The 227582-nt window shown below is 64.8% G+C and carries 213 protein-coding genes, 10 tRNA genes and 3 pseudogenes (1 of these 226 only partly in view); 138 read left to right on the top strand and 88 right to left on the bottom strand.

What is annotated here, in order from left to right; genetic code table 11:
- Together uvrA and ABE093_RS02760 are read right to left on the bottom strand one after the other, a co-directional pair.
- Positions 1 to 993: pseudogene (uvrA, locus tag ABE093_RS02765) on the bottom strand (excinuclease ABC subunit UvrA); its annotated part reaches 1857 nt to the left of the window's first position; the annotation flags it as partial.
- 166 nt (positions 994 to 1159) lie between these two features.
- Positions 1160 to 2608, bottom strand: a complete 1449-nt coding sequence (locus ABE093_RS02760; protein ID WP_430759319.1) for an OmpA family protein — start codon at positions 2606 to 2608, stop codon at positions 1160 to 1162.
- A 238-nt stretch (positions 2609 to 2846) separates the two neighbouring features.
- On the opposite strand from ABE093_RS02760, the gene rplU reads away from it, so the two are divergent.
- From rplU to cgtA, 3 genes are all read left to right on the top strand, one after another.
- Complete coding sequence (gene rplU, locus ABE093_RS02755) at positions 2847 to 3164, top strand: 50S ribosomal protein L21 (RefSeq protein ID WP_103075378.1); 318 nt, start codon at positions 2847 to 2849, stop codon at positions 3162 to 3164.
- Between the two features lie 12 nt (positions 3165 to 3176).
- Positions 3177 to 3434 (top strand): 50S ribosomal protein L27, encoded by a 258-nt coding sequence (gene rpmA / locus ABE093_RS02750; protein WP_430759318.1) that lies wholly within the window; start codon positions 3177 to 3179, stop codon positions 3432 to 3434.
- Positions 3435 to 3608: 174 nt separating this feature from the next.
- Entirely contained in the window at positions 3609 to 4670 is a 1062-nt protein-coding gene (gene cgtA, locus ABE093_RS02745) for an Obg family GTPase CgtA (RefSeq protein WP_430759317.1), read from the top strand.
- Between the two features lie 85 nt (positions 4671 to 4755).
- Here cgtA and rpsT read toward each other — a convergent pair whose 3' ends face one another.
- Positions 4756 to 5025, bottom strand: a complete 270-nt coding sequence (rpsT, locus tag ABE093_RS02740; RefSeq protein WP_430759316.1) for a 30S ribosomal protein S20 — start codon at positions 5023 to 5025, stop codon at positions 4756 to 4758.
- 149 nt (positions 5026 to 5174) lie between these two features.
- Here rpsT and murJ point away from each other — a divergent pair, with 149 nt between their 5' ends.
- The 9 genes from murJ to ABE093_RS02695 all read left to right on the top strand — a co-directional run bounded on the left by murJ (position 5175) and on the right by ABE093_RS02695 (position 16528).
- Complete coding sequence (murJ, locus tag ABE093_RS02735; protein ID WP_430760066.1) at positions 5175 to 6764, top strand: murein biosynthesis integral membrane protein MurJ; 1590 nt, start codon at positions 5175 to 5177, stop codon at positions 6762 to 6764.
- A 62-nt stretch (positions 6765 to 6826) separates the two neighbouring features.
- Positions 6827 to 7762, top strand: coding sequence for a bifunctional riboflavin kinase/FAD synthetase (locus tag ABE093_RS02730; protein WP_430759315.1), 936 nt, complete (start codon positions 6827 to 6829; stop codon positions 7760 to 7762).
- Positions 7759 to 10599 carry an isoleucine--tRNA ligase gene (ileS, locus tag ABE093_RS02725; protein WP_430759314.1) on the top strand — a complete coding sequence of 947 codons (2841 nt, stop codon included), beginning with the start codon at positions 7759 to 7761 and terminating at the stop codon, positions 10597 to 10599. The genes ABE093_RS02730 and ileS overlap by 4 nt, the downstream gene beginning before the upstream one ends.
- The gene (gene lspA / locus ABE093_RS02720; RefSeq protein ID WP_430760065.1) at positions 10596 to 11102 is read left to right on the top strand and encodes a signal peptidase II; all 507 of its coding nucleotides are present in this window, start codon (positions 10596 to 10598) and stop codon (positions 11100 to 11102) included. The genes ileS and lspA overlap by 4 nt, the downstream gene beginning before the upstream one ends.
- Complete coding sequence (gene ispH / locus ABE093_RS02715) at positions 11102 to 12052, top strand: 4-hydroxy-3-methylbut-2-enyl diphosphate reductase (protein WP_430759313.1); 951 nt, start codon at positions 11102 to 11104, stop codon at positions 12050 to 12052. Before lspA ends, ispH begins: the two co-directional genes overlap by 1 nt.
- 49 nt (positions 12053 to 12101) lie before the next feature.
- A tRNA-Thr gene (locus tag ABE093_RS02710) sits at positions 12102 to 12177 on the top strand.
- A gap of 208 nt (positions 12178 to 12385) precedes the next feature.
- A complete protein-coding gene (radA, locus tag ABE093_RS02705) occupies positions 12386 to 13765 on the top strand; it encodes a DNA repair protein RadA (protein WP_430759312.1) in 1380 nt (459 codons plus the stop codon).
- Positions 13762 to 14679, top strand: coding sequence for a DUF817 domain-containing protein (locus ABE093_RS02700; RefSeq protein ID WP_430759311.1), 918 nt, complete (start codon positions 13762 to 13764; stop codon positions 14677 to 14679). The genes radA and ABE093_RS02700 overlap by 4 nt, the downstream gene beginning before the upstream one ends.
- A 127-nt stretch (positions 14680 to 14806) precedes the next feature.
- Positions 14807 to 16528 (top strand): hydrogenase maturation protein, encoded by a 1722-nt coding sequence (locus ABE093_RS02695; RefSeq protein WP_430759310.1) that lies wholly within the window; start codon positions 14807 to 14809, stop codon positions 16526 to 16528.
- Positions 16529 to 16584: 56 nt separating this feature from the next.
- On the opposite strand, the gene ABE093_RS02690 is transcribed toward ABE093_RS02695, so the two are convergent.
- The 5 genes from ABE093_RS02690 to ABE093_RS02670 all read right to left on the bottom strand — a co-directional run bounded on the left by ABE093_RS02690 (position 16585) and on the right by ABE093_RS02670 (position 22278).
- Positions 16585 to 18177 (bottom strand): DHA2 family efflux MFS transporter permease subunit, encoded by a 1593-nt coding sequence (locus tag ABE093_RS02690; RefSeq protein WP_430759309.1) that lies wholly within the window; start codon positions 18175 to 18177, stop codon positions 16585 to 16587.
- A gap of 23 nt (positions 18178 to 18200) precedes the next feature.
- Complete coding sequence (locus ABE093_RS02685) at positions 18201 to 19415, bottom strand: efflux RND transporter periplasmic adaptor subunit (protein ID WP_430760064.1); 1215 nt, start codon at positions 19413 to 19415, stop codon at positions 18201 to 18203.
- 71 nt (positions 19416 to 19486) lie between these two features.
- Positions 19487 to 20953 (bottom strand): efflux transporter outer membrane subunit, encoded by a 1467-nt coding sequence (locus ABE093_RS02680; RefSeq protein WP_430759308.1) that lies wholly within the window; start codon positions 20951 to 20953, stop codon positions 19487 to 19489.
- Positions 20953 to 21411, bottom strand: coding sequence for a MarR family winged helix-turn-helix transcriptional regulator (locus tag ABE093_RS02675; protein WP_430759307.1), 459 nt, complete (start codon positions 21409 to 21411; stop codon positions 20953 to 20955). Before ABE093_RS02675 ends, ABE093_RS02680 begins: the two co-directional genes overlap by 1 nt.
- A gap of 84 nt (positions 21412 to 21495) precedes the next feature.
- A complete protein-coding gene (locus ABE093_RS02670; protein WP_430759306.1) occupies positions 21496 to 22278 on the bottom strand; it encodes a cytochrome C assembly family protein in 783 nt (260 codons plus the stop codon).
- A gap of 92 nt (positions 22279 to 22370) precedes the next feature.
- On the opposite strand from ABE093_RS02670, the gene ffh reads away from it, so the two are divergent.
- From ffh to ABE093_RS02640, 6 genes are all read left to right on the top strand, one after another.
- Entirely contained in the window at positions 22371 to 23744 is a 1374-nt protein-coding gene (ffh, locus tag ABE093_RS02665) for a signal recognition particle protein (protein WP_430759305.1), read from the top strand.
- Between the two features lie 91 nt (positions 23745 to 23835).
- Positions 23836 to 24093: a 30S ribosomal protein S16 gene (gene rpsP / locus ABE093_RS02660; protein ID WP_430759304.1), complete on the top strand. Its 258-nt coding sequence runs from the start codon at positions 23836 to 23838 to the stop codon at positions 24091 to 24093.
- A 37-nt stretch (positions 24094 to 24130) separates the two neighbouring features.
- A complete protein-coding gene (gene rimM, locus ABE093_RS02655; RefSeq protein WP_430759303.1) occupies positions 24131 to 24643 on the top strand; it encodes a ribosome maturation factor RimM in 513 nt (170 codons plus the stop codon).
- Between the two features lie 8 nt (positions 24644 to 24651).
- Positions 24652 to 25386, top strand: coding sequence for a tRNA (guanosine(37)-N1)-methyltransferase TrmD (trmD, locus tag ABE093_RS02650; protein ID WP_430759302.1), 735 nt, complete (start codon positions 24652 to 24654; stop codon positions 25384 to 25386).
- Positions 25387 to 25489: 103 nt separating this feature from the next.
- Positions 25490 to 25903 (top strand): 50S ribosomal protein L19, encoded by a 414-nt coding sequence (gene rplS / locus ABE093_RS02645; RefSeq protein WP_430759301.1) that lies wholly within the window; start codon positions 25490 to 25492, stop codon positions 25901 to 25903.
- Between the two features lie 84 nt (positions 25904 to 25987).
- Positions 25988 to 27418, top strand: coding sequence for a DHA2 family efflux MFS transporter permease subunit (locus tag ABE093_RS02640; RefSeq protein ID WP_430759300.1), 1431 nt, complete (start codon positions 25988 to 25990; stop codon positions 27416 to 27418).
- A 6-nt stretch (positions 27419 to 27424) separates the two neighbouring features.
- Here ABE093_RS02640 and ABE093_RS02635 read toward each other — a convergent pair whose 3' ends face one another.
- A complete protein-coding gene (locus ABE093_RS02635; RefSeq protein WP_430759299.1) occupies positions 27425 to 28933 on the bottom strand; it encodes an MATE family efflux transporter in 1509 nt (502 codons plus the stop codon).
- Between the two features lie 44 nt (positions 28934 to 28977).
- On the opposite strand from ABE093_RS02635, the gene ABE093_RS02630 reads away from it, so the two are divergent.
- Positions 28978 to 29382: an RNA-binding S4 domain-containing protein gene (locus ABE093_RS02630; protein ID WP_430759298.1), complete on the top strand. Its 405-nt coding sequence runs from the start codon at positions 28978 to 28980 to the stop codon at positions 29380 to 29382.
- 9 nt (positions 29383 to 29391) lie between these two features.
- Positions 29392 to 30339, top strand: coding sequence for a DUF4424 family protein (locus ABE093_RS02625; protein ID WP_430759297.1), 948 nt, complete (start codon positions 29392 to 29394; stop codon positions 30337 to 30339).
- Here the strand turns inward: ABE093_RS02625 and ABE093_RS02620 are convergent.
- Positions 30327 to 30797 carry an Lrp/AsnC family transcriptional regulator gene (locus ABE093_RS02620; protein ID WP_430759296.1) on the bottom strand — a complete coding sequence of 157 codons (471 nt, stop codon included), beginning with the start codon at positions 30795 to 30797 and terminating at the stop codon, positions 30327 to 30329. The two genes, ABE093_RS02625 and ABE093_RS02620, sit on opposite strands and share 13 nt — an antisense overlap.
- Positions 30798 to 30891: 94 nt before the next feature.
- On the opposite strand from ABE093_RS02620, the gene ABE093_RS02615 reads away from it, so the two are divergent.
- On the top strand, positions 30892 to 32061 hold the full coding sequence (locus ABE093_RS02615) for a trans-sulfuration enzyme family protein (RefSeq protein WP_430759295.1): 1170 nt from the start codon (positions 30892 to 30894) through the stop codon (positions 32059 to 32061).
- 56 nt (positions 32062 to 32117) lie between these two features.
- Entirely contained in the window at positions 32118 to 33143 is a 1026-nt protein-coding gene (locus ABE093_RS02610) for a YncE family protein (RefSeq protein WP_430759294.1), read from the top strand.
- A 4-nt stretch (positions 33144 to 33147) separates the two neighbouring features.
- Here the strand turns inward: ABE093_RS02610 and ABE093_RS02605 are convergent, their stop codons facing one another.
- From ABE093_RS02605 to ABE093_RS02590, 4 genes are all read right to left on the bottom strand, one after another.
- The gene (locus tag ABE093_RS02605) at positions 33148 to 34488 is read right to left on the bottom strand and encodes a lytic murein transglycosylase (RefSeq protein WP_430759293.1); all 1341 of its coding nucleotides are present in this window, start codon (positions 34486 to 34488) and stop codon (positions 33148 to 33150) included.
- Positions 34489 to 34554: 66 nt separating this feature from the next.
- The gene (locus ABE093_RS02600; RefSeq protein WP_430759292.1) at positions 34555 to 35292 is read right to left on the bottom strand and encodes a phosphatase PAP2 family protein; all 738 of its coding nucleotides are present in this window, start codon (positions 35290 to 35292) and stop codon (positions 34555 to 34557) included.
- Between the two features lie 23 nt (positions 35293 to 35315).
- Positions 35316 to 37538 (bottom strand): TonB-dependent receptor, encoded by a 2223-nt coding sequence (locus ABE093_RS02595; protein WP_430759291.1) that lies wholly within the window; start codon positions 37536 to 37538, stop codon positions 35316 to 35318.
- A gap of 168 nt (positions 37539 to 37706) precedes the next feature.
- A complete protein-coding gene (locus ABE093_RS02590) occupies positions 37707 to 38312 on the bottom strand; it encodes a DUF937 domain-containing protein (protein WP_430759290.1) in 606 nt (201 codons plus the stop codon).
- Between the two features lie 175 nt (positions 38313 to 38487).
- Here ABE093_RS02590 and ABE093_RS02585 point away from each other — a divergent pair, with 175 nt between their 5' ends.
- The 3 genes from ABE093_RS02585 (at position 38488) to ABE093_RS02575 (ending at position 40316) form a co-directional block, all read left to right on the top strand.
- Positions 38488 to 39183: a helix-turn-helix transcriptional regulator gene (locus tag ABE093_RS02585; protein ID WP_430759289.1), complete on the top strand. Its 696-nt coding sequence runs from the start codon at positions 38488 to 38490 to the stop codon at positions 39181 to 39183.
- A gap of 67 nt (positions 39184 to 39250) precedes the next feature.
- Positions 39251 to 39898 (top strand): glutathione S-transferase family protein, encoded by a 648-nt coding sequence (locus tag ABE093_RS02580; protein WP_430760063.1) that lies wholly within the window; start codon positions 39251 to 39253, stop codon positions 39896 to 39898.
- Positions 39899 to 39911: 13 nt separating this feature from the next.
- Positions 39912 to 40316 carry a GFA family protein gene (locus tag ABE093_RS02575; protein WP_430759288.1) on the top strand — a complete coding sequence of 135 codons (405 nt, stop codon included), beginning with the start codon at positions 39912 to 39914 and terminating at the stop codon, positions 40314 to 40316.
- Positions 40317 to 40380: 64 nt separating this feature from the next.
- On the opposite strand, the gene ABE093_RS02570 is transcribed toward ABE093_RS02575, so the two are convergent.
- A complete protein-coding gene (locus ABE093_RS02570) occupies positions 40381 to 42024 on the bottom strand; it encodes a catalase (protein WP_430759287.1) in 1644 nt (547 codons plus the stop codon).
- Between the two features lie 122 nt (positions 42025 to 42146).
- Positions 42147 to 44717: a DNA mismatch repair protein MutS gene (gene mutS / locus ABE093_RS02565; protein WP_430759286.1), complete on the bottom strand. Its 2571-nt coding sequence runs from the start codon at positions 44715 to 44717 to the stop codon at positions 42147 to 42149.
- A gap of 493 nt (positions 44718 to 45210) precedes the next feature.
- Here mutS and ABE093_RS02560 point away from each other — a divergent pair, with 493 nt between their 5' ends.
- The 4 genes from ABE093_RS02560 to ABE093_RS02545 all read left to right on the top strand — a co-directional run bounded on the left by ABE093_RS02560 (position 45211) and on the right by ABE093_RS02545 (position 54682).
- Positions 45211 to 47355, top strand: a complete 2145-nt coding sequence (locus ABE093_RS02560) for a hypothetical protein (RefSeq protein ID WP_430759285.1) — start codon at positions 45211 to 45213, stop codon at positions 47353 to 47355.
- A 93-nt stretch (positions 47356 to 47448) separates the two neighbouring features.
- Positions 47449 to 50385 carry an OmpA family protein gene (locus tag ABE093_RS02555; RefSeq protein WP_430759284.1) on the top strand — a complete coding sequence of 979 codons (2937 nt, stop codon included), beginning with the start codon at positions 47449 to 47451 and terminating at the stop codon, positions 50383 to 50385.
- Positions 50386 to 50399: 14 nt separating this feature from the next.
- A complete protein-coding gene (locus tag ABE093_RS02550) occupies positions 50400 to 54122 on the top strand; it encodes a hypothetical protein (RefSeq protein WP_430759283.1) in 3723 nt (1240 codons plus the stop codon).
- Between the two features lie 59 nt (positions 54123 to 54181).
- Positions 54182 to 54682: a CinA family protein gene (locus ABE093_RS02545; RefSeq protein ID WP_430759282.1), complete on the top strand. Its 501-nt coding sequence runs from the start codon at positions 54182 to 54184 to the stop codon at positions 54680 to 54682.
- Here the strand turns inward: ABE093_RS02545 and ABE093_RS02540 are convergent.
- Positions 54679 to 55068 carry a YchJ family protein gene (locus ABE093_RS02540; protein WP_430759281.1) on the bottom strand — a complete coding sequence of 130 codons (390 nt, stop codon included), beginning with the start codon at positions 55066 to 55068 and terminating at the stop codon, positions 54679 to 54681. The two genes, ABE093_RS02545 and ABE093_RS02540, sit on opposite strands and share 4 nt — an antisense overlap.
- Positions 55069 to 55126: 58 nt before the next feature.
- Here ABE093_RS02540 and lexA point away from each other — a divergent pair, with 58 nt between their 5' ends.
- From lexA to ABE093_RS02510, 6 genes are all read left to right on the top strand, one after another.
- On the top strand, positions 55127 to 55777 hold the full coding sequence (gene lexA / locus ABE093_RS02535; RefSeq protein ID WP_430759280.1) for a transcriptional repressor LexA: 651 nt from the start codon (positions 55127 to 55129) through the stop codon (positions 55775 to 55777).
- 163 nt (positions 55778 to 55940) lie between these two features.
- Complete coding sequence (gene recA, locus ABE093_RS02530; protein ID WP_430760062.1) at positions 55941 to 56966, top strand: recombinase RecA; 1026 nt, start codon at positions 55941 to 55943, stop codon at positions 56964 to 56966.
- The gene (locus ABE093_RS02525; RefSeq protein ID WP_430759279.1) at positions 56966 to 57487 is read left to right on the top strand and encodes a regulatory protein RecX; all 522 of its coding nucleotides are present in this window, start codon (positions 56966 to 56968) and stop codon (positions 57485 to 57487) included. The genes recA and ABE093_RS02525 overlap by 1 nt, the downstream gene beginning before the upstream one ends.
- Before the next feature lie 128 nt (positions 57488 to 57615).
- Positions 57616 to 60249, top strand: a complete 2634-nt coding sequence (gene alaS, locus ABE093_RS02520) for an alanine--tRNA ligase (RefSeq protein ID WP_430759278.1) — start codon at positions 57616 to 57618, stop codon at positions 60247 to 60249.
- Between the two features lie 131 nt (positions 60250 to 60380).
- Positions 60381 to 60572 carry a carbon storage regulator CsrA gene (csrA, locus tag ABE093_RS02515; RefSeq protein WP_430759277.1) on the top strand — a complete coding sequence of 64 codons (192 nt, stop codon included), beginning with the start codon at positions 60381 to 60383 and terminating at the stop codon, positions 60570 to 60572.
- Positions 60573 to 60661: 89 nt separating this feature from the next.
- Positions 60662 to 60754 (top strand) — tRNA-Ser (locus tag ABE093_RS02510).
- Positions 60755 to 60820: 66 nt separating this feature from the next.
- Here the strand turns inward: ABE093_RS02510 and ABE093_RS02505 are convergent.
- Together ABE093_RS02505 and rnd are read right to left on the bottom strand one after the other, a co-directional pair.
- Positions 60821 to 62197 carry an SH3 domain-containing protein gene (locus ABE093_RS02505; protein WP_430759276.1) on the bottom strand — a complete coding sequence of 459 codons (1377 nt, stop codon included), beginning with the start codon at positions 62195 to 62197 and terminating at the stop codon, positions 60821 to 60823.
- Positions 62190 to 63308, bottom strand: coding sequence for a ribonuclease D (gene rnd / locus ABE093_RS02500; RefSeq protein ID WP_430759275.1), 1119 nt, complete (start codon positions 63306 to 63308; stop codon positions 62190 to 62192). Before rnd ends, ABE093_RS02505 begins: the two co-directional genes overlap by 8 nt.
- Positions 63309 to 63353: 45 nt before the next feature.
- Between rnd and ABE093_RS02495 the strand changes: the two genes are divergently transcribed.
- Together ABE093_RS02495 and ABE093_RS02490 are read left to right on the top strand one after the other, a co-directional pair.
- On the top strand, positions 63354 to 65204 hold the full coding sequence (locus ABE093_RS02495) for a formylglycine-generating enzyme family protein (protein WP_430759274.1): 1851 nt from the start codon (positions 63354 to 63356) through the stop codon (positions 65202 to 65204).
- A gap of 26 nt (positions 65205 to 65230) precedes the next feature.
- Positions 65231 to 66139: a M48 family metallopeptidase gene (locus ABE093_RS02490; RefSeq protein WP_430759273.1), complete on the top strand. Its 909-nt coding sequence runs from the start codon at positions 65231 to 65233 to the stop codon at positions 66137 to 66139.
- 6 nt (positions 66140 to 66145) lie between these two features.
- Here ABE093_RS02490 and ABE093_RS02485 read toward each other — a convergent pair whose 3' ends face one another.
- Both ABE093_RS02485 and ABE093_RS02480 read right to left on the bottom strand, forming a co-directional pair.
- On the bottom strand, positions 66146 to 66517 hold the full coding sequence (locus ABE093_RS02485; protein ID WP_430759272.1) for a response regulator: 372 nt from the start codon (positions 66515 to 66517) through the stop codon (positions 66146 to 66148).
- Positions 66518 to 66531: 14 nt separating this feature from the next.
- Positions 66532 to 66993 (bottom strand): response regulator, encoded by a 462-nt coding sequence (locus ABE093_RS02480; protein WP_430759271.1) that lies wholly within the window; start codon positions 66991 to 66993, stop codon positions 66532 to 66534.
- 90 nt (positions 66994 to 67083) lie between these two features.
- Between ABE093_RS02480 and ABE093_RS02475 the strand changes: the two genes are divergently transcribed.
- The 4 genes from ABE093_RS02475 to ABE093_RS02460 are packed head-to-tail and all read left to right on the top strand — an operon-like array spanning position 67084 to position 70130.
- Complete coding sequence (locus tag ABE093_RS02475) at positions 67084 to 68793, top strand: M1 family metallopeptidase (RefSeq protein ID WP_430759270.1); 1710 nt, start codon at positions 67084 to 67086, stop codon at positions 68791 to 68793.
- Complete coding sequence (locus ABE093_RS02470) at positions 68793 to 69158, top strand: DMT family protein (RefSeq protein WP_430759269.1); 366 nt, start codon at positions 68793 to 68795, stop codon at positions 69156 to 69158. Before ABE093_RS02475 ends, ABE093_RS02470 begins: the two co-directional genes overlap by 1 nt.
- 19 nt (positions 69159 to 69177) lie before the next feature.
- Complete coding sequence (locus ABE093_RS02465) at positions 69178 to 69936, top strand: sulfurtransferase (RefSeq protein ID WP_430759268.1); 759 nt, start codon at positions 69178 to 69180, stop codon at positions 69934 to 69936.
- Positions 69933 to 70130, top strand: coding sequence for a hypothetical protein (locus ABE093_RS02460; protein WP_430759267.1), 198 nt, complete (start codon positions 69933 to 69935; stop codon positions 70128 to 70130). The genes ABE093_RS02465 and ABE093_RS02460 overlap by 4 nt, the downstream gene beginning before the upstream one ends.
- Before the next feature lie 12 nt (positions 70131 to 70142).
- Here ABE093_RS02460 and ABE093_RS02455 read toward each other — a convergent pair whose 3' ends face one another.
- Complete coding sequence (locus ABE093_RS02455) at positions 70143 to 71987, bottom strand: DEAD/DEAH box helicase (protein ID WP_430759266.1); 1845 nt, start codon at positions 71985 to 71987, stop codon at positions 70143 to 70145.
- Positions 71988 to 72130: 143 nt separating this feature from the next.
- Between ABE093_RS02455 and ABE093_RS02450 the strand changes: the two genes are divergently transcribed.
- A complete protein-coding gene (locus ABE093_RS02450) occupies positions 72131 to 73693 on the top strand; it encodes a protein adenylyltransferase SelO (RefSeq protein ID WP_430759265.1) in 1563 nt (520 codons plus the stop codon).
- Positions 73694 to 73696: 3 nt separating this feature from the next.
- On the opposite strand, the gene ABE093_RS02445 is transcribed toward ABE093_RS02450, so the two are convergent.
- Genes ABE093_RS02445 through ABE093_RS02435 form a run of 3 tightly spaced genes read right to left on the bottom strand, consistent with a single transcriptional unit; the run spans position 73697 to position 76349 of the window.
- Positions 73697 to 74095: a barstar family protein gene (locus ABE093_RS02445; RefSeq protein ID WP_430759264.1), complete on the bottom strand. Its 399-nt coding sequence runs from the start codon at positions 74093 to 74095 to the stop codon at positions 73697 to 73699.
- Positions 74092 to 74586, bottom strand: a complete 495-nt coding sequence (locus tag ABE093_RS02440; protein WP_430759263.1) for a ribonuclease domain-containing protein — start codon at positions 74584 to 74586, stop codon at positions 74092 to 74094. The genes ABE093_RS02445 and ABE093_RS02440 overlap by 4 nt, the downstream gene beginning before the upstream one ends.
- Positions 74583 to 76349 (bottom strand): M14 family metallopeptidase, encoded by a 1767-nt coding sequence (locus ABE093_RS02435; RefSeq protein ID WP_430759262.1) that lies wholly within the window; start codon positions 76347 to 76349, stop codon positions 74583 to 74585. Before ABE093_RS02435 ends, ABE093_RS02440 begins: the two co-directional genes overlap by 4 nt.
- Before the next feature lie 191 nt (positions 76350 to 76540).
- Between ABE093_RS02435 and ABE093_RS02430 the strand changes: the two genes are divergently transcribed.
- On the top strand, positions 76541 to 76816 hold the full coding sequence (locus tag ABE093_RS02430; RefSeq protein ID WP_430759261.1) for a GNAT family N-acetyltransferase: 276 nt from the start codon (positions 76541 to 76543) through the stop codon (positions 76814 to 76816).
- Between the two features lie 32 nt (positions 76817 to 76848).
- Complete coding sequence (locus ABE093_RS02425) at positions 76849 to 77640, top strand: RsiV family protein (protein WP_430759260.1); 792 nt, start codon at positions 76849 to 76851, stop codon at positions 77638 to 77640.
- A gap of 77 nt (positions 77641 to 77717) precedes the next feature.
- Here the strand turns inward: ABE093_RS02425 and ABE093_RS02420 are convergent, their stop codons facing one another.
- Entirely contained in the window at positions 77718 to 79916 is a 2199-nt protein-coding gene (locus tag ABE093_RS02420; RefSeq protein ID WP_430759259.1) for a M3 family metallopeptidase, read from the bottom strand.
- A gap of 99 nt (positions 79917 to 80015) precedes the next feature.
- On the opposite strand from ABE093_RS02420, the gene ABE093_RS02415 reads away from it, so the two are divergent.
- Entirely contained in the window at positions 80016 to 82064 is a 2049-nt protein-coding gene (locus ABE093_RS02415; protein WP_430759258.1) for an amidohydrolase family protein, read from the top strand.
- 12 nt (positions 82065 to 82076) lie between these two features.
- On the opposite strand, the gene ABE093_RS02410 is transcribed toward ABE093_RS02415, so the two are convergent.
- Genes ABE093_RS02410 through ABE093_RS02400 form a run of 3 tightly spaced genes read right to left on the bottom strand, consistent with a single transcriptional unit; the run spans position 82077 to position 85345 of the window.
- Entirely contained in the window at positions 82077 to 82877 is an 801-nt protein-coding gene (locus ABE093_RS02410) for a ferredoxin--NADP reductase (RefSeq protein ID WP_430759257.1), read from the bottom strand.
- A gap of 56 nt (positions 82878 to 82933) precedes the next feature.
- Positions 82934 to 84787, bottom strand: a complete 1854-nt coding sequence (locus tag ABE093_RS02405) for an ABC transporter ATP-binding protein (RefSeq protein WP_430759256.1) — start codon at positions 84785 to 84787, stop codon at positions 82934 to 82936.
- 24 nt (positions 84788 to 84811) lie between these two features.
- Positions 84812 to 85345: an SRPBCC family protein gene (locus tag ABE093_RS02400; protein ID WP_430759255.1), complete on the bottom strand. Its 534-nt coding sequence runs from the start codon at positions 85343 to 85345 to the stop codon at positions 84812 to 84814.
- A 126-nt stretch (positions 85346 to 85471) separates the two neighbouring features.
- Here ABE093_RS02400 and ABE093_RS02395 point away from each other — a divergent pair, with 126 nt between their 5' ends.
- The 6 genes from ABE093_RS02395 to ABE093_RS02370 all read left to right on the top strand — a co-directional run bounded on the left by ABE093_RS02395 (position 85472) and on the right by ABE093_RS02370 (position 90946).
- A complete protein-coding gene (locus ABE093_RS02395; protein ID WP_430759254.1) occupies positions 85472 to 87019 on the top strand; it encodes a fumarate hydratase in 1548 nt (515 codons plus the stop codon).
- Between the two features lie 46 nt (positions 87020 to 87065).
- Positions 87066 to 87458, top strand: coding sequence for a VOC family protein (locus ABE093_RS02390; protein WP_430759253.1), 393 nt, complete (start codon positions 87066 to 87068; stop codon positions 87456 to 87458).
- Positions 87459 to 87536: 78 nt separating this feature from the next.
- Positions 87537 to 87926 carry a BlaI/MecI/CopY family transcriptional regulator gene (locus tag ABE093_RS02385; RefSeq protein ID WP_430759252.1) on the top strand — a complete coding sequence of 130 codons (390 nt, stop codon included), beginning with the start codon at positions 87537 to 87539 and terminating at the stop codon, positions 87924 to 87926.
- The gene (locus tag ABE093_RS02380; RefSeq protein WP_430759251.1) at positions 87919 to 89802 is read left to right on the top strand and encodes a M56 family metallopeptidase; all 1884 of its coding nucleotides are present in this window, start codon (positions 87919 to 87921) and stop codon (positions 89800 to 89802) included. The genes ABE093_RS02385 and ABE093_RS02380 overlap by 8 nt, the downstream gene beginning before the upstream one ends.
- A gap of 89 nt (positions 89803 to 89891) precedes the next feature.
- A complete protein-coding gene (locus ABE093_RS02375; RefSeq protein ID WP_430760061.1) occupies positions 89892 to 90377 on the top strand; it encodes a redoxin domain-containing protein in 486 nt (161 codons plus the stop codon).
- A 35-nt stretch (positions 90378 to 90412) separates the two neighbouring features.
- Positions 90413 to 90946, top strand: a complete 534-nt coding sequence (locus ABE093_RS02370) for a DsbA family protein (RefSeq protein WP_430759250.1) — start codon at positions 90413 to 90415, stop codon at positions 90944 to 90946.
- 12 nt (positions 90947 to 90958) lie between these two features.
- Here the strand turns inward: ABE093_RS02370 and ABE093_RS02365 are convergent, their stop codons facing one another.
- From ABE093_RS02365 to ABE093_RS02355, 3 genes are read right to left on the bottom strand one after another with little or no spacing between them, the layout of a single operon-like run.
- The gene (locus ABE093_RS02365; protein WP_430759249.1) at positions 90959 to 92080 is read right to left on the bottom strand and encodes a phospholipase A; all 1122 of its coding nucleotides are present in this window, start codon (positions 92078 to 92080) and stop codon (positions 90959 to 90961) included.
- Positions 92080 to 93348, bottom strand: a complete 1269-nt coding sequence (locus ABE093_RS02360; RefSeq protein ID WP_430759248.1) for a BON domain-containing protein — start codon at positions 93346 to 93348, stop codon at positions 92080 to 92082. Before ABE093_RS02360 ends, ABE093_RS02365 begins: the two co-directional genes overlap by 1 nt.
- Before the next feature lie 21 nt (positions 93349 to 93369).
- Complete coding sequence (locus ABE093_RS02355; RefSeq protein WP_430760060.1) at positions 93370 to 93882, bottom strand: DUF456 domain-containing protein; 513 nt, start codon at positions 93880 to 93882, stop codon at positions 93370 to 93372.
- A 206-nt stretch (positions 93883 to 94088) separates the two neighbouring features.
- Here ABE093_RS02355 and ABE093_RS02350 point away from each other — a divergent pair, with 206 nt between their 5' ends.
- Positions 94089 to 94298: a cold-shock protein gene (locus ABE093_RS02350; RefSeq protein WP_103075443.1), complete on the top strand. Its 210-nt coding sequence runs from the start codon at positions 94089 to 94091 to the stop codon at positions 94296 to 94298.
- A 77-nt stretch (positions 94299 to 94375) separates the two neighbouring features.
- Here the strand turns inward: ABE093_RS02350 and ABE093_RS02345 are convergent, their stop codons facing one another.
- Positions 94376 to 94867 carry a glycine zipper 2TM domain-containing protein gene (locus tag ABE093_RS02345; protein ID WP_430759247.1) on the bottom strand — a complete coding sequence of 164 codons (492 nt, stop codon included), beginning with the start codon at positions 94865 to 94867 and terminating at the stop codon, positions 94376 to 94378.
- Between the two features lie 141 nt (positions 94868 to 95008).
- The gene (locus ABE093_RS02340) at positions 95009 to 95455 is read right to left on the bottom strand and encodes a hypothetical protein (protein WP_430759246.1); all 447 of its coding nucleotides are present in this window, start codon (positions 95453 to 95455) and stop codon (positions 95009 to 95011) included.
- A 77-nt stretch (positions 95456 to 95532) separates the two neighbouring features.
- Between ABE093_RS02340 and ABE093_RS02335 the strand changes: the two genes are divergently transcribed.
- Positions 95533 to 96321 (top strand): tRNA threonylcarbamoyladenosine dehydratase, encoded by a 789-nt coding sequence (locus ABE093_RS02335; protein WP_430759245.1) that lies wholly within the window; start codon positions 95533 to 95535, stop codon positions 96319 to 96321.
- Here the strand turns inward: ABE093_RS02335 and ABE093_RS02330 are convergent.
- Both ABE093_RS02330 and ABE093_RS02325 read right to left on the bottom strand, forming a co-directional pair.
- Complete coding sequence (locus tag ABE093_RS02330) at positions 96311 to 97081, bottom strand: TatD family hydrolase (protein ID WP_430759244.1); 771 nt, start codon at positions 97079 to 97081, stop codon at positions 96311 to 96313. The genes ABE093_RS02335 and ABE093_RS02330 overlap by 11 nt on opposite strands.
- Before the next feature lie 5 nt (positions 97082 to 97086).
- Positions 97087 to 97329 (bottom strand): DUF6116 family protein, encoded by a 243-nt coding sequence (locus tag ABE093_RS02325; protein ID WP_430759243.1) that lies wholly within the window; start codon positions 97327 to 97329, stop codon positions 97087 to 97089.
- A 197-nt stretch (positions 97330 to 97526) separates the two neighbouring features.
- On the opposite strand from ABE093_RS02325, the gene ABE093_RS02320 reads away from it, so the two are divergent.
- The 6 genes from ABE093_RS02320 to ABE093_RS02295 all read left to right on the top strand — a co-directional run bounded on the left by ABE093_RS02320 (position 97527) and on the right by ABE093_RS02295 (position 104412).
- Positions 97527 to 98366: a glycine zipper 2TM domain-containing protein gene (locus ABE093_RS02320; RefSeq protein ID WP_430759242.1), complete on the top strand. Its 840-nt coding sequence runs from the start codon at positions 97527 to 97529 to the stop codon at positions 98364 to 98366.
- A gap of 111 nt (positions 98367 to 98477) precedes the next feature.
- Positions 98478 to 99647, top strand: coding sequence for an acyl-CoA dehydrogenase family protein (locus ABE093_RS02315; protein ID WP_430759241.1), 1170 nt, complete (start codon positions 98478 to 98480; stop codon positions 99645 to 99647).
- Positions 99648 to 99674: 27 nt separating this feature from the next.
- Positions 99675 to 100271, top strand: a complete 597-nt coding sequence (locus ABE093_RS02310; RefSeq protein ID WP_430759240.1) for a GNAT family N-acetyltransferase — start codon at positions 99675 to 99677, stop codon at positions 100269 to 100271.
- Between the two features lie 19 nt (positions 100272 to 100290).
- Entirely contained in the window at positions 100291 to 102561 is a 2271-nt protein-coding gene (locus ABE093_RS02305) for a thiamine pyrophosphate-dependent enzyme (protein ID WP_430759239.1), read from the top strand.
- Between the two features lie 2 nt (positions 102562 to 102563).
- Positions 102564 to 103637: an acyltransferase family protein gene (locus ABE093_RS02300; protein ID WP_430760059.1), complete on the top strand. Its 1074-nt coding sequence runs from the start codon at positions 102564 to 102566 to the stop codon at positions 103635 to 103637.
- A gap of 31 nt (positions 103638 to 103668) precedes the next feature.
- Positions 103669 to 104412 (top strand): hypothetical protein, encoded by a 744-nt coding sequence (locus tag ABE093_RS02295; protein ID WP_430759238.1) that lies wholly within the window; start codon positions 103669 to 103671, stop codon positions 104410 to 104412.
- Between the two features lie 9 nt (positions 104413 to 104421).
- Here ABE093_RS02295 and ABE093_RS02290 read toward each other — a convergent pair whose 3' ends face one another.
- A complete protein-coding gene (locus ABE093_RS02290) occupies positions 104422 to 105246 on the bottom strand; it encodes a YgfZ/GcvT domain-containing protein (protein WP_430759237.1) in 825 nt (274 codons plus the stop codon).
- Positions 105247 to 105274: 28 nt separating this feature from the next.
- On the opposite strand from ABE093_RS02290, the gene ABE093_RS02285 reads away from it, so the two are divergent.
- The 6 genes from ABE093_RS02285 to ABE093_RS02260 are packed head-to-tail and all read left to right on the top strand — an operon-like array spanning position 105275 to position 109937.
- A complete protein-coding gene (locus ABE093_RS02285; RefSeq protein WP_430759236.1) occupies positions 105275 to 105439 on the top strand; it encodes a DUF1674 domain-containing protein in 165 nt (54 codons plus the stop codon).
- A 35-nt stretch (positions 105440 to 105474) separates the two neighbouring features.
- Positions 105475 to 105870 (top strand): succinate dehydrogenase, cytochrome b556 subunit, encoded by a 396-nt coding sequence (gene sdhC, locus ABE093_RS02280; RefSeq protein ID WP_430759235.1) that lies wholly within the window; start codon positions 105475 to 105477, stop codon positions 105868 to 105870.
- The gene (sdhD, locus tag ABE093_RS02275) at positions 105867 to 106247 is read left to right on the top strand and encodes a succinate dehydrogenase, hydrophobic membrane anchor protein (protein ID WP_430759234.1); all 381 of its coding nucleotides are present in this window, start codon (positions 105867 to 105869) and stop codon (positions 106245 to 106247) included. The genes sdhC and sdhD overlap by 4 nt, the downstream gene beginning before the upstream one ends.
- A 4-nt stretch (positions 106248 to 106251) precedes the next feature.
- Entirely contained in the window at positions 106252 to 108042 is a 1791-nt protein-coding gene (gene sdhA, locus ABE093_RS02270; RefSeq protein ID WP_430759233.1) for a succinate dehydrogenase flavoprotein subunit, read from the top strand.
- A gap of 12 nt (positions 108043 to 108054) precedes the next feature.
- Entirely contained in the window at positions 108055 to 108837 is a 783-nt protein-coding gene (locus ABE093_RS02265; protein ID WP_430759232.1) for a succinate dehydrogenase iron-sulfur subunit, read from the top strand.
- Between the two features lie 38 nt (positions 108838 to 108875).
- On the top strand, positions 108876 to 109937 hold the full coding sequence (locus ABE093_RS02260) for an SRPBCC family protein (protein WP_430759231.1): 1062 nt from the start codon (positions 108876 to 108878) through the stop codon (positions 109935 to 109937).
- Here ABE093_RS02260 and ABE093_RS02255 read toward each other — a convergent pair.
- Genes ABE093_RS02255 through cyoA form a run of 7 tightly spaced genes read right to left on the bottom strand, consistent with a single transcriptional unit; the run spans position 109930 to position 116492 of the window.
- Positions 109930 to 110472, bottom strand: coding sequence for a response regulator transcription factor (locus tag ABE093_RS02255; protein ID WP_430759230.1), 543 nt, complete (start codon positions 110470 to 110472; stop codon positions 109930 to 109932). The genes ABE093_RS02260 and ABE093_RS02255 overlap by 8 nt on opposite strands.
- The gene (locus tag ABE093_RS02250) at positions 110462 to 111787 is read right to left on the bottom strand and encodes an ATP-binding protein (protein WP_430759229.1); all 1326 of its coding nucleotides are present in this window, start codon (positions 111785 to 111787) and stop codon (positions 110462 to 110464) included. Before ABE093_RS02250 ends, ABE093_RS02255 begins: the two co-directional genes overlap by 11 nt.
- Positions 111759 to 112466, bottom strand: a complete 708-nt coding sequence (locus tag ABE093_RS02245) for an SURF1 family protein (RefSeq protein ID WP_430759228.1) — start codon at positions 112464 to 112466, stop codon at positions 111759 to 111761. Before ABE093_RS02245 ends, ABE093_RS02250 begins: the two co-directional genes overlap by 29 nt.
- Positions 112467 to 112479: 13 nt before the next feature.
- Complete coding sequence (gene cyoD, locus ABE093_RS02240) at positions 112480 to 112866, bottom strand: cytochrome o ubiquinol oxidase subunit IV (RefSeq protein ID WP_430759227.1); 387 nt, start codon at positions 112864 to 112866, stop codon at positions 112480 to 112482.
- Complete coding sequence (gene cyoC / locus ABE093_RS02235; RefSeq protein WP_430759226.1) at positions 112863 to 113492, bottom strand: cytochrome o ubiquinol oxidase subunit III; 630 nt, start codon at positions 113490 to 113492, stop codon at positions 112863 to 112865. The genes cyoD and cyoC overlap by 4 nt, the downstream gene beginning before the upstream one ends.
- Positions 113485 to 115458 (bottom strand): cytochrome o ubiquinol oxidase subunit I, encoded by a 1974-nt coding sequence (gene cyoB, locus ABE093_RS02230; protein WP_430760058.1) that lies wholly within the window; start codon positions 115456 to 115458, stop codon positions 113485 to 113487. The genes cyoC and cyoB overlap by 8 nt, the downstream gene beginning before the upstream one ends.
- 59 nt (positions 115459 to 115517) lie before the next feature.
- Positions 115518 to 116492, bottom strand: coding sequence for a ubiquinol oxidase subunit II (gene cyoA, locus ABE093_RS02225; protein WP_430759225.1), 975 nt, complete (start codon positions 116490 to 116492; stop codon positions 115518 to 115520).
- A 209-nt stretch (positions 116493 to 116701) separates the two neighbouring features.
- On the opposite strand from cyoA, the gene ABE093_RS02220 reads away from it, so the two are divergent.
- The 17 genes from ABE093_RS02220 (at position 116702) to ABE093_RS02140 (ending at position 131667) form a co-directional block, all read left to right on the top strand.
- A complete protein-coding gene (locus ABE093_RS02220) occupies positions 116702 to 118036 on the top strand; it encodes an MFS transporter (RefSeq protein WP_430759224.1) in 1335 nt (444 codons plus the stop codon).
- Entirely contained in the window at positions 118033 to 118281 is a 249-nt protein-coding gene (locus tag ABE093_RS02215; protein WP_430759223.1) for a succinate dehydrogenase assembly factor 2, read from the top strand. The genes ABE093_RS02220 and ABE093_RS02215 overlap by 4 nt, the downstream gene beginning before the upstream one ends.
- Positions 118282 to 118309: 28 nt before the next feature.
- Positions 118310 to 118672 carry a hypothetical protein gene (locus tag ABE093_RS02210; protein ID WP_430759222.1) on the top strand — a complete coding sequence of 121 codons (363 nt, stop codon included), beginning with the start codon at positions 118310 to 118312 and terminating at the stop codon, positions 118670 to 118672.
- Positions 118673 to 118695: 23 nt separating this feature from the next.
- Positions 118696 to 119940, top strand: coding sequence for a lipoprotein-releasing ABC transporter permease subunit (locus ABE093_RS02205; RefSeq protein ID WP_430759221.1), 1245 nt, complete (start codon positions 118696 to 118698; stop codon positions 119938 to 119940).
- Positions 119933 to 120628, top strand: coding sequence for a lipoprotein-releasing ABC transporter ATP-binding protein LolD (gene lolD / locus ABE093_RS02200; protein WP_430759220.1), 696 nt, complete (start codon positions 119933 to 119935; stop codon positions 120626 to 120628). The genes ABE093_RS02205 and lolD overlap by 8 nt, the downstream gene beginning before the upstream one ends.
- A 1-nt stretch (position 120629) precedes the next feature.
- On the top strand, positions 120630 to 122939 hold the full coding sequence (locus ABE093_RS02195; RefSeq protein ID WP_430759219.1) for a DNA internalization-related competence protein ComEC/Rec2: 2310 nt from the start codon (positions 120630 to 120632) through the stop codon (positions 122937 to 122939).
- 56 nt (positions 122940 to 122995) lie between these two features.
- On the top strand, positions 122996 to 123631 hold the full coding sequence (locus tag ABE093_RS02190; protein WP_430759218.1) for a MotA/TolQ/ExbB proton channel family protein: 636 nt from the start codon (positions 122996 to 122998) through the stop codon (positions 123629 to 123631).
- Position 123632: 1 nt separating this feature from the next.
- Positions 123633 to 124067 carry an ExbD/TolR family protein gene (locus ABE093_RS02185; RefSeq protein WP_430759217.1) on the top strand — a complete coding sequence of 145 codons (435 nt, stop codon included), beginning with the start codon at positions 123633 to 123635 and terminating at the stop codon, positions 124065 to 124067.
- Positions 124064 to 125809, top strand: a complete 1746-nt coding sequence (msbA, locus tag ABE093_RS02180; RefSeq protein ID WP_430759216.1) for a lipid A export permease/ATP-binding protein MsbA — start codon at positions 124064 to 124066, stop codon at positions 125807 to 125809. Before ABE093_RS02185 ends, msbA begins: the two co-directional genes overlap by 4 nt.
- Complete coding sequence (gene lpxK, locus ABE093_RS02175; protein WP_430759215.1) at positions 125806 to 126825, top strand: tetraacyldisaccharide 4'-kinase; 1020 nt, start codon at positions 125806 to 125808, stop codon at positions 126823 to 126825. Before msbA ends, lpxK begins: the two co-directional genes overlap by 4 nt.
- Positions 126822 to 127607, top strand: a complete 786-nt coding sequence (kdsB, locus tag ABE093_RS02170) for a 3-deoxy-manno-octulosonate cytidylyltransferase (RefSeq protein WP_430759214.1) — start codon at positions 126822 to 126824, stop codon at positions 127605 to 127607. Before lpxK ends, kdsB begins: the two co-directional genes overlap by 4 nt.
- Entirely contained in the window at positions 127604 to 128092 is a 489-nt protein-coding gene (locus ABE093_RS02165; protein ID WP_430759213.1) for a low molecular weight protein-tyrosine-phosphatase, read from the top strand. The genes kdsB and ABE093_RS02165 overlap by 4 nt, the downstream gene beginning before the upstream one ends.
- 7 nt (positions 128093 to 128099) lie before the next feature.
- A complete protein-coding gene (uvrC, locus tag ABE093_RS02160) occupies positions 128100 to 129944 on the top strand; it encodes an excinuclease ABC subunit UvrC (protein WP_430759212.1) in 1845 nt (614 codons plus the stop codon).
- A gap of 12 nt (positions 129945 to 129956) precedes the next feature.
- Complete coding sequence (pgsA, locus tag ABE093_RS02155) at positions 129957 to 130601, top strand: CDP-diacylglycerol--glycerol-3-phosphate 3-phosphatidyltransferase (RefSeq protein WP_430759211.1); 645 nt, start codon at positions 129957 to 129959, stop codon at positions 130599 to 130601.
- Positions 130592 to 130667, top strand: a tRNA-Gly gene (locus ABE093_RS02150). Before pgsA ends, ABE093_RS02150 begins: the two co-directional genes overlap by 10 nt.
- 55 nt (positions 130668 to 130722) lie before the next feature.
- Positions 130723 to 130796 (top strand) — tRNA-Cys (locus ABE093_RS02145).
- Between the two features lie 49 nt (positions 130797 to 130845).
- Positions 130846 to 131667: an MBL fold metallo-hydrolase gene (locus tag ABE093_RS02140; protein WP_430759210.1), complete on the top strand. Its 822-nt coding sequence runs from the start codon at positions 130846 to 130848 to the stop codon at positions 131665 to 131667.
- A 107-nt stretch (positions 131668 to 131774) separates the two neighbouring features.
- On the opposite strand, the gene ABE093_RS02135 is transcribed toward ABE093_RS02140, so the two are convergent.
- Positions 131775 to 131861: transfer RNA gene (locus ABE093_RS02135), tRNA-Leu, on the bottom strand.
- A gap of 141 nt (positions 131862 to 132002) precedes the next feature.
- Here ABE093_RS02135 and ABE093_RS02130 point away from each other — a divergent pair.
- Complete coding sequence (locus tag ABE093_RS02130; RefSeq protein WP_430759209.1) at positions 132003 to 133655, top strand: FMN-binding glutamate synthase family protein; 1653 nt, start codon at positions 132003 to 132005, stop codon at positions 133653 to 133655.
- 8 nt (positions 133656 to 133663) lie between these two features.
- Here ABE093_RS02130 and ABE093_RS02125 read toward each other — a convergent pair whose 3' ends face one another.
- The 6 genes from ABE093_RS02125 to ABE093_RS02100 all read right to left on the bottom strand — a co-directional run bounded on the left by ABE093_RS02125 (position 133664) and on the right by ABE093_RS02100 (position 137194).
- Positions 133664 to 133849, bottom strand: coding sequence for a hypothetical protein (locus tag ABE093_RS02125; RefSeq protein WP_430759208.1), 186 nt, complete (start codon positions 133847 to 133849; stop codon positions 133664 to 133666).
- Positions 133850 to 133970: 121 nt separating this feature from the next.
- Positions 133971 to 134330, bottom strand: a complete 360-nt coding sequence (gene arsC, locus ABE093_RS02120; RefSeq protein WP_430759207.1) for an arsenate reductase (glutaredoxin) — start codon at positions 134328 to 134330, stop codon at positions 133971 to 133973.
- Between the two features lie 35 nt (positions 134331 to 134365).
- On the bottom strand, positions 134366 to 134587 hold the full coding sequence (locus ABE093_RS02115; protein WP_430759206.1) for a hypothetical protein: 222 nt from the start codon (positions 134585 to 134587) through the stop codon (positions 134366 to 134368).
- Positions 134588 to 134708: 121 nt separating this feature from the next.
- A tRNA-Val gene (locus ABE093_RS02110) sits at positions 134709 to 134783 on the bottom strand.
- A 47-nt stretch (positions 134784 to 134830) separates the two neighbouring features.
- Positions 134831 to 135106, bottom strand: coding sequence for a polyhydroxyalkanoic acid system family protein (locus ABE093_RS02105; protein WP_430759205.1), 276 nt, complete (start codon positions 135104 to 135106; stop codon positions 134831 to 134833).
- Positions 135107 to 137194, bottom strand: coding sequence for a hypothetical protein (locus ABE093_RS02100; RefSeq protein WP_430759204.1), 2088 nt, complete (start codon positions 137192 to 137194; stop codon positions 135107 to 135109).
- A gap of 110 nt (positions 137195 to 137304) precedes the next feature.
- Here ABE093_RS02100 and ABE093_RS02095 point away from each other — a divergent pair, with 110 nt between their 5' ends.
- The 6 genes from ABE093_RS02095 to ABE093_RS02070 all read left to right on the top strand — a co-directional run bounded on the left by ABE093_RS02095 (position 137305) and on the right by ABE093_RS02070 (position 143109).
- Positions 137305 to 138051 carry a hypothetical protein gene (locus ABE093_RS02095; RefSeq protein ID WP_430759203.1) on the top strand — a complete coding sequence of 249 codons (747 nt, stop codon included), beginning with the start codon at positions 137305 to 137307 and terminating at the stop codon, positions 138049 to 138051.
- A gap of 1 nt (position 138052) precedes the next feature.
- On the top strand, positions 138053 to 139141 hold the full coding sequence (gene serC, locus ABE093_RS02090) for a 3-phosphoserine/phosphohydroxythreonine transaminase (RefSeq protein ID WP_430759202.1): 1089 nt from the start codon (positions 138053 to 138055) through the stop codon (positions 139139 to 139141).
- Positions 139134 to 140228 carry a prephenate dehydratase gene (gene pheA / locus ABE093_RS02085; protein WP_430759201.1) on the top strand — a complete coding sequence of 365 codons (1095 nt, stop codon included), beginning with the start codon at positions 139134 to 139136 and terminating at the stop codon, positions 140226 to 140228. Before serC ends, pheA begins: the two co-directional genes overlap by 8 nt.
- Before the next feature lies 1 nt (position 140229).
- Entirely contained in the window at positions 140230 to 141333 is a 1104-nt protein-coding gene (hisC, locus tag ABE093_RS02080; protein WP_430759200.1) for a histidinol-phosphate transaminase, read from the top strand.
- A complete protein-coding gene (aroA, locus tag ABE093_RS02075; RefSeq protein WP_430759199.1) occupies positions 141330 to 142631 on the top strand; it encodes a 3-phosphoshikimate 1-carboxyvinyltransferase in 1302 nt (433 codons plus the stop codon). The genes hisC and aroA overlap by 4 nt, the downstream gene beginning before the upstream one ends.
- Before the next feature lie 94 nt (positions 142632 to 142725).
- The gene (locus tag ABE093_RS02070; RefSeq protein ID WP_430759198.1) at positions 142726 to 143109 is read left to right on the top strand and encodes a TonB-dependent receptor; all 384 of its coding nucleotides are present in this window, start codon (positions 142726 to 142728) and stop codon (positions 143107 to 143109) included.
- A 16-nt stretch (positions 143110 to 143125) separates the two neighbouring features.
- On the opposite strand, the gene ABE093_RS02065 is transcribed toward ABE093_RS02070, so the two are convergent.
- On the bottom strand, positions 143126 to 143797 hold the full coding sequence (locus tag ABE093_RS02065; RefSeq protein ID WP_430759197.1) for an energy transducer TonB: 672 nt from the start codon (positions 143795 to 143797) through the stop codon (positions 143126 to 143128).
- Between the two features lie 109 nt (positions 143798 to 143906).
- On the opposite strand from ABE093_RS02065, the gene serS reads away from it, so the two are divergent.
- Positions 143907 to 145184 (top strand): serine--tRNA ligase, encoded by a 1278-nt coding sequence (gene serS, locus ABE093_RS02060; RefSeq protein ID WP_430759196.1) that lies wholly within the window; start codon positions 143907 to 143909, stop codon positions 145182 to 145184.
- 83 nt (positions 145185 to 145267) lie between these two features.
- On the opposite strand, the gene ABE093_RS02055 is transcribed toward serS, so the two are convergent.
- Complete coding sequence (locus ABE093_RS02055; protein WP_430759195.1) at positions 145268 to 146749, bottom strand: hypothetical protein; 1482 nt, start codon at positions 146747 to 146749, stop codon at positions 145268 to 145270.
- Positions 146750 to 147097: 348 nt separating this feature from the next.
- Here ABE093_RS02055 and ABE093_RS02050 point away from each other — a divergent pair, with 348 nt between their 5' ends.
- Together ABE093_RS02050 and ABE093_RS02045 are read left to right on the top strand one after the other, a co-directional pair.
- A complete protein-coding gene (locus tag ABE093_RS02050) occupies positions 147098 to 147778 on the top strand; it encodes an ECF-type sigma factor (RefSeq protein ID WP_430759194.1) in 681 nt (226 codons plus the stop codon).
- Positions 147779 to 147828: 50 nt separating this feature from the next.
- Positions 147829 to 150756 carry a protein kinase domain-containing protein gene (locus tag ABE093_RS02045; RefSeq protein ID WP_430759193.1) on the top strand — a complete coding sequence of 976 codons (2928 nt, stop codon included), beginning with the start codon at positions 147829 to 147831 and terminating at the stop codon, positions 150754 to 150756.
- Between the two features lie 103 nt (positions 150757 to 150859).
- Here ABE093_RS02045 and ABE093_RS02040 read toward each other — a convergent pair.
- Positions 150860 to 150949 (bottom strand) — tRNA-Ser (locus ABE093_RS02040).
- A gap of 252 nt (positions 150950 to 151201) precedes the next feature.
- Here ABE093_RS02040 and ABE093_RS02035 point away from each other — a divergent pair.
- Entirely contained in the window at positions 151202 to 151849 is a 648-nt protein-coding gene (locus tag ABE093_RS02035) for a response regulator (protein WP_430759192.1), read from the top strand.
- Between the two features lie 72 nt (positions 151850 to 151921).
- On the opposite strand, the gene rne is transcribed toward ABE093_RS02035, so the two are convergent.
- The gene (rne, locus tag ABE093_RS02030) at positions 151922 to 154963 is read right to left on the bottom strand and encodes a ribonuclease E (RefSeq protein ID WP_430759191.1); all 3042 of its coding nucleotides are present in this window, start codon (positions 154961 to 154963) and stop codon (positions 151922 to 151924) included.
- 377 nt (positions 154964 to 155340) lie between these two features.
- Between rne and ABE093_RS02025 the strand changes: the two genes are divergently transcribed.
- A complete protein-coding gene (locus tag ABE093_RS02025) occupies positions 155341 to 156306 on the top strand; it encodes an RluA family pseudouridine synthase (RefSeq protein ID WP_430759190.1) in 966 nt (321 codons plus the stop codon).
- 1 nt (position 156307) lies between these two features.
- On the opposite strand, the gene ABE093_RS02020 is transcribed toward ABE093_RS02025, so the two are convergent.
- The gene (locus tag ABE093_RS02020; RefSeq protein WP_430759189.1) at positions 156308 to 156649 is read right to left on the bottom strand and encodes a 4a-hydroxytetrahydrobiopterin dehydratase; all 342 of its coding nucleotides are present in this window, start codon (positions 156647 to 156649) and stop codon (positions 156308 to 156310) included.
- Positions 156650 to 156702: 53 nt separating this feature from the next.
- Between ABE093_RS02020 and ABE093_RS02015 the strand changes: the two genes are divergently transcribed.
- Both ABE093_RS02015 and ABE093_RS02010 read left to right on the top strand, forming a co-directional pair.
- Positions 156703 to 157326 carry an NfuA family Fe-S biogenesis protein gene (locus ABE093_RS02015; RefSeq protein WP_430759188.1) on the top strand — a complete coding sequence of 208 codons (624 nt, stop codon included), beginning with the start codon at positions 156703 to 156705 and terminating at the stop codon, positions 157324 to 157326.
- Between the two features lie 3 nt (positions 157327 to 157329).
- Positions 157330 to 158964, top strand: a complete 1635-nt coding sequence (locus ABE093_RS02010) for a hypothetical protein (RefSeq protein ID WP_430759187.1) — start codon at positions 157330 to 157332, stop codon at positions 158962 to 158964.
- An 82-nt stretch (positions 158965 to 159046) separates the two neighbouring features.
- On the opposite strand, the gene ABE093_RS02005 is transcribed toward ABE093_RS02010, so the two are convergent.
- Complete coding sequence (locus tag ABE093_RS02005; protein WP_430759186.1) at positions 159047 to 159487, bottom strand: c-type cytochrome; 441 nt, start codon at positions 159485 to 159487, stop codon at positions 159047 to 159049.
- An 8-nt stretch (positions 159488 to 159495) separates the two neighbouring features.
- A complete protein-coding gene (locus ABE093_RS02000; protein WP_430760057.1) occupies positions 159496 to 159789 on the bottom strand; it encodes a c-type cytochrome in 294 nt (97 codons plus the stop codon).
- Between the two features lie 269 nt (positions 159790 to 160058).
- On the opposite strand from ABE093_RS02000, the gene ABE093_RS01995 reads away from it, so the two are divergent.
- The 3 genes from ABE093_RS01995 to ABE093_RS01985 are packed head-to-tail and all read left to right on the top strand — an operon-like array spanning position 160059 to position 167791.
- Positions 160059 to 161210: an efflux RND transporter periplasmic adaptor subunit gene (locus ABE093_RS01995; protein ID WP_430759185.1), complete on the top strand. Its 1152-nt coding sequence runs from the start codon at positions 160059 to 160061 to the stop codon at positions 161208 to 161210.
- Positions 161207 to 164689, top strand: coding sequence for an efflux RND transporter permease subunit (locus ABE093_RS01990; protein ID WP_430759184.1), 3483 nt, complete (start codon positions 161207 to 161209; stop codon positions 164687 to 164689). Before ABE093_RS01995 ends, ABE093_RS01990 begins: the two co-directional genes overlap by 4 nt.
- A 9-nt stretch (positions 164690 to 164698) precedes the next feature.
- Positions 164699 to 167791, top strand: a complete 3093-nt coding sequence (locus tag ABE093_RS01985; RefSeq protein ID WP_430759183.1) for an efflux RND transporter permease subunit — start codon at positions 164699 to 164701, stop codon at positions 167789 to 167791.
- Here ABE093_RS01985 and ABE093_RS01980 read toward each other — a convergent pair.
- From ABE093_RS01980 to ABE093_RS01970, 3 genes are read right to left on the bottom strand one after another with little or no spacing between them, the layout of a single operon-like run.
- Entirely contained in the window at positions 167788 to 168135 is a 348-nt protein-coding gene (locus ABE093_RS01980; RefSeq protein ID WP_430759182.1) for a GFA family protein, read from the bottom strand. The two genes, ABE093_RS01985 and ABE093_RS01980, sit on opposite strands and share 4 nt — an antisense overlap.
- Before the next feature lie 40 nt (positions 168136 to 168175).
- Positions 168176 to 169390 carry a TraB/GumN family protein gene (locus ABE093_RS01975; RefSeq protein WP_430759181.1) on the bottom strand — a complete coding sequence of 405 codons (1215 nt, stop codon included), beginning with the start codon at positions 169388 to 169390 and terminating at the stop codon, positions 168176 to 168178.
- 9 nt (positions 169391 to 169399) lie between these two features.
- Positions 169400 to 170287, bottom strand: a complete 888-nt coding sequence (locus ABE093_RS01970) for a carbon-nitrogen hydrolase (RefSeq protein WP_430759180.1) — start codon at positions 170285 to 170287, stop codon at positions 169400 to 169402.
- A gap of 34 nt (positions 170288 to 170321) precedes the next feature.
- Between ABE093_RS01970 and ABE093_RS01965 the strand changes: the two genes are divergently transcribed.
- Positions 170322 to 171593: a low temperature requirement protein A gene (locus ABE093_RS01965; protein ID WP_430759179.1), complete on the top strand. Its 1272-nt coding sequence runs from the start codon at positions 170322 to 170324 to the stop codon at positions 171591 to 171593.
- On the opposite strand, the gene ABE093_RS01960 is transcribed toward ABE093_RS01965, so the two are convergent.
- From ABE093_RS01960 to ykgO, 4 genes are all read right to left on the bottom strand, one after another.
- Entirely contained in the window at positions 171590 to 172102 is a 513-nt protein-coding gene (locus tag ABE093_RS01960) for a DUF1697 domain-containing protein (RefSeq protein ID WP_430759178.1), read from the bottom strand. The genes ABE093_RS01965 and ABE093_RS01960 overlap by 4 nt on opposite strands.
- A 29-nt stretch (positions 172103 to 172131) precedes the next feature.
- Positions 172132 to 173178: an agmatine deiminase family protein gene (locus ABE093_RS01955; protein WP_430759177.1), complete on the bottom strand. Its 1047-nt coding sequence runs from the start codon at positions 173176 to 173178 to the stop codon at positions 172132 to 172134.
- Position 173179: 1 nt separating this feature from the next.
- Positions 173180 to 173515, bottom strand: a complete 336-nt coding sequence (locus ABE093_RS01950) for a hypothetical protein (RefSeq protein WP_430759176.1) — start codon at positions 173513 to 173515, stop codon at positions 173180 to 173182.
- Between the two features lie 129 nt (positions 173516 to 173644).
- Complete coding sequence (ykgO, locus tag ABE093_RS01945; RefSeq protein ID WP_010342887.1) at positions 173645 to 173770, bottom strand: type B 50S ribosomal protein L36; 126 nt, start codon at positions 173768 to 173770, stop codon at positions 173645 to 173647.
- 138 nt (positions 173771 to 173908) lie between these two features.
- On the opposite strand from ykgO, the gene cmk reads away from it, so the two are divergent.
- The 7 genes from cmk (at position 173909) to galU (ending at position 181926) form a co-directional block, all read left to right on the top strand.
- Positions 173909 to 174589: a (d)CMP kinase gene (cmk, locus tag ABE093_RS01940; protein ID WP_430759175.1), complete on the top strand. Its 681-nt coding sequence runs from the start codon at positions 173909 to 173911 to the stop codon at positions 174587 to 174589.
- A gap of 176 nt (positions 174590 to 174765) precedes the next feature.
- Positions 174766 to 176451 carry a 30S ribosomal protein S1 gene (gene rpsA, locus ABE093_RS01935; RefSeq protein ID WP_430759174.1) on the top strand — a complete coding sequence of 562 codons (1686 nt, stop codon included), beginning with the start codon at positions 174766 to 174768 and terminating at the stop codon, positions 176449 to 176451.
- A gap of 103 nt (positions 176452 to 176554) precedes the next feature.
- The gene (locus ABE093_RS01930; protein WP_430759173.1) at positions 176555 to 176857 is read left to right on the top strand and encodes an integration host factor subunit beta; all 303 of its coding nucleotides are present in this window, start codon (positions 176555 to 176557) and stop codon (positions 176855 to 176857) included.
- A 69-nt stretch (positions 176858 to 176926) separates the two neighbouring features.
- The gene (gene lapB, locus ABE093_RS01925) at positions 176927 to 178111 is read left to right on the top strand and encodes a lipopolysaccharide assembly protein LapB (RefSeq protein WP_430759172.1); all 1185 of its coding nucleotides are present in this window, start codon (positions 176927 to 176929) and stop codon (positions 178109 to 178111) included.
- Complete coding sequence (locus ABE093_RS01920; protein WP_430759171.1) at positions 178051 to 179088, top strand: lipopolysaccharide biosynthesis protein; 1038 nt, start codon at positions 178051 to 178053, stop codon at positions 179086 to 179088. The genes lapB and ABE093_RS01920 overlap by 61 nt, the downstream gene beginning before the upstream one ends.
- Before the next feature lie 18 nt (positions 179089 to 179106).
- Positions 179107 to 181023: a polysaccharide biosynthesis protein gene (locus ABE093_RS01915; protein ID WP_430759170.1), complete on the top strand. Its 1917-nt coding sequence runs from the start codon at positions 179107 to 179109 to the stop codon at positions 181021 to 181023.
- Between the two features lie 12 nt (positions 181024 to 181035).
- The gene (galU, locus tag ABE093_RS01910; RefSeq protein WP_430759169.1) at positions 181036 to 181926 is read left to right on the top strand and encodes a UTP--glucose-1-phosphate uridylyltransferase GalU; all 891 of its coding nucleotides are present in this window, start codon (positions 181036 to 181038) and stop codon (positions 181924 to 181926) included.
- Between the two features lie 19 nt (positions 181927 to 181945).
- Here the strand turns inward: galU and recQ are convergent, their stop codons facing one another.
- From recQ to ABE093_RS01890, 4 genes are read right to left on the bottom strand one after another with little or no spacing between them, the layout of a single operon-like run.
- On the bottom strand, positions 181946 to 183757 hold the full coding sequence (recQ, locus tag ABE093_RS01905) for a DNA helicase RecQ (protein WP_430759168.1): 1812 nt from the start codon (positions 183755 to 183757) through the stop codon (positions 181946 to 181948).
- Complete coding sequence (locus tag ABE093_RS01900) at positions 183754 to 184962, bottom strand: acetyl-CoA C-acyltransferase (RefSeq protein WP_430759167.1); 1209 nt, start codon at positions 184960 to 184962, stop codon at positions 183754 to 183756. Before ABE093_RS01900 ends, recQ begins: the two co-directional genes overlap by 4 nt.
- A gap of 23 nt (positions 184963 to 184985) precedes the next feature.
- Positions 184986 to 187361 (bottom strand): 3-hydroxyacyl-CoA dehydrogenase/enoyl-CoA hydratase family protein, encoded by a 2376-nt coding sequence (locus ABE093_RS01895; RefSeq protein WP_430759166.1) that lies wholly within the window; start codon positions 187359 to 187361, stop codon positions 184986 to 184988.
- A gap of 40 nt (positions 187362 to 187401) precedes the next feature.
- Positions 187402 to 188016: a TetR family transcriptional regulator gene (locus ABE093_RS01890; protein ID WP_430759165.1), complete on the bottom strand. Its 615-nt coding sequence runs from the start codon at positions 188014 to 188016 to the stop codon at positions 187402 to 187404.
- Between the two features lie 196 nt (positions 188017 to 188212).
- On the opposite strand from ABE093_RS01890, the gene ndk reads away from it, so the two are divergent.
- The 11 genes from ndk to guaA all read left to right on the top strand — a co-directional run bounded on the left by ndk (position 188213) and on the right by guaA (position 199828).
- A complete protein-coding gene (gene ndk, locus ABE093_RS01885) occupies positions 188213 to 188638 on the top strand; it encodes a nucleoside-diphosphate kinase (protein WP_430759164.1) in 426 nt (141 codons plus the stop codon).
- Positions 188639 to 188643: 5 nt separating this feature from the next.
- Complete coding sequence (rlmN, locus tag ABE093_RS01880) at positions 188644 to 189777, top strand: 23S rRNA (adenine(2503)-C(2))-methyltransferase RlmN (protein WP_430759163.1); 1134 nt, start codon at positions 188644 to 188646, stop codon at positions 189775 to 189777.
- Positions 189764 to 190573: a type IV pilus biogenesis/stability protein PilW gene (locus ABE093_RS01875; protein WP_430759162.1), complete on the top strand. Its 810-nt coding sequence runs from the start codon at positions 189764 to 189766 to the stop codon at positions 190571 to 190573. Before rlmN ends, ABE093_RS01875 begins: the two co-directional genes overlap by 14 nt.
- 3 nt (positions 190574 to 190576) lie before the next feature.
- A complete protein-coding gene (locus ABE093_RS01870; RefSeq protein ID WP_430759161.1) occupies positions 190577 to 191413 on the top strand; it encodes a helix-turn-helix domain-containing protein in 837 nt (278 codons plus the stop codon).
- A gap of 66 nt (positions 191414 to 191479) precedes the next feature.
- Complete coding sequence (locus ABE093_RS01865; RefSeq protein ID WP_430759160.1) at positions 191480 to 192094, top strand: YfgM family protein; 615 nt, start codon at positions 191480 to 191482, stop codon at positions 192092 to 192094.
- A 20-nt stretch (positions 192095 to 192114) separates the two neighbouring features.
- The gene (gene bamB / locus ABE093_RS01860) at positions 192115 to 193317 is read left to right on the top strand and encodes an outer membrane protein assembly factor BamB (protein ID WP_430760056.1); all 1203 of its coding nucleotides are present in this window, start codon (positions 192115 to 192117) and stop codon (positions 193315 to 193317) included.
- A 4-nt stretch (positions 193318 to 193321) separates the two neighbouring features.
- Positions 193322 to 194722 (top strand): ribosome biogenesis GTPase Der, encoded by a 1401-nt coding sequence (der, locus tag ABE093_RS01855; RefSeq protein ID WP_430759159.1) that lies wholly within the window; start codon positions 193322 to 193324, stop codon positions 194720 to 194722.
- Positions 194719 to 195795, top strand: a complete 1077-nt coding sequence (moeB, locus tag ABE093_RS01850) for a molybdopterin-synthase adenylyltransferase MoeB (protein ID WP_430759158.1) — start codon at positions 194719 to 194721, stop codon at positions 195793 to 195795. The genes der and moeB overlap by 4 nt, the downstream gene beginning before the upstream one ends.
- Before the next feature lie 61 nt (positions 195796 to 195856).
- Positions 195857 to 196714, top strand: coding sequence for a bifunctional methylenetetrahydrofolate dehydrogenase/methenyltetrahydrofolate cyclohydrolase FolD (folD, locus tag ABE093_RS01845; RefSeq protein ID WP_430759157.1), 858 nt, complete (start codon positions 195857 to 195859; stop codon positions 196712 to 196714).
- A gap of 28 nt (positions 196715 to 196742) precedes the next feature.
- Positions 196743 to 198203: an IMP dehydrogenase gene (gene guaB, locus ABE093_RS01840; RefSeq protein ID WP_430759156.1), complete on the top strand. Its 1461-nt coding sequence runs from the start codon at positions 196743 to 196745 to the stop codon at positions 198201 to 198203.
- 65 nt (positions 198204 to 198268) lie between these two features.
- A complete protein-coding gene (gene guaA, locus ABE093_RS01835; protein WP_430759155.1) occupies positions 198269 to 199828 on the top strand; it encodes a glutamine-hydrolyzing GMP synthase in 1560 nt (519 codons plus the stop codon).
- A gap of 130 nt (positions 199829 to 199958) precedes the next feature.
- Here guaA and ABE093_RS01830 read toward each other — a convergent pair whose 3' ends face one another.
- Positions 199959 to 200954 (bottom strand): VOC family protein, encoded by a 996-nt coding sequence (locus tag ABE093_RS01830; RefSeq protein ID WP_430759154.1) that lies wholly within the window; start codon positions 200952 to 200954, stop codon positions 199959 to 199961.
- Between ABE093_RS01830 and ABE093_RS01825 the strand changes: the two are divergent.
- Positions 200844 to 201503: pseudogene (locus ABE093_RS01825) on the top strand (GNAT family N-acetyltransferase); the annotation flags it as partial. The gene ABE093_RS01830 and the pseudogene ABE093_RS01825 sit on opposite strands and share 111 nt — an antisense overlap.
- A gap of 138 nt (positions 201504 to 201641) precedes the next feature.
- Positions 201642 to 202091, top strand: a complete 450-nt coding sequence (gene tadA / locus ABE093_RS01820; RefSeq protein WP_430760055.1) for a tRNA adenosine(34) deaminase TadA — start codon at positions 201642 to 201644, stop codon at positions 202089 to 202091.
- A 1-nt stretch (position 202092) separates the two neighbouring features.
- On the opposite strand, the gene ABE093_RS01815 is transcribed toward tadA, so the two are convergent.
- Positions 202093 to 202551 (bottom strand): DUF2721 domain-containing protein, encoded by a 459-nt coding sequence (locus ABE093_RS01815; RefSeq protein ID WP_430759153.1) that lies wholly within the window; start codon positions 202549 to 202551, stop codon positions 202093 to 202095.
- Positions 202552 to 202612: 61 nt separating this feature from the next.
- Here ABE093_RS01815 and orn point away from each other — a divergent pair, with 61 nt between their 5' ends.
- Positions 202613 to 203173 carry an oligoribonuclease gene (gene orn / locus ABE093_RS01810; RefSeq protein ID WP_430759152.1) on the top strand — a complete coding sequence of 187 codons (561 nt, stop codon included), beginning with the start codon at positions 202613 to 202615 and terminating at the stop codon, positions 203171 to 203173.
- Positions 203174 to 203193: 20 nt separating this feature from the next.
- Here the strand turns inward: orn and cls are convergent, their stop codons facing one another.
- Both cls and ppsA read right to left on the bottom strand, forming a co-directional pair.
- Positions 203194 to 204690 (bottom strand): cardiolipin synthase, encoded by a 1497-nt coding sequence (gene cls, locus ABE093_RS01805; protein ID WP_430759151.1) that lies wholly within the window; start codon positions 204688 to 204690, stop codon positions 203194 to 203196.
- A 6-nt stretch (positions 204691 to 204696) separates the two neighbouring features.
- Positions 204697 to 207090 carry a phosphoenolpyruvate synthase gene (gene ppsA, locus ABE093_RS01800; protein ID WP_430759150.1) on the bottom strand — a complete coding sequence of 798 codons (2394 nt, stop codon included), beginning with the start codon at positions 207088 to 207090 and terminating at the stop codon, positions 204697 to 204699.
- Between the two features lie 82 nt (positions 207091 to 207172).
- Between ppsA and ppsR the strand changes: the two genes are divergently transcribed.
- From ppsR to ABE093_RS01770, 6 genes are all read left to right on the top strand, one after another.
- Positions 207173 to 207994, top strand: a complete 822-nt coding sequence (gene ppsR / locus ABE093_RS01795) for a posphoenolpyruvate synthetase regulatory kinase/phosphorylase PpsR (RefSeq protein WP_430759149.1) — start codon at positions 207173 to 207175, stop codon at positions 207992 to 207994.
- A gap of 9 nt (positions 207995 to 208003) precedes the next feature.
- Positions 208004 to 208492, top strand: a complete 489-nt coding sequence (locus tag ABE093_RS01790) for a DUF1249 domain-containing protein (RefSeq protein ID WP_430759148.1) — start codon at positions 208004 to 208006, stop codon at positions 208490 to 208492.
- Between the two features lie 41 nt (positions 208493 to 208533).
- Positions 208534 to 208609, top strand: a tRNA-Ala gene (locus tag ABE093_RS01785).
- A 53-nt stretch (positions 208610 to 208662) separates the two neighbouring features.
- Positions 208663 to 208738: transfer RNA gene (locus ABE093_RS01780), tRNA-Glu, on the top strand.
- A 54-nt stretch (positions 208739 to 208792) separates the two neighbouring features.
- Entirely contained in the window at positions 208793 to 208927 is a 135-nt protein-coding gene (locus ABE093_RS01775; RefSeq protein WP_430759147.1) for a hypothetical protein, read from the top strand.
- Between the two features lie 75 nt (positions 208928 to 209002).
- On the top strand, positions 209003 to 209314 hold the full coding sequence (locus ABE093_RS01770; protein ID WP_430759146.1) for a hypothetical protein: 312 nt from the start codon (positions 209003 to 209005) through the stop codon (positions 209312 to 209314).
- A gap of 60 nt (positions 209315 to 209374) precedes the next feature.
- On the opposite strand, the pseudogene ABE093_RS01765 reads toward ABE093_RS01770, so the two are convergent.
- The 14 genes and pseudogenes from ABE093_RS01765 to ABE093_RS01700 all read right to left on the bottom strand — a co-directional run.
- Positions 209375 to 210178 (bottom strand): annotated as a pseudogene (locus ABE093_RS01765) (recombinase family protein); the annotation flags it as partial.
- A 108-nt stretch (positions 210179 to 210286) separates the two neighbouring features.
- Complete coding sequence (locus ABE093_RS01760; protein ID WP_430759145.1) at positions 210287 to 211258, bottom strand: hypothetical protein; 972 nt, start codon at positions 211256 to 211258, stop codon at positions 210287 to 210289.
- Positions 211251 to 211493, bottom strand: coding sequence for a hypothetical protein (locus ABE093_RS01755; protein ID WP_430759144.1), 243 nt, complete (start codon positions 211491 to 211493; stop codon positions 211251 to 211253). Before ABE093_RS01755 ends, ABE093_RS01760 begins: the two co-directional genes overlap by 8 nt.
- Positions 211490 to 212845 (bottom strand): reverse transcriptase domain-containing protein, encoded by a 1356-nt coding sequence (locus ABE093_RS01750; RefSeq protein WP_430759143.1) that lies wholly within the window; start codon positions 212843 to 212845, stop codon positions 211490 to 211492. The genes ABE093_RS01755 and ABE093_RS01750 overlap by 4 nt, the downstream gene beginning before the upstream one ends.
- Positions 212842 to 213294 carry a four helix bundle protein gene (locus ABE093_RS01745; protein ID WP_430759142.1) on the bottom strand — a complete coding sequence of 151 codons (453 nt, stop codon included), beginning with the start codon at positions 213292 to 213294 and terminating at the stop codon, positions 212842 to 212844. Before ABE093_RS01745 ends, ABE093_RS01750 begins: the two co-directional genes overlap by 4 nt.
- Positions 213295 to 213315: 21 nt before the next feature.
- Complete coding sequence (locus tag ABE093_RS01740) at positions 213316 to 213744, bottom strand: hypothetical protein (RefSeq protein WP_430759141.1); 429 nt, start codon at positions 213742 to 213744, stop codon at positions 213316 to 213318.
- A gap of 29 nt (positions 213745 to 213773) precedes the next feature.
- A complete protein-coding gene (locus ABE093_RS01735) occupies positions 213774 to 215402 on the bottom strand; it encodes a DNA cytosine methyltransferase (RefSeq protein ID WP_430759140.1) in 1629 nt (542 codons plus the stop codon).
- 112 nt (positions 215403 to 215514) lie between these two features.
- Entirely contained in the window at positions 215515 to 217203 is a 1689-nt protein-coding gene (locus tag ABE093_RS01730; protein ID WP_430759139.1) for a YqaJ viral recombinase family protein, read from the bottom strand.
- Positions 217200 to 218069 carry a phage recombination protein Bet gene (gene bet, locus ABE093_RS01725; protein WP_430759138.1) on the bottom strand — a complete coding sequence of 290 codons (870 nt, stop codon included), beginning with the start codon at positions 218067 to 218069 and terminating at the stop codon, positions 217200 to 217202. The genes ABE093_RS01730 and bet overlap by 4 nt, the downstream gene beginning before the upstream one ends.
- A gap of 62 nt (positions 218070 to 218131) precedes the next feature.
- Entirely contained in the window at positions 218132 to 218536 is a 405-nt protein-coding gene (locus ABE093_RS01720) for a hypothetical protein (RefSeq protein WP_430759137.1), read from the bottom strand.
- A 105-nt stretch (positions 218537 to 218641) separates the two neighbouring features.
- Positions 218642 to 218824, bottom strand: coding sequence for a hypothetical protein (locus ABE093_RS01715; RefSeq protein ID WP_430759136.1), 183 nt, complete (start codon positions 218822 to 218824; stop codon positions 218642 to 218644).
- A 378-nt stretch (positions 218825 to 219202) separates the two neighbouring features.
- Positions 219203 to 219694, bottom strand: coding sequence for a hypothetical protein (locus ABE093_RS01710; RefSeq protein ID WP_430759135.1), 492 nt, complete (start codon positions 219692 to 219694; stop codon positions 219203 to 219205).
- A gap of 111 nt (positions 219695 to 219805) precedes the next feature.
- Positions 219806 to 220405, bottom strand: coding sequence for a hypothetical protein (locus ABE093_RS01705; RefSeq protein WP_430759134.1), 600 nt, complete (start codon positions 220403 to 220405; stop codon positions 219806 to 219808).
- 400 nt (positions 220406 to 220805) lie between these two features.
- Positions 220806 to 221396, bottom strand: coding sequence for a hypothetical protein (locus ABE093_RS01700; protein WP_430759133.1), 591 nt, complete (start codon positions 221394 to 221396; stop codon positions 220806 to 220808).
- On the opposite strand from ABE093_RS01700, the gene ABE093_RS01695 reads away from it, so the two are divergent.
- Positions 221396 to 221602: a hypothetical protein gene (locus tag ABE093_RS01695; protein ID WP_430759132.1), complete on the top strand. Its 207-nt coding sequence runs from the start codon at positions 221396 to 221398 to the stop codon at positions 221600 to 221602. The two genes, ABE093_RS01700 and ABE093_RS01695, sit on opposite strands and share 1 nt — an antisense overlap.
- Complete coding sequence (locus ABE093_RS01690; RefSeq protein WP_430759131.1) at positions 221592 to 221837, top strand: hypothetical protein; 246 nt, start codon at positions 221592 to 221594, stop codon at positions 221835 to 221837. The genes ABE093_RS01695 and ABE093_RS01690 overlap by 11 nt, the downstream gene beginning before the upstream one ends.
- A 174-nt stretch (positions 221838 to 222011) precedes the next feature.
- Here ABE093_RS01690 and ABE093_RS01685 read toward each other — a convergent pair whose 3' ends face one another.
- A complete protein-coding gene (locus ABE093_RS01685; protein ID WP_430759130.1) occupies positions 222012 to 222263 on the bottom strand; it encodes a hypothetical protein in 252 nt (83 codons plus the stop codon).
- A gap of 272 nt (positions 222264 to 222535) precedes the next feature.
- Between ABE093_RS01685 and ABE093_RS01680 the strand changes: the two genes are divergently transcribed.
- The 9 genes from ABE093_RS01680 (at position 222536) to ABE093_RS01640 (ending at position 227578) form a co-directional block, all read left to right on the top strand.
- The gene (locus tag ABE093_RS01680) at positions 222536 to 222928 is read left to right on the top strand and encodes a hypothetical protein (RefSeq protein ID WP_430759129.1); all 393 of its coding nucleotides are present in this window, start codon (positions 222536 to 222538) and stop codon (positions 222926 to 222928) included.
- On the top strand, positions 222925 to 223209 hold the full coding sequence (locus ABE093_RS01675; RefSeq protein ID WP_430759128.1) for a hypothetical protein: 285 nt from the start codon (positions 222925 to 222927) through the stop codon (positions 223207 to 223209). The genes ABE093_RS01680 and ABE093_RS01675 overlap by 4 nt, the downstream gene beginning before the upstream one ends.
- Positions 223206 to 223385, top strand: a complete 180-nt coding sequence (locus ABE093_RS01670; RefSeq protein WP_430759127.1) for a hypothetical protein — start codon at positions 223206 to 223208, stop codon at positions 223383 to 223385. Before ABE093_RS01675 ends, ABE093_RS01670 begins: the two co-directional genes overlap by 4 nt.
- Before the next feature lie 86 nt (positions 223386 to 223471).
- Complete coding sequence (locus tag ABE093_RS01665) at positions 223472 to 224284, top strand: hypothetical protein (protein ID WP_430759126.1); 813 nt, start codon at positions 223472 to 223474, stop codon at positions 224282 to 224284.
- The gene (locus ABE093_RS01660) at positions 224284 to 225735 is read left to right on the top strand and encodes a replicative DNA helicase (RefSeq protein ID WP_430759125.1); all 1452 of its coding nucleotides are present in this window, start codon (positions 224284 to 224286) and stop codon (positions 225733 to 225735) included. The genes ABE093_RS01665 and ABE093_RS01660 overlap by 1 nt, the downstream gene beginning before the upstream one ends.
- Positions 225732 to 226274, top strand: coding sequence for a hypothetical protein (locus tag ABE093_RS01655; RefSeq protein WP_430759124.1), 543 nt, complete (start codon positions 225732 to 225734; stop codon positions 226272 to 226274). Before ABE093_RS01660 ends, ABE093_RS01655 begins: the two co-directional genes overlap by 4 nt.
- Positions 226271 to 226696, top strand: a complete 426-nt coding sequence (locus ABE093_RS01650; RefSeq protein WP_430759123.1) for a Ref family recombination enhancement nuclease — start codon at positions 226271 to 226273, stop codon at positions 226694 to 226696. The genes ABE093_RS01655 and ABE093_RS01650 overlap by 4 nt, the downstream gene beginning before the upstream one ends.
- On the top strand, positions 226689 to 227396 hold the full coding sequence (locus ABE093_RS01645) for a hypothetical protein (RefSeq protein ID WP_430759122.1): 708 nt from the start codon (positions 226689 to 226691) through the stop codon (positions 227394 to 227396). The genes ABE093_RS01650 and ABE093_RS01645 overlap by 8 nt, the downstream gene beginning before the upstream one ends.
- A 103-nt stretch (positions 227397 to 227499) precedes the next feature.
- Positions 227500 to 227578, top strand: a tRNA-Gly gene (locus ABE093_RS01640).
- The last annotated feature ends 4 nt before the right edge of the window (positions 227579 to 227582 follow it).

The following is a 227582-nucleotide window of genomic DNA, read 5'->3' as shown; positions in this document are numbered from 1 at the left end:
CAGCGACTGCACCATCGAGAAGTAGTAGGCGTTGCGGCGATCCCAGCCGCGCACCGCGCCGGCGGCGAGAGACAGCGACGGATTGCCGATCACGCGGTCGGGATCGAAGAACTGGGTGACGCCGAGGCCGTCGCATTCCGGGCAGGCGCCGACCGGCGAGTTGAACGAGAACAGGCGCGGTTCCAGTTCCGGCAGCGCGTAGTCGCAGACCGGGCAGGAGTATTTCGACGAGAACAGCAGGGGATCGGCGTTGGCGTGGTCCATGCTCTGCACGATCGCCATGCCTTCGCCGAGCTTGAGCGCGGTTTCGAACGATTCGGCGAGGCGCTGGCGGATGTCCTCGCGCACCTTGAAACGGTCGATCACCGCTTCGATGGTGTGCTTCTGGCGCAGCGCCAGCGTCGGCAGCGCGTCGATCTCGTAGATCGCACCGTCGACGCGCACGCGCACGTAACCCTGCGCCTTCAATTGCTCGAACACCTGAGCGTGTTCGCCCTTGCGTTCGCGCACCACGGGCGCCAGCAGCATCCAGCGTTGCTCGGCGAGCTTCGGATCCTTGTCCATCGCCAGCACGGTGTCGACCATCTGGCTGACGGTCTGTGCTTCCAGCGGGAAGTGGTGATCGGGGCAGCGCGGGGTGCCGACGCGTGCGTAGAGCAGGCGCAAGTAGTCGTAGATCTCGGTGATGGTGCCGACGGTCGAGCGCGGGTTGTGGCTGGTCGATTTCTGTTCGATCGAGATCGCCGGCGACAGGCCTTCGATGTGGTCGACGTCGGGCTTTTCCATCATCGACAGGAATTGCCGCGCATAGGCCGACAGCGACTCGACGTAGCGACGCTGGCCCTCGGCGTAGATGGTGTCGAACGCCAGCGAGGACTTGCCCGATCCCGACAGGCCGGTGATCACGATCAGCTTGTCGCGCGGCAGGTCGATGTCGATGTTCTTGAGATTGTGGGTCCGCGCGCCGCGCACGCGGATGGTGTCAATCGCCATCGGCTTTCCAGTGGGAGGAGGAGAGGGCAATCGCCTAGCGTAGCCCTGCATTGCAGATGGGGGCAATCGTGCCCGGTACAAGTCTCGCCAGGTGCGACGCCGGGGACGGCATGCCCAATGAAAACGGGGCGCTGAAGCGCCCCGTCCGTACCACTTGCGGTGTGCCTTACTTGGCCACGACGAACTCGATGCGGCGGTTCTTCGCGCGCCCGGCCTCGCTGCCGTTGTCGGCGACCGGCTTGTCCTGGCCAAAGCCCTTGGCACTGAGGGTGCCGTCGGTGACGCCGAGCTCCTTCAGCTTGGCGACCACGGCGTCGGCGCGTTCCTGCGACAGCTTCATGTTCGCCGCCGCGTTGCCGGTGTTGTCGGTGTGGCCGTCCACTTCGATCTTGGTGTCCGCCGGCGCACGCTTGATGGTGTCCGCGGCCTTGGTCAGGATCTCCATGTTGTCCTTGGTGATGGTGGCCTTGCCGGTCTCGAAGCGGATGCCCATCAGGCTGAGCGCCTTCACCAGGTCATCGGCGCTGAATCCGTCCTTGAGCTTCGACAGCGCCTCGGCGCCCTTGTCGTACAGACCGCTGATCTCGAAAGCGCCGAAGGTGTCGCGGATCTTGTCGGACAGTGCGGCGCGATCCCCTTCGGGGACACCGGACAGGTCGATCTTCACCTTGTCGCCATCGATCGCGAACTTGACGCCCTTGGCCTTGAGGTCGGGCAGCAGGGCGATCAGCTTGTCGAGCCAGCCGGCCGGTGCGGTCGAGGCATCGACGTTGATGTCGCCCTTCACCGCATCGGCGCCGAAGGTCTGGGTCAGGGCAGTCGTCAGGCGAGTCTTGTCGGCGTCGGCCAGCTGGCCATTCACGTTCACCGTGCCGCCCTGGTTGTCGATCTGCAGGCGAGGCAGGGTGCTGGCGGCTTCGGCTGGCTTGGCGGGCTCAGCGGTCGTGGCCGCGGGCGTGGTCGTTGCAGCGGGTTCCGGGTTCTTGTTGCAACGGCTGAGCAGGAACAGGCCGAGTGCGACCAGTGCGGCGAGCAGAAGCCAGGGCCACCATTTGCTGCCGCCCGAACTGCCATTGCCGCCGGTTGTCGCCGCGGCGGCACGATTGCCGAGGTTGCCGACGGCATCCGCAGCCTTGTGGCCGACGGCACCCGCCGCGCCCACGGCGGCGGCACCCGCGCCGATCACGCCCGCGCCAATGCTGTGCATGAAGTCGCCGATTCCGCCCAGATAGCCGTGCAGGCGTTCCGGGATGGTGCTGCCGACGGGGATCTGGCCGTCTTCGGTCAGGGTGTTGAAGACGTCGGGGAGCATCGAACTCATGGCCGCGCTGGCGGTGCTGCCGTCGACGCCCGCGCGCTGGGCGATATGGCCGATCAGATCGTTGCCCAGGACCGATTGCAGCTGGGCCGGGCTGATCGGCTGGTTGGGACCGTGGCCTATCCAGGAGGCGATCAGGTCGCCCAGGCCCTGGCTGCGGAACAGGTCGACGAAGCCGGCCGGACCGCCGCGCTTCTCGTTGAAAATGACCGCAACCAGCATGCCCAGCAACTGCTTGGCCTTCTCCAAGCTGATGCCGTAGCGGGTCGCAACGTCTTGCAGGATGGTGTCGAACATGATTGGACTTTCCTGTAATGGATTGGGACGCGTGGCCTGTGCTTCCTCATGCTGCCCGGGGGCGGCGGCCTTTTGGCTCCTTGGGCCTTGCGGCGCCGATCATCCCCGGCTGCCGTGAAACCCCGGTGATGGGGGAGGGGGCTGGCAAGTTGCGCGTCCGGGCGCCAAGGCCCTATAATTTCAGGTTCAGCGCGCTGACCGTGCGCTGGACCACAATAACGACAAAGGAAGCTTGGTCATGTACGCAGTAGTAGTCACCGGCGGTAAGCAATACCGCGTGATGCAGGGCGAAACCCTGCGAGTCGAAAAGCTGGAAGTCGAAGCCGGCAACGAAGTCACCTTTGACCAGGTGCTTCTGCTGGGCGACGGCGAAGGCGTGAAGCTGGGCGACGCGCTGAAGGGCGCCACCGTCTCCGCCAAGGTGATCGGCCACGGCCGCGCCGACAAGGTGAAGATCGTGAAGTTCCGTCGCCGCAAGCACCATCGCAAGCAGATGGGTCACCGCCAGCATTACACCGAAATCGAGATCACCGGCATTGCCGGCGGCAAGAACTAAGGAGACGCAGTCATGGCACACAAAAAGGGCGTAGGTTCCTCGCGCAACGGCCGCGACTCCAACCCGAAATACCTCGGCGTGAAGATCTATGGTGGCCAGGCCATCGAAGCCGGCAACATCATCGTCCGCCAGCGCGGCACCCAGTTCCATCCGGGTCCGGGCGTCGGCCTGGGTCGTGACCACACGCTGTTCGCGCTGGTCGACGGCAAGGTCGAATTCGCGGTGAAGGGTGCCCAGAAGCGCCGCACCGTGAGCGTCGTGGCCGAGTAATCCTCGCAACCCGATGCACACCGGAAAGCCCCGCTTCGGCGGGGTTTTTCGTTTGAGACGCGACGACACCCAGGCTTCGCCGCGGCTTCATCCCGTACACTCGTTTTTACATCACTGTTGTCCCGCGCCACTGTTCTCCGTGATCACTCTCCTTTCCGGCATTCGGTCCATCCCATGAAACTCGTCGATGAAGTCGAAATCACCGTCACTGCTGGCAATGGCGGCAATGGTTGCGTGGGTTTCCGCCGCGAGAAATTCATTCCGCTGGGTGGGCCGGATGGCGGCGACGGCGGCAATGGCGGCAGCGTCTGGCTGCAGGCCGACGAGAACCTCAACACCCTGGTCGATTTCCGCCACCAGCGCGCGTTCCGCGCCCAGCGCGGCGAGAACGGCATGGGCCGGCAGATGTACGGCAAGGCCGGTGACGACCTCACCATCACCGTGCCGGTCGGCACCGTGGTCACCAACATCGCCACCGACGAAACGATCGGCGACCTCACCCGCCATGGCCAGCGCTTGCTGGTCGCGCAAGGCGGCAAGGGCGGTCTCGGCAACATGCATTTCAAGAGCTCGGTCAACCGCTCGCCGCGCCAGTCCACGCCGGGCACCGAGGGCGAGGAGCGCGACCTGCGCCTGGAACTGAAGCTGTTGGCCGATGTCGGCCTGCTCGGGTTCCCGAACGCCGGCAAGTCGACCCTGATCCGCGCGGTTTCGGCGGCGACGCCCAAGGTGGCCGACTATCCGTTCACCACGCTCTATCCGAACCTGGGCGTGGTCAGCGTCGAGCCGCACAAGAGCTTCGTCATCGCCGACATCCCCGGCCTGATCGAGGGCGCGGCCGATGGCGCCGGCCTCGGCGCGCTGTTCCTGCGCCATATCCAGCGCACCCGCCTGCTGCTGCACCTGGTCGAGATCGAACCGCTGGACGGTGGCGACGCCGCCGAGCAGGTGCGGGCGATCGAGCACGAGCTGGCCAAGTTCGACGCCGGGCTGATGGAGAAGCCGCGCTGGCTGCTGCTCAACAAGGCCGACCTGCTCACCCATGAGGATGCGCAGGAGCAGGCGCGCAAGGTGATCGGCGCCCTCGGCTGGACCGCGCCGTGGTTCATCGTCTCGGGCCTGGCCCACGAAGGCACCCGCGACGTGATGCTGAAGATCCAGGCTTTCCTCGACGAGCAGCGCCGTGAGGAGCTGGAACGCGCCGAAGAAAACAACGCGACGCCGCATGTCCCCTGATTCCCGCGGGCACGAAAAAACCCCGCGCGAGGCGGGGTCTTTTGCGGTTGTCGCGGCGCCGAAGCGTCGCGACAGTCACGCCGGATCAGGCGGCCTTGAGGGCCTTGATGCGGGCGTTCAGGCGGCTCTTGTGGCGAGCAGCCTTGTTCTTGTGGATCAGGCCGCGCGCTGCGAAGCGATCGAGGATCGGCTGCGCGGTCGCGAAGGCTTCGGTGGCGCCCGTGGCGTCATTGGAGTTCAGCGCCTTGAGCACCTTCTTGACGGCGGTGCGGAGCATGGAGCGCTGGCTGTTGTTGCGGGCGTTGCGGACGATGGTCTGCTTGGCGCGCTTCTTGGCGGACTTGATGTTGGCCACGATGAAACCCTGGAAAGCGGTCTGAAAAGACGGGAAGTATTGATGTCGCGGAATGCGAGACAGAAAAGTATGGCAGGCCCATTCACCCCCGTCAAGTCGAGGGGCCGGGCATGAACGGGGAAACCGCCGCGAAACCCCGCCAGCGCAGCATGGCCCGGGGGATCCTGTCCTTCGGCAGCATGACCATGCTCAGCCGGATATTCGGCCTGGTGCGCGACACCAGCTTCAATGCCGCGTTCGGTGCCGGGCCGATGACCGATGCTTTCTGGGTGGCCTTCCGCATCCCGAACTTCATGCGCCGCCTGTTCGCGGAAGGGTCGTTCTCGACCGCCTTCGTGCCGGTCTTCACCGAGATCAAGGAAAAGCGCAGCCACGAGGACCTGAAGGAACTGGTGGCACGGACGTCGGGAACGCTGGGCGGCGTGCTGCTGGTGGTGACGGCCCTGGGGATGCTGTTGGCGCCATGGTTCGCCGATGCGTTTTCCAACACCGTCAAGCCGGTTCCGGGCCAGCACGAACTCATCGTCCACCTGCTGTGGTGGACGTTCCCGTTCCTGCTGTTCGTGTCGCTGACGGCGCTGTCGGCGGGCGCGCTCAACAGCTATCACCGTTTCGGCCTGCCGGCGCTGGCGCCGATCATCCTCAACATCTGCATGATCGCCGGTGCGTGGTGGGGATCGAAGCTCGCGCATCCGCCGATCGTGGCGATGGGCTGGGCGGTGCTCGCTGCGGGCATCCTGCAGCTGCTGTTCCTGATGCCGGCGCTGGCGAAGCTCGACCTGCTGTCGATGCCGCGCTGGGGCTGGAACCATCCCGACGTGCGCAAGGTGATGAGCCTGATGGTGCCGACGCTGATCGGATCGTCGGTCGCACAGATCAACCTGCTGTTCGATACCTTCGTTGCTTCCAAGCTGGCCGCCGGCTCGCAGAGCTGGCTGTCCGCGGCGGACCGTTTCCTCGAGTTGCCGCTGGGCGTGTTCGGCATCGCGTTGGGCACGGTCATCCTGCCGACGCTGTCGCGCCATCACGTCAATACCGATCGCGTCGGATTCTCGAAATCGCTGGATTGGGGCCTGCGATCGACCCTGATCATCATCATTCCTGCAATGCTGGGCCTGATGACGTTGTCGGTGCCGCTGGTCGCGACGATCTTCCAGCATGGGTTGTTCGATCCGTTCGCGACCCGGATGGCGGCGCTGTCGGTGTTCGGCCTCAGCTTCGGCCTGCCGGCATTCGCGCTGGTGAAGACGGTGCTGCCGGCGTTCTACGCGCGACAGGACACGCGCACGCCGATGCGCGCCGGCATCACCGCCTTGGTGGCGAACATGGTGTTCACCGCGCTGCTGCTGGCGCTGCTGTACGCAAGGTTGCCGGCGTCGGCGAAAACCGGTGGTTGGGTCGAAACATTGGCGACGCATCCCGGCCTGCATTTCGCGCTCGGTCTCGCCAGCGCATTGTCGAGTTATCTCAACCTGATCCTGCTGTGGCGCTCGCTGCGCAAGGCCGGGGTCTACGATGCCCAGCCCGGGTGGCGCGGCTTCCTCTGGCGCGCCGGCATTGCCAACGCCGCCATGGCCGCATTCCTGTTGGTGGGGCTGCACTTCGCGCCCGATTTCACCCTCGCGCCGCCGATGATGCGGATCGTCTGGCTGGGAGCCCTGGTCGTCGGCGGAGGACTGGTCTATGGACTGGCGATGCTGGCGCTGGGCTTCCGCCTGTCCGACTTCCGCGAGCACTGATGCTCGACGGCTATACTGGCGAATCCCCGAAAAACCGACCGCCCGCCGCCGCGGGCGCCCAAATGCTGCGACTGTTCCGCGACATCGATGGCCCGGCCGTGAGCCCGCAAGGCTGCGTGGCCTGCGTCGGTGCGTTCGACGGCCTGCATCTGGGGCACCAGGCCTTGATCCGGCAAACCGTCGAGCGTGCGCGCGAACTCGGGTTGCCGTCGGCCGTGGTCTGCTTCGAGCCTCTGCCGCGCGAATTCTTCTCGCCCAACGATCCGCCGCCGCGCCTGATGCTGCCCGGTGCACGCCTGCGCATGCTGGAAGCGATGGGCGTCGACATCGTCGGGCAGTTGCGCTTCAACAAGGCGCTGACGCAACTCGACGCGATCGAATTCATCGATCGCATCCTGGTCGATCGCCTGCATGCGCGCGAAGTCTGGGTCGGCCCCGATTTCCGTTTCGGGCGTGGACGTGGTGGCGATCTTGCGGTGTTGCGCGCGCGTGGCGAACAGGCCGGGTTCGTTGCCGCCGCGATCGAACCGCTGTCTCTCGGCGATGAACGCGTGTCGAGTTCGGTGATCCGCGCGGCATTGTCGAACGGCGATTTCGCCACGGCGACGCGCCTGCTCGGTCGTCCTTACGCCATCGGCGGACGCGTGGTGCATGGCAAGCAACTTGGTCGCACACTTGGATTCCCGACGGCTAACCTGCGTTTCGGCAAGAAGCCGGCACTGCAGGGCATCTATGCGACCTGGGTGCATGGCGTGGGCGATCGTCCGTGGCCATCGGTGTCGAGCTTTGGCACGCGACCGACGGTCGATGGCGTGGAGCCGCTGCTGGAAGCGCACCTGTTCGATTTCGATGGCGACCTCTACGGAAAGCGCATCGATGTGGAATTCGTCGCCAAGCTGCGTGACGAGGAAAAATTCGACGGGCTGGATGCATTGACCGCCCAGATGGAGCGCGACGCTGCCGCCGCGCGTACCCTTTTACAGAAGACGAAACGATGAGCGACAACGAGCACCGCTACAAATCCACCATCCTGTTGCCGGCGACGGAATTCCCGATGCGCGGCGACCTGCCCAAGCGCGAGCCGCTGATGCTGGCGCGCTGGGAACAGGAAGGCCTGTACCAGCAGCTGCGCGACGTCGCCAAGGGACGTCCGCGCTTCTTCCTGCACGATGGTCCGCCCTATGCGAACGGCGCGATCCATCTCGGGCATGCCGTCAACAAGGTGCTCAAGGATGTCATCGTCAAGTCGAAGTCGCTGGCCGGTTTCGATTCGCCCTACATCCCGGGCTGGGACTGCCACGGCCTGCCGATCGAAATCGCGATCGAGAAGAAGTTCGGCAAGGTCGGCGACAAGCTCGACGCCGATCAATTCCGCCAGAAATGCCGCGAATACGCGCTGAGCCAGATCGACATCCAGCGCACCGACTTCAAGCGCCTCGGCATCCTCGGCGACTGGGACAATCCGTATCGCACGCTCGACTTCAAATACGAGGCCGATGAAATCCGCGCATTGGCGCGCGTGGTGGAAAACGGCCATCTCGCCCGTGGCGTGAAGCCGGTGCACTGGTGCTTCGATTGCGGATCGGCGCTGGCCGAAGCCGAAATCGAATACGCCGACCGCACGTCGCCGGCGATCGACGTCGCCTATTCGGCACGCGATCCGAAGGCGCTCGCCGCGTTGTTCGGCGTGGAATTGCCGGACGATGTCGAAGTCGCGCTGCCGATCTGGACGACCACTCCGTGGACGCTGCCGGCATCGCTGGCGGTGTCGCTGGGTCCGGACATCGAATACGCGCTGGTCGAAGGCCCGATCCACAACGGCCGCAAGCGTTGGCTGGTGCTGGCCTCCGCGCTGGCACAGAAGGCACTGAATCGCTACGGTGTGATCGAGGTGGTCGCGCATGGCCACGCCCGCGGCAGCCAGCTTGAAAACGAGTTGCTGCAGCATCCGTTCTATGCCGAGCGCGAGATCCCGATCCTGGTCGGCGACCACGTGTCCGACGAAGACGGCACCGGCGCCGTGCACACCGCGCCCGGCCACGGTCAGGAGGATTACCAGGTATCACTGAAATATGGATTGATGGATCGCTACACGCTGGCGCAACTCAATCCAGTGGATGGCCGTGGCGTCTACCTGCCGTCGACACCGCCGTTCGGCGACATCCAGCTCGCCGGCCTGCACATCTGGAAAGCCAACGATGCGATCGTCGAAGGGCTGCGCGGCAATGGCGCGCTGCTTGCGTACGCGCCGCTCAAGCACAGTTATCCGCATTGCTGGCGCCACAAGACGCCGATCGCGTTCCGCGCCACGCCGCAGTGGTTCATCTCGATGGACCAGGCCAACCTGCGCCGCGATGCGCTGGCGTCGATCCCGGGCGTGAAGTGGTATCCGGAATGGGGCGAAGCACGCATCGCCGGCATGATCGAGAACCGTCCCGACTGGACGATCTCGCGCCAGCGCACCTGGGGCGTGCCGATCGCGTTGTTCGTGCATCGCGAAACCGGCGAGCCGCATCCGCGTACGGTCGAATTGATGGAACAGGTCGCGCAGCGCGTGGAGCAGGGCGGCGTCGATGCCTGGTATGCGCTCGATGCCGCCGAATTGCTCGGCGACGAAGCCGCGCACTACGACAAGGTGCGCGACATCCTCGACGTCTGGTTCGATTCCGGCGTCAGCAGCCAGTGCGTGGTCAAGGCGCGCGGCTACGAATTGCCGGTCGATCTTTATCTCGAAGGATCCGACCAGCATCGCGGCTGGTTCCAGTCGTCGCTGCTGGCGGCAGTCGCCATCGACAAGGCCGCGCCGTACCGCGAATGCCTGACCCACGGTTTCACGGTCGACGAACACGGACGTAAGATGTCGAAGTCGGAAAAAAATGGCATCGAGCCGCAGGAGATCATCAAGACCTTGGGCGCCGACATCCTGCGCCTGTGGATCGCGTCGACCGACTACACCAGCGAAATGTCGCTGTCGCAGGAAATCCTCAAGCGCACCGCCGATGCCTATCGCCGCATCCGCAATACCGCGCGCTTCCTGCTCGGAAACCTCAGTGGCTTCGATCCGGCGAAGAATGCGGTCGCGCTGGACGAGATGGTCGCGCTCGATCGTTGGGCGGTGCATCGCGCCGCGCAGGTGCAGGCGCAGATCACCGAAGCCTATGCCCGCTACGACTTCGCCGACGTGGTGCAGCTGCTGATGAACTTCTGCAGCATCGATCTCGGATCGCTCTATCTCGACGTCACCAAGGATCGCCTGTACACCATGCAGGAGGATTCGCGCGGACGCCGCAGCGCCCAGACCGCGATGCACCACATCGCCGAGGCGCTGGCACGCTGGATGGCGCCGATCCTGTCGTTCACCGCCGAGGAAATCTGGTCGCACCTGCCGGGTCCGCATGCGGCGAGCGTCCAGCTGGCGACCTGGTACGAAAGTCTGGCGGAATTGCCGGCGCATTCCGTGCCGACCGCCGACCAGTTCGACGCGCTGCTGCAGTTGCGCGAACAGGTGGCGAAGACGCTGGAACCGATGCGCGCCGCCGGCGAGATCGGTGCGGCGCTGGAGGCCGACATCGTGCTGAGCGTCGATGAAACCACGCATGCGTGGCTGGCGCCGATGGCCGACGAACTGCGTTTCCTCTTCATTAGCGGCGATGTCAGTGTGCAGACACCGATCGGCGTCGCGCCGCCGGTGCTGGCGAGCAAGACCGCCAAGCCGAAGTGCGTGCGTTGCTGGCAGCATCGCGCCGACATCGGCAGCAATGGCGAGCATCCGGAACTGTGCGGTCGCTGCATCGAGAACGTCGATGGCGTCGGCGAACAGCGGAGCTTCTTCTGATGAAGCTCGCCAGGCCGAATGCGTTGCCGTGGTTGCTGGTGTCCGCGCTGGTCGTCGTGCTCGACCAGTGGAGCAAGCTCTGGGTGCTGCGCAGCCTGCCGGAATTCACCGATGTCGTGGTGATTCCCGGCTTCTGGAACTGGTATCGCACCTACAACACCGGCGCCGCCTTCAGCTTCCTCGCCAATAGCGGTGGCTGGCAGATCTGGCTGTTCAGCGCGCTCGCGGCGGTCATCAGCGCGGCATTGACCTATGCGTTGGCGGGAACGCAGCGTCGTGAATGGAAGACCGCACTGCCATACGCGCTGGTGATCGGCGGCGCCATCGGCAACGTGATCGATCGCGTCCAGCACGGCCACGTCGTCGATTTCATCAAATGGTACGTGGGCGACCACGTGTGGCCGGCGTTCAATCTCGCCGATTCAGCCATTGTCGGTGGTGCGGTTGGCATCATCCTGTTCGGACTGTTCGCTGGTTCCAAGCGCGAGAACAAGAAAGACTGATGGATATCCTGCTCGCCAACCCCCGCGGATTCTGCGCCGGCGTCGATCGCGCGATCGAGATCGTCAAGCGCGCGATCGAAACGCTGGGCGCGCCGATCTACGTGCGCCACGAAGTGGTGCACAACAAGTTCGTGGTCGACGACCTCAAGCAGCGTGGCGCGATCTTCGTCGAGGAACTCGACGAAGTGCCCGATGGCGCGACCGTGATCTTCTCCGCGCATGGCGTGTCGAAGGCCGTGCGCGAGGAGGCCGATCGCCGCGGGCTGAAGGTGTTCGATGCCACCTGTCCGCTGGTGACCAAGGTGCACCTGGAAGTCTCGCGCCATTGCCGCGCCGGTCGCGACCTGATCCTGATCGGCCATGCCGGCCATCCGGAAGTCGAAGGCACGATGGGGCAGTGGAGGGCGAACGCCGGTGGGGGACAGATCCACCTGGTCGAAGACATCGCCGGTGCGCATGGCCTCGTCATTTCGCAACCGGACAACGTCGCCTATACCACTCAGACCACGTTGTCCGTTGACGACACCCGCGACATCATCGCCGCACTGCGCGAGCGCTTCCCGGCGATCCAGGGACCGCGCAACGACGACATCTGCTATGCCACCCAGAATCGCCAGGATGCCGTGCGCGACCTGACCCGCGAGTGCGACTTGGTGCTGGTGGTGGGATCGCCGAACAGCTCGAATTCCAACCGCCTGCGCGAACTCGCCGAGCGCGAAGGCGTCGACGCCTACCTGATCGACGATGCCGGCGAGATCGACGCGGCCTGGGTGCAGGGCAAGCACCGCATCGGCGTGACCGCGGGCGCTTCGGCCCCGGATGTGCTGGTGCAGGGCGTGCTGGATCGGCTGCGCGAACTTGGCGCCGACGGCGTCCGGGAGTTGTCCGGAGAGCCGGAGGACATGGTGTTCGCGCTGCCCAAGGAATTGCGTCTGCGGCTGGTCGATTGACCGGCCCGAATTGACCGGATCGGTCGGGGACCGTACGATACCCGGCTAGGCCGGAATAGCTCAGTTGGTAGAGCGGCGCATTCGTAATGCGTAGGTCGTAGGTTCGATTCCTATTTCCGGCACCACCATTCATGCACGGCTTCAGGTTTCATTGGGGCATGTGCAGATACGTTGAACGAGCTACGAGCAGTGGGGAGACTGTTTCGGTCCCCATTGCTTTCCTAACACCCCCTCGGAAACGAGGGGTTCTTTTTGGCCGGAATTTGGGCACCGTCTCGCGCCACGCGACGACAAACCGGATACTGGCAGGCATCGTCAGCAGCCCGATCCGACATGCCACCCAGTCCCCGCAAGCGCACCGCCTACGTCTGCAACAGTTGCGGGGCCGAATATCCCAAGTGGCAGGGCCAGTGCGAGGCCTGCGGGGCGTGGAACACCTTGTCCGAGATCGCGCTGGAGCCGGCGGCCACCAGCGCACCGTCGCGGCGGGGCAGCTGGGCCGGCAAGGCCGATGTCGCCCGCATCACGCCGCTGGTGAACGTGCAGCAATCGGAAATCCTGCGGGCATCGACCGGCATCGGCGAGTTCGATCGCGTGCTGGGTGGCGGCCTGGTCGAGGGCGCGGTCGTGTTGATCGGCGGCGATCCCGGCATCGGCAAGTCCACGTTGCTGCTGCAGGCGCTGGCGCTGATGAGCGGCAACACGCGCGGGCTGTACGTCACCGGCGAGGAATCGCTGGCGCAGGTCGCCGGGCGCGCGTTGCGGCTGGATCTTTCGCTCGATGGCCTCCACGCCTTGGCGGAAACCTGTGTCGAACGCATTCTCGAGCAGGCGGCCGTCGCGAAACCCGGCTTCATCATCGCCGACTCGATTCAGACCCTGTGGACGGAAACGCTCACAGCAGCGCCGGGATCGGTGAGCCAGGTGCGCGAATCCGCGGCGCGACTGGTGCGCTATGCCAAGGAAACCGGAACCGCGGTGTTCCTGGTCGGTCACGTCACCAAGGAAGGCGGCATCGCCGGTCCGCGCGTGCTCGAACACATGGTCGATGCCGTACTGTATTTCGAGGGCGACAGCGGATCGCGCTTCCGCGTGCTGCGCGCGTTCAAGAATCGCTTCGGTGCGGTCAACGAACTCGGCGTCTTCGCGATGGGCGACAAGGGTCTGCGCGAAGTGCCGAACCCATCGGCGATCTTCCTGTCCGGCGGCAGCGCGCACCAACCGGGCAGCTGCGTGATGGTGACGCGCGAAGGCACGCGTCCGCTGCTGGTGGAAGTGCAGGCGTTGGTCGATGCTTCGCCGTTGTCGAATCCGCGTCGCGTCGCCGTCGGCCTGGAAGGCAATCGCCTGGCGATGTTGCTGGCGGTATTGCATCGCCATGGCGGCGTGCTGACATCGGACCAGGACGTCTTCGTGAATGTCGTGGGTGGCATTCGCGTGCAGGAAACCGCGGCCGATCTGCCGGTGTTGCTGGCGGTGTTGTCGTCGTTGCGCAACCAGCCACTGGCCGAGAAGACGATCGCTTTCGGCGAAGTCGGATTGTCCGGCGAGATCCGCCCCGTGCCCAATGGCGAGGAGCGCCTGAAGGAAGCGGCGACGCATGGCTTCAAACGTGCGATCGTGGCCAAGGCGAATGCGCCGAAGGCGGGGAGCTACAAGGGCATGGAAGTGATCGCGGTCGAACGCCTGGCGGACGCGCTGGAAGCGGCGTGAACCAGTCGGTTGCCGACGCCGACGATGGCGGTTGGACAAAGGCGGGCCTCGGCCGATTCGATGCCTGGCTGATGAAGCCGCGCACGGGCGGTCATGGCCTGCAACGCGCGGCAACGGAATTCCTGTTCTTCGGCCTCAAGGAGGCGCGTGCCTGCCTGTTCGCCGGTCTGTTCTTCCTCGCGGTGTTCGCGATGCCCCACGGCGGAATCCTTGGCATTCCGCGTTATGACGCGCTCTTGCTGTTCGCACTGCTGGTGCAGGGCTGGATGCTGTGGGCGAAACTGGAAACCTTCGACGAGTTCAAGGCCATCTGCCTGTTCCATGTCGTCGGTTTCGCGATGGAAGTCTTCAAGACCTCCGCGGACGTGCATTCCTGGAGTTATCCGGGACCGGGGTACACCAAGGTCTTCGGCGTGCCGCTGTTCTCGGGCTTCATGTATGCGGCGGTCGGCAGCTACATCATCCAAGCTTGGCGCCTGTTCGACCTGCGCATCCGCCACCATCCGCCGTACTGGATGGCGGTGCTGGCAGCGATCGCCATTTATGCCAATTTCTTCACCCACCACTGGATCGCCGACCTGCGCTGGTACCTCGCGGCGCTGGCGCTCGGGCTTTACGCCCGCACCACGGTGATATTCCGCCCGCTCGACCGCGATCGCCGCATGCCGCTGCTGCTGGCGTTCGTGCTGATCGGCTTCTTCCTGTGGCTGGCGGAAAACATCGCCACGTTCTACGGCATCTGGCGCTACCCCAACCAGATGGGCGCGTGGGCGCAGGTGCACTGGGGCAAATGGAGTTCGTGGTCGCTGCTGGTGATCATGACCTTCACGATCGTCGCGGGACTCAAGCACGTGAAGGCGACCATCCACGTGCCGGAAGCCGGGCCTTTCGACCGTTCGTCTGGCCAAATGTGACGGGCATCATTAACCGTTCATGATTGTGATAGGGTGATGAAGGTCGCATTCAAAACGTGATTGCGACCGGTAAGAGGCTGTGGGAACACCTGGCTCCATCACCCAAATCACCCTAGGGGAAACGGTCATGTCTCTTCGCATCACGGTGCTTTGCACCGCTTTCAATGGCTTGTCGCAACGCGCGTGGTGCGAACTGCGCGAACGCGGGCACATCCTCGACGTCGTCGCCGGGGCCGATGGCCCGGGCATGCAGGCTGCGGTCGATCGCTTCAAGCCGGATCTCATCGTCGCGCCGATGCTGAAATCGGCGATTCCGGAAGACATCTGGCGCCGCCAGATCTGCCTGATCGTCCATCCGGGGATCATCGGCGATCGTGGCCCGTCGTCGCTCGACTGGGCGCTGCTCGAAGACGAGCGCGAGTGGGGCGTGACGGTGTTGCAGGCGGACGCGGAAATGGACGCCGGCGACATCTGGGCGACGCGCACCTTCGCGACGCGCGGTGTCAGCAAGAGCCAGCTGTATCGCCATGAAGTGACCGATGCCGCGGCCGATGCCTTGCTGGCGGCGGTCGAATGTTTCGAACGCGGCGAATTCCGTCCGCGCGGACTCGATTACGGCGATGCCGACGTGCGCGGTCGCCTGCGTCCGTCGATGAAGCCAGCCGATCGCGCGATCGACTGGGCGATGGACAGCGCCGAGATCCTGCGCCGCGTGCGTTGCGGCGACAGCTATCCCGGCGCACGCGGTCATTTCGGCGGGCGCGAGTACCAGTTGTTCGGTGCGGCAGCGGAACCGAAGTTGCGTGGACGCCCCGGTGCGCTGCTCGCGCAACGCGACGGCGCGGTATGCGTGGCGACCGGCAATGGCTCGGTGTGGATCAGCCATCTGCGCCGCAAGGGCGCGTTCAAGCTTCCCGCATCGATGGTGCTGGATGCCAGGCTGTTGGCGGACGTGCCGGAGCGCGCGTTGTCGCCGTTCGCGGCGGAAAAGGACGGCCCGCGCGAGATCCTCTATCGCGAAACCGACGGCATCGGCTATCTGCATTTCGATTTCTACAACGGCGCGATGTCGTCGGAGCAATGCGATCGCCTGCGCATGGCGCTGGTGCAGGCGCGGCAGCGGCCGGTGCGCACGCTGGTGCTGATGGGCGGGCAGGACATCTGGTCGAACGGCATCCACCTCAACACCATCGAAGCGGCGCAGGATCCCGGGCTGGAATCGTGGCGCAACATCCTGGCGATGAACGCCCTGGTGCGCGAGATCATCCAGACCGACAGCCAGCGCGTGGTCGCGGCGATGCACGGCAATGCCGGCGCCGGCGGTGCGATCCTGGCGCTGGCCGCGGACGAGGTCTGGGCGCGCAATGGCGTGGTGCTCAACCCGCATTACAAGGGCATGGGCGGGCTCTACGGTTCCGAGTACTGGACCTATCTGCTGCCGCGTCGCGTCGGTGCAGCCGCTGCGACGGAACTGACCGAATCGCTGAAGCCGGTCACGGCCGAAGGCGCGGAAGGCATGGGCATGATCGATGCAGCGTTCGGCGGCGATGTCGCCGGCTTCCACGAGGAAGCGGTCGAACGCGCGCGTCGTGGCAATGGCGTGGCCAGCGTGCGCAAACTGCTGGCGTCCAAGCAGGAGCGGCGCGCTGCCGACGAGCGCCACAAGCCGCTGGAAAGTTACGCGGCGGAAGAGCTTGCGCACATGTATCGCAACTTCTTCGGCGAGGATCGCAGCTACCACGAAGCGCGCTGTCGTTTCGTCTGGAAGTGCGCCCTGCCGACCTGCGAAGTCGCGGAGCAGACGGCGAAGAGCGGAACCGAAGCAAGGCAGGAAGCGTTGCGTGCCTGATCCACGTTTCGGCGTGGAAGGAAAAAGCCCGGCATTGGCCGGGCTTTTTCGTTTGGTCAGTGTCCGCCGCCGGCGGGCGCGCCGGCCTTGGCGCTGAAGGGTGGCCTGGCCATCCACACGATCAGGATCACCGAGAGGAAGAGTCCGCCGATCAGGTAGAAGATTTCGTTGAAACCGATCTGCGATGCCTGCTGGGTGATGATGCGATCAAGCACGAAGGCGCCAGTTTGCGGATTGCCGCCGCCGTATTGCGCCACCGTCGCCATCATCGCCGGCGAAGTCGCGTCGATGTGCTCGGTCAGCTGTGCGTGGTGGGTCGCGGTGCGCTCGCTCCATGCATACGTCACCAGCGACGCCGCGAAACTGCCGCCAAGCGTACGCAGGAATGTCGCCAGGCCGGAACCCGCTGCGATTTCATGCGGGGCGAGGTCGGACAGCAGGATCTGCAGCACCGGCATGAAGAACAGGGCGACGCCGAGGCCCTGGATCAGCTGGATCATCGCGACGTGCCCGAAATCGACATCGAGATTGAAACCCGATCGCAGGAAACTCGTCGCGCCCATGATCACGAACGCACAGGTGGCGAGGATGCGCAGGTCGACCTTGCTGCCGTGCTTGCCGATGATGGGGGCCATCACCACGGCCAGGATGCCGATCGGCGCGGTGGCGAGACCGGCCCAGATCGCGGTATAGCCAAGATTGCGTTGCAACCACAACGGCACCAGGATGCCGACGGCGAAGAAGGCCGCGTATGCCAGCACCAATGCGGCGGTGCCGACCCTGAAATTGCGATGGCGGAACAGGCGCAGGTTGACGATGGGATCGTCGTCGGTGAGTTCCCACACCACGAAGGTGATGAGCGAGATCGCCGCGACGATCGTCAGCACGACGATCAATGTCGAGTGGAACCAGTCCTCGTCGTTGCCGAGGTCGAGCAGGATCTGCAGCGCGCCGACGCCGAACACCAGCAGGGCGAGGCCGATGTAATCCATCTTCGGCCGTTCCAGCCGCTCCGGGCGTCCCTTCAGCTGCGCGCCGACGACGGCGCTGGCGAAGATGCCCAGCGGGATGTTGATGAAGAAGATCCATTCCCAGCTGTAGTTGTCGGTGATCCAGCCGCCGAGGATGGGGCCGGCGATCGGCGCGACCACGGTGACCATCGCCAGCAGCGCGATCGCCTGTCCGCGCTTGGCCGGTGGATAGATCGACAGCAACAGCGCCTGCGTCACCGGATACATCGGGCCGCAGACAAAACCCTGCAGTGCGCGTGCAAGCACCAACAGACCCATGCTGTTGGCGATGCCGCACAGGAACGAGGCGATCACGAACGCCAGCGTCGACCACATGAAGAGCTTGCGTTCGCCGTACTTGCGGGTGAGCCAGCCGGTCAGCGGCAGGGCGATCGCATTGCTCACCGCGAACGAAGTGATCACCCACGTCGCCTGGTTCGCGCTGCCGCCGAGGCTGCCGGAAATCGTCGGCAGCGACACGTTGGCGATCGTGGTGTCCAGCACCTGCATGAATGAAGCCAATGCCAAACCGAACGTGGCCAGCGCGCGGTTCGGCGGTGCGAACCCCTGCATCGTGAGTTCGGTGGCGTTGCCGGGTGCGGGTGCACCCGGTTCGGCGGTAGCGGAAGTCGCGCTCATCGGTCGCCTGTTCGCTGTGGCTCTCAGTGCGAGCCGTTGTTGCCGAGGTTGTCGTCGATCACGTGTTCGACCGCGGCGTCGGCCTTGGACAGCGCGCTGTCATAGGCGTCGGTCATCAGGTGCGGCTGCGTCGGCGTGGTCGTCGGCAGCAGGCCGTCGCCCTTGTCGTGCAGGTTCACCTTGACCGCCATCGACAGGCCGAGGCGCAGCGGGTGCTCCTGCAGTTCCTTCTTGTCGAGGAGGATGCGCACCGGGACGCGCTGGACGATCTTGATCCAGTTGCCGCTGGCGTTCTGCGCCGGCAACACCGAGAACGCGCTGCCGGTGCCCATGCCGAGGCTGGCCAGGGTGCCGTGGTACACAACCTTGTCGCCATAGAGTTCCGACGTCAGTTCGACGCGCTGGTTCAGGCGCAGCTTGGTGAGCTGGGTTTCCTTGAAGTTGGCATCCACCCACACCTGGTCGAGCGGGATGATCGCCATCATCGGCGTGCCGGGGGCGACGCGCTGGCCGAGCTGCACGCTGCGCTTGGCGACGTAGCCGGAGATCGGCGAGAGCACGCTGGAGCGCTGGCGGGCGAGGTAGGCCTGGCGCAGCTGCGATGCCGCGGCGGCGACCGCCGGGTTGTCGCGGATGCTGCTGTTGTCGATCAGCACGCGGCTGCGCGCGGTGTTCTCGCGGGCACCGGACACCGCGGCCTGCGCGGCGGCGAGGTTGGCCTGCGCGGTTTCGAGCTGGGCGCGGGCGTGCGCGAGTTCTTCGTTCGACACGGCGCCGGTTGCAACCAGTCCGGTGCGGCGGGCGACGTCCTGGCGGGCGACATCGACCGCGGCCTGTGCCTGCTTCACCGTTGCTTCGCGTGCGTTGATGTCGGCGCTGCCGGCTTCGGCGGCGCGGTATTGCGCGCGCACCTGGCGCACGGCGCTGCCGAGTGCGGCTTCGGCCTGCGCGTAGGCGAGGTCGGTGTCGTTGGTGTCGAACCCGACCAGCACCTGGCCGGCTTCGACCTTCATGCCGTCGTCCACGCCGATGCGGGTGACGGTGCCGCCGACTTGCGGCGTGATGGTGACGACGTCGCCCTGGACATAGGCGTCATCCGTGCTTTCGGACCAGCGCCCGACCAGCAGGTGGTACAGCAACCAGGCAACGCCGAGCACGATCGCCGCGATCGCGATGATCAGCAGCATCTTGCGGCGCTTGTTCTGCAGCGGCGTGTCCTTGGGATTGGTCGGCGGCATCAGCGTGCCGTTTGCCGCAGGACGCGGCGCTGCCGCGGAGTCGTCGGCGGGAGTCTTGTTGGGTTCGGTGGTCATTGCGACTTCTTCCCGGATTCGGAATTGGAGGATTGCGGGGGCAGTACGACGGGGACGCCGCCACCCAGCGCGATATCGAGATCGATCGCGGATTGCAGGCGACGCGCGCGCAGCGTGGAGAGTTGCTGGTCGAGTTGCAGGATCGGCTTTTGCGCGGTCAGCACGTCGAGCTGGTTGGCGAGGCCGGCCTTCTGGCGCTGGGTCACCAGCACCGCCGAGCGCGCCTGCTGGTCGCGCGCGCTGGTCGCCGCGGAAATCTGTGCGTCGAGTTCGCGCGAGGACTGCACCGCGTCGGTGACTTCGCGGATGGCGTTCAACACCGTCTGGTCGTAACCGGCGACGGCGAGATCGAAATCGGCGTTGGCGCCGCGCAACTGCGAGCGCAGGCGACCGCCGTCGAGGATCGGCAGCGAGATCGCCGGACCACCGAACAGCAGTCCGGCATCCGACTTGAACAGGTCGCCGAGCTTGCCGGCGGCAAGGCCGACCATCGCCGAGAGATTCAGGCTCGGATAGAAATCGGACTTCGCGGCCTTGATGCCTCGCGATGCCGCTTCGACATGCCAGCGCGCGGCGGCGACGTCGGGGCGACGGCTCACCAGCTCGCTCGGCAGCAGCGAGGGAATCGCGATCCCATCGGTCTTCAGCTGCGGGCGATTGATCTGCAGTCCGCGATCCGGGCCTTGCCCGGCGAGCATCGCCAAGGCATTGCGCAGTGCGCTGATCTGCTGGTCGGCGGCCTGCATCTGCGCGCGCGCGTTGTCTTCGGCGCTGGCGATCTGGGTCAACGCGATCTGGTTGTCGATGCCGGCCTTGACGCGTTGCGTGGCCAGCGCATGCAGGCTGGAGTTGCGCTTGAGATCGCGTTCGGCGACGTCATGCGCGTCCCATGCCTGCGCCAGCGTGGCGTAGGTGCGGGCGATGTTGCCTTCCAGCGTCAGGCGCGCGGCTTGCGCATCGGCTTCCTGCGCGCGTGCGGCGCCCACGGCCGATTGCCACTTCGCATGCTTGCCGCCCCACAGGTCGGGCGCCCAGGCGAAGCTCAGCGACAACACTTCGGAATGCAGCGTCTTGCCGCCGATCGGCGGCGGCGCCAGCGTTTCCGGAATCTTCACCGCGGCGACCTGCGCGCTTCCGCCCAGCGTCGGATAGAGGCCGGCTTCGGCAAGACCGGCTTGCGCGAATGCCTTGCGCGTGCGTGCGTCGGCGACTGCGATGCTCGGCGATCCCGCCAGCGCTTCCTGCATCAAGCCATCGAGTTGCGGATCGCCGTAGGCGCTCCACCATTGCGCTTTCGGCCAGGCGACATCGCTGACCGGCGTGCGACCAAGGCTGGTCGATGCCTGGAACCGATTGGCATCCTGCAACGAGGATTCCGGTTTCAGGTCATGGGTGCTGGCGCAACCGGCCAGCACGGTGGCGATGGCGAGCGCAGACAAGGGTTTCAAGTGGCGGATCGCCATCACGCTGACTCCGTGTTCATGAGGTTGGTGCGGACGCGTTCAAGAGTGGAGATGAACTGCTCGCATTCGGATGCGCTCATGCCGGACAACGCACGTTCGCGCACGCGATCGCTGCAGGCGCTGCACTGATCGTAGATGGCGCGTCCGGCATCGGTGAGCTGGATGCGCAGGGCGCGACGATCGGTGGGGTCGTTGGCGCGAATGATCAGGCCTTTCTCCTCGAGCTTGTCGAGCAGGCGGGTCATCGCACCGGGATTGAGTTCGGCGGCGCGGGCGAGATCACCGACGCTGATGTGGCCGTCGCTCATCCCGAGCTTCTTGAGGGTGACGAACTGGCTGAAGGTCAGGTCATGGCCCAATCGTTCCAGTTCCGTCTCCATGGCATGCCACATGGCATCGCGAACCTGCCGGAACAGCAGGCCAAGCGAGGAGCCGGCACAGAGGAGGGGCGTATTCATGGAGCGGCATCATCCTCGCCCATGCAATAGTTGTCAATGCAATTATTGTTACAACAACAATGCAAACGATTTCCGCATTCAGTATCAGGCGCGCTTGAGAATCAACTCCAGCACGAACCGGCTGCCGAAGAAGGCCAGCAGCAGGATCGCCATCGCCACCAAGGTCCAGCGCACGGCCCGCGGGCCCCGCCAGCCCCAGCGCCAGCGCCCGAACAGCAGGATGGCGAAGATCAGCCAGGACGCCAAGCTCAGCACGGTCTTGTGCACCAGGTGCTGCTGGAACAGGTTGCCCACGAACACGGCGCCGACCAGGATCGCCGCGCTCAACAGCAGGAAGCCGACCGTCAGGGTGCGGAACAATGCCGATTCCAGCTCGGTCAGCGGCGGCAGGGCGCGCATCCAGCCATGGAATTCGCGATTGCGCATGGCCCGTTCCTGCAACCAGAGGACAATGGCCAACAGTGCGCCGACCGCCAGCGTGGCGTAGGCGAACAAGGCCAGCCAGGCGTGCACCTGCACCTGCCAGGTCATCGGCGGCTGGGGGGCATGGCCAAAGAACGAATAGCAGGCCGCGAACACCGCGGCCAGCGGAAACACCACCACGCCGATGGCGTCCAGCTGCTTGCGGGTGCCGAGCAGGGTCGTCACCGCCGCCATGCCCAGCGATACCAGCGAAAGCGCCGCGAAGAAATGCATGTCGGGCACGCCGGTGCGATGCCAGGCCTCGATGTGCAGCCAGGCGTGGGCAAGCAAGGCGAGCGCGGCCGGGATCTTCCAGGCGCGACCATCGATGCCCCGCGCCACGTCGCGCACCAGGATGGCGGCGGCGATCAGGTAGAAGAGGGCGGCGGCAAGGGTCGGCAGCATTCAGGCAGTGTCGCATGCGTGGACCCGGCCCGGACGGGGGATGCAGCGCCAGCGTCTATACTTTGCGGCTTTCCGCACCACTCAAGACCGCAATGTTTGAATCGCTGACCGAACGCCTGTCCGGCACCATCAACCGCATCCGCGGCCGTGGTCGCCTGACCGAATCCAACATCAGCGAAGCCCTGCGCGAAGTGCGCGTCGCGCTGCTCGAGGCCGACGTCGCGTTGCCGGTGGTGCAGGCGCTGATCCAGCGCATCAAGGTGCGCGCGCTCGGCCAGGAAGTGATGAAGTCGCTGACGCCCGGCCAGCAGCTGGTCAAGGTGGTGCGCGACGAACTGACCAACACGATGGGCGCGCAGAGCGTCGACCTCAATTTCAACGTGCCGGCGCCGGCGGTCATCCTGATGGCCGGCCTGCAGGGCGCGGGCAAGACCACCACCGTCGGCAAGCTTGCCAAGCACCTCAAGGAAAAGCGCAAGAAGAAGGTGATGGTGGTCAGCGCCGACGTCTATCGTCCGGCCGCGATCGAACAGCTGAAGACGCTGGCGCAGCAAGTCGGTGTGTCGTTCTTCCCGTCCGATGCCGGGCAAAAGCCCGAGGCGATCGTGCGCGCGGCGATCGATGACGCCAAGAAATCCTTCGCCGACGTCCTGATCGTCGATACCGCCGGCCGCCTCGCCATCGACCAGGCGATGATGGACGAGATCAAGGCGCTGCACGCCGCGGTCAATCCGGTCGAGACGCTGTTCGTCGTCGACTCGATGACCGGCCAGGACGCCGCGAACACCGCCAAGGCCTTCAACGAAGCGCTGCCGCTGACTGGCGTCGTGCTGACCAAGACCGACGGCGACGCCCGTGGCGGCGCGGTGCTGAGCGTGCGCTACATCACCGGCAAGCCGATCAAGTTCGTCGGCATCGGCGAAAAGCCCGACGGCCTCGATGTCTTCCATCCCGATCGCGCGGCCAGCCGCATCCTCGACATGGGCGACGTGCTGTCGCTGGTCGAGCAGGTGGAAGCCAATGTCGACAAGGAGAAGGCGCAGAAGCTCGCCGAGAAGGTCGCCAAGGGTCGTCGCTTTGATCTCCAGGACATGCACGACCAGTTCGAGCAGATGCAGAACATGGGCGGCTTGCACGGCCTGATGGACAAGCTGCCGGGCATGGGCCAGATCCCGGGGCAGGTGAAGGACCAGATCACCGGTCGCGAGATCCCGCGGATGATGGCCATCATCAAGTCGATGACGCCCAAGGAACGCCGCAATCCCGACCTGCTCAACGGCTCGCGTCGTGCCCGCATCGCCCGTGGCGCCGGCCTGCAGCCGCAGGACGTCAACAAGCTGATGAAGCAGTACCAGCAGATGGAAAAAATGATGGGCAAGATCGGCCGCGGCGGCATGAAGGGCATGATGCGCGGCCTGAGCGGGATGATGGGCGGGCGCGGCGGAATGCCGCCGATGATGCGCTGAGGCCTCCCGGCCCCGATCCCGCCGGCTTCAATCCTGCTATAATTGCCGGCTTACCCTGCCATTCCGGCAGCTGGGCAACACCGAGCACATCATGGTCAAGATTCGCCTTACCCGTGGCGGCGCCAAGAAGCGTCCCTTCTACCACATCATCGTTACCGACAGCCGCAGCGCCCGCGACGGCCGCAACATCGAGCGCGTCGGTTACTTCAACCCGATCGCCGCCGGCCAGGACAAGCGCGTCGAGCTCGACGTCGAGCGCGTCAAGTTCTGGATCGAGCGCGGTGCGCAGATGACCGAAAAGGTCGGCGCGCTGTACAAGGAAGCCGCCAAGTCGGCTACCGCGGCCTGATGGCCTGCCGCGCGCGACGCGCGTGGCAACCTCGCACATGATCGACACCGGGCGCCGCATCCTCATTGGCAGGGTGCATGGCGCCTTTGGTGTGCGTGGCGAACTGAAAATCGAATCCTTCAGCGAACCGCCGCAGTCGTTGCTGAAATACGCGCCGTTGACCCTGCGTGACGGGCGCGGCAACGAACGCGAGCTGGACAATATCCGTGGTCGTGTCGCCGCCAAAGGGTTGGTGATGACGATTCCCGGCATCGAGGATCGCGACAGCGCCGAAGCCCTGCGTGGCGCCGAACTCTATGTCCCGCGCTCCGTGCTGCCGCCGCCCGCGCCGGGCGAGTATTACTGGGTCGATCTCGAAGGCCTCGACGTCGTCACCATCGATGGCGTCGTGCTGGGTCGCGTCTCGCATCTCGTATCCACCGGCGTCAACGACGTGCTGGTGGTCGAAGGCGAGCGCGAACGCATGATCCCCTTCAAGGAACCCGATTACGTGACGTCCGTGGATTTCGACGCCGGCCGCATCACCGTCGATTGGGATCCCGAGTTCTGAGCCGCGCCATGCGCATCGACATCATCAGCCTGTTCCCGGAATTCGTCGCCCAGTGCGCCGGCTTCGGCGTGGTCGGGCGCGCGCAGGAGCGCGGGCTGCTGTCGTTGCACGGCTGGAATCCGCGCGATCACGCCGAGGGCAACTATCGCCGCGTCGACGACCGCACCTTCGGGGGTGGTCCCGGCATGGTGATGATGATCGATCCGCTGCTGGCGACGCTCGATGCCATGCAGGCCGACGACGCGGCGAAAGCGCACGTGGTCTACCTCAGTCCGCAAGGCCGTCCGCTCACGCAGGCGCGAGCGCGTGAACTGGCGGCGATGCCGCGACTCGCGCTCCTCTGTGGTCGCTACGAGGGCGTCGATGAACGCCTGGTCGAAGCCCGCGTCGACGAGGAGATCTCGATCGGCGATTACGTCCTGTCCGGCGGCGAGCTGGCTGCGGCGGTCGTGGTCGATGCCGTCGCCCGCTTGCAGGACGGCGCCCTCAACGACGCCGAGTCGGCCGCCCAGGACAGTTTCGAGGACGGGCTGCTGGACTGCCCGCACTACACCAAGCCGGTCAGCCATGCCCTGGGCGAGGTGCCGGAGGTCCTGCTGTCCGGCCATCACGCCGAAATCGCCCGCTGGCGGCGCCAGCAATCCCTGCTGCGGACCGCCCAGCGCCGTCCGGACCTGCTGGCCGGGGCAGGGCTGACCGCCGCCGACCTGGCCTTCCTGCGCGGGCACGGGCTGGAGCCCTAGGCGGGTTGATCCCGCGGACGGGATCGTCCTATAATAATTGGCTTACCGCCGCGAACCCCTTGGGGACGCGCCCAACAGAATAACTACAGAACACGGTGTCACCATGAGCAAGCCCTCCCTGAGCAACCTGATCAACGAATTCGAAACCGCCCAGGCGGGTCGCGCGCTGCCGGAATTCGGTCCCGGCGACACCGTGATCGTCAACGTCAAGGTGAAGGAAGGCAACCGCGAGCGCGTGCAGGCCTATGAAGGCGTGGTCATCGCCCGCAAGAACGCCGGCCTGAACTCCTCGTTCACCGTCCGCAAGATCTCGCACGGCTATGGCGTGGAGCGCGTGTTCCAGTCCTTCAGCCCGGTCATCGAGTCGGTGAAGGTGAAGCGTCGCGGCGACGTGCGCTCGGCCAAGCTGTACTACCTGCGTGGCCTGGAAGGCAAGGCTGCCCGCATCCGCGAGGATCTGGCCGCCGTCGCCAAGGCCAAGGCCGAAGCCAAGGCCGCCGAAGCCGCTGGCGAATAATCTCGCCATGCGTGACGCGCAAGACGGCCGCCTCAGGGCGGCCGTTTGCGTTTGTGCGGTTCCATTGATACGGGCATCCATCCGGTGAGGGCGTCGCGACGCCTGCCATTGATCGTCGCCTGTGCGCTGTTCATCGAGAACATGGATTCGACCGTGCTGTCGACGGCGTTGCCGGCGATCGCGCACGACTACGGGGTCGATCCGATTTCGCTGAAGCTGGTGCTCACCAGTTACCTGCTGTCGCTCGCAGTGTTCATTCCGATCAGCGGCTGGGTCGCGGACCGTTTCGGCGCCCGCATGACCTTCATGAGCGCGATCGCCGTGTTCCTGCTGGGGTCGGTGGGATGTGCGGCCAGCCCGTCGCTGGAGTGGATGGTGTTCGCGCGCTTCGTGCAGGGCATGGGCGGCGCGATGATGGTGCCGGTCGGACGATTGGTGCTGCTGCGCACCGTCGAGAAATCGGAACTGGTGCAGGCATTGAGCTGGCTGACGATTCCCGCGCTGGTCGGGCCGGTGGCGGGACCGCCGCTCGGTGGGTTCATCACTACGTATTTCGACTGGCGCTGGATTTTCCTGATCAACCTGCCGATGGGCGCACTCGGCATCGCGTTGGCATGGCGTTACATCCCCGCGTTGAAGGAGCCGGTGCAACCGCTCGATTGGCGCGGCTTCCTGCTGTCGGGGTTCGGCCTCGCGTTTGCGATGTTCGGTTTTTCCTCGATCGGACACCTGCAGATCCCGGCGTGGGCATCGATCGCGGTGTTGCTGACAGGAACGGCGGCGTTGATCGCCTATGCCATCCATGCGCGACGCGCGGAGCATCCGTTGCTCGACCTGCGGCTGTTCCGCATCCCGACATACAAGGCCGGCGTCCTCGGCGGCAGCCTGTTCCGCATCGGGATTGGCGCGATTCCGTTCCTGCTGCCGATGATGTTGCAGGTCGGTTTCGGATTGAGTCCGTTGCAGTCGGGCGGACTGACTTTCGTGTCGGCGGTCGGTGCGATGTTCATGAAGACGATCGCGGCCTGGATCATCCGCCAATGGGGGTTCCGCCGCGTGCTGGTGTTCAATGCGCTGGTGGCGTCGGCATCGTTGGCGATCTTCGGATTGTTCCGTCCACCGACGCCGCATCTGGTCGTGATGACGGTGTTGCTGGTGAGCGGTTGCGTGCGTTCGCTGCAGTTCACCAGCCTCAATGCGGTCAGTTACGCCGACGTCGAACAGCCGCAGATCAGCCAGGCCAGCAGCCTCGCGGCGATGATGCAGCAGCTGTCGGTGAGCATGGGCGTTGCCGTCGCCGGCCTCGTCCTGGAATTGTGCGGATGGCTGCGCCACGTGCCGACCACCGACGTCCACAACTTCTATCTCGCATTCCCGCTGGTGGCGCTGATTTCCGGGTTGTCCGCAATCATGATGTGGCAGTTGCCTGCGGACGCCGGCGCGGAGATGTCGGGCCGTGCGCGCGCGGGACAGGAAGTGGCCGAACCCAAGGCGGCGCAGCGTCCCGCGATGTGAGTGCGATCAGCCGCGGTCGAGCGGGGGCTGGTCGGCGACCAGCGTCGGCGCTTCCGATGGCACTTCGGCGGGGACGGCGACCGCTGCCGGCTGTTGCAGCATCTTGGCCTGGCGCCAGCGACCCCAGCGGTAGTAGGCCATCGACATCAGCATCGAGCACACCGAACTCGCGGGGAAACTCCACCAGATCGCGTCGATCCCCAGCGTGGGTTGCAACCATTTCGCGAACGGCACGCGGATGCCCCACAAGGCGAAGCTGAGGATCAGCAACGGCGGCATCACCGCACCGGTCGAGCGCACCACGCCGGCGAGCACCATGGTGACGCCGAAGAACATGAAGGCCCAGATCGCGATGTGGTTGAGGTGGCGCGCGATTTCGATCGATGGGCTGCCCGGCGGCAGGAACAGCGACAGCGTGGCGTGGTCGAACAGGATGATCGGCGCGATCAGGATGCCCGTGAGCAGGAAGTTGAACAGCGTGCCGACACGCGCGGTGGCATCGACGCGCGACCAGTTGCCGGCACCGACGTTCTGCGCGGCCATCGACGAACACGCGGCGCCGATCGCCATCGCCGGCATCTGCACATAGGTCCACAACTGGCCGGCGGCGCCGTAAGCGGCGGTGACGTCGATGCCGTGGCTGTTGACCATGCCGATCATCGCGATCATCGCCAGCGAGATCACCACCATCTGCAGGCCCATCGGCACGCCCTTGACGATCAATGCACGCAGGATCGCGGGATCGGGCTTGAACAACGCGCGTTCCTTCCACTCGATCCACAGGTGATGGTCCTTGCGGCGCAACCACCACAACAACGCGGTGAGGCTCACGGCATTGGCGATCAGGGTGGAGAGCGCGGAACCGGCGATGCCGAGTTTCGGGAAGGGGCCGATGCCGAAGATCAGCAGCGGGTTGAAGACGATGTCGAGCGCGACTGCCAGCAGCAGGAAGGAGAACGGGGTGCGGGTATCGCCGGCGCCGCGCAGGATGGCGCTGACCCAGGAAAACAGATAGAGGAACGGCACTGCCAGGAAGATGATGCGCAGATAGTCTTCCGCCAGCGGCAATGCCGATGCGGGCGTGCCCATCGCAGCGAGGATGTGCCGTGCGAATGGCAGGCCGAGCACGGCGATCGCCAGCGAGACGATGATGAAGAAGGTCGCGCTGGTGCCGATGACGCGGCGCGCCTGCTCGAGGTTGCGCGCGCCGGTCGCCTGCGCGATCAGGATGGTCGCGGCCATGCCGATGCCGAACACCGATCCGATCAGGAAGAACAGGATGCTGTTGGCGTTCGCGGCGGCGGTGAGCGCGTCCTCGCCGAGGAAGCGCCCGATCCACACGGCGTTGACGGAGCCGTTGAGCGATTGCAGCACGTTGCCGGCGAGGATCGGTAGCGCGAATTTCAGCAGGGTGCTGGCGATCGGTCCCTGGGTGAGGTCGCGCGTGGTTGACGCCGGGCGTGCCGGCGCGGATGCTGCGGCGGGTGTCCGCGAATCGGGATCGGGTTGGTTCATTGCAGGATGATCGCAAAACTGCAGTCGCAGCGGGTGGACGAGGCGTGACCGGCGATGTCGCACTGACGGCTGTTCGCCTGGATATCTGGTTGTGGGCGGCGCGCTTCTTCAGGACGCGATCGCTGGCGAAACAGGCGATCGAGGTCGGTCGCGTCGAAGTGGATGGGCAGCGCGCCAAGCCGTCGCGGGTGGTGCGCACGGGCGAGCGCCTGCAGGTCACGCGTGGCGAGGAAGTCTTCGCGATCACCGTGCGCGGATTGAGCGAGCAGCGTGGCCCGGCGAGCGTCGCGCAAACCCTGTATGTCGAGGATCCCGAATCGATCGCGGCGCGTGCGGAGACCCGCGCGGCCGCCGCCGCGGCGCGCGCCGGGTACACGCCGCCCGAGGGCAGGCCGGACAAGCGGGCGCGGCGGCTGATCCGGGCGCTGGGCGACATCGACGCCTTGTGATTTACCCTTGTGGCTGACGATGACGACGAGATCGCGATGATCCGGAACACGATGCTCTGGGTGATGCGCCGGACGGCGCTCTGCGTGGCTTTCCTTTCGGCATCACCGGCATTTGCGGCAGATGCGCTGCCCGGCGACATCAACCCTGGAATCGCCTTGCGACGCCAAGCCGACATCCGCCTCGACAAGGAAATGCTGACGATCTCGCGGCAACGCATCGTGGTCGAGGACGTGTTCACCGGAACCTCCAAGGACAGGCAATTCGTTCCCGTGGTCTTCACGATGCCGCCGATGCGTCTGCAGGAGACGGATGCGCAGGACGGGATTCGGGACCTGCGCTTCGCGGTGAACGGCATGGCGATCAAGCCGGTGCGCAAATTGACGGTGATGCTCGGCGACAAGGACATCGCGTGGCGAATCGCGACGATGGGCTGGAAGGAATCGGAACTGATCGCCTTCCTGCGCGACGGCCAGGCGCCCGCGGGGAAATTGCCGCTGCCCGCTGCGTGGTTCGACAGGCAGGGACGTCCGCGCTTCCAGTTGCGCGAAACCTACGCCTGGGACCAGTGGTTCGCACCGGGACGCGCGGTGACGATCCGCCACAGTTACGTGCCGGCAACGACGGGTGAGGCGGGCGCCAAGCCATCGCAGCTGATCCGGCGCGTCGGCGATGCGGCGTGCATGGACGAGGGACGGCAATCGGTGGTGAAGTCGCTCGATACCGGCAACGGCGTCGACTGGACCGGCTTGCGCTATCGCATCGCCGGCAGTCGCGGTTGGCGTCCCGGCGCGCAGGATTTCACCTTGCGGGTGGATACCGGTGGCGACTTCCTTGCGACCTGCATGGCCGGCGGCAAGCCGCTGGACAAGCGCGTGCAGCAATTCCGCGCCGGCAACATCTCGATGGACCAGGCGATCGACCTGGTGTTCGCGCGATCGGGCCGTCAATCGCCCTGAGCGGAATACACCGGCAGTCCCGGATTGCGCCGGAACTCGAAGATCAGATGGGTCTCGATGTGCGCGACCTCGTCGCGTTCGGTGAACGCCGACAACGCGAATTCGCGCAGGTGATCGCTGTCGCGGACACCGACATGCACCAGGAAATCGTCGGCGCCGGCGAGGTGGTAGAACGCCATCACTTCGTGCAGGCCGAGCAGGTGGGTGTGGAAGCTGTCGACCAATGCGCGCGAGTGGCGACGCAGGCGCACCGTGACCATCGCCTGCAGGCCGATGCCGACCGCCGCCGGCGCGACCTCGGCGTGGTAGCCGAGCAGGGTGCCGTTCTGCTGCAGGCGCCGGATGCGTTCGAGCGCGGTGGAGGGCGCGACGCCGCTGAGGTCGGCCAGTTCCTTGTTGGGCAGGCGCGCATTCTTTCGCAGAAGGCGCAGGAGATTGAGATCGATTCGGTCGAGCATGGGAAATTGGATGGAATTCCGAATATTGTTCGGATCATCATGCCATGACCGAAGATTGGGTAGTCTTTGGTCTTTCCGATCGAGAATTGTTGCGATGAAAGGTTTCGACACCCGCGCCGTCCATGGTGGCCGCGAAGACTTCAAGACCATGGGCGTGCATGCCTCGCCGATCGATCTCTCCAGCACCTATCCGATCCCGGATTTCGACGAAGGCACGCGCAGCTTCGCGGCCCTGGCCGGGGCGGGCGAGGGCGAAGCCGCCAACTCCATCTACGGCCGCTTCCACAACCCGACCGTGGCGCGCGTCGAAAAAGCGATCGCCGGACTCGAAGGCGCCGATGCCTGCATCGCGTTCGCATCGGGCATGGCAGCGATCACCGCGCTGCTGCTGTCGCGTCGTGCGCAGGGCAACCACGTGCTGATCGTGCGTCCGCTGTACGCCGCCACCGACAGCCTGCTCGCCAACGGCCTGCTCGGCTTCGATGCCGAGTTCGTCGGCGCCGACGAGATCGCCGCCAAGATCCGTCCCGACACCACGCTGGTGGTGATCGAGACGCCGGCCAACCCGACTTGCGACCTGGTCGATATCCGCGCCGTGGTGCAGGCCACCGGCAAGGTGCCGGTAATGGTCGATTCGACCTTCGCGACGCCGGTGCTGCAGCGTCCGCTCGAACTCGGCGCCGCCTACGTGGTGCACAGCGCCACCAAGTTCCTCGGCGGTCATGGCGACGTCATCGCCGGCGTGGTCTGCTGCTCGGAAGAACTGGCCAAGCCGCTGCGCAAGGTGCGCGTGTCCACCGGCGCCAACCTGCATCCGCTGGCGGCGTTCCTGATCCATCGCGGCCTGCCGACGCTGGGTCTGCGCGTCGAACGCGCGCAAGCGAATGCGATCGAGCTCGCCAAGCGCCTGTCGCAACATCCGGCGGTGGCGAAAGTGTTTTATCCCGGCCTCGGCACGGTGAACAATTCGCATCTGGTCGGCACGCAGATGAACGGTCCCGGCTCGCTGATGGCGATCGACCTCAAGGGCGGCAACGCTGCCGCGTCGAAGGTGATGAATTCGGTCAAGCTGATGGTGCCGGCGGTGAGCCTCGGCGCCGTCGATACGCTGATCCAGCATCCGGCCGGTTTGACCCATCGTTCGCTGCCGGTCGAGACGCTCGGCAAGTACGGTATCACCCCCGGCATGCTGCGCCTGTCGGTCGGCATCGAGAATGTCGAAGACCTCTGGGCCGATTTCGAGCAGGCGCTGTCAGGTCTCTGAAAGATTCCGGCGATCGCGCGGGTCTATGATCCGCCGATCCCTCCGGAGACATCGCGATGAAGCAGCTGCTGGCACTGGCGTCGATCCTGTCCGTTTCATCGCCATTGATGGCAGCGACTTCCGCGAAGACGGTTCAATATGAAGTGGCGGCGCGCTATCCGGTGTCCGGCGCCGGGCACTGGGATCTGCTCGCGGTCGATTCCGCGCACCACCATCTGTTCGTCAGCCGTGGCGATCGCGTCCAGGTGATCGATATAACAACGGGCAAGGAAGCCGGCACGATTGCCGGCACCGATGGCGTGCACGGCATTGCGATCGGTCCGAATGGCCACGGTTACACCACCAACGGCAAGTCCAACAGCGTCACCGAATTCGATCTCGTGACGCTGCAGCGCGTGCGCGATCTGCCGGTCAACGGCAAGTCACCTGACGCGGTGTTGTACGACGCCGGTTCCCACCACCTGTTCGTGTTCAACGCCAAGAGCAACAATGCTTCGGTGCTCGATACTGCGAGCGGCAAGGAAGTCGCGACGATCGCCTTCGACGGCAATCCCGAGCTGGCGGTCGCGGACGGGCGTGGCCATATCTTCCTCAATATCGAGAGTACGGCGCAGCTGGTCGAACTCGATGCAGCATCGGCGAAGGTGACACACGCCTGGAAGATGGACGGTTGCGAGGAGCCTTCGGGCATCGCGATGGACGCCGCGCATCGCAGGGTGTTCTCCACCTGCCAGAACAAGCTGCTGGCGGTGACCAACGCCGACAATGGACGTGCGGTTGCACGTGTTGCGATCGGTGAAGGTCCCGATGGTGCGGCCTTCGATCCCGCGACGCAAAGCGTGCTGGTGCCGCTCGGAAAGACCGGTGCGCTTGATGTGGTCCGCGTCGAAGGTGGTGACCGTTTCCGCAAGGTGCAGTCGCTGCCGACGCAGACGTCCGCGCGCACGATCATCCTCGACGACAGCGATCATCGCGCCTATACCGTTGCCGCCAAGTTCGGTCCGGCGACGGCGGGAGAAAAGCGGCCGCCGATGATCGACGGCAGTTTCTCGGTGCTGGTGCTGGCCCCGAAGGGCAGATAATCCGTCAGCGGCCGTCGCGCAGCGCCTTCAGCAATTTCTGCCCGGCGCGGCCATCCATCGTCATGCCGAGGCGCTGCTGTTCCTGCTGGATCGCGGCGCGGCTGGCCGTGCCGAGCACGCCGTCCGGTGTGCCGATGGCGTGGCCGCGCTTGAGCAACAGGCGCTGCAGTTCGACGCGGTCGGCGCGCGACAGGCCGGGATCGTCCGTCGGCCACGGCGTGCGCAATCCTGTTCCGCCACGCAGGCGATCCGACAGCAGCGCGATCGCCAGCGCGTAACTCTCGGCGGCGTTGTAGCCATAAATCGCGTCGAAGTTGCGGAACACCAGGAAGGCGGGGCCGTTGGCGCCCGCCGGCAACAACACCGCGGCCGGCGTGTCCGGTTCCAGCGGAATCGCCTGGCCATCAACGCGCCTGACGCCCTGCGACTGCCACTGCGACAACGATTTGCGATTCTTGCGCCCGGCTTGTGCGCTGTCGAAGCCGGATGGCAGCTTCACTTCATAGCCCCACGGCTGGCCTTCGCGCCATCCCGATTTCAGCAGGTAATTCGCGGTGGAGGCGAGCGCATCCGGTGCGCTGTGGACCAGGTCGCGACGGCCATCGCCATCGAAATCGACCGCCATGCGGTTGTAGGTGGACGGCATGAACTGGGTCTGCCCGAACGCGCCGGCCCACGAGCCCTTGAGGTCGTCGGCGGCGACATCGCCACGCTGGGCGATCTTCAGCAATTCGAAGAATTCACTGCGGAAATAAGTCTGGCGACGACCGAAGCACGACAGCGTGCCGAGCGACACCAATAACGGACGACGACCGTTGATCCGGCCGAAATCGCTTTCCACGCCCCATACCGCGGTGACGGTGGCGGGATCGACGGCGAAGCGCGATTGCACCTGCGACAGCGTCGAGGCGTACTTCGTCATCATCGCGCGGCCATCATCGACACGCTTCTGGTCGACCAGCCCGGCGAGGTAGTCCCAGATCGCGGTGGTGAATTCCGGTTGGCGGTCGAGCAGCGGTAGCACCGTCATGTCCGGCGTCACGCTCATCGCATAGCGATCGAATGCACTCGATTCCACGCCCGCCGCCAATGCCGGTTCGCGCAAGCCCGTCATGCACGACTTGAACTGCGCGAGTTCCTCGGCGCTCGGTGCCGGTTGCACCGCCGCGGGCGTTGGCGCAGGAGGTAGCTCTTGCGCCGCTGGCGCCGGTGCCGCTGCGACAGGCTGGGGTGGCGCCACGACCACGGGCGCCGGTGCAGCGGACTGCACGGGTTGTTGCGCGCACGCAGCGAGCAGGGTGGTCGCGAACAGGCCGAGGGTCGGGCGCAGGAGAGGACGCGTCATCATGATGGCCGGGGATGCGGAAACGCCAGCATGCCACCAGCCGTCTGAATGCACATCACCGCCCAGTCACGGCGTCGTGGCGTCCTTGAATCCGGCGGCACGCAACTCGTTGGCGGCTTCCGCCAACTGCTTGCGGAAGTCGGGATTCGCCAGCAGATCGCGCGCGATCGCCTGGCCGAGCACGCGACCGGCATAGATGTCCTGCGGTGTGTGCACGCCGCGGATCACGCGACGCCATCCGGCCTGCTGGCCGAAGGCGTCGAGTTGCGGTTTGCGCGCGGGGAAGATCGCGTCGAGCAGCAATGCGAACGCGGTGGCGCGGGTGGAGTGCCCGCTGGGATAGCCGTAGTCGCGATTCTTCCAGTCGGCTGCGTCCTTCTCCGGATCCCACTGGCAGGAATTCACCGGGCACGGGCGTTCGCGCTTCCACTTGTCCTTGCCGGCGTTCTTGGCGAGGGCGAGGATCTTTTTGGCATCACCGAACAATGCAGCGGTGCGCGGCAGTTTCGCCTTGTCGAAACCGGAACCGAGCACCGTGGCGAAGTCGAAGGCGTCGAACGACTCCTCCTTCGCGGCGAGCGCGGCATCGGCTGCATTCCGTGCCACGTACGTGCGCTCGGTGACTTCGCGGTCGGCGATGTCCTCGGCGCTGCCCATTGTCGTCGGTGGCGGCAGCAGTTCCACCGCCGCGGCGATCTGGGCATCGCTCAGGTAATGGACGTATTCCGCGGACTCCTTCTTGTCCTTGGCGAAGGACGGTGCGGCGGCGAATGCCAGCAACAGGGCGGGGGCGAGGAATCGCATGCGCATTTTCCCGGTACCCACGATCAGATGGAGAAGGAAATCGAGGCGAACCACGAGCGTTCCGGCAGCACCAGGTAATACGGCGTGGTCTTCTTCACCGAATCCACCACCTGCTGCTTCGCATTGAAGAGGTTGTCGACCTGCAGGCGGATCTTCCAGTCCTTGAGCCAGCTGCCGGAAAGGTTCTGGCCGTAGCCCAATGCCAGCGCAGCGCGCCAGTAGCCCTGGCTGCGCGAGGTGAAGGTCACCGTCGATGCGTCATCCGGGTTGTAGCCGCTGACGTAGGCGCGCTGGCCACCCGAATATTTCTCGTTCAAGGATGCGCTGAAGCCGCCCTGCTGGTAGTTCAAGCCGATCGCGGCCGTCGACGACGGCACGTTGGGAATGCGCAGGTGCGAGTTCTTGAAGCGCGCGTCGATGGTGGACGCATTGGCAAACAGCGACAGCCCGCGGGCGATCAGGAACGAGCCTTCGATTTCGGCGCCGCGCATGGTCGCGCCCTGCGCCAGGTAGAACACCGGATCCTTGGTGACCGGATCGACCGCCGAAATCGGATAGTTCTTGTAATCGATGTAATAGACGTCGGCGTCGGCGACGATGCGTTCGTTGCGGAACACGGTGCCGAACTGGTAGTTCATCGTTTCCTGCGGCCGCGTCTTGTTCTCGGCGGGATTCGGCACGTAGAACTGGTTGAGGTTGGGCGTCAGGAAACCCTGCGCCACTTGCCCGTAGGCGCTCCATGTCTGCGTGAACGCATAGTTCGCGCCGAGGAAACCGAGGGCGCGGCTCCAGGTCTGGTCGTAGTTCAACGGGGTGCGCGTGGTCTGGTTGATCGGCGCCTCGATTTCGCGCTTCACCTGCAGGCCGCGCACGCCCGGCGTCACCGTCAACGCGGGCGTGACCCGCCATTCGTATTCGGCGAACAGCTGGTTCACCGTCAGCCAGTCGCGCATCACGTACTTGTAGGCGCTGCTCTGGCCGTTCAACAACGGCTTCTTGGGGTCGACGTCGATCGCGCCGCCATTGCCGTAATCGAGCGCGATGCTGGAGCGGTCGTTGCTGGTGCGTTCGTGCCACAGGCCGGTGCGGAACTGGCCGCTGGCGGTGTCGTAGGACAGGGTGAGGACATCGCCCCAGGCACGGTAATTGTTGACCTTGTCGTAGCCACCCATGTTGGTCTTCGACGCCTTGGTGCCGACATAAGGCGCCTCGTGGCTGTCGTTGGCGTAGGCGTAGGTATAGAGCTTGTTCGACAGGTGCCAGCGATCGGTCAGCGCGCTGTCGATGCCGAAGTATTCCAGGTCGGTGCGCTTGGTCTGGTAGTTGTAGCAGGCGCAGTCGGTGCTGGTGGGGTCGTTGTTGAGGCCGAAGTTGCGGCCCAGCATGTTGATCTGGTCCTGGGTCAACGTGGTCTTGTCGGGATTGTTGAAGCGGATGCCGTTGTGGTTGCTGAGGAAGGTCAGCTCGGTGCGCGAACCGACGGGCTGCACGTACTTGAAGTAGGTGGTGCGGCGCGACATCGGCGAATTGGTGCGGTAGGTGTCGGTGGAGTTGTATTGCGCGCTGGCGATCAGCTTGCCGCTGTCCTGGCTGTCGCTGAAGCGGCCGGTGTTGAGTTCGAAGTGGTAGAGCTCGGTGCCGTAGCTGCCGTAGGTCAGCGTCGGGGTGAACGAAAAAGTGTCGCGGGGATCTTTCGAGCGCAGCGCGATGGTGCCGCCGAAGGTCGCTTCGCCGAGCTGGCTGGCGCCGCCCGGACCGCGATCCACCGACACTTCGCCGATCATCTTGGCCGGGAAATAGCTGCTGCTGTGGTGGCTGAAATCGTTGGTGTCGCCGAAGGGGATATCGTCGTAGGTGACGTTGTACTGGTTGTCGTTGAAGCCGCGCAGCGTGGTCTGCTTGGCTTCGCCGAGGCCGGGACCGGCCACGCTGATGTTGCTCATGCCCGGCGTGATGTTGGCGATGGTGGCGTAATCGGCGGTCGGCGCGGTGTGGTTGCTGATCCAGTCCAGCGAAACCGTCGACTTCGGCTGCATGATGTCGAGATCGGCCTGGCTGGGCGACAGGCTCGATGCGGTTTCCTGCCGCGAGCCGCGCACTTCGATTTCCTGGAGAACCTGTGGTGCGCGACCATGCGACTGCGGATCGCCGGCGCCGTCCGGTTTGTCGGTGGCATATGCGGGCGCAGCGATTGCCGCCAGCACGGCAAGGGAAAGTGTCGTGCGCAGGAATTGCTGCGATCGCATGGTCTCGTCCGGGAGTCGAAAAACGAAACCTTAAGAATTCGCTCTGACACTTTTGTTGCCGGCGAGTGACGTCGTCGCGACACCGAAAGCAGAGTGAAAGAAAGGACACATAAACGAAAGGGCCGCATGATGCGGCCCTTCGTCATTCGATGTGACAGCGATTCGGCGTCAGCTGCGTCCGCCGAGCACGGAACCGAGCAGGCCGCCGAGTCCACCGCCGCCGCCGAGGCTGCCGAGCACCTGGCCGAGCAGGCCGCCGCCGGAATCGACATGCGACTGTTCCTGCTGCAGCACGTCGCTGACCGAGTTCGCGTTGTTGCTGTCCGGATGCGAGAACATGCGCTTGGCGAGGTAGGCCATCACGATCGGCGCGAGGATCTTCATCAGCATCTGTGCCTGGTCGCTGCCGAGGCCGGTCGCCTGGCCGACCTGGTTCGATGCCTGTTGTTCCTGGCCGCCGAAGATGTGGCCGAGGATGCCGCCGCCATCGGTCGCCGGCGTGGTCGCCTGCTGACCGGTGACCGAACCCAGCACCGAGCCGAGCAGTCCGCCGAGACCGCCACCGGCGGCATCGCCATGATTCGCGCCCAACACGCTGGCCAGCACTTCGGCACCGCCGGGTTGGCTGGCGTTCTGTCCCAGTGCGCCAATGATCATCGGCAACGCCGCACCGATCGCCTGCTGGGCCTGCGACGGGTCCACGCCCAGCTGGCTGGCCACCTGCTGCGTCGGTGCGCCCTGCATCTGGGAAAGAATGTCTTCGATCATGCTCATCTTGCGGATGTCCTGTTGAACGGGCGAGGCCCCTGAATGGTGACGCCAACTTAAGGGGGCGATTGTTACGGCCATGTGTTGTGGCGGCCCGGAACCGTGGGCCAATCCACAAAACCGCAGGCGATGGCAGCGTGTACGCTGTGCGGATGCCCGCAACCCCTCATTTCGCCTCCGCGTGAGCAGTCGTGCTTCGCGCCTGTTGCGCCTGCTCGACCTGTTGCGCAGCAGGCGTCGGCCCCTGACCGGCGCGCGCCTGGCGGAGCGCTTGGGCGTGAGCCTGCGCACCGTCTATCGCGACATCGCCTTGCTGCGCGAGCAGGGCGCCGACATCGAGGGCGATCCCGGTACCGGCTACATGCTGCGCCATGGCTACCTGTTGCCGGCGCTGATGTTCGGGCGCGACGAACTGGAAGCATTGACGCTGGGCGCGCGCTGGGTGTCGCTGCAGGGGGATGCCGAACTGGCGCAGGCCGCCAATGACGCCTTGCAACGATTGGCCTCGGTACTGCCGGACACCTTGCGGCTGGAGATCGAAACCAGCGGCCTGCTGGTTCCGAAGAACCGCGAACAGGCGCCGGACGAGCCGTGGCTGCCGGTCCTGCGACGGGCCATCCGCGACGAGCATGTGGTGGTGATGCGCTATGTCGACCTCCACGGCAATACCAGCGAACGCAGGATTTGGCCATTCGCGATGGCGTTTTTCGCCAATGTGCGGATGCTCGCGGCCTGGTGCGAACTGCGCCAGGACTTCCGTCATTTCCGCGCCGACCGCGTGCTCTCGCTGGAAGACAGCAACCAGCGCTATAGCGTGCGTCGACCCACCTTGATGCGGCGCTGGCGCGACCAGAGCGGTTACGGATCGAAGGACTGATCACTGCTGACAGATTCTGTCAGCATGGCGGGCTATCGTGCATGCACCCCCACCGGAGATGCTCGAGATGCGCGATGCACTGACCCTGACGCTGTACACCCACCCGATGTCACGCGGTCGCGTGGCGCGCTGGATGCTCGAGGAAACCGGCTTGCCTTATGACGAAGTGATCCTCGATTTCAACACCAGCATGAAGTCGCCGGAGTACCTGGCGATCAACCCCATGGGCAAGGTCCCGGCCTTGAAGCACGGCGATACCGTCATCACCGAGAATGCGGCGATCTGCACCTATCTTGCCGATCTCGTGCCGGAGAAGAAGCTGGCGCCGGCGATCGGATCAAAAGCGCGCGGAGACTACTATCGCTGGCTGTATTTCCTGGCGGGACCGGCCGAAGCCATGCTCACCGCCAAGCGGACCGGTCATTTCGCGGAAGCCATGCACGCGGGCTACGGCAATGAAGGCGATGCGCTGGCGACGCTGGAACGCGCGCTGGCCGGCAGGAACCATTTGGCCGGCGACCACTTCACGGCTGTCGATCTTTATGCGGCTGCGTTCCTCGGCTTCTACATGCGCAGCGGCATGATCGAGCCGACTCCCGAGTTCGGCCGATTTGCGGGGTTGCATGCCGCGCGCCTCGCGTTCGCGCGCGCCAGCGAGATCGACAATATGCTGTTGGCCGATCATCCCCACCCGGGAATGAAGGCCGCGGCCTGAGAGGAGAGACGAAATGAACAAGACCTACCACGGCAGCTGCCATTGCGGCACGGTGAAATACCAGGCCGACCTGGATCTTTCGCAGGGCACCGGCAAGTGCAATTGCACGTACTGCCTGAAGATCCGCAACTGGAGCGCACGCGCCGGCAACCTCCAGGTGCTGCAAGGGCAGGATGCGCTGGCCGATTACGGCAAGGAATGGCCGGGCGGCAATTTGCACCACCGCTTCTGCAGCAAATGCGGAGTCACCTTGTATACGCAAGGCCATATTCCGGAAGCCGGCGGCGATTTCCTCTCGGTGCAGGTGAATACCCTGGACGATGCCAGCATCGATGAATTGATGTCGGGCCCGGTTCGTCATTCCGATGGGCGCAACGACAACTGGATGAATCCGCCGGCGGACATCCGCCACCTTTGATCGTCGGGCACAAACGAAAACGGGCAGCGCAAGCTGCCCGTTTTGCGTTGCGACTTGCCGCGACTCAGACGGTCACGTCCTCGCCACCCGGTCCGCCCTTGAGCATGCCGGGCATGGTCTTGCCAGCGGGTTTCGTTTTCTTCATCTCCGCGGCCCGTGCCTTCAACGCCTTGGCCACGCCGGCGCCGTAGGCGGGATCGGCCTTGGTGCAATTATCGACATGGCGCTGCTTGATGAAGTCGGGGGCATCGCCCATCGCGCGTGCGGTGTTGTCGAACAGGCGTTGTTTCTGGTCCTTGTCCATCAGGCGGAACAACGCACGCGGCTGGCTGAAGTAATCGTCGTCGTCCTCGCGGAAATTCCAGAAGTCGGCGTCGCCGTTGATGCGCAGCGGCGGATCGCGATACTGCGGCTGTTCCTGCCACTGGCCGAAGCTGTTCGGTTCGTATTGCGGCAGGCTGCCGTAATTGCCGTCCATGCGCGCGGCACCATCGCGATGGTTGCTGTGCACCGGGCAACGCGCGGCATTCACCGGAATCTGGTGGTAGTTCACGCCCAGGCGATAGCGCTGCGCGTCGGCATAGGCGAACAGCCGCGCCTGCAGCATCTTGTCGGGAGAGGGGCCGATGCCGGGGATCAGGTTGCTCGGCGCGAATGCACTCTGCTCGACGTCGGCGAAGAAATTCTCCGGGTTGCGGTTCAATTCGAACACGCCGACTTCGATCAGCGGGTAGTCCTTCTTCGGCCACACTTTCGTCAGGTCGAATGGATGGATGTGGTAGGTGTCGGCATCGAGTTCCGGCATCACCTGCACATACATCTTCCACTTGGGGAAATCGCCGCGTTCGATCGCGTCGTAGAGGTCGCGCTGGTGGCTTTCGCGATCGCCGGCGACGATCTCCGCCGCCTGCTGGTCGGTCAGGTTCTCGATGCCCTGCTGGGTCTGGAAGTGGAACTTCACCCAGAAACGCTCGTCCTTGTCGTTGATGAAGCTGTAGGTGTGCGAGCCGAACCCGTTCATGTGGCGATAGCTGCGCGGGATGCCGCGGTCGCTCATCACGATCGTCACCTGGTGCAAGGCTTCCGGCAGCAGCGTCCAGAAATCCCAGTTGTTGATGGCGCTGCGCAGGTTGGTGCGGGGATCGCGCTTGACCGCCTTGTTGAGGTCGCCGAACTTGCGCGGATCGCGCAGGAAGAACACCGGCGTGTTGTTGCCGACCAGGTCCCAGTTGCCTTCCTCGGTGTAGAACTTCAGGGCGAAACCGCGGATGTCGCGCTCGGCGTCGGCGGCGCCGCGTTCGCCGGCCACGGTGGTGAAGCGCGCGAACATCTCGGTCTTCTTGCCGACCTTGGAGAAGATCTTCGCCTTGGTGTACTTGCTGATGTCCTTGGTCACGGTGAAGGTGCCGAATGCGCCGGAACCTTTCGCGTGCATGCGACGCTCCGGAATCACTTCGCGATTGAAGTTGGCGAGCTTCTCCAGCAGCCACACGTCCTGCATCAGCAGTGGACCGCGCGGTCCGGCGGTCATCGAATTCTGGTTGTCGACCACCGGCGCGCCAAATTGCGTGGTGAGGTGCGTCACCGGGCATTTGCCGTGGTGTTCCGCCGGTGTCGTGCTCAAGGTCTTTTGCGCTTTCGCGCGTGCCCGCGTCACGCTGGCAGGACTCGATTTGGATCTGGACGGGGTCTTGTCGGTTTTCTTCATCGCGCGGGCTCCTGTAGGAGCCCTGACACTAGCCGACGGTGATTACGATTGGAAATCGATAATTGCTTTGGAATCGATCAGGTTTATCGATTGATCGCGTCAATCACACCCATTGCGTCGCATCAGCCCAGCGCCTTGAGGCGATACAGCGCTTCCAGTGCCTGCTTCGGCGTGAGTTCGTCGGGATCGATGCCGGCAAGCGCATCGAGTGCCGCGGAACGTGGCGCGAACAGGCCGATCTGTTGCGGGTTGTCGAGCACTGCCGCGGTCATCGGCGCTTGGGCAGCCGTCTCGTCGCGGCCATGCTGTTCGAGTTCGGCAAGACGTGCGCGGGCATCGCGCACCACGGATTTCGGCAGGCCGGCGAGCGCGGCGACCTGCAGACCGAAACTGCGGTTGGCCGGGCCGTCCTTTACCGAATGCATGAACACCAGCGTGTCGCCGTGTTCGACGGCATCGAGATGGACGTTGGCGATGCCGCTGTCCGCCTGCGCGAGCGCAGTCAGTTCGAAGTAGTGGGTGGCGAACAGGGTGAAGCTGCGATTGGTTTCGGCGAGATGGCGCGCGCAGGCATCGGCCAGCGCCAAACCATCGTAGGTCGAGGTTCCGCGGCCGATTTCATCCATCAATACCAGCGATTGCGCGGTGGCGTGATGGAGGATGTAGCTGGTTTCGCTCATTTCGACCATGAAGGTCGATTGCCCCTTGGCGAGATCGTCGCCGGCGCCGATGCGGGTCAGGATGCGATCGACCGGACCGATGCGCGCACTGGATGCCGGAACGAAACTGCCGATGTTGGCCAGCAGCACGATCAGCGCGATCTGGCGCATGTAGGTGCTCTTGCCGCCCATGTTGGGGCCGGTGATGACCAGCATGCGGCGATCGGGCGAGAGGTCGAGGTCGTTGGGCGTGAACGGATCCTCGCGCACCGCTTCCACGACGGGATGGCGTCCGCGTTCGATGTGCAGTTGCGGCGCCGCGACCAGTTCCGGGGCGCGCCAGTCGAGTGCATCGGCGCGCTCGGCGAAGCAGGCGAGGACATCGAGTTCCGAGAGCGCCGCGGCGCACTGCTTCAACGGTTCGAGATCGACGTTGAGGGCATCGAGCAAGCCGTCGTACAACTGTTTCTCGCGCGCCAGCGAACGTTCGCGGGCCGACAGGACCTTGTCCTCGAAAGACTTCAGCTCCTCGGTGATGTAGCGTTCGGCATTGGCCAGCGTCTGCCGGCGCGTGTAATGGACCGGCGCTTTTTCGGCCTGGGCCTTGCCCAGTTCGATGTAATAGCCATGCACGCGGTTGTAGCCGACCTTGAGGGTGGCGATGCCGGTGGTTTCGCGCTCGCGTTGTTCGAGGTCGATCAGGAACTGGTCGGCATTGGTCGACAAGGTGCGCAATTCGTCGAGCTCGGCGTCGTAGCCTTCGGCGATCACGCCGCCATCGCGGGCGAGCAGCGGTGGTTGCGCGACTACGGCGGTTTTCAACAGGCGGGCGATGTCGTCGTGTTGGCCGAGTTCGGTCGCGAGGGCTTGCAGGCGTGGCGAATCGAGGCCGGCGAGCAATCCGGCGATGCGCGGCGTCAGCGCCAGGCCATCGCGCAAGGTGGAAAGATCGCGCGGGCGTGCGCTGCGCAGGGCGATGCGGGTGAGGATGCGTTCGAGATCGCCGAGGCCGCGGAAGGTTTCGCGCAAATCTTCCAGTCGCCCCGAGCCGAGCAACGTCGTGACCGCATGCTGGCGTTCGCGCACGATGCCATGGTCGCGCAGTGGGCGGTGCAGCCAGCGTCGCAGCAGACGTCCGCCCATCGGCGAGATGGTGGAATCGAGCACGCCGAGCAGCGTGTTCTTCGTATCTCCATCGATGCGGGTATCGAGTTCGAGATGGCGCCGCGTCGCCGCGTTCATCGCGATGGCATCGTCGCCCGACTCGACCGCGATCGAAGTGAGGTGGGGCAGGCGCTGCTTCTGCGTCTCTTCGACATAACCCAGCAATGCGCCGAGGGCAGCGATCGCATACGGCGCGTCCTCGATGCCATAGGCACCGAGGTCGTGCACGTTGAAGAAATCGATCAGCTTGCGGCGACCGCTGTCGGCATCGAACAGCCATGGCGCGCGCTTGCGCACGCCGCCGCGTTGCGTCACGTAATCCGGCCAACCGTCTTCGTCGGCAATCAGCAACTCGGCGGGGTCGAGTCGCGCCAGTTCCGCCTCCAGTGCATCGGCATCGCGCAGTTGCGCCGCCATCATCCGGCCGCCGGCGAGGTCGGCCCAGGCGAGGCCGTAGCCATCGCGACCGTGAGCCACCGCCATCAGCAACGTGTCGCGACGATCCTGCAGCAGGGCTTCATCTGTCACCGTGCCAGGCGTGACGATGCGGACGACCTTGCGTTCGACCAACCCCTTCGATGTCGCGGGGTCGCCAATCTGCTCGCAGATCGCCACCGATTCGCCCAGTGCCACCAGCCGCGCGAGATAGCCCTCATACGCGTGGACCGGAACACCGGCCATCGGGATCGGCTGGCCCGCGCTCTGGCCGCGCTGGGTCAGGGTGATATCGAGCAATTTCGCCGCACGTCGCGCATCGTCGTAGAAAAGTTCGTAAAAATCGCCCATCCGGAACAGCAGCAGCACGTCGGGATGTTCCGCCTTGGCGGCGAAATATTGCTTCATCAATGGCGTGTGTTCGGGTAGGGACATGTGGACGGGGAATGGGCGTGACCAGCTATTGTCCCGCATCTCGCCCGGGATTCCCGTGGTCGCTATTTGGCGCCATGCGCAAAGTCGGTCATGCGGGAAATGGGCAAGGGCTCAAGTTTGATCCGGGCGTGTTTGCCTGATTCGACGCTTTTCGCCCCGATCAAGATCTTCGATCTCTGGCTCGCTTTTTCCGTTGAGCCGATTCGGACTGCCACGACGCGCCCCCATGGGTGTAGCCCCTTGATGTGCAAGGGTTCTAATTTTCTGCACCAGTCGGGAGAGTATGTTTTAGATCGATCATTTACATAGATGAACTTTATCAAGAAATAAAAATAATTGTGATTGAAGTCAAATTTTTTACCTGTTATTTCATACAGGAGGTATTGATTAAAAAAAATCCATATGTTATCGATTCGTTGCACTTGTTCATGAAGCTGTACGAGAAGAAATAAATATAAGGGTGCACTGAACCGACAAATGGCAGGGGGTCGCCATGGGGATGGGGAAGGGGATCAAGGGTGCGTTGTCGCGCAGCCGGCGTTGCATGTCCTGGCTGTTGCTTTCGGCGATCGTCGTGTTCGCCTCGGCGATTCCGATCCGTGCGCAGGCGCAGGCAGGCTGCACCAGCGGGGCATGCGTCTCGGCCGGACCCAGGCTGGTGTCGGTCGATACCACGCAGTCGTTGCTGCTCAACCCGTTGCTGCAATCACTGCTGCCCGGCACGTCCGTCAATCTCACCGCCGTCGACTGGAATTCGATCGCCGGCGCCGACATCAAGCTCAACGCGCTCATCACCCGGCTTGGAACCAACCTCAGCCTGAGCGATCCCAGCCAGGTGCTCGCGGCCAACATCACGATCGCGCAGTTGCAGGCGGCGATGGTCCAGGTGCTGCAGGCGGATGGCAATACTGCCGCGGCCAATGCACTCAACTTGCTGACGCCAACCATCGGGGGGCTTGCCGGGACGATCCGACTCGGTGACCTGCTGCAGATCGCGTTGCCGCAGGGTTCGCTCGCGAATATCAATCTCGACGTGCTCGACCTGCTCACCGGTTCGGCGCAGCTCTACAACTTCAAGAACGTCCTGACGACGCCGACGCCGATCGCGATCAATACCGCCGCGCTGGGATTGACGGGTCTCGCCAACTTGCAGCTGTGGTTGCAGGTGGTGGAGCCGCCGGTTTACGTATGCGGTCCCGCGGGAACGCAGTTCCATTCGAGCGCGGTTCGCGTCAAGCTCAACCTCGACGTGGTGCAGGGCTTCGATACCAGCCAGATCATCGCCGCGATCAATGCGCTGGGCCTGGGGTTGACCAATGTCAGCCTGACTGCCGACGTGTTGAAGCTGCAGGTCTATGCCGACGTGACGCGCGCGCAAGGCACGATCGCAACGGTCAACGCCATCGGCAATGCGGTCACGTTGAACGCGCAACCCGGGCTTGCCGGCCTGTACATCGGCTCGGTTCCCGATTCGCTGTTCTTCAACCGCACGCACGTGGTGAGCAGTTCGGACTTCACCCCGCTGCTGATCAACAACCTCGACCTGAAATTCCAGGTCAACCTGGCGGGGCTTCTTTCGGTCCATGTTCCGCTGCGGGTGTATGCGCTCGCGGCCGCGACCGGTGCGCCGCCGATGCAGAGTTTCACGGTCAACGGCCCGTTCCCGAAAACGATCACCGCCAATGCCGGCACGGTCAGCGCCGGGACATTGGTGACCGACCTGCTCAACAACCTGAGCATCACGGTCCAGCCTGATCCGATCGAAGTCACGCTGCTGGGGGTGCCGATCGCGGTGCCTGCGGCCCTGCTTCCGATCGTCAACAGCATCGTTGGCGCAGTGCAGACGGCATTGCAGACCGCGGTGGTGCCGTTGCTGACGCCAGTCCTGAACACGCTCCTCGGCGGCGTGGTGGACAACCTGCTCGGCTTGCTGGGCATCCACATCGGCCAAGCGGTATTCACGGTGGAAGGCATCGCGCAATCGTGCGCGGCGGTGCTCGCACTGACCAAGGAACTGCTGCCTGCCGGCAACCCCGGATTGTTCAACCTGACCATCAGCCAGGGCGCGACGGTCGTGGCATCCGCCGCGAACGTCGGCAATGGCGGCACGACGGGAACCTACGTGACCACGCCGGGCACCGTCTATGCGCTCGCCGAAAGCGCCGGCACCAGTACGACGCTGGCGCCATATGCCACTACCTGGTCGTGCACCGACCAGAACAACACCGTGGTCAGTTCCGGTTCCGGGACTTCGTTCAATTACACGTCGCCTGCAGCCGGATCGTCGCCGCTGACGATCACCTGTCGCATCACCAATCGTGCATTGCAGGCGAATTTGCAGATCAGCAAGAGCGATGGTTCATCGACCTACACGCCAGGCAACACGGCGGTCTATGTCATCACCGTGTCCAACTCGGGTCCCGATCCGGTGACCGGCGCTGCGGTGAACGATGCCTTGCCGAACGGCATGTCCCTGTCGGGGCCATGGACATGCAGTGCGACCGGGGGGACGTGCGGCGCTGCCAGTGGCGGTGCCGCCGGAGGGAAAACCGTCAGTTTGACCGTGGATCTCAGTGCTGGAGGACAGGCAACGATCAGCGTGCCGGTGACTTTCAGCGCCAACCCGGCGGCGTACTAGCGATTCGTAGCGACACGGCGTGGGGGACGCCGGAGTGACGTCACCCGCGCTCCAGGGAAGCCCACCTCAACAGTGACTTCGCGGGGCCTAGACATGGAAACCGAGACCATCAACTCAGGTCGCCAGACGTTCCCCGAAACGGGGCAGGGCCGTCGGGTCGCGCGCGGTGCGCTGCGGCTCGTTCGAGTGGTGGTGGCGATGGCCCTCGGGCTGTCGAGTGCGGTTGCATTCGCCCAGAACTTCCCGAATTCGCTTTCCAATACGGCAACGGTGACCGCGCCGGCGAACATCATCGACACCGGCAACAAGACGGCCACCGATACCAACACCCTGGCGCTGTCGTCGGACCTGAAGCTGGTCAAGACGGTCACGAGCGCCACGCCCGCGCCGGCCGGCTCGACGGTGACGTACAAGCTGGTGGTGAGCAATGCGGGGCCGTCGGATGCAGTAGGCGCGACGATCACGGATACCGTGCCTGGCCAGCTGACAAACGTGAGCTGGACGTGCGTCGCGAGCGGAACCTCGGCATGCGGCGCCGCAAGCGGCACGGGCAACGTGAACCTGACGGCAACGGTCGCCGCGGGCGGCGCGGCGAACGAAGTGACGATAACCGTGAGCGGAACCGCGCCGGCGAGTGGAACGATCGCCGCGAACACGGCGACGGTGACCGTGCCGACGGGATCGACGGATCCGAATCCCGGCGACAACACCAGCACGACCCCGACGATCCCCGTCACGGCGGTGATCGTGGCGAATCCCGATAGCGGGAGTGCGCCGACGACGGGCGGCGTGGCGGTGGCGAACGTGCTGTCGAACGACACGGTGGGCGGGGCGGGCGCGACGCTTGCGAACGTGAACCTGACGCAGGTGTCGACGACGAACCCTGGCGTGACGTTGAACGCGACGACGGGTGCGGTGGACGTGGCGGCGGCGACGCCTGCGGGCAGCTACACGGTGACGTACCAGATCTGCGAGAAGGCGTCGCCTGCGAACTGTGCGACGGCGCCGGTGACGGTGACGGTGACGAACGCGCAATCGGATCTGTCGCTGGTGAAGACCGTGACGAGCGCGATCCCGGCGCAGGCCGGCTCGACGGTGACCTACAGACTGGTCATCAGCAACGCGGGCCCGGCGATTGCGACCGGCGCGACGATCGTGGACGCGGTGCCTGTCCAGCTGACGAACGTGAGCTGGACCTGCATGGCGGCCGGGACGTCGACCTGCGGCGCGGCGAATGGCACGGGCAACGTCAATGTGACGGCGAATGTTGGCGTGGGCGTCGCGAACAATGTGACGGTGACCGTGAGCGGAACGGCGCCGGCAAGCGGGACGATCGCGGCGAATACCGCAACGGTGACCGGTCCGCCGGGTTCAACCGACCCGAACCCGGGAGACAACGCCGGCACGACGCCGACCATCCCGGTGACCATGGTCATCGCGGCGGTGAACGATACCGCTGGCCCGATATCGGGCAACGGAGCCAATGATGTCGTCAATGTTCTCGCCAACGACACCCTGGGCGGCGTCGGGGTCAACCTGACCGAGGTGATATTCACGCCGATCAGCCAGGGACCGCTGACGATCGATTCGAACGGCAACGTCGACGTGGCTCCGAATACGCCGACCGGGACCTACAACGCCTCGTACCAGATTTGCGAACGCGCGAACCCGGCGAATTGTTCCGGCGCCACGGTGACGGTGAATGTCGTCGCGGCCCCCGTGGTCCTGCGCATGACGATGACCGCGGCCCAACGCACCGCGCGCATCGGCGACCTGGTGCGCTACACCGTGCGCATCGACAACGTCGGGCAAGTCGATGCCAGGCAGGAAACGCTGGTTGGCCAGTTGCCGGCGGGCTTCGAGATGGTGCCGAAATCCCTGACGGTGGCCGATGACGACGGCGTCGGATCATTGCAAGGCACGCGGCCGCTGCGTATCGCCGCACTGGATATCGCCATTGGACGGAGCGCCACGCTGACCTACGCACTGCGCGTGGGGGCAGGGGTCAGGGTCGGTGTCTACACCAATCGCGGCACCATGAATGACGCCAGCGGTGCGGCGATCAGCAACGAGGCGACCGCCGACGTCGAGATCATCGGCGATCCGATGCTTGACGACAGCCTGATCGTCGGCAGCGTCTTCAACGATGCCAACGGCAATGGCCGCCAGGACCCGGGCGAACGCGGCTTGCCCGGCGTGCGCCTGGGCACCGTGGAAGGAATATTGGCGGAGACCGATCGCTACGGCCGCTTCCACATTGTCGGGATCGACGGCGGGCAGTGGTCGCGTGGACGCAATTTCCTGGTGAAGGTGGATACCGCGACATTGCCCGCGGGCAGCCGCTTCACGACCGAGAATCCGCGTGTCCTGCGCGTCACGCCCGGCGTTCCCGTCCGCTTCGACTTCGGCGTGCAGGTTCCGGGGACGCCGGTCGGTGGCGGCAAGACCGAAGTCGACATCGACCTTGGCGAAGTGTTCTTCAACGGATACAGCGCAGTCGTTCCGGCCGAGCACCTTCCGGTGCTCGATCGCATCGTCGGCCGCTTGCGCGAGGCCGGTGGCGGCAGCGTGGCGATCACCGCCAATGCCGACAACATGGTGCTCGCGTTCCAGCGCGCCGAGGCGGTGCGCAAGGGCATGGACGATCGCCTGTCGCCCGAGTTGCGGAAAGCGACCCGCATCGAGTTGCGCGCTCAGGTCGACGGCGGGCAAACACTGGTCACGCTGGGCCAGGACATCGACCTCGGCGTCCTCCTGTTCGATGACGACAAGGCGACGATCCGACCGCAATACCTGCCCTTGCTGGCGGCCATCGCCAAGCGCATCGACGCGTTGCCCGATGTCGTCGTCGCCATCTCGGGTTACGCCGACATGCGCGGTACCGACGAACACAACATGCGCCTGAGCCAACGGCGCGCCGATGCGGTGGCGAATGAGATTGCCGCGCACCTGACCGGATCGGCCAAGCAGTGCTTGCGGGTGGAACCACGACCTATGGGGCAGGCAGCGACCTGTCCGGGCGCACGGTGAGGGGGGAGATGACCATGGATATCCGGAAGTTCCCCGCTCGAATCACCCTTGTCCTCGGTGCGATGCTGCTCATGCCGGGATTCGCCGGTGCCCAGGAAAGTCCCGCCGGCAGCGATGCCACGACTGCAACCACCCCGGCATTGAATTGCAACGACCAGGGTTGCGTCGGCAAGCACGGACCGTTGTTCCAGATCCGCGCCTATGGCGAGAGCAGGCCGCACGCGCCCGGTACCGATCCCGAATCGTTGCAGCAGAATCGTCGCGTCGAAACGATGACGGCGCAGACCTACAAGGGCGAAAGCAAGGTCCTGTCGAGCAACCAGGCGGTCATCACGGGCCGTTTCACGGTCGACCTGCCGCAAGGCGGCACGCTGTGGGCAACCGAGGATCCTGCGCTGGGGCAACCGACATTGAGCGTGGCAACGAGTTCGCTCGCTCCGTTCAAGGACGGGAAGATCAGCGAACCGCTGCACTTCCATGCTTTCAGCAACTACTCGGCGTTCTACAAGCGGCTGGAAGTGGTGGTCTACAAGGGCAGCGACAGCGATCGCGTGAAGCCGTTGGCGACGATCGCCTTGCCGGTTGGCGCAGTCACGGATGCGACATGGGACGGCGACTTGCCCGTGGGGCTGAACCTGCAGGTGGGCGACCAATTGCAGTATGTCGCGCGTGCCTATGCGGAAGATGGCAGCTTCGACGAAACCAATCCGCGCACCATCCAGCTGGTCACGCCGGCCGAGCATGCGCGCGGCGCGCAGGCGCTGCGCGACCAGGTGCAGCGCGGCCATTCCGCCACGCTGGATGCCTCCACTGCCGAATCGGTGGGGATCGTCGACGCCATTTACGGCAGGAGCGACCTGCGCCTGCGCAACATTCCCGTGTACGGCTCGCAGGTGCGCATCCTCGGGCGCGACATTCCGGAAAGCGTGCAGATCTCCATCGACGGCCAGGATTTCCCGATCGACCAGGAGCGCAAGCTGGTCGCGGAATTTCTGCAACCGGTCGGAACGCACCGCTACATCATCCGGGTCAAGACGGCAGCGGGCGAGGTGGCGGAAACGCCGCTGGACATGCAGGTCAGCGGGCGCTACGCCTTCATCGCCGCGATCGCCGATTTCACCTTCTCGCGCAACAGGGCCAGCGGCGGCATCGATGCATCGGGCGCCAATGTCGGCGATACCGGCAGCTTCCTCAGCGAAGGGCGCCTGGCGTTCTATGCCAAGGGCAAGTGGCGCGGCAAATATCTCATCACCGCCCAGGCGGACACCGGCGAAGACCGTCTCGGCAATCTGTTCAACGGATTCCTCGACGCCACGCCCAACGACATCTTCCGGCGCCTCGATCCCGACCAGTACTACCCGACCTATGGCGACGACTCACGGACCTGGCGCGATGTCGACAGCCAGGGCAAGTTGTACCTGCGCGTGGACTGGGGTCAGAACCAGGCGCTGTGGGGCAACTTCAGCACCGGATTCACCGGCACCCAGTACGCGCAATACCAGCGTGCGTTGTACGGTGCGGCATTGAGCTGGCGATCGCAGGCATCCACCGCGTTGGGCGATCCGCGCAGTTTCCTGAAACTCTTCGGGTCGGAAGCGCGCACCGCGGCCGGGCACAGCGAATTCCTCGGCACCGGCGGCAGCCTCTATTACCTGCGCCACACCGACGTGCTGCCCGGCTCCGAACAGGTGGTGCTGGAAGTGCGCGATCCGAGCACGGGAAGCGTGGAGTCCCGCGTCACCCTGCAAGCGGGCGTCGACTACGAAATGGACAACCTGCAGGGACGGTTGATCCTGACGCGTCCGCTGGCGCAGATCACCCGCGAATCGATTCGCACCCTGACCCGCGATACGCCGCTCGACGGCTATCAGCAGATCCTGCTGGCGGATTACGAATACGTGCCTTCCGGTTTCGATTCCGACAACGCCACCATCGGCCTGCGCGGCAAGCAATGGTTCGGCGATCACGTCGCGGTCGGCGCGACCTATGTCGACGAAAGCCGCAGCGGCGACGATTATTCGGTGAAGGGCATGGACCTGACGCTGCAGGCCGGGCGGGGCACCTATCTCAAGGCGGAAGTCACGCGCAGCACGTCGACCGTTGCGCCGATCTTCTATTCCGACAATGGCGGCTTGAGCTTCGTCCAGCGCAACCCGACCACGATCGGCCCGCGTTCCGGCGAAGCACGCATGGTCGAGGCGCGCGCCAACCTGCAGGAACTTGGCTGGACCAAGCGCGAATGGACATTCGGCGCATGGTGGCGCGATGTCGACAGCGGCTTTTCCATCAGTCGCGATGACACCGGCCAGCCGACGCGCGAATACGGCGCGGAATTCCTCGGCTACTTCACCGATCATTTCAATCTGTATGGCCGCTACAGCCATGCCGGACGTGGCGCGCAGGAACTCGAACAGGAACAGTTGACCGCCGATTGGCAGATCACCAAGCAGGCGCGCCTGGGCGCGGAATTGACCCGTCGCAGCGAACGCGATGTCGGTTACGCCGCCGATGCCACCTTGCTCGCGCTCAGCTACCGGCAGCGTCTCGGGACATCGCTGGAGTTGTACGGCATCGGCCAGTACACCCTGGATGACGACAGCGGGCGGTATCGCCGCAACAACCTGCTGACCCTGGGTGGCAAATACCTGTTCGGCGATCGCTCAAGCATCGGTGCCGAAGTCAGCGGCGGCAGCCGCGGCCATGGCGCCAAGATCGACGGCGAATACCGCATCAATCCGGATCATTCGATCTACGGTTCCTACAACTACAGCACCGACCACAGCGAACGCGACGGCCTGTTCGACACCACGCAGCAGACGGGTTGGACGATCGGCCAGCGCTGGCGGCTCAACAATTACGTCAACGTCTACAACGAAAGCCAGTACCTGAAGAGCGACACCGGCAGCAGCAACAGCGGGCTGGTCAATACCTACGGACTGGATTTCCGCCCTGCGCCGGGCTGGAATCTCGGCTTCACCCTGATGGACGGCCGGTTGGATGCCACCGATGGACGCGTGGATCGCCATGCCTACAGCGTCAGCGGCGGTCGCACCGACCAGCGCATGGATTGGTCGAGCAAGCTCGAATATCGCCGCGATCGCGGCGCCGAGCAGCGCGAACAATGGGTGACGACCAATCGCCTGTCGTATCGCATCAACGAGGATTGGCGCCTGGCCTTGCGCGCCAATTACGCCGACACCCAGGACAAGCTCAACCCGACCGCGAATGCGCGCCTGGCCGAGGTCAACACGGGATTCGCCTGGCGTCCGCACGACAGCACGCGCTGGGCGGCATTCGGCAAGTACACCTATCTGTATGACCGCGCATCGCTGGGACAGCTGGATGCCAACCAATACGACCAGCGTTCGCAGGTGTTGTCGCTGGAAGGCATCGTCCAGCTCGATGATCGCTGGCAGATGGCGGGCAAGCTCGCCAGCCGCTGGGGCGATTACCGCATGGGGCGCGGCGTCGGTCCGTGGCTGGACAGCCGCGCCGATTTCGGTTCCATCCAGGTCCGCTACCACCTGATCGCACGTTGGGACGGGCTCGCCGAATACCGTGCACTCAAGGTGCGCGAAGGCGGCATCCTCAAGGGCTGGCTGGTTGGGCTGGATCGCCAGGTCAGCGAGAACTTCAAGATCGGCGTCGGCTACAACTTCACCAATTTCAGTGGCGACCTCACCCAGCTCGACTTCCGCTACCGCGGCTGGTTCCTCAACATGACCGGCCACTATTGACGGAGTGGCCGCCGGAGGCATGATGATCGACATCGTCACCCCCACGATTGCGATCACCGATGGCGGCCACTCTTTCTGATAGCGAACTCCAGCACCTCATCCATGAAGTCGCCGCGTGGCTGCAGGCCCGGCGATTGACCTTGGTGACCGCGGAAAGCTGCACCGGCGGCTGGATCGCCAAGCTCGCGACCGATGTCGCCGGCTCGTCGTCGTGGTTCGATTGCGGCATGGTCGCCTACAGCTACGAGGCCAAGCAGGCGCTGCTCGGCGTGCGTCCGCAGACGCTGGAACAGCTGGGCGCGGTCAGCCGTGAATGCGTGACCGAGATGGTGTCCGGCGCACTGATCCATTCCGGCGCCAATATCGCCGTGGCGGTCACCGGCATTGCCGGCCCCGGGGGCGGCAGCCACGACAAGCCCGTCGGCACGGTGTGGATCGGCTGGAAGCGCCGCGGCGGTTATGCCCGCGCCGAAGTCTTCCATTTCGATGGCGACCGCGACGCCGTGCGTCGGCAAACCGTGGCGACAGCCTTGCGCGGGCTGATGGACGAAGCGGGCTAGCCGATCACGCCATCCACGTAGAACCAGTGGCCGTTTTCGCGAACGAAGCGGCTGTCTTCGCGCAGGTCGCGGCGGGCGCCGTTTTCCATGCAGCGCGCCTCGAATTCCACCTCGGCGTGATCGGCGTCGATCGCGCGATGTGCGATCACCTTCAGGCGCAACCATTTCAGGCGGGCGCCGGAGTCCAGCAGCGGCGGCTGCGGTCGCGTCGTCGGGTGCCAGCTGCTCAATAAATAGTCTTCGAGCCCCATGACGTAGGCGCTGTAACGGGAGCGCATCAGGGCTTCGGCGTCGCCGGCCGGAGCCCCGGCATGGAGTGGCCCGCAGCAGCCGGCATAGCGGCGGGCGGGATCGCAGGGGCAGGGGAGGTCGGCCATGGCCGGCATTGCACCAGATCGGGCGGGGTGATTGACAGCCTGATTTGTTAGCAGTATTACTACTCACATGAACCAGTCAGACCTCAGCCAGACCCAGCAGGCGATCCTCGACTTCATCGCCGAGCGCATCGAAACCGACGGCGTCGCCCCCGCCCAGACCGAAATCGCCCGCGCCTTCGGCTTCAAGGGCGTGCGTGCCGCCCAATATCACCTGGAGGCGCTGGAGGCCGCCGGCGCGATCGCCCGTTCGCCGGGCAAGGCCCGCAGCCTGAAACTGCTGCGCCCGCCGAGCCGGGTGCAGGCGGCGCTCGATCTCGAGACCTTGAGCGAAGACGCCATGCGCCTGCCGATCCTCGGCCAGGTCGCGGCCGGCGCGCCGATCGGCGCCGACATCGGCTCCGACAGTTACGTGGTGCTGGATCGCGTGTTCTTCTCGCCCAAGCCCGACTACCTGCTGCGGGTGAAGGGCGATTCGATGCGCGACGAAGGCATCTTCGACGGCGACCTGATCGGCGTGCATCGCACCAACGACGCCCGCAACGGCCAAATCGTTGTGGCGCGCATCGACGAGGAGATCACCGTCAAGCTGTTCCGCAACGGTCGCGACGGCATCCGCCTGCTGCCGCGCAATCCCGATTACGCGCCGATCGAAGTGATGCCCGGCCAGGATTTCGCGATCGAAGGCCTGTATTGCGGCCTGATCCGGCCCAGCGCATGACGCGGCGTTTTCCCACGGCAATCCGGGCTGCGCACCACTGTGGCGCGACCGGTTCAGCGATCAGTCTGGATATGGAATCAGCTGTCGCAGTCTGTGCGATCACCACCCTCGACACTGTTTCCAACACGCGAACACACATTCAATCTTGAAGAGGAAGACCACGATGGACGAGAACAAGCAACGCGCACTGGCTGCGGCCCTGACCCAGATCGAGAAGCAGTTCGGCAAGGGCTCGGTGATGCGCATGGGCGAACGCCCGGTCGAGGCCGTGGAAACCATCGGCACCGGTTCGTTGATGCTCGATATCGCGCTCGGCATCGGTGGCCTTCCGAAGGGTCGCGTCGTGGAAATCTATGGCCCGGAATCCTCGGGCAAGACCACGCTCACCCTGCAGGCGATCGCCGAATGCCAGAAGGCCGGTGGCACCGCCGCCTTCATCGACGCCGAACACGCGCTCGATCCGGTCTATGCGCAGAAGCTCGGCGTCAACCTCGACGATCTGCTGCTGTCGCAGCCCGACACCGGCGAACAGGCCCTGGAAATCGCCGACATGCTGGTGCGCTCCAATGCGGTCGACATCGTGGTGGTCGACTCGGTCGCGGCGCTGACGCCCAAGGCCGAAATCGAAGGCGAGATGGGTGACCAGCTGCCCGGCCTGCAGGCGCGCCTGATGAGCCAGGCCCTGCGCAAGCTCACCGGCAACATCAAGCGCAGCAACTGCCTGGTCGTCTTCATCAACCAGCTTCGCCAGAAGATCGGCATCATGATGCCTGGCCAGAGCAACGAAGTGACCACTGGCGGCAACGCGCTCAAGTTCTATGCCTCGGTGCGCCTCGACATCCGCCGCATCGGCGCGATCAAGAAGGGCGAGGAAATCATCGGCAACCAGACCCGCATCAAGGTGGTCAAGAACAAGCTGGCGCCCCCGTTCAAGCAGGTCATCACCGAAATCCTCTACGGCGAAGGCATCAGCCGCGAAGGCGAGCTGATCGACATGGGCGTCGATGCCAAGCTGGTCGAAAAATCCGGCGCCTGGTACAGCTGCGGCAGCGAGCGCATCGGGCAGGGCAAGGAAAACGCCCGCCAGTACCTGAAGGAAAATCCGGCGGTGGCCGCCCAACTGGAAGCCTCGCTGCGCGAGAAGTTCGTGCCGCAGGAAGCCAGCCGCAATGAGGACGCCGAAGACTGATGTCCGAACGGGATGACGCTTTCGGGGCGGCGGCGGGCGGAGCTTCCTCGCGCCCCCGCCGCCGCACCCGGCCTGAACCGAGCCCGGCGCAGCGTGCGCTCGGGCTGCTGGTCAGGCGCGAACATTCCCGCAAGGAGTTGTTGCAGAAACTGACCATCCGTGGCGTCCCGGTAGCGGACGCCGATGCCGCGGTGGCGCGGATGGTTTCCGAAGGCTGGCAGGACGATGGCCGCTTCGCCGAATCGCTGGTCCGTAGCCGCGCCATGTCCGGCTACGGTCCACGCAGGATTCGCGCCGAACTCGAGACCCACGGCTTCGATGGCGACAAAGCCAAGGCGGCGCTGGAAGATTCGGAGACCGATTGGGCCCGGCAGGCCCGCGATCTGGTCCGCCGCCGCCATCCCGACGCACTTGCAGGCGATCGCGCCGCCCAGCGCAAGGCCGCCGATTTCCTGCTCCGGCGCGGCTTCACCATGGACCAGGTCCGGGCGGCCACACGGTTCGATCCCGACGATCCCTAGACCCCGGATGGCGCCTGGCCGATTCGCCCGTATCGGGCGGTGCTGATACCCTAGTCGGCCCATTGGTCCGCGCCTGTTCCGCCCACATTTCGTTGGCATCGCGGGCCATTCGCCCCGATCCAGATGCCATGAAAACCACCGCCGACATCCGCCGCGACTTCCTCGATTTCTTTGCGTCGAAGGGCCACACCATCGTGCCCTCGGCATCGCTGGTGCCCGCCAACGATCCCACCCTGCTGTTCACCAACTCCGGCATGGTGCAGTTCAAGGATGTCTTCCTCGGCGCGGAAAAGCGCAGCTATTCGCGTTGCGCCGACGTCCAGCGTTGCCTGCGCGCGGGCGGCAAGCACAACGATCTCGACGCCGTCGGTTACACCGCGCGCCACCACACCTTCTTCGAAATGCTCGGCAACTGGTCGTTCGGCGATTACTTCAAGAAGGAAGCGATCGAGTGGGCGTGGGAATTGCTCACCACGGTCTGGAAACTGCCGGCCGAGCGCCTGCTGGTGACCGTCTACCACAACGACGACGAAGCCTTCGGCATCTGGCGCGACGTGATCGGCCTGCCGGAATCGCGCATCGTCCGCATCGGCGACAACAAGGGGGCGCCCTACGCATCGGACAACTTCTGGCAGATGGCCGACACCGGCCCCTGCGGTCCCTGCACCGAGATCTTCTACGACCATGGCGAACACATCGCCGGTGGCCCGCCGGGTTCGCCCGACGAGGACGGCGATCGCTTCATCGAAATCTGGAACCTGGTGTTCATGCAGTTCGATCGCCAGACCGACGGCACGCTGGTGCCACTGCCGGCGCCGTGCGTCGATACCGGCATGGGCCTCGAACGCCTCACCGCCGTGCTCCAGCATGTGCACAGCAATTACGAGATCGACCTGTTCCAGGCGTTGATCAAGCATGCCGCCGAACTCACCCATACCGGCGATCTCAACAACAAGTCGCTGCGTGTCATCGCCGACCACATCCGCGCGTCCAGCTTCCTGATCGCCGATGGCGTGCTGCCGTCGAACGAAGGACGCGGCTACGTGCTGCGCCGGATCATCCGTCGCGCCCTGCGCCACGGCTGGATGCTGGGCATGAAGGACACCTTCTTCCACAAACTGGTGCCGACCCTCGATGCGCTGATGGGCGAGGCCTATCCGGTGCTGCGCGAGAACGTTGCCACCATCGAGCGCGCCTTGCGCGCCGAGGAAGAGCGCTTTGCCGAGACGCTCGATTCCGGCATGCGCATCTTCAATGACGTCGCCGGTCGCGCCGATGGCGTGATCCGTGGCGAAGACGCCTTCCGCCTCTACGACACCTACGGCTTCCCGCTCGATCTCACCCAGGACATGGCGCGCGAACGCGCCATGTCGGTGGACGTCGATGGTTTCAATGCCGCGATGGACGAGCAGAAGCGCAAGGCGCGCGAAGGCGGCAAGTTCGGCGGCGGGCTGGTGATGCCGGCGGAACTGGCCTCGCAACTCGCGCCGACCGTGTTCCTCGGCTACGACCATCTCGAGGGCGACGATCTGCAGGTCGTTGCGCTGTTGCAGGATGGTAGGCCGGTCGATCGCGCGGTGCCGGGCGAGGTGGTGGTGATCCTCGATCGCACGCCGTTCTACGCCGAATCCGGTGGACAGGTTGGCGACATGGGTGCGCTCAAGGGCGCGAATGCCGACATTTCCATTGCCGATACCCGCAAGCTGGCAGGCCAGTTCCATGCCCACGTCGGTGAACTGAAGTCGGGCGAACTGAAGGTCGGCGACCGCCTGCGCGGACAGGTCGACATCGGTCGTCGCACTTCGACCGTGCTCAACCACACCGCGACACATCTGCTGCACGCGGCGTTGCGCCAGGTGCTGGGCACGCATGTCCAGCAGAAGGGCTCGCTGGTGGCGCCGGATCGCCTGCGTTTCGACTTCTCGCACTTCCAGCCGATGACTGCGGACGAGATCGCCGAGATCGAGCGTCGCGTCAATGTCGAAGTGCGCGCCAACCACGAAGGCGAAGTGCGCCAGATGGCGATGCAGGAAGCGCTCGACTTCGGCGCGATGGCGCTGTTCGGCGAGAAATACGGCGAGCAGGTGCGCGTGCTCAAGTTCGGCGATGGTTCGATCGAACTGTGCGGTGGCACCCATGTGCGCCGGACTGGCGATATCGGACTGTTCAAGATCGTGTCGGAAGGCGGCGTCTCTGCCGGCGTGCGACGCATCGAGGCGGTGACCGGGCAATCGGCGCTGGACCATGTTGCGGAAGAGGAGCAGCGCCTTGCCGAAGCCGCGCAGTTGCTGGGCGGCACCACGGGTGATGTTGCCGACAAGATCCGCGGCCTGATCGATCGCCAGCGCAAGGCCGAGCGTGAGCTGGAATCGCTCAAGGCCAAGGCGGCCTCGGGCGCGGCGGGCGATCTCGTCGCGCAGGCGGTGGCCATCCCGGGTGGCAAGCTGCTGGCCGCGCGCGTCGAGGGTTTCGATGCCAAGTCGCTGCGCGACGCCGTCGACAGCCTCAAGCAGCAGCTCGGCGACGCCGCGATCCTGCTGGCCGGCGCCGACGGGCAGGGCAAGGTCGCGCTGGTCGCGGGCGTCAGTGGTGGCCTGCAGGGCCGGATCAAGGCCGGCGACTTGCTGAGCCAGGTGGCGACCCAGATCAACGGTCGCGGTGGCGGCCGCCCGGACATGGCCCAGGGAGGCGGCGATGACGTCGCGGAATTGCCCGCAATTCTCACCAAACTGGCGGATTGGGCCGCTCTGAAGGCGGCCTGAAGCGAAATCGACAATTCAGCTCCGACAAGGGGCTGATCTGTTGGGATTTATGTGATTAGAATGTGCAGATTGCTGAACTAGTAAGTTCAGCCGGTGTCCCCCGACCGACCGAATCTTGGAGAGTTGTCTCGATGTTGATTTTGACCCGCAGAGTCGGGGAAACCCTGATGATTGGAGACTCGGTGACCGTGACGGTCCTGGGCGTCAAGGGAAACCAGGTCCGTATTGGCATCACTGCGCCGAAGGACGTCGCGGTGCATCGGGAAGAGATCTACCAGAAGATCCAGAAGGACGACGACGCCCCCGTCGATCAGGAAGCCTGAGCCGACCGGTTCGCGTGCGCGGTTTACGTGAACCGCCTGCGACGGTATCCTAGCGGCCCGGCCAAGCGCCGGAATCCAGAGTACTACCCGGAAACGTGCCCGAGAGGCCGAAGGGGCTCCCCTGCTAAGGGAGTATGCGGTCAAAAGCTGCATCGAGGGTTCGAATCCCTCCGTTTCCGCCATCAAGAAATCGGCTTCCCGGTAGCAGGGCGCGCGGCGGCGCGTTGCGATTGCATTGCGCCGGGAGGTCAGTCGCGGCGCGGCATCACATGCTGCAACGCCAGCATGATGTCGATGAAGTCGCGTTGCGCATCGGCGCGCAACGGTTCCAGCGGCGTCACCGAAACCCCATCGAGCGGCCAAGGCTGCGGATCGCCCGCGGCGTCGTTGATGCGCACGCCCGGCGTGTCGTGGATGACGTAGGTCCGGCCGTCGAGATGGCCGATCACCATCATCACGTGCCCGGGGATGAAGATCAGATCGCCCGGCTGCGCTTTCGCCAGTGCCGCGAGGCGCTGCGCGCGGGTGGAGTGTTCGTCGAAGCGTTGCGTCTGCAACACCGGCGAATCGCGCTGGTCGCCGGTATTGCGCGCCAGTTGCACGCCGACGCTGCGGTAGACGTCGGAGACGAAGCCGCTGCAATCGCGGGTGCCGTCGGCGTGGCCCCAGCCATAGGGTTCACCGAGCAGGCGAAAGGCTTGCGTGAGCAGGTTGCGTTCGCTGTAGGGCAGGGCGCCGGCGACGGTGCTGCCGGCCGGCAGCGTGACTTCGCGTTGCGCCAGCTGACCATCGTTGCCACGCACCGGCAGGATCGCCTTGCTGCCATCGACGGCAACCGTCGTGCTCATGTCGAGTTGGCGACCATCGGCCAGCAGATGCGGTGCGACCACGCGTTGGCTGGCATTGCGCGCGAATGCCAGGACCTCGGCCTGCGAGGCATAGGCCAGCGGTTCGCGATGCATCCACGCCTTGTAGGTCGGGCTGGCGACGAACAGCCAGCGGCCATCGCGATTGGTGTGCAGGACTGCCACGGGTGTGCCGGGGAATAGTGCGCTTTCCTGGAAACGGTCGATGCGTTCGCGGATGCCCTGCGCATTGCGGAAGACGCGGATATCGGTGGGGAAGGTACGGAGGTCTGCGCGCTGGGTGACGATCGCCCAACGCACTTTCACTTGTGCGGGAATGTCGCCGAGCGCGCGGCTGGCCATCCATGCGTCGATCTGGCTGTCGCCGATCGCGCCGCCATCCTTGCCGAGCAATCCCGACGGACGCTTGGCGAGTTGTTCGATCCAGGCACGCACGCGACTTCCGTCCATCGTCGCCGGGAAGGCGTCGAGACGATTGAAGGTGGGATCGCGCTGGAATTGTTCGGCATCGAGTGTCGCGACTTGCGCGGCATCGAGGCGGATGCGATCGGCATCGGCGCTGCGCGCCAGCCAGTAATCCGCATGCAACTGCTGTGGCGAGACGCCGGGAACCTGCAATCCTGCGCTGCCGTTGCGCGGCGTGGGGACGGTTGCGGATTGAGAGGTTGATAACGGTGTCGGAGCGGGCGCAGGTGTTGTCGCGCAGGCGGCGAGCAGCGTCGCGGTCAATCCGGCGACAAGGAAACGATGGCTACGCATTTGCCGTCTTCGCTGCCGGGCCTGGCGTGGCGACCAGCGCATCGAGTACGCCGCGGCGCCACGCGCTCACCGTTTCCGGCCATGCGCCGGTGTCCTGCCATGCCTGCAGGATGCGTCGCGATGCCAGCACACCTTCGGGCAATCCCAGTTCGCCGCTGTGTTTCGCCACGGCTGCCTGCAATGCCTGCAACTGGCGACGGTCGCGATTGCGGTCGTCGATTACCAGCGGCATGCCGGCTTCATCGACGACTGCACTGGAGAGCGCCTGGGTGATGGCATCGGCCAGCGATTGCGGCGCCTTGGGCGTGCGTGCGAGCAGTGCCGATACGGCGTCGCGATCGACAGGATCGATGCGTGCGAGATCGATCGCCAGTTCCGGCGCGATCACCCAGTTGCGCGGGAGATCGCGTTCCACTGCGCGCTGGTCGCGCCAGCGCAGCAGACGCATCAATCGCGTCTGCGCCGGACGATCGAGTATCTGGGCGGCGCGCACGCCGAGATGCGGCCACGGATCGGCGCGATGTTCGCGTGCGAGCTCGACCGCCAGCGCGCAGTCCTGTTCCAGCCATCCTTCGCGGCCGAGTTCACGCAGGCGCGCACCCAACGCATCATGCAGCGCGAACAGATGGCGGACGTCATCGGCCGCGTATTCGCGTTGGGCCGGCGTCAGCGGTCGTTGCAGCCAGTCGGTGCGGGTTTCGCCCTTGGCCAGTTCGACGCCGGTGATTTCGCGTACCAGGGCCTGGTAGCCCAGTCCCGCGCCCATGCCCGCCAGTGCGGCGGCGGTCTGGGTATCGAACAGCGGCGCCGGCAGCGCTCCGCAGGCCTGGCGCAGCGCGATCAGGTCTTCGCCGGCGCTGTGCATCACCTTGAGGATCGAGGCGTCATCCAGCCATTCACGCAGCGCTTCCGGGATGCCGGAAACGCGGGGATCGACCAGCAGGATGCGGTTGGGCGTGGAGATCTGCACCAGCGCAAGCACGGGCCAATAGGTGCGTTCGCGGATGAATTCGGTGTCGAGGCCAATGCGCGGGCCGGCTTCGCTGCGGAGTGTCCGCAGGATTGCCGGATCCCGGATCCATTCCGCGGCCGGCGCGTGTGTTTCGGTCATTGGGTGACAATAGCCGAAATGCGGCAAGAGACGCGAATGCAGCGAATGACCACGGCAACCGGACGGTGGGCGATCCTCCTTGCCGGGCTGGTGCTGGCTGCCTGCGCACGGACGCCTTCGCAGGTGGATGCGGATTCAGCCGAAGCACTGCGGCGCGGCATCGTCACCGTCGGTGGCGACGAGCATTCGCATTACAACCTGAACTGGACGCCGCCGGTCGCGACGCTCGACGGCACGAGCGTTGCCGATGCATTGCGCCAGGCCGGACGCCAGTTGCAGCGCGACCGCCTCTACCAGGACGCCGGTTCGACATTGCCGCTGGTGTTCGCGGTATTGCGGATCGATCCCGCCAACGCCGCCGCGCTGGAGTTGCGCCAGCGTGCGATCCATCGATTGATCGCCCGTGGCGATGCCGCGATCCGCGACAACGCAGGCGATTGGCCGGGCGCCGCTGCGGAAGCGCACCAGGTCGCCGCGGTGTTGCGTGTGGCGAATGCCAACGATCCCGATGTCCAGCGTTATCTCGGTCGGCTTGATGCCTCGGATGGACTCGACGCGCTGCTGCTGCTCGGCGAGCGCGATCTCGCCGAAGGGCGCTGGGGAGAGATCGGCGTCGGCGCCCGTACCGATTTCGGCGAGGTGCTGCGCAATCGTCCCGGCGACGTGCGTGCGATCATCGGCCTGCGGCGGACCCGCGACGCGATGATCGCGCGGGCCCAGGTCGCCGCCAATGCCCACGATTACGCCAACGTGGTGACGTGGATGCACCATGCCCAGGCCGCGGATGGCGATCCGCGGGTCATTGCCGCCGCATGGCGACGCTTCGAACGACAGCGCGTGCAGCAGGTGCAATCGATGTATGTCGATGCGCGGATTCGCCTGCAGGATCCGTCGCAACGCGGTGCGATCGACGCGGCGCGCGCATTGCTGCTGGAAATGCGCCGGGTCGCGGTGACGGACGATGGTTCGGTCGCCGACCTTGCAAGGCGGATCGATCTCGCGACCCATTACGGGCAATTCGCGCCGGGCCAGCAATTCAGCGAAGCCCTGCGCGCCGGTGGCGCCGCGCCATTGCTGCGGGTGGTGCCGATCGGCAGTTTCATGATGGGCGCGGATCCGCACGAACCCGGCCCGAGCAAGGCCGAATCGCCGGCACACCGGGTGACGTTCGTGCGCGGCTTCGCCCTGGGTGAAACCGAAGTGCGGGTCGACGATTACGCACGTTTCGTTGTCGCCACCGGATATCGCACGCGTGCCGAGCGTCGCGGCAATTCGATCGTCTATGACGAGCGCAGCGGCAATTTCGCCCGCCGCAGTGGCGTGAGTTGGCGCGACGATTACACCGGACGACCGGCGCGCGGCGACTTGCCGGTGTTGCACCTCGACGTGCGCGATGCCGAGGCCTACATCGATTGGCTGCGCACCCAGACCGGGCGCGCCTACCACCTGCCGACCGAGGCCGAATTCGAATACGCCTTGCGTGCCGGCGGGGCCGGGAAGTTCCCGTGGGGCGATGGCGCGCCGCCGCCCGGCGCGGGCAACCTGACCGGTGCGCTCGATGTCTCGCCGAGCGGGCATCGCTGGGCCAATGCCTTCCGCGGATACGGCGACGGCTACTGGGGGCCGGCGCCGGTGGCGCGCGACGCGGCGAATGCATTCGGTCTTCACGATCTTGCCGGCAATGTCAGCGAGTGGGTCGCCGACTGCTGGCACCAGGGCTACCGCCGCGCGCCTGCCGATGGCGCGGCGTGGTTCAATCCGGGCTGCCGCAGCCGGGTCGTGCGCGGCGGATCATGGGCGGGGGCGCCGGATCAGGTACGCTCGTCGTGGCGCGTGGCGCAGGCCGGCGACATCACCAATGCGCGCACGGGTTTTCGTGTCGCGCGCGATCTTTGAGAACAGGGAATTCCAGGAGAGCCACCATGCAGATCGATCCCGAAGGCCAGTACCCGCAGCGACGCGGATTCGGATTCAACCCGCGACTGATCATCGTCCTGCTGATCGCGCTGTACGGCGCTTACAAATGGTTCTCCTCGGCGCAGATCCAGCCCGAGACGGGAGAGAAGGTCCATATCGATGCCAGCATCACGCCGCAGCAGGAATCGGCGATGGGCCTGCAGGCCTATCAGGAAGTGATGCAGCAGGAGCAGCCGGTCGATCCCAATTCGCAGCTCGCGCAGCAGGTGCGTGCGGTGGCGGCGCGCCTGATCAAGGTGATCCCGGCGGTCGAAGACCAGCTGGCGAAGGAGCATGGCGGCCAGTCGCAGCATGTCGAGAACAGCTTCAGCTGGGACGTGAACGTGCTCAAGTCCGACCAGGTGAATGCTTTCTGCCTGCCGGGCGGCAAGATCGCGGTCTATACCGGCCTGATCCCGGTGGCGCAGAACGCCGATGCGATCGCGGTCGTGCTCGGCCACGAAATCACCCATGCGCTGTTGCGTCACGGCGCGCAGCGCATGACGCGGCAGAACCTCGAGAAGCTCGGCGCGATGGCGGGCGCGGTCAGCGGCATCGACCCCAACCTGCAGAACGCGGTGTTCTCGGCCTATGGCGTGACCTCGCAATTGCCGTATGCGCGCAAGCAGGAAACCCAGGCCGATGAGATGGGCTTGATGCTTGCGGCGGCGGCCTGCTTCGATCCGCAACAGGCGATTCCGCTGTGGCAGCGCATGGAACAGTCCGAGAACGGCAGCGCGCCGCCGGAATACGCATCGACCCACCCGAGCGCCGGCACCCGCATCGCCAACCTGCAGCAATTGATGCCGAAGGCGATGCAGTACCGCGCGCAATTCTGCGGTGGCGGCAACGGCGCCAGCGTTTCGACGCGATAAGTCCGATCAGTGTGGACGCGGTGCCGCCATCACTCGCTTGATGGTCGGCACCAGCGCCTGCAGACGGTTCTTGTCGACCAGCGCCGCTGCGCGCGGCAACACCGGTTGCAGGATCGGGTCGCCATCGGGCGAACCGACGCAGAACACCAATGGCGTCTGCGGCCACGCAACCGTGACGAGTTCGAGGATTTCAGCGCCATGCAGTCCCGGCAGGCGCGAATCGCACAGCACCAGATCGGGCGGGGGATTCGCCAGAACCTGCGACAGTGCTTGCCGCGTGTCCGCCCAATCGAATCGCAGTGACGGCCATTCGCCCAGCAATTCCAGGCGGATCAGCTCGGCATCGCTGTCCATGTCCTCGATCAACAGGATGTGCATGGAGCGTGTCTGGTTCAGTGGCCCGGTGTTGGCGCGAGAGTACCCCAGAGCTTGCCGATGGTGCCGACGATGTCGAAGTAGCGATCGAGGTCATGCGGCTTGACCAGGTAGGCATTCGCGCCCGGATTGCGGTCCCGGGCCAGTTCGACTTCTTCCGACGACGACGACAGGATCACCACCGGGAGGTGGCGGAATCCGTCTTCCATGCGCAGCGCGTGCAGCACTTCCAGGCCTGTCATGCGCGGCATGTGGATATCGAGCAGGACCAGGGCGGGATCGTCGCCCGTGCGCCCGGCATAGCGTCCGCAGCGATGCAGGTAATCGAGGGCCTCGACACCATCATGGACATGAACGATGGGATTGGCCACCTGCGCCTCGTGCAGCGCACCGATGGTCATTTCCGCATCGCTCGCGGTGTCTTCGACCAGGAGAATGGGTCCGACAACATCCATGAATCGATCCCGAGACAGGTTCATGGGGCGATTATGCGGAGCGGATGCGAAGACGAGGCGAAGACGGCGCCGGCCTCGGCTACCATGAACGTTTCAGCCGAAACGAGACGTGTCATGGCCGTATCCCGGATGCTGTGCCTTCCGCTGTTTGCCGTCGTTGGCGTCGCTGCGGCAGCCGACCACACCATGACGTCGGGCTTCGGCATGAGTCCTGAACAGAAGGCGGTGGTGTTCGAACAGGCGGATCTCGCGTTCGCCGTCGATCCCGCCGCGAAATCGTTGGGGGGCGATGCCACGTTGACCTTCCGCGCGAAGTCCCCGTTGTCGCGTTTCGCGCTGGAGCTCGATCCGCGTTATGCGATTTCGGCATTTGATGTCGACGGCGTCGCGCTGGCGGCGAAGGACCGTCCGAACAGCGAAGGCCGCATCGAATTCGCATTGCCCAAGCCGGTGGCGGCGGGCGGCAGCTTCAAGGTGCATGTCCGTTACGACGGCAAGCCGCTGGTGGCCAAGCGCGCGCCATGGGATGGCGGCATCGTCTGGGCGACCGCGCCGACCGGCGAGCCCTGGGTGGCGACGGCGGTGGAAGGCGAGGGCTGCGACCTGTTGTGGCCGTGCATCGATCATCCGATGGGCAAGCCGCTGCGGGTGATCCAGCACATCACCGTGCCCGCGGGATTGACCGCCGCAAGCAACGGCCGCCTGCTTGGCGTCGACAAGAACGACAAGACGTGGACATGGAACTGGTCGGCGCGCCAGCCGGATACCTATGCCGTCGCGCTCAACATCGGTCCGTACGAATTGCTGCAGAGCGAATACCGCAGCCGTTTCGGCAATGCGATGCCGATGGATTTCTACTACCTGCGCGGAAACCGCGGCAAGGCCGAAGGCCTCTACGCCGAATTGCCGAAGATGCTCGATTTCTTCGAGGAAGTCGTCGGTCCCTATCCGTGGAGCGACGACAAGGTCGGCGTGGTCGAAACGCCGCATCTCGGCATGGAACACCAGACCATCAATGCCTACGGCAACGACTACAAGAAGGACATCAACGGCTACGACTGGCTGATGCAGCACGAGTTCGCCCACGAGTGGTTCGGCAACCAGATGACCAATGCCGACTACGACGATTTCTGGCTGCACGAAGGCTTCGCGATGTACATGCAGCCGCTGTATCTGGAATGGCTGCGCGGGCACATGTATTACGACGCCGAAATGCTGCGCCAGCGCGGCCTGATCGCCGGCAAGCACCCGATGGTGTCCGGTCGCAGCCGTCCGAACGGCACCGCGGAATCGGAAGCGATCGATCCGGGCACCGATGTCTATTACAAGGGCGCGTGGATCCTCCACACCTTGCGCCACCAGATCGGCGATCGCGCCTTCCGCGCATCGATGCGGATGTTGGTGTACGGACGCCTCGATCCCAAGCCGGGCAACTTCAAGCCGCGTTACGCCACCAGCAAGGATTATGTCGATGCGGTCAATCGCATCACCGGCAAGGACTGGAACTGGTTCTTCGATGTCTATCTGCATAGCGCGGTGATGCCGCGCCTCGACGTGGAGCGCGCCGGCGGCAAGCTGAAACTGCACTGGACCACCGATGGCGATCGCCCGTTCCCGTTGCCGGTGGAGGTCCGCGTTGGCGAGCGCAGGGTCCGCGTGCCGATGACGCAGGGCCGCGGCGAGATCGCGATCGCCGCGAACGAGAGCTACACCATCGACCCCGACAACATGGTCTTGCGCGATGCCCCGGAAATCGCGACGTGGAAGGCCGATGCCGCCGCCCGCGCCAAGGCCGCCGCCAACAAGACCAAGGAGAGCAAGTAATGGGCGCGCTGAGTTCGCCGGCGGTACTGCGCTTCCTCGCGCTGCTGACCGTTTCCAACGTGTTCATGAACCTGGCGTGGTACGGGCACCTGAAGTTCAAGGGCAGCCCGTTGTGGATCGTGATCCTCGCAAGCTGGGGCCTGGCCTTCTTCGAGTACTGCTTCCAGGTGCCCGGCAACCGCATCGGTTCCGGCGTGATGAGCGTGTTCCAGCTGAAGATCCTGCAGGAATGCATCACCCTGGTGGTGTTCGTGGTCTTCGCCTGGCTGGCGTTCGGCGAACGCCTGCGCTGGAACCACGCCGCGGCTTTCGCCTGCGTGCTGGCTGCGGTGGCGTTCACGTTCGCCGGGGGACGCCAGGGCTGAGTCGCGTAAAATCGCCGGCATGGACGCCGTGCTCAATATCGCCGCCTATCGTTTCGTCGACATCGCCGATGTCGATGCCGTGATCGTGCACGTCCGCGCATTGGCGGAAGCGCGGGAATTGCGCGGCACAGTGCTGGTCGCGCCGGAAGGCATCAACATCTTTCTCGCTGGTGACGAAGCCAGCATCGAAGGGTTCCTCGCCGCCATGGAGGAAGACGGGCGCTTCGCGCATCTCGAGGTCAAGCGCAGCTGGAGCCGGCACGTGCCATTCGCGAAACTGAAGGTCAAGCGCAAGCAGGAAATCATCGCGTTTGCCGGGCGTCCCGCCGCGGTCGGAGCGCAACGTGCGCCGGCGGTGGAGGCGAGGGATCTCGCGCGCTGGCTGCGCGCCGGCCACGACGACGATGGCCGCCGCGTGGTGCTGCTCGATACCCGCAATCGCGAAGAGGTCGGCTACGGGACCTTCCACGACGCGGTGACATTGCCGATCGACAACTTCAACGACCTGCCGGCAGCTATCGACAATGTGCGCGGGCAACTCGCCGACGCCACCGTGGTGAGCTTCTGCACCGGAGGCGTGCGTTGCGAGAAAGCGGCGCCGTGGTTGCACGATGCCGGGATCGATCGCGTGTTCCAGCTCGAAGGCGGCATCCTGCGCTACTTCGAGGACGTCGGTGGCGAAGGCTACGACGGCGGCTGCTTCGTCTTCGACGAACGCGTCGCGCTCGACCCCGCGCTCAAACCGTTGCGCGATGTCGCAGTGGAGATCACGCCATGACGGTGGCCATGGTGGTCGGTATCGTCATCCTGATCGTGTTGATCTGGCTCGCGCTCAAGGTCGTCGGTTTCGTGGCGAAGCTCGCCCTCTATGTCGCGATGGCGCTGGTCGCATACTGGCTGTTCGCGCAGGCCTTCGGCCTGCCGTTCCCGAATCTGCACGAATACATCCCCGCGACTGCAGGGATGCATTGATTCGTTCGTGGGTTACTCGCGCGGAAAGCGCGGCTTGCGCGGTGCGCCGAACGACGGCTTCTTGCCGAAACCTTCCTTCTTGAACGGCGGACGCTTGCGCACCGGGGCGTCGATGTCGCCGTCTTCGGCCACGCGCATCTTCAGTTGCTGGCCGCCGACGCGGACCTTCTTGAGATGGGCGAGCAGTTCCGGCGGCATGCCTTCCGGCAGGTCGACCAGCGAATAGTCGTCGCGGATGTCGACGCGGCCGATGTGGCGCGCATCGAGTTCGGCTTCGTTGGCGATGGCGCCGACGATGTTGCCCGGCTTGATGCGGTGGCTGTGACCGACGTCGATGCGGTAGGTGATCATGCCGGCATCGTCGCCAGGCGCGCGCGGCGTGCGCTCGCGCGGGGCGCGCTCGGGACGTTCGCCACGCTCCGGACGTTCACTGCGTTCAAAGCGATCGCCACGTTGCGGGCGATCTTCACGCTGTGGACGATCGCCACGCGGTTCGAACTTGCGCGCCGGTGCTTCCTGGATGTCGCGGGCGTCCAGCAACAATGGCGTCTTGCCCTGCAGCAGGTGTGCCAGCGCGGCGGCGACGTCGGCCATCGGCACGTTGCGGTCGCGCTCGAAGGTTTCCAGCAGGTCGCGATAACTCGGCAGGCCGGGGTTTTCCAGCTCGGCCTGGACGCGATCGAAGAATTTCTCGACGCGGCGCTCGTTGACGGTCGCCACGGTCGGCAATTGCATCTGTTCGATCTTCTGCCGGGTCGTACGCTCGATCGCGCCGAGCATGCCGCGTTCGCGCGGGGCGACGAACAGGATCGCCTCGCCCTTGCGCCCGGCGCGGCCAGTGCGGCCGATGCGATGGACGTAGCTCTCGGTGTCGTAGGGGATGTCGTAATTCACCACGTGGCTGATGCGATCCACGTCGAGGCCGCGCGCGGCGACGTCGGTGGCCACCAGCACGTCGATCTGGCCATCCTTGAGGCGCTGGATGGTGCGTTCGCGCATCTTCTGCTCGACGTCGCCATTGATCGCCGCTGCGCGGAAACCGCGAGCCGCCAGTTTCTCCGCCAGCTCCTCGGTGCCGAGCTTGGTGCGCGCGAAGATGATCATGCCGTCGAACGGCTCGGCTTCGAGGATGCGGGTCAGGGCATCGAGCTTGTTGATGCCGCTGACCATCCAGTAGCGCTGGCGGATGTTCTCGGCCGTGGAGGTCTGCGACTTGATCGCGATCTCGACCGGATCCTTGAGGTAGGTCTGGGCGATGCGCTTGATCTGCGCCGGCATCGTCGCCGAGAACAGTGCGACCTGGCGCGTCGGCGGGGTTTTCTTCAGCACCGCCTCGACATCGTCGATGAAACCCATCCGCAGCATTTCGTCGGCTTCATCCAGCACCAGGCAACGCAGTTGCGACAGGTCGAGCGAACCGCGGTCGAGATGGTCGATCACGCGACCAGGCGTTCCAACCACCACGTGGACGCCGCGCTTCAATGCCGCGAGCTGCGGCTGATAGCTCTGGCCGCCGTAGATCGGCAACACGTGGAAACCGGGGATGTGGTGCGCGTATTTCTGGAAAGCTTCGGCGACCTGGATCGCCAGTTCGCGGGTCGGCGCCAGCACCAGCACCTGCGGCTTGGTCGCGGCCGAATCCAGCCGGGTCAGCGCGGGCAGCGCGAAGGCGGCGGTCTTGCCGGTGCCGGTCTGGGCCGTGCCGAGCACGTCGCGGCCGGCCAGCAGTGGCGGAATGGTCGCGGCCTGGATCGGCGAAGGGGTCTCGTAGCCGATGTCCTTGAGGGCATGCAGCAGGGACTCGGGCAGGCCTAGATCGGTGAATTTGGGGGGAGTGGCGGTGGATTCGGCGCTCATGGCTCTCTCTGGGCGTGGGGCGCCGGGAAATGGGGGCGCATATTGTACGCGAGTGGCCGACCTTCGGCCCGGGATGCACTTGCGCGTGGCGGGCGGCATCCCCAGTTTCCCTGAATGGAATATACGGTATTTGGCGTGGCCTGATGGCAAACCTGCACTTCGACAACGCATTCCTGCGGGTTTTGCCCGGCGATCCCGACAGCCGCAATGTCGTGCGCGAAGTGCGCGGAGCGTTGTGGTCCGAAGTCATGCCGACAGCGGTGGCCGCACCGCGGTTGCTCGCATATTCGCCGGAAATGGCCGCGACGCTCGGTTTCGACGACGAAGCGGTCGCCAGCGCGGAGTTCGCCGAAGTCTTTGCCGGCAACCGCCTGCTCGACGGCATGCGTCCATACGCCAGCAATTACGGCGGCCACCAGTTCGGGCAATGGGCGGGACAGCTCGGTGACGGCCGCGCGATCACCCTCGGGACCATCGCCGGCAGGAATGGGCAGGATTGGGAGCTGCAGCTCAAGGGCGCGGGCAGGACGCCGTATTCGCGCCACGCCGACGGTCGCGCGGTGTTGCGCTCGTCGGTGCGCGAATTCCTCTGCAGCGAGGCCATGCACCATCTCGGTATCCCGACCACCCGCGCGCTGAGCCTGGTCACGACGGGCGAGGAGGTGTTGCGCGACATGTTCTACGACGGTCATCCCGAGATGGAGGCGGGCGCGGTGGTCTGCCGGGTCGCGCCGTCGTTCCTGCGCTTCGGGCATTTCGAATTGCCGAGCGCGCGTGGCGAAGTGGAGTTGTTGCGGACGCTGGTCGGGTTCGCCATCGACCGTCATTTCCCGGAATTGAAGGCGTCGTCGGCGGAACATCGTGTCGGCGACTGGTTCACCGAAGTCTGCCGGCGTACCGCGCGACTGGTCGCGGGATGGATGCGCGTCGGCTTTGTCCACGGCGTGCTCAACACCGACAACATGTCGATCCTCGGCCTCACCATCGATTACGGCCCATACGGCTGGATCGACGACTACGATCCCGACTTCACCCCCAACACCACCGATGCGCAGGGCCGGCGCTATCGCTTCGACTGGCAACCGCGCGTCGCCTACTGGAACCTGACGCAACTGGCGCGCGCGTTGTCGCCGTTGTTCGATGACGTGGCGCCGTTGCAGGCCGGGCTCGATGCGTTTGCCGCGACATACGCGGAAGCGGAACGCGAGAATATCGCTGGAAAGCTGGGGTTGTCCGAGTGCCGCGACAACGACCTGGTGTTGATGGCCGACCTGCAGTCGTGGATGCAGGCCGCCGAGGCCGACATGACGATGGTGTTCCGCACACTGTCGGATCTCCCGGCGGATGCGTTGACCGTTGATGCCTTCGGCGACGTCCACTACGATGCCGCGAAACGCGTCGCCACGGGCGAACAGTTGCAGGCGTGGCTGCAGCGTTACCGCCAACGCCTTGCCGACGACCCGCTCGATGCGACGACGCGCCGCGATCGGATGCGTGCGGTCAATCCGAAATACATCCTGCGCAATTGGCTGGCGCAACGCGCGATCGAACGCGCACAACAGGGCGATCCATCAGGCGTCCTCGAATTGCTGGATGTGATGCGCCATCCCTACGATGACCAGCCCGGACGCGAAGCGTTCGCGGGCAAGCGCCCGGAATGGGCGCGCGATCGCGCCGGATGCTCGATGCTGTCCTGCAGTTCCTGATCGTTACTGCAGGAAGAAGGGCACGAAGGCGGTGTCCTGCTCCTGCCAGAACGCGCGGACATCGCGCAACACGCCGGCCAGCGCAGGGATCAGCGGGTCGTGGACATGGTCGATGAAACCGCGGGCATCGATCAGCAGCGCATAGCCGTCGGCCGGCCACCATTCGAGATCGCGCAGGGCATCGGCGAGCGCGTCCCAGTTCGCGCCGAACGGAGGCGGTTCGGGAAAGCGCATCGCCGCGGCCATGCGCGCCATCAGTTCCGCCTTGTCGCGGCATCCCTTCAGCGAGACATCGATGCAGGCCAGGCCGTTGCGCTCCAGGTCGTCGTGCAGGCGCGGCAGTTCGTCGGCGTCGATGCGCACGGCGAGGTCGATCGGAAACAGCGGGGCATGGAGGCTCATGACGATGAAGGATCGATGCGACGGAAACTGCGATAGTGGTCGTCGGTGTAGTACCAGACCTGCGGTGGCGTACCGCCGGTGATGATGCGCCGGGTGCCGCGCGTTGGCGCGCCCGGCGTCACCACCGTGTACTCGTGGTAGTAGCCGTAGGGGTGGTCGGGCAGGCGGCCTTCGCGATTGCCGAAGACCACGCCATCCTGGCGATAGGGAAACGGACCGCCCTGGGCGATCAGGCGCAAGGTGTCGCGGGCTTCAGGCGGAAGTCCTGCATTCGCGGCGGTTGCGCCGGCGCTGTCGTGCGAACGCCCGGACAACGGCGGCAACGGATGCGACTCTGCGGTGGTCCGTCCGGGGAGCGATGTCGATTGCTGCGCGATGACGGCGGTCGATCCGCCACCATGGCTGCGATGCCACCACATGGCGAAGAACAGCAGGGCGAGGATCGCCAGCCATGGCCAGATCGGGCGGCGATTGGGATTTGGCGTGTTCATGGCGTCGCGTCGGTGCGATAGACCGGATACAGGCGCAGGGCCTGGTCATAGGCCGGATGGCGACGATAGAAGAAGTCGAGGCGCGCGCGCGGCGATTTCGCGAAGTCGGCGTCGTTCTTCAGGCGTTGCTCGAACTCCTTCTTCAGCGCGGGATCGTTCGCCAGCATCTTGATGGCTTCCTGCTCGGCCACGTACCCCTCCATGTACTCCTTGGATTCGAAAGCGTTGTTCATCTCGCCCCAGGCCACCAATGCGTCGGGCGCCTGCGGTTCCAGCAATCCCATCAGCAGGCGCGACTTCGGCTGGGCGATCGGCACGAACAGCGCGCCCGCCACCAGGTCGCGATGTTCCGGCGTCCAGTGCCCGGTCAGCGTGAGCGGCTGGTGGCCTTCGAAGGAATTGCCGCCGAACTTGGCGCTGTCGGCACGGAAGGTTTCGACCGATGCATTCGGCAGCACCTTGCCGAGCCTGCGGTATTCGATGCCATGCACCTTCAGTTTCGGTTCGACGACTGAAGCCCACGCCGCGGGAACGAGATAGCCCGCGCGCGGTGCGGCGACTTCGGCGTCGGCAACCACGTGGTCCTTGAGCGGAATGCGCCAGACCTGCGGCTTCGACTCGTCGTACTCGGTCATCGTGCCGCCGGAAATGTCGGACTTGCGGCGCTCGTAGGCATAGCCCTTGAAGTCGATCATGCGTGCGTCGTCGGTGGTGCGATAACTCAACGCCACCGGCGTGCCCGCGAGCTTGCGCGCGCGCTGGTCGGCGGCGTGGGCGGCGGCCAGCCATTGCTTGCCGTTGGCGGCGGTGAGTTCGACCAGGTCGACGATGCCGTTGCGGGTGATGCGCACGCGTTCCGGATAGGTGCGCCAGGAATGCGTCTCCAGCAGGATGCCGACGCGGTTGCGCAGCTGGTAATAGCCGTTCGAGAAGCGCGGCGTCGACGGACCCTCGATGAAACCGGATTTCGGATCATCGTCCTCGACGAACGATGGATAGAAACCCAGCGGCTGCGATCCCTGCGCGGCCAGGCGTTCCAGCAAACCGTCCTTCACCGCGCGGCCGACGCTGCGCAATTCCATGTCGCCGGAGTTCACGGGTTCGCCGGTGATCGAGACGTCGTGCTGGAACTTGGCGCCGTCGGTGACGTGCAAGTCGATCTCCACCAGCGGATCCCAAGCGTTGTCGAGCCGCAACAGCGCCTGCATTTCCGGCGCGTCGGCCTTCATGTAGTCGCGGTTGAGGTTGTAGCGTTGCGCGGTCACGCGGAAGCCCATTTCCTCCGGGCCGCGCTGGTTGGGACGATTCCACGCACGGAAATTCTCGTGGCCATCGACGTTGAACACCGGGATGAACAACAGCACCACGCGGTCGAGTGCGCCCTTGGCGGCCTTTCCTTGCAGCATCTCGCGGATCGCGAGAAACCCTGCGTCCTTGCCGTCGATCTCACCGGCGTGGATGCCGCCTTGCGCCAGCACCACCGGCAATCCTTGCGCGCGCGCGGCTTCGGGCGTCAATGCGCCGGAAGTGGAGACCGCCAGCGCCTTCATCGGGCGTCCTTCCGGCGTGGTGCCGAAATCGAAGCAGCGCACCGCCTTGGGATACTTCGCCTGGAAGTCGCGGCACAGCGCGATCACCTCGTCGTAGCGGCCGGTGCGCAGGAAGCCGCTGCGCTCCGACACCGTGGTGAGGTCACTGGATGCCGACGCCACAAGTGGAAATGCGGCAGACAGCATCAGGGAGGAGAAGGCGAGAGGGCGCATGGCGAGCGTCTTGGGATTGGATCGCGCGATGTTAACGCGCCGCGACGGTGACCCGCTTATGCCATTGGATCGATGTGATTTTCACGCGGCACTCACGCCGACCGCCTGTTTGCTCACGCACAATAGTTGGATGGCGGCAGGGGTGGCGCCACTGGGGCTCATTGAAAACGCAAGGCAGGACAGGCTGCGCCATGACGATCACGATCCACCACGTGCCGGAGACCCGGAGATTCACCACCATGGTCGACGGCCACGAGGGATACATCGAGTATTCGCGACACGGCGATGTCCTGTCGATCGACCACACCATCGTGCCATCGGCCATCGGGGGGCGGGGCATCGCCGGTGAACTGGTGAAGGCGGGCCTGGACTATGCCCGTGCCGAGGGCATGAAAGTGCATCCGGCCTGTTCCTATGCCGATGCGTGGATGCGACGGCATCCCGAATACGACGCGTTGAGGGTGTGATGCCAAGAGGCGATCTTCCCCACGCAAAGTTGATGGTCGCCATGCTGGCATGCACCGTCGTGCTGGCTGCCTCCTGCAAGCGCGAACAGCCTGCGAATGCGCCCACGACCGCCGCGCCACCCGCCGCGGCAGTCGCGCCGGTGGTCCTGCAGGACCAGATCGAGCACACACAAACGTACCTGCTTGGCATCACCTATCCCAAGGGCATGGTGCTGCCCTCCGGACTGGCGCGCGAGATGAAGGCCTATGCCGACGCTTCGCGCAAGCGACTGGTCGATGCGGCAGCTCCCCACAAGGCCGGCGATGCCGGCGTGCCTTACGACATGAGCCTGGAGTTCCGCCAGATCGTGCCGCAGGCGAAAGGGCTGATCGCGATCGCAGCGGATGGCAGCCTCTACAGCGGCGGCGCCCAGGGCGATCCGTTGATCCGGCGTTTCCTCTGGGACGCGCAGGGTGGCAGCGTGATCCGCGCCCAGGACCTGCTCACCGGCGATGCCGGTTGGGTCACCATCTCCAACAGCGTACGCGAGACCCTGATCGGACAGATCCGCGCGCGCATGGAAGACGACAAGCAGGCGCCGGAAGAGATCGACAAGGCCGTCGCGAAGATGAAGCCGATCGTCGAGGCGGGCACCCAGCCCGCCGCAAGCGGGTTCAGCGAGTTCGAACCGATGATCGATGCCGAAGGCAAGCTGGTGGGCCTGACCTTCGTGTTTCCGCCGTACCAGGTCGCCGGTTATTCCGATGGCATCCAGCGCGCCGATGTTCCGGTGGCGGTGTTCCAGCAATACCTCAATCCGAAATACCGAAATCTGTTCGAATGATTACGGGCTGATTCCCGTCGCTGAAATGGAAAACGCCGGCATTGCCGGCGTTTTCGTTTGCGACGCGGGGATTCCCGTCACTTCTTCGCGGCGGGCTCGCTCGTCAGTCCGCGACGTTCCAGCAGCGGCTGGATGTCGGGCTTGCCGCCGTAGAACTTCTCGAACAGTTCCATCGCGTCGACGCTGCCGCCGCGCGACAGCAGCATCGAGCGGAAACGGTCGCCGTTGGCGCGGGTCAGGCCGCCGTGGTCGCGGATCCACTTCGCGGTGTCGGCGTCCAGCACTTCCGACCAGATGTAGGCGTAGTAGCCGGCGGCGTAGCCTTCCATGATGTGCTTGAAGTACGGCGTGCGATAACGCGGCGGCACCGGCGCGTAGTCGAGGCCGATGTCCTTCAGCGACTTCGCCTCGTAGGCCATCACGCCGCTCGCTTCCGGAACCGAGGCGGCCGGGATCTGGTGCCACTTCTGGTCGAGCATCGCGGCGCCGAGGTATTCGCCGGTCTTGAAGCCTTCGTTGAACTTCGATGCCGCCATCACCTTGTCGAGCAGCGCCTTCGGCAACGGTTCGCCGGTCTGCCAGTGCTTGGCGTAGTTGGCGAGCACGGTCGGGTCGTCCATCCACATCTCGTTGACCTGGGACGGATATTCGACGAAGTCGCGCGGGACGTTGGTGCCGGCGAAGTAGGGGTACTTCACGTTCGAGAACATGCCGTGCAGCACGTGGCCGAATTCGTGGAAGGCGCCGTTGACGTCGTCCCAGGTCATCAGCGACGGCTTGCCCGCGGTCGGCTTGGTGACGTTGAGATGGAACGCGATCACCGGCTTGGTGCCCATCAGGTCGGACTGGTCGACGTAGGAGCTCATCCACGCGCCGCCCTGCTTGGACGCGCGCGCATAGGGATCGACGATGATGATGGCGAGCTTGCTGCCGTCCTCGTTGAAGACGTCATAGGTCTGGACGTCTTCCTGGTACACCGGCAGGTCGGTGCGGCGCTTGAAGCTGAGCCCGTACAGTTTGTTGGCGGCGAAGAACACGCCGTTGTTGAGCACGTTGTTGAACTCGAGATAGGGCTTGATCTCGTTTTCGTCGTAGTCGTACTGGGCCTTGCGCACCTTCTCGGTATAGAACGCCCAGTCCCACGGTTCCAGCTTGAAGGTCGGCTGGCCCTTGGCCTTCTGTTCGCTGTCGATCATCGCCTGCAGCACGGCGCCTTCCTTCCGGGCGTTGGCGACTGCAATGGGCGCGATCTTGTCGAGCATCGCGTTGACCGCCTGTGGGTTCTTCGCGGTTTCGTCGGCCAGCGCGAACGAGGCGTAATCGGCATAGCCCATGATCGCGGCGCGTTCGGCGCGCAGCTTCATCAGGCGCGAGATCGGCGCGGTGTTGTCGAACTCGCCACCGCGGCTGCCGCGCACGATCGACGCGTTGTGGATCTTCTCGCGCAGCGCACGGTTCTCCAGCTGCGCTTCCAGCGGCTGGCCGGTGGTGTTGACCAGCGCGATGCGGAACTTGCCGGGCTGGCCCTTGGCCTTGGCGTCGTCGGCGAGGCCCTGGATCTGCTCGTCGGTGAGGCCGGCGAGCTCGGCGCGATTGTCGACGAAGACCGCCGAGGCATTGGCCTCGGCCAGCACGTTCTGCGTGAGCTTGGTCTGCAAGCCGGCGACTTCGGCGTTGATCGCCTTGACGCGTTCCTTCTGCTGCGGCGTCAGGTCGGCGCCGGCGTGCTTGAAGTCCTCGTAATAGCGCTCGACCAGGCGCGTGCCCTGCGGATCCAGGCCCAGCTTCGCGCGCTCGTCGTACAGCGTCTTGATGCGCTGGAACAGCTTGCCGTTGAGATAGGTGCTGTCGCGGTGCGCGGCGAACTTCGGCGAGTACTCGGCGTCGAGCTTGTCGAGGTCGGGATTGGTGTTGGCGCTGGTCAGGTTGGAGAAGACATAGGTCGCGCGCGACAGGATGCGCCCGCTCTTCTCCATCGCCAGGATGGTGTTGTCGAAGGTCGGTTTCGCCGGATTGTTGGCGATCGCCTCGACTTCCTTCTTCTGCTCGGCCATGCCGCGGTCGAAGGCGGGGGCGAAATCGCCGGCCTTGATCTTGTCGAACTGCGGGAAGCCGAATTCGAGCGTGCTGTCCTGGAAGAACGGATTGGAACTGGCTGCAGGCATGGCGTGTCCCGGTTTCTTGGTGGCTGCGTAGGACGGATGATCGACCGTGGCGCCGAACACGAGGGTGAGGGCGATCGCGGCGGCGAGCGAAGTGCGGGAGGGCAGGGGCATGGGCGGATTCCCGTTTGGACGTGACAAACCCCGGATTATCGCAGCACGACGGCCGCCGCAGGGCCTAGACTCGACCGCTCACACATCGGGGAGTGCGGCATGGTCAGGAACGGACTGGCGGTAGCCATGGGGCTGGCATTGGCGTTCACGCCCGGATCTCCGGTCAGCGCCGCCGAGACGGTGCGTTACGTGGTGCTGGTGCATGGCGGGACCAAGGCCGGCCAGCAGGTGGTGACCCATGACGACGACGGGGTGACCCGCACCGATTTCATCTTCAAGGACAACGGCCGCGGTCCCGAGGGCCACGAGGAGTACAGCCTGCTGCCAGGCGGCGGCTTCAAGAGCTACCACATTACCGGCAAGACCACGTTCGGTTCCAGCGTGGACGAGCGCTACGATGCCGCGGACGGCAAGGGGCGCTGGGTATCGGCCATCGACAAGGGTGAAGCGACCTTGGTGCCTGGCGCGTTCTATTCGCCGCTTGCCGGTACGCCGGAATCGATGTCGGTGATGTTGACGGCACTTGCCGCCAGTCCCGACCACAGCATCCCGTTGCTGCCCTCGGGGCGCCTGAACATGCGCCGGATCGATACGGTTCCGGTACGCAAGGGGACCAATGTTGAGAAGGCGACACTGGTCGCGATTACCGGGCTGGGTTTCACGCCGCAATTCCTGTGGATGAACGATGGTCCGAAACCACGCCTGTTCGCGTCGATCGTGCCGGGCTACATGCAGGCGATCGAGGAAGGTTGGGAGGCGAACGCCAACGCACTCGAGGCGCGCCAGAAGACCGCCGAGCAGGAAGTGCTGCGCGACATGCAGAAGCGCCTCGCCCATCCGCTCGCGGGCAGCCTGCTGATCCGCAATGCCCGCGTGTTCGACAGCGGTACCGCGACGCTCGGCAAGCCGGCGGACGTACTGGTTCGTGATGGCCGTATCGTTTCGATCGCCGTATCCGGGAAGAAGGCCGCCAAGGCCGACCAGATGATAGATGCTGGTGGTCGCACGCTGTTGCCGGGCCTGTTCGATCTCCACGCGCACATCGATCGCTGGAGCGGCGGGCTCGACATCGCCGCCGGCGTCACCAGCGTGCGCGACATGGGCAACGACAATCCGACCATGCAGGACATGCTGCGCGAGGAGCGTGAAGGCACATTGCTGATTCCGCGCATCGTGCCGGCCGGTTTCATCGAGGGCGAAAGCAAGTATTCCGCGCGCATGGGCTTCGTGATCAAGAACATCGACGAGGCGAAGAAGGCGGTCGACTGGTACGCCGCGCATGGTTATCCACAGCTGAAGGTCTACAACTCCTTCCCCAAGGACATCCTCAAGGAAACCGTTGCCTACGCGCACTCGAAGGGCATGCGGGTGAGCGGCCATGTTCCAGCTTTCCTGCGCGCGCAGGACGTGGTCGACGACGGCTTCGACGAGATCCAGCACATCAACCAGGTCCTGTTGAATTTCCTGGTGAAGCCCGACACCGACACCCGCACGCTGGATCGCTTCTACCTGCCGGCACGCGAAGTGGCCGATCTCGATTTCGATTCGAAGCCGGTGCAGGAGTTCATCGCCAAGCTGGCGAAGAAGCAGATCGACATCGATTCGACGATGACGGCGTTCGAGTTCCTCAAGCAGCGCAATGGCGAGCCGCTGGCGGCGTTCGAGGGAATCGAGGACCACCTGCCGTCGGATGTGGTGCGCAACGGGCGCGTCGCGCAACTGGAAATCCCCGATGACGCCACCGCACAGCGCTACCGCAAATCGGTGGCGAAGATGGTGGAATTCATCGGTCGCATGTACAAGGCCGGCGTGCCGCTGATCGCCGGGACGGACGACGTGCCGGGATTCGCCTTGCAGCGCGAACTGCAGTTATACGTCGATGCCGGGTTGACGCCCGCACAGGTGCTGCAGATCGCGACCCGCAATGGTGCGCGCTATTCGCGCGTCGACAAGGACCTGGGTTCGATCACGCCCGGCAAGAAGTCCGACCTGATACTGGTCGACGGTGATCCGACGAAAGACATCCGCGCGTTGCGCAACGTCGCCACGGTGCTCAAGGGCGCGACGCTGTACTACCCGCAGGAGATCTATCGCGAACTCGGAATCAAGCCGTTCGCGGAGCCGCTGAAGCCGGTCGCGGGTCATTGACCCGCACCACGGTCACTTCTCGACGAAGGCGCGTTCGAACACGTAGTCGCCGGCCTGGCCGATCTTCGGCGAGACCTTGAAGCCGCGCGCGTCGAGCAGCGTGCGGAAATCGGCGAGCATCGCCGGGCTGCCGCAGATCATCGCGCGGTCGTGCGCGGGATCCAGGGCGTCGATGCCGAGTGCGGAAGCGATGCGGCCATCGGCGAGCATGTCGGTGATGCGGCCGTGGTGGTCGTGGCCGCGGTACTCGAACGGTTCGCGCGACACCGCCGGGAAGTACAGCAGCTTGTCGCGCACCAGCTCGCCCAGCAGTTCGTGGTTGGGCAATTCGTGTTCGAAGAAGTCGCGGTAGGCGAGGTCGGCGGCGCTGCGCACGCCGTGGCAAACGATCACGCGTTCGAAGCGTTCGTAGGTCTCGGGATCCTGCGCCACCGACAGCCAGGGCGCGAGGCCGGTGCCGGTGCCGAGCAGGTAGAGGTTGCGCCCCGGGTTGAGGTCACTGATCAGCAGGGTGCCGGTCGGCTTGCGGCTGACCAGCAGCGAATCCCCGACTTTCAGGTGCTGCAGTTTCGAGGTCAGCGGACCGTCCTGGACCTTGATGCTGAAGAAATGCAGGGTCTCCGCCCAGTTGGCGCTGGCGACGGAATAGGCGCGGACCAGCGGCTTGGAGTCGCCCTGCAGGCCGATCATCACGAACTGGCCGTTCTCGAAGCGCAGGCCCGGATCGCGGGTGGTGGTGAAACTGAAATAGGCATCGGTCCAGTGATGGACCTCGAGCACGGTTTCGGTGAAATAGGGCGGCGGGTTGGACATTCAGGCGACAACGGAGGCAATCCCGCCATTTTAATGCCCCCGGCCCGACAGCGCCTTCAGCGGTAGCCGGCGGCCTGCAATTCGAACAATTCGGCGTAGCGCCCGCCCTGGGCCATCAACTCGTCATGGCTGCCCTGCGCCTCGACCTTGCCATCGGCCAGGACCAGGATGCGGTCGGCCATGCGCACGCTGCTGAAGCGGTGGGAAATCAGCACCGCGGTGCGTTCCTCGCTCAGCTCCTTGAAGCGCCGGAACACTTCGTATTCGGCGCGGGCATCGAGCGCGGCGGTCGGTTCGTCGAGGATGACGACCTGCGCATCGCGCATGTAGGCGCGCGCGATCGCGATCTTCTGCCATTGCCCGCCGCTGAGTTCGACGCCGGTCTTCCAGCGTCGGCCCACCAGCTGGTCGTAACCGGACGGGAGTTCGGCGATCACCTCGTCGGCCATGCCGCGTTGCGCCGCCTGCTCGATCCGCGCCCGGTCGTGCAGGGCATCGATCTGGCCGACGCCGATGTTCTCGCCGGCGGTGAGGTGGTAGCGCACGAAGTCCTGGAAGATCACGCCGATGTTGGCGCGGAGGTCGTCGAGGTCGTAGTCGCGGAGGTCGATGCCGTCGAGCAGGATGCGACCTTCGTCGGGATCGTAGAGCCGCGCCAGCAGCTTCACCAGCGTGGTCTTGCCGGCGCCGTTCTCGCCGACCAGCGCCAGCACTTCGCCGGCCTTGAGTTCGAACGACAGTCCGCGCAGCGCCCAGCGTTCCGAACCGTCGTAGCGGAAACCGACGTTGTCGAACACGAAACCGCGGGTGATCGGCCGCGGCACCAGCGCCGCGCCGGGCTTGCTGACGATTTCCGGTTCGATCTTGAAGAAGGAATAGAGGTCGTCGAGATAGAGCGCCTGGTTCGCCACCTGCGCGAAGCCCGACAGCAACGATTCCAGCAGGCCGCGCAGGCGCAGGAAGCTGGCGGAGAGGAAGGTCAGGTCGCCGATGGTGAAATCGCCGCGCACCGTGCGCCACGCGATGTAACCGTAGGCGCCGTAGTAGGCGATGCTGCCGAGCGCGGCCAGCAGCGTGCCCCAGGCCGCGCGCCGCGCCGCCAGTTTGCGGTTGGCGCTGGTGAACTTGTTGGAGAGGGTGCGGAAGCGTTCGATCAGGAAGCGGTTGAGATCGAAGATCTTCACTTCCTTGGCGGTTTCGACGCTCGATCCGACCTGCTTGAGGTATTCGAGTTCGCGGCGTTCCGGCGTCCACATCGTGTTGAGGTGGTAGCCGAGCGTGTTGAAATGCGATTCGCCGATGAAGGCCGGCACCAGCGCGAGCGCCAGCATCGCCATCAGCCACGGTGCGTAGGCGACCAGTCCGGCGGCGAAGGCGGCGACGGTGATGAAATCCTGCGCCTGCCCGAACAGCTGGCCCATCAGGTTCATCCGGCCCATGGTCTGCATGCGCGCGCGCTGCAGGCGATCCTGCAGGTCGGCGTCCTCGAAGTCCTCGAGGTCGAGCGTGGCTGCGTGTTCCATCAATCGCGCGCCGATGCGATTGGTGTAGAGATCGGAGAGCACGCCATCGACGTAGGAGACGAGGCGTCCCATCAGGTCGGACAGGACCGCGATCGCCAGTTCCAGCACGAGCAGGGCGACCAGGTGGTTCAGCAGGCCCGATTGCCATGCGGCCTGGACATCGTGCGGCAACGGCGTGCGCGACAGCCGCACGGCCTCGTCGATGATCAGTTTGCCGATGTAGAGCAATGCGACCGGTGACACCGCGCGCACCAGGCGCAGGGCGATGTTGGCGCTGGTCAGCCCGGGACTGGTGGCCCAGATGTCGCGCAGGAACGGCGGCAGGTTGCGCAGCGCCTGGAAGCGCTCGCGCAGGGAGAGATCGGGAGTGGGCAGAGGTGGCGGCATCGCGACAGTCTGCCCGTCACCGCATCAGTGCGATGTCTCCGCGATGGTCTTGAGGTTCGCCAGCCCTTGTTCGAAATCGGGGCCGATCGTCTTGTCCATCGACACGAATACGGTCATCACCTTCATTCCGAACGGACTGTTGCCGCGCATCGTCCACGTCACCTTGGTGCCGTCGGCTTCCGGTGCGAAGGCGAAGTCCACGGTGTTGCTGCTGGCGAACGGCTTGATGAAATCGAGCTGCATGCCGATCTTCGCCGGCGCCTGCGCTTCGGTGATCTTCATCGAGCCCTGGCCGGCCTTGTCGTTGCCCGACCATGCGTAGCTGGAGCCGACGCCGTTCTGCGGACCCGAATAGGTGGTCTGCATCTTGGGGTCGAGGTGCTGCCACGGCGACCATTGCGGGAAGTTGTGGAAGTCATTGACGATGTCGAACACGCGCTGCGGCGGCGCCTTGATCACCGTGCTGCGGCTGACTTCAAAGGTATCGGGGCGGGTGGCGGCGTAGCCGAGGAATGCGGCGACCACGACCACCAGCACGATCAGGATCTTCTTGAACATTGGAGTATCTCCCGGGGACCGTCCTTGTCGGAACGTGCACGGATGATGGCACGACTGCGGGGCATGGGCGGGGGCGGGGCGGCGATGGACTAAAATTGCGGGATTCCCACCACGATTCCCCGCCACGTGAGCGCTCCCACCGCATCCTCTTCCGGCCCCGTTTCCATCCGCCAGGCCGACCTGATCCAGTCCGTCGCCGACGCCCTGCAATACATCAGCTATTTCCATCCGGCCGACTACATCCGCAATCTCACCGCCGCCTACGAGCGCGAGGAATCGCCGGCCGCGAAGGACGCGATGGCGCAGATCCTGGTGAATTCGCGCATGTGCTACGAAGGCCATCGCCCGATCTGCCAGGACACCGGCATCGTCACCGTGTTCCTGAAGATCGGCATGGACGTGCGCTGGGACGACGCGACCATGGGCGTCGAGGACATGGCCAACGAAGGCGTGCGTCGCGCCTACAACGATCCCGAGAACAAGCTGCGCGCGTCGGTGCTGGCCGATCCCGCCGGCAAGCGCCGCAACACCGGCGACAACACGCCGGCCGTGGTGAACGTCAGCGTCGTGCCCGGCAATACCGTGGAAGTGATCGTCGCGGCCAAGGGCGGCGGTTCGGAAGCGAAGTCGAAGTTCGCGATGCTCAATCCCTCCGATTCGATCGTCGACTGGGTGTTGAAGACGGTGCCGACCATGGGCGCCGGCTGGTGCCCGCCGGGCATGCTCGGGATCGGCATCGGCGGCACCGCCGAGAAGGCGATGCTGCTGGCCAAGGAATCGCTGATGGAGCCGATCGACATCACCGACCTGCAGGCGCGTGGCGCGTCGAATCGCGCCGAGGAATTACGCCTCGAGCTCTACGACAAGGTCAATGCGCTCGGCATCGGCGCGCAGGGTCTCGGTGGCTTGACCACCGTCCTCGACGTCAAGGTCAAGGACTATCCGACCCACGCCGCCAATCTTCCGGTGGCGATGATCCCGAACTGCGCGGCGACGCGCCACGCGCATTTCGTGCTCGATGGCAGCGGTCCGGTCACGCTTGATCCGCCGTCGTTCTCCGACTGGCCGCAGATCGCCTACGACGCCAGCAAGGGCCGCAAGGTGAATCTCGACACCGTGACCAAGGAAGAGATCGCCTCCTGGCAGCCGGGCGAAACCCTGCTGCTCAACGGCAAGCTGCTGACCGGTCGCGATGCCGCGCACAAGCGCATGGTCGACATGCTCAACAAGGGCGAGGCATTGCCGGTCGATCTCAAGGGGCGCTTCATCTATTACGTCGGACCGGTCGATCCGGTGCGCGATGAAGTCGTCGGCCCCGCAGGCCCCACGACCGCGACGCGCATGGACAAGTTCACCCGCCAGATGCTGGAACAGACCGGCCTGATCGGCATGGTCGGCAAGGCCGAACGCGGTCCCGCCGCGATCGACGCCATCCGCGACAACGGTGCCGTCTACCTGATGGCGGTCGGCGGATCGGCCTATCTTGTTTCCAAGGCGATCAAGGCCGCCAAGGTGCTGGCCTTCGAAGACCTCGGCATGGAAGCGATCTACGAATTCGAAGTGGAGGACATGCCGGTCACCGTCGCCGTCGATAGTCGCGGCAGCTCGGTCCACCAGACCGGCCCGCGCGAATGGCAGGCGAAAATCGGCAAGATTCCCGTTGCCGTCATTTGACGCGACGTGGTCGCGTAACCCGTCGTCATCCATCCAGGAGCAGGGCATGTTCATCAGTCACATCGTGCTGGGCGCCAACGACATCGAGGCCGCCAGGAAGTTCTACGACGCCACGCTCGCTGCGCTGGGCGTGCCGGCTGGCGTGATCGATGCCAGGGGGCGGCTGGTGTACCAGTACGACGGCAACCGCTTCGTGATCACCAGTCCGGTCGATGGCCAGCCCGCCACCCACGGCAACGGCACCACGATCGGATTCCTCGGCACGTCGCCCGCGGCCGTCGACGATTGGCACGCGGCGGGAATCGCCAATGGCGGCACCAGCGTCGAGGATCCGCCCGGCATCCGTCACGGCACCGAGAACCGCGTGCTCTACCTGGCCTATCTACGCGATCCTAGCGGCAACAAGCTGTGCGGCTTCCATCGCATCAGCCCGCCCTGAGCTGTCTAGACAAATTTTTCTAGACAAACAGTTCTAGATGGCGTAGGGTGCCCGTTATCGCATCCAACGGGCATCACGATGGGCATCGGCAGGCGGCTTCCCAAACCCACTCCGGCGGAACTGGAGTTGTTGCGTACGCTGTGGGCGCTCGGCCCATCCTCGGTGAAGCAGGTGCACGAGGCGCAGCAGCGCGAGCGTCCGGACCTGGGCTACGCAAACGTGCTGCGGCTGATGCAGATCATGCATGGCAAGGGGCTGCTCAACCGCGATGAAAGCCAACGCTCGCACGTGTATTCGGCAGCGCAGAAACAAGGCTCGATGCAGACGAAGCTGCTCGACGATTTCATCCACAAGGCATTCGCCGGTTCCGGCAAGGACCTGGTGCTGGCCGCGCTTCGCGGCGACAGCGTGAGCGATGCCGAACGCGAGGAAATCCAGCGCTTCCTGGAGGAGACCCGCAATGACTGACCTCGTTTCCGCGGATGCGATCGCCGCGTTGGTTCCGTTGCTGGCCGCCACCTTGCTGCATTTCCTCTGGCAGGGCGCGCTGATCGGCGCATTGGCGTGGATGTCGCTGCTGGCCTTGCGTTCGGCCCGCCCGCAGGCGCGCTATGCGGTCGCCTGCCTGGCATTGCTTGCCTGCCTGATTGCGCCGGTGCTGACGTTCGCGAAGCTGTATGTCGCAAGCATCTCCACGTCGACGCCGGCAATTTCGTTCGCATTCGCTGCTGCCGGGTCCGCTGATCCGGTGCAAGCCGGAATCCCGCTGTTGGCGTCGCTGCCATCGCCCACGCATCCCATGTTCGCGTGGATCGTCGCGGCGTGGGCGACAGGCACCACCGTGTTTGCCCTGCGCATGGCCTCCGGCCTGTGGTGGGTGCGCCGCTTGCGCACGCGTGCCGCATGCGCAGATGCACGACGCTGGCAGGCCTGCGCGGATGCATTCGCGCAAGGGTTCGGAATACGCCGGCGGGTCACGGTGCGCATGATCGAAGAGGGCGACAGTCCGCTGTCGGTGGGGTGGTGGAAACCGATGGTGCTGTTGCCGGCCGCCATCGCCGCAAACATGCCGGTGCCATTGCTGGAAGCCCTGGTCGCGCACGAACTCGCGCACATCCGCCGCCACGATTACCTGGTCAACCTGCTGCAGGGTGCGATCGAAGCGCTGCTGTTCTATCACCCGGTGGTGTGGTGGCTGTCGCGGCGCATCCGCATCGAACGCGAACTGGTCGCCGACGATCTCGCCGCAGGCCAACTTGGCGACCCGCGCCGCCTCGCCCTTGCGCTTTCCGAACTCGACCGCATGAACATCGCGCGGTCGCCCCTACCCAACTTCGTACCCGCGCAAGCCGCGCATGGAGGTCAGCTCATGTCCCGCATCAAGCAATTGCTTCGCCCCGAACGTCGCACCGTCGGCAGCGCCGTATTGGTGCCGGTTGTCGGCATTGTCGCCTTGGGCATCGCCGTCCAGGCCTACGCCAAATTCGATACGCATGCGCAGCCGCAGGAGAGCGGCAGTGTTGCTGCATCCGCGCCTGCGCCATCGCCGGCACCCAAGGTCGCTCCGGTGGCGGTCACCACCAAGAAGATCGCAACCGCTCGCGACAATACCCGTGATGGTTACGCGCTGGTGCACAAGCGGGATGGCAAGCTGACGCTCACCGGCAATTCCGTCGATTCGCGCGACATCGACGACACGACCCGTGGAATCGCAGGTGATTTCATCTGGTTCCGCAAGGACGGCAAGGCTTACGTCGTGCGCGATGCCGCGACGCTGGCCCGCGTGGAGCAAGCCTGGGCTGCCCTGGAGCCCCAGCAGGCGAAGATCCGCGACCTGCAGGCGCAGATGGCGCCGCATCAGCAGGAAATCGAGGCACTCGGCAAGCGCATGGATGGCATGCAAGTGAAGGTGGCGCAAACGCCGGAGGCGCGCGACGAAGAACTCAAGATGCAGAAGCTGGCCGAAGAGCAGCGCGAGTTGGCGGAACAGCAACGCAAGCTGGCGATGCAGCAGGTGCAGGCGAGCGACGCGCAGCGCGATGCGCTGAATCGCCAGATGCAGCAGCTTTCCATGCAGCAGGACGCGTTGAGCAAGCAGATGGAGCGTCATTCCGTCGCGCTGCAGGCCCAGCAGAGCGGCATGCAGGCCGAGAGCGCGAAGATGGACGCCATCGCCCGCGAGATGGACGCTGCCGCCAAGCCCATGGACGCCATCGGCAAGCAGATGGATGCCGTAGGCAAGGAAATGGAGCAGAAGGCTCGCATCATCGACAAACAGGTGCGCGCATTGATCGACGAGGCCGTGCAGAACGGACTGGCGCAACCGGCGCCCTCCCGGCAATGACGGCATCATCCGGGCGGGCTTGACGCCCGGATAACACTTCGCTGCGCATGCTTCGCTCCGACCGATGCCGGAGCGAAGCTGTGACAGCGATGCCCAACGCCTTGCTTGCCGCAGGCACCCCGGCGCCGGATTTCACCCTCCATGCCACGCCCGACCAGACGCTGTCGCTGGAGGAATTGCGTGGCGCGCCGGTGGTGCTGGTGTTCTACCCGGCGGACTGGAGCGCCGTCTGCGGCGATGAACTGGTGGTGTTCAACCAGGCCTTGCCGCTCATCCGCAAGCAGGGTGGCATCGTGCTCGGCATTTCCGTCGACAGTGCGTGGTGTCACCAGGCGTTCGTGAAGGATCGCAACCTGCATTTCGATCTGCTTGCGGATTTCGAACCCAAGGGCGCGGTCTCGCGTTTGTACGGCGCCTACGACGAAGTGCATGGATGTTCCAAGCGCGCGCTGTTCGTCATCGACGCGCAGGGCAGAATCGCCTGGAGCTACCTGTCGCCGACGGCGATCAACCCCGGCGCCGATGGCGTGCTCGATGCGCTCGACCAACTGGCCAAGGGTCTTTCGTCGACCTGACCACCGCCTTTCACGCTGTCACCCAAGGAGACGCCATGTCCGGTTTGCGCATTCCCGTCAGCGACAAGGACCATATCGAAGGCGGTGCCGCCGCGGCGGTGACGGTAGTGGAATACGGCGACTACCAGTGTCCGTATTGCGGCGACGCCTATGGCATCGTCAAGCAGGTGCAGCGGCGCTTCGGCGATCGCATGCGCCTGGTGTTCCGCAACTTCCCGTTGACCGAGATCCATCCGCAGGCGATGGCGGCGGCCGTCCTCGCCGAGTACGCGGCGACGCAGGGCAAGTTCTGGCAGGCGCACGATGTCCTCTACGAACACCAGCGGCAACTCGGTGGCGAGCTCTACATCGCCATCGCGCACTCACTGGGATTGCCGGGTGACGGCGTGCGCGAGGCGTTCGAATCCGGCGACTATGCCGCGCGCATCCAGGACGACATGGATGGCGGCATCCGCAGCGGAGTGAACGGCACGCCGACGTTCTTCATCAATGGCACGCGCTTCGAACCGCATCGCGGCTTCGATGAGCTGTTCGATGCGGTGCAGGCGCAACTCGACGCCGTTCGCTGACCGGTTCGGGGCTCAGTACCACTCCAGCAGCGAGATGCCGAAGCCGACGTAGGTCGCGCGGTGGTTGTAGTCGATCATGCTTTCGCCGTAACCGTCGAACAGCTGGAAGTGGCCGCGCAACTGGCGCGAGATCGGGAAGCCCCAGTCGAATTGCATGGCGCCGTGGGAGCGGTCGCCGCCGCGCAATGAATGCCGCGCCGTCAGCGAGAATTCGTTGCGGCCCACGGTGTGCACGATGGTCATGTCGCCACGGCCCATGTAGTCCTGGATGTCCGGGTTGTCGTCCTTGCCGCGGCTTTCGGGAATGCGGAACCACGGCCGGAACATCACCGACCAGTTGTCGCGATCGAAGCCGATGTTCGTCATCACCCGGTTCCAGCTGCGCGACAGCGGGTCGGCGCGGCCGTTCGACTGGTGGTTGACGCCGATGCCGGCCAGCCGGCCCTTCCATCCGGCGATTTCGTAATTGGTGCGGAACACCAGCAGCACTTCGGGTTCGTAATTGGTTTCGCGGAACGGGCGCGAATTGCCCGAGTTGTAGACCTGCCAGCGCGAACTCTGGGTGTAACCCATCCACACGTCGCCGTTGTCGCCGAACAGGTTCTCGATCGCCTTGGTCTTGAAGCTGAGCTGGAACTTGGCCTCGATCTTCTGCAGGTCCTGCGGCGTGGTCACCGTGTTGTTCGGATTGGGCGAGTGCGGCAGCGTGTTGGGATGGTTGGTCCAGAACGCCGGCAGCAGATACACCGGCTTGTAGGCGCGGAAATTCCAGGTGCCGAGCTTGGAGTTCTTCGCGAGCTCCCAGCGACTGTCGAGCAGCGAGCCCTTGCCGGCGTTGGCGATCGCATCGTCCGTCTCCGAGGCATACAGGTCGCTGCGCGGACTTGCCGCGCGTTCCGCGGCGCGCGCGGCTTCCTGCTGCTTCGCCTGCGTGGCGGCGGCATCGGCGGCCGCCGGCGTGGACGTGCCGCGCTTTGCGACCGTGTCGTAGCAGGCGAGGCGATCCTTGTCGGATTCGATCGCGGTGCAGGCGCTGATATCCGATTGCGTCGATGGCGCCGCCTGCGCATGCGCAGGTGCGTGGGCCAGCGAAGTCGCGATGGCCAGGATGGCGAGGGCAGGTGTGCGGGTCATCACTCGGTGGCCTTCGAATCGAGCAGGTTGTGTCCATCTTCCGCGGCATGGGCATCCTGCACCGATGCATCGAGGGTGCGATCGGCGGAGGTGTCGCGCGACTGGTGGATTTCGTGGGCGGCAGCTGCGTCGATGCCATCGTCCTCGCTGCGGACCAGGCGGATCGACTGCACCGGGGACGGCGGCACGATGCCGGCCTTGCGCAGCGTCCGCCGCACCTGGCGCATCGCTTCGCTGCGCGTCTTCGAAAGATCGTTGTTGCGCTGGTCGATCCAGCCGAAATACTGCATCGTCGCGCCGTCGTTCGAAATCTCCTTGATCAGCGCGGTCGGCGAGGGATCGCCGAGCACGCCGTCGACGCCACGGATCGCCGCGATGCCGATGTCCATCGCGTCGTTCCACGAGCTGCGGGTATCGACCACCGTGATGAAATCGAAACGGCGGCGCGGATTGCGGGTGAAGTTGGTCAGCACCGACTTGAACACCAGCGCGTTGGGCAGCTGCAGGTTCAGGCCATCGGCGGTGATCAGCACGGTCGCGCGCGAAGTGAGCGCGACCACGCGTCCTTCGTTGTTGTCGATGCGCACGGTGTCGCCGGGCGCGAACGGCTGGCGGATCGACAGCAGGATGCCGGAGACGTAGTTCTCCGCGATGTCCTTGAAGGCGAAGCCAAGCACCAGGCCGACCACGCCGGCCGATCCCAGCACCGCGCCGACCAGCGAGGTCGCGCCCAGCAGGTCGAGCGCGATCAGCACGCCGCCCAGCACTACCAGCGTCTTGACGATGTTGCGCAGCAGGCCATCCATGTACGGGTTGTGCCGGCTCAGGCGCTTGAGCAGGCGCATGCGTCCGCTGATGAATCCGCCCAGCCACGCCGCGATCGCCACGATCAGGATCGCGACCACCAGCAGCGGCAGGTTCACGACCAGTCGCACCAGCTTGCCCTGCAACTCGTCCAGCGCACTGCGGAAACGCACCGACAGGTCCGGATCCAGCGTGATCTCGTTGTCGACCTGCTTGACCCCGCTGATGCCGCCGGCGATGTCCGCGGCCGCCTTGCGTTGTTCGGGCTCGAGGACCTGTCCGCTCAGGGTGATCACGCCGCCTTCGGCGCTGGCGCGAATGCCGCGCAAGGCCGGTTGGGCGTTGAGCAAGTGCGCGATCTGGCGCTCGAGATGGGCGTCGCTGGGGACGGACTGCGCTGCAAGGGGAAGCGACAGCGCCAGCAGCAGCGCGAACAGGAAGGTGCGGAAGCGGATCATCGTCATGTCGGTATTTTGCCGTCGCGGTCAGTGCGCGGGCCACCACCAATCGACGGCGAACAGCCCGAGCATCAATCCGGCGATGGCGAGCTTGAGCGCGATCCCCAGCGCGATGCCGAGCCAGGTGCCGATGCCGATCTTGGTCGCGGCCCCGAGGTCCGCCTGCGTCAGGCTGCGCCGATGCAGCAGTTCACCCGCCAGTGCGCCGACGAAGGGGCCGAGGAAGAGCCCGATCGGGAAAAGCACGAAGCCGCCGACCAGCATCCCCAGGGCGGCGCCGATGGTCGCCATGCGGCTGGCGCCGAGCCGTTTCGCGCCGTGCGCGGCGGCCCAGTAGTCCACCACCAGCGAGACCAGGGTGAGCAGGCCGAGCACGACCAGCATGGCCGCCCCGACGTGTTGGAAACCGTCCGCCCAGGCCGAAATCAGCAGTCCGGCGAACACCAAAGGCAGGCCGGGGAGGGCCGGCAGGACCACTCCAACCAGTCCGGCGATCACCAGGATTGCCGCAACTAATTGATAGATAAAGGAATTGTCGATATTCATCAGGTCTAAGCCGGTTTGGCGCCAATGTCAAGAATGTGATTGATTTTTAACGAAAGCGGAGTTACCGTGCGCTTGCTGAGTTTCAAGGGTCACCGTGAATCGTGGCCCGCCGGTGCGCCAGATCGTGTGATTTGCCATCGTTGCCCGTTCCTCCTTGCGACCAGCATGACTCGCTAATAACGTTACAAGGAGCAACACCGATGTCGAACCGCGAAGTTGGAACCGTCAAATGGTTCAACGATGCCAAGGGCTTTGGCTTTATCAGCCGCGAAAATGGTGAGGACGTGTTCGTGCACTTCCGCGCCATTCAGATGCCCGGCTTCAAGAGCCTGAAGGAAGGTCAACGCGTCAGCTTCACCGTCGTCCAGGGCCAGAAGGGCCTGCAGGCCGACGCCGTCGAAGCCGCGTAAGCAACCGACGCATCAAGCAATATGGAAAAGGCCCGCGCAAGCGGGCCTTTTCTTTGCCTGGCAAAAGGCGATAGTGCTCAGCGTGCCCAGGCGCGTCCGTTGGTGACGCGTACCGGCGTTCCTTCCTGGATGCCGTTGACGTCGGACTGCGACACCGTCACGAAGCGGCCGTCGTCCATGCGCACGGTGACGTTGTACTGGTTCTGGTTGCGATTCTGGATCGCGTTGCCGACCACTGCGCCGGCCGCTGCGCCGGCAACCGTCGCCACGTTCTTGCGGTTCTGCTTGTCGGTGTTCTGCTTGGCGATCTCACGGCCGGCAACCGCGCCGACGATGCCGCCGATGATGGCGCCGGTGGGTGCGTTCGAACTCGATCCCGAACCCATGTCGATGCGGGTGACGACGCCGCAATCGCTGCAATAGCCCTGATTGTAGCCACCCTGGTTATAGCCGCCATTGCCATACCCGTTGTTTCCGTAGCCGTTGTTGCCATAGCCAGGACCGGTGGTCGCGCATGCGCCGAGGGTCAGGGCCGCGCCGCTGGCGAGGAGTGCGTTGCGCAGGTTCATGTCGATCTCCAGTGGGGAAGGGAAGGCGTGCACCGATCATGGCGAGGTCCTCGTGAATGGGCTGGAAACCGCAAAAGAAAACGGCGCCGAAGCGCCGTTTTCGTCAGCCAGTGTTCACCGCCGTGCAGGCGGCGTCACGGGTCACTTGTTGAAGTCGTCGTGGCAGGCCTTGCACTCGTCGCCGATCATCGCGACCGTCTGCTTCAGGCCCTCGCAACTCGTCGGCGGCGAAGCCAGCGATGCATCGATCACCCTGCGGAAATCGCTGGCGTGCTTGACGAAGCGGTCATCCTTCGCCAGGTCCGGGAAAGCGGCTTCGAGGTCGTCACCCATCCGGCGCAGCGTTTGCAAGTTCGGAATGGTGTCGGTGGCGGCGCAGCGGTTCTGTTCAAGGTTGCGCTTCAAGACCGACATGTGGAATTTCTGCACGGTCATGATCGCCTTGGGCAGGTGATCCTGGCGCGCCCGCAGCGCATTGCCGATCATCACCGTGGCGACGATACCGAGGACCAGACCGATCGCCCAGACGAAGAAATAACGCATGCTTGCGGAGCCGCTCTTGGGGGAATCGGGGGTGGGTGTGGACATCGGTGCATCCCTCCTTGTTGATGTGGCCGAACCTTAACATGGCCGCCCGGCAGTTCGGCCATCGGTAAAATGTACGGATGAACGATTTGCGGGAACGGTTCGGCGGCATCGACCGCCTCTATGGCAGCGGTGCGCTGCAACGATTCGATGCCGCCCGCGTGGCGGTGGTCGGGATCGGCGGCGTCGGCTCATGGGCGGTCGAGGCGTTCGCGCGCAGCGGCATCGGCCACATGACCTTGATCGACGCGGACGATCTCTGCGTCTCCAATACCAACCGCCAGTTGCCGGCGCTCGAGGGCGCATACGGGCAAGCCAAGGTCGAAGCGATGGCCGCGCGCTGCCGCGCGATCCACCCGGACATCCGCATCGATGCGGTGCAGTCGTTCCTGACGCCGTCGAACATGGAGGAACTGCTCGGGGGCGGCTTCGACCTGGTGCTCGATGCCTGCGACAGTTTTCGCGCCAAGGTCGAACTGATCGCGTGGTGCCGTCGCCGCAAGCAGCCGATCATCACGGTGGGCGCAGCGGGCGGGCGCAGCGATCCGACGCAGGTACGGGTGCGCGACCTGTCGCGGACGGAACACGACGCGATGTTGTCGCTGATCCGCAAGAAGCTGCGCGGCGAGTTCAATTTCCCCAAGAACCACGCGCGTTATTTCGGAGTGCCGGCGGTGTATTCGCTGGAGAACGTGCGGTATCCGCAAGCCGATGGCAGCGTCTGCGGCGTGCGGCCGCAACTCGGCAAGGACGATGCCTTGAAGCTCGATTGCGGCGCCGGCCTCGGTGCGGCGACGCACATCACCGGGACGTTCGCGTTCGCGGCGGTCGGCAAGGCGTTGGAGATGTTGCTGAAGACTAAGGGCTGAGACGCAACAGCCGCATCGCATTCGCCGTCGTGGCGGTGGCGATGGCTTCCGGTGATTCGCTGCGCAATTCCGCGATCGCTGCAAGGATCGCGGTGAGGCGCTCGGGTTCGTTGCGCTGGCCGCGCCAGCCTGCATCGGGCTGGTCGGGCGAATCGGTTTCCAGCACCAGCTGTTCCAGGGGCATCGTCGCGACCAGCCCTCGCAAACGCTGCGCGCGTTCGTAAGTCACCGGTCCGCCGATGCCGAGCAGGAAGCCCATCTTCCACAACTGCTCCGCCTGTTCGGCGCTGCCGGCAAAGCTGTGGACGATGCCGCGCAATCCGCCGACTTTCTTCACGCTGGCGATCACCGCATCGACCGCGCGCCGTGCATGCACGACCACCGGAAGATCGAATTCGCGCGCGAGCCGCAGCTGGGTATCGAAATAGAACTGCTGGCGCTCGCGATCGAGCGTCTCGACGAAATAATCCAGGCCGATTTCGCCGACGGCCACGCAACCCGGATCCTGCAGCCATTCGCGCAACTGGTCGAGATGCTCGGGGCGATGGTCGTCGAGATACATCGGATGCATGCCGTAGGCGGCATGCAGTTCACCCGGAAACGCGGTGCAGACATCGCGCAGGTGCGGCCAGCCGGCAGCCGAGATCGCCGGCACCAGTTGTCCGACGACGCCCGCGCCGCGGGCGCGGGCCATGACTGCATCGCGATCGGCGTCGAAGACGTCGACATCGATGTGGCTGTGCGAATCGAACAACGCCACGACGATCAGCGGCGCGTGGCGGTGCCCTCGACCGGCGGCGTGGCGTTGCCGGCCTGCGGCATGCCCGGGTCCTTCTTCTTCATTTTGGCCAGGAGCAGGGTGCCGAGGCCGAGCAGGATGTCGTCCCACGGCACGAAGTTGGGAATGGCGAGGTCGACCAGGAACAGCAGGCCGACGATCAGGAACATCTTGGGATGGCTGAGGCGGGACAGCCAGCGCAGGAAGGGGGCGAAGAAGAAGTGGCGCATCGGTCGGGTTCCATCCAATGGCGGGATGGCGTCACCGTATCAGGTCGATTCTGCAATCGCACGGCTGAGAATGAATGGGGGCTGCATGTTTATCGGGCCGTCAGTCGGCATAGGCCGAAAGTCACGCCTCCGTTCAGGTGCGCTGAGGTTAGATGGCTCCATCGACAGGCGGGTGGTCCGCCGTTAGGGAGATGACGATGAACATCGACAACAAGCTTCTTGGTGTCGGACTGGGCGCGCTGCTGGTGGGTGGTGGCGCTGTCGCCGCGTATCACGCCGCGACCTCGCAACCGTCCGCTCCGGTCACGGCAGCAGCTGCCACCGCGCAGCCGCAGACGCCTGCGGCGACGCCGACGATGCAGCCAACGGCCGCCGACAGCGCCAGCGATGCCGTGCATGGCCAGGCCGCGAACAACGCCACGAATGCGGCGGCGGACTATGCGCCGATCACCAACGTGCATCAGGTCAGCAGCAAGGCCACCAAATACGCCACCGTGCTCGACGTGACGCCGGTGAACGACAAGATCGCCCAGACGACGCCGCGCCAGGAGTGCAAGGACGTGGTGGTGACCGAGAAGGCGCCGACCAAGGATCCGCACAACATCACCGGTTCGGCCATCGGTGCCGTGGTCGGTGGCCTGGTCGGTCATCAGGTGGGTGGCGGCAAGGGTCGTGACCTGGCGACGGTGGCCGGTGCGGTCGGTGGTGGTATCGCCGGCAATCGCATCCAGAATCGCCGCCATGAAAACGCGACCGTGCAGCGCACCGATCACCAGTGCACCACGGTCAACGACACCAGCTACACCAACAAGCTGATCGGCTACGACGTGACCTACCGCAACCCCGACGGCAGCGTCGGCAAGCAGCGCATGAGCAAGCGCCCGGGCTCGCGCATCGCCGTCGGCACCGGTACCCAGACCGTCGGTTACGACGTGACCTATCGCTACGAGGGCAAGGACAAGGTGGTCCGCCTCGATCAGAAGCCGTCGACCGACCGCTTCCCGGTGGTGGATGGCCGCGTGGTGACGCGCCTGTAAGCGCATCCGACAGCACGAAGCAAGGAACGACGGGAGCCGCAAGGCTCCCGTCTCCGTTGTGGCGGGGCGGTAGAATGGTCGGCTTCATCCATCGCCCCCGGTATCGCTCCCATGGCTGCTGCCCTGAATCCCTACGACCTCTACGACGTCCGCTCCCTGCTGAGCGAGGAGGAACGCGCGGTGCAGGATACGGTGGCGCGCTTCACCGACGAGCGCGTGCTGCCGATCATCGGCGAGTGCTTCGACAAGGGCGAATTCCCCAAGCACCTGATTTCCGAGATGGCCGAACTCGGCCTGCTCGGCGCGACCCTGCCGGAGGAATACGGCTGCGCCGGCCTCAACAGCGTCAGCTACGGCCTGATCTGCCAGGAACTGGAGCGCGGCGATAGCGGCATCCGCAGCTTCGCCAGCGTGCAGTCGTCGCTGTGCATGTATCCGATCTACGCCTACGGCAACGAGGAGCAGCGCAAGCAGTGGCTGCCGCAGATGGCCGCCGGCAAGGTGATCGGCTGCTTCGGCCTGACCGAGGCGCATGGCGGTTCCGACCCGGCCAACATGAAGACGATCGCCAGGAAGGACGGCGGCGACTGGGTGATCAACGGCGGCAAGATGTGGATCACCAACGGCAGCATGGCCGACATCGCCATCGTCTGGGCCCAGACCGACGACGGCATCCAGGGCTTCATCGTCGAGAAGGGCATGAAGGGGTTCGATGCCCAGACCATCAAGCACAAGATGAGCCTGCGCGCGTCGGTGACCTCGGCGCTGTTCTTCGACAACCTGCGCGTGCCCGATTCCAGCCGCCTGCCCAACGTGAAGGGCCTGAAGGGTCCGCTGGGCTGCCTGACGCAGGCGCGCTACGGCATCACCTGGGGGCCGATCGGCGCGGCCATCGCCTGCCTCGACGAAGTGCTGGCCTACACCAAGGAACGCGTGCTGTTCGGGCGTCCGGTCGCGGCCACGCAGGCGGCGCAGTTGAAGATGGCCGACATGGCGCGTCGCATCACCGCGGCGCAGCTGCTGTCGCTGCAGCTCGGCCGTTTGAAGGACGCCGGCAAGATGCAGCCGACGCAGGTGTCGCTGGCGAAGTGGAACAACTGCCGCATGGCGATCGACATCGCGCGCGAATGCCGCGACCTGCTCGGTGGCGCCGGCATCACCACGGAACACTCGGCGATCCGTCACGCGCTGAACCTGGAATCGGTGATCACCTACGAAGGCACGGAAACCGTGCACCAGCTGGTGGTCGGCCGCGAGCTGACCGGCATCAATGCTTTTTGAGAGCGCCGTTCTGACCGGACGATCGCGATGAGTGCAGCCTCCGAACATGCCGACTGGTTCGCGCGCCTGCGCGAGGGCGCGCCGCAGGTCGAAAGCGAACGGCTGATCCTGCGCATTCCCGAGATCGCCGATTACCCGCGCTTCGCCGAGATGTTCGCCGACCCGGCGACGCACCACATCGGCGGACCGCTGGCGCGCGGCGATGCCTGGCGTCGTTTCCTGCAGATGCCGGGGGCGTGGTTCACGCAAGGGTTCGGCATGTTTTCGGTGATCGAGAAGTCGTCCGGGCTGTTCATGGGTCAGGCGGGCCCGTGGTTCCCCGATGGCTGGCCCGATACCGAGGTCGGTTATGCATTCCACGCCGACGGACGCGGCAAGGGCTATGCCACCGAGGCCTGCACGGCCGCCATCGATTGGGCTTTCGAGACGCTCGGCTGGACGAATGTGATCCAGTCGATCGACGCCTCCAACATCGAATCGCAGAAAGTCGCGCAGCGCCTCGGCGCGCGCAATATCGGCCGTGGCGTCTATCCGCCGCCGCTCGATACCCATCACATCGAAATCTGGACCCAGACGCGCGAGGAATGGTTCGCGCGCAGGGCAGGGGTCGATCCATCCAACTGATGTTCCGACGATAGGCACCATGTTCGCTTCCATCCCGAATCCGATCCCCGCGCGCATGAAGGGCGTCAACCGCGCCGAAGTCTGCGACGTCAATTTCAGCGAGTTCGTCAACGCCTGGGATGGCACCAAGGACGCACGTCCTTCGCCGGACGAACCGATCCTCGATGGCAGCGCGCTGGATGCCCGAGGGTTTCGCGAACTGTTCGAATCGCAATTGATCTCGCGCCATCTTGACCTGATGGCGCGCGTGTTGCGCGTGCAGAACAAGGTCTTCTACACCATCGGATCCAGCGGCCACGAAGGCAACGCGATGGTCGCGCGGGCGACGCGCCACACCGATCCCGCATTCCTGCATTACCGCAGCGGCGGTTTCATGGCCGAACGCTTCCGCAAGCTGCCGGGGATGGATCCGATCATGGATTCGGCGCTGTCGTTCGCCGCGAGCGCGGAAGATCCCGCATCCGGCGGCCGCCACAAGGTCTGGGGCAGCAAGCCGTTGTGGGTATTGCCGCAGACCTCGACCATCGCCTCGCACCTGCCGAAGGCGCTGGGCACCGCGGTGGCGATCGAAGCCGCGCGCCGCATCGGCCACCCGCTGCCGATTCCCGATGATTCGATCGCGATCTGTTCCTTCGGTGACGCTTCCGCGAATCACGCTACCGCGCAGACCGCGTTCAATGCGGCGTCGTGGACGGCCTACCAGAAGCTGCCGGCACCGGTCTTGTTCGTGTGCGAGGACAACGGCATCGGCATTTCGGTGAAAACGCCGGGCGGCTGGATCGGCGAGAGTTTCCGCAATCGCCCCGATCTCGATTACTTCACCGCCGACGGCCTCGATCTCGCCAACGGTTACGGCGACGTGTTGCGCGCCGTCGAGCATTGCCGAACCACGCGTCGTCCGACCTTCCTGCACCTGCGCACGACCCGCATCATGGGCCACGCCGGCACCGACTTCGAAGTCGAGTGGCGCAGCGTTGACGAGCTGGTGAAGGTCGAGGCCAGCGATCCGCTGTTGCGCAGCGCTTCGATCGCGCTGGAATCGGGCCTGATGTCGAAACAGGAGATCCTCGATCTCTACGAATCGACCCGCAGGAAGTGTTTCGCGGCCGCCGAGGACGCCGATCGTCGTCCGCGCATCGAAACGCTGGAACACGTGATGCAGCCGCTGGCGCCGTACACGCCGGACAAGGTCGCCGCCGAGGCGCAGCGCCCGCCGTTGCCGGACGCGCGCATCAAGGCCTTCGGCAGCGAGGAGAAGCTGCCGGAGAAGTTGCCGCCGCGCCATCTCGCCATCCAGATCAACAACGCGTTGCACGACCTCTTCGCCAAGTATCCCGACACGCTGCTGTTCGGCGAGGACGTGGCGCAGAAGGGCGGCGTCTATACCGTCACCAAGGGCCTGCACAAGGCCTTCGGCAATCGTCGCGTGTTCAACACCTTGCTCGACGAGACGATGATCCTCGGCATGGCCCAGGGCTTCGCCAACATGGGCATGCTGCCGATCCCCGAAATCCAGTACCTGGCCTATCTGCACAACGCGATCGACCAGATTCGCGGTGAAGCGGCGTCGTTGCAGTTTTTCAGCAACGACCAGTACCGCAATCCGATGGTGGTGCGCATCGCCGGCCTTGGCTACCAACGCGGTTTCGGCGGACATTTCCACAACGACAACTCGATCGCGCCGTTGCGCGATATCCCCGGCCTCGTAGTCGGTTGCCCGTCGCGTGGCGACGACGCGGCGATGATGCTGCGCACGCTGGCGGCGCTGGCCAAGGTCGATGGCCGCGTCACCGTCTTCCTCGAACCGATCGCGCTGTACATGACCAAGGATCTGTACGAGCCGGGTGATGGCCAATGGCTGACCCAATATCCGACGCCCGATCAAGCGCTGGTGGTCGGCGAGGAGCGCGTGTACGAACCCGAGGCGAAGGATTGCGTGATCTTCACCTACGGCAATGGCGTGCCGATGAGCCTGCGTGCCGCCCGCGAGATCGAGAATAAGCATGGCTGGAAGGTGCGCACGGTCGACCTGCGTTGGCTGGTGCCGCTCAACCACGCCGCGATCGCGAAGCACGCCGGTGAATGCGAACGCATCCTGGTCGTCGACGAAGGTCGCTTCAGTGCCGGCATCGGCGAAGGCGTGATCACCGCGATCACCGAGGCCGGTTTCGGCGGCAAGCCGTTGAAGCGCGTGGTCGGTGCCGACACCTACACGCCGCTGGCAGGCGCGGCATTCCTGGTGATTCCCAAGGACGAGGACATCGTCGCGGCGGCGGATGCGTTGAAGTGAACCTGGCTGCCAAGCCGCTGCGATTCGCCTCGGTCGATGCCCTGCGCGGATTGACGGTGGCGGCGATGCTGCTGGTCAACGATCCCGGGACCTGGGATCACGTCTATGCGCCGTTGGAACACGCGGAATGGAACGGTTGCACGCTGACCGACCTGGTGTTCCCGTTCTTCCTGTTCGTGATGGGTGTGTCCGTGGCCCTGGCGATCCTGCCACGACTGGAGCAGGGGGCTGCGCCGAATGTGTTGCGCAACGCGGCGCTGTGGCGCGCCGTGCGCATCATCGCATTGGGGCTGGCGATCAATGCATTGGCGGCATGGTGGCTGCCGGGGCGCGAGATGCGCTGGCCGGGCGTGCTGCAACGGATCGGCCTGTGTTTCGCGGTGGTGTCGCTGTTCGCCATCTACACGCCCAGGCGCGCGTGGTGGATCGCGATCGTTGCATTGCTCGGCGGCTATGCGCTGTTGCTGATGTCGGGCGGCACGCTGGCGAAATGGGACAACATCGTCGATCACGTCGACGGTGCGGTCTTCGGTCGTTATGTCTGGGATCACAACACGGCGACGGGGCAAGTCCACGATCCCGAAGGGCTGCTCGCGACCTTGCCTTCCATTGCAAGCAGTCTGATCGGCTTGTGCGCAGGCGTGTGGCTGCGCGAACGCCGGATGCAAACGCTGTTCGTCGCAGGAGTCATTGCATTGGCGCTAGGCTGGCTGTGGTCGCAGTGGCTTCCGTTCAACAAGAACCTGTGGACGCCGTCCTTCGTGCTGTGGACGGCGGGCTGGGCCATGCTGGCGCTGCTCGCCTGTCACACGCTGATCGATGTACGCGGCTGGCCGCCGATCGGCCGGCGTTTCGGCGTCAACGCCATCGCTGCCTATGCGGGCTCCGAACTGATGCAGGTCTCGCTGCCCGCACTCGGTTGGCAGGATCCCATCTACAATCACGCCTTCGCCAGCTGGATTGCGCCCTGGGGTGGCGACAAGCTGGCATCGCTGGCGTTTGCCATCGTGTTCGTGGCGTTCTGGTGGGGCGTCATGTGGTGGATGGATCGCAAGCGTATCTATCTGAAAATCTGACGTAATCGGTATCGAATCCGGGGAGATCGAAATGATGAAGATGTTCGCGAAGCGCCTGCACTGGGCGGCCTTGTCGTTGTGCCTGATGGCGACGCCGTTGTTCGCGCAACAGGCGGTGGACGCTTCGTTCAAGCCGATGCTGGCGAAGCTGGGCGATCGCGAAGTGCGCGTTCCGTTGCCGTCCAACTACCAGGACCTGAGCTCGAACGAGACCTATAAGCTGGTTTTCAGCCAGCTCCTGCCGCAGGGTTTCGAGCTGGTCGGGCTCTACATGGCCGATGTCGATGCGCAGGCGAAGGGGCTACAGCATCGCTACCAATACCCGATGTACATGATCGCGACCGCGAGCGAGATCAAGAGCGTGCCGCTGGACGACAAGACCTGGACGGCAGTGCGTCCGATGATCAAGGCGGGCATGGCGAAGGCGGATCTCAATGCCGCAGGCAGCAAGCTGTTGAGCGATGGTTCCAAGCGGTTGGGCGATACGCTCGGCACGCCGGTGGAAGCCAGCGCGCGGGTCGATGGCAAGCCGGAATTGTGGGAAGCCGCAGACGGCAGCTTGCGGATGGTCGTCGTCGTGCCGCAGACGGTGAAGATGATGGGCCAGGAAGTCAGCTCACGTGAACAGAGCGGTGTTGTCATGATGCCGGTCAACCAGCGACTGCTGATGATGTACGTCAATCGCAGTGAGCAACCCGGCGAGAAAAGCGATCTTGGGCTGTTGAAGCAATTGCTGGCGGATCTCGCTGCACGATTGCATGCAGCGAATCCCTGAGCGCGCGATTCAGCGAGCGAGGCCGTCGAGTAGCGGCAGTGTCTTTGCTGCTTGACCAGCAACCGTGGCAGGCGTCGCATCCAGTGACGCCACCGCCAGCGCGAGATTTGCGGCGGTGGAGATGACGGTTCCAACATCGCGGCTCCCATCCGAAACGTTCGCGCCATCGGCAATCGGCTGTGCGCTTTCCAGCAACACCAGTCCGCGCTTGGCCTGCCCAAGGAAATGCGTGCGCGCGACGATTTCCTGGCCGGGATAGCAGCCCTTCTTGACGCTGTAGGCGTGCAGGCGGTCGAGCGACAGTTGTTGCGGCGTCCACTTCGGTTCGGCATCGGCGGCAAGCCGCGGCAGTCCGTGGCGCAGGTCGCTGGCGCGCCAGCGGGATTGCGATTCGGCATCGTCCGCGAACGATGTCGTGGCGATCAACCACGCGCGTTGCCCGTCGCTGGTGGTGAGGTCGAGCGAAGCGGCATCTTCACCCATGGTTGCTTGGGCAGCGATCGCGAAACGGCCGCCGACATGCAGGTCGTCGCGCAGGCGCAGTTTGACCTTGGCGCGGAAGACGTAGCGCTGCAATTGTTGCGCCAGTGTCGCGGCGGGGAAATCGGGCAGCAGGCACCACAGCGTCTGGGCATCGCGCCGGAGCAGGGCGAACAGCGCGATCACCCGGCCCTGCGGGGTCAGCCAGCCGTTCCACTGCCACTGGCCGTTGGCGAGCAGGGCGACGTCGTTCATGCATTGCGCCTGCATGAAAACGACCGCATCGGGACCGGAGATTTCCAGCACGGACTGGCCGGGCAGGGCGAAGGCGAGGGAGTTCGGGTTGTCGGGCATGGCCGCCGGAACGTATCATTAACAGGTGATGGACGATGACATCATCGGCGAAGACGCCCTTCCGCCCAAGCCCGACGCGCCCGAGGCGGCGCCCGAGACGCACCAGCCGGTCCGCGAGATCGATGGTCGCCCGGGCCTCGAACCGACGCGTTACGGGGACTGGGAGAAGGACGGGCGCTGCATCGATTTCTGACTCCCGGGCATCGAACCAATCTGAGGAAAACGCCGATGGCGAATCCGCAACGCCCCTTGTCGCCCCATCTGCAGGTGTATCGCTGGCAGGTGCAGATGGTGACCTCCATCATCCACCGCGCCACCGGCATCGTGCTGGCGTTCGGCGCGCTGGTCATCGCCTGGGGCCTGCTGGCGCTGGCCGGCGGTCGTGACAGCTGGACCGCATTCGCGCATTGCCTCGGCTCGCCGCTGGGCATGGTCGCGCTGTTCGGCTGGGCCTGGGCGTTTTCCTACCACCTGATCAACGGCATCCGCCATCTGGTGCAGGACGCCGGTTACGACTACGCGATCCCGCAATTCGTGCGCAACAGCTGGATCAGCATCATCGGCAGCCTGGTGATGGTTGCGCTGATCTTCGGTTGCCTGTTCATGAAGGGAGGTGCGGCGTGAGCGAGTTCCGCAATCCCCTGAAGACCGCGCGCGGCCTGGGTTCGGCGAAGGACGGCGTTACGCATTTCGTCAACCAGCGCCTGACCGCGATCGCGCTGGTGTTCACCGGCCTGTATTTCCTCCTCCTGGTGGTGTGCAACGCCTCCGCCGGTTACGAAGCGGTGCATGCGATGGTGGCGCGCCCGTTCAACGCGGTGGTGCTCGTCGCCTTTCTCGTCGCCATGTGCTGGCACGCCGCGCTCGGCATCCAGGTGGTGATCGAGGATTACGTCCATTCCGCGTGGGGCATCGTGCTCCAGGTGATCAACCGCTTCGTCTTCGCGATCGCCGCGATCGCCGGAGTGTTCGCGGTGGTCCGCATCGCGCTTGGGAACTGAACAGATGGCCGCTTACAAGATCCACGAACACAAATTCGACATGGTGGTGGTCGGTGCCGGCGGCGCCGGTCTGCGCGCCACCTTCGGTCTCGCCCAGCAGGGCCTGAAGACCGCCTGCATCACCAAGGTCTTCCCGACGCGTTCGCACACGGTCGCGGCGCAGGGCGGCGTGGCCGCGGCGCTCGCGAACATGGGCGAGGACGACTGGCGCTACCACTTCTTCGACACGGTGAAGGGCAGCGACTGGTTGGGTGACCAGGACGCCATCGAATACATGTGCAAGGAAGCGATTCCGGCCATCATCGAACTCGAGCATTACGGCGTGCCGTTCTCGCGCACCGAGGAAGGCAAGATCTACCAGCGTCCGTTCGGCGGCATGACCACGCGCTTCGGCGAAGGTCCGCCGGCGCAGCGCACTTGCGCCGCGGCCGACCGCACCGGCCACGCCATCCTGCACACGCTGTACCAGCAGTCGCTGGCGCACGACGCCGAATTCTTCATCGAATTCTTCGCCATCGACCTGATCATGGATGCCGACGGCGCCTGCCGCGGCGTGCTGGCGCTGGAACTGGCGACCGGCGAACTCCATCTGTTCCGTTCGCACGGCGTGGTGCTGGCGACCGGCGGCTACGGTCGCGCCTACTTCTCCGCGACTTCGGCGCATACCTGCACCGGCGACGGTGGCGGCATGGCGCTGCGCGCCGGACTGGCGATGCAGGACATGGAATTCGTGCAGTTCCATCCGACCGGCGTCTACGGCGCGGGCGTGCTGATCACCGAAGGCGTGCGTGGCGAAGGCGGCATCCTCCGCAACAGCAATGGCGAACGCTTCATGGAGCGCTACGCGCCGAGCGTGAAGGACCTCGCGCCGCGCGACATGGTCTCGCGTTCGATGACGATGGAAATCCGCGAAGGCCGCGGCGTCGGCGAGCACAAGGACCACATCCTGCTCGACCTGACCCACCTCGGCCCGGAAGTGATCCACGAGAAGCTGCCGGGCATTGCCGAGAGCGCGCGCATCTTCGCCGGCGTCGACGTCACCAAGCAGCCGATCCCGGTGCTGCCGACCGTCCACTACAACATGGGCGGCATCCCGACCAATTACCACGGCGAAGTGGTGCAGCTGCGCAACGGCGATCCCGATGCGGTGGTGCCCGGCTTGTTCGCCATCGGCGAAGCGGCCTGTGTCTCGGTGCACGGCGCCAACCGCCTCGGTTCGAACTCGCTGCTCGACTTGGTGGTATTCGGCCGCGCGGTCGCCCATCGCGCCGCCGCGCTGATCAAGCCGAATTCGACGCACGGCAAGCTGGCCGACGACGCCATCGATCCGGCGCTGTCGCACCTCGACAAGATCCGCAACGCCAACGGTTCGACCTCGACCGCGGTGATCCGCGATCGCATGCAGCGCACCATGCAGGCCGACGCCGCGGTGTTCCGCACCGGCGAAACGCTGGCCGAAGGCGTCAAGAAGATCCGCGAGATCCACGCATCGTTCGCCGACGTCAAGGTCAGCGACAAGTCGCTGGTGTGGAATTCCGACCTGATCGAGACGCTGGAGCTGGAGAACCTGCTCGACCAGGCGCTGGTGACGATCGTTTCGGCCGAGAACCGCACGGAATCGCGTGGCGCCCACGCCCGCGAGGATTTCCCGAAGCGCGACGACGCCAACTGGATGAAGCACACGCTGACGTCGGTCGATCGTTCCGGCAACACCACGATCGAGTACCGACCGGTGCACATGCACACGCTGACCGACGACGTCGCCGTGATTCCGCCGAAAGAACGCAAGTACTGAGGGAGCGCAGACATGGCTGAATTCACTCTCCCGAAGAACTCGGTGGTCGGCAAGGGCAAGAACTTCCCGGCGCCGGCCGGCGCCAAGCGCGTCCGCACCTTCAAGGTCTATCGCTGGAACCCGGACGACGGCGCCAATCCGCGCACCGACACCTACGAGATCGATCTCGACAAGTGCGGGCCGATGGTCCTGGACGCGTTGATCAAGATCAAGAACGAGATCGACCCGACGCTGACCTTCCGCCGCTCCTGCCGCGAAGGCATCTGCGGTTCCTGCGCGATGAACATCGACGGCACCAACACGCTGGCGTGCACGCGCGCCATCGATGACTGCCGCGGCAAGGAAGTGCCGATCTATCCGTTGCCGCACATGGAAGTGGTCAAGGACCTGGTGCCGGACCTGACGCACTTCTACGCGCAGTACGCCTCGATCAAACCGTGGCTGCGTACGCAGAGCCCGGCGCCGTCGCGCGAGCGCCTGCAGTCGAAGGACGATCGCAAGAAGCTCGACGGCCTCTACGAGTGCATCCTCTGCGCCTGCTGCTCGACCTCGTGCCCGAGCTACTGGTGGAACGGCGAGCGCTATCTCGGTCCGGCGATCCTGCTGCAGGCCTATCGCTGGATCATCGATTCGCGCGACGAGGACACCGGTGCGCGCCTGGACGATCTCGAGGACCCGTTCAAGCTGTATCGCTGCCACACGATCATGAACTGCGCGCGCACCTGCCCGAAGGGATTGAATCCGGCCAAGGCGATCGCGGATATCAAGAAGCTGATGCTGGCGCGCCGGGTCTGACGATTCGACGCGGCTGGAATCCTTGATCGAAGCCATCGATGGACCAGGCCCAGGACACCGGCAACGACGCTGATCCCTATCTGCCGCCGGCGGAACCGCTGGCGCCAGAACTGCTGGCGGGCATGTCGCCGTTGAAGCGTTTTGCGCTGATGGTCGGCGTCGGCGTGCTGTATGGCTTGGCGATGCGCCTGATCTTCGGCGGAATTCCCGGCGTTCCAGCGATCTTCGATCGCAACGGCCCGATGTTGCTGTCCTTCGTGGTGCTGGTGCCGGTCATCCTCGGCATGATCACGGTCTATGGGCTGGTGCCGGAACGTCGTACCGTCTTGCGCGCGATGTTCGCGCCGTGGCTGACCGTGATCGGTTTCGCCATCGGTACGGCGATCACGCTGCTCGAAGGCAGCATCTGCATCGCCATCATGTTGCCGGCCTTCCTCGTCGAATCCTCGATCGGCGGTGTACTGATGCTGGTGTTGCTGCGCTATGGGGCGCGGCCTTCGCGTTCCACCACGGCATCGGTATTGTTGTTGCCGCTGTTGCTGGGCGGGATGGAGGCGCGATTCCATGCCGACGACAGTCATCGCCATCTGCATCGCAGCCGCGTGATCCATGCCTCGCCCGAACAGGTATGGGAAGTGCTGAACGACGTGCAGGGCATACGCCCGGATGAACTCGGACGCGGGCTCGCCTGGAATATCGGCATGCCGTATCCGCTTTCGGGGCGCACCGAAACGACGGCGCAGGGCAGCAGGGTGCGCCGTTCGCGCTGGCAGCACGGCATTCATTTCGACGAGCCGATCAGCGAGTGGCAGCCGCCGCAACGATTGGCATGGACATACCGTTTCCAGCTCGACTCGATTCCGGTGAACGCGCTGGACGACCATGTCGCCTTGGGCGGGCGCTATGCTGGCCTGGACGACACGCGCTTCACGCTGACGCCGGTTCCCGGTGGCACGCAGGTCGATCTCGATGTTGGCTATCGCGTCAGCACGAATTTCAATGTCTATTCGGCGTGGTGGATGGATCGTCTACTGGGCGATGGCGCCGAGCGCATCCTCGCGATGTACGCGCGACGGGCAGAGGCTGCTTCTTCTATTTGACGCGCTGCTTGTCGAGCTTCCGCGCCAGCGTGCGCCGGTGCATGCCGAGACGACGCGCGGTTTCCGAGATGTTGAAGCCGGTTTCGGCCAGGGTCTCGTGGATGCGTTCCCATTCCAGCGTCTTGATCGAGGTCTTGCGCTGGGTGAGTTCGACGTCGGTATCGCCTCCCTCACGCTGGAAGGCGGCTTCGATGTCGTCGCTGTTCGACGGCTTGGCGAGGTAGTGGAGCGCCCCGAGCTTGATCGCCTCGACCGCAGTGGCGATGCTGGCATAGCCGGTCAGCACGACGATGCGCAGGTCCGGGTCGTGTTCGTGCAACAGCTTGACGCAGGCGAGTCCGGATTCGCCACCGGCCAGCTTGAGATCGACGACCGCATGCGTCGGCGTGAATTCGCACAGCAGCGCCTGCAACACCTCGAATCCGTCGAGATGGCGCACCGCATACCCGCGGCGTTCGAACGAACGCGCCAGCGTGCGCGCGAAGGCGGCATCGTCTTCGACGATCAGCAGCCGGCGTTCGGATTCATTCGCCATCGCCGTCGCCCTCGCTTTCGTCCTCGAGCATCAATGCCGACAGCGGCAGCCTCACGGTGACGACGGCGCCATGCGTCGAGTTGCGCGCGGTGAGCGTGCCGCCAAGGCTGCGCGCGACATTCACCGACAGGAACAGACCGAGTCCGTGACCGGGTTCGTTCTTGCTGGACTGGTAGGGTTTGCCGAGCTGGGCGAGCATCGTCGGCGTGAAGCCAGGACCATCGTCGGCGACATCGATGACGACATCGCCATTCGCCAGCGCGACCGTCATGGCGACGTGCTGCGGCGAGGCTTCCAGTGCGTTGTCCAGCACGTTGGCGATCATCTGCATCAGCCCCGGATCGGAGACGATGAGCGGATTGTCCGCGCATTGGTTGCGGTAGTCGAATCGTTGCGTCGGGCGCGTGGTGCGCCATTCATCGGCGAGATCGTCGAAGAAATCGCGCAGGCGCAGCTGTTCCGGCGCTTCGCCGCGCGGGTCGCCGGCCGATTGCAGGATGCCGCTGACGATCGCCTTGCAGCGCAGGACCTGCGCCTGCATCTCCACCACGTCCTGCAGCAGTTCGGGATCGGAGGCGAAGCTCGGAAGATGCTTCCAGTCGCCGAGGATCACCGACAGCGTCGACAGCGGCGTGCCGAGTTCGTGGGCGGCGCCGGATGCGAGCAGGCCCATGCGCACGATGTGTTCTTCCTCGGCCGCGCGCTGGCGCATCGCCGCGAGGCGGGCGTCGCGTTCGCGCAGGATGCGGCCGATGCGGGTGATGAAGACCACCAGCAATGTCGCGACCAGTGCGAAGCAGATCAGCAGCCCCTGCACATACAGCGAGGCAAGGCCCTGCGACAGGTCCGCGGGCAGCGTGACCGGCCCCGGGTAGAGGGCGAGCCAGACCATGCACAGCGTGGTGGCCGCGGCGATGATCCAGCTGGCGACGGTGCGCAGCAGGATCGCGCCGAGCACGACATGCAGCAGGAACAGGAACACGAACGGGTTGGTGAGTCCGCCGCTGAAATGCAGCTGTGCGGTCAGTGTCGCCACGTCGACCAGCAGGGCGAGAAGCAGCGCCTGGTTGGTGACGCGCCTGCGATGCTTTGCCACGATCTGGCTGGCGATGTTGTAGGCCGCCAGCATCGCCAGCACCAGCAGCATCGGCTGCAGGGGCAGGGCGATGGCAAGGATGAAATGCGCGTAGGCGATCGCCAGGACCTGGCCGACCACTGCGATCCAGCGCAGCTGGATCAGCTGCTGCAGGTTGCGCATGCCGGTGCTTTCGCGTGATGGCGAAAGATCAGGCGTGGTGACGAGGGCGACCGGCATCGCGGGAAGTGTAAACGCGCCAGGCGGCGAACAAGCTCAATGCGGCGAGCGCGAACCAGGTCAGGGCGTATTGCAGGTGCTGGTCGCGGAAACGCACCACGGTCATGCCGCCAGCGGGCCATTCGGGCGCATTGGCGTCGCGTTCGGCGTCGACGAACCATGGCGCGACGTCGCCGAGGCTGCGTGCCTGGGCAATCGCCGCGACATCGCGCGAATACCAGCGATCATGCGCCGGGTCGTTGCGACGCAGGAAGGCGCCATTGGGTTCGCTCATCCGCAGCAGCCCGATCACGCGGACGTGACCGGCAGGCGGGGCGACATCTCCCTTCCAGTCGCTCGGCACGAAGCCGCGATTGACGAGGACGGCGTCGCCGCCGTCATCGCGCAGGGGCGTGAGCAGCCACCCGCCGGGACCGCGCTCGGTGACGGCCTGGACGCGGGTGTCGGCGTTTCGGAGATATTCGCCCGTGACCACCACGTGGCGATATTCATCGCGCGCCGCGGACGCCTGCGGCCAATCCTTGCGCGCGGGCAGTGCGACAGGCTCGGCGTGGATGCGGGCATCCACGCGTGCGATCAGTGCGTGCTTCCAGTGCAGGCGCTGGACCTGCCAGACGCCGAGTGCGGTGAATCCGCAGAACGCCAGGGCCAATGCGACGAGGAAAACGGTTCTTCGCATTGGAGGCAGATCGTTACGGCATGTTCCGCATGTCGTGTGCGGACATGGTGGGCATCATGTTGGTGTTCATGTGGTGCATCACCCACATCGAACCGGCGAGCGTGATCACCACCAATACCAGGGTGAAGATCAGCGCCAGCATGTTCCAGCCGCCTTCCGACTTGGTGTTCATGTGCAGGAAATAGACCATGTGCACCAGGATCTGCACCGCCGCGAACGCCAGGATCACCGCAGCCGCCGTGCCGGGATTGGCGATGACCTTGCCCATGATCAGCCAGAACGGAATCGCGGTCAGGATCACCGAGAGGATGAAGCCGGTGACGTAGCCGCGCACCGTGGCGTGGGCGTGGCCGCCTTCTTCATGGTGCGCATGTTCGATGTGGTGGTGGGTATCGCTCATGACAGCACGCCCATCAGGTAGACGAAGGTGAAGACGCCGATCCAGACGACGTCGAGGAAGTGCCAGAACATCGACAGGCAGAACAGGCGACGCTGGTTGGTGGCGGTGAGGCCCTTCTTCGCCACCTGCGTCATCAGCGTCACCAGCCAGATGATGCCGAAGGTGACGTGCAGACCATGGGTGCCGACCAGCGCGAAGAACGACGACAGGAAGCCGCTGCGCTGCGGGCCGTAGCCCTCATGGATGAGGTGGCTGAACTCGTAGAGCTCGATGCCGAGGAAGCCGGCGCCAAACAGGCCGGTGATCGCCAACCAGGCCAGCACCGCGCCTTGCTTGCGGTTCTGCATCGAGATCATCGCGAAGCCGTACGTGATTGACGACAGCAGCAGCAAGGCGGTGTTGACCGCGACCAGCGGCAATTCGAACAGTTCGCCGCCGGTCGGGCCGCCGGCGTAGTTGCGGCCGAGCACGCCATAGGTCGCGAACAGGCAGGCGAAGATCAGGCAGTCGCTCATCAGGTAGAGCCAGAACCCGAGCAGGGTGCCGTTCTCCGGATGGTGGCGGGCCTCGGTATCGAGGAAGACCGGGCTGCCGTCGGCGTTGGTGGTGGCGATGGCGTCAGACATGGGCGTTCAAGAGCTCCGTGCGCGCGGTTTCGGTGCGGACCACTTCATCGGCGGGGATGTGGTAGTCGCGGTCGTAGTTGAAGGTGTGGACGATCGCGGCCACCAGCAGCGCGGCGAACGACACGATCGCCAGCCACCAGATGTGCCAGATCATCGCGAAGCCGATCACCGTGCTCAACGCGGCCAGGATGATGCCGGCGGCGGTGTTCTTCGGCATGTGGATGGACTTGAAGCCGGAGGCCGGGCGCTGGAAGCCGCGCTGCTTCATGTCCCACCAGGCGTCGTTGTCGTGCACGACCGGGGTGAAGGCGAAGTTGTAGTCCGGCGGCGGCGACGAGGTCGACCACTCCAGCGAACGCGCGTCCCAGGGATCGCCGGTGGTGTCGCGCAGGGCGTCGCGGCGACGGAAGCTGACGAAGATGTCGATCAGGAAGCAGGCGATGCCGATCGCGATCAGCACGGCGCCGAACGCGGCGATCACGAACCAGATCTGCAGCGAGGGATCGTCGAAGTGGCTGAGGCGACGGGTCACGCCCATCAGGCCGAGCACGTAGAGCGGGGTGAAGGCGAACCAGTAACCGGCGAACCAGAACCAGAACGACAACTTGCCCCAGAACGGATCGAGCTTGAAGCCGAAGGCTTTCGGGAACCAGAAGGTCATGCCCGCGAACAGGCCGAACACCACGCCACCGATGATCACGTTGTGGAAGTGCGCGATCAGGAACAGGCTGTTGTGCAGCACGAAGTCCGCCGGCGGAACGGCGAGCAGCACGCCGGTCATGCCGCCGACCACGAAGGTGATCATGAAGCCGAGCGTCCACAGCATCGGCACTTCCAGGCGGATGCGGCCGCGATACATGGTGAACAGCCAGTTGAAGATCTTCGCGCCCGTCGGGATCGAGATGATCATCGTGGTGATGCCGAAGAACGAGTTGACGCTGGCGCCCGAGCCCATGGTGAAGAAGTGGTGCAGCCACACCAGGTACGACAGGATGGTGATGCAGACGGTCGCATAGACCATCGAGCTGTAGCCGAACAGGCGCTTGCCGCAGAACGTCGCCACCACTTCGGAATAGATGCCGAAGCAGGGCAGGATCAGGATGTAGACCTCCGGGTGGCCCCAGATCCAGATCAGGTTCACGTACATCATGGCGTTGCCGCCAAGGTCGTTGGTGAAGAAGTGCGTGCCCATGTAGCGGTCGAGCGTCAGCATCGCCATCACCGCGGTCAGCACCGGGAACGACACCACGATCAGCACGTTGGTGCACAGCGCGGTCCAGGTGAACACCGGCATCTGCATCATGCCCATGCCCGGCGCGCGCATCTTGACGATGGTCGCGATCAGGTTGATGCCCGACAGCGTCGTCCCGACGCCGGCGACCTGCAATCCCCAGATGTAGTAATCGACCCCGACATCCGGGCTGAACTCCAGTCCCGACAGCGGCGGATAGGCCAGCCAGCCAGTGCGGGCGAATTCGCCGACGAACAGCGACAGCATCACCAATGCCGCACCGCCGACCGTCATCCAGAAACTGAAATTGTTGAGGAAGGGGAAGGCGACGTCGCGCGTGCCGATCTGCAGCGGCACCAGGTAGTTCATCAAACCCGTCACCAACGGCATGGCGACGAAGAAGATCATGATCACGCCGTGCGCGGTGAAGATCTGGTCGTAGTGATGCGGTGGCAGGAAGCCGGCGTTGTCGCCGAAGGACATCGCCTGCTGCAAACGCATCATCAACGCATCGGCGAAGCCACGCAGCAACATCACCAGGCCCAGCACCATATACATGATGCCGATCTTCTTGTGGTCGATGCTGGTGAACCAGTCGCGCCACAGGGTGCCCCACAGCTTGTACTTGGTGATCACCGCGAGCACCGCGAGGCCGGCGATCGCGCTGCCGGCGAAGGTCGCGACCAGGATCGGCTCGTGATAGGGGATCGCGTCCAGGCTCAGGCGGCCGAGCAGGGCCGATGTTTCCGGGGACGAAGTTTCGGGGGCGTGTTGCAACATGGCTGGATTCCGGTTCAGTGCGCGTGCGCGCTGGCGGGTTGCATGGGCATCGGCATGGATTCATGCGATGTCGACTGGGGCGATGCGTCGTGCGCCATCATTTCGCTCATGCACATCTGGCCGGGTGCGACGCAACGGTTGAGGATGGCGTCGTAGAGATCGCCGTCGACCTTGCCGTAATGGCGCACCGGCTCGCGTTCGCTGGGCTTGGCCAGCTGCTGGTATTCGTTGCGGTCGAGCGCGTTGCCGGCCTGCTTCGCGTCCGCGACCCACTTGTCGAACGCGGCGGCATCGGTGGCGTGGAAGGTGAAGCGCATGTGCGAGAAGCCGGCGCCGCTGTAGTTCGACGAGAAGCCTTCGTACTGGCCGGGCTTGTCGATCACCGCATGCAACTTGGTTTCCATGCCGGGCATGGTGTAGATCATTCCGGCCAGCGCCGGCACGTAGAACGCGTTCATCACGTTCGACGAGGTGAGATGGAATTCGATCGGGCGGTCGACCGGCGCCGCCAGTTCATTGACGGTGGCGATGCCCTGTTCCGGGTAGATGAACAGCCACTTCCAGTCCAGCGAGACCACGTCCACCACCAGCGGCTTGGTGTCCGCCGGCACCGGCTTGCCCGCACTGAGGCGACTCAGTGGGCGATAGGGGTCGAGGGTGTGGGTGGTGATCCAGGTCACCGCGCCCAGCGCGATGATGATCAGCAGCGGCGCCGCCCAGATCAGCAGTTCCAGCTGGGTCGAATGGTCCCAGTCCGGCTTGTAGGTGGCATTGGCCTTGGCGCGATAGCGCCAGGCGAACAGCAGGGTGAGGGCGATCACCGGGACGATGATCAGCAGCATCAGCACGGTGGCGACGATGATCAGGTTGCCCTGCTGGGCAGCGACGTCACCCGGCGCATTCAGGACGATGGTCTTGGAACAGCCAGCCAGCGCCAGAAGGGCTGTGGCGGCAGCCAGGCGCCGGATCAAGGTTTTCGCTCTGCTCATTGCGGACACCCGGGGTTCGCGGTGGACATGCGCCGGACAGCGCGCGGACGGCCCCGGTTCGGGCCGCAGGGTGTACTTTATTCCTCTCGAACGGGCGGGGCGATTGGACGTTTTGTCCTATGGCCCGATGCCTTCGATGATGGGAAGCTAGTGCAGGCGGATCGCGTCCAGGCGCGCCGCATCCCCGACTTGCCAGGAATGGTTGACCGATGTCCACGAATCCTTCGTCCACCAGCACCATCCACGACCACGGCGTCCACAGCAGCCATGAAGTCGCCCCGGGCGAGATCGCCGTCGGCGTGGTGGTGGGCCGCACCTCGGAATATTTCGACTTCTTCGTCTACGGCATCGCCTCGGCGCTGGTCTTCCCGTCGGTGTTCTTCCCGTTCGCGTCCAAGCTCGATGCCACGCTGTATTCGTTCGCGGTGTTTGCGCTGGCCTTCATCGCGCGCCCGTTCGGCACCATGCTGTTCCTGTGGATCCAGCGTCGCTGGGGCCGCGGCACCAAGTTGACCGCCGCGCTGTTCCTGTTGGGCACCTGCACCGCCGGCATCGCCTTCCTGCCGGGCTACGCCACCCTCGGCATGACGTCCGTCGTGCTGCTGTCGGTGTTCCGTTTCATCCAGGGCATCGCGCTCGGCGGATCGTGGGACGGGCTGCCGTCGCTGTTGGCGCTCAACGCGCCGAAGAAGCGCCGCGGCTGGTACGCGATGCTCGGCCAGCTCGGTGCGCCGACCGGCTTCATCGTCGCCGCGGGCCTGTTCGCCTATCTCTATGCCGCGCTGCCGACCGAGGAAGTGCTCGACTGGGGCTGGCGCTATCCGTTCTTCGCCGCGTTCGCCATCAACGTGGTGGCGCTGTTCGCGCGCCTGCGCCTCGTCGTCACCGACGAATACGCGCAGAAGATGGACGAACAGGAACTCGAGCCGGTGCGCGTCGTCGAGCTGCTGAAGGCCAAGGGCCGCTACGTCGCCATCGGCGCCTTCACCGCGCTGGCCAGCTATGCGCTGTTCCACCTCGTCACCATCTTCCCGCTGTCGTGGATCCTGCTGTTCTCCAACCAGTCGATCCCGCAGTTCCTGATCGTGCAGATCATCGGCGCCTTCTTCGCCGCGGGCGGCATCGTCGCTTCCGGCTTCATTGCCGATCGCCTGTCCCGCCAGCGCACGCTGGGCGCGCTCGCCGTCGCCATCGCCGCTTACAGTGGTTTCGCGCCGACCTTGCTTGGTGCCGGCCCGGTCGGGCAGGACATCTACATCATTGCCGGCTTCACCCTGCTGGGCCTGTCCTACGGCCAGGCGGCGGGCGCGTTGAACGCCAACTTCGGCGATCGCTACCGCTACACCGGTGCGGCCTTGAGCAACGACATCGCCTGGCTGATCGGCGCCGCCTTCGCGCCGCTGGTCGCGCTCGGCTTGTGCGCGAAGTTCGGTCTCGCCTATGTCGGCGCCTACCTGTTGTCGGGTGCGCTGGCGACGCTGGCGGCGCTGGGCGTCAATCGCTGGCTGCGTCTCAAGCGCGAAGCGGCACGCGCCGGCAAGTGAGCGAAGAGGCCGAACTCAAGCGCATCCGCTGGCGCTCGCGGCGTGGCATGCGCGAGCTCGACCAAGTGTTCGACCGCTACCTCGAACACGGCTGGCCGCAGGATTCCGAAGCGCAACGAGCGGTTTTCCTACGGCTGCTGGACTGCGAGGACGATAAGCTCTGGCGCTGGATCATGGGCTACGAAGACTGCAGTGACGCCGAACTCGCCGGACTCATCGAACGCATGCGCACCCTCGGCCATTGAGCTGGGGCCGACGCGGCTCTCCCGCGCAATGCCGATCGTGCTCGGCGCGCTGGCCGCCATCGCGGTGCTGATGTCGGTCTTCCCCTGGACGATCAAGCTTCCGCTCGCCGTGGCGGCACTGGCATATGCGGCATGGCTGGAACGACGCGAACGCGGCCGTCCATCGCACGCGCTCGATTTCGACGGTGATCCGCGCCTCGATGGCATCGTCCTGCGCGATGCCCGCGTCGAGCTGCATGGCCCGTGGCTGACGCTGGTGCGCAAGGACGATCGCGGTCGCTGGCGGCGCGAAACCTGGTGGCATCGGCTGGATGTCGTGAACCGCCGCCGACTGCGGCTGGCCATCGCCGGCGAACGGCACATGCTTTCGCCGCCAATGCTGGCACCATAACGCGACTCTTCCTGCGGCCTCCCATGTTCAAACCGCTCCCCATCGCCATCGGCCTGCGCTACCTGCGCGCGAAACGCCGCAACGGCTTCATCTCCTTCATTTCGATGGCGTCGATCATCGGCATCGCGCTCGGTGTCGCCGTGCTCATCACCACGCTGTCGGTGATGGGCGGCTTCCAGCGCGAGATCCGCGACCGCCTGCTGCAGATGGCCGCGCACGCGACCGTCGTCGCCGATGGCCGCGAGATGACCGAATGGCCGCGGGCGATCAAGCTGGCGCTGGCCGATCCGCGCGTCGCCGCCGCATCGCCCTATGTCGATACCCAGGCGCTGATCGACAGCGGCAACGACAAGGCGCCGGCGATCATCCGCGGTGTATTGCCCGATCAGGAACGCAAGGTCTCGGTGATCGGCGACAAGATGGTGACCGGCAGCCTCGATTCGCTGACGCCCGGCAGCTACAACGTCCTGCTCGGCAAGGAGCTCGCCGACATCCTCGGCGTGCGCCTGGGCGACAGCGTGCTGGTCGCGACTTCCGGCATGAACATCACCGGCATGGGCGCGGCGCCACAGATGAAGCGCTTCGTGGTCAGCGGCGTGTTCGAGGCGGGGCACCAGGAATTCGACAAGGGCCTCGCGATCGTGCGCATGGGCGATCTCCAGCGCGTTCAGCGAATGGATGGCGTCACCGGCGTGCGCCTCAAGCTGCACGACATGGACAAGGCCTGGGACGTCGCCCGCGATCTCGCGTTGCGGCTTGGCGGCGGCTATCGCGTCAACGACTGGATGCACGAGAACGCCAACCTGTTTCGCGCCATCCGCATGGAGCGCACGCTGATGGCGATCCTGCTGTCGCTGATCATCGTGATGGGTGCGTTCAACCTGGTGTCGTCGCAGGTGATGCTGGTGACCGACAAGCAGGCCGACATCGCCATCCAGCGCACGTTGGGGATGACGCCGGGGCAGGTGATGCGGATCTTCATGGTGCAGGGCAGCCTGATCGGCATCATCGGCACCGTGATCGGCGTGGTTGGCGGCATCCTGCTCACGCTCAACCTCGAGCACATCCTGCGTTTGATCGAGCGCGCCTTCCACGTGAACCTGTTGCCGGACGATGTCTACTACATCACCGGCCTGCCGATCGATCTGCGCGCGAGCACCATCGCGATCATCGCGGCGGTCGCGTTGGCGATGGCCTTCCTCGCCACCCTGTATCCGGCCTGGCGGGCATCGCGCACGCCGCCGGCGGAGGCGCTGCGCTATGAGTAACGAAGTCATCCGCGCCGAAGGGCTCGGCAAGGTCTATGCCGAAGGCAAGCTGCACACGCCGGTGTTCGACGGGCTCGACCTGCGCATCGTCGAAGGCGAATCGGTGGCGATCGTCGGTGCCTCCGGCGCCGGCAAGAGCACGTTGCTGCATCTCCTCGGTGGACTCGATGTTCCGACCGCGGGCGAGGTCTATGTCAGTGGCCAGAAGATGTCGGCGCTCAAGGATGCCGACCGCGGGCGCCTGCGCAACCGTGCGCTCGGTTTCATCTATCAGTTCCATCACCTGTTGCCGGAATTCACCGCGCTCGAGAACGTGATGCTGCCGGCGATGCTGGGTGGCGCCAGTGCGGCGGACGCGGGCAAGCTGGCGACGGCATTGCTGGAACAGGTCGGCCTCGGCGGGCGGCTGGAACACAAGCCCGGCGAGCTTTCCGGCGGCGAACGCCAGCGTGCCGCGGTGGCGCGCGCGCTGGTCAACACGCCGAACTGCATCCTCGGCGACGAGCCGACGGGCAACCTCGACGACCGCACCGCGGAAACCGTGTTCGAACTGATGCTCGAGCTCAATCGCGCCAAGGGCACCAGCCTGGTGCTGGTGACGCACGATCGTCGCCTCGCGCGCCGGCTCGATCGCGTGCTCGAACTGAGCAACGGTCGATTGCACGAATTGCCTCCAGGCGACGTCTGACATGCATGTGGAGACAAGGACGTCACCACGCATCGGAACCCAGGCAGCAGTCGGATTGCTGGCTGGCGCGATGTTGTGCCTGTGGGCGCCGTGGCTGGCGCCGCGCTGGGCATTGATCGCGTTGGCGATCGCCGGGCTGGCCCTTTGGTGGAAGTTGCCGCGATGCATCTGGATCGCGACCGCATTGCTCGGGTTCGGCTGGGCGGGAATCGTCGCGGGCACGGCGTTGCAAGCGCGGCTGCCGTCGGAGATTGAAGGGCGCGAACTGGTGGTGCAGGGCCGCGTCGACAATCTTCCGGAGCAGGACAGCAAGAGCACGCGCTTCCAGTTCGTCGTCGATGACGATATCGCGCAGCAGGTGGAATTGCGCGGGAAACGCATTCGCCTCGGCTGGTTCGCCGCGCCGGACCAAGCGCCACCCCAGATCGTGGCGGGATCGCGCTGGCGCCTGCACGTCAAGCTCAAGCGTCCGCACGGCCTGCGCAATCCCGGCGTGCAGGATTCCGAGCGCGGCATGCTGGTCGATCGCATCGTTGCCGGCGGATCGGTGAAGGGCGGCGAGGGCAACGAAGAACTTGCTGCCGGCAACGGCATCGATGCGATGCGTGACGGCATCGCCCAACGCATCGAGCAGGGGTCGTCGCCGGCGCGGCGATTCATCCGCGCGCTGGCGGTCGGCGATACCCGTGGCTTGAGCGACGACGACTGGACGATCCTGCGCGCGAACGGACTGACGCACCTCATCGCCATTTCCGGTTCGCATGTCGCCCTGACCGCGATCCTTGGTTCGGCGCTGGCATGGCTGCTGTGGCAGGCGTTCCCGAATCTGGGTCGCTCGTTGCCACGAAGGACCGCGATGCTGCTGGCGGGCATCGTCGTTGCCGCGTTCTATACCGCGCTGTCGGGCGGCGAAGTGCCGACCTTGCGCACGCTGCTGATGATGGCGAGCGTCGCCTCCGCGGTATTGCTACGGCGACGCATGGGTGCGGTACAGGCGCTGGCGATCGCCGCGATCCTGCTGACGCTGATCGATCCCCTGAACCTGCTGCGTCCCGGCTTCTGGTTGAGTTTCGCCGGCGTCGCCTGGCTATCGTGGTGCCTGCGCGAAGGCGGGCGCGGCGTTTTGCGCGAATTCCTCGGCGCGCAAGGCGTGGCGACGCTTGGGTTGTTGCCGTTGTCGATGCTGTTCTTCGCCCAGGCGTCGTGGGTGTCGCCCATCGCGAACCTGGTTGCGGTGCCGTGGTGGGGCTTCGTGGTGGTGCCGTTGTCCCTGCTCGGCGTGCTGGCCGATGGCATCCATCATGGCTGGGGTGCACCGCTATGGAATCTCGCGGCATGGCTGTTCGATTTCGCTTGGCCGCTGTTCCAGCGCATTGCCGATTGGCCGCTCGGGCAGTCGCGGTTGCCGGAAGCGAGCGTGTTCGCATGGCCATTGGCATTGATCGGTGCGTTCTGGTTGCTGGCACCGCGGAAATTGCCGGGCAAGCCACTGGCGCTCGCGCTGTGGCTGCCGATGTTCACGCCGCTGCAGCCCGCAGTGTTGCCGGGCGAAGCGCGGATGCAGGTGATCGATGTCGGGCAGGGGCAGGCGGTGCTGATGCGCACCGCGCATCACACGATCCTGTATGACGCCGGCCCGGCGACGGATGACGGTTACGATGCCGGCGAAACCGTCGTGCTGCCGGCGCTGGCCGCGCTCGGGGTCGACCACATCGACTTGATGATGCTCAGCCATGCCGATGCCGACCACGCTGGCGGCATGAACGCGGTGCTCGCCGGGATGCCGGTCGCCGCGGTGCAGGCGCCGCCGAATGCGCCGATCGAAGTCGATGCGCACTGCAAGCTCGGCGATCATTGGGAGTGGGACGGCGTCGGTTTCGAAGTCGTTTCGCCGTTGCCCGATTCGGAATACACAGGCAATCCGTCGAGCTGCGTGTTGCGGGTTTTCAGCAAGGAGCATGCGCTGCTGCTGACCGGCGACATCGACCAGGCGACCGAACACGCGATGATCGAACGTGCCACGACCTCGTTGCGCGCCGACGTGGTGCTGATGCCGCACCATGGCAGCGCCGGGTCCTCCAGCGATGCCTTCGTTCACGCGACTGGCGCGACCTGGGCGATCGCCTCGGCCGGCTACCGCAACAAGTTCCACCATCCCAATCCCAAGGCGGTGGCGCGCTGGACCGACGCCGGCACCCGCGTCCTTGATACCCCGCACGCCGGTTCGGTCCGCGTCGACCTGGCTCCAACGGGCGTGGCGGTCACGACTGAACGGACCAGGCGACGGCGCATCTGGGGCAGCGGGGGCTGACCCGTCGTCGTGCTGGGCTATCCTATCGGCCGACTCCCACGCTCCGGAAATGCAGAGTGCTCGAACTGGTGAAGGCCGGCGGCTGGCCGATGATTCCCCTCCTGTTGCTGTCGCTGGCGGCGTTTTCCATCATCGTCGAACGGCTCTGGAGCCTGCGTCGCGCCACGATCCTGCCGCCCGGCCTCGGGGACGAGGTTCGCAACTGGGCCGCGCGCGGCGGCCTCGACCCCAAGCACATCGATTCCCTGCGCGAGACTTCGCCGCTGGGGCAGGTGCTGGCGGCCGCGCTCGATGTCCGTGATCGCACGCCGGACCAGCGCCGCGAGCGCGTCGAGGATGTCGGCCGCCACCAGGTGTTCCGGATGGAGCGCTTCCTCAACGCGCTCGGCACGATTGCTGCCATTGGTCCGTTGCTCGGCCTGTTCGGCACCGTGGTCGGCATGATCCAGATGTTCCTCGGCATCCTCGACCACGGCCTCGGCGACGTGAACCAGCTCGCCGGCGGCATCGGCAAGGCGCTGGTGTGTACGGCGACTGGCATGATCGTCGCGATCCCGGCGCTGATCGCCCATCGCTGGCTGAAGCACCGCATCGCCACCTACATCATCGATTTCGAACACGAAGTGATGCTGCTCGACGACGTGCTCGACGATCGTCGCGACCTCGCCGCCAAGCTGGGCGCGCACGGCTGACATGCGCATCCGCGACCGCGAGCAGGACGACATGTCGGAGATCAACCTGATTCCGTTGATCGACGTCATCCTCTGCCTGATCATCTTCTTCGTGATCACCACCACCTTCGCCTCGCGCAACGTGCTGCGCCTGCAATTGCCGCGTGCCGAAGGCGAAGCGCCGCCGCAGAAGGACAAGCCGCTGAGCGTGCTGGTGAACGCGGATGGCCATTACTTCGTCGAGGACCGCGAATCGCTGCGCAACGACGTCGAAACCCTGAAGCACACCATCGCCGAAGTCGCCGGCAACGATCGCAGCAAGCCGGTGCTGTTGCGCGCCGATGCGCGCACGCCGCACCAGGCCGTGGTGACCGCCTATGAAGCACTGGGCCAGCTCGGTTTCCGCCAGGTGATGATCGCCACCGCGCCGCAACCCAAGGAAGCTGCGCCGAAATGAGCGAAGGCGCGCAGACGACCCGCGAAACCTACCGACGCCTGCTTGGCTATGCCAAGCCGTATCGCGGGCTGTTGGCCGCGGCTTTCCTCGGCATGTTGCTGGAAGCCCTGTCGAGCGGCGGCATCCTGCAGTTGATGAAGTGGATCGTCGACGACATCTTCAACGCGCGTCAGTACATCTACCTGTATCCGGCGGCGCTGGTCGGCCTACTGCTGGCGCGCGGCTTCTTCGGACTGGTGGGCGATTACTGCATCGCCCGCGGCGGCCGCAATGTCGCCCGCGACCTGCGCCTGCAGCTGATGGGCAAGTATCTGCGCCTGCCCGGCGCACGCTTCGACCAGGAACCGGTGCCGGTGATGATCACCCGGCTCGGTGGCGACACCGAACAGGTGGCGCAGGCTGCCGTCGATTCCCTCAAGGTGATGGTGAGCAACACGTTCAACATCATCAGTACCTTGGGCGTGATGTTCTACAACAGCTGGCGCGTGTCGCTGGTGCTGCTGGTGCTGGCGCCATTGCTGGCGTCGATCATGGGCAAGGTCGGCAAGCGCTACCGCCGCCTCAACCACGAAATCCAGACCGCCGCGGCAGACATGCTGCAATCGGCCGACCAGGCCCTGCATGCGCATCAGGAAGTGAAGACCTACGGCGCACAGCAGGCCGAACTGTCGCGCTACGCCGACCAGAACACGCGCAACGTCAGCCTGTCGCTGAAGGTCGAAGTGACGCGCAGTTCGCTGTCGTTGTTCGTGCAGGTGCTGGGTGCGGTCGGTGTGGCGGTGATGCTGGTGATTTCGGCGCGCGAGGCCGCAGCCGGGCGCCTGACCAGCGGCACCTTCTTCACCCTGCTCACGGCGATGGTCAGCCTGGTGCCTTTGCTGCGCCAGATCACCAATGTCCAGAGCATGTTGCAGCGGGGCATCTCCTCGGCCAATCGCGTGTTCGACGTGCTCGATGCCGCCGACGAACGCGACGAGGGCCGGCTGCCGCTCGAACGTGCGCGCGGCGAGCTCGAATTCCGCCACGTCAGTGCGCGTTACGACAACCAGCAGGCGTCGGCGCTGGACGATGTCAGCTTCACGGCGCGTCCCGGTACCGTGACCGCGATCGTCGGGCGATCGGGCAGCGGCAAGTCGACGCTGATCAAGCTGATCCCGCGCTTCTACGAGCCGGCATCGGGCGAGATCCTGCTCGATGGGCAACCACTCGATGCCTACCGCCTTGCCGACCTGCGCCGGCAGATCGCGCTGGTTGGGCAGCACGTCGCACTGTTCGACGGCAACATCGCCGACAACGTCGCCTACGGCGAAATGGCCGATGCCGATGCCGCGCGGGTGCGTCGCGCCATCGAAGGCGCGAACGCCGCCGAATTCGTTGACCGACTTCCCGACGGTCTCGACACCCATGTCGGCGAACGCGGCGGGAAACTGTCGGGCGGCCAGCGCCAGCGCGTCGCCATCGCGCGCGCGCTGCTGAAGGACGCCCCGATCCTGATCCTGGACGAGGCTACCGCGGCGCTCGACAACGAATCGGAACGATTGGTGCAGACCGCGCTCGACCACCTGATGCCCGATCGCACCACACTGGTGATCGCGCATCGCCTGTCGACCATCGAACACGCCGATCAGGTGCTGGTGCTCGACCACGGCCGCATCGTCGAACGCGGCACCCACCGCGAATTGCTGGCGCTGGGCGGGGTCTACGCCCATCTCCACGCCATGCAGTTCCGGGAGGGGGCATGAGTCGCGAACGCCGGCCGCCATCCTGGTGGTTCGGCGACGAGACGGCGCCAGCGTGGACGGGGCCGCTCGAATCCCTGTATCGCAGCGCATCGGCGCGCCGTCGTCGCGTGCAGCAACAACGCGCGAAACCCGTCGGCATCCCGGTGCTGGTGATCGGCAACCTGATCGCCGGCGGCGCCGGCAAGACTCCGTTGACCATCGCGGTGGTCGAGCGTCTGCGCGAGTGGGGCTGGCACCCCGGCGTCGCCAGTCGCGGTTATGGCCGACGCGACGCCCAGCAGGCACGCTGGGTCGAGGGCAGCGACGATCCCGCGGTCGCCGGCGATGAGCCGGTGGTGATCGCACGCCGCACCAAGGTGCCGGTACGCGTCGATGTGCGTCGCGCGGATGCCGCGGCGGCGCTGCGCGACCGCGGCTGCGACATCGTGGTCTGCGACGACGGCCTGCAGCATTACGCCTTGGCGCGCGACATCGAGATCGAAGTGATCGACGGCATGCGGGGCTACGGCAACGGGCGGATGATACCGGCCGGCCCGCTGCGCGAACCGGTCGAGCGTGCCGAGCTCTGCGATTTCCGCGTGCGCAATCTCGGTAGCGATACCGGCGAGAGTGGCGAAAACGATTTCGGCGTATGGCCGATGCACTTGGTCGCGCAACGTGTCGCCGCCCTGCGCGGTCCGCGCGTGCGCACGCTCGCCGAGTTCGCAGGGCAGCGCGTGCACGCGGTCGCCGGCATCGGCCATCCGGAGCGCTTCTTCGACACCCTGCGCCAGCACGGCATCGCGGTGGTGCCGCATGCGTTCCCGGACCACCATGCCTACACGCCTGAAGATTTCGATTTCTCCAGTCCGTTGCCGGTGCTGATGACGGAAAAGGACGCGGTGAAGTGCAGCGTCTTCGCTGGCGAGCACTGGTACAGCGTGCCGGTCGATGCCGAATTGCCGGCGGCGTTCTGGATCGGCCTGGAAGACCGGGTGCAGCAGCTGCGCCAACTGAGCCTGTTGGAGGCCGAGTGAGCCATAAATTCGTCGTCGCCATTCCCGCGCGCCTGTCGGCGAGCCGCTTGCCGGGCAAGCCGCTGCGCCTGTTGGGTGGGGAGCCATTGATCCGCCATGTCGCGCGACGTGCGCTCGCGGCGGGCGCCGATGACGTGGTGGTCGCCGCGGACGACGCCAGCATCCTTGCCGCACTCGATGGCATCGCCGTGCGTGGCGTGCTCACCCGCAGCGACCACGCCTCGGGTACCGACCGCCTCGCCGAATGCGCGCGACTCGCCGGCTGGAGCGACGACACCCTGGTGGTGAACCTGCAAGGCGACGAACCGTTCGCGCCAGCCTCAGGCATCCGCGCCGTCGCGCAGACACTGGCCGACAGTGGCGCGGAAATGGCGACGCTGGCGACGGAAGTCGACGATCCCGAGCAACTCTTCGATCCCAACACCGTCAAGCTGGTGTGGCGCGATTCGATCGGCGACGCGCAATGGCGCGATGTCCTGTATTTCAGCCGTGCGCCGATTCCCTGGCATCGTGATGCCTTCGCCCAGAACAAACGTGTCCTGATGCCGGGGCAGTGCCTGCGCCATATCGGCATCTATGCCTACCGCGTCGGCTTCCTGCAGCGTTTCGCGGCGATGCCGCAGGGCATGCTGGAGCAATTGGAATCGCTGGAGCAGCTGCGCGTGCTGGAAGCGGGTTTCCGCATCGCCGCCGCGCTGGCGCCCGAGCCGTTCCCGCCGGGCGTCGATACGCCGGAAGACCTCGCGCGCGCCGAAGCGCGACTGGCGCAGGGTGGGGCATGAAGGTTCTGTTCGTCTGCCTCGGCAACATCTGCCGCTCGCCGATGCTGGATGGCTGGATGCGTGCGCGCATCGATGGCGATCCGTCGCTGTCGTGGCTGCAAGTCGACTCCGCCGGGTTCGAGCGCGCGCATGTCGGCGAAGCACCGGACCCGCGCGCCATCCGCATCGCCCGCGAGCATGGCGTCGATCTTTCCGATTTGCGTGCCCGCCAGCTTGGCGACATCGATTTCGATCGTTTCGACCTGATGCTGTTCGCCGATGCATCGACGCTGTCCGCGGGATTGCGCAAGGCCGGTCCGCGCCATCACGCCCGCATGCATCGGGTGATGGAATGGCTCGACCTGGCGCCGTTCGATCTCGCCGATCCCTGGTATGGCGACGCCGACGATTTCCGCGAATGCTGGGCGCGGGTGGAGCAGGCCGGCCCGTTGCTGCTGGAGCGCCTGCGCGCCGATCAGCGAATGGACACCGTCCCCGCCGCATAATGGCGTCGTGACCAACGCCGAACACACTCCCTTCGACGGCAAGGCCTTCGTCCGCGACCTGACCAGCGCGCCCGGCGTGTACCGCATGTATGCGGCCGACGACACGCTGCTCTACGTCGGCAAGGCGGCTTCGCTCAACAAGCGCGTCGCCAGCTATTTCAACAAGGCCCTGACCATCCGCATCGCGACCATGGTCGGTCAGATCGCGCGGATCGAAGTCACCGTCACCCGCACGCCGGCCGAGGCATTGATCCTCGAGAACCAGCTGATCAAGACCCTGAAGCCGCGCTACAACGTGATGTTGCGCGACGACAAGAGCTACCCCTATGTCCTGCTGACCCTGGAAGAGTTCCCGCGGGTGGCGCTGCATCGTGGCCCGCGCGCGATTCCCGGCAAGTATTTCGGGCCGTATCCCAGCGTCTATTCGGTGCGCGAAACCCTCAATTTCATGCATCGCCTGTTCAAGCTGCGCAATTGCGAGGACAGCGTGTTCCGCAACCGCACGCGGCCCTGCCTGCAATACCAGATCGGGCGTTGCACCGCGCCTTGCGTCGGCTTGATCGATGCGGCGTCCTACGCCCACGACGCTCATCGTGCCGAGCTGTTCCTGTCCGGCCGCAGCGAGGAACTCGGACGCGAGCTCACCGCCGAAATGGAAGCCGCCAGCGCGCGCCTCGACTTCGAGGGCGCAGCCCGCCTGCGCGACCTGCTCACCGGCGTGCGCAAGCTGCAGTCGAATCACTCGCTCGGCAACGACGGCAACGACACCGACGTGCTCGCCTGCGTGCTGCGCAACGGCCACGCCTGCGTGATGCTGCTGTCGTGGCGCGATGGCCGCAACCTCGGCACCCGCTCATTCTTTCCCAAGCTCAATGGCGAGGATTCCTCCGCCGAAGTGCTGGCCGCCTTCGTCTCGCAGTATTACGGCGATCATCCGCCGCCGCGGGAAGTCTGGCTCGACCAGGACATCCCCGAGCGCGAGCTCATCGAGGAGGCGCTCAACGAGGCGTCGCTGCACAAGGTGCGCCTGCGCGCGCGTTTCCGCGGCGAGCGCGCGACGCAGGTCGACTTCGTCCGTCGCAACGCCGATGTCGCGCTGTCGTCGGAACTGGCCAGCAACGCGGCGCAGAAGGCGCGACTGGATTCGTTGTGCGTGCTGCTGGGGCTGGAAGCGCCGCCGCATCGCATCGAGTGCTACGACATCAGCCACACCATGGGCGAGGCGACCGTCGCCTCCTGCGTGGTGTTCGACGAGAACGGCCCGGTGCGCGGTCAGTACCGGCGCTTCAACATCACCGGCATCACCCCCGGCGACGATTACGCCGCCATGCACCAGGTGCTGACGCGGCGCTTCAAGCGCGCGATGGAGAGCATCGCCGAAGGCGAGGCGCCGGCCAATCCGATCCCGGACCTGCTGCTGATCGACGGCGGTGTCGGTCAGCTGGCGCAGGCGAGGGCGGTGCTGAACGAACTCAACGTCGAGGGCGTGGCGATGATCGGCGTCGCCAAGGGTCCGGAACGCATCGCCGGCGACGAGACCCTGGTGTTCCCGGATGGTCGCGAGCTGCATCCGGGCAAGCAGTCGCCGGGCCTGCAACTGATCCAGCAGGTACGCGACGAGGCCCACCGTTTCGCCATCACCGGCCATCGCGGACGTCGCCAGAAAGCACGCACCACCAGCAAGCTCGAGGACATCCCGGGGATCGGGCCGCGCAGGCGCTCCAGCCTGCTCAAGCACTTCGGCGGCATGGTCGGATTGAAGGCCGCCAGCGCCGCCGACATCGCGCGGGTCGAGGGCGTCAATGCGGCATTGGCCGAAAGGATATATGCCGCACTGCACGGACTCGCGTAGGATTGGCAGCGCATGAGAATCACCATTCCGACCTTCCTCACGCTGGCACGAATCCTGATGATTCCGGTGCTGGTGGTGGTCTTTTTCCTTCCCTGGCGCTGGGCCAGCGTGTTCGCGATGCTGGTGTTCGCGCTGGCCTCGATCACCGACTGGCTGGACGGCTGGATCGCGCGCCGCTACCACCAGTATTCGGCCTTCGGCGCCTTTCTCGATCCGGTGGCCGACAAGCTGATGGTGTCGACCGCGTTGTTCCTGATCGTGCAGGGGCATCCCACCGCATGGATGGCGTTCTGGGCGGCGGTGATCGTCGGTCGCGAGATCGCCGTCTCCGCGCTGCGCGAATGGATGGCCGGGCTCGGCCAGCACGCGAAGGTGAAGGTGGCATCGATCGGCAAGGTCAAGACCACGGTGCAGATGCTGGCGATCGGCTTCCTGTTGTATTCGATCCACCAGCCCTACGCACCGAACCCGACGCTGTGGATCGATCGCCTGGCTTTCCACATCGGCGACTGGGGTCTGGCCGCCGCGGCGCTGCTGACGTTGTGGTCCGGAGTCGAGTACCTGGTCGCCGCCTGGCCGGCGCTGCGCGATGGGGAAGGCAAGCCTGTTGACACGTTGCCAGACTCCGGTAAAATGGCCGGCTCAACGCGGGAATAGCTCAGTTGGTAGAGCACGACCTTGCCAAGGTCGGGGTCGCGAGTTCGAGTCTCGTTTCCCGCTCCAGTTTTGCAAAGCCCCGGTACGCCGGGGCTTTGTTTTGTAGGACAATGTTTTTGATGGCCGGGTGGCAGAGTGGTTATGCAGCGGACTGCAAATCCGCGTACGCCGGTTCAATTCCGACCTCGGCCTCCATCAAGACGATCCCGGCGCAAGCCGGGATTTTTCTTTGTAGAGTGGCGCCATGAACGCGCAGACGGCATACGTCGAGAGTTTCCACGACCCGGCGACTTCCACCTTCACCCATGTCGTCTTCGATGGCGAGGGTGGGCATGCCGCGATCATCGATCCCGTGCTCGATTTCGATCCGGCGACGGCGCGCACGTCGACGATATCCGCGCAACGCGTGCTCGACTTCGTGCAAGCGCATGGGTTTCATGTCGACTGGATCCTCGAGACTCACGCCCACGCCGACCATCTCACTGCCGCCGCATGGTTGAAGCGTGAAACCGGCGCGCCGGTGGCGATCGGTCGCGGCATCACCAAAGTGCAGGAACGCTTCAAGGCGTTGTTCGGATTGGAAGACGATTTCGCGACCGACGGCAGCCAGTTCGATCGCCTGTTCGATGATGGCGACAGCTTCAACATCGGGCAGCTCGTCGCGAAGGTGATGGCGACGCCGGGCCATACCGACGACAGCCTGACCTACCTTATCGGTGATGCCGCGTTCATCGGCGATACCTTGTTTGCGCCGGAAACCGGCACCGCGCGCGTCGACTTCCCGGGCGGTGATGCCCACAAGCTGTACCGCTCGATCCATCGCCTGTTCGATCTGCCCGTCGACACCCGGATTTTCCTCTGCCACGACTATCCGCAGGGGCGGGAGGCGCAGGCGCTGACATCGATCGCCGACCAGGAACAACGCAATATCCACGTGGGTGGCGATGCGTCCGAAGACGCATTCGTGGAGATGCGGCTCAAGCGGGACGCCACGCTGTCGGCACCGAAGCTGATCGACCCGGCGCTGCGCGCGAATATCCGCGCGGGCGTGCTGCCGTCTTCCTGAATTGGTGCCCGGAGTCGGGATCGAACCGCGCCGCGATCATGGCCAGGATGCGGTTAGGTCGAGCGCGCCGCCGCGCGCTAGGGAGTTGCATGTGCGAGCTGTGATCGTGGTGCCCGGAGTGGGGATCGAACCCACATGATGTCGCCATCGAGGGATTTTAAGTCCCTTGCGTCTACCAGTTTCGCCATCCGGGCAAGCTGCAAATGCTACTCGCCGCGGCGCCCGAACGGAATCCATCACAGCCAGCAGGCATAATTCCCGGCGCGCTGCGGCGCGTTGCGGAGGGCTGCAACGTGGCGTGAATCGCGGCGCCACTTGACCATCGGAGCGGACCCATGATCGTCTTCAAGAGCGAACAGGCGCGATATCTCGGCTATGTGCTGGTATTGGCCGGATTGCTGGTTTCGCTGCTGTTGCTGTTCTGGGGGCATCGCCAGGGTTGGCTGGCCGGGGTGATCGTGTTCGGCGCGCTGGCAGCGCTGGGAACCGCCGACCTGCTGCAGGCCAAGAGCACGTTGCGCCGCAACTATCCTATCTTCGCCCACATCCGCTTCGTGCTGGAATCGTTCGGGCCGGAGATCCGCCAGTATTTCGTCGAATCGGACATCGTCGAGGTGCCGTTCTCGCGCGAGCAGCGCACGCTGGTGTACGAACGCGCGAAGAACCTTAGTGACGTGGTTCCGTTCGGCACCGAGCTTGACGTGTACGGCGACCAGTACGAGTGGATCAACCATTCGATCGCGCCGACGCCGCACCACGACGAGAACTACCGCATCACCATCGGCGAGAACGCCGCGCAGCCCTATGACGCCAGCGTCTTCAACATTTCGGCGATGAGTTTCGGCGCGCTGTCGGCCAACGCGATCCGTGCGCTCAACAAGGGCGCCAGGCTCGGCGGCTTCAGTCACGACACCGGCGAGGGCTCGATCTCCCCTTACCACCGCGAATTCGGCGGCGACCTGGTGTGGGAGATCGGTTCCGGCTATTTCGGTTGCCGCAACGACGACGGCAGTTTCAACGCCGACAAGTTCGCCGCCAATGCACGCGATCCGCAGGTGAAGATGGTCGAGCTGAAACTGTCGCAGGGCGCCAAGCCCGGCCATGGCGGCGTGCTGCCGGCGGCGAAGGTGTCGGCCGAGATCGCGGCGACGCGCGGGGTGCCGATGGGGCAGGACTGCGTGTCGCCGGCACGCCATACCGTGTTCTCGACGCCGATCGAGCTGTTGCAGTTCGTGGCGAAGATGCGCGAGTTGTCGGGTGGCAAGCCTGCGGGTTTCAAGCTCGCGATCGGCCATCCCTGGGAATGGTTCGCGATCGCCAAGGCGATCCACGAAACCGGGTTGCTGCCGGATTTCATCGTGGTCGATGGCGCTGAAGGCGGCACCGGCGCGGCGCCCTCGGAATTCGTCAACCACGTCGGCGTGCCGATGCACGAAGGGCTGATGCTGGTCGACAACACCCTGATCGGGCTCGGCGTCCGCGATCGCATCCGCATCGGCGCGGCGGGCAAGATCACCAGCGCTTTCGGCCTTGCCCACACCATGGCGCTGGGCGCCGACTGGTGCAACGCCGCGCGCGGCTTCATGTTCTCGCTGGGCTGCATCCAGTCGCGGAGCTGCCACAACGATAAATGCCCGACCGGCGTCGCGACCCAGGACCCGAGTCGCTGGAAGACGCTCGACGTCGAGGACAAGGCGCAGCGCGTCAGCAACTTCCACGGCAATACCCTGAAGGCGCTGCGCGACATGCTGTGCGCGGCCGGTTTGACCCATCCCCGCGAGCTCGGGCCGGAACACATCCTGCGCCGGGTCAGCCCGATCGAGATCCGCGCGCTGTCGCAGCTGTATCCCAGGCTCCATCCCGGGGAACTGCTCGATGCGCGCGAACCGAACCATCAGGTCTTCCGACTGTTCTGGCGCGAGGCGCGCAGCGACAGTTTTGCGGCGCCGTCGCGGATCGCGGAAATGCGCACCTCGAAATCGTTCTGAGCGGGCTGTTACGCCGCTTGCGGTGCGCGGAACCCGCAGCGCAGGAAGATGGCGCGTTCGCGGGCGTCGAGATCGTCGAACTCGAGTTCGCAGGCATCGCTCGCGCGCTGATCGTGGGTGATGAATTCGTGGTCGATGCATGTGCGGGCATCCGTGCGCGCCCACGAGTCTTGCAGCAGTCCGAGCATGTCCATGTGTCTTCCCTGACGGTGGCACGGCCTTCGTGGCCGCAGGAACAGCATGGCGCGGTGCCGGCGTCCTGACTCTCGGGAAGCAGCCGACGCGGCTGTAGGAAAACTCCGCGCCGAGAATGCCTCAGGGGCCGTCGATCAGCTCGAGCGCGCGCTCGGGCGGACGACAGATCACCGCACGATCGCGGAGCACCAGGATCGGTCGCTCGATCAGGCGCGGGTATTCCACCATCGCGGCGATGGCGGCTTCGTCGGAGAGGGCAGGATCATCCAGGCCCAGCGCGGCGTACTCGGGCTCGCCCTTGCGCAACAGGTCGCGGGCAGGGATGGCGAGCCTGGTCAACAGGTCGCGCAAGGTCTCGGCATCGGGCGGGGTTTGCAGGTATTCGACCACGCGTGGTTGCAGCCCATGCTCGGCCAGCAAGGCTGCGGTGGCGCGGCATTTCGAGCAGGCATCGTTGTGGTAGAGGGTCAGATCGGACATCGGTGCGTTCCGCCAGGAATGCACCATGATGCCAGTCAGGCCGCTTCCTCGAAGTGGTATCCGAGCCGGATCAGGATGCGTCGCTCGACTTCGCTCAGCTGCGATTCCTCGAGTTCCTTCGCATCGGTCGGGCGCATGTCGTAGGTGGTGAAGACATGCTGGCGATGGCCGAAGGCGCAGTACTCGCCGTCGACGGTCGTGTATGAGATGGGGGCGCCGCACTTGCGGCAAAGCGTGGTGTCGTCCTTGATCGCCATATGCCTACGTCCTGTAGGGAAGCACACGAATCCTGTGTACGGGGGGGATCGTAGCACCGGTCCGGGCGGCGTGGCAGCGAACGCGTTCACAAAAAAGCCGGCTTGCGCCGGCTCTCGATCCTGGTGGGCGGTGCAGGGATCGAACCTGCGACCCTTGCCGTGTGAAGGCAATGCTCTACCGCTGAGCTAACCGCCCGGGAGCCGCCCAGTATAGCGGCAGTCCGCGGGTTTGTCAGCCGGTGCTCAGCGGAACTTCTCGTCCAGCACGCGGCGGATTTCCTGCTCGACCATGCCCTTCATAGGCGCGAAGAACATCCCGAGCTTGGCCATGATCTCGACCTGTCCCGGCAGCAGCTTGATGGTGCCGTCGACGCCGCTGCGCTGGAAATGCAGGTTGTCGCCGTCCCAGCGGCTCTCGACCCCGAGCTTGCGCGCCAGCGAATCGGCGAGGTCGGACAGCGCGCTGCGCGCCTGTTCCGGCGACAGCGAATGGCTATGGTGGAGATGGATGCTGGACATTCAGTGGTCGTAGTCGCCGAGATAGGCATCCAGTTTACGTGCGCGCAGCAGGGTGGCGGCATCGTTCCAGGAAATCGCGCGCCGCTGCGCCAGGCTTTCGAGGATGCGCACGATTGCCAGCTCCACTTCCGGACTGCCGGCAAGCGCGGGATCGCTGGCGCGGTGTTCGATCACGTCGAACAATACCGCGTTGGCGTCGGCATAGCTGATCGCCGGTGTCGCGCCGTGCTTGCTGCGCCATGCCTCGCTGGCCAGCACCGTGTTGACGTGCGACTGGATGAGGAAGGTGGCGCGGCCGATCAGCTTGAGGTTGCCGGGTTGCACCGCGGTCATGGTGTTGCCGACCACGCGTCCGAGTTTGGCCATGATCCCGGTGGAGTGCGCGTTGAGCAGCATCTTCAGGGCGATGACCTGGTTGAGTTCCAGCGGATCGTCGCGGCCGGGAACGACGACATCGAGCAGCCACGGTTTGGTGGTATCCGCGTGCAGTGACGCCAGCGACTGTTTCGACATCGGTGAGGTACCAACGTGGATGACGCTGAGCGATGCCCCGTGCTCGCCGAAGGTGCGCAGCCATTTGCCCGCGATGGGCGAGGGTGTCTCCGCGCCGAGCAGGATCATCGCGCCGTGGTCGCCTGCCGTCGGGCCGGACGACTGCAGGTTGCGCGGCGAGAAGGACAGGTCGTAGAGCGCCTGTTGTTCGGCACCGGCGTTGGCGAGACTGCGGGCGGCTGCGGCACGAAGCCACTGGTCGTCGATCCGGGTCTCGAACGGCTTGGCGTAGAGCGCGGGATCGAGGCCGTGGAAAGAGCGATGCAGCAGCAGTTTCCACGCCGATGCGGCATCGTCCGTTGGCGACCATACCTGGATCCACGAACGACGCTCTTTCGCATCGACGCGATCCAGCGGCGCGAGGCGGAAGGTCGGCGCGCGTTCGGTGACATCGACGAAGACCGGCATCAGCGCACGACCGGCCAGATAGGTGGCATGGTGGCCGTCGGCGTAGGTCGAGGATTCGCGCTCGGTCCACGCGGCGAGTCGCGATGCGGTCGCGGCGACTGTTGCCTGCAGGGTGGTGAACTGGCGCAGGCGCGAAGCGATGGTGGCGTGCGCGTCGAAACCGAGCGCGCGCAATTCGGTCTTCGTCAGCACCGGGGCAAGTAGATGGTGGATCGCGTCTTCCATCACCACGCCCAGTGCGTAGAGGCTGGTGGTGGTCGCCTGCATGCGGGTTGATCCGGTGATGGCCTGCGGGCCGGTGGCGAGGTTGATCTTGGCGATGCGCGGATCCTCGATCACTTCGCGGCTGCGGGTGAACGGCAGCAGCACCTTGTCGGGATTGTTGTAGACGAACCAGGTCATCCCGGAGCGGCCGCCATTGAGTTCCGCGCCGGCCTTGGCGGTGCCGATCACCGCCGAAGTCTCTCCGCCTTCCGTCACCGCGAACACGACGTCTCCGGGTTGGATGCCGTTGTCCTGCAATTGCAGGCGGCCGATCAGCTGCAGGTCTTCGAAACCTTCCAGCGAGGCGATCAATGCACGATCGCCACCGGTGATTTCGCCGCGCACGCGATCGCCGATCCCGGGCAGGCTGCGTTCGATCCTGCGCCAAGATGGCGTCTTCGCCACGCGTTCCCAGAAGGGCCGCCACAGGCTGCTTTCCAGCGTTTCCGCGAGACGACCGGTCGATCCGGTGCCGTAGAAATAGACGCGATGGCCGCTGCGGATGGCGTCCTGGATGGCCTTCGACGCGGCTTCGAGTTGGCGCAGGCGCGCGGGATCGAAGGCGACCGCATCCATCGTTTTGACGACATCGCGATCGACCGCGAACAGTTCACGCAATCCGGCTGCGGTATCCCCGGAGATGCGACGGCTGAGGTCCATCGTCTCGGGATGGCGTTGTTCGGTCAGCAGGGTGTGCAATTGGAACTGCTGCTTGTTGCGCAGATAGTCTTGCGACTGCGCCGAGGGCGTGACCGCGAGCAGGCGGAGCAGATCGCCATCGGCGGCCGGTTTGTCCAGCGCCAGCCCCGGCACGCAGGCGAACAACAGACAGGCAGCGAAGGCGAAAACACGCGATCTCGACATGATGGGCTCCGGGCAGTCCCGGGATGGTGCCACGACGTGCCAGTCGGCCTTTGGCGGCTCGCATGCTGCAGTGCAATGGAGGCCGCATTCTGTGGTTAAATCGGGGCATCGTGAATGCTTTCGTCCTCCGTTTCCCCGACCACGCTCATGCCGACCTCGCACTCGCGCCGGGCGCGACCGGTCTTGGCCGCGATCCCGACCAGGAACGTGGCCTGCGCGTTGCGCCGCTGGGCGAACCGGCCTTGATCGAACTGGTGGTCGACCAGCGTGGCGTGTGGATGAACGTCATGCCCGACACTTGGGGCGTGCACGTCAATGGCCGTCCGATCCGCAAGCTGGCGATGCTCCATGCCGGCGACAGCCTGCACGTCGAGGGGCGGGAGATGGTGTTGGCCCGCGAGCCATCGCCGCAGCCGACGGGGGGATCGACACGCCCGCGTGGTTGCGACGTCACGCCGGTATTGCGCGGGCAGGGCGGCGCCTTGCACGGACAGGCGGTTCCGGTGGTCGATGCCGACAATGGCAATACGACGCTAGTCGGCGCGACGGTGGACATGCAGGACGCCGATGTGCGCGTCTCCAGCCTCGACCCGATGGTGCCGTTGCAGGTCAACGGCACGACCGTGACCACGGCATGGCTGCGCATCGGCGATCAATTGGTCCTGCCGAACGGGCAACGCTTCCTGTTCGAGGGGCCGGAATTGCGCGGTGATGCCGGTGAAACCGTCGTGCGCGCGCCCGTGCAAAAAACGACGTCCGAAGCCGATGCGCCACAACGCATGCGCGTGCCCTGGTTGCTGATTGCCGCGGTGGCCATCGCCATCGCATTGCTCGCGCTGTTCTGGTTCGGAGCTTGAGATGTCGCGCGTCCTGAACTTCAGCGCCGGCCCGGCGGTGCTGCCGGAAACGGTGCTGCGGCAGGCGCAAGCGGAAATGCTCGATTGGCGCGGAACCGGCGCCTGCGTGGCCGAACTCAGCCACCGCGGCGGACCGTTCATGGCGCTGGCGGCGGAAGTCGAGGCCGATGTCCGCACCTTGCTCGACGTTCCGGAATCGCATGCCGTGCTGTTCCTGTCCGGTGGAGCAACCACCTTGCAGGCGTTGCTGCCGCTGAATTTCGCCGAACGCGACCAACGCGCCGATTATCTCGTCACCGGTCATTGGGCGAAGATGGCGGTGAAGCAGGCCTCTCCCGCAGTCGATGCCCACGTCGTCGCCAGCAGTGAAGCGACGCGTTTCACCACGGTGTCCGACAAGTCGCAGTGGCAGCGCTCGCCGGATGCGGCGTATTTCCACGTCACCGCCAACGAAACCATCCACGGCGTCGAATTGCCGGACAATATCGACGACGGCACGACCGCGCCGCTGATCGCCGATTTCAGTTCGAACATCGCATCGCGTCCATCCGATATTTCGCGCTACGCGATGGTCTATGCCGGCGCCCAGAAGAACCTCGGCCCGTCCGGCATCACGCTCGCGATCATCCGCAAGGACCTGCTCGAGCGTCGCGGCCAGCCGCGCGCCGACATCCTGACCTGGGCGTCGCATGCCGCGCAGGGATCGATGCTCAACACCCCGCCGACGTGGAACTGGTACCTGCTCGGGCTGTGCGTGCGCTGGATGATCGAGCAGGGCGGAACCGCTGAATTTTCCCGGAGAAACGGCGAAAAAGCGGCGATGGTCTACGCCGCCATCGACGACTCGAAAGGTTTCTACCGCAACGATGTCGTGACATCGGTGCGTTCTCGCATGAATATTCCCTTCGTGCTGCATGACGCCGCGCTCGACGCGGTGTTTCTCGCCGAATCGCAGGCCGCGGGCCTGATCGGGCTCAAGGGCCACAAGGCAGTCGGCGGAATGCGCGCCTCGCTCTACAACGCCATGCCGGTCGACGGCGTGCGCGTGCTCGTCGATTTCATGCACGATTTCCGGAAACGCCATGGCTGACCAACCTTCTCCCATCGATCTCGCCGCATTGCGTGCGCGCATCGACGGACTCGATTCCCACATCGAAGAGTTGATCCTCGAGCGCGCCCGCTATGCCCGCCAGGTCGGGCAGGCCAAGGGTGATCTCGCCGCCGCCGTGGACTATTACCGTCCGGAGCGTGAAGCGCAGGTCTTGCGGCGCGTGGTCGATCGCAACGAAGGTCCGCTCAGCGACGAAGTGCTGGTGCGCCTGTTCCGCGAAATCATGTCGGCCTGCCTGGCCCAGCAGGAACCGCTGAAGATCGGCTACCTCGGTCCGGAAGGCACGTTCTCGCAACAGGCGGTGCACAAGCATTTCGGCCAGTCGGTGCGTGGCCTGCCGCTGGCGAGCATCGAGGAAGTGTTCCAGGAAGTTGGCGCCGGCAATGCCGATTTCGGCGTGGTGCCAGTCGAGAATTCCGGGCAGGGCACCATCCAGTCGACGCTCGAGATGTTCCTGACCTCGCCGCTGACGATCTGCGGCGAAGTCGACCTGCGCGTGCACCAGAACCTGATGTCGCGCACCGGTCGCCTCGAGGACGTCGAACGCGTCTATTCGCACCCGTTGTCGCTGGCGCAGTGTCGTGGCTGGTTGCGCCAGCACCTGCCGCATGCCGAGCGCATCCCGGTGTCGAGCAATGCCGAAGCCGCGCGTCGCGCCCGCAACGCCGACGACGCCGCGGCGATCGCCGGAGAGTCCGCGGGGCTGGTCTACAACCTCAAGACGATCGCCGGACCAATCGAGGATCGCGGCGACAACACCACGCGCTTCCTGGTGATCGGGCGCTCGCTGTTCCCGCCGTCCGGTCACGATCGCACCTCGCTGCTGGTCTTCATCCGCGATCGTCCCGGTGCGCTCTATGGCGTGCTGGAACCACTGGCGCGCCGCGGCATCAGCATGAACCGCATCGAATCGCGGCCTTCGCATGAAGGGTTGTGGCAGTACGCCTTCTTCATCGATGTCAGCGGCCATCGCGAGGAGTCGCCGCTGAAGGATGCCCTGGCGGAAATCAACAGCGCGGCCGGCGACGTGCGCGTGTTGGGCTCGTATCCGGTCGCGGTGCTTTGAGATGTTGGAGCATCGCGTCCAGCCGGCCATCCGTGGCCTGCGCGCCTATGACCCAGGCCATGACCTAGTCGCATTGCGGCGGGCCGCAAGTTCGCCGCTGATCGAGCTCGGTTCCAACGAAAATCCTTACGGCCCGAGCCCGAAAGCGCGCGATGCCGTGCAGCGTTGCCTCGACGAACTCGCGCTCTACCCCGATCCGCGCGGTGGCGACCTCAAACGCGTGTTGTCGCGGCAGTTTAGTGTCGCGATCGAGCAGATCGTGCTCGGCAACGGTTCCCACGAATTGCTGATGCAACTGGCGCAGGTGTTTGCCGGCCCGGATGCGGGTGTGGTGGCTTCGCAATACGGGTTCGCTGTGTATTCGATCGCGGCTGCCGCCGTGGGGGCGACGTTCAAGGCCGCACCGGCGCTGCCGATGGACCACGCGATGGCCGCTGGCCACGATCTCGAGGCGATCGCCGCTGCCGTGGATGCGAGCACCCATCTCGTCTATCTCGCCAATCCCAACAATCCGACCGGGACCTGGTTCGGCGCCGATGCACTCGAAGGTTTCCTCGCGCGAATCCCGGCCGACACCATCGTCGCGATCGACGAGGCCTACGCCGAATTCGTCGATGCGCCGGAATGGGCGTCCGCCATTCCGCTGGTGGCGAAGCATCCCAACCTGATCGTCCTGCGCACCTTCAGCAAGGCGCATGGACTCGCCGGATTGCGCGTCGGCTACGGCATCGCCCAGCCGGAGCTGATCGGCTGGCTGGAGCGCGTACGCGAGAGCTTCAACGTCAACCTGTTGGGACTTGCGGCGGCGGAAGCATCGCTGGGCGATCCGCAGCATCTCGTCGAGGGCGTGCGCAAGAACAAGGTCGAGCGCGAGCGCCTGGCAGATGCGCTGCGTTCGCGCGGCTTGTTCGTGTTTCCGTCGCAGACCAATTTCCTGTTGGTGCGTTTCGGCGAGGGCGCTTCCCGCATCGACGACGCCATGCGCGGGCACGGCGTCGTGTTGCGGCCGATGGGCGGTTACGGACTGCCCGATTGCCTGCGCATTACCGTCGGGACCGCTGAACAGAACGCGAAGCTGCTGGCTGCGCTGGACGCCGTCCGATGAGCGAGTGGATCGCGAAGCAGGGCAGGCCGTTGCAGGGGCGCGTCGCGATTCCCGGCGACAAGTCGATTTCGCATCGGGCCATCATGCTGGCGGCACTGGCCGATGGCGTGTCGCGGATCGATGGTTTCCTCGAGGGCGAGGACACCCGGGCGACCGCCAACGTCTTCGCGCAACTCGGCGTGAGGATCGAAACCCCGTCGCCCTCGCAGCGCATCGTCCACGGTGTCGGCATCGATGGCCTGAAGGCGCCACAGGGATCGCTGGATTGCGGCAATGCCGGCACCGGCATGCGCCTGCTGGCCGGATTGCTGGCGACGCAGAAATTCGACAGCACGCTGGTCGGTGACGAGTCGCTCTCGAAACGACCGATGCGCCGTGTCGCCGATCCGCTCGCGCAGATGGGCGCGCGCATCGATACGCAGGAAGGTGGTCTGCCGCCGCTCCATATCCACGGCGGACAAGCGTTGCACGGCATCGATTACGCATCGCCGGTCGCCAGCGCGCAGGTGAAGTCCGCGGTGTTGCTGGCGGGCCTTTACGCCGATGGCACCACGCGCGTGACCGAACCGCATCCGACCCGCGACTACAGCGAACGCATGCTGCAAGCCTTCGGCTGGCCGATCCGTTTCGGCGAGGGGTGGGCGGAAGTGGAGGGCGGACACCGACTGGCCGCCACCGATATTCAAGTTCCGGCCGACTTTTCCTCGGCGGCATTCGCACTGGTCGCCGGTTGCGTCGTCCCGGGTTCCGAACTGGTGCTGGAGCAGGTGGGAATGAACCCGCGTCGCACTGGGCTATTGCGCGCGCTCGAATTGATGGGCGCCGACATCCGCATCGAAAACGCAGGCGGGGAGGGTGGTGAACCGGTCGCCGACCTGCACGTGCGCGCAACGGCATTGCGCGGCATCGATGTGCCGCCCGATTGCGTGCCCGACATGATCGACGAATTCCCGGCGCTGTTCATCGCCGCCGCACTCGCCGATGGCGTGACTCGCGTGCGTGGTGCCGCCGAATTGCGCGTCAAGGAATCCGACCGCATCACCGCGATGGCCAATGGCCTGCGCGCCCTCGGCATTCGCGTCGATGAAACACCGGATGGCGCCGACATCCATGGCGGTACCCTCCACGGCGGAATCATCGAAAGCCATGGCGACCATCGCATCGCGATGGCCTTCGCAGTAGGCGCGCAATGCGCGTCCGGCGAGGTCACGATCCGCGATACCGCCAACGTCGCGACCTCCTATCCCGGCTTCGCCGCTTCGATGCGCAGCCTCGGGTTCGACCTGCGCGGCGACTGATCCATACGCCTCCGTTCATCCGCTTCCCGTTGCCCGGTGCCGGAAGCGCTCCCATACTCCGCCGGAACCCCGGGGCAGCCAAGGAGTCGGTGAGATGGGTATCGATCGCAAGTTTCTGCTGTGCGGACTGATGTTCGCCATCGCCGGGCTATGCCTCGGCATCTACATGGCCGCGTCGCGCAATCATTCGGAGATGCCCGCCCACGCGCACATCATGCTGGTGGGGTTCGTGTTCTCCTTCATCTACGCCACGATCCATCGACTGTGGCTGCCGGGTATCACCGGCAAGCTCAAATCGATCCAGTTCCTCCTGCACGAGCTTGGCGCGCTGTCGCTCGCAATCGGATTGCTCCTGCTGTTTTCCGGCCACGGCAACGAAGACTCGCTGGCGCCGCTGCTGGGCACCGGGGCGATCTGCGTGCTGCTGGCGATGCTGGCAATGACGTGGATGGTGGCGCGGGCACGCACCACTGCCTGATCCGTCGCGACAGCGATTACTGGTTGAGGCGGAACTCGATCGGCACCGTCACGTTGCTGGCGACCGGCGCGCCATGCGCCATCGCCGGCTTGAAGCGCCAGCGACGCACGCCTTGCAACGCGGCGCGATCGAGGTCGTGATCGCCGCTCGATTCGACCAGGCTGCTGTCGGTCGGCACGCCGTCGGCATCGATGTCGACGCGCACGCGCACGCGGCCCTCGCGCGACATCTGCATCGCATTGCGCGGATATGCGGGCGGTGGCTGGCTGATCGGCACCGCGGCGGTGGTCGCGCCATTCGCCACATTCGAACCATGGCCGGCAGTTGCCGCATTGGCAGCCGGCGCAGTTTCGGTGGGCGGCGGCGCCTTGGCCACCGGAGGCGGCTTCGGCGGTTCGAGCAGGCGCGGCCGGTTGCCGGAATCCGCGGAAGGGCCGGCGGTCGGCGTATCGGTGATGGAGCCGCCCGGCGTCGGTGTCGGTAGCGGCGCGTATTCCTGGTCGGTATCGGTTTTCGCCACCGGCTCGACGGTGAAGAATTGCTTGCGGTTATGGCCCCACATCAGCAGGAACAACAGAAAACCGACACCGATGGCGGCAAGCAGCCAAGGCGTGTTGCCACGGCGTGCGAAGGCGGAGATGTACTGGAATACGCTGGAATTTCGGATTTTCTGGATGAATTCGGTCATGCTCGGGGGAGGAATCGGCCGGAAAAAATTGACCGGAACCTGATTCTGGCACGGATGCGCCGTGCCGCTCTGGGCGATAATGGCAGGTCATTCATGTTGCCCCTGACCCATGCTCGATCCGCAGCAGCTCCGTACCGATCCCGCCGGCCTCGCCACCCAACTGGCGCGCCGTGGTTATTCCCTGGACGTCGCGGTGCTGGAGCGGCTGGAAGGCGAGCGCAAATCGCTGCAGGTGCGTACCCAGGAGCTGCAGAACCTGCGCAATACCCGCAGCAAGGCCATCGGCATGGCCAAGGCCAAGGGCGAAGATGTCGCGCCGTTGCTGGCCGAGGTCGCCGGTCTCGGCGATGAGTTGAAGGCCAGCGAGACGCGCCTCGATGCCATCCGTGGCGAACTCGAGGCGATCACGCTCGGCATTCCCAATCTTCCCGATGCCTCCGTTCCCGATGGCGAAGACGAAACCGCCAACGTTGAACAGGCGCGCTGGGGCACGCCGCGCAGCTTCGATTTCGCGGTCAAGGATCACGTCGAGCTCGGCGCTCGCAACGGCTGGCTCGATGCCGAAAGCGCGGCCAAGCTGAGCGGTGCGCGCTTCACCGTGCTGCGTGGCGGACTGGCGCGACTGCATCGCGCGTTGGCGCAGTTCATGCTCGATCTGCATGGCGGCGAGCACGGCTACGAAGAAACCAATGTCCCGGTGATCGTCAACGAGGAATCGATGCGCGGTACCGGCCAGTTGCCGAAGTTCGAGGAAGACCTGTTCTCGACGCAACTCGGCGATCACAAGCGCTATCTCATTCCCACCGCCGAAGTGCCGCTGACCAACCTTGTGCGCGACGAGATCGTCGATGCCGCGAGGTTGCCGATGCGCGCCACCGCGCATTCGATGTGCTTCCGCGCCGAAGCCGGTTCGGCGGGGCGCGATACCCGCGGCATGATCCGCCAGCACCAGTTCGAGAAGGTCGAACTGGTGTCGATCACCAGGCCTGAAGACAGCGACGCCGAACACGAACGGATGACGCGTTGCGCCGAAGCGGTGCTGGAAAAACTTGGCCTGCCGTACCGGCGCATGTTGTTGTGCAGCGGCGACATGGGCTTCTCCGCGCGCAAGACCTACGACCTCGAGGTTTGGCTGCCGTCGCAGGACACCTATCGCGAGATTTCCTCCTGCTCCAACTGCGGCGATTTCCAGGCGCGACGGATGCAGGCGCGCTGGCGCAATCCCGAGAGCGGCAAGCCGGAACTGGTGCATACGCTCAACGGATCGGGCGTGGCGATCGGGCGTGCGCTGATCGCAGTCATGGAGAACTACCAGAACGCGGATGGCAGCATCACCGTGCCCGAAGCGTTGCGTCCGTACATGGGTGGAGCGGAACGGATCGGGTAATGGCAGCGCGCGCCTATCTTCCCGCCCGATAAAGGGGAGGGCCGGAATGGCCCGAATCAATCCCGCCGCTTCCGCCGACCAACCTAATTGACCGTGCAGGTCACCATGAAGGTCAACGCGCTGCTGGGCGGGAACGTGGGGATGATGACGCCTCCCGCGCTTTGCAGGGCCGCGATCGACACGGCCGGGCAGACTGCGCCTCCGGTCGCGCTGCCACAAGTCACGGTGGTGCAAGCAAGATGCGCCGCGGCGGGGTCGCGCAACACGGCATTGTTTGCCGCGGCCGGGCCGTCGTTGTGGACGACGATCTGGTATGTGGTCGAAGTCCCCAACGTCAATGTGCCGCCGGATCCATTGGTCTTGGTGATCCACAGATTGGCGGTGGTCGGGACGTTGGTGAGTGTGCAGGTGATCAGGTCGCCGGCCGCCGGCGTGAGGTTGAACGAAGTCCCGGTTCCGCTGGGCAGGCTGGTCGAACTGCCTGCGCGGGCATTGCTGCAACTGAGGGTGCCCAGATAGCTGGCCAGGAGCGAAGCGCTGCCGACCGCCATGGTTTCGGACAGGGTCAGTGGCACGGAGGGAAGCGTGTTGAGCGACACCGTGCCGTTGGCGATCGTCGCCCCGCTTCCGGTGGTGGTGGTCGTGCCCAGGCTCACGGACGGCGTGTCATAGGCCATGGCCATTTTGAATTGATCGCTGTCGTTGGCCCGCCCCGTCGTGGCCAAGGCCTTGGTGAGCGTGACCTTCGGCATCATGATGCCGAAGGCGGCGCCTTGCCGCGAGCCGCCAATCGCGGTGCCTTGGGCGACTGCGGAAATGGTCAGCGTGGTGGGGTTGGCGGTGCTCAGGATGACCGAGCCGTTATCGGTATTGCTGGTGCCGGTCCAGGTAGCGGTCGTGGAGCCCACGCCAGCCAGCGTTTCGGTAGCGGCATTGCCGCTCAGCGCCTTGAGCAATTCCACCTGCTGCCAGTTGCCGCCATTCGTCGTGAACGTGAGGCTTTCCGGAACATTGACGGGAGCGGAAATGTTGCAGAAATTGCATATGCCCGTGCTTTCGGCATCCGCCACGAACAGCGTGTAGGGGCGCGTATTGCCGGCCGAATCCTTCACCTGGATATTGCTGACCTGGAAAGTGAAATTCCCGCTGCCTCCATAGATGAAGGGACGACCGGGAATGCCGGAATAGGCGCCGTTCGCGCCGGAATTTCCGATCACCGAACCCGACCATGTTGGAGCGGTCACATCGTCGAAACTGGTCGCGCTGCCGGCGGTGCGCTGCAGGTTGAACGAGAGCGTCGATCCGTCGGGCAGGGGGATGCTGAAGTTCTGGCCGCTGGCGCTTCGCGCGGTTGCGTCGCTGTAGCCGGTCAGGTCGAGCCACAACAGGTTGTCCTTGTATTGTCCCTGGCCCGCCGTCGTGGCCGTGCCCGCCACCTGGGCCTTCGCGGCTCCCGTGAACCATAACGAGCAGAGCAACAGGTAGGTGAGCAGGTGCGTTCGCGAACGCAGCCACGGAAGCACGCCGGTGGACGTGGATACGTATTTCCGAAAATGCAGTTTCATTGCGTTCGCTCTTGGCTTCTTTCGTTGTTCGTTGCTGAAAGGCGGTACGTGCCCACGCGTCCGGCGCGGTGGCTGAAGCCATGACCCGACCCCAAGGTCCCTCCCTGTTCGATCGACAGCTCCAGAGGGCCGGGCCATGGCTTCACCCATCGGGCGAGCGGTGTCCACCCGGGGTATCGAGATCCCGCGCGTGCAGGGGACATCGACGTGCCGACCGGCATCTGGAACCGCGATTCCCGTCACGGATGGGGGCCCGCAAGCCGCGGACGCCGCGCTCAACTGCGTGAAAATGAGCCGCCTGTCCGTTCGCGCGTGTCCGCGGCGCATGCGGCACGGAAGGGCGGATTCATGGATGATCGGGAACAACCGGGCGTGACCCAGGGCTGCTTTCAGAGGTGCGATGTGCAAGCGTTCCGATCTGCCGAGTTGGAAGTCACCGCGAAGGCGCTGGAATCGCTGACCGACCTGATCGCGACCGCGCAAGGCGGCGATGCGGCGGCGTGGGACCGGGTCTACCTGTTGCTGTACCAGGACCTGCACCGGATCGCGGCCTCGCTGATCCGGCAGCGGAAGACGCTGCGTTCGCCCACTTCCCTGATCAGCGAAGCCTGGCTTCGCCTTTGCGGCGCCGACCTGACCCTGGAAGGCCGCTCGCACCTGACTTCACTGATCGTCCGCGCCATGCGCTTCGTGCTGGTCGACGAAGCGCGCCGGGCGTTGACCGACAAGCACGGCCACGGTGTCGCCATCCTCGAACTGTGGGAAGCCGACAACATCAGCGATGGCCTCGGCCCCGAACAATTGATCACGCTCGACCAGGCCTTGACCGATCTGGGCCGGGTCGACCCGCGCCTGGTGCGGGTGGCCGAACTGCGCTTTTTCGGCGGCCTGGAGGAAGAGGAAATCGCGGAAATGCTTCACCTGCACAAGAGGACGGTGCGCCGGGATTGGCGCAAGGCGCGCGCTTTCCTGTTCCAGCGGTTGGGCGATACCGCGTGCGACCCGCAACATCCGATCCCGTCCGCCTGAAGCGGCGAACCCGCATCGCGAAGGACGCAAGCCCGGACTCCCGAAGAGACATGCCAGAGATCCTTGCCGAAGCGTTGCGTCTGTTCGACCACTACGTGGACATGCCGGTGGCGGAGCGGGCACGGGCGTTGAAGCAGCTGAAAGTGGTCCGTCCCGACTTGCACGAAGCCCTGGCCGCGTTGCTGGCGGCGGACAAAGGCGCGCAGGTCCTGGACGCGGCCTTTCCCGCGATCCGGACCGGAAAGACGGCCGACGACGCGGAAGCGCGCCGGGCCGCGGCGGATGCGAGGCTCGGCACCCTGCTGGGGCCGTGGCGTATCGAGGAGACTCTCGCGACCGGCGGCATGGGGACGATATATCGGGCCAGTCGCGCCGATGGCCAGTACCGGCAACAGGTGGCGCTGAAGTGCATCCGCGCCGAACTGTCTTCGCCGCCCTTGATTGCCGCCTTCCTGAGCGAGCGCAACAATCTCGCCCACCTCGATCATCCGCACATCGCGATGTTGATCGACGGCGGCATCGAAGACGACGGTCATCCCTGGTTCGCGATGCGCCACGTCGAAGGCGAGCCGATCGACCAATGGTGCGACGAGCGCCATGCCGGCCTGCGCGAAAGGATCGGGTTGCTGCTGCAGCTTTGCGATGCCGTCGGTTACGCGCACCGCAAGCTCGTGCTCCACCAGGACATCAAGCCGTCCAACTTGCTGGTCGCCGGCGATGGCCAACTGCAGGTCATCGATTTCGGGTTGTCCTCGATGCTGGACGAAGGCGCCCGGGCGCGGCGCATCGCGGTTTCCTATGGCCACGTCGCGCCGGAAGTCTATCGGGGCGGCGAGCCCAGCGTGGCCATCGATATCCACGCCGTCGGCATGGTGATGTACCGGCTGTTGTGCGGCGAGGCGCCGTTCCCGATGCGCTTGCCCCACGTCGCCAAGGCGCCGCTGGTGCCCGTTCCGATGGAGAAACTCGCCGCCAACGCTTCCGGGTCAACCGTCCGGGCCAGCGGGCATGCGACAGCCGATGCGCTTGCGGCGGAATTGGCGGGCGACCTCAGCGCGATCGCCGCGAAGTGCGTCGCAGCGGACCCCGCCGAACGCTACACCAGCGCCGACGACATCGCGAAGGACTTGAGATCGTACCTGGCGCAGCGGCCCATCGCCCTGCGCCGCGACGAACCCTTCTACCGCTTCGACAGGTTCCTGCGCAGGAACCGCGCCCTGGTCGTCGTGGTGGCGCTGGCCGTTTGCCTGTTCGTCTCCGGCGCGGCGTTCTTCGCCTGGAAACAGCAGCATGCGAGGGCGGAAGTGGCGGCGACCGAGACCGTCAGCCGTTTGTTTGAGTCGACGATGGGCACGGCGGTACTGTCGGGACTGGGCGAAACGCGTTTCTCTTCGATGGACCTGATCGCCCGGACCGAAGGGCAACTTCGTCTCCTGGATCTGAAAGCACAGCCCCGCGTGCTGGCCCGCGCGCTGTCGGTCCTGGCGAAGAACTATGCCGTGCTCGGCGAGTACGACCGGGCCCGGCGTTTGGCGGAGGAAGCCTCGACGCTGGTGCAGGGCACGGACGGGCCGCAGATCGAGAACGCGGCCGTGTTGGCATCGCTGCTGAACGCGGAGGCGAAACACGCGGAAGCCGGGGAAGTCGCCGCGAAGGGCCTGCGGGATCTCGGCGACGCCGCGGGTGCGCAAACGGCATCCCCCCGATTGCGCCTGCTCAACGAATTGGCGATCGCCCAATGGGGCATGACCAACCGCACCGCCGCGCTGTCCACGCTGGACAGCGCCGTGGCCTTTGCGCGCAAGACCGGCGACACCGAAGCGGTCGCCGCGTTGCTGTCGATGCGGGGGTTCTGGCTGTCGCGGCTGTATCGCCGCGCCCGGGCCGAACAGGATCTCGACGAAGCAATAGCCCTGTCGAAGGACCGCGATCCCACTACCGGCAACGAGGCCAGGATCGCGCTGGTGCGGACCCTGATCGCGATGGACCGGCTCAAGGAAGCGGTGGCGGTGGCGGAGTCTTTGCTGCAAAGCCGGCGTCGCACCCTCGGCGAGCATCATCCCGAAACCGGGCGCGCCTGGATCCTTCTCGCGCACGGCCAGTTCTTCACCGGGAAGGAAAAGGAGAGCATCGATTCGCTGGCGCGCGGGGAGAAGATCATCGCCGCGACCTACGGCACCCGGCATCCGGAGTACGCCGATGCGTTGTGGACCGAATCGAACATCGACTCGACGCTGCGCGGCGATCGCGAGACCGGACTGGCCAAGGCAGGCGAGGCTCTGCGCATCCTGGAAGCCACGTTGGGCGACAGCCACGACATGACGATGCGCGCGAAATTGAATGTCGCCAACAAGCTGGCGGCGATGTCGGAAGACCCGAAGCGGATACATGCCTTCAAGAAGGAAGCGGTTACGCTTTATGAGGACCTGCTTCGCCTGGGAGAAGTCCAGCGCCTGCCCCAGCCGGAAGCCAGGCTGTTCTATGCCAGCCTACTGCTCGACCGCTACGAAGGCGGCGACCCGGAAAAAGCCCGGAAGTTGCTGGAGCAATGCGCGCGCGACGCGGATGCGTATTTCGGTCCGGGCGATTCGTACCGATTCACGGTCAGATACGTTCGCGCCAAACTGGCCTACCGGAACAAGGACTATGCGGAAGCGGAGCGATTGTTCGAGGGGTTGCTGGCGGACGCAAAGGACATGCGCAGGGCGGTGAGCGCCAACGTGATGACGCACAACGCATTGCGCTACCTTGCTTTCTCCGCGGTGCTTTCGGGACGGAAGGGAGAGGCGAGAGCCTATCTCCAGCAAGCGGCGGCGGCGGACGAAAAAGCTTTCGGCAAGGACCATCGAATCACGCTCGGCATCGAGCGCCTGCTGGACGAACTGGAGCGCACCGGCACCATCCAGGAAGCAGAAGACAACAGGGCGCGCCCTTCCCAAGGTACGCCAGCCGTCCCTGCCGCAAAATCGGCGAGATGACCATGCGGCAGGCCCGGTTGCCTAGTTCACCTTGCAACTCAAGGTAAAGGTCACCGTGTCGCCATTGGCGAGGAGGCCAAGCGTCACTCAACGGATCGGGTAATGGCGGAGAGAGTGGGATTCGAACCCACGGAAGGTTTAACCCTTCGCCGGTTTTCAAGACCGGTGCCTTAAACCACTCGGCCATCTCTCCTGTACGTCAATTCTCGCATGACTCGCGATGTGAGTTCGACAAATCGGCAGGATTGCCGATCTGGACAGCGAAAGCTGCCCGCGTAACGGGTGAGGGCCATGGATGGCCCGAATCAATCTCACTGCTTCCGCCAACATCGCACTTGATCAGGCTGCCGGACCGGACTTCCCTGACAGAGTCGTCCGGATTTGCCGCACTTCCCCTGGTTTCGTGACGGCGGTAACCTCTTCGCAACAGGGAAGGAGATTGGGAATGGCGATTCGCGTCTATCTGGTGGATGACCATGCACTGGTTCGGGCCGGGATGAAGATGATCCTGGCAGGCGAAGTCGACATCGAAGTGGTCGGCGAAGCCGACACCGGCGAGGTGGCGTTGGCGCAGGTGCGCCAGCTCAAACCCGACGTCGTGCTCTGCGACATCCACCTGCCGGGCCTGAGCGGACTGGAAGTGACCGAGCGCATCACCCGCAGCCTGCCGGAAACGAAAGTCATCGCAGTGTCGGTGCTGGAAGATGGCCCGATGCCGAAACGTCTGCTCGATGCCGGCGCCAGCGGTTATGTCGGCAAGGGCGGTGATGCATCCGAGCTGGTGCGCGCGGTGCGCGATGTCGCGCGCGGCAAGCGCTATCTCGCCAGCAGCGTCGCTCAGGCGATTGCCCTGTCATCGGTCAGTGGCGATGGTTCGCCCTTTGATGGTCTCTCCGGTCGCGAACTCGAAGTCTCGCTGCTGCTCTTGCGCGGATTGCGCCAGGAAGAGATCGCCAAGCGCCTGTCGTTGAGCGCCAAGACCGTCAATACCCACAAGTCGCGCGCATTCGAGAAGCTCGGCATTCGCGACACCGTCGCGCTCGCGCGCCTCGCAAGTCAGTATGGGATGGTCGATACCGCCGACGTGGTGTGATCGCGGATCGTCCGTTGCAATGAAAAAAAGCCGGCATGACCGGCGTTTTTCCTTTCAGTCGTCGATGCCGCTTCAGGCGTCGTGGGCGCGTTCGATTTCTTCGCCGGACAAGTGCGGAACAGTCGGCGTCGCCGACTCGGTTGCCTCGGCGGCAGCATCGGCAGGCGTCGCTTCTTCCTGTGCCTCGGCCGCGGCTTCGGAAGCCGTATTGGTTTCCGGCGCAGTCACGCCGGTTTCCGCCTCAGCCTGTGGCTGGGTCACGGGTGCCGGCGTTGCCGGACGCGGCGGCATCCGCATCGAATCCACCAGGGACACTGCGATCGCTGCCGACAACGGCATCGCCTGGCTGGTTTCGCGCGGGCGGGCATTGGCGAACATCGTCGACGGACCCGGGCCGGCAGCGACCGGCGCCGGTGCGGTCACCGGTTCGGGAGCCGCTTCGGCCACGGCCTGCGTTTCTTCCGCCTTGGGTTCCACTGCGGCGACAGGCGCAGGAACGGATTCGTTCGCTGCAGGGCTCGCTTCCTGCACGGGTGCGGGAGCGGTTTGCACCGGAGCGGGCGCGACCGGTTGCGGCTGCACGGGCGTGGCGGCTTCGAGATCGTCGAACTCGAACTCGGGCTGGTGGCCGTTGCCGATGCTGCTGGCAGCGGTTTCCTCGCCTTCGACTTCATCGAAAACGTCATCGCCGGCTTCGCCTTCGACGCCACCCTTGCGACGACGACGGCCACCGCGGCGACCACGGCGACGCTTCGGCTTGTCGGCATCGTCGGCGGGCGTTGCGTCGGTATCGGTTTCGGCGGCTTCACCGGCAGCAGTCGCAGCTTTTTCCTCGACCGCTTCAACTGCAGCGGGTGCGGGTGCCGGCGTCGGAGCAACGACCGGTGCTGCAACGGCCTCCTGCGCGGTCACTACTGTTGCAGCAGCTGCCGCTGCGGCATCGAGCTGTTCGACGTTGGTGTCGACCGTGGCTTCCTGTCCGGCAGCAGCGCCTTCGCCACGACCGCGGCGATTGCGGTTGCGACGACGGTTGTGGTTGCTGCGCGATTCGCGCTGCTCGCCGTTCACCGCGGCGGCGTGTTCGCTGCCTTGTGCATCAATCTGCGGAGCGGCGACCTGTTCCTGCTGGTCGCGTTGCTTTTGCTGTTGCTGCTTGTTGTTTTGCGGCTGCTTCTGGGCGTTCTGCTGCTGGCCCTGTTGCTTGTCGCTGCGGTCGCGTTGCCCGCTCTGTTGGGTTGCCTGCTGCTGGCGCGGGCCGTTGCCGCTCTGGCCGCGCTGCTGGTTGTCGCGCTGGCGGCGGTCGTCACGATCGCGCTTGTTGCCACCGCGATCATTGCGCGCGGTCTGCGTCTGCACGGGGGCCGGGGCGGGCGCGGGCGCCGGCGTCTCGTCGCCACCGACGATCGCGCTGACGATGCGGCCGAGCAGGCCTTTGCGCTTGACCGGTGCGGGTGCCGCAACCGGGGCGGGCGGCGCGACTGGCGCCGGGGCAGGCGCTTCGGCGCGGACCGGTGCCGGCTGCGCATGCTTCACCGCCTTGACCATCGGCTCGGGGATGTTGAGGTGCGACTTGCTCAGCGCATGCGTCGGCACCTTGCGCGGCGTGCCGCGGTGGTAGCTCGGGCGCGAGGTTTCCTCGCCCAACTCGTTCTCGCGGATGCGGGTGACTTCGTAGTGCGGGGTATGCAGTTGTTCGTCGGCGACGAGCACGATCGGCGCGTCGTGGCGCTTCTCGATTTCGCTCAGCGCACGGCGCTTTTCGTTCAACAGGTAGTTGGCGATCTCGACCGGCGCCTGCACCAGGACCTGCCCGGTGTTGTCCTTCATCGCGTGCTCTTCGGCGAGACGCAGGATCGACAGCGACAGCGACTCGACGCTGCGCATGCGGCCGTGGCCTTCGCAACGCGGGCAGACGATCTGGCTGGCTTCGCCCAGCGACGGACGCAGGCGCTGGCGGCTCATTTCCATCAGGCCGAACTTGGAGATGCGGCCCAGCTGCACGCGTGCGCGGTCGGAGCGCAGGGCGTTCTGGAGACGGTTCTCGACCTCACGCTGGTGCTTGTTCGATTCCATGTCGATGAAGTCGATCACCACCAGGCCGCCGAGGTCGCGCAGGCGCAGCTGGCGGGCCACTTCCTCGGCCGCTTCGCAGTTGGTATGGAACGCGGTTTCCTCGATGTCGCCGCCCTTGGTCGCGCGCGCCGAGTTGACGTCGATCGCGGTCAGGGCTTCGGTCTGGTCGATCACCAGCGCGCCGCCGGAGGGCAGGCGCACTTCGCGCTCGTAGGCACTCTCGATCTGCGATTCGATCTGGAAGCGGTTGAACAGCGGGGTATCGTCGGTATAGGGCTTCAGCTTGCGCAGCGACTGCGGCATCACCTGTTCGACGAATTCGCGCGCCTCGGCGTACATCTCCGGCGTGTCGACCAGGATCTCGCCGATGTCCGGGCGCATGTAGTCGCGCAGGGCGCGGATGATCAGGCGCGATTCCTGGTAGATCAGGAACGGCGACGGCTTGCTCAGCGCGGCTTCGGCGATCGCCTTCCACACCGACAAGAGGTAGTCGAGGTCCCACTGCAGTTCTTCGGCATCACGGCCGACGCCGGCGGTGCGGATGATCACGCCCATGCCGTCGGGAATTGCCAGTGCGTCCATCGCGCGCTTCAACTCGGCGCGGTCGTCGCCTTCGATGCGGCGCGAGACGCCACCCGCGCTGGGCGAATTCGGCATCAGCACCATGTAGCGGCCGGCCAGCGAGATGAACGTGGTCAGGGCCGCGCCCTTGTTGCCGCGTTCTTCCTTCTCGACCTGGACGACGACTTCCTGGCCTTCGCGCACCAGCTCGCGGATGTTGCCGCTGCGGTGGTCGACGCCGGGCTGGAAGTAGTCGCGGGAGATTTCCTTCAGGGGCAGGAAGCCATGGCGTTCCGCACCGTATTCGACGAATGCCGCTTCCAGCGACGGTTCGACGCGGGTGATCTTGCCCTTGTAGATGTTGGACTTCTTCTGTTCTTTCGAGGGTTGCTCGATGTCGATGTCGTACAGGTTCTGTCCATCGACGATGGCGACGCGGAGTTCTTCCGCCTGCGTCGCATTGATCAGCATGCGCTTCATTGTTGTGTTCCCTGCGCTCTGCGGCGCGGAACACCGGGCATCGTGCCTCTGGAGACCGCTGGCCGCGCATCGCTGCGCGGGCCTGGGAGGATTCCAGCGCTACAACACCACGGCGGACCGCGGGAGCGCTTGATCGTTCTGTTCAAATTGTGGATGCCGGCCGCGTCGCTCCCGAAAGAGCCACGCCACGCGGCGGTATGTGCAGCACGGATGCACGAATGCGTCCGACGTTTCGCGTTCGCTGCCGCCCAGCCGGTTAACATGGCCGCCCCGTGGACGGTGGTGCCGGTTGCGCGGATTCGCTGCGGCAGGCTTTCGGCCAAAGATCGCAGCGAAATCAGGAACTTGTCCCGTCCTTATAGTGTATCAGATCGAGCATGGCCAATTCAGGAACGTCAACCGCCAGCGCCGGAGTCCGCATGGTCCGGGTCCCAGAGGATCGGGATGGCCAGCGGCTGGACAACTTCCTGCTGGGCCAGCTCAAGGGTGCTCCCAAGTCCTTGATCTACAAGATCGTCCGCTCCGGCCAGGTGCGGGTGAACGGCGGCCGCGGCAAGCCCGAGCGCAAGCTCGCGGCCGGTGACGAGGTCCGGATCCCGCCGGTCCGGCTGGAGGAAGCCGGGGAGTCCGCTCCGCCGCCCAAGAGCCTGCTGGCGGCGCTGGATGCCGCAATCGTCTTCGAGGACGCCCGCCTGCTGGCCCTCAACAAGCCCTCGGGACTGGCCAGCCACGGCGGCAGCGGCATCCGCCATGGTGCGATCGAATCGCTGCGCGCCCTGCGCCCGAACGAGTCGCTGGAGCTGGTCCATCGCCTCGACCGCGACACCTCGGGCCTGCTGATCGTCGCCAAGAAGCGTTCGGCGCTGCGCGAACTGCAGGCGCTGATGCGCGAGGACCACGGCGCCGGCATCGACAAGCGCTATCTCGCCTTGCTGGTCGGGAAGATGCCCAACGGCACCATGGACGTCGACGCGCCGCTGCACATCGGACTGCGCCAGGGCGGCGAACGCCACGTGCAGGTCAACGACATCGGCAAGGAATCGCTCAGCCACTTCAAGCTGCTGCAACGCTTCGGCGGCCATTCCTATTGCGAGGTGAAGATCGACACCGGGCGCACCCACCAGATCCGCGTGCATGCGCAGCACCTCGGCCATCCGGTCGCGGGCGACGACAAATACGGGGACGAGGAGGTCAATCGCCGCCTGCGCGACCAGGCCGGATTGCGCCGGTTGTTCCTGCACGCATCGTCACTGCGCTTCGCGCTCGATGGCGGGCGTACCGACTATGTTCTGGATGCGCCGCTGGCGCCGGAGTTGCGCGACGTGCTGGACAAGCTCGGCTGATTCAATTCGTCAGTGCGTCGGCTTTCGCCGCGCAGATGAAATCGTTCTCGCTCAACCCGCCGACGTCGTGGGTCGAATAGCGGACCACGCAACGGTTGTAGTGCACCGACAGGTCGGGGTGGTGGTCCTCGCGATGGGCGACCAGCGCCAGGGCGTTCACGAAGGCCATCGTCCGGTAGTAGTCGTCGAAGTGGAAGGTCTTGCTGATGGCGTGGCCGTCCTCGACCAGCTCCCAGCCGGGCACCTGCGGCAGCAGGTCGCGCAGTTCCGCCTCGCCCAGCCGGTGCGACGCGCCGGAGCGCGGGCTGCAATGGGCCTGAACCAAGGGAATCATGTCGGACATGGGAACTCCTGAAGGTGGCTCGGGTCGGACACCGGGGCAGCTAGAATACCGGCATGATCGATATCTCCGAAACCGCGCAGGCGCATTTCCGCAAGCTGATCGAACGCGAGGACATTCCCGGCCTCGGCGTGAAGCTGTCCGCGCTGCATGCCGGGACCCCGCGCGCCGACGTGCGCCTCGAATTCGCCGCGCCCGGCGATCTTTCCGGCGATGAATGGGCAGTCGACTGCGCGGGCTTCACCCTGTGGATCGATGCCGCCAGCGTCGCCGCGCTAGATGGCGCCAGCATCGATTACGTGGCGCAGGCGACCGGTGGCCAGTTGCAGATCCGCGCGCCGAAAGTGAAGGGCGAAGCGCCGGGCGAAGACGCTTCGCTGGCCCAACGCGTGCATTACATCGTGGAAAACGAAATCAATCCGCAACTCGCTTCGCACCGCGGCAACGTGCGCGTGGAGGAAGTGAGTGCCGAGGGTGTGGTGACGCTGCGCTTCGGTGGCGGTTGCCACGGCTGCGGCATGGCCGACGTCACCTTGAAGCAGGGGATCGAGAAGACCTTGCTGGAACGCGTGCCCGGCGTGACCGCGGTGCGCGACGCCACCGATCACGACACCGGCGACGCGCCGTATTACCAGCGAGACGACGCCGGACAGTCGCCGATCCAGCAGGGCCACGGCTGATCCATGTTCGGGCCCGATGATCTCGCAGCAGCCCTGCGCAGTCGTCGTCGCGCCCTTCGCTCCATCCGCCCGCAGGGTGAATCGCCATTCCTGACGAGTTGGCGGACGTGGTTGCACGCTGCGCCGGCGAAAGCGGTATCTCCCGCATATCCGGAATCCGACTTGCGTGAGCTGCTGGCCGCGCGCCCAATGCCCAAGCGCAAGCCGGCGTCGCGCATGCAGCTCACCCGCTGGCAGAGTTTCCGCAGCCTGTTCCGCAATCGCTGGGACAACGAGGACGATGGCAATCGCCGCCTGCGCATCGGTTCGGCGATCGCGAGCCTGGTGATCAATCTGTTCTTCGCGGCGATGTTGTTGTGGCTGATGTACCTGCGCTTCATGGCGCGGCCACCGCAGGAAGAAGAGTTGGCGATGCAGGTGCAGCTGATCGGGCAGGGCGCGCCGGACGAGGAGGGTGGCGGCACGCCGCAACCACAGCCCGAGATCACCGTCGCGCGCGCGTCGCCGCGCGAAGCGAAAACGACGCAAGAATCCGCCGCGCCGGAAAGCGCATCGGTCGCGCCATCGCAGGTGCAGGCGCAGGCGGAAGCGGTATCGGCGATGCAGATGCAGGCGCCGCAAACGCCGGCCAAGCCCGTCGCGCCGCAGCCACAGCCGCAACCGTTGCCGCCGTCGACGCCGATCCTGGTGGCGAAGCCGACCGAAGCGATCCCGAAATTCACCCAGCCGCCGCAGCAAATGCCGCAGGTGCCGACGCAGGTCGCGCCGCCGCAACCGGAATTGCACGCGCAGGCGTTGCCGAACATTCCCGAGCCGGAACCGGTCGAGCAGACATCGTTGCCGGGTGTGCGCACGCAGGCGGTAGCGATGCCGACGCTGGCTGCAAAAAGCATCGGCAAGATCAACTTGCCGCCGTCGCCTGCCGCTGCATCCGCGGCGCCGTCATCGGCAGCGGCGTCTTCGGCATCCGGTGCGAACGCGCCATTGCGCGGAAGCGCGGCAACGACTGGCGCGCCATCGTCGACCGCGGGCAATGGCAGCGGCGTCCAGCCCAGCGGTCGTGGCGTGGGCGCGGGCACGCAGGCGAAGACCGGCGGTCCGCCGACGCCGCTGAAGGGCGACGATTGGGGCGCATCCAGCCGCAACGTGGCAGGACAGCCGCATGGCGCGATCAACGGGAACCGCAATGGCGGCGCCAATGGCAGCCAGTACGACACGTCGGGCATCGGGAAGTACGGCGCGGATCAGTTCACCGTGCGCATCAAGGATCCTTACAAGGAAGGGTCTTGGGTGAAGCGCCAGACGCGCAAGGACGATCCCACGATGTTCGAGCCGTATTGGGTGCCGCATGAGAACCTGCTCGAGGAATGGGTACGCAAGGGCATCAAGGAAATCGAGATTCCGCTCGATGGCAGCGGCAAGCGCGTCATCAAGTGCAAGATTTCGCTGTTGGCGCTCGGCGGCGGTTGCGGAATCGCCGGTGGCATCAATGGCGTGAAGGACAATCCCGCGCGTGCGCGCAAACCGCCGGCGGTGCCGTTCAAGTCGAAGTATTTCGATGATCCGTCGGCGCTCGGCACGCCCGAGAAGGGCGCGGAGATCGAGCAGCCGAAGACCGACGCGGCTGGCAAGCCTTAGGTTTTAGGTTTAGGTGCACGGCGGTCAAAAACAAAGGCGGGCCTTGGCCCGCCTTTGTTTCGATGTGCGATATGCGATCCGGTCAGTGCGCGGTGGCGAGATCGCCGAGGTCGCTCTTCTGCGTCGAGAAGTAGGCGGCCACGTCCGCGATGTCCTGGTCGCTGAGGTCCTTCGCCTGCAGGCCCATCACCGATTGCTGGCGCTCGCCGTCGCGATACATCTGCAGCGTGTGCTCGAGGTAGTCGGCGTACTGGCCGGCCAGGCGCGGGTAGGTCGGATCGATCGGCGCGTTGCCGGCGGGACCATGGCACTCGGCGCACGCCTGGCGCGTGCCGGTCTTGGTTTCGGCCAGCGCCTTGCCGTGTTCGGCATTGCCCGCGGGCATGCTCGCCATCGAATTCGGCGCGGTCTGGCGGGCTTCGCCCTCGGCCTTGGCTTCATGGCCTTTTTCGCCGCCACCGGAACAGGCGGACAGCAGGACGGCGAGCGCGGCGACCGCGGCAATCTTCGAACGGTTCGTCATCGGGGCGCTCACTTCGTCTTCAGGCTGCTGAGGTAGGCGGCGAGGTTGGCCAGGTCCTGGTCGGAGAAGCTCTGGGCCTGTGCCTGCATGGTCGGGTGCTTGCGCTTGCCGGCCTTGTAGTCCATCAGCGCGTTGTGCAGATACTGCTCGGATTGCCCGGCGATCATCGGCACGTGGTAATTCGGATAGGCGTTCTTGTAGCCGGTGATGCCGTGGCAGCCCTGGCAGGTATAGGCAAGATCCTTGCCCTTTGCAGCGTCGCCCTTCGCCGTGGCGGCAGGAGCATCGGCGGCCTGGCCCATCGCGGGCAGGGCAAGAAGGGCAGCGAGGGCGGCCTTCGTCAACAACGACATTCGCATCGGCGGGTTCCGTGGTTCGTGCGGCACATGGCCGCGTGACATGCAATCGCGGCAGTATATCGCGCCATTCACCTGCAGCGGGACCAACGCTACGGGCACCCCGGCAGGCATCCGATACGCACGGGCCGGAAGTCATGGTGACCTCCGGCAGATTGGTCGATGAACCGGGGTGTTATATCTTTCTACCACACCAAAGCCAGAGCCTGATTTTTATGTCGATTTCGCCGCGTTTCCGCCCGACTGCGCCGTTGCTTCGAACGGCTTTGGCCGTTGCCTGCGCGGCCCTGCTTTTGGCGCCTGTTGCAGGCTGCAAGAAACAGGGTGGCCCCGGTGATGCCCAGGCCGCGACGAAGGATGGCAAGGGCGGCAAGGATGGCAAGAACAACGATGCCGTGTCCGTCGAGGTGACGCCGGTGTCGGTGCGCGAGATGACCGCGAGTTTCAGCGGCACCGCACCGCTCGACGCGCGTGGCGATGCGCAGGTGGTGGCCAAGACGTCGGGCATCGCCGAGCGCGTGTTCGCCGAGGAAGGCCAGCATGTGCGCGAAGGCCAGGTACTGGTGCAGATCGATTCCGCGCAGCAGGCCCTGCGCGTGCAGCAGACCTCGGCGCAGGCGGAGAAGCTGGCGCGCAACCTCGCGCGATCGGAGGAACTGGCCAAGCAGAAGATGGTCAGTGCCAACGATGTCGAACAACTGCGTTTCGACCTGCAGAACGCGCGCGCCCAACTCAACCTGGCGAAGCTCGACTTGTCCTATACCCGCGTGACCGCGCCAATTTCCGGCGTGATCGCCCAGCGTTCGATCAAGGCCGGCAACCTGGTGCAGATCAGCACGCCGATCTTCCGCATCGTCGAGAACGATCGCCTGGAAGCGACGCTCAACGTGCCGGAACGCAGCCTTGAGGCGATCCGCAACGGCCTGCCGGTGTCGATGACCGTCGATGCCGTGCCCGGCAAGACCTTCGAAGGCAAGGTGACGCGCATTTCGCCGGTGGTGGATTCCGGCAGCGGCACCTTCCGCGTCATCTGCGCGTTCGACGGCGGCGGCGTGTTGCAGCCGGGCATGTTCGGCCGCATCGCGGTGGTGTTCGATCGCCGCGCCGGCGCGTTGGCGATCCCGCGCATCGCCATGCTCGAGGACGACAACCAGGCCGCGGTGTTCACCGTGCGCGATGGCAAGGCCGCGCGCGTGCCGATCAAGACCGGCTATGTCGACGGCGAGTGGGTGGAAGTGCTGTCGGGACTCAAGTCCGGCGACCCCGTGGTGACCGCGGGCAAGGCCGCGCTGCGTGACGGCGTGGCGGTGCAGGTGATCAACGGCAAGGCCGCGGCAGCGCCGGCGCAGGTCGCAAAGACGCCATGAACCCGACTTCCGACGGACACGAGGGCCACGACGCCAAGCAGGCATCGGGCGGGTTGATCGCACTGGCGACGCGGCGTCGCGTCACGGTCGCGATGTTCTGGGTGACGATGTTCCTGTTCGGCGTGATCGCGCTGGCGGCGCTCAAGGTCAACCTGCTGCCCGATCTCAGCTATCCGACGCTGACCGTGCGCACCGATTACACCGGTGCGGCGCCGTCGGAAATCGAAACGCTGATCTCGCAGCCGTCGGAAGAAGCGCTGGGCGTGGTCAAGGGGCTGCGCAAGATGAAGTCGATCTCGCGCACCGGCCAGAGCGACGTGGTGCTGGAGTTCGCTTGGGGCACCAACATGGACCAGGCCAGCCTCGAAGTGCGCGACAAGATGGATGCGCTGCAATTGCCGCTGGACGCCAAGCGCCCGGTGCTGCTGCGCTTCAATCCGTCGACGCAGCCGATCGTGCGCATCGCGTTGGCGCCGAAGACCGCGCGTCCCGGCGCCGACGGCATCGATACCCAACTCGTCGGACTGCGCCGCTACGCCGACGACGACCTCAAGAAGAAACTGGAAACCGTCGCCGGCGTCGCCGCGGTGAAGGTGGCTGGTGGCCTCGAGGACGAAGTGCAGGTCGACATCGACCAGCGCAAGCTCGCGCAACTCGGACTCACCGCCGATACCGTGATCCAGCGCCTGCAGCAGGAGAACATCAACGTCTCCGGCGGACGCCTGGAAGAGGGCAGTCAGCGCTACCTGGTGCGCACCGTCAACCAGTTCCCCAACATCGACACCATCCGCAACCTGTTGCTGACCGTGCAGAGCGGCAGCTCGGGCAGCAGCGACGCCACGCTGCGCTTCGCGCGCCTGGCGGCGAGCAGCGGTTCGGCGGAAATGATCGCAGCGGCTTCGGCGGCGCAGGGCGGCAGCAGCGGCACCGTGCCGATCCGCCTCGGCGATGTCGCGACGGTGCGCCAGGGCTTCAAGGAACGCGAGGCGATCATCCGCCTCGAAGGCCGCGAAGCGGTCGAGCTGGCGATCTACAAGGAAGGCGATGCCAATACCGTCGCCACCGCCGATGCATTGCAGAAGCGCCTCGATTCGATCAAGGGCGACCTGCCCAAGGACATGGATCTGCAGATCATCGACGACCAGTCGATCTTCATCCGCAATGCCATCCATGACGTGAAGATGGACGCGGTGATCGGCGGCATGCTCGCCATCCTGATCATCTTCTTGTTCCTGCGCGATGGCTGGAGCACGTTCGTCATCTCGCTATCCTTGCCGGTGTCGATCGTTTCGACGTTCTTCTTCATGGATCGCCTGGGGCTCAGTCTCAACGTGATGTCGCTCGGCGGCCTCGCGCTGGCGACCGGCCTTGTGGTGGACGACTCGATCGTGGTGCTGGAATCGATCGCCAAGGCGCGCGAACGCGGGCTCGGCATCGTCGATGCGGCGATCGCCGGCACCCGCGAAGTCGGCATGGCCGTCGTCGCATCGACCCTGACCACGGTCGCGGTGTTCCTGCCGCTGGTGTTCGTGCAGGGCATCGCCGGCCAGCTGTTCCGCGACCAGGCCCTGACCGTGGCGATTGCCGTCGCGACCTCGCTGATCGTGTCGATGACGTTGATCCCGATGCTGTCGTCGATCCGTGGCCGCAATCTCGACAGCTTCCCGGAAGAGTCGCCGCATCCGCAGTGGACTCCGCAGAAGGGCTGGCAGAAGCCGATCGCCTGGGTTGGTCGTGCCATCGGTTGGGTGGTGCGCTTCATCGGCTACGGCTTCGCATGGGTCGTGATGCGACTCTGGAACGGCTTGTCCGCCGTGGTCGGTCCGGTGATGCGCAAGGCCAGCGATCTTTCGATGGCGCCGTACGAGCGCGCCGAACGCGGCTACCTGCGCCTGTTGCCGGCGGCGTTGCAGCGCCCGGTGCTGGTGGTGGTGTTCGCGACCGCAGCCTTCGTGGGCGCCTTGCTGCTGGTGCCGATGCTCGGCGCCGACCTGATCCCGCAGTTGGCGCAGGATCGCGTCGAGATGACCGCGAAGCTGCCGCCGGGCACGCCGCTGCGCATCACCGACGACGTGCTGCACCAGGTCGCCACCGAGAACGCGAAGGTGCCGGGCGTGCGCCTGCGCTACGGCGTCAGCGGCACGGGCACGCGCCTGGATGCCAGCCCGACGGAAAGCGGCGAGAACATCGGCAAGCTCAGCATCGTGATGGACAAGAGTGGCGACACCAAGGCCGAAGCCGCGGCGGTCGCTGCCTTCCGCAAGAGCATGGCCAGCCATCCCGGCGCGCAGGTCGATTTCGCCCGCCCCGAATTGTTCGCATTCGCGCCGCCGCTGGAAATCGAGGTGCGCAGCGACAGCCTCGATACCCTGAAGACGGCCGGGCAGAAACTTGCGGCGATGTTGCGCAACAACCCGCACTACACCGACGTGAAGTCGAGCGTGGAGCAGGGCTTCCCGGAAATCCAGATCCACTTCGATGCCGACCGCGCCGCCGCGCTCGGCCTGACCACGCGCCAGGTCGCCGACGTGGTGGTGAACAAGGTGGCCGGCAACGTCGCCACGCGCTACAGCTTCCGCGATCGCAAGATCGACGTGCTGGTGCGCGCCAACGAAGCCGATCGCGGCTCTGTCGAGGCCATCCGCAACATCATCGTCAATCCCGGCAAGGGCGCGCCGGTGACGTTGGCATCGGTCGCCGACGTGGTGCAGACCACCGGGCCCAGCGAGATCCATCGCGCCGACCAGCGCCGCGTCGCGATCGTCTCCGCCAACCTGTCCGGTATCGACCTCGGCGGTGCGGTGAAGGAAGTGCAGCAGATGGTCGCCGACGATCCGCTCGGCGCCGACGTCGGCATGCACATCGGCGGGCAGGGCGAGGAGCTCGGCGATTCGATCAAGTCGCTGCTGTTCGCCTTCGGCCTCGCGATCTTCCTGGTCTACCTGGTGATGGCGTCGCAGTTCGAATCGCTGCTGCATCCCTTCGTCATCCTCTTCACTATTCCGCTGGCACTGGTCGGCGCGGTGCTGGCGCTGTTCCTGACCCGTTCGCCGGTCTCGGTGGTGGTGTTCATCGGCCTGATCCTGCTGGTCGGCCTGGTGGTGAAAAACGCCATCATCCTGATCGACAAGGTCAACCAGTTGCGCGAGGAGGGCATGCCCAAGCAGCAGGCCCTGATCGAAGGCGCGCGTTCGCGACTGCGCCCGATCATGATGACCACGCTGTGTACCCTGTTCGGCTTCCTGCCGCTGGCGCTGGCCTTCGGCGAGGGCGCGGAAGTGCGCAGCCCGATGGCGATCACGGTGATCGGCGGCCTGCTGGTATCGACGCTGCTGACGCTGGTGGTGATCCCGGTGGTGTACGACCGCCTCGACCGCCACGACGATGCCTTCTACCGCGAGCGCGGCCGGCGCAGGCATGAAACGCTCGACCTCGTCGAATCCGACGCCGTCGCGTCCGATCAAGAACCGGTTGCCTGAGGTCGCACGATGACGCTTGCCGAACTCAGCATCAAGCGCCCCGTCAGCACGATCATGCTGTTCGTGTCGCTGGTGGTCGTGGGCCTGATCGCCGCGGTGCGGTTGCCGCTGGAATCGATGCCGGAAATGACGGCGCCGTTCATATTCGTGTCGCTGCCGTACGCGGGATCGACGCCCGAGGAAGTGGAGCGCAACGTGTTGCGCCCCGCCGAGGAAGCATTGGGCACGATGAGCGGCATCAAGTCGATCAACGGTCGCGCCAATGCCGACGGCGCGCAGTTGATGGTGTGGTTCACCGATTGGGGCCGCGATGTTGCGATCGCGGCGGCCGATGCCCGCCAGCGCCTGGATGCGGCGCGCGACCAGTTCCCCGACGATTTCCAGCGCTATTTCGTCTGGCGGTGGTCGACCAACGACCAGTCGGCGATGACGATCCGCCTGACCAGCAAGGAAGGCGACCTGCGCACCCAGGCCGATCGCATCGATCGTGACTTCAAGCGCCAGCTCGAACGCCTGCCCGGCGTCGCCCGCGTCGAAGTCGACGGCATTCCCCAGATGGAGGTCGAGATCGCGCTGCATCCCGATCGCCTGACCGCTGCCGGGGTCGCGTTGAACGAACTCGTCACCCGCATGCAGTCGGCGAATTTCGCGGTGTCCGCCGGCGAGATCGAGGACGGCGGCATGCGCCTGCGCGTGCAGCCGATCGGCGAGTTGCGCAACCTGCAACAACTACGCGACATGCCGGTCAATTCCAAGGGCATCCGCCTCGGCGACATCGCCGATGTCGGACTCAAACCCAAGCGCATGGACTACGCGCGCATCATCGATGGCCGTCCCTCGGTCGCCATCGACGTCTACAAGGAGCGCACCGGCAACCTGGTGGACATGAGCCGGGTGGTGCGCGCCAAGCTCGACGATATCAAGGCGTCAGGCGCGGCACGCGGCATCGACATGGAGGTTGTCGACGACGCCGGCCAGGGCGTGATCAGTTCACTGTCGGCATTGGCGGAAGCGGGCGCAATCGGTCTTGTGCTGTCGATCGCGGTGCTGTTCTTCTTCCTGCGCCACTGGCCGTCGACGCTGATGGTGACGCTGGCGATTCCGATCTGCTTCATCATGACGCTCGGCTTCATGTACTTCTCCGGCGTCACCCTCAACATCCTGTCGATGATGGGGTTGTTGCTCGCGATCGGCATGCTGGTCGACAACGCGGTCGTGGTGGTGGAGTCGATCTACCAGGAGCGCGAGCGCCATCCGGACAATCCCCGTTATGCGTCGATCATCGGCACCAAGCACGTCGCCATCGCGCTGACCGCCGGCACGCTCTGCCACTGCATCGTGTTCCTGCCGAACATGTTCGGCACCCGCAACATGCTGACGATCCAGCTGTCGCAGATCGCCATCACCATCACCGTGTCGCTGCTGGCGTCGTGGCTGGTCGCGGTGAGCCTGATCCCGATGCTGTCGGCGCGCCTGAAGACGCCGCCGGCGGTGGCCTCGCACAAGGGCATCATCCCGCGCATGCAGGCGCGCTACGCCAAGTTCCTGCGCTGGACGCTGGAACATCGCGGCGCCAGCGTCGCCGGCATCCTGCTGGTGATCGCCATCAGTATCGTGCCGATGATGCTGTCGAAGAAGAGCATGATGGACGCGCAGGATCCTGATCGCGTCGACATCTTCTACCAGTGGAATGGCGCCTACACCAAGGACCAGATGGGCGACGAAGTCGCCAAGGTCGAGCGCTACATCAACGCCAACCGCAAGCGTTTCCATGTCGCCCAGTTGAATTCGCGCTGGGGCGAGCAGGGCTGGGCGCGCACCACCATCCGCCTTGACGTCAAGGATCCCAAGATGGTGACGCAGGTCGAGGAAGACGTGCGCAAGGGCCTGCCCAAGTCGGCGCGTGCGCGCATCGGCATCGGCAACCAGCAGCAGGACACCGGGCAGCAGGGCGTCAGCGTCAACCTGCTCGGCGATTCCGGCCAGGGCCTGAAGGATCTCGCCAACGACATGTTGCCGGTGCTGGCGCGGCAGCCGGAGTTGCGCGATGTCCGCATCGATTCCGGCGACCAGAACAGCGAACTGACCATCAGCGTCGATCGCGCGCGCGCAGCGGCTTACGGCTTCAGCTCCAGCGAGGTCGCCAGGTACATCGGCATGGCCTTGCGCGGCTCCAATCTGCGCGAGTTCCAGCGCGACCAGAAGCAGATCCCGGTGACGGTGCGTTTCGCCGGCGCCGAACAGTCGCGGATCGAGGACTTGCAGGGTTTCATGGTGCAGGCCTCCGACGGACGCCAGATCCCGTTGATGGCGATGGTGAATGCCCAGGTCAAGCCATCGGCCAACCAGATCCAGCGCAGCGATCGCCAGACGTCGCTGAAGATCCAGGCCAATGTCGCTCCCGGAAGTACCGGCGAGAAGGCGCACGAGGCGATCGAGCGCGTGTTCAAGGCGACCTCGTTCCCGCCCGGCTACACCTACTCGTTCAAGAGCGGCAACGGCTTCCAGGGCGGCGACGAGATGATGAGCCAGATGCTCTTCAATCTGCTGATCGCCGTGATCATGATCTATATCGTGATGGCCGCGGTGTTCGAGTCGCTGCTGTTCCCGGCGGCGATCATGAGCGGCGTGGTGTTCTCGATCTTCGGCGTGTTCTGGGCGATGTTCCTGACCGGCACCACCTTCAACATCATGGCCTTCATCGGCATCCTGGTGCTGATGGGCGTGGTGGTGAACAACGGCATCGTGATGATCGAGCACATCAACAACCGGCGACGCAGCGGCATGTCGCGCACCGATGCATTGGTGGAGGGCAGCAAGGAGCGCCTGCGCCCGATCCTGATGACGATGGGCACGGCGATCCTGGCGATGGTGCCGATCGCGATGTCGAACACGCAGATCGCCGGCGATGGCCCGCCCTACAACCCGATGGCGCGCGCGATCGCGGGCGGCCTCGCGTTCTCGACGCTGGTCAGCCTGCTGTTCCTGCCGACGATCTACGCGATCCTCGACGACTGGCGCGCGGCGACCTCGCGGACCTGGCGGCGTGCACGACTGTGGCGGCGCGGCGGCAAGGCCTCCGCGCCGGCCGAAGCGATCTAGAACGACTTTCCGTCGATCGCCACGCGCGGCAGCGTGGCGATATCCACGTCATCCGGACAGGCGCGCACATTGATCGCGGCGATCTCGCTGCCGTCCGGCATGTTGCCGTAGGCGAAGGCCTGCACGCCGCAGGTCTTGCAGAACTGGTGGCGGATCCTGTGCTTGTAGAACTGGTATTCCTGCAGCGCGTCGGTGCCCGATGTCAGGTGGAACCGCGCCCGCGGCACGAACCACAGCAGGAAGCCCTTGCGCTGGCAGTGCGAGCAATTGCATTCCATCGCCTTGTCGGGCGTGCCTTCCACCTCGAACGTCACCGCGCCGCAGTGACAGCTGCCCTTGGTCATGTCTCGCGCTCCATCTCGGTGAAGCGCAAGCGTAGCCGACTCAACCCACCAGGTGCCGTGCCCCGTTCGCGATCGCGATCCACTCGCCGGCGATGGTGCCGAAATTGGTCAGCATGAACACCAGGATCACCCGGCACACGCGATTGTGGTACCAGCCGCGCAAGCTCTGGGCGTCGTCGCGCAGGGCGAGGAAATCGGCATAGGTCGGGCGCACCAGGCGCACCTGCGCGAGCGCCGCGAAGATGCCGGAACTCAGTCCCGGCGGACGGAACGGTTTGAGCGGCGCCATGATCGTCGCCGCCAGCGTGGCCAGCGGATGGGCGAGGGCGAGGATGCCGCCGAGCGCGGTCAGGCCCGCGGTCCACATGATCCATTGCAGCACCAACTGCTTGCCGAGCGCAGCGCCACCATGCATGAAGCCCCAGGCGAAACCGCCGAGGATCAACGCCGTCAGCGCGATCGAAAACCACGGGATGCGCTTCTTCTTGTTGCTCGCCGACAGTTCCTCGATCAGCGCGGCAGGTTCGCGCGTGTCGGTGGCGAGGTAGTTGGCGATGCCTTTCAGGTGACCGGCGCCGACCACGGCGAGCACGTGCCTGGACGCGTCGGCGGTTTCGCGCAGGCGCGCGGCCATGTACTGGTCGCGTTCGTCGATCAAGGCCGAATACAGTGCCGGCGAGCCGCTGGCGAATTCGCCGAAGCTCGATTCCAGCATGTCGCCTTCCTTCAGGCCTTCGATCTGGTCGGGCGACACTTCCTCGTCGACGAATAGCGACGCGGCGATGCCCGATCCGATCTTCATCCGCTGCCAGAATCCGAGCTTGTGCATCGCGCGGCGGAAGGTCTGGCCGACATCGCGGTCGATCAGGTTCATCGGCAGGTCGCGCGCGATCGCTTCGCTGGCGGCGGTCTTGAGTTCCGCGCCGGGCTCGATGCCCAGCTGTTCGGCAAGGCGGCGCTGGTAGGCGGCAAGGCCGAGGTTGGCGGCGAACATCGCCAATTTGCGGTCCTTGATCACCTTGACCAGGTCGAGCTTGGCCAGCGCGTCGGAATCGTTCAGTGCCTTGTAGCGCTGCTCGTCCAGTTCGACCGCGACGCCATCGAATTCGCCGCTGGCGACCGCCGCGCGCACGGCGTCGACGCTGGTCCTGGAGACATGCGCGGTGCCGAGCAGGGTGTAGCGAACGCCGTCGCGTTCGACTTCGGCATGCGGCTGCGCACGCCAATCGACGATGGGGGAGATGTCTTCAGTCATTGGCGTGACTCAATCGCGGTAGCGCTTCAGCAGGTCGCCATAGGCATCGATGCGACGATCGCGCAGGAACGGCCAGATGCGGCGCACGTGCTCGCTACGCTCCATGTCGACTTCGGCAAGCAACAGGGTTGGATCGGTGCCAGCTTCGGCGACGAATTCACCCTGCGGCCCGAGGATGTGGCTGTTGCCCCAGAACTGGATGCCGGATGCACCGAGCGGCGACGGTTCGTGGCCGACGCGGTTGCAGCTCAGCACCGGCAATCCGTTGGCGACGGCGTGGCCGCGATGCGACAACACCCAGGCGTCGCGCTGGCGCGTCTTCTCGGCGTCGTCGTCGTCGGGATCCCAACCGATCGCGGTCGGGTACAGCAACAGGTCGGCGCCGGCCAGGGCCATCAGGCGCGCGGCTTCCGGATACCACTGGTCCCAGCACACCAGCACGCCGAGACGGCCCACCGAAGTGTCGATCGGTTCGAAGCCGAGATCGCCTGGCGTGAAATAGAACTTCTCGTAGAAGCCGGGGTCGTCCGGGATGTGCATCTTGCGGTACTTGCCGGCGGTCGAGCCGTCGGCGTCGAATACGACTGCGGTGTTGTGGTACAGGCCGGTCGCGCGCTTCTCGAACAGCGAACTCACCAGTACCACGCCATGTTGCTTCGCCAGTTTGCCGAGACGCTCCGTGCTCGGGCCGGGGATCGGTTCGGCGAGATCGAATTCATTCACCGATTCGTGCTGGCAGAAGTAGGGGCCGTTATGCAGTTCCTGCAGCAATACCAACTTCGCGCCCTGGCGCGCGGCTTCGGCGACGCGTTCCTCGATGACGGCGAGATTCGCCGCGGCATCGCCATGGTTGCGTTCCTGGACGAGGGCTATAGGCAATGTCGTCTTGGTCTTCATCCGCATAGTCTAAGGGCTGGTTAGGATCACGGACATGAAGCACGCGATGCCCGCCCTCGAACCCCATTCCCTGCGGCCCATGCAAGGCCGCGATCCCCACGAACGCGGCCGCGTCGCCACGCCGCTGGAGCTGTTGTGCGACCTCACCTTCGTGGTCGCCTTCAGTTTCGCCGGGAATGGCCTGGCCCATGCCATCGACAACGGCCATGTCGGTGCCGGATTGGCTGCGTTCACGCTGGCGATGTTCGCGGTGCTGCTGGCGTGGATGAATTTCGCCTGGTTCTCATCCGCCTTCGACACCGACGACTGGGGCGCGCGCCTGGCCACGATGGTGCAGATGCTCGGTGTGCTGATCCTCGCAGTCGGATTGGTGCCGATGTTCGCTTCGGTGGAACAGGGCGGGGTACTCGACCAGCGGACGATGGTATTCGGCTATGTGGTGATGCGGATCGCGTTGCTGACGCAATGGCTGCGGGTGGCGCGCCACAACCCGCGATACCGGCGCGAAGCATTGATCTACGCCGGTGCGATTTTCGTGTTGCAACTCGCCTGGTGCGCGCTGCTATTGTTCCAACTCGACATGCGCCAGTTCGCGCTCGCCGCGGTGGCGATCGGTTTGGTGGAAATGATCTTCCCGATCGCCGCGGAACGACGGCAGGGCACGCCCTGGCATCCGCACCACATCGCCGAACGCTACGGATTGCTGGCGATCATCGCGCTGGGGGAAGTGATCGCCGCGACTGCGGTCGCGTTGTCGGCTGAAGCCAATGCCCACGGCTGGGATCGCCAAGCGGTGATGGTCGGATTCGCCGGCGTTGGCCTCGCGCTCGGCATGTGGTGGATCTATTTCATCCTTCCGTCGGCGGCGATCCTGCATGCGCGCGGCATTCGCAAGGCACTGGGCTGGAACTGGGCGCACTTCATCATTTTCCCCGCCATCGCGGCAGTCGGCGCGGGCTTGCATGTCGCCGCGAGTTCGCTGGGGGCGGGCCATGGCGCCGAACATGCTGCCTCGCCATTCGTTGCGCTGGCGGCAGTCGCCATTCCGCTGGCGCTCTATCTGTTCGCCATCTATGCCTTGTACGCGTGGATGGTGGAGCGCTTCGATCCCTACCACGTCGGTCTGCTGGTATTGACCGTGGTCTTCCTGTTGCTGCCGTTCGCGATGCTGCGGATGGGCGCGTCGATGCCGGCCTGTCTGCTGGCACTGGTAGCGGTGCCGCTGGTCAGCATCATCGGCTACGAGCGGCATGGCCACCAGCACATCGACGAATCATTGGCGCGACTGCATTCCGATCCCGGCTAGGCCGCGGCGCATTTCGCGACCGTGTCCCAGGTGCGGGTGGTGACGTCCTTGCCGAAGGTTTTCTCGATCAACGCCATGAATGCCGGATTGCCGGGCATCGGCACGTAGGCGGTCAAAAGTTCGCGATCGCGCAAGGCAAGAATGCGGGCGCCGTCTTTTTCGATCGGCAGTGCCAGTGGCTTCGTTGGCAGCTGCGGAATGAAGGTGACCACGCGCTTGGCGTCTTTCGCGAGTTTGAACGCCGCGAACGGATCGGCGTCGAGCAGGGCTTGCAGGTACTCGACGGAACGCACCTGTGTGCGGAACGTGCGGCCGATACCGGCTTCCATCGCCGCTTCCGCCTTCTTCACCAGCGTCGCCTCGGAACCACGGGCGTCGAACACCACGTTGCCGCTGCTCAACAGCGTGCGCACGTTGCCGAAGCCGGCCTGCTCGAAGCTGCGCTTCAATTCCGGCATCTTGGCGTTCATCGGGCTGACGCCACGCAGGAACGCAACGAATCGGGCCATGGGAAAACGCCTTGCGGGGAGATGGCAGTCTAGGCCAACACGCCTTGCGGCAACTGCATGGTCAGGCAGTGCAGGCTGCCGTTCTGCCAGATGATCGGACGGCAATCCACTTGCACGATCTCGCGGCCCGGGAACGCCTGTGCCAGCACGTCGGCGGCCTTGGCGTCGGCGACGTCGCCATAGCTCGGCATCAGCACCGCGCCATTGACGATCAGGAAGTTGGCGTAGCTGGCGGCGAGGCGACGCGTGTTGCCATCCTCGTCGGTGTCGAGGATCGGTTGCGCCCACGGCAACGGGAACAGGCGATAGGGCTTGCCATCGGCGGTGCGCAGGGCGGTAATCTCGTCGGCCATCGCCTTGAGGCCCGCGTAGTGCGAATCGCTCGCGTCATCGCAGGCCTGGAACACGATCGCGTCGTCCGGCGCGAAACGCGCCAGCGTGTCGATGTGGGCGTCGGTGTCGTCGCCTTCCAGTTGGCCATGGTCGAGCCACAGCACGCGATCCTGGTGCAGCCAGCCGGACAGCTTGGCGGTCAGTTCTTCGCGCGTGGCGTCGGGATGGCGCAGGCGCAGGCATTCCCAGGTGGTCAGCAGGGTGCCGGCACCGTCGGTTTCGATCGCGCCGCCTTCCAGCGCGAACTGGATCTCGTCGCGCGTCGCATTCGCGAACAGCTTGTGTTCGTCCAGCGTACGGACCAGCTGGTCGTCGGCACTGGCTTCGAACTTGCCGCCCCAGCCGGTGAAGCGGAAATCGAGCAGGTCGAAACGATCGCCATGGCGCAGGGTGATCGGGCCGCTGTCGCGCAGCCAGGTGTCGTCATAGGGCGCGTTCACGAAGCGCACGCGCGACATGTCGATGCGATTGCTGCGCAGGCGCGCCTCGGCATAAGCCTCGATATCGTCGTCACCGACGATGACCACCGCAGGCTGGAAGCGGGTGATTGCCGCGACCAGCTTGATATAGGTGTCCTCGACTTCGCCCAGGCGCGGCGCCCAATCGGTCTCGGCGTTCGGCCATGCGATCAGGATCGCCGACTGGGGCTCCCACTCGGCGGGGAAACGCACGACCTCGGCCATGTCAGCGCACGGGCGGCTTGGGGCCGACTTCGTTGGCGCTGGCCTTGTTGGCCACGACGTCGAGCACGCGGTCGCGCTGGAAGTACACGGTGAACTGCGGATACACCCAGCGGTTGATCGTCGGCCAATCGCGCTTCTGGCCGCCGCGCGGATCCATCTTCGATTGCGGGGCGCCGAATTGCTTCTGTACCTGCGCCATGGTCATGCCGCGGCTCGGGTGCGGGGCGGCAATCGGCTGGCTGGCGCGCACGGCCAACGGAGTGTTGTCGGCATGGGCCGGCAGCGAGGCGAGGGCAATGAACGAGGCGGCGATTGCAACGAAGGCGGTCTGGCGCATCGACGGGATTCCGGTCGGGGGAGTGGCGATTCTATCCAAACAAAAAGGCCGCCCCGAAGAGCGGCCTTTCATGCCGGCATGAAGCCGGAACGGATCAGCGCTGGCGCGCCTTTCCGTGTCTATGGCTTCTCAGCGCTGACGCGCTTTGAAGCGCGGGTTGGACTTGCAGATCACGAAGACCTTGCCACGACGGCGAACGACCTTGCAGTCGCGGTGGCGGGCCTTCGCCGACTTCAGTGAGGACAGGACCTTCATGATGCGTAACTCGGCTGGGTTGAAACAGCCCAACATTCTAGCTGACCCATTCCCGCTCGGTCAAGTCGCCTTCTAAGTAGGAGGGAAGACCGATGGCGGCGTGGCATCATGTGTCGTCCAGGCTGCCGATTTTCCCCCATGTCCGATTCCGCCGTGCCGGTCCTCACCATCGATGGCCCCTCCGGCTCCGGCAAGGGCACCATCAGCCGCACCGTCGCCCTGCACCTGGGCTGGCACTACCTCGATTCCGGCGCCCTCTACCGCGCCACCGGCCTGGCCGCGTCCTGGGAGTCGATCGACCTTTCGGACGAGGAGGCCGTCGCCGACTGCGCCCGCCGGGTCCGGATCCGCTTCCAGCCGATGGCCGATGGTGGCGAGCCGAGGGTCTTCGTCAACGGGGTCGACGCCACCGACGACCTGCGCACCGAAACCGCCGGCGGGGCCGCTTCGGCGATCGCCGCGCTGCCGGCCGTGCGGGCGGCCCTGGTGGATCTCCAGAAGGGGTTCCGGCAGGCTCCGGGACTGGTCGCCGACGGCCGCGACATGGGGACGGTGATCTTTCCTGACGCCAGCCCCAAGGTCTTCCTCACCGCCAGCGCCGATGAACGGGCGCGCAGGCGCTATAACCAGTTGAAGGATAAGGGCGTTTCGGTTACGCTAAGCGGTCTGCTGGGCGAGATTCTCGCCCGTGACGAGCGTGATGCCAACCGGGCAGTCGCGCCGCTGGTCCCCGCTTCGGACGCTGTCGTCATCGACACCACCGGATTGGGCATCGAAGCGGTGGTCGGACGCGTCCTGGATCTGCTTCCCGCGCGCTGACGGCGTCGATCCCGACTTGCAGAACAAGCCCCGCCGGGCAACCGGTGGTTCAACCAACCTCATCCTTTCCGGCCAATGGGCAATCCCGCCCGCGCCGACAACGGGTGGGCCCGATGCAGTTGCTTGCCCCATGAAGGCGGGCGCATCGCGGCCTGTACATCAACCAGAGATCCAACATGACTGAATCATTTGCCGAGCTGTTCGAGCAGAGCCAAACCAACCTCGCCAAGCTGAAGCCGGGCGCCATCGTCAAGGGCATCGTCGTCGACGTGCGCAATGACGTTGTGGTCATCAACGCCGGCCTCAAGTCCGAGGGCATCGTTCCCATTGAACAGTTCCGCAACGACGCCGGTGAAATCGACGTCGGCATCGGCGACGAAGTGAAGGTCGCGCTCGACTCGATCGAGAACGGCTTCGGCGAAACCGTGCTGTCGCGCGAGAAGGCCAAGCGCTCCATGGTGTGGGACGAGCTGGAAGAAGCGCTCGCCAACGACCAGACCATCGTCGGCCGCATCAACGGCAAGGTGAAGGGCGGTTTCACCGTCGACATCAAGGACGTCCGCGCGTTCCTGCCGGGTTCGTTGGTGGATGTGCGCCCGGTGCGCGATCCCAACTACCTGGAAGGCAAGGAGCTCGAGTTCAAGCTCATCAAGCTGGACCGCAAGCGCAACAACGTGGTCGTCTCCCGCCGCGCGGTGGTCGAGAACGAGCATTCGGAAGAGCGCGAGCAGCTGCTCGAGAAGCTGGTCGAAGGCGCGCGCCTGAAGGGCGTCGTCAAGAACCTCACCGACTACGGTGCGTTCGTCGACCTCGGCGGCATCGACGGCCTGCTGCACATCACCGACATGGCGTGGAAGCGCGTGCGCCATCCGTCCGAAGTGGTCGAAGTCGGCCAGGAACTGGACGTCCGCGTGCTCAAGTACGACCGCGAGCGCAACCGCGTTTCGCTGGGCCTCAAGCAGCTGGGCGAGGATCCGTGGGACAACGTCGCCCGCCGTTACCCGCCGAACACCCGCGCTTTCGGCAAGGTCTCGAACGTCACCGAATACGGTGCGTTCGTCGAGATCGAACCGGGCGTCGAAGGCCTGGTGCACGTCTCCGAAATGGACTGGACCAACAAGAACGTCAACCCGTCCAAGGTCGTGCAGGTCGGTGACGAAGTGCAGGTGATGGTGCTGGACGTCGATGAAGAGCGTCGCCGCATCTCGCTGGGCATGAAGCAGGTCAGCTCGAACCCGTGGGAAACCTTCGCGGCGATCCACAAGAAGGGCGACAAGGTGTCCGGCCAGATCAAGTCGATCACCGACTTCGGCGTGTTCATCGGCCTGGACGGCGGCATCGACGGCCTGATCCACCTCTCCGACATCAGCTGGAGCTCCACCGGCGAAGACCTGGCGCGCAACTTCAAGAAGGGTGACAACCTTGAAGCCGTCGTGCTGGCGGTCGATCCGGAGCGCGAGCGCATCTCGCTGGGCATCAAGCAGATGGAACAGGACCCGATGGGTGGTTACGTGGCCACCAACAGCCGCGGTTCCATCGTCAAGGGCACTGTCAAGGAAGTGGACGCCAAGGGCGCCGTGATCGAACTGGCCGACGGCGTGGAAGGCTACCTGGCCGCCCGCGACATCGCCGCCGAGCGCGTCGACGACGCCAGCCAGAAGCTCAAGGTCGGTGACGAAGTCGAAGCCAAGATCATCGGCAACGACCGCAAGAGCCGCCAGATGCAGCTGTCGATCAAGGCCAAGGACCAGGACGAGATGCACGAGACCCTGGCCGAGTACAACAAGCAGTCCAACGACGCCTCGAGCGGCACCACCCAGCTGGGTGCGCTGCTGCGCGAGCAGCTCGGTCGTTCCGAGTAATCTGCAGTTGCAATGACACGGGCCGGCGCAAGCCGGCCCGTGATTGTGGTGGTGGGGACCACCATCATCGGGTACGCAGCCGATCGCGCTAATTGGAATGGGGATGACCAAGTCCGAATTGATCGAAATCCTGGCCGGCCAGCAACCTCATCTGAAAGAGGATGACGTCGAGTTGGCGGTGCGCCTGATGCTCGACATGATGGCCGCCTCGCTGGCGACCCACGAGCGGATCGAGATCCGTGGCTTCGGCAGTTTTTCAGTGCATTACCGTCCCCCGCGGACCGGGCGCAATCCGCGCACAGGCGAAGCGGTGGAGTTGCCGGCACGCCATGTGCCGCATTTTCGTCCCGGCAAGGAACTGCGCGAGCGCGTGAGTTCGGTGGAACCGAAGCCGGAAGAGGATTGACCGCGGCGACAGCGCCGTGATGAGCAGGGCATGGGTTAGAGTGACCCGTCCCGATTGCGTGGTTTAGGCATGTTCGAATTCCTTGATCAATGGCTATGGGTCGCGATCTTCGTGCCCGTGGCGGCCGTGATCGGCTGGATCCTCGGCCGGCGTGGCGGCGCGCGCCTGCATGACAGCCAGGTCAGCCGCCTTTCGACCACTTATTTCCGAGGGTTGAATTACCTGCTGACCGAACAGCCGGACAAGGCGATCGAACTGTTCCTGCACGTCGCCGAACTCGACAAGGACACCTTCGAGACGCAGGTGGCGATCGGGCATCTGTTCCGCCGGCGTGGCGAAGTCGATCGCGCGATCCGCATGCATCAAGGCCTGGTGGAACGCCGCGACCTCAACGACCAGCAGCGCGTACAGGCCTTGCTCGCGCTGGGCGAGGACTACATGCGCTCGGGCCTGCTCGATCGCGCGGAAACCGTGTTCACCGAACTCGCCGCGCTCGACCAGCGCGCGCCACTGGCGCTGAAGCACCTGATCGGCATTTACCAGTCGGAACGCGACTGGGGCAAGGCGATCGAGAACGCGCAGCGCTACGAGACCGTCACCGGCGAGCCGATGGGCAAGCTGATCGCGCAGTTCGAATGCGAGCTGGCCGAACGCCATCGTTCGGCGGGAGATACCAGCGCAGCCCTGCAGGCGGTGACGCGCGCCTACGAGGCCGATCCCACCTGCTGCCGCGCCGGCATGATCGAAGGCCGCATTGCCCACGAGCGCGGTGACGATGTCGCCGCGATTCGCGCATGGGAGCGCGCCGCGCGCCATGATTCCGATTTCCTGCCGGAAATCCTGCCGCCGTTGCTCGAATGCTACGAACGCGTCGGCGACGTGTCGGGCGCACGCGGCTTCCTGAGCGAGATGAGCGAACACTATCGCGGCGTTGCCCCGGTGCTGGCATTGACGCGCCTGGTCGAGCGCCAGGATGGCATCGGTGCGGCGCGCGAATACCTCGCGCAACAATTGCGCGATCGCCCATCGGTGCGCGGCGAGGCGGCGCTGATCGACCTCACGTTGAACGATGCCGCGGCCGACAACGAGGCGACGCTGCACAACCTGCGCCAGATCACCGACCAGTTGCTGGTGCGCAATCCCAGCTATCGCTGCAATCGCTGCGGCTTCGGCGCGCGATCGCACCACTGGCAATGCCCCAGTTGCAAGGAGTGGGCGACAGTGAAGCCGCTGCTCAACTACGCCGTGGTCTGAGGCAGGCCTGGATGCCGCCGTTCGGTTGGCTGCTGTGCCTGATCGCTGCCCTGCTGGGCAGTGCATGGGCGCTGCGTTACGCACGCCGCGAGCAGGTGCTCGACCATCCCGAAGAACGCAGCAACCACGCCATGCCGACGCCCCGCGGTGGCGGCATCGCGATGGTGGCGGTGATGGCCGGCGTCCTCGCCTGGGCGGCCCATGCCCATGCCGCGGAACGTCTCGTGCTCCTGGCGATGCTGGTCGGGCTGGTGCTGGTCGGCGTGATCGGCTGGCTCGACGATCACCGCCCGATATCGGCGCGCATCCGGCTCGTCGTGCATGTCCTGGCGGCCGTCTTGGTGGCGATCGCGATGGCTGCGTCCGGCTGGCCAGCCTGGATCCCGCTATTGGCCCTGGTGGCTATCCCGGTGCTGGTCAATATCTGGAATTTCATGGACGGCATCGACGGCATCGCCGCGACCCAGGCCATGGTCTGGGGCTTGGCTTTGTTGCTGTGGACACCGGTCATGTTGGCCGGCGGCATTGGGCTGGCGCTGGCGATGGCCTGTCTCGGCTTCCTGCCGTTCAATTTCCCGCGGGCACGGGTGTTCATGGGCGATGTCGGCAGCGGGGCCTTGGGCTTTCTGATCGCCGGGAGCGGCCTGTTGCTGGCACGGGAGCAGGGCGGTGCGGCGTTGGGGAGTCTTTGCATCCTCGCCCCCTTCCTGGTCGATGCCGGACTGACCTTGCTGCGGCGGATGTGGCGCCGGGAGCGTTGGTGGCAGGCCCATTCGCAACATGCCTACCAGCAGCTGGCGCGTGCCTGGGGAAGCCATGTAACTGTGACGGCCATCTACTTGGTGCTGGCTGCTTCAGGGGCCGTTTTGGGCTGGATGTTAAGATTTCAAGAAACCACTGTCACGATTTCATTCATATTGCTGTGGTATATCGGAATTGCTGCACTTTGGGGGGGGGCGCAGTTCCGGGCTGGTTGAATTTCAAGGGAGAGGCACTTGGCAACGCTGCGTGATCGGCTGAATGCATGGTTGCCGAGGGGTTTGATCGTCGCTCACGATCTCGCGATCGTCTGGGTGACCTGGGTGGGACTGCATTGGATCCGTTACGGAATCCCGTCTGCCGGACCGCTGCCGCCCCAAGCCGATTTCTGGTCCACCGAAACCGCCATCGTCCTGCTGGCCCAAGGCCTGGTGTTCTGGCGGGTCGGCCTCTATCGGGGCCTGTGGCGCTTCGCCAGTACCCCGGATCTCTGGAACATCCTCAAGGCGGCGGTGGCCGGGATCGTGGTCATCACCTTGGCGCTGTTCGTCTACAACCGTCTTGGCGGGGTCCCGCGCAGCGTCTTGCTGCTCTATCCCTTCGTGCTGGCCGGTCTGCTCGGCGCGCCGCGCCTGCTCTATCGGGCGTGGAAGGATTCCAGCGAGCAACGCCAACTCTCGGCGACGGCGACGCGCGTGCTCATCCTCGGCGCCGGTCGTGCCGGCGAACAGCTGGTGCGCGACCTGCGCCGGACCAGTGCCTACCATCCGGTCGGCTTCCTCGACGATTCGGCGCAATTGCGCGGCGGCAAGCTGCACGGCATCCCCGTGCTCGGCACCATCAACCAGGCGGCGGACATCGCCCGCAAGACCGCGGCGCGATTGCTGATCATCGCCATGCCGTCGCTGGACGCGACCTCGATGCAGCGGATCATCACCACCTGCGAGCGCAGCGGCCTGCCGTTCCGCATGGTGCCGCGCCTGAAGGACGTGCTGGAAGGGCGCGCGATGCCCGGTCAGCTGAAGGAAGTGGACATCGACGATCTGCTCGGCCGCGAACCGGTGGTATCGGACTGGCGTGCGATCCGCGAGTGGCTGGGCGGGCGCTCGGTGCTGGTGACCGGCGCCGGTGGATCGATCGGTTCGGAGCTCTGCCGCCAATGCGCGCGACAGGGTGCGAAGCGGATCACGCTGCTGGAATTCGACGAATTGTCGCTGATGCGGATCCATGCCGAATTGCAGCGCGACTTCGCATCGATCGAACTCGTCCCGATCCTCGGGGATTGCGGCGATGTCGCGGTCGCGCGGCGCGCGCTGGAACTCTCGGAAGCCGACGCCGTGTTCCACGCCGCGGCCTACAAGCAGGTGCCGGTGCTGGAATCGCAGTTGCGCGAGGCGATCCGCAACAACGCGCTGGCGTCCCAGACCATGGCGGCGGCCAGCGCCGAGGCCGGCGTCAGCACCTTCATCCTGATCTCCACCGACAAGGCGGTCGACCCGGTGAACGTACTGGGCGCGAGCAAGCGCCTGGCCGAGATGCTGTGCCAGGCCTATGCCGCCAATTCGCGCACGCACTACATCACCGTGCGTTTCGGCAACGTGCTGGATTCTGCCGGCAGCGTGGTGCCGCTGTTCCGCGACCAGATCAACAGTGGCGGCCCGGTCACCGTCACCGATCCGCAGGTCACGCGCTATTTCATGACCATTCCCGAGGCTTGCCTGCTGATCCTGCAGGCAGCGTCGATCGGTTCGCACGAGGCCGTCTACACCCTCGACATGGGCAGCCCGGTGGCGATCCGCCAACTCGCCGAGCAGATGATCCGTCTCGCCGGCAAGCAGCCGGGACGCGACATCGCCATCATCTATACCGGGTTGCGCCCGGGCGAGAAGCTGCACGAAACGCTGTTCCACTCGGAAGAGCAGTATCGCCGCACCGCGCATCCGAAGATCCTGCAGGGAATCGCGCGTCCGGTGGATGTCACGATGCTGGAAGAGCGCAGCCGCGCCATCCGCAAGGCCAGCGACGATTACGATCTGGATACCTTGATCGAGCTCTTGCGTGACACGGTCCCCGAGTTCGAGCCCGAAGCAGCCGATGGTGACGCCGACAATGCAGTCGTGGTGAAATTCCCTTCTCGCGCCAGTCGCCGCTGATCCCAGGAACCCATGCGAATCCGTACTGCCGTTTTCCCGGTTGCCGGCCTCGGCACCCGTTTCCTGCCCGCGACCAAGACCGTACCCAAGGAGATGCTGCCGATCGTCGATCGGCCACTGATCCAGTACGCGGTGGACGAGGCGATCGAAGCCGGTTGCGACACTCTCGTCTTCGTCACCAATCGCTACAAGCATGCGGTCGCCGATTATTTCGACAAGGCCTACGAGCTCGAACAGAAGCTGGAGAAGAGCGGCAAGAGCGAGCAACTCGAGCTGATCCGCAACGTGCTGCCGCCGCATGTGCGCGCCGTCTTCGTGACCCAGGCGGAAGCGCTCGGACTTGGCCACGCCGTGTTGTGCGCCAAGCCGGTCGTGGGCGACGCGCCATTCGCGGTCTTGCTGCCGGACGATCTGATCTGGAGTCGCGGGCCGGGCGCGTTGAAGCAGATGGCTGATCATGCCGAGGCCACGGGCGCAAGCGTGATCGCGGTGCAGGATGTCGCGCGCGAACAGACCGGCAGTTACGGCATCGTCGACGTGCCGGCATTTTCCGGGCGGGCGGGGCGCATCGAGGCCATCGTCGAGAAGCCGAAGCCCGCCGATGCCCCGAGCACGCTCGCGGTGGTGGGGCGTTACATCCTCGACCCGCGCATTTTCGGGTTGCTGGAAACCACGCAGACGGGCGCCGGCGGCGAGATCCAGCTGACCGATGCGATCGCCAGCCTGCTGAAGGAAAAGCCGGTCGATGCCTATCGTTTCCACGGCACGCGCTTCGACTGCGGCACCCATCTCGGGCTGATCGAAGCGACCGTGCGTTACGCGCTCGACCACGAGATCCTGAGCGCGCCCGCGGCGCAGATGATGCAGTCGGCGCTGGACGAAATGGGCGTGACCGAAACCTGAGTGCGCGTGCCGGCTGCGGCTAGCCGCTCGAAGACAGCACTTCCAGCAGCGCGTCGCCGTAACGCTCCAGCTTGGCTGCGCCAACGCCATTGATCCGGGCCAACGCATCGAGATCGGCGGGTGCGTGCAGGGCGATCTCGCGCAGGGTGGCGTCGTGGAAGATCACATAAGCCGGGACATTCTGGCTGCGTGCCGTGTCGCCACGCCAGGCACGCAGGGCATCGAAACGTTGCTGCGCATCTTCCGCAAGTTGTTCGTGGGCGGCGGGCACGGCGTTGCGGTTGCCGCGTTCCCGCCGTGATGCCTTGCGCGCTGGGTCCATGCGCAGCGCGAGCGTGGTTTCGCCACGCAGCAGTGGTCCGCTGGATGCGCCCAGGCGCAAGCTGCCGTGGCCATCGAGATCGCTTTCCAGCAAGCCCGCGGCCATCAGCTGGCGAAAGACGCTGCGCCATTGGCGGGCATCGAGTTCGCGACCGATGCCATAGGTGGAGAGCGCGTGGTGGCCGAACTGGTGCACGCGCGCGTTGTCGCTGCCGCGCAGGACGTCGATCACATGCCCGGCGCCGAAACGCTGTCCGGTGCGATACACGCAGGACAGTGCCTTGCGCGCAATCTCGGTGCCATCGATGCTGGTGGACGGCGACAGGCAGTTGTCGCAATTGCCGCAGGGTTGCGCGTAGTGCTCGCCGAAATAGGCCAGTAGCGATTGGCGGCGGCAGGCCGTCGACTCGCAAAAGCCGAGCAGCGCGTCCAGCTTGCGATGTTCCACCCGCTTGCGTTCGTCCGGGGCATCGGAATTCTCGATCATTTGTCGCAGCAGCGCGGCATCGCCCATGCCGAAGCCGAGCCAGGCTTCGCTGGGTTCGCCGTCGCGGCCGGCGCGTCCCGTCTCCTGGTAATAGCCTTCCATCGATTTCGGCAGATCCGTGTGCGCGACGAAGCGCACGTCCGGTTTGTCGATGCCCATGCCGAAGGCGATCGTCGCCACCATCACCACGCCGTCTTCGCGGAGGAATCGCCGCTGGTGCTCGCTGCGTATCGCCGCATCCAGGCCGGCGTGATAGGGCAGGGCATCGATGCCGTGTTCGCGCAATGCTTCGGCGGTCGCCTCGACCTTGCGCCGTGACATGCAGTAGACGATGCCGCTGGCGCCGCGATGGCGCTCGATCACCTCCATCAGTTGCCGCAGGCCGCCGTCTTTCGCTTCCACCGAATAGCGGATGTTGGGACGATCGAACGAACTGACGAAATGCCGCGCATCTTCCAGCTGCAGGCGTTCGGCGATCTCGCGCTGGGTCGGCGCATCGGCCGTCGCGGTCAACGCGATGCGCGGCACCTGCGGCCAGCGTTCGTGCAACACGGTGAGCTGGCGATATTCGGGGCGGAAGTCGTGGCCCCATTGCGAGACGCAGTGGGCCTCGTCGATGGCGAAGAGCGCGATCCGCGCCTGGTCGAGCAGTGCGAGGAAACGCGGAGTGAGCAGGCGTTCCGGCGCGACGTAGAGCAGGTCGAGATCGCCGGTGAGCAATGCCTGCTCGACGTCGGCAGCGTCCTGCACCGATTGCGTCGAGTTGAGGAAATTGGCGCGCACGCCGAGCTGGCGCAACGCATCCACCTGGTCCTGCATCAGCGCGATCAATGGCGACACCACGATCGCCGTGCCGGCGCGCAGCAACGCCGGCAGCTGGTAGCACAGCGACTTGCCGCCACCGGTCGGCATCAACACCAGTGCGTCACCGCCAGCGGTGACGTGGTCGATGATCGCTTGCTGCTCGCCGCGGAACGCCGCGTGGCCGAAAACGTCACGCAGCAGTGGCAGGGCGGTCGTCAAAGCGCTTCGAAAATTCCCGCCGCGCCCATGCCGGTGCCGATGCACATCGTCACCATGCCGTACTTCTGCTTGTGGCGGCGCAGGCCGTGCACGATGGTCGCCGTGCGGATCGCACCGGTCGCACCCAGTGGGTGTCCGAGCGCGATCGCGCCACCGAGCGGATTCACCTTCGACGGATCGAGCTTGCAATCGCGGATCACCGCCAGCGATTGCGCGGCGAAGGCTTCGTTGAGTTCGATCCAGTCGAGCTGGTCCTGGGTGATGCCGGCCTGCGCCAGCGCCTTCGGGATCGCCGCGATCGGGCCGATGCCCATCACTTCCGGGCGCACGCCGGCCACCGAGAAGCTGACGAAGCGCGCCAGCGGGGTCAGGCCGTACTGCTTGATCGCCGCTTCCGACGCCAGCAGCACGCCGGCCGCGCCGTCGCTCATCTGGGAGGAATTGCCAGCCGTGACCGAGCCGCCGAACATGCCGTTGCGGAACACCGGGCGCAGCTTCGCCAGGCCTTCCAGCGTGGTGTCGGCGCGCGGGCCTTCGTCGGTGTCGACGATGCGGTCGCGGGTGAGGATACGATCGGCAGCGAGGTCGGGCAGATGGCTGACGATGTCGTAGGGCGTGATCTCCTGCTTGAACTCGCCGGCGGCGATCGCCTTCAGCGCCTTCTGGTGCGATGCCAGCGCGAACGCGTCCTGGTCCTCGCGCGAGATCTTCCATTCTTCGGCAACCTTCTCGGCGGTGATGCCCATGCCGTAGGCGATCGCGACGTTCTCGTCCTTGGCGAACACTTCCGGCGACAGCGCGACCTTGTTGCCCATCATCGGCACCATGCTCATGCTCTCCGTGCCCCCGGCCAGCATCAGGTCGGCATTGCCGAGGCGGATCTCGTTCGCGGCCAGCGCGACGGCCTGCAGGCCCGACGAGCAGAAACGATTCACTGTCTGCGCGGCGACCGTGTTCGGCAGGCCAGCCAGCAGCACGCCGATGCGCGCCACGTTCATGCCTTGCTCGCCTTCCGGCATCGCACAGCCGATGATGGCGTCGTCGATGCGCGAGAGATCGATGTCCGGCGCCTGCTCAACCACCGACTTCAACACATGCGCGAGCATGTCGTCGGGGCGTGTGTTGCGGAACATGCCCTTGGGCGCCTTGCCCACGGGCGTGCGGGTGGCGGCGACGATGTAGGCGTCTTGTACTTGCTTGGTCATTTGAGTGTCCTTAGTCGTCGCGATCAGTTGCGGAGCGGCTTGCCGTTCTTGAGCATGTAGGCGATGCGTTCCTGGGTCTTGGGCTGCTGCGCCAGTTCGACGAAGTGCTTGCGTTCCAGGCGGATCAACCACTCTTCGTCGACCACGCTGTTGCGATCGACATTGCCGCCGCAGAGGATGGTGGCGATGCGGGTGGCGATCTCCTCGTCGTAAGGACTGATGAAGCGGCCTTCCGACATGTTCACCAGCAGCATCCGGAACGTGGCGATGCCGACGTCGCCGGCGACGCGGATGTTGCGGGCGGGCAGCGGTGGGCGATAGCCGGCATCGGCCAGCGCACGCGCTTCCGCCTTGGCGATGTGCAGCAGTTCGTAGGCGTTCATCACCACGCGATCGTTCGCGCGCATCAAGCCGAGTTCCTTGGCTTCCATCGCCGAGGTCGACACCTTGGCCATTGCGACCGTCTCGAACACCTTCTTCAGTTCGGCGAAGACATCACCGTTCGCGCCCGCAGCCTGCGAGGCGCGCACCGCGAATTCCTTGAGGCCGCCACCGGCCGGCAGCAGGCCGACGCCGGCTTCGACCAGACCGATGTAGCTTTCGAGATGCGCAACAGTCTTGGCGCTGTGCATCTGGAATTCGCAGCCGCCGCCGAGCGCGAGCCCGCGCACCGCCGCGATCACCGGCACCAGCGAATACTTGATCGCCTGGCTGGTGGCCTGGAAGTTGGCGACCATGGCCTCGAACTGATCGACCTTGCCGGCCTGCAACAGGCCGAGCGCACCGGCGAGATCGGCGCCGGCGGAGAAGGGTTCCTTCGCCTGCCAGATCACCATGCCCTTGAAGTCCTTCTCGGCGCGACGCACGGCTTCCTGGATGCCGTCGAGCACGAAGTCGTTCACCGTGTGCAGCTTGGTCTTGAAGCTGAGCACGGCGATGTCGCCGTCGTCGCTGTCGCGCCACATGCGCACGCCGTCGTTTTCCCACACCGTTTCACCGGTCGGGAAACGTTCGCCCAGCATCGGGTCAGGGAAGCGCTGGCGCTTGTAGACGGCGAGCGACGAACGCGGCACGTCGGAATTACTGCTCGGGCTGTAGCTGCCATCGGCGGCGTAGACGCCGTCGCGTTGCAGCACCCATTCGGGCAGCGGTGCATTGCTCATGGCCTTGCCGGCGGCGATGTCGTCGGCGATCCACTGTGCGACCTGCTTCCAGCCCGCGGCCTGCCAGGTTTCGAACGGACCCAGCGACCAGCCGTAGCCCCAGCGAATCGCCTGGTCGACGTCGCGCGCGGTATCGGCGATGTCCTTCAGGTGATAGGCGCTGTAATGGAACAGGTCGCGGAAGCAGGCCCACAGGAATTGCGCCTGCGGATGATCGCTGGCGCGCAGCGCCGCGAACTTCCTGGCCGGATCCTTTTCCTTGAGGATCTCGACCACCGCCGGTTCCGCCACCGGGTTCGCCGGCACGTAGTCCTGCTTGGCGAGATCGACGACGAGGATGTCCTTGCCGGCCTTGCGGAAAATGCCGGCGCCGGTCTTCTGGCCGAGCGCGCCTTTCTCGATCAACGCCTTCAGCCATGCCGGCGGCGCGAAGTACTGATGCCAGGGATCGTTCGGCAAGGTATCGGCCATGGTCTGGATCACGTGCGCCATGGTGTCGAGACCGACCACGTCGGCGGTGCGATAGGTCGCCGACTTCGGGCGGCCGACCAGTGGACCGGTCAGGGCGTCGACGACGTCGAAACCGAGCTTGAACTGGGCGGTGTGGTGCATCGTCGCCAGGATCGAGAACACGCCGATGCGGTTGCCGATGAAGTTCGGGGTGTCGCGCGCGATCACCACGCCCTTGCCGAGATAGGTGGTGAGGAAGGTTTCCAGGCCTTCGATCACCCAGGCTTCGGTGTGCTTGGCCGGGATCAGTTCGGCGAGATGCATGTAGCGCGGCGGGTTGAAGAAATGCACGCCGCAGAAGCGATGGCGCATCTCTTCCGGCAACACGTCGCTGAGGGTGTTGATGCCGAGGCCCGAGGTGTTCGACGCCAGCACCGCATGCGCGGGCACGAACGGCGCGATCTTCTTGTAGAGATCCTGCTTCCAGTCCATGCGTTCGGCGATGGCTTCGATGATCAGGTCGCAGCTCTTGAGCTCATCGAGGCCGGTTTCGTAGTTGGCGGCGACGATCGCCTCGGCCAGCGACTTGCTGGCGAGCGGGGCCGGCGACAGCTTGGCGAGATTGGCGATCGCCTTCTGGACGATGCCGTTCTTGTCGCCTTCCTTTGCGGGCAGGTCGAACAGCACGGTATCGACGCCGGCATTGACCAGCTGGGCCGCGATCTGCGCGCCCATGACGCCGGCGCCAAGGACGGCGACGCGGCGGACGAGTAGGGGGTTCGACATCTGGAAACTCCTTGGGAGCGAATTTGGAAAGGGATGGAAATCAGGCGCGCAGGCCGGCGGCCGCGAATTCGATCAGGTGACGTGCCGCATCCTGCAGGTGTTCCTTTTCGGAACGATGGCTGGGGCGGCGGATCAGGCCGAAGTCGGCCATGGCGTAGGTCAGGGCGCCGGCGACAAAGTCGAGGCGCCAGTACAGCTCGTCCTTGGGCAGGCTGGGCAGGCAGCGCGCCAGTTCATGGGCGAATTCGCGCAGGACGTGGCCGTAACGGGTCGAGACGAAATCGCGCAGGCCGGCGTTCTGTTCGGCGTAGGCACGGGCGAGGATGCGCACGAAGGCGGCGCCCTGGCGGTCCTGGGCCATCGCCAGCGGCGGTTCGATGAAGGCGGCCAGCACCGGCTCGAGTTCACCGGAATGCTCCTTGCGGGCACGTTCCAGCTGGGCGAGGCGGGCCGCGCTCATTTCGTCCATGCGCCGGCGGAAGACCTCGTTGACCAGGTTTTCCTTGCTGCCGAAGTGGTAATTGACGGCGGCGATGTTGACGTCGGCCATGCCGGTGACTTCGCGCAGCGAGGTGCCGGCGAAACCGTTGAGGGCGAACAACGTCTCAGCGGCGTTGAGAATGCGGTCCTTGGTATTGAACTGGGTCACGGCCATGGCAACACTCGATTGAAACAATCACTTGAATGTGCCGGAAAGATTGAACGCCGTCAACGCCTGCAAGTGCAAGAAGGCGTCAAGAAAGTTAGAATATTTCGGGGAAACCTCTCTAAGTCCGTGTGTGAATGCGGATTTTTCATGCTAGCCTCGGCCGGGCTCGAATCCGGCCTTCCAATTTTCGGAGAACCGTGATATGGCGCTGGAGCGCACTCTTTCCATCATCAAGCCCGATGCCGTTGCCAAGAACGTGATCGGCGAGATCTACACCCGTTTCGAAAAGGCCGGCCTCAAGGTCGTCGCCTCGAAGATGAAGCAGCTGTCGAAGCAGGAAGCCGAAGGCTTCTACGCCGTGCACCGCGAGCGTCCGTTCTTCGCCGCGCTGGTCAACTTCATGATTTCCGGTCCGGTGATGATCCAGGCGCTGGAAGGTGAAAACGCAGTCGCGAAGAATCGTGACCTGATGGGCGCGACCAATCCGAAGGAAGCGGCCGCCGGCACCATCCGCGCCGACTTCGCCGATTCGATCGACGCCAACGCCGTGCACGGTTCGGATTCGCTGGAGAACGCCGCGATCGAAATCGCGTATTTCTTCCCGGCGACGGACGTCTACGCGCGCTGAGCGACATGCAGAACCTCCTCGAACTCGATCGCGAAGGTTTGGAACGCTTCTTCGTCGAAGTCCTCGACGAGAAGCGTTTCCGCGCGCATCAGGTGATGAAGTGGGTGCACCATCGCCACGTCACCACGTTCGAGGAAATGACCGATCTCGGCAAGGCGCTCCGCGCCAAGCTGGAACAGCATGCCGAGATCGTCGTTCCCAATACCCTGTTCGACAAACCGTCGACCGACGGCACCCACAAGTGGCTGCTCGGCATGGATGGCGGCAACGCCATCGAAACGGTCTACATCCCCGACAAGGGCCGCGGCACGCTATGCGTGTCCTCGCAGGTCGGTTGCGCGCTGAACTGCACGTTCTGCTCGACCGCGACCCAGGGCTTCAATCGCAACCTCTCGACCGCCGAGATCATCGGCCAGGTGTGGGTGGCTGCGCGCCATCTCGGCAACGTCCCCCATCGCGAGCGCCGCCTCACCAACGTGGTGATGATGGGCATGGGCGAGCCGTTGATGAATTTCGACAACGTCGTGCGCGCGATGAGCGTGATGCGTGACGATCTCGGCTACGGCCTCGCCAACAAGCGGGTGACGGTGTCGACCGCCGGCCTGGTGCCGATGATCGATCGCCTCGCGACCGAGAGCGACGTGTCGCTGGCGGTGTCGTTGCATGCGCCGTTCGACGCGCTGCGCAACGAACTGGTTCCGCTCAACAAGAAATACGACATCGAGACGCTGATGGATGCCTGCGTGCGCTATGCGCTGCGCAAGAAGGGCGAGTCCGTCACCTTCGAGTACACGCTGATGCGCGGCGTCAACGACCAGATCGAGCATGCCCGCGCGCTGGCGCGCCTGATGCACGAGTTCGATCGCCGCGTGCAGATGAAGGATGCCGCCAAGGTCAACCTGATTCCGTTCAACCCGTTCCCGGGCACGCGCTACGAGCGCTCCAGCGCCGACGACATCCGCGCCTTCCAGAAGGTGTTGAACAACGCCGGCCTGGTCGCGCCGCTGCGGCGCACGCGCGGCGACGACATCGACGCCGCCTGCGGCCAGTTGAAGGGGCAGGTGCTCGATCGCACCCGTCGCCAGGCCGAGCACAAGAAACGCCTGGAAGCGCAGGGAGGCTTCGATGCGGTGGCGTGAAGGCGCATTGCTGGCCGTGGCGCTCGCACTGGCATCGCTGACCGGCTGCAATCGATTGACGTTCGTCAAGCCGAACTTGAGCAAGATGAAGACCGAGCAGGTCCGTCATCTCCCCGATGTCCGCGACAGCGACGCCGATCGCCAGCGCATGGCCCAGTCCGATACGCTGCAGCTCGCCGGCAATCGCCTGCAGGCGAATGACCTCGATGGCGCGGAGAAAGGCGCAAGGCAGGTATTGGCGAGCGATCGCGGCAACGCGCAGGCAATGACGATCCTTGCATTGGTCGAACAACACCGCGGCCGCATCGCCGATGCCGGCGGATGGTTCAAGCGCGCCGCCGAGCAGTCGAGCTCGGGCCCGGCGGAGTGGGGCAATTACGGCACCTGGTTGTGCGAAGCCAACCAGCCGGCGGAATCGTTGCAGTGGCTGGATCGTTCGCTGGCCTATCCCGACGCGATCGATCTCGCCGGAATGCGCGCGAACGCCGGCAAGTGCGCGTTGCGCGCCGGCCAGGCCGAACGCGCCGAACGCGATCTCCGCGCCGCGCTCGAGCTGTCGCCGTCGAATGCGGTGGCGTTGGATGGCATGGCCCAGTGGATGTTCGCGCGCGGACGCATGCTGGAAGCGCGTGCCTTCTCCGAGCGCCGCCTCGCGCTTGGCGCTCCGACGGCCGATCTCCTTTCTCGTGCCGCAGAAATCGAAACACGCCTGGGCGACCAGGCGGCAGCCAGCCGTTACCGCCAGCGGATGGCACAGGAATTCCCGAACGCTACTCCCAACGTCAGGGGAAATTGAGCAATGCAAGACGATCAGTTCCAGTTTGCAGCCAGCATGTCGGCGACTGCGGAGCACGGAGCGCTGTTGCGCACCGCACGCAAGGCGCAGGGCATGACGCTCCAGGATGCGGCGCAACGCACGCGCATCCCGATGCGCACGCTCGAGGCCCTCGAGTTGGGCGAGTGGGATCGCGCCGGCGCCGGCGTGTTCGTGCGCGGACAGCTGCGCAGCTATGGCCGCCTGCTTGGCCTCGATACTTCGGGCTGGATGGAAGAGGCGCCGGCCGTCGAGCCGCCGAAGCTGGTCAGCCACCAGCGCACGCCGATGGCGCAGCGTTTCGTCGATGAAATCGGTCGCAAGCTGGTCTATGTCGTGATCACCCTGACCATCGGCATCCCGGTATGGCTGATGGCGACCCGTTCCCCGGTCGCCACGCTGCCGGGCGAAACCGCCAGCCTCGAAGTGCCGAAGACGGCCGCATCGACCCCGGCGCAATCCGCGGCCCCGGCGCAGCACGCACCGGAGTCGCAACCCCGGCAGGCGGTCGCGATGGCATCGATGGCGCCGGTGCCGGGACAGGCGGGCGTTCCCGCCGCCGCGCTCAGCATCCGCTTCGATGGCGAAAGCTGGATGCAGGCCTATGCCCCGGATGGCAGCGTGATCGAAAAAGGCCTGGTCAAGGCCGGCGAATCGCGCAGTTTCGCTTCCGGTCAGCTGGGCCGCATTACGCTCGGCAACGCCAGTCAGTTGCATGTCGAGCATGCCGGCCAGGCCGTCGACCTGACGCCCTACATCCGATCGGATGTCGCGCGCTTTGCGGTATCCTCTGACGGCACGCCGGGCTCGGTCTCCAACTGAGCTGGCGCAAGCCTGAAAGACAACCGATCCGCAATTGTTCCGCGCTGTGCGCGGTGGTGAACCCGCATGGCAATGGATGAACTCCTAAACGAACACGAACAGGGCGAACGCGTCCGCTCCTGGCTGCAGAAGAACGCCGGCAGCCTGATCGGCGGCGTTGCCGTCGGCATCGCGATCATCTCGGGCTGGCAATGGTGGGGCAACCGCCAGCATGGCCAGCAGATGCACGATGCCGAGCAGTACGAAGCGCTGGTCAGCGATGCCAACAACGATCCGGCCAAGCTGTCCGCCGGTCTCGGCAAGCTGAAGGTCGATTCCATGTATGGCGCGCTGGCACGCATGCAGCTGGCGAAGGCGCAGGTCGATGCCGGCAAGCCGCAGGACGCATTGGCGACGTTGCGTGCGATCCAGGCCAGCGACAGCAGCGGCCTGGCCGACGTCATCAATGTCCGCATCGGCCGTCTGCTGGTCGAGACCGGCAAGCCTGCCGATGCCGTTGCGCTGCTGAGCAAGGCGACCTCGTCCGGTGCGCTGGAAGTCGTTGGCGACGCCCAGGCCAAGCTGGGCAAGCCGCAGGACGCACAAGCGACGTACAAGCGCGCGCTGACCACGCTGGAAGTGGGCAGTCCCGAGCGCATGATCGTTGAACTCAAGCTGGCCGATGTTGGCGGCGCACCATGACCGTGAGGTTCCCCGGAATGATCTCCAGCACGTCCCTGATCCGTGCCACCGCCGTCCTTGCCTGCGTGCTCGCCATTGGCGGCTGCCAGACCACCAAGAACCTGTTCAAGGGCAAGGGCGCGGACAAGGATCCCAAGCCGGCCAAGCTGGTTGAATTCGCGCCGAGCGCGACCGTCAGCAAGCTGTGGTCGATCAACGTCGGCAAGGGCGAGAAGACCATCGGCACGCGCCAGCACCCGGCAATCGCCGACGGCCACGTCTATGCCGCGGCCGGCCTTGGTGGCGTCGATGCCATCGACCTGCAGACCGGCAAGGTGCAATGGACCTATCGTCCCAAGGAACGCAAGGACAAGAAGAACACCAGCTTCAGCGGCGGCCCCGGCGTCGGCAGCGGCCTGGTGGTGGTGGGCACGCTCGAGGGCGACGTGATCGCGCTCGACCAGGCCACCGGCACCGAGAAGTGGAGCGGCAAGCTGCTCAATGAAATCCTCGCCGCGCCGGCCGTCGGCAATGGCGTGGTGGTGGTGCATTCCAACGATGGCAAGGTCACCGCATTCGACGCCGCGACCGGCGAGAAGCGCTGGACCTGGTCGTCGGAACCGGTGCCGCTGAGCGTGCGTGGCAACTCCACGCCGGTGATCGGTCCGGGTTACGTCTTCGTCGGAACCGACGGCGGCAAGCTGGTCGCACTGTCGTTGACCGACGGCGGCCTGCTGTGGGAGACCACGGTGGCCGATGCCGATGGTCGCAGCGACATCGCGCGCATGAACGATTCCGATGGCGCGCCGGTGATGCAGGGCAACGTGCTTTACGCCTCCAGCTACAAGCCGCGCACGATCGCGGTGGACGCGCCGAGCGGCCAGCTGATGTGGGTGCAGGAACATGGCGGCGTCGGCGGTATCGGCATCAGTAGCGACCGTGCCGTGGTGTCCGACAACAAGGACATCGTCTGGGGCATGGATCGCAACACTGGCGCGCCGATGTGGCAGCAGAACGGCTTCACCCTGCGCAATATCTCGGCGCCGGTGGTGCAGGGCGGTTATGCGGTGGTCGGCGACTACCAGGGCTACCTGCACTGGCTGAAGCTTGCCGATGGCCAGCTCGCCGCGCGCACCCGCATGACTTCCAAGGCGATCGCCGCGCAACCGGTGGTGTCCGAGGATGGCGTGCTGGTCGCCCAGGATATCGACGGCAATATCGCCGCCTTCCGCGTCAGCCCGTGATGCCATGTTGCCGACGGTAGCGCTCGTAGGCCGCCCCAACGTCGGCAAATCCACGCTGTTCAATGCGCTGACGCGCAGTCGCGACGCGCTGGTCCACGACCAGCCCGGCGTGACCCGCGATCGCAATTACGGTGTTTGCCGCGCCAATCCCGAACGCCCGTTCGTGGTGGTCGATACCGGCGGTATCGCCGGTGAAGACGAAGGCCTGGCCGGCGCCACTGCGCGCCAGGCGCGCGCCGCCGCGGCGGAAGCCGATCTCGTGCTGTTCGTGGTCGATGGCCGCGAAGGGCCGTCGGCGCTCGATGACGAAATCCTCGGTTGGCTGCGCAAGACCGCGCGGCCGACGCTGCTGATCGTCAACAAGGTCGACGGCATCGACACCCAGTCGGCGCTCAACGAATTCGCGCGCTACGGTTTTACCGACGTGATCGCGACGGCGGCCTCGCATCGTTCCGGCATCGACGAATTGCTGGATGACGTCTTTGCGCGTCTACCGGAAGCCGGGCAAGGCGAAGCACTGGACAATGATCCCGAGCGCGTCCGCATCGCTTTCGTTGGCCGTCCCAACGTCGGCAAGTCGACGCTGGTGAACCGCATCCTCGGCGAGGAGCGGATGATCGCCTCCGACGTGCCGGGCACCACGCGCGATTCGGTGTCCATCGACATGGAGCGCGACGGCCGCAAATACCGCCTGATCGATACCGCGGGCCTGCGCCGTCGTTCCAAGGTCGAGGAAGCGGTCGAGAAATTTTCGGTGGTGAAGACGCTGCAGGCGATCGAGCAATGCCAGGTCGCGGTGCTGATGCTGGATGCGACCGAGGGCGTCACCGACCAGGACGCGACGGTGCTGGGCGCCGTGCTCGATGCCGGGCGCGCGCTGGTGATCGTCATCAACAAGTGGGACGGGCTGAGCACCTACCAGCGCGAACAGGCGGAATCCCTGCTGGCGCGCAAACTCAGCTTCGTCGAGTGGGCGCAATCGGTGCGTATCTCGGCGCTGCATGGTTCCGGCCTGCGCGAGCTGTTCCGCGCGATCCATCGCGCGCACGCCTCGGCCACGCGCGAATTCGGCACCAGCGAAGTCACCCAGGCGATCGAGGCGGCGTATGCAGCCAATCCGCCGCCGGTGGTGCGCGGCCATGTCGCCAAGCTGCGCTTCGCCCATCCGGGCGGCGCGAATCCGCCGACCTTCATCATCCACGGCACGCGCCTGAAGACCTTGAGCGAGACTTATCGTCGCTATCTCGAGAATTTCTTCCGCAAGCGCTTCAAGTTGATCGGCACGCCCGTGCGTTTCGTTTTCAAGGAAAACGACAATCCGTACAAGGACAAGAAGAACGTCCTGAGCGATCGCCAGCTCGCCAAGCGCCAGCGGATGATCCGCCACATCAAGCGCAACGAATGAGCGTCGAACGCATCGCGCCGGCCGAAGCCTTGCGGCGGGTCCGCGATGGCGTGGTGCTGGTGGACGTGCGTTCTTCCGACGAACGCGCGCTGGGCATGGCCGATGGCGCGCTGGGCATCGTCGCGGCCGAGTTGCTCGAGTCGGCCGCAGATCGTTTTCCGGACACATCGGCTGCGTTGATCCTGATCTGCCAGCGCGGCACGCGTTCGCTCGCCGCGGCCGAAGCCTTGTTCGCGCGCGGCTATAGCAGCGTCGCATCGATCGACGGCGGCACCGAACGCTGGCAGGCCGAAGGCCTGCCGATGCAGGCGAGGGCGGAGGACGATGATTTCCTCGATCGCTATTCGCGCCAGATCCGCCTGCCGCAGGTCGGTCTCGACGGGCAGAAGAAGCTGCAGGCCGCGACGATCACGGTGGTCGGCGCAGGCGGTCTCGGTTCGCCGGCGGCGTTCTATCTTGCGGCCGCGGGCATCGGTCGCTTGCGCATCGTCGACGACGACGTGGTCGACCGCAGCAACCTGCAACGCCAGATCCTGCACGCCAACGATCGCATCGGCAAAGCGAAGGTGGCTTCGGCGCAGCAGACACTGTCGGCGCTGAACCCGCGCACGAACATCGAAGCCATCAACCTGCGCATCGTCGAATCGAATGTCGATGCCCTGATCGCGGATGCCGACGTGGTGATCGATGGCGCCGACAATTTCCCGGTGCGCCATGTCCTCAACGACGCCTGCCTGCGTCTCGGCAAGCCGCTGGTCTACGGCGCGGTGCAGCGGTTCGATGGGCAGGTGAGCGTGTTCGATGCCGGCCGCCATCGCGGCGTCGCGCCGTGCTATCGCTGCCTGTTTCCGGAGGCGCCGACCGATGCGCCGAATTGCGCGGAAGCCGGCGTGCTCGGCGTGCTGCCGGGCGTGGTCGGGATGTTGCAGGCAACCGAGGCGATCAAGCTGATCCTCGGCATCGGTGCGCCGCTGACCGGACGCCTGCTGGCCTTCGATGCGTTGTCGATGCGCTTTCGCGAGACGCGAATTCCGGTTGATCCCGAGTGCCCCGCCTGCGGTCATCCGGCCTGAGCGATCCCCAAGTCGCGCTGGTCGGCGATAATGCGCGTCCGCATTCCCCGACGGCCCCTGCATGACCGCACGCATCCTCGACGGCAAACGCATCGCCGACACCCTGCTCGACGAACTGAAACTGCAGGTCGATGCGCGCGTCGCCGCCGGCAAATCGCGTCCCGGTCTGGCGGTGGTGCTGGTGGGCGGAGACCCCGCCTCGCAGAGCTATGTGCGCAACAAGCGCCGTGCCGCGGCCAAGGTCGGCATCCAGGCCTTCGACTACGACTTGCCCGAAGGCACCACCGAAGCCGAACTGCTGGCATTGATCGACACGCTCAACGCGGATCCGCAGGTGCACGGGATCCTGGTCCAGCTGCCGCTGCCGGGCATCCCCGATGCCACCCACCTGATCGAGCGCATCCGTCCCGACAAGGACGTGGATGGCTTCCATCCCGCCAATGTCGGCCATCTGGTGCTGCGCCAGTTCGGCCTGCGCCCGTGCACGCCACGCGGCATCACCACGCTGCTGGCCTGGACCGACAGGCCAGTACGCGGCCAGAGCGCGACGATCGTCGGCGTCTCCAACCACGTCGGTCGCCCGATGGCGCTTGAGTTGCTGATCGCCGGCTGCACGGTGACCAGCTGCCACAAGTTCACGCCACCCGAGGTGCTGGAGGCCGCCGTGCGCGGCGCCGATATCCTGGTGGTGGCGGTCGGCCGTCCGGCGCTGATCCCGGGCGAGTGGGTCAAGCCCGGCGCGGTGGTGATCGACGTCGGCATCAACCGCCTCGACGACGGCCGTCTGGTCGGCGACGTCGGCTTCACCGCTGCCTCGGAACGGGCCAGCTGGATCACCCCGGTTCCGGGCGGGGTCGGGCCGATGACGGTGGCGACCCTGATGCAGAACACATTGGAGGCTGCAAACGCGTTACAATGACGCGCTTCCCAAGCCAACCGGACTGCCAATGCTCCGCATCCTGGCCGAAGCACTCACATACGACGACGTTTCCCTCGTTCCCGCCCATTCGCTGGTCCTGCCCAAGGACGTGTCGCTGGCGGCGAACCTCACCAACACACTGCGCCTGAACCTGCCGATCGTTTCGGCGGCGATGGATACCGTGACCGATGCGCGGTTCGCGATCGCGCTGGCCCAGCTCGGCGGCATCGGCATCCTCCACAAGAACATGAGCGTTGCCGAACAGGCCGCCAGCGTGCGCCGGGTCAAGAGCTTCGAGTCCGGGATCATCCGCGAGCCGTTCACCGTGCATCCGGAAACCACGATCGGCGAAGTGCTGAAGCTGACGCGTGCGCGCAACATCTCCGGCGTGCCGGTGGTCGACGAGAACGGCCAGCTGGTCGGCATCGTCACCGGTCGCGACATGCGCTTCGAACGCAAGCTCGACGATCCGGTGCGCCACATCATGACCAAGAAGGATCGCCTGATCACGGTGCAGGAAGGCGCCAGCGACGAGGAAGTGCTGGAAAAACTGCATCGCAACCGCATCGAGAAGGTGCTGGTGGTGAACGACGAGTTCGCGCTGCGCGGGCTGATCACCGTCAAGGACATCCAGAAGAAGAGCGACAACCCCAACGCCGCCTATGACGCCAGCGAACGCTTGCTGGTCGGCGCGGCGGTGAGCCCGGGTGGAGACATCGAACAGCGCATCGAGGCCCTGGCCGCCGCGGGCGTGGACGTGGTCGTCCTCGATTCCGCCCACGGCCATTCGCAGGGCGTGATCGACCGCGTCGCCTGGACCAAGAAGCATTTCCCGCAGTTGCAGGTGATCGGCGGCAACATCGTCACCGGCGACGCCGCACTGGCCTTGATGGATGCAGGCGCCGATGCGGTGAAGGTCGGCGTCGGTCCCGGTTCGATCTGCACCACGCGCGTGGTCGCGGGCGTCGGCGTGCCGCAGGTCACCGCAGTGTCGATGGTGGCGGAAGCGCTGCAGGATCGCATCCCGCTGATCGCCGATGGCGGCATCCGCTATTCCGGCGATCTCGGCAAGGCGCTGGCTGCCGGCGCGTCGACGATCATGATCGGCGGCCTGTTCGCCGGCACCGAGGAATCGCCGGGCGAAACCGAACTGTTCCAGGGGCGCAGCTACAAGAGCTATCGCGGCATGGGCTCGCTCGGCGCGATGGAAAAGGGCTCGAAGGATCGCTACTTCCAGGACGCCTCCGATGCCGACAAGCTGGTGCCGGAAGGCATCGAAGGCCGCGTGCCGTATCGCGGTCCGCTGGCCGCGGTCGTGCATCAGCTCATGGGCGGTTTGCGCGCGACGATGGGTTACGTCGGTTGCGCGACCGTCGATGAAATGCGCAAGAAGCCGCAGTTCGTGAAGGTGTCGAACGCGGGGCAGCGCGAAAGTCACGTCCACGACGTGCAGATCACGAAAGAGCCGCCGAACTATCGAGCGGGTTGATCCGTCCATCAAAGGGAGCCGCAAGACTCCCTTTGTTGTTTTCATCATCGGAAAAATTTCATCGCATGACCAACATCCATTCCGACAAGATCCTCATCCTCGACTTCGGCGCGCAGTACACCCAGCTGATCGCGCGGCGCATCCGCGAAATCGGCGTGTATTGCGAGATCTGGGCCTGGGACCACGATCCGGCCGAGATCGCCGCATTCGGCGCCAGGGGCATCATCCTGTCGGGTGGTCCGGAATCGACCACCGAGGCGAACTGTCCGGCTGCACCGCAACAGGTGTTCGATGCCATGGTGCCGCTGCTCGGCATCTGCTACGGCATGCAGACGCTGGCGGTGCAGTTGGGCGGCGGAACCGAAGCCGGCAACCAGCGCGAATTCGGCCATGCGCAGTTGCAGTTCACCGGCGACGACGTGCTGATGCAGGCGCTTGCAAGTGTGGCCGATGGCAGCAACGTGTGGATGAGCCACGGCGACCACGTCTCCAAGGCGCCGCCGGGGTTCCATGTGACCGCGAAAACCGATCGCCTCGGCATCGCCGCGTTCGCCGACGACCAGCGCCACATCTACGGCGTGCAGTTTCATCCGGAAGTCACCCACACCCGTGGCGGCGAGGCGCTGCTGCGCAAGTTCGTGGTCGATGTCTGCGGCTGCAAGACGCTGTGGACGTCCGCCAACATCATCGGGGACCAGATCGCGCGCGTGCGCGAACAAGTTGGTTCCGATGAGGTGATCCTCGGCCTGTCGGGCGGCGTCGATTCGTCGGTGGTCGCGGCGCTGTTGCATCGTGCGATCGGCGACCAGCTCACCTGCGTCTTCGTCGATACCGGCCTGCTGCGCTGGCAGGAAGGCGACCAGGTGATGGCGATGTTCGCCGAGCACATGGGCGTCAAGGTGATTCGCGTCAATGCCGCCGACCGCTACTTCGACAAGCTCAAGGGCGTCGAGGATCCGGAAGCCAAGCGCAAGATCATCGGCAACCTGTTCATCGAGATCTTCGACGAGGAATCGGCGAAGCTTGCGAACGCCAAGTGGCTGGCGCAGGGCACGATCTATCCGGACGTGATCGAGTCGGCCGGCAGCAAGACCGGCAAGGCGCACGTCATCAAGAGCCACCACAACGTCGGTGGCCTGCCCGAGGACATGAAGCTCGGCCTGGTCGAGCCGTTGCGCGAACTGTTCAAGGACGAAGTGCGTCGCCTCGGCGTCGAGCTCGGCCTGCCGCGCGAGATGGTCTACCGCCATCCGTTCCCGGGCCCGGGCCTGGGCGTGCGCATCCTCGGCGAGGTGAAGCGCGAATACGCCGAACTGCTGGCGAAGGCTGACCACATCTTCATCGATGAACTGCGCAAGGCCGATCTCTACGACAAGACTTCGCAGGCGTTCGCGGTGTTCCTGCCGGTGAAGTCGGTCGGCGTGGTCGGCGACGCCCGCGCCTACGAATGGGTGATCGCGCTGCGCGCGGTCGAGACCATCGACTTCATGACCGCGCACTGGGCGCACCTGCCGTACGACTTCCTGGGCACGGTGTCGAACCGGATCATCAACGAATTGCGCGGCGTCTCGCGCGTGGTCTACGACATCAGCGGCAAGCCGCCGGCGACGATTGAGTGGGAGTAAACGACCCGCTTGCGAGCCATTGGCTCGCGGGTCGTTTACTGACTGGCCACGGATGGCCGGGCCGGGTTATCCGGAGGCTGAAGTGTTGCGCCATGGATGGCGACATTGAAGTAGAACGAAAAGGCGAGAATCACCTTCCGCATACATCCTTGCCAGCACTTGCCGCGTGGAATTCCAGCAAAATGCCGAGATCGTCGCGCGTCGGCGCGAGGAATGACTGGCCGAACGTTCCGCTGTAACGCTTCACGGGATGCTCGTAACCGCGTTCGACCAGGCGTTGCGCGCGAGCGAGATCGGCGACGGCCACGCTGGCGCCGATGATCTGTGGCCCGCCTGACTGCAGGGCGTCGGCGGCGATTCCCGCGCCATCGGGCTGCAACAGCAAAATTGCCTTGTCGCCGACGCTTACGCAGACGCCGCGCGCGGCGATGTCCGGCAACCGGATCGGCTTGCCGTTCTTCAGGCCGAGCGCCGCCAGTTGCGTGCGATCGCGTTCGACATCGGCGGACAGCAGCCAGTAGGCGGTCAGTGCGCGGGCGCCATTGGGATGCACGCGTGCGGCCAGCCAGTCGCCGGGCGCTGGCGTGGCGCTGAGGTCGGGCGCCCATGCCTTGTCATAGTCGATCAGGAACAGGTTGCTCGACAGCGGCTGCTTCTCGAAGGCGAACAATCGCCAGCCGGTCCGACCGTTCGCCAACTTCGGGCCGTCGAATACCGGCGTCGGCTTCCAGCCAAGTGCGGTGACCGCGTCATGCATCCGGTCCAGGGTCGTCGTGCGCAAGCCGAGCGTTCGTGCGCCTGCCGCGCCTTTCAACGCCACCTGGTCCGCCTGCGCGCCGGGATCGAGTTCGGGGTTCGCGCGGGTTATTCCGAGCAGCTCGATGTAGCTGCCGTCGGCGAAACGCACATAGCGATTGGCGAGTCCCGCGGGATCGCGTCCCTGTTTGACCTGGAAGCCGAGCTTGACCGCCATGTCGGCGCTGACTTGGTCGATGCTGCGGCCCCACAACAGGAAATGATCGATGGAGGTTGCCGGCATCTGCGGCTGCGCAGGCGTCGCCGATCGTATGGGGGCAGCGGCGACGGCGGCGAAGGCGAGCGTTGCGGCAAGGAGGAGTGGACGCATGTGGGTCTCCCGGGAGTCGATGGCGCATTCTCCGGCGCAGGCATCCGTGGTGGCGATAACCTCCGAGGTCATGGCCGGGGTTGCAGGCGGCTGCCCATTAGTATCATGGCGGTATCGTCCGGGAGTCACGATTTGCTAATCGCGCCAGTCACCGCCGCAGACCTCGACGCGCTGTCCGCGCTGCTGATCGAAACGGTCGCGGCCAACGGTTCGGTCGGCTTCATGCATCCGCTGGCGGAACCGGAGGCGCAGGCGTTCTGGTCGCAGGCCTTGGCATCGGCGGCACGCGGGGAACGCATCGTCCTCGGTGCATGGCGCGATGGACAACTCGTCGGGACCGGTACCTTGGTGCTGGCGATGGCGCCCAGCCAGCCACATCGCGCCGAATTGACCAAGGTAATGACTGCACAGTCGGCACGCGGCGCGGGCATCGGCGCCGCATTGATCGAGGCGCTTGAACAATCGGCGCGCGATCACGGCAAATCGTTGCTGACACTGGATGCCGCGGTGATCGAGGGGGCGACCACGTTCTATCGGCGACTTGGCTATCGCAGCGTCGGCGACATTCCCGATTACGCTTACAAGCCGCTGGGTGGACTCGGCGCGACGCGGGTGTTCTGGAAATCGCTTGATGCGCCATCGCAAGTCGTGAATCCGGCTCATGATCCGGTGGTCGATGCGCAATGGATGCGCCGCGCGCTGGAGCTGGCCGAACGCGCGGTGTCCGAAGACGACGAAATCCCGGTTGCTGCGATCGTGGTGTCGTCCGATGGCGAGGTGATCGGCGAAGGCTGGAACCGCAACATCGCCGAGCACGACCCTTCAGCGCACGCCGAGATCGTGGCGATGCGCCGGGCCGGGCAGGCGTTGGGCAATCATCGCCTGGTCGGTTGCACGCTTTACGTCACGCTGGAGCCTTGCGCGATGTGCGCAATGGCTGCAGTGCATGCGCGGATTGCCCGCGTCGTCTATGGCGCATCCGATCCCAAGACCGGCGCGGCCGGCAGCGTGTTCGACCTGCTTGCCGATCCCCGCCACAACCATCGCGTCGAAGTGGCGGGCGGCGTGTTGGCGGATGAAGCCGGAACGCGGCTCACCAATTATTTCCGGGGCAAGCGCGGCAAGCCGCCGTTGTGACTCAGCTGCGACGTCGCGACAGTTCGTGGTCGAGCTCGCGATCGAAGCTGCGCACCGCGAGATTGACTTCGCGCCACAACGAATAACTTGCGCCAAGCAGGAAGCTCACGCCGAGTACCGCCAGCAGTGTCGGCAGCATGCCCAGGCGGAAGCCGAGGCCCGCATCCATGGCCAGCGTCAGGCTGGTGCCGACGAAGCAGGCCAGTGCGATGTAGAGCAGCTGGCAGGCGCGCAGCACGAGGTGCGCACGCTGGCGATGGCGGGCGATCTGCAGGTCGCGCTCCACGCGGTCGGGCGCTTCCGCTTCCCAGGTGACGATCAGCGAGCGCAGGCGATCGACCACGCGCGCGAGCCGGGTGTTGGCGGCCGCGAGCAATCCGGCGGTGGCGGTCAGGAAGAACGCCGGCGCCAGCATTGCGGTCAGGATGACGTAATGGATGGAGTTCGGGTTCGAGAGCATCGGGCCGGGTTCTTCAGGTGGCTGGGCTATCATGCGACGTCCCGACGGAATGCGCGAGCCCATGAGCGAAGATCAGATGGAACAGCGATTGATCTGGATCGACCTCGAGATGACCGGGCTCGATACCATGAACGATTCCATCCTCGAAATCGCCACGGTGGTCACCGACGCGCAATTGAACGTGCTCGCCGAAGGGTCGGAGTTCGCGATCGCGCATCCGCTGGCGACGCTGGAAGCGATGGACGAATGGAATCGCACCCAGCACGGCAAGTCCGGTTTGTGGCGACGCGTGCTGGAGGAGGGCGTGTCGATGGCGGAAGCCGAAGCGAAGACGCTGGAATTCCTGCGCGCCTGGGTACCGGCGAAGGCTTCGCCGATGTGCGGCAATTCGATTTGCCAGGATCGCCGCTTCCTGCATCGCCAGATGCCGGAACTCGAACGCTGGTTCCACTATCGCAATCTCGACGTCAGCACCGTGAAGGAGTTGGCGCGACGCTGGGCGCCGCAGGTGCTTGCCGGATTCAACAAGGAAAGCGCGCATACCGCGCTCAGCGATGTCCGCGACTCGATCGCGGAGTTGCGCCATTACCGCACGGCGATGGGCGCGTTCGCGGCGCAGTAAATCTTCGGCGTCGGCCGGGCCTAGAGCACCGGCGCCATCATCGCGACCGTGTTCTGCACCAGCCGCTGGTGGAGCGGCCATGCACGCACTTCATCCAGCGTCACCGGGCGTGACGCCGCGAGATAGCCCGATTGCCGCGCATGGATCGCGGCGACGACATCGGCATCGGCGATCAGCATGTTGTTCTCGAAATTGAGCTCGAGACTGCGGCGGTCCATGTTGGCCGAACCGACCAGCGCCAGCTGGCCATCGAGCGTCAACGACTTGCTGTGCAACAGGCCCAACGGATATTCGTGTACGGCGACGCCGCAGGCCAGCAGGTCGGCATAGGTGCTGCGGCAGGCATTGCCGACCAGCCACGAATCGTTTTTCGCGGGGAAGATGATCGTGGCCTTCACTCCGCGACGTGGTGCTGCGCACAGCGCGCGCAGGATCGCTTCGTCGGGCATGAAGTAGGGCGTGGTGATCAGTAATTCGCGCCGCGCGGCGTACATGCAGGCCGCGAACATGTCCGACATTGCGTTGTGGCGCGTGATCGGCCCGGTCTCGAACACCTGCGCGATCACGTTTTCATCGAAGCGAGTCGGCACCGGTTGCGCGACCGGCAAGCCTTCCAGTCCAGGTTCGCCGGCTTCGGCGATCCAGCCGCTGAGGAACAGCGATTGCTGCTGGCGCACGATCGGCCCTTCGCAACGCAGCAGCATGTCGATCCACGGCGCGAACTGCGGCTTCACCTCGAATTCCGGATCGGCGCAATTCTGGCTGCCGCAATAGGCGATACGGTTGTCGATCACCACGATCTTGCGGTGATCGCGCAGATCCGCGCGGCTGAAGGCGAAGTGGCGCCAGCGCGCGATGTCGTTGAGCGTCTTCAGCAGCTTGACACCGGCATCGCGCAGCTGCCTCCAGCGCGGCCCCTGGGTGAACGCGCGCGAGCCCAGCGCATCGACCATCACCCGGCATTGCACGCCGCGTCTTGCGGCGGCGGATACGGCGTCGGCGACGCGGCCGCCGGCATCGTCATCCAGCCAGATGTAGAAGGCGATGTGGACGTGTTCCCGTGCCTGTTCGATGTCGGCGATCAGGGTGTCGATCGCGGCGCGGCAATCGAGCTTGGGTTGATCGATCGGTGCGTTGGGATGGCCGAGCAGGGCGATGCGATTGCCGGCAACGGGACGGAAACCGTTGATCGAATGGCAGAGATCGAACAGTGCGTTGATGCGCGGCGGGACATCGACGACTGCAGTGTCGTCATTCTTGGGCGCTTCCAGCAGGCGCTCGGTGCGACGCAAACGTTCCATGCGGGCATGGCCGATGCTGGTTTCGCCCAGCAGCAGATAGGCGATCACGCCCAGCGCCGGCACCGACAGGATCACCGCGACCCACGCCACCCGCGAGGCGGGTGTGCGGTTGGGCCGGGTGAGGGCGCGCGCAACCACCAGCAGGTGCGCGACGAAGATGGCGATGGACCAGATCCAGCCGGCAAGGTCGTGCCGTTGGAGCAGGTGCAGCCACATGGGCGATCAGCCGGCCTTCGACTTCGCCAGCGCCAGCCAGGTGTCGACCACGGTGTCGGGGTTGAGCGAGACCGATTCGATCCCCTGTTCCATCAGCCACTGGGCGAGGTCCGGGTGGTCGCTCGGGCCTTGGCCGCAGATGCCGACGTACTTGCCCTTGGCGCGTGCCGCCTGGATCGCCATCGACAGCATCTTCTTCACCGCCGGATCGCGTTCGTCGAACAGGTTGGCGACGATCGAGGAGTCGCGGTCGAGGCCGAGCGTGAGCTGGGTCATGTCGTTCGAACCGATCGAGAAGCCGTCGAAGATATCGAGGAATTCGTCGGCCAGCAGCGCGTTCGACGGGACTTCGCACATCATGATGATCTTCAACCCGTTCTCGCCCTGCTTGAGGCCGTTGCGAGCGAGGACTTCGATCACCTGACGTCCCTCGTCCAGCGTGCGCACGAACGGGATCATCACCCACAGGTTGTCGAGGCCCATCTCCTCGCGCACGCGCTTCACCGCGCGGCATTCCAGCGCGAAGGCATCGGCGAAATCCTTGGAGACATAACGCGAGGCGCCGCGGAAACCGATCATCGGGTTTTCTTCGTGCGGTTCGTACTTGCCGCCGCCGATCAGGTTGGCGTACTCGTTCGACTTGAAGTCGGACAGGCGCACGATGACCGGGTTCGGCGCGACCGAAGCGGTGATGGTGGCGATGCCTTCGGCCAGGCGGTCGACGTAGAAATCGACCGGCGAGGCGTAGCCGGCCATGCGCGCGTCGATCTTCTTCCTGGTCTCGGCATCCTGTCCGGCGTAGTCGAGCAGCGCCTTCGGATGCACGCCGATGTGGCTGGCGATGATCATTTCCAGGCGCGCCAGGCCGATGCCGGCGTTCGGCAACTGGCCGAAGTCGAAGGCGCGTTCCGGGTTCGCCACGTTCATCATGATCTTCATCGGCGCCGGCGGCATGTTGCCGAGATCGGTCGTGGTGCGTTCGAAGGGCAGGTTGCCTTCGTAGATGTAGCCGGTGTCGCCTTCGGCGCAGCTCACCGTCACCTGCTGGCCATCGGCGATGGTGTCGAGCGCGTTGCCGGTGCCGACGACCGCTGGCACGCCGAGTTCGCGGGCGATGATCGCGGCGTGGCAGGTACGACCGCCACGGTTGGTGACGATCGCCGACGCGCGCTTCATGATCGGTTCCCAGTCGGGATCGGTCATGTCGGCGACGAGCACGTCACCCGGCTGCACGTTGTTCATGTCTTCGAGGCGACGCACCACGCGTGCGGTGCCGGCGCCGATCTTCTGGCCGATCGCACGGCCTTCGCACAGCACCGGGCCGCGCTGGCCCAGCGTGTAGCGTTCGATCTGGGTCGCCTTCGCGCGCGACTTCACCGTTTCCGGGCGCGCCTGCAGGATGTAGAGCTTGCCGGTGTTGCCGTCCTTGCCCCATTCGATGTCCATCGGGCGGCCGTAGTGCTGCTCGATCACCAGCGCCTGCTTGGACAGCTCGGCGACATCGGCGTCGGTGATGGAGAACTTCGAACGCAGTTCCGCCGGCGTGTCCTCGGTGCGCACGCGCTCGCCGGGCGTGTCGGAATAGACCATGCGCAACTGCTTGCTGCCGAGCGCGCGACGCAGGATCGCAGGCTTGCCGGCCTTGAGCGTCGGCTTGTAGACGTAGAACTCGTCCGGATTGACCGCGCCTTGCACCACCATCTCGCCGAGGCCGTAGCTCGAGGTGACAAAGACCACGTCGCGGAAACCGGATTCGGTGTCGAGGGTGAACAGCACGCCGGAGGCGCCGACGTCGGAGCGCACCATCTGCTGGATGCCGGCGGAGAGGAACACGTCCTCGTGCGCGAAGCCGTGGTGGACGCGATAGGCGATCGCGCGGTCGTTGTAGAGCGACGCGAACACTTCCTTGACCTTGTGCACGACGTCATCGGCGCCGGTCACGTTGAGGAAGGTTTCCTGCTGGCCGGCGAAGGAAGCGTCGGGCAGGTCTTCGGCCGTTGCGGAGGAGCGCACGGCGACGGCGAGGTCGTTCGTGCCGGCGTCCTTGCTCATCTGCGCATAGGCGGTGCGGATGTCGGCTTCGAGGTCGGGCTGCAACGGGGCGTCGATCACCCAGCCGCGGATCTCGGCGCCGGCGGCGGTGAGGGCGGGGACGTTGTCGACGTCGACCGTCTTCAGCTTGTCGTAGATGCGCGCGTGCAGGTCGTTGTGGGCGATGAAGGCCTTGAACGCATCGGCGGTGGTGGCGAAACCGCCCGGCACCGACACGCCGAGGCCAGCCAGCTGGCCGATCATTTCGCCGAGCGAGGAGTTCTTGCCGCCCACCTGGGCGAGGTCGGACAGGCGCAGGTCTTTCAGCCAGAGGATATTTTTGCTGAAAGCGGGGGCGGGGGCAGTCAAGGGAAGGCTCCGGACGGGGATTTGAGGGTGCCGATCGGCAATCCGGTTATTTTAGCAATCGTTTTCATAAACGGCCTGCCCCATGTCCGAGATCCGACCGGTCTTCTACGTTTCCGATGGCACCGGCATCACCGCCGAAACCATCGGCCACAGCCTGCTGACCCAGTTCAATGAAAGCGATTTCCATACCGATCGCCTGCCGTTCGTCGACACCCCGGACAAGGCCCGCGAAGCCGCGAACACCATCCGCGCGGCGGGGGAGCAGGCCGGCGTGCGCCCGATCGTGGTGAATTCCTGCGTCGACATCGAGCTCAGCGCCATCCTGGCCACCAGCGGCGCGTTGATGCTGGACGTGTTCGCGCCCTTCATCGAGCCGCTGGAGCAGGAGCTGGGCCGCAAGCGCCAGCCGCGCGTCGGCAAGGCCCACGGCATCGTCGATTTCGACCAGTACCACCGCCGCATCAACGCGATGAATTACGCGCTCACCCACGACGACGGCATGCGCGTGGACTACAGCGATGCCGACGTGATCCTGGTCGGGGTGTCGCGCGCCGGCAAGACGCCGACCTGCGTCTATCTCGCGCTCCACCACGGCTTGCGCGCGGCCAACTATCCGCTGACCGACGAGGATCTCGAGACCGATCGCCTGCCGCCGCGCCTGCGCCAGTACCGCAACAAATTGTTCGGCCTGACCATCGACCCCGACCGCCTGCACCAGATCCGCCAGGAGCGCCGGCCCAACTCGCGCTATGCCGAACTGGAGACCTGCAAGCGCGAGGTGGCGGCCGCGGATGTGATCTTCCGCACGGAACATATTCCGGTGCTGTCCACGACTCACGCATCCATCGAGGAAATCTCCAGCCGGGTGCTGGAAACGCTGGGCATCAACCGCGAGATGTACTAAGGTCGGGGCATGGCACTGGCCCATGCGCCCGCAGTCCGCATTCCCCACATCAGCCGCTTCGGGCTGCTGATGGGCCTGTATGCGGAGAACCACGGCAAGCTCACCCGCCTGCTGGCGCCGGCGCGCCTGCCGACGGGTAGTTACCTGTCGCATGGCGACGACGGCCTCGACCTGCGCCTCGATATCCTCGAACAGCATCGCTACACCACCGAATTGCGCTTGACCTATACCGTGATCGATCCGGTCACCGGCGAGCCCGATCCCTCGGCCTTCGTGCGCCTGTATCGCGATGCCCGCCAGGCTGAAGCAACCCATTGCCATGTCGGTCGGCGCTGGCAGGACGTGGTGGGGATGTATCCGCCGCCGCGCGCGATCATCGATCACCGCCTGCGCATGAACATCTTCCTCGGCAAATGGCTGGACCTGCTGGCCATCCGCGGCCATGGCCACGCGACCCTGAAACACATCGACGTCGAATCGGTTGCCGAAGAGGCTTGACGGATTAATTTGACCCCTTATACTGGCGAGCTTCCCTCTGTGGGGCCATAGCTCAGCTGGGAGAGCGCCTGCATGGCATGCAGGAGGTCGGCGGTTCGATCCCGCCTGGCTCCACCAACATCGATCGCAACAGGCCAGTGATCGGTGTCGAAAGGGAAAGCGTCAAACACGTCCCCATCGTCTAGAGGCCTAGGACATTACCCTTTCACGGTAGCGACCGGGGTTCGAATCCCCGTGGGGACGCCAATATAAAGCGGGGCCGGAGGAAACTCCGGCCTTTCTTTTTGAGGCAAGGCGGTAGTGCACGGCGAGCTCGCTTCCATCGAGCACAACTTTCGCCAGCAGACCCTGAAAAACAGCGCGCATGGCCTCCGGATCGGAGGCTTCGATTTCCGTCGCGCGCTCGACCAGCAGTCGACGGACCTCGATCTCTGAGATCCGCGACAGGGCAGATCGTTCGGCTGCTTCCTGCTCGGCTTCAGCGAGTGCGCGCACTAGGCGCTGGCGCTCTTGCTCGATCACTTCCAGTTTTCGCAGGATCGGCTCAGGCGCTGTCGTCTGCTCGAGCAAGGCCATAAGCCTGGAGCTGCGAGCCTCGGCGTCGTCGACGGCTTTCCGCAGCGCAGGCGCGTCCGTGGCGACCGTCTGCTTGCGTGCGGCTTCGGTGACGGCCCGGACGAACTCCGGGGTCTGGATGTCGCGCAGCACATGCGCCGCGACGGCGTTGTCGACGGTGGTCGCGAGGATCTGGCGCCCCTTGACCCGGTAGCTGCCGCGGTCGCCCCAGAAGGAAGTCCCGTCGGGGGTGACAAGCAGACCTGAAAGCAGGTAGCCGGCGCCGCGCTCACGGTTGTTCCGCGGCGACCAGCTTTCCAGCCTGGTCAGGATGGCCTCAGCCTCTTCGTCGGTGATCAGGGCAGGGTGCGTGTCACGCTGGATGATCCACTCGCTGCGCGGTCGACGCTTCCGGCCGCTTCCGGCCTCCGCATGCACGTTCCAGACGGTATGACCGGCATAGGTCAGGGCGTTCCACTCGATGCCCGTGATGCTCGACTTGCTCAGCCCGGTGGTCGGTGCATCAGGAACCTTGGCGCCTGCGGCGCGCGCTCGGAGGAATGCCTGCACCAGTGGCGCATTGGGGCCGGGGACCAGCCGCGACTTGCGCACTGGTTGGCCATCGCGCGTTGCTCCGGTGTCCTGGTATTCCAGCACGTAGCCGAAGGGTGCCCGGCCGCCGGCGCGGAACCCCTGACGCACGTTCTCCCGCATGCCGGCCAAACCCTTCTGGCGGCTGGTCAGGCTGTGCCACTCGTCCATCGCCTGCAGGATGGACTTCAGCAGCATCTCGGTGATCGGATCGGTTTCCGGAAGCGATTTGTAGATCAACCGGACATTGAAGCGCTCGCACTCGCGCTCGAACATCATGGCGAGATGCCGGCGGCGGGCAACGCGCGACGTGTCCAGCACCAGCAAGGTGTCCCAGCCGCGCTTCGGGTTCCGGACCGCTGTGATCAGGTCGCGGAAGCCGGGCCGGTCATCGTCCTTTCCGGACTCGACCGCATCCGCGAACTCAGTGACTACACGTTCATGCCGCGTCTTTGCGAGGGTCTGCAGTTCTCGACGCTGGGCGTCGATACTGACGTCGTGTCTGTCCTTGCTTGACCTCAGGTATACCGCCGCACGCATCGTTCACCGCCTCGCTGATTCCAATTAAGCCTAGCACCGCACCCGCTTCGTCCTTGTCCGGGGTGCCTACGGACCTGACGATGAGCGTCAGCTTGGCCTTGCGATCGCTCACACCACCCCCACGAACTTGGCGACCGCCTCATCGAGTCGCATGCTTCCGCATTCCGGATGCAGAGCGCGCACGGCCAGAACCAACGCCCTCACGTCCTCGGAGACGACGGGCGGAGCGGTGAATAGGAGGGTGACGTTATTCGGCCATACGCCGCTTTGCTGGCAGCTTCGGAAGTGAGTGCTGCATTCCGCGTCGCTATATTTTTGACCAGCTTTGATCGTCTCTGGATTATTGGAGCGCCACGCCACCACCTCCTCAGCAGCAGGAGTGGCGGGAGGGGCGGCTAGCGCATTGAAGTGTTCGAGGCGTAGCGTCCACCACGTGCCGCTGTCATCTTCGTCACGCGCAGCACCAGCAGCTTCCGCACGTGCAACCAGCGACCATGCTGCATTGTCGTTCCACGCCACTGGCTCCCCAGTCGTCTTGATGCGCTGCTCGATCCAATCCAAGCGCCCGCCAATACGACAGCCGGCGTCGGTGTGTTCGCCCGGGACGGTATGCGGAACACCCATCGCATCAAGCCGGTCGTGGACGTAGGTTTTGAACTTGGCGGCATCAGAGACGGCGGCCGGGGCGGTGTAGAGGATTGCGCCGACAGGCGGATTAATGGTCCTTTCCGGGTTAATCCAAGCGGGCTGACCATCGCTACCAACGAACGCCACCGCCTCCCCAGCCGGACGGGATGCGTCATGCTTGAGCGCCGCGAGATAGGCAGGGAATGTTTGCCTGTTCGGTCCACGCTCGGTTGAATACGCTGTGTAACCAGATGCTTCCTGCGCCGCGTCGATTTCCGCCCACAGGCGAGTGTTCACCGCCTCCAAGTCGTCAGCCGGACGGGATGCGAGGGAGGCAGCGATGACGCGGATTACAGGTTCGTCATCGAACTTGCCGTTGAGGATGGCGTCGCGGATTTCTCCGGTATATTCCGCAGCCAGCAATTCCCGTGCCCGCTGTTTAAGATCATCCACGGCTCTCTCCTTTCAGTTCGGCGATGCGGTCATCGATGCGCTTCCAGATGAACGAATCGACGTGTTCGACCAGGTTCTCCAAAAACGCCAGCTCGTCGGACTTCGCGGCTTGCCATGCGCTCCATGCCGATTGCGTTATCTCTTCCAAATAGAGATCGTTTGTTGCGCGATATGTCGGAAGGTCGAAAGCTTCTGCGTACTTCTCAAACCCCTCGCGCGTCGTGTCGGTGGTCATGCGGTTGTCCTGATCGTTAGGGTTTGGCCTTCGAGATGTAACGGCCACTGACGCGGCTCGATTGCATCTGAAAGCCATGGGAATCGTTGATGCATGCCAGCACGTAGCCTGTAGCTGTTGGCATGGCTAAAGTGACCGTTGTAGCTGGCGTTCTTGCTGCGGATCATGCGCAGGTCAGCGGGCGTCGCGACCAGGTGCCGACCACGAACGTGCGACTGTCCCCATTCGGCGTAGGCAGCCCGGGCATGCGAGATCACCCGCCGGCGGACGCGAGTGTGCGTCGGGTAGAGGACATATCCGAGGAAGTCCAAGCCGTCCGTCAGCTTGCGCAGCCGGATGTCAGCCTTCAGCGATAGCCCAAGCTTCTCGCCGAGGAACTTCTCGATCTCGACCAGCCAGCGCTCAAGCTGAGCGCGGTCATGGTGGAACAGCACGAAGTCATCGACGTAGCGCAGGTAGCGCTTCACGACAAGGACATGCTTCACAAACTGGTCGAACTCGTTCATGAAGACGTTGGCGAGGAACTGTGATGGCAGATTGCCAATCGGAAGGCCACAGCCTGGCTTGGCGTTCTTCAACTGCTTATGCGGCGGTACCAGTGCGCGCTGGGCGGCAGTCGATCGATAGGTGACGCCAGACTCCACGGCAGAACGTCGGAGCAGGGCATGCATCACGCGCTGAGCCTGTTCAGGCACGCCATCGCGTACCATGCCGCGCTTCAGGATCGCCCACATCAGCTTTCGCGGTATTGAGTAGAAGAAGTTCGCGATGTCGAGTTGCAGATACCAGCCGCCGCCCTGGCCGCTGTGAACCTGCCGCATGAATTGCTGGGCGCGCCTCACTGCGGCATGACTGCCCTTGCCAGCGCGGTTGGCGAACGAATCCTCAATGAAGACGCGATCGAATCCCGGCTCGATCTTGGCAACCGCCCAGTGATGCACCGTGCGATCGGCGAAATCGGGCGCATGGATCTCACGCGCCTTGGGCCGTGTTGCCACGAAGCAGGTGTAGGGAGATGGCTCCCACGTTCCATCGGTTATCCGGCGTTCGAGGTCGAGCAGGCCATCTGCCCACCGTTCCTCGAACACCAACTTGTTCATGCTCGGCTTCTTCCCGCGCCGCGCGTCCTTGTACGCATTGTAAAGCTCATGGAACAGCGTCTTGCATTCCGCACCCTGACACTCACGGGCGACGCGAACCGCACGCGCGAGGCAGCGGTTGTTGTCGTTGTTGTTGTTGACGTTGCCGTTATCGAAGCCGACCACGACGCGACCGCCCTCGTACCAGGCAGCCTTATCCCGATGCTCTTGTGACCCGCGCGAACATCCGTTCTGGTAGCGCGCGCTCGTCATGAATTGGCCCTCGCAGGGGCGGCATCGGTACTCAGTGTTCGGCCACGCTCCGCGACGGCGCGGCGGCCTTGCGGATTCTGGGCACTGGGGTGCTTTTGCTGCTGCGCCATGCGCCAGCCGTGCGCCTGCCTGCCGATTTCACCGGCTTGAACGTACAGGTGGCGGAACTGGCCGGGCGTGTTGAACGCCCGAATATCCTGAGCGAGTTGCATATCGGCCTTGAGCTGGTCGATTTCCTGCTCAAGCCGATTGAGCCATTGCGCCTGACGATCAGGGTTGTCCTTATCCGTCCAGGCGCGATTGACCGTTCGCTGGACTACCTTCACCTGCTCGCGCAGTTCGGTGCCGCTCTGGTAGCGATGGAAGCGCGGAAAGCCTCGAACGGCATTCTCGATCTCCCAGCGCAACCTGCGGACGTCCTGCGCGATCTTTGGGGTTTGGTAGCCCATCGAACTTATGCCAAGTTCAAATCACTGACGGGCGACGCGAACCGCACGCGCGAGGCAGCGGCCGCCGCCGTCGCTGTCGTAGACGAGGCCGTAAACGAAGCCGACCACGACGCGACCGCCCTCGAGGCGCTTCGTCTTCGTCCAGTGGTAGCCAGGCTTGATGCTTTCGTCGCGTGAGTAGGCGCCGTGCTGGTTCTTGTAGTCGTAGCTGATCTCGTCGATGAGATCGTGAGCTTCCTCCATATCCCAATCGGGCCCTAGCGCGGCAAGTTCCTTTTCCGCCTGCGCTGGCGTGATTTCCTTGCCATCGCCTAGATAGCGGGATTCCTTCGGCTTCTTCGCGGCGGCGAGAATTTCCGGAAGCGAAAGCAGCCTGAATCCAGGAATGGCGCCTGATTCCGGTGCGTGGAGATGGATGTTCTTGACGTTGATGGTGATTGGCGTTCCCATTTCGATTTCTCCTGTCGGGGATGGTTATTTCAGTGAAGAGTTGCGGGGGCTGCGACGTTGGCGCGAATAAGCGCGGCGAGTGGCGGTGGACTGACGCTGTTGCCGACCATGCGAACGGCATGCGTGTTGGAGATCCGACGGCCATCGGCGGTGCGATCGATGATGTAGTCGTGAGGGAAGCCTTGGGCGCGGAACAGTTCCACCGGTTTTAGCATCCGCAACTTGATGTCGACGATGACGTAGGGCGCGCCGCGCACGTACACGGTCACCAGCGCCAGACGGTCACGCGTCGTCACGGTGTCGAGCGGATCGTGCAGGCTGAGCGCGTCACCATTCCCGTAGTAACTGATCAGGAAAGCGGCGACGCGAAGTGCGCCGGCTTCTTGCTCAGGCGAAAGCTGAGCGAGGTCGGCGGATACAAGGCGCTGCATGCTGCCCTGCGCGCAAATCGTCGGATTCGGTTCGCGCAAGTCTTTTCCGGCGCCGGTGTAGTAACCGCCGCAGGCTTGCTCGAGGAACGCCGAAACCAGCGCATGCTTCACTCCCCCGGCGACGATGGTGCCTAACGGGGCCTTGATGTCGAGCGAACGAGGCGACTGCCCCGCGCGTTCGCCGTAGCCGGTCTGGACGAGCGTGGGCGCCACCATCGCAAAATGCCCGCCCTTCACCCCGGCGCATTGCGTTCGCAGCGGTTCCATCGCCGACCAGGTGCGGCCACCATTGCCGGCATTGGCGAACTCGGTCAGGAAGAATGGCTCTTTCGCCTGCAGGACATGCTTCACGACGCCCTTGGCAATGCGGCGCAGTGTCGCTGGTGCGAGCGGACGAGGGCGATCGAAGATGGACCGGCCGAGATCGGAGAAGTCGATGCTCTCGGCGGCACTGACCGGAGACTCACGATGTGTCGGCTCCGGCCAAACAATCGGCTGTCCATCGCGGCGAGCAATCAGGAACAAGCGCTCGCGGCTGGTGCCGGCACCGAAGTCACTGGCGACCAGCTTCCGCCATTCGACCACGTAGCCGAACGCACGCAGCGCTTCGACGAACTGGTTCCACATCCGGCCGGCATGCCGCTTGTCCGGGACGAGTTGCTGATTCTGGACCGGGACGCGCTCGCCCTTGGCTGCTACGGTGCCGTCCATCTTGATGACGCGGCCGGTGGCCTTATCGCGCTTTGCGATCAGCGGGCCCCACGTCAGGATTTGCCGCACGTTCTCCATGGAGATGCAGCGCGGGGCGGTGTTCGTTCCGTTGAGCTCATCCGCGCGCAGAAGCTTGCCAACCCACTTGAGCACCACCCACGACAGAGCGCGGATCTTTCCGTTGCGCGGCTGCCCGCCCTTGGCTTGACTGAAATGGGTGCAGTCCGGGCTGGCATGGAACCAGCCGACTGGACTGCCGGCGACGTCCACACGAGGATCGGCGTGCCAGATGTCCTCACGGTGGTGCGACGTCATGGGGTGGTTCGCGGCGTGCATGCCGATCGCCCACTCGTCGTGGTTGTACGCAAGCGCTGGCTCGATACCGAGACCTTCCTTCATCGCCTCCGACGCGCCGCCACCTCCGGCGAACAGGTCAACGCCGATTTCGTCTGGCAAGAGCGCACTGACGAGTTTCCGCCTCGGCAGGTTGAACAGGTCGCGGGATCCATCAGCCATTTATCGTGTCTCTTGAATAGGTGCCGGTGCTGCGACCCCTCCGGCCGGGTTTCCAACCCGCCGAACGAATGAACACGTTCGGCGACGCGCGCAGCTCGCGCGGCTCCTTGGGTTATGCAGCTTTCGTCATCGTTTGGGCGTGGCTGATCACATCAACCAGTCGCGAGCAGATTTCATTGAAGTCTTTTTCGAAATAGAGCTTTGCCGGACCAGCTGAATCGACTGGGCGGAATCCAAGTTGTGCCAATCCTTCGGCAGTGATCGACAACGGGGCAATACGCGCGTTGATATCGCCAAGCTTGATGCGCGTACCCGGTCGATCCGCCGAGCCCGGGGTTGATGGGCGCGCAGTCATCGGCTGCGCAATGGTGGACACTACGGCGGCGGGCGTGGTGTCCTTCGGGGCGGCCTGCTCGGCCACTGCATCCTGTTGTTCGCGCTGGATGCGCTCAGCTTCTTCCTTCCGGATGTGCTCGCGTTCGGCTTCCAGTCGCGCGGCTTCGCGCTGATCATGCTCGCTGATGCGCGCCGCAACCATGTTCTTCAGGTCTTCAGGCTGCTTCGTAGCGCACAACTGGACTCGGTCGGCGAACAGCGAAGCATGGTCCGGAGACTCGGCCAGAATCGCCATGTTCGCGCGGACGCGCTCGGCCTGCTGGCTTGCCTCGATCTTCTGGGCGGCGACCGCGGCATCGACAGCGTCGCGCATGCTGGCGATCGACTTCTTGCCCTTGATGACCGCGCCGATGTTCATCTGCAAGGTCTGCGGCGGCTGGAAGGCGTGGGCGCCCAGCGTGGCGTTGATCGCGTCGTAGTGTGCGCGCACCGCGGCGGCACCGGTGGAGACGATCTCGGCTCGGATCGATTCCTTGCGGGCCTTGACCAGCTTGTCGAGGTCAAGGCGCTTCGCACGCGCTTCGGCGCTGATCGCGTCGATGGTTCGGAACAGCTCATCGATGCTCTGCGTCTGGCTGAGCGCGTGCTGCTTCGCCGCCTTCAGCTGGTCCTCGATGTCGCCGCACCACTTGACGGTCTTCTCGGCGTCGGCGAAGTCCTGATCCGTCTGCAGATCGGTGTTGATTCCCTGGAATACGGCGATGGCCGCGTCCTTCCATTCGGCGAGGTTCGAGGCCGTGACCATGCCGGTAACCTCGACGCGCAGTGCCGGAAGCTGGTCAGGCGTGCGACCGGTCGGGGCCGGCAACACTTCGGGCTCGGGTTGAAACGCAGCGACATCCGCGTCGAACTGTGCCCAGGCGGAACGGAGTGTCACGATGTCATCGGCGACGTCTGACCGCAGGATGCACATATGGACGGTGCCTTCTCGCGCGCCATCTCCGACGAAGTAGTAGCAGCGCTGAGCAGCGTCGCACACGGCGAACTGCTGGACGATCTGCCACCTATCCGATGCCGGAATGATTCCGGACCGAACCGACTCCATCTTCTCGGCGTTCGACTGCTTCGCCTCGAAGATAACGTCCTCGGCCATCGTCACGCCATCGAAGCTGGCGCCGAGATAACCATCATCGCTGACTGCAGTGACCGGGTAGAGCTCTTCGCCGATCTTTTCTTCGGCCAGCAGACGCAGTGCCGGCTCGACTTCATGACCGCGATCGAGGATGCGCTTCTGGACGTAGTCGCTGAATTCGCGCTCAAGGCCGACAGCTTGAAGCCTGACGAATTCGCGGCGTGAGAGGTTCGAGGATTCCGCCATCATCACGGATGCATCGCTGGCGTTGCGGGTCGTGCGGCGATGGGCCAGCCATTCGGCGCTGCCTTGCTGCAGGTCGATGATCTTCATGCCTGATCCCCCGTTCCGGTCTTGCTCCAATCGATCTCGTCCTCAACCTCAGGAGATCCATCGACGGCGAACGGCGCACGAATCGCGGCAAGCTGCTCGTCGGTGAACGTTGCCTTCGACTGCAGCGTGGCGATCAACTGATCGGCGGACTTTTTTCCGCTGGCGATCAGGTCGCGCCACGTCGGCAGGTTCTTATCGAAGTCGGTTTGCGAATAGGCTGGCTTCTCAGCCCGCGCCTGCTGCACTACTACCGCTTCGCCATCGATGATCGACTTGCCTTCCATTTCCTCGGCGGTGGGCTGAGATCCGATTTCCGGGAACGCCATGCGAAGCGCCTGGGCCTGAGCACACTTCGCGATCTGTCCGCGCACGCGCTTCGACCACATCGCGTTCGGCGATTGATCCTTTTCCTTGCCGCCCTTGATCGCATAGTTCTCAATCCAGTATTCGACGGCGGTGAACTCGGCGATGTGGCCGTTGGCCAGCTGGCGGTATGCAGTGACACGGCACCATTCGGGGAACGTCACATCGACGGAACCGATCTTCTCAGTGACCATTGGCCCGAACACTGGCTCGCTCATGCCGGCGAACTGGCCGCTGCGAGACGCCTGCACGCGGTACAGGCCGATTCCGGGCATCACCACGTCGCGCATGGTGCGGCTGTTGCCATCCCACATCGGGACGATATGCACGGGCTTCTGCATCGGGTCCAGACCGGCGGCGGTGCAGTAGTCCAGAACCAGACTGATGCTGTTGTCCGATGCGCCCGGATAGATGCTCGACTTCAGCGCCGACCAGATCGCGGCCTGATGCTCGGTGATGGTCAGTGCGTTGTTGTTGCGCGGGATGGTGGCGACGGCGTTCATGGAATTCCTTGGGTCGGATAGCTCGCGCATCTCGCGCGGATCAGGTAAAGACAAAGTTCAAATCACTCACGGGCGACGCGAACCGCACGCGCGAGGCAGCGGAAGTAGCCGAAGTTGCTGCCGACGCCGCCGTAATCGAAGCCGACCACGACGCGACCGCCCTCGTACCAGGGCGTGACTTCATTGGTCCAATACCAATCGGGTTCGATGCTTTCGTCATAGCTGTAGGCACCCTTCGCGTTCTTATGCGTCAGAGGGCTGCGCAGGGCGAAGAGTTGGTGCGGACTTTCCTGCACCCACACGAAACCATCCTCGACGGTTTTGTTCAGATCAGCGGTTTCTTCCAGCATCTGCGCCTGGTAGATGCGTTTGCCGTTGCCGAGCATGCGGACTTCGACTGCCGGCGCGCTGGCGATGGTGATCTGCGGGATGACGATTGCGGGTGCTTCATGAGTGACTGCATTCATTTGAATTGCTCCTGCTGATGATTTGGAAATAGGCCCGGTTGCCGTCCGGGGTCACACTGGGGAGGGAGTCAGGTGACGGCTTTCGCGCGAGGGGAGCGCACGTTTTCAGAAATGGGTGGCGATGCGGCTTGAATCGATGACGCTGGCGCGTTTCAGGTGGTACATGGCAATGCGCATGTGATTCGACATCGGCGCGAAATAGTGCTTGGCCAGAACCGATGCGCCGCGGCGGGCGTAGTAGCGACCCCATGCCTGGTCACGTTGCGGAGAGTGCTGAGGACGATTCATCACGCAGCCCTCGGACCATTCGGATCGGGCTGCGGAGAACGAGGGGCGCGCGTCATTGCGGCATGACGAATCTGGCCGGCAGCGACATTCGGAGACAATCCTTCGCGCATTGCATCGGCGACCTTGTGAACGGCCTGTTGCTGTGACAAACCGATGCGCTTTCCATCATCGCGCGCAGACTGAAAAGCACGAATTCCGATTACTTCGCACATACAACGTCTCCGTAGATACGGGTGAAAGCCGAACGCTCACGCTCGCTGAGGTCTTTGAAGTCGATCCGGAAACCTTCCGCAGCCATCTGTTTTGACTGGTCGGCGTATTCCATGCACTTCGGGCAACGGCCATCCATGAACAAGGCCGATTTGCAGATCGGGCAGGTCATGCCGCCACCGCCAGAAGTTCGCGGTAGGCGCGCACCACGCGGAAGTCGGATTCAGCATCGATCAGGCGATGCAGCGGGTGCGGTTCACCACGCACACCGCGCAGGTAGAGGAAGCGGTTGTTCTTGATCCGGTCGCGGATGATCTCGTCGGAGACGACATAGGTCACGATTGAGCTGATGCCAAGGCGGGCGAAATCTTCGCGCTCGACCACGCGGCGAGTCAGCTCGGCACGATCAGCCCGAGCAGCCTTCAAGAGATCCTTGCGGCGCATCCGGCGGTTCGCGGCATCGTGCTTGGTGCGATAGATCGGGGTATCGAAGCCCTTGGGCTTGGCGACCGGAGCCGGCGTTGCGGCTTCCATCGCGCGGCGCTCGACAGCCTCGTCGGCATTGAGCGGACGTGCTTCATATGTCATGTAGGCGGCGCGGGCCTTGCGGCACCAGGCGCGATACGCGCTGCTGGCTGCCTTGTATTCGCGCTTCGTCATCCTTCTCTCCCATCCCCGGGGTGGCCGGGCATGGGTAGAAAATGGCATTAAATTACCAGTTAAGCAAGCACTAAATTACCAGCAATGCTCTAAAATGTGACATGAATCGCATTATTTTACGGACTGGTCAATGTTGGAATCTCGGGTTTTGGTTTCCTCGGATTGAGTCGTTCTTGGAGAATCTTCAATTTTGTCCACTGGTACAGCAGCATCCAAAGGTTTGGCGGAAGCTGCTTCAATATTCATATCTTTGTTCCCAGATGGAACAGCAATTGAATCATCAATGGCACTCATTGGAATCCAAAATTGAGATGCTTGACCCCTCCGCCGAACCAATACGATTTCTCCAAATTCTGAATCTTCCTGATCAGAAGAAAAAACTTGGTCGTACTTGTCATATAGGGCGCATTCTCCTGTGGCAATACCTCCTACCAAAGTGTTTCCAAATGCTTCTTTGTCTTCTTGCGCCGCAAATGTCCTTATTCGTTTTAGAACCTCTTTATCCCTACATCCAAACGCCTTACCTGAAATCGTATGAACCTCTCCTACACCATATTTAAATTTTGGTACAACGGGATCTGACTTGGAGTTTTCTATGTGATTACTTGTGTCTTCCTTTTTTTCATCTTGTGAATTCGATAGCCAGCCTATTCCAGCGACACCAAACACAAGAACAAGAAATGCTCCTCCAACCACCTCAATCAAGCTCATCTTTTTTCTTTGTGCTTTTCTAGGTTGTCCGCATTTTGGACACGCCGAAGCTTCTGACGACATTAGTTCGCCGCATGTTAGACATTTCACCAACCTAGCGCTCATGTTCTCATTTCCCTAGTGAGCCGGAAGTGCATCCGGTGAATCGCACCCGTTCATTGCAGCATCAAGATAGCCAAGCATTCGGTCGTGAAGGTCATCCAGTTGCGGATCAGTCAGATCGGATAAGTAACCAGCACCCTTGGTATCCAAGAAGTGTGCGATGGCAGAATGCCAGCCATAAGTTTGTGCAATACGAAAAATTGCTCTTGATTTAACTGATCTTGGGGACGGATCAACTAAGGGCGCTTCATGGTATTTGCCAAGCTGGTAATCACCCCATGCGCGCATAGAGCTCGATTCAACGCTTTCCACTGGCCGCGCGTCGGCCATGATTTGACGAAGTCGGGTGATTCTCTCGGCTGACACTGGCATTTTTCGCTCCCTGGCTGGCTGCATCACTGACGATTGGGCGCAGTAGGTCAACCACTTCAGCGTAGGGCATGCCTTGCATGATGCAGTCATACGAGATGGCAGCAGCCTCCCAGTACCGCACGCGAGGCAATGCCAAACCCTTCAGGGCGTCTTCCAATGCGTCCACAGCCATCATCAGGTGTTCGCCGCTCGTTTCCTGAGATTGAGTTGTGACGTTTGTCTCATTAGGAGGCAGGAGCAATTGCCACGGCTGGCGCCGAAAATAGCTGGCCACAGCACTGATGCTTTCAAGAGTGGGATTGCCATTCCCGGCCTTCAGAATCCCAAGCGTTTTGTCCCCAATCCCAATTTTCGCCGCAATTTCAGGGCGGGGAGGGCGATCCGGGATCGTCCGAAGCAAGGCATCCACATGGGATGCAAGGATTTTGGCGGCTGGTAGCATCATACCAATGTGCCGCACCAGACTGGCAATGTAGTGCTTGACAACTGGTAATTTATGACCAGAATGTTGAGGCAATGGACACCATTACCCTCATTCGATCGCGCCTCAATGCTCTCAAGGGGCAATGGCCCGATATCTGTGCCGTCACGGGACTCCGATATGACTGGCTGACACGGTTTGCCCAGGGGCGAATTAAGGAGCCCGGTCATTCCAAGACAGAAACACTTTTGAAGGAACTTGATCGTCGCGAGGACCGCGAGGAGATCAAGCATGCAGCCTGAGTACAAGGTTCGGATTGTTGCTGATGCTTCTTCCTTGGAATCAGCCTTTGAAGGCATCTCGAATGCGCCTATCGAAGTCCTCGATCGATTTATTAGCGGCATCAAGTCCCTTGACGAGCTCATCCGCATTGATCGCGATGATCTGACCACAACTGCTGCAAACGAGCTTCGGATTCGTCTTAAGCCTTCCGATCGATTCATTGAATTTCTCGCCACATTGCGGGCAGGGAATTGAGATGAGCTTGCTGTCGAAATCCACGGTCATGTCGGTCTCCGGTAGTGATTGGGTCGGGGGACATCAATCCTACCGGCAGACCGGCTCCATGCAGCGGAGGGGCTATGCGACCTGATTCCGCCAGGTATTCGGAAACCGTGGCCAAGGCAGCGGCCTTCATTGAGGCGACTGTCCTCACTCTTTCAGCAGATCCATCAGGTGCTGCATTTGGCCGTCTCGGGCTTTACGGACCTTCGCAAGCAGGGGAGGCGGAATGCCGCGATCCATCGCGAAATCCGACAACTCAAGATCGCCAGCACCTTTCTGCAGGTCGCGCATCGCGCGAAGCAGGAAATCGGGGTCCTCAGCCGTCATGAACAAGGCGCTGACAGCCGTCATCAGTGCAGCGTGCTGGCCAGTAAGCAGGGCTAGTCGTTCTTCATCCATGTCGGTCTCCAAGGGTAGGGAAACCCGACTCTACCTGTGCAGGGCTGCTTTCTCGAAGCACCTGCAGGGACTGCGATTGATCCATGGGCCGTCCTCGGCTGGCCCCCAGGTGTCTGATCTTCAAACCGTGATCGGTTCTCTTCGCAGAGAACACGTTCCCGCAGATCCAAACCAGCACCACCACGTTCTTCCCTGAATCCATGAGCCCGATTCCTCCAATGGGATTGGGGTCATTTCGCTCGATAACCGTTGATCAACGCACGTCAATTCTCATGATGCAGATTGCTCTACGACTTCCCGTGGACCTTGCCGACATCGATCGGCAACCATCGTGGGGCTCTGTCCTCACATACTGCGCAAGCAAATCCGGCAAGCGGGACAAGACCCTAGCCTCCGATATGGAGATGCAGGAAGCCGTATGGTCCCGCTGCAAATCCGATCAGAACGCCCCTAATGGCGAGCAGCTTGTGCGTCTGATGGACAGCGCCGGCAATTTGGCGCCGCTGTATTGGCTCATGCTTCGCGCAGGTCTCGATCCTGGAAGCGTTCGCCCCCTGGAATCCGAAACGGAACGCGCCTTGCGTGAAGCCAAGGAAGCTTTGGATCAGGAACGCCTCAAGGTTCGTGTTCTCACGGAAGCATTGCATGGGAGGCCACTCCCATGACAACGCCATATCTCGGGCTTCGCGAGCATGGCCCCGAATACATCGCCTACCGAATCCTGAAGCGCGCCAAGGAAAATGGCCGCGGTGTTGTGATGGTGTTCTGGTCTCCGAATGATTCGATCCGGATCATCCAGCCATCATCATTTCGCGCCTATGTTGGCTCCCAGTACGAACTGAGCGAAGACCACCTGATCGGCACCTATAACCGCGATGCGCAGCTAGAGCACATCGAGGACGATCTGATCGCCGCCATGCAGGAACGGTCAAGGAGGGCGGCATGAGCCGGGCATCCGAAGCCGCCATCATCCGCATGCGCCAATACCTGGCTGATCCGGCTACGCAGGAAACCGAGGAAGAGGAGCGCGAATTCCGCGTCTCCAAGGCCCGCGTAATGCATGAGGCCGAACTCAGGCGTCACCCACCATCGCTGCAGCTTGATCTACAGGAGGCTGCCTGATGGCCGCTGAGCATTGGTTCCGTTGGCACCATGGGACAGTTTCCGATCCCAAGTGGCGAGTCGTGGCCGCGAGAGCATGTCACGCAATGTCACGCAATGTCACGATTGCAGAATGTGTCGCTGTTTGGGCGGCGATGTTGGAGTGCGCGTCACAGGCGAGTCCTCGGGGATCTCTGGAAAGTTGGGACGATGAAGATGTGGCTGCAGGCCTTGGTCTTGATCATGCTGTCGTGACTGCAATTCGTGAGGCGATGGAAGGGAAAGTTCTCTCCGGAAACGAGATAAGTGCTTGGATTACAAGGCAACCTAAGCGGGAAGATAACAGCGCATCGGATCGCAAAAGGGCTCAGCGTGACCGTCAAAAAGAATGCGTGACTAAAAGTGACAAAGATTCATGTCACTCAATGTCACGCAATGTCACGACAGAGACAGAGACAGAGACAGAGACAGAGAAGAAAGAAAAGCAGGCAAGGTCATCGGCTGCGCCGAATGACGCCTCGCCGACTTCGGTCGTTGACCTGAAAGCCGAGCGATCCGAACGGCTGGCGCAGGTCGCAGACGATGCGATCCGGACGTTCAACGCATCCAAGCTGACAAAGGCCAATGGCGGACTGATCCCGAACATCAGCGCGACTATCGGTCGAGAAAAACGCCGGACGCAGGTTTCGCGCTGCATCCGGACTGCTCGTGAAATCTGCCTCGAGATGCTCGGGTCGCAAACCATTACCCCGGAGTTCTGGGAAGCCTACTGGACCGAGGTGCTGCGTGATGACCATGCGGCTGGGCGTAGTGGCGGTGGCAAGGATCACCCGAACTGGGTTCCTGATTTCGAGTACCTGACGCGGGAAAGCACGATGCTGAAGATCTACGATCGCGCGGCCAGCGAGGATGCTGCGTGATGGCCGACGGACGCACCGAACACCTGCGAATCCCGCCCCAGTCGGTTGAGGCTGAGCAGTCCGTCATTGGCGGCGTGATGCTGGTCCCCGAGCGTCTGGATGATGTCCGGGAGATACTGAGGGTCGAGGACTTCTACCGCCGCGATCACCAGACGATTTACCGCGCCATCTGCGAATTGTCGGAGAAGGACAAGCCATTCGATGCAGTGACCTTGGGCGAATGGTTCGAACGCCACGGCATGGGCGAATTGGTCGCCGGTGGCGCGTATCTGATCGAACTGGCCAGCAATACCCCGAGCGCCGCGAACATCGTGGCCTATTCGGAAATCGTCCGGGACAAGGCCGTGCTCCGGCAGGTTATCGCCGCTGCATCGGAAACGATCGATGCAGCTTGGCAGCCCGGACCATTCACCTCCGGCATGCAGATCGCCGCCGAGGGGCAGATCCGCCTGGCTGCGATCGAGGCGCCGGAAAAGGGCGGTCCCGTTCTGGCATCGACCAAGCTGGGCGAACTCATCGATGACATGGAGGAATCGAGGTCGCGTGGCACCACGCTCACCGGCCTTCCAACGCCTTGGAACGAGGTCAACGAGCGCACCGGTGGATTGCAGGACGGTGAACTGATCATCGTTGCAGGCAGGCCTAGCATGGGCAAATCGGTCGTCGGCCTGCAGATCGCCATGATGAACGCCCTCCGCGGAAAGCGCGTTGGGTTCTTCTCGGTCGAGATGAGCATGAAGCAGTGCAACCAACGCATGCTGGCCTGTCTTGGGGAAGTCCCGCATGGCTGGGTTCGGACGCCGGTCGATGGTCCGGATTCGGACGAATACTGGACCAAGGTCACCATGGCCATGGGGCAGCTGAAAAACATGCCCCTCTACATCGATGAGACCGCTGGCATTCATCGGACCATCTTCCGGTCCCGGGCACGCAAGCTGCATCGAAAGCACAAGCTCGATCTGCTTGTCTTGGACCACCTGCATGACATGGAGGTCAACCCAGAGCACAAGGTCCACGAATATGGCCAGAACGCCCAGATGGGCAAGGCACTGGGCAAGGAACTCGGGATACCGGTCGTCATGCTGGCCCAGCTCAACCGTGCGCTCTCCACTCGTGCGGACAAGCGCCCGGTGATGTCGGACCTCCGTGAGTCGGGCGAGATCGAACAGAAAGCCGACCTGATCATCTTCGTGCACCGTGAGGACTACTACGACACCCCGAAACACAAGACGCATCTGCAGGGCGTTGTGGAGCTCAGCATTGGTAAGGGGCGAGACATCCGGAGTGGGGGAGATCCCATCCTCCTCAAGAATCGTTATGACCAGATGCGACTGGAAGATTGGACGGATGACTATCCCAGCCTCGATTCTCCGATTTCGACAACCTCGCGCAGCCCCGGCGGATTCCGTGGCCGCTCCCGCAAGGATCTGGCAGCAGGAGATCGCGAGTGACGGCCCTGGCCAAGCCCAAGAAACGCACCAAGCGCGCCCAGCGCCCCATCTATTTCACTGTTCGCAAGCTCGTTGACCCAGAAACAGGGGAATCACTCGGATGCCTTGTCCCGGATCATCCCGTCGATCGGCGTCTCATGCGAGATCGCGGGTTCCATGTGAACCGGGAGATCCGCGCCCAACTCGAGGAGCCCCGGAACGGCCAGTTCCACCGATTGGCCCATGCGATCGGGGCACTCGTCGCGGACAACGTCGAGAAGTTCCAAGGGAAGGACAGCCATGAGGTCCTGAAGAAGCTCCAAGAGGAGTCCGGGGTCTGCTGTGACGTCGAGAAGTTCGTCATCGACCTTGGCCAGTACGGGCGCCATGAGGTCGATCGACTGGTCCCGCGCTCCATTGCCTTCGACCAGATGAAGGAAGACCAGTTCCGCCAGTTCTTCGACGGAATCACCGCTTGGGTTGGGGAGCATTACGCCCACGTCATGCTGGACGATATTCGGGCCGAGTTCTGGCTGATGGTCAATGGGGAGCAGGCATGACCTTCCGCCGCGCCATCGGAAACCCCACCAAGGCGCAGCAGGCCTATCAGGACCAAGCCCGCACCCTGGGCTGTATCGCCTGCAAGGTCAGGAAGAACCGGAAGCAACCCGGACCGACCGAGATTCACCACAGGACCATCGGAGACCTGCATGGCCAGAAACAGCTTGGCCACGACAAGGTCATTGCCCTGTGCTCATGGCATCACCGCGGCGAATTGATCGGGACCATGTCCTCAGATGCCATGCGGGATCGATTTGGACCAAGCCTTGCTCGGCACAAGCGCGATTTCATGGAATGGGTTCAAGACGTCACCGGTGAGCGATCAACGAGTGGTCTGCAGGCCATTCAGGACGGACTGATCGCCTTGTCTCAGAACAACACCTTAACAACACACGACATTGGGAGGGGATTGAATGCCTGACTATCGCCGCTTGCTCGCGAAGCTCAATCCACGGGCCGTCAATTTCCTTGGCGCCGGTGGTGGCGCTCCCGAGCACACTACCGATGACCTCAATGGAGCATTGGGAATGGTTTCTGATGGGCTAGGGCGCCAACTGCTTGAGGCGTGCTGGGTTCTCGGCCCGGGCCATTACCCAACATTGCTCATGGACACGATGAAGGACATGGTCCACAAGGAATGGACGAGTCGACGCATCGCCGATGAGGTCGCCCGCCTATCTCTTCACATTGCCGAGGAGGACTTGGCGTTTCGACGAAATCCGACCCACGATCAAAAGATGCAGGTCACCCGCCTTAAGCTCGAAGCGGAAGGAGCAAAACTCAGGGCATGGCCGTATAACCCGGAAGTGCATGTGCAGATCCGTAGGGCAGTGCTGGATGAGATCCGCGGACAGAACCATTGCGAGACCTGCCAGGGCCGCGAGAGCGTCTGGGACGGTGATCTGTCAGTGACCTGCCCAGAGTGCAATGGGCGTGGGTTCGTGGCGTTGTCTGGCCGGAAGCGAGCCGAGATGATTGGCCTATCAGAAGGGGCGATCAGAAACACTCACCAATGGGTTGATCTCTACGAATGGCTTCTTGGCCGCTGTCGGCAGGCGGAAAGGTATGCCGGTGAGCAGTTCGAGAGAAGCCTCGGAATTGGGCTCGATAAGGCTGCGTAGTACCGCATACGCACAAACCCCGGCACTCTACGCGCAAGCGAAGTAGCCGAAAGCGACTTTGCAACCCATCCAAGCCCCTGCCAGACGGCGGGGGTTTTGTTTTGCGGGCCGACAAGCTCAAGGGGCGAGCACCAGCCTTCCAAGCTGGCGACCGCGGAGTTCTACTCTCCCGACCCGCTCCAATTT

This window comes from Solilutibacter silvestris, assembly GCF_050574925.1.
Taxonomy (GTDB): domain Bacteria; phylum Pseudomonadota; class Gammaproteobacteria; order Xanthomonadales; family Xanthomonadaceae; genus Solilutibacter; species Solilutibacter silvestris_A.
This window is presented reverse-complemented; position numbering and strand designations above follow the sequence as displayed.

Bases quoted from the DNA above. Each gene is read 5' to 3' on its own strand.
- ABE093_RS02760 (WP_430759319.1), bottom strand. From the start codon at position 2,608: ATGTTCGACACCATCCTGCAAGACGTTGCGACCCGCTACGGCATCAGC.
- rplU (WP_103075378.1), top strand. From the start codon at position 2,847: ATGTACGCAGTAGTAGTCACCGGCGGTAAGCAATACCGCGTGATGCAG.
- rpmA (WP_430759318.1), top strand. From the start codon at position 3,177: ATGGCACACAAAAAGGGCGTAGGTTCCTCGCGCAACGGCCGCGACTCC.
- cgtA (WP_430759317.1), top strand. From the start codon at position 3,609: ATGAAACTCGTCGATGAAGTCGAAATCACCGTCACTGCTGGCAATGGC.
- murJ (WP_430760066.1), top strand. From the start codon at position 5,175: ATGGCCCGGGGGATCCTGTCCTTCGGCAGCATGACCATGCTCAGCCGG.
- ABE093_RS02730 (WP_430759315.1), top strand. From the start codon at position 6,827: ATGCTGCGACTGTTCCGCGACATCGATGGCCCGGCCGTGAGCCCGCAA.
- ileS (WP_430759314.1), top strand. From the start codon at position 7,759: ATGAGCGACAACGAGCACCGCTACAAATCCACCATCCTGTTGCCGGCG.
- ispH (WP_430759313.1), top strand. From the start codon at position 11,102: ATGGATATCCTGCTCGCCAACCCCCGCGGATTCTGCGCCGGCGTCGAT.
- radA (WP_430759312.1), top strand. From the start codon at position 12,386: ATGCCACCCAGTCCCCGCAAGCGCACCGCCTACGTCTGCAACAGTTGC.
- ABE093_RS02695 (WP_430759310.1), top strand. From the start codon at position 14,807: ATGTCTCTTCGCATCACGGTGCTTTGCACCGCTTTCAATGGCTTGTCG.
- ABE093_RS02690 (WP_430759309.1), bottom strand. From the start codon at position 18,177: ATGAGCGCGACTTCCGCTACCGCCGAACCGGGTGCACCCGCACCCGGC.
- ABE093_RS02685 (WP_430760064.1), bottom strand. From the start codon at position 19,415: ATGCCGCCGACCAATCCCAAGGACACGCCGCTGCAGAACAAGCGCCGC.
- ABE093_RS02680 (WP_430759308.1), bottom strand. From the start codon at position 20,953: ATGGCGATCCGCCACTTGAAACCCTTGTCTGCGCTCGCCATCGCCACC.
- ABE093_RS02675 (WP_430759307.1), bottom strand. From the start codon at position 21,411: ATGAATACGCCCCTCCTCTGTGCCGGCTCCTCGCTTGGCCTGCTGTTC.
- ABE093_RS02670 (WP_430759306.1), bottom strand. From the start codon at position 22,278: ATGCTGCCGACCCTTGCCGCCGCCCTCTTCTACCTGATCGCCGCCGCC.
- ffh (WP_430759305.1), top strand. From the start codon at position 22,371: ATGTTTGAATCGCTGACCGAACGCCTGTCCGGCACCATCAACCGCATC.
- rpsP (WP_430759304.1), top strand. From the start codon at position 23,836: ATGGTCAAGATTCGCCTTACCCGTGGCGGCGCCAAGAAGCGTCCCTTC.
- rimM (WP_430759303.1), top strand. From the start codon at position 24,131: ATGATCGACACCGGGCGCCGCATCCTCATTGGCAGGGTGCATGGCGCC.
- trmD (WP_430759302.1), top strand. From the start codon at position 24,652: ATGCGCATCGACATCATCAGCCTGTTCCCGGAATTCGTCGCCCAGTGC.
- rplS (WP_430759301.1), top strand. From the start codon at position 25,490: ATGAGCAAGCCCTCCCTGAGCAACCTGATCAACGAATTCGAAACCGCC.
- ABE093_RS02635 (WP_430759299.1), bottom strand. From the start codon at position 28,933: ATGAACCAACCCGATCCCGATTCGCGGACACCCGCCGCAGCATCCGCG.
- ABE093_RS02620 (WP_430759296.1), bottom strand. From the start codon at position 30,797: ATGCTCGACCGAATCGATCTCAATCTCCTGCGCCTTCTGCGAAAGAAT.
- ABE093_RS02615 (WP_430759295.1), top strand. From the start codon at position 30,892: ATGAAAGGTTTCGACACCCGCGCCGTCCATGGTGGCCGCGAAGACTTC.
- ABE093_RS02610 (WP_430759294.1), top strand. From the start codon at position 32,118: ATGAAGCAGCTGCTGGCACTGGCGTCGATCCTGTCCGTTTCATCGCCA.
- ABE093_RS02605 (WP_430759293.1), bottom strand. From the start codon at position 34,488: ATGACGCGTCCTCTCCTGCGCCCGACCCTCGGCCTGTTCGCGACCACC.
- ABE093_RS02600 (WP_430759292.1), bottom strand. From the start codon at position 35,292: ATGCGATTCCTCGCCCCCGCCCTGTTGCTGGCATTCGCCGCCGCACCG.
- ABE093_RS02595 (WP_430759291.1), bottom strand. From the start codon at position 37,538: ATGCGATCGCAGCAATTCCTGCGCACGACACTTTCCCTTGCCGTGCTG.
- ABE093_RS02590 (WP_430759290.1), bottom strand. From the start codon at position 38,312: ATGAGCATGATCGAAGACATTCTTTCCCAGATGCAGGGCGCACCGACG.
- ABE093_RS02580 (WP_430760063.1), top strand. From the start codon at position 39,251: ATGCGCGATGCACTGACCCTGACGCTGTACACCCACCCGATGTCACGC.
- ABE093_RS02575 (WP_430759288.1), top strand. From the start codon at position 39,912: ATGAACAAGACCTACCACGGCAGCTGCCATTGCGGCACGGTGAAATAC.
- ABE093_RS02570 (WP_430759287.1), bottom strand. From the start codon at position 42,024: ATGAAGAAAACCGACAAGACCCCGTCCAGATCCAAATCGAGTCCTGCC.
- mutS (WP_430759286.1), bottom strand. From the start codon at position 44,717: ATGTCCCTACCCGAACACACGCCATTGATGAAGCAATATTTCGCCGCC.
- ABE093_RS02560 (WP_430759285.1), top strand. From the start codon at position 45,211: ATGGGGATGGGGAAGGGGATCAAGGGTGCGTTGTCGCGCAGCCGGCGT.
- ABE093_RS02555 (WP_430759284.1), top strand. From the start codon at position 47,449: ATGGAAACCGAGACCATCAACTCAGGTCGCCAGACGTTCCCCGAAACG.
- ABE093_RS02550 (WP_430759283.1), top strand. From the start codon at position 50,400: ATGGATATCCGGAAGTTCCCCGCTCGAATCACCCTTGTCCTCGGTGCG.
- ABE093_RS02545 (WP_430759282.1), top strand. From the start codon at position 54,182: ATGGCGGCCACTCTTTCTGATAGCGAACTCCAGCACCTCATCCATGAA.
- ABE093_RS02540 (WP_430759281.1), bottom strand. From the start codon at position 55,068: ATGCCGGCCATGGCCGACCTCCCCTGCCCCTGCGATCCCGCCCGCCGC.
- lexA (WP_430759280.1), top strand. From the start codon at position 55,127: ATGAACCAGTCAGACCTCAGCCAGACCCAGCAGGCGATCCTCGACTTC.
- recA (WP_430760062.1), top strand. From the start codon at position 55,941: ATGGACGAGAACAAGCAACGCGCACTGGCTGCGGCCCTGACCCAGATC.
- ABE093_RS02525 (WP_430759279.1), top strand. From the start codon at position 56,966: ATGTCCGAACGGGATGACGCTTTCGGGGCGGCGGCGGGCGGAGCTTCC.
- alaS (WP_430759278.1), top strand. From the start codon at position 57,616: ATGAAAACCACCGCCGACATCCGCCGCGACTTCCTCGATTTCTTTGCG.
- csrA (WP_430759277.1), top strand. From the start codon at position 60,381: ATGTTGATTTTGACCCGCAGAGTCGGGGAAACCCTGATGATTGGAGAC.
- ABE093_RS02505 (WP_430759276.1), bottom strand. From the start codon at position 62,197: ATGCGTAGCCATCGTTTCCTTGTCGCCGGATTGACCGCGACGCTGCTC.
- rnd (WP_430759275.1), bottom strand. From the start codon at position 63,308: ATGACCGAAACACACGCGCCGGCCGCGGAATGGATCCGGGATCCGGCA.
- ABE093_RS02495 (WP_430759274.1), top strand. From the start codon at position 63,354: ATGACCACGGCAACCGGACGGTGGGCGATCCTCCTTGCCGGGCTGGTG.
- ABE093_RS02490 (WP_430759273.1), top strand. From the start codon at position 65,231: ATGCAGATCGATCCCGAAGGCCAGTACCCGCAGCGACGCGGATTCGGA.
- ABE093_RS02485 (WP_430759272.1), bottom strand. From the start codon at position 66,517: ATGCACATCCTGTTGATCGAGGACATGGACAGCGATGCCGAGCTGATC.
- ABE093_RS02480 (WP_430759271.1), bottom strand. From the start codon at position 66,993: ATGAACCTGTCTCGGGATCGATTCATGGATGTTGTCGGACCCATTCTC.
- ABE093_RS02475 (WP_430759270.1), top strand. From the start codon at position 67,084: ATGGCCGTATCCCGGATGCTGTGCCTTCCGCTGTTTGCCGTCGTTGGC.
- ABE093_RS02470 (WP_430759269.1), top strand. From the start codon at position 68,793: ATGGGCGCGCTGAGTTCGCCGGCGGTACTGCGCTTCCTCGCGCTGCTG.
- ABE093_RS02465 (WP_430759268.1), top strand. From the start codon at position 69,178: ATGGACGCCGTGCTCAATATCGCCGCCTATCGTTTCGTCGACATCGCC.
- ABE093_RS02460 (WP_430759267.1), top strand. From the start codon at position 69,933: ATGACGGTGGCCATGGTGGTCGGTATCGTCATCCTGATCGTGTTGATC.
- ABE093_RS02455 (WP_430759266.1), bottom strand. From the start codon at position 71,987: ATGAGCGCCGAATCCACCGCCACTCCCCCCAAATTCACCGATCTAGGC.
- ABE093_RS02450 (WP_430759265.1), top strand. From the start codon at position 72,131: ATGGCAAACCTGCACTTCGACAACGCATTCCTGCGGGTTTTGCCCGGC.
- ABE093_RS02445 (WP_430759264.1), bottom strand. From the start codon at position 74,095: ATGAGCCTCCATGCCCCGCTGTTTCCGATCGACCTCGCCGTGCGCATC.
- ABE093_RS02440 (WP_430759263.1), bottom strand. From the start codon at position 74,586: ATGAACACGCCAAATCCCAATCGCCGCCCGATCTGGCCATGGCTGGCG.
- ABE093_RS02435 (WP_430759262.1), bottom strand. From the start codon at position 76,349: ATGCGCCCTCTCGCCTTCTCCTCCCTGATGCTGTCTGCCGCATTTCCA.
- ABE093_RS02430 (WP_430759261.1), top strand. From the start codon at position 76,541: ATGACGATCACGATCCACCACGTGCCGGAGACCCGGAGATTCACCACC.
- ABE093_RS02425 (WP_430759260.1), top strand. From the start codon at position 76,849: ATGGTCGCCATGCTGGCATGCACCGTCGTGCTGGCTGCCTCCTGCAAG.
- ABE093_RS02420 (WP_430759259.1), bottom strand. From the start codon at position 79,916: ATGCCCCTGCCCTCCCGCACTTCGCTCGCCGCCGCGATCGCCCTCACC.
- ABE093_RS02415 (WP_430759258.1), top strand. From the start codon at position 80,016: ATGGTCAGGAACGGACTGGCGGTAGCCATGGGGCTGGCATTGGCGTTC.
- ABE093_RS02410 (WP_430759257.1), bottom strand. From the start codon at position 82,877: ATGTCCAACCCGCCGCCCTATTTCACCGAAACCGTGCTCGAGGTCCAT.
- ABE093_RS02405 (WP_430759256.1), bottom strand. From the start codon at position 84,787: ATGCCGCCACCTCTGCCCACTCCCGATCTCTCCCTGCGCGAGCGCTTC.
- ABE093_RS02400 (WP_430759255.1), bottom strand. From the start codon at position 85,345: ATGTTCAAGAAGATCCTGATCGTGCTGGTGGTCGTGGTCGCCGCATTC.
- ABE093_RS02390 (WP_430759253.1), top strand. From the start codon at position 87,066: ATGTTCATCAGTCACATCGTGCTGGGCGCCAACGACATCGAGGCCGCC.
- ABE093_RS02385 (WP_430759252.1), top strand. From the start codon at position 87,537: ATGGGCATCGGCAGGCGGCTTCCCAAACCCACTCCGGCGGAACTGGAG.
- ABE093_RS02380 (WP_430759251.1), top strand. From the start codon at position 87,919: ATGACTGACCTCGTTTCCGCGGATGCGATCGCCGCGTTGGTTCCGTTG.
- ABE093_RS02375 (WP_430760061.1), top strand. From the start codon at position 89,892: ATGCCCAACGCCTTGCTTGCCGCAGGCACCCCGGCGCCGGATTTCACC.
- ABE093_RS02370 (WP_430759250.1), top strand. From the start codon at position 90,413: ATGTCCGGTTTGCGCATTCCCGTCAGCGACAAGGACCATATCGAAGGC.
- ABE093_RS02365 (WP_430759249.1), bottom strand. From the start codon at position 92,080: ATGACCCGCACACCTGCCCTCGCCATCCTGGCCATCGCGACTTCGCTG.
- ABE093_RS02360 (WP_430759248.1), bottom strand. From the start codon at position 93,348: ATGACGATGATCCGCTTCCGCACCTTCCTGTTCGCGCTGCTGCTGGCG.
- ABE093_RS02350 (WP_103075443.1), top strand. From the start codon at position 94,089: ATGTCGAACCGCGAAGTTGGAACCGTCAAATGGTTCAACGATGCCAAG.
- ABE093_RS02345 (WP_430759247.1), bottom strand. From the start codon at position 94,867: ATGAACCTGCGCAACGCACTCCTCGCCAGCGGCGCGGCCCTGACCCTC.
- ABE093_RS02340 (WP_430759246.1), bottom strand. From the start codon at position 95,455: ATGTCCACACCCACCCCCGATTCCCCCAAGAGCGGCTCCGCAAGCATG.
- ABE093_RS02335 (WP_430759245.1), top strand. From the start codon at position 95,533: ATGAACGATTTGCGGGAACGGTTCGGCGGCATCGACCGCCTCTATGGC.
- ABE093_RS02325 (WP_430759243.1), bottom strand. From the start codon at position 97,329: ATGCGCCACTTCTTCTTCGCCCCCTTCCTGCGCTGGCTGTCCCGCCTC.
- ABE093_RS02320 (WP_430759242.1), top strand. From the start codon at position 97,527: ATGAACATCGACAACAAGCTTCTTGGTGTCGGACTGGGCGCGCTGCTG.
- ABE093_RS02315 (WP_430759241.1), top strand. From the start codon at position 98,478: ATGGCTGCTGCCCTGAATCCCTACGACCTCTACGACGTCCGCTCCCTG.
- ABE093_RS02310 (WP_430759240.1), top strand. From the start codon at position 99,675: ATGAGTGCAGCCTCCGAACATGCCGACTGGTTCGCGCGCCTGCGCGAG.
- ABE093_RS02305 (WP_430759239.1), top strand. From the start codon at position 100,291: ATGTTCGCTTCCATCCCGAATCCGATCCCCGCGCGCATGAAGGGCGTC.
- ABE093_RS02295 (WP_430759238.1), top strand. From the start codon at position 103,669: ATGATGAAGATGTTCGCGAAGCGCCTGCACTGGGCGGCCTTGTCGTTG.
- ABE093_RS02290 (WP_430759237.1), bottom strand. From the start codon at position 105,246: ATGCCCGACAACCCGAACTCCCTCGCCTTCGCCCTGCCCGGCCAGTCC.
- ABE093_RS02285 (WP_430759236.1), top strand. From the start codon at position 105,275: ATGGACGATGACATCATCGGCGAAGACGCCCTTCCGCCCAAGCCCGAC.
- sdhC (WP_430759235.1), top strand. From the start codon at position 105,475: ATGGCGAATCCGCAACGCCCCTTGTCGCCCCATCTGCAGGTGTATCGC.
- sdhA (WP_430759233.1), top strand. From the start codon at position 106,252: ATGGCCGCTTACAAGATCCACGAACACAAATTCGACATGGTGGTGGTC.
- ABE093_RS02265 (WP_430759232.1), top strand. From the start codon at position 108,055: ATGGCTGAATTCACTCTCCCGAAGAACTCGGTGGTCGGCAAGGGCAAG.
- ABE093_RS02260 (WP_430759231.1), top strand. From the start codon at position 108,876: ATGGACCAGGCCCAGGACACCGGCAACGACGCTGATCCCTATCTGCCG.
- ABE093_RS02255 (WP_430759230.1), bottom strand. From the start codon at position 110,472: ATGGCGAATGAATCCGAACGCCGGCTGCTGATCGTCGAAGACGATGCC.
- ABE093_RS02250 (WP_430759229.1), bottom strand. From the start codon at position 111,787: ATGCCGGTCGCCCTCGTCACCACGCCTGATCTTTCGCCATCACGCGAA.
- ABE093_RS02245 (WP_430759228.1), bottom strand. From the start codon at position 112,466: ATGCGAAGAACCGTTTTCCTCGTCGCATTGGCCCTGGCGTTCTGCGGA.
- cyoD (WP_430759227.1), bottom strand. From the start codon at position 112,866: ATGAGCGATACCCACCACCACATCGAACATGCGCACCATGAAGAAGGC.
- cyoC (WP_430759226.1), bottom strand. From the start codon at position 113,492: ATGTCTGACGCCATCGCCACCACCAACGCCGACGGCAGCCCGGTCTTC.
- cyoA (WP_430759225.1), bottom strand. From the start codon at position 116,492: ATGAGCAGAGCGAAAACCTTGATCCGGCGCCTGGCTGCCGCCACAGCC.
- ABE093_RS02220 (WP_430759224.1), top strand. From the start codon at position 116,702: ATGTCCACGAATCCTTCGTCCACCAGCACCATCCACGACCACGGCGTC.
- ABE093_RS02210 (WP_430759222.1), top strand. From the start codon at position 118,310: ATGCCGATCGTGCTCGGCGCGCTGGCCGCCATCGCGGTGCTGATGTCG.
- ABE093_RS02205 (WP_430759221.1), top strand. From the start codon at position 118,696: ATGTTCAAACCGCTCCCCATCGCCATCGGCCTGCGCTACCTGCGCGCG.
- lolD (WP_430759220.1), top strand. From the start codon at position 119,933: ATGAGTAACGAAGTCATCCGCGCCGAAGGGCTCGGCAAGGTCTATGCC.
- ABE093_RS02195 (WP_430759219.1), top strand. From the start codon at position 120,630: ATGCATGTGGAGACAAGGACGTCACCACGCATCGGAACCCAGGCAGCA.
- ABE093_RS02185 (WP_430759217.1), top strand. From the start codon at position 123,633: ATGCGCATCCGCGACCGCGAGCAGGACGACATGTCGGAGATCAACCTG.
- msbA (WP_430759216.1), top strand. From the start codon at position 124,064: ATGAGCGAAGGCGCGCAGACGACCCGCGAAACCTACCGACGCCTGCTT.
- lpxK (WP_430759215.1), top strand. From the start codon at position 125,806: ATGAGTCGCGAACGCCGGCCGCCATCCTGGTGGTTCGGCGACGAGACG.
- ABE093_RS02165 (WP_430759213.1), top strand. From the start codon at position 127,604: ATGAAGGTTCTGTTCGTCTGCCTCGGCAACATCTGCCGCTCGCCGATG.
- pgsA (WP_430759211.1), top strand. From the start codon at position 129,957: ATGAGAATCACCATTCCGACCTTCCTCACGCTGGCACGAATCCTGATG.
- ABE093_RS02140 (WP_430759210.1), top strand. From the start codon at position 130,846: ATGAACGCGCAGACGGCATACGTCGAGAGTTTCCACGACCCGGCGACT.
- ABE093_RS02130 (WP_430759209.1), top strand. From the start codon at position 132,003: ATGATCGTCTTCAAGAGCGAACAGGCGCGATATCTCGGCTATGTGCTG.
- ABE093_RS02125 (WP_430759208.1), bottom strand. From the start codon at position 133,849: ATGGACATGCTCGGACTGCTGCAAGACTCGTGGGCGCGCACGGATGCC.
- arsC (WP_430759207.1), bottom strand. From the start codon at position 134,330: ATGTCCGATCTGACCCTCTACCACAACGATGCCTGCTCGAAATGCCGC.
- ABE093_RS02115 (WP_430759206.1), bottom strand. From the start codon at position 134,587: ATGGCGATCAAGGACGACACCACGCTTTGCCGCAAGTGCGGCGCCCCC.
- ABE093_RS02105 (WP_430759205.1), bottom strand. From the start codon at position 135,106: ATGTCCAGCATCCATCTCCACCATAGCCATTCGCTGTCGCCGGAACAG.
- ABE093_RS02100 (WP_430759204.1), bottom strand. From the start codon at position 137,194: ATGTCGAGATCGCGTGTTTTCGCCTTCGCTGCCTGTCTGTTGTTCGCC.
- serC (WP_430759202.1), top strand. From the start codon at position 138,053: ATGTCGCGCGTCCTGAACTTCAGCGCCGGCCCGGCGGTGCTGCCGGAA.
- pheA (WP_430759201.1), top strand. From the start codon at position 139,134: ATGGCTGACCAACCTTCTCCCATCGATCTCGCCGCATTGCGTGCGCGC.
- hisC (WP_430759200.1), top strand. From the start codon at position 140,230: ATGTTGGAGCATCGCGTCCAGCCGGCCATCCGTGGCCTGCGCGCCTAT.
- aroA (WP_430759199.1), top strand. From the start codon at position 141,330: ATGAGCGAGTGGATCGCGAAGCAGGGCAGGCCGTTGCAGGGGCGCGTC.
- ABE093_RS02070 (WP_430759198.1), top strand. From the start codon at position 142,726: ATGGGTATCGATCGCAAGTTTCTGCTGTGCGGACTGATGTTCGCCATC.
- ABE093_RS02065 (WP_430759197.1), bottom strand. From the start codon at position 143,797: ATGACCGAATTCATCCAGAAAATCCGAAATTCCAGCGTATTCCAGTAC.
- serS (WP_430759196.1), top strand. From the start codon at position 143,907: ATGCTCGATCCGCAGCAGCTCCGTACCGATCCCGCCGGCCTCGCCACC.
- ABE093_RS02055 (WP_430759195.1), bottom strand. From the start codon at position 146,749: ATGAAACTGCATTTTCGGAAATACGTATCCACGTCCACCGGCGTGCTT.
- ABE093_RS02050 (WP_430759194.1), top strand. From the start codon at position 147,098: ATGGATGATCGGGAACAACCGGGCGTGACCCAGGGCTGCTTTCAGAGG.
- ABE093_RS02045 (WP_430759193.1), top strand. From the start codon at position 147,829: ATGCCAGAGATCCTTGCCGAAGCGTTGCGTCTGTTCGACCACTACGTG.
- ABE093_RS02035 (WP_430759192.1), top strand. From the start codon at position 151,202: ATGGCGATTCGCGTCTATCTGGTGGATGACCATGCACTGGTTCGGGCC.
- rne (WP_430759191.1), bottom strand. From the start codon at position 154,963: ATGAAGCGCATGCTGATCAATGCGACGCAGGCGGAAGAACTCCGCGTC.
- ABE093_RS02025 (WP_430759190.1), top strand. From the start codon at position 155,341: ATGGCCAATTCAGGAACGTCAACCGCCAGCGCCGGAGTCCGCATGGTC.
- ABE093_RS02020 (WP_430759189.1), bottom strand. From the start codon at position 156,649: ATGTCCGACATGATTCCCTTGGTTCAGGCCCATTGCAGCCCGCGCTCC.
- ABE093_RS02015 (WP_430759188.1), top strand. From the start codon at position 156,703: ATGATCGATATCTCCGAAACCGCGCAGGCGCATTTCCGCAAGCTGATC.
- ABE093_RS02010 (WP_430759187.1), top strand. From the start codon at position 157,330: ATGTTCGGGCCCGATGATCTCGCAGCAGCCCTGCGCAGTCGTCGTCGC.
- ABE093_RS02005 (WP_430759186.1), bottom strand. From the start codon at position 159,487: ATGACGAACCGTTCGAAGATTGCCGCGGTCGCCGCGCTCGCCGTCCTG.
- ABE093_RS02000 (WP_430760057.1), bottom strand. From the start codon at position 159,789: ATGGGCCAGGCCGCCGATGCTCCTGCCGCCACGGCGAAGGGCGACGCT.
- ABE093_RS01995 (WP_430759185.1), top strand. From the start codon at position 160,059: ATGTCGATTTCGCCGCGTTTCCGCCCGACTGCGCCGTTGCTTCGAACG.
- ABE093_RS01990 (WP_430759184.1), top strand. From the start codon at position 161,207: ATGAACCCGACTTCCGACGGACACGAGGGCCACGACGCCAAGCAGGCA.
- ABE093_RS01985 (WP_430759183.1), top strand. From the start codon at position 164,699: ATGACGCTTGCCGAACTCAGCATCAAGCGCCCCGTCAGCACGATCATG.
- ABE093_RS01980 (WP_430759182.1), bottom strand. From the start codon at position 168,135: ATGACCAAGGGCAGCTGTCACTGCGGCGCGGTGACGTTCGAGGTGGAA.
- ABE093_RS01975 (WP_430759181.1), bottom strand. From the start codon at position 169,390: ATGACTGAAGACATCTCCCCCATCGTCGATTGGCGTGCGCAGCCGCAT.
- ABE093_RS01970 (WP_430759180.1), bottom strand. From the start codon at position 170,287: ATGAAGACCAAGACGACATTGCCTATAGCCCTCGTCCAGGAACGCAAC.
- ABE093_RS01965 (WP_430759179.1), top strand. From the start codon at position 170,322: ATGAAGCACGCGATGCCCGCCCTCGAACCCCATTCCCTGCGGCCCATG.
- ABE093_RS01960 (WP_430759178.1), bottom strand. From the start codon at position 172,102: ATGGCCCGATTCGTTGCGTTCCTGCGTGGCGTCAGCCCGATGAACGCC.
- ABE093_RS01955 (WP_430759177.1), bottom strand. From the start codon at position 173,178: ATGGCCGAGGTCGTGCGTTTCCCCGCCGAGTGGGAGCCCCAGTCGGCG.
- ABE093_RS01950 (WP_430759176.1), bottom strand. From the start codon at position 173,515: ATGCGCCAGACCGCCTTCGTTGCAATCGCCGCCTCGTTCATTGCCCTC.
- ykgO (WP_010342887.1), bottom strand. From the start codon at position 173,770: ATGAAGGTCCTGTCCTCACTGAAGTCGGCGAAGGCCCGCCACCGCGAC.
- cmk (WP_430759175.1), top strand. From the start codon at position 173,909: ATGTCCGATTCCGCCGTGCCGGTCCTCACCATCGATGGCCCCTCCGGC.
- rpsA (WP_430759174.1), top strand. From the start codon at position 174,766: ATGACTGAATCATTTGCCGAGCTGTTCGAGCAGAGCCAAACCAACCTC.
- ABE093_RS01930 (WP_430759173.1), top strand. From the start codon at position 176,555: ATGACCAAGTCCGAATTGATCGAAATCCTGGCCGGCCAGCAACCTCAT.
- lapB (WP_430759172.1), top strand. From the start codon at position 176,927: ATGTTCGAATTCCTTGATCAATGGCTATGGGTCGCGATCTTCGTGCCC.
- ABE093_RS01920 (WP_430759171.1), top strand. From the start codon at position 178,051: ATGCCCCAGTTGCAAGGAGTGGGCGACAGTGAAGCCGCTGCTCAACTA.
- galU (WP_430759169.1), top strand. From the start codon at position 181,036: ATGCGAATCCGTACTGCCGTTTTCCCGGTTGCCGGCCTCGGCACCCGT.
- ABE093_RS01900 (WP_430759167.1), bottom strand. From the start codon at position 184,962: ATGACCAAGCAAGTACAAGACGCCTACATCGTCGCCGCCACCCGCACG.
- ABE093_RS01895 (WP_430759166.1), bottom strand. From the start codon at position 187,361: ATGTCGAACCCCCTACTCGTCCGCCGCGTCGCCGTCCTTGGCGCCGGC.
- ABE093_RS01890 (WP_430759165.1), bottom strand. From the start codon at position 188,016: ATGGCCGTGACCCAGTTCAATACCAAGGACCGCATTCTCAACGCCGCT.
- ndk (WP_430759164.1), top strand. From the start codon at position 188,213: ATGGCGCTGGAGCGCACTCTTTCCATCATCAAGCCCGATGCCGTTGCC.
- rlmN (WP_430759163.1), top strand. From the start codon at position 188,644: ATGCAGAACCTCCTCGAACTCGATCGCGAAGGTTTGGAACGCTTCTTC.
- ABE093_RS01875 (WP_430759162.1), top strand. From the start codon at position 189,764: ATGCGGTGGCGTGAAGGCGCATTGCTGGCCGTGGCGCTCGCACTGGCA.
- ABE093_RS01870 (WP_430759161.1), top strand. From the start codon at position 190,577: ATGCAAGACGATCAGTTCCAGTTTGCAGCCAGCATGTCGGCGACTGCG.
- ABE093_RS01865 (WP_430759160.1), top strand. From the start codon at position 191,480: ATGGCAATGGATGAACTCCTAAACGAACACGAACAGGGCGAACGCGTC.
- der (WP_430759159.1), top strand. From the start codon at position 193,322: ATGTTGCCGACGGTAGCGCTCGTAGGCCGCCCCAACGTCGGCAAATCC.
- moeB (WP_430759158.1), top strand. From the start codon at position 194,719: ATGAGCGTCGAACGCATCGCGCCGGCCGAAGCCTTGCGGCGGGTCCGC.
- folD (WP_430759157.1), top strand. From the start codon at position 195,857: ATGACCGCACGCATCCTCGACGGCAAACGCATCGCCGACACCCTGCTC.
- guaB (WP_430759156.1), top strand. From the start codon at position 196,743: ATGCTCCGCATCCTGGCCGAAGCACTCACATACGACGACGTTTCCCTC.
- guaA (WP_430759155.1), top strand. From the start codon at position 198,269: ATGACCAACATCCATTCCGACAAGATCCTCATCCTCGACTTCGGCGCG.
- ABE093_RS01830 (WP_430759154.1), bottom strand. From the start codon at position 200,954: ATGCGTCCACTCCTCCTTGCCGCAACGCTCGCCTTCGCCGCCGTCGCC.
- tadA (WP_430760055.1), top strand. From the start codon at position 201,642: ATGCGCCGCGCGCTGGAGCTGGCCGAACGCGCGGTGTCCGAAGACGAC.
- ABE093_RS01815 (WP_430759153.1), bottom strand. From the start codon at position 202,551: ATGCTCTCGAACCCGAACTCCATCCATTACGTCATCCTGACCGCAATG.
- orn (WP_430759152.1), top strand. From the start codon at position 202,613: ATGAGCGAAGATCAGATGGAACAGCGATTGATCTGGATCGACCTCGAG.
- cls (WP_430759151.1), bottom strand. From the start codon at position 204,690: ATGTGGCTGCACCTGCTCCAACGGCACGACCTTGCCGGCTGGATCTGG.
- ppsR (WP_430759149.1), top strand. From the start codon at position 207,173: ATGTCCGAGATCCGACCGGTCTTCTACGTTTCCGATGGCACCGGCATC.
- ABE093_RS01790 (WP_430759148.1), top strand. From the start codon at position 208,004: ATGGCACTGGCCCATGCGCCCGCAGTCCGCATTCCCCACATCAGCCGC.
- ABE093_RS01755 (WP_430759144.1), bottom strand. From the start codon at position 211,493: ATGACCACCGACACGACGCGCGAGGGGTTTGAGAAGTACGCAGAAGCT.
- ABE093_RS01750 (WP_430759143.1), bottom strand. From the start codon at position 212,845: ATGACGAGCGCGCGCTACCAGAACGGATGTTCGCGCGGGTCACAAGAG.
- ABE093_RS01745 (WP_430759142.1), bottom strand. From the start codon at position 213,294: ATGGGCTACCAAACCCCAAAGATCGCGCAGGACGTCCGCAGGTTGCGC.
- ABE093_RS01740 (WP_430759141.1), bottom strand. From the start codon at position 213,744: ATGGGAACGCCAATCACCATCAACGTCAAGAACATCCATCTCCACGCA.
- ABE093_RS01735 (WP_430759140.1), bottom strand. From the start codon at position 215,402: ATGGCTGATGGATCCCGCGACCTGTTCAACCTGCCGAGGCGGAAACTC.
- ABE093_RS01730 (WP_430759139.1), bottom strand. From the start codon at position 217,203: ATGAAGATCATCGACCTGCAGCAAGGCAGCGCCGAATGGCTGGCCCAT.
- bet (WP_430759138.1), bottom strand. From the start codon at position 218,069: ATGAACGCCGTCGCCACCATCCCGCGCAACAACAACGCACTGACCATC.
- ABE093_RS01720 (WP_430759137.1), bottom strand. From the start codon at position 218,536: ATGAATGCAGTCACTCATGAAGCACCCGCAATCGTCATCCCGCAGATC.
- ABE093_RS01715 (WP_430759136.1), bottom strand. From the start codon at position 218,824: ATGAATCGTCCTCAGCACTCTCCGCAACGTGACCAGGCATGGGGTCGC.
- ABE093_RS01710 (WP_430759135.1), bottom strand. From the start codon at position 219,694: ATGACGAAGCGCGAATACAAGGCAGCCAGCAGCGCGTATCGCGCCTGG.
- ABE093_RS01705 (WP_430759134.1), bottom strand. From the start codon at position 220,405: ATGAGCTTGATTGAGGTGGTTGGAGGAGCATTTCTTGTTCTTGTGTTT.
- ABE093_RS01695 (WP_430759132.1), top strand. From the start codon at position 221,396: ATGGACACCATTACCCTCATTCGATCGCGCCTCAATGCTCTCAAGGGG.
- ABE093_RS01690 (WP_430759131.1), top strand. From the start codon at position 221,592: ATGCAGCCTGAGTACAAGGTTCGGATTGTTGCTGATGCTTCTTCCTTG.
- ABE093_RS01685 (WP_430759130.1), bottom strand. From the start codon at position 222,263: ATGGATGAAGAACGACTAGCCCTGCTTACTGGCCAGCACGCTGCACTG.
- ABE093_RS01680 (WP_430759129.1), top strand. From the start codon at position 222,536: ATGATGCAGATTGCTCTACGACTTCCCGTGGACCTTGCCGACATCGAT.
- ABE093_RS01675 (WP_430759128.1), top strand. From the start codon at position 222,925: ATGACAACGCCATATCTCGGGCTTCGCGAGCATGGCCCCGAATACATC.
- ABE093_RS01670 (WP_430759127.1), top strand. From the start codon at position 223,206: ATGAGCCGGGCATCCGAAGCCGCCATCATCCGCATGCGCCAATACCTG.
- ABE093_RS01665 (WP_430759126.1), top strand. From the start codon at position 223,472: ATGTCACGCAATGTCACGATTGCAGAATGTGTCGCTGTTTGGGCGGCG.
- ABE093_RS01660 (WP_430759125.1), top strand. From the start codon at position 224,284: ATGGCCGACGGACGCACCGAACACCTGCGAATCCCGCCCCAGTCGGTT.
- ABE093_RS01650 (WP_430759123.1), top strand. From the start codon at position 226,271: ATGACCTTCCGCCGCGCCATCGGAAACCCCACCAAGGCGCAGCAGGCC.
- ABE093_RS01645 (WP_430759122.1), top strand. From the start codon at position 226,689: ATGCCTGACTATCGCCGCTTGCTCGCGAAGCTCAATCCACGGGCCGTC.